At 63.1% G+C, this 223564-nt stretch carries 215 protein-coding genes, 2 tRNA genes, 4 pseudogenes and 1 riboswitch (1 of these 222 cut by a window edge); of the genes and pseudogenes, 104 read left to right on the top strand and 117 right to left on the bottom strand.

Annotation, left to right across the window (positions count from 1 at the left end; translation table 11 throughout):
• The first annotated feature begins 230 nt into the window (after positions 1 to 230).
• Positions 231 to 503 carry a hypothetical protein gene (locus AC1DXU_RS08400; protein ID WP_477366908.1) on the top strand — a complete coding sequence of 91 codons (273 nt, stop codon included), beginning with the start codon at positions 231 to 233 and terminating at the stop codon, positions 501 to 503.
• Between the two features lie 122 nt (positions 504 to 625).
• Here AC1DXU_RS08400 and AC1DXU_RS08405 read toward each other — a convergent pair whose 3' ends face one another.
• Positions 626 to 1255, bottom strand: coding sequence for a TetR/AcrR family transcriptional regulator (locus AC1DXU_RS08405; protein WP_477366911.1), 630 nt, complete (start codon positions 1253 to 1255; stop codon positions 626 to 628).
• Between the two features lie 254 nt (positions 1256 to 1509).
• Here AC1DXU_RS08405 and AC1DXU_RS08410 point away from each other — a divergent pair, with 254 nt between their 5' ends.
• The 3 genes from AC1DXU_RS08410 to AC1DXU_RS08420 are packed head-to-tail and all read left to right on the top strand — an operon-like array spanning position 1510 to position 5260.
• Positions 1510 to 1989 (top strand): (2Fe-2S)-binding protein, encoded by a 480-nt coding sequence (locus AC1DXU_RS08410; RefSeq protein ID WP_477366914.1) that lies wholly within the window; start codon positions 1510 to 1512, stop codon positions 1987 to 1989.
• Positions 1986 to 2969 carry an FAD binding domain-containing protein gene (locus tag AC1DXU_RS08415; RefSeq protein WP_477366917.1) on the top strand — a complete coding sequence of 328 codons (984 nt, stop codon included), beginning with the start codon at positions 1986 to 1988 and terminating at the stop codon, positions 2967 to 2969. Before AC1DXU_RS08410 ends, AC1DXU_RS08415 begins: the two co-directional genes overlap by 4 nt.
• Positions 2966 to 5260, top strand: a complete 2295-nt coding sequence (locus AC1DXU_RS08420) for a xanthine dehydrogenase family protein molybdopterin-binding subunit (RefSeq protein ID WP_477366920.1) — start codon at positions 2966 to 2968, stop codon at positions 5258 to 5260. The genes AC1DXU_RS08415 and AC1DXU_RS08420 overlap by 4 nt, the downstream gene beginning before the upstream one ends.
• A gap of 210 nt (positions 5261 to 5470) precedes the next feature.
• On the opposite strand, the gene AC1DXU_RS08425 is transcribed toward AC1DXU_RS08420, so the two are convergent.
• From AC1DXU_RS08425 to AC1DXU_RS08455, 7 genes are all read right to left on the bottom strand, one after another.
• Positions 5471 to 6292 carry an outer membrane beta-barrel protein gene (locus AC1DXU_RS08425; RefSeq protein ID WP_477366923.1) on the bottom strand — a complete coding sequence of 274 codons (822 nt, stop codon included), beginning with the start codon at positions 6290 to 6292 and terminating at the stop codon, positions 5471 to 5473.
• Positions 6293 to 6361: 69 nt separating this feature from the next.
• Entirely contained in the window at positions 6362 to 7081 is a 720-nt protein-coding gene (locus AC1DXU_RS08430) for an outer membrane protein (RefSeq protein ID WP_477366926.1), read from the bottom strand.
• A 79-nt stretch (positions 7082 to 7160) separates the two neighbouring features.
• Complete coding sequence (locus tag AC1DXU_RS08435) at positions 7161 to 8069, bottom strand: outer membrane protein (RefSeq protein ID WP_477366929.1); 909 nt, start codon at positions 8067 to 8069, stop codon at positions 7161 to 7163.
• 29 nt (positions 8070 to 8098) lie between these two features.
• The gene (locus AC1DXU_RS08440; protein ID WP_477316666.1) at positions 8099 to 9058 is read right to left on the bottom strand and encodes an AraC family transcriptional regulator; all 960 of its coding nucleotides are present in this window, start codon (positions 9056 to 9058) and stop codon (positions 8099 to 8101) included.
• 272 nt (positions 9059 to 9330) lie between these two features.
• Positions 9331 to 10095, bottom strand: a complete 765-nt coding sequence (locus tag AC1DXU_RS08445) for a slipin family protein (RefSeq protein WP_477316664.1) — start codon at positions 10093 to 10095, stop codon at positions 9331 to 9333.
• A gap of 71 nt (positions 10096 to 10166) precedes the next feature.
• Positions 10167 to 11543 (bottom strand): NfeD family protein, encoded by a 1377-nt coding sequence (locus AC1DXU_RS08450; RefSeq protein WP_477366932.1) that lies wholly within the window; start codon positions 11541 to 11543, stop codon positions 10167 to 10169.
• A 228-nt stretch (positions 11544 to 11771) separates the two neighbouring features.
• Positions 11772 to 13040: a hypothetical protein gene (locus AC1DXU_RS08455; protein WP_477366935.1), complete on the bottom strand. Its 1269-nt coding sequence runs from the start codon at positions 13038 to 13040 to the stop codon at positions 11772 to 11774.
• Between the two features lie 230 nt (positions 13041 to 13270).
• Here AC1DXU_RS08455 and AC1DXU_RS08460 point away from each other — a divergent pair, with 230 nt between their 5' ends.
• Positions 13271 to 13765 (top strand): hypothetical protein, encoded by a 495-nt coding sequence (locus AC1DXU_RS08460; RefSeq protein WP_477366937.1) that lies wholly within the window; start codon positions 13271 to 13273, stop codon positions 13763 to 13765.
• A gap of 19 nt (positions 13766 to 13784) precedes the next feature.
• Here the strand turns inward: AC1DXU_RS08460 and AC1DXU_RS08465 are convergent, their stop codons facing one another.
• From AC1DXU_RS08465 to AC1DXU_RS08475, 3 genes are read right to left on the bottom strand one after another with little or no spacing between them, the layout of a single operon-like run.
• Positions 13785 to 14330 (bottom strand): NADAR family protein, encoded by a 546-nt coding sequence (locus AC1DXU_RS08465; RefSeq protein ID WP_477366940.1) that lies wholly within the window; start codon positions 14328 to 14330, stop codon positions 13785 to 13787.
• Positions 14331 to 14363: 33 nt separating this feature from the next.
• Complete coding sequence (locus tag AC1DXU_RS08470; RefSeq protein WP_477368900.1) at positions 14364 to 14834, bottom strand: N-acetyltransferase family protein; 471 nt, start codon at positions 14832 to 14834, stop codon at positions 14364 to 14366.
• 54 nt (positions 14835 to 14888) lie between these two features.
• Positions 14889 to 16598, bottom strand: coding sequence for a BTAD domain-containing putative transcriptional regulator (locus tag AC1DXU_RS08475; protein WP_477366943.1), 1710 nt, complete (start codon positions 16596 to 16598; stop codon positions 14889 to 14891).
• 181 nt (positions 16599 to 16779) lie between these two features.
• Between AC1DXU_RS08475 and AC1DXU_RS08480 the strand changes: the two genes are divergently transcribed.
• Together AC1DXU_RS08480 and AC1DXU_RS08485 are read left to right on the top strand one after the other, a co-directional pair.
• Positions 16780 to 17061 carry a DUF4242 domain-containing protein gene (locus tag AC1DXU_RS08480; protein ID WP_477242181.1) on the top strand — a complete coding sequence of 94 codons (282 nt, stop codon included), beginning with the start codon at positions 16780 to 16782 and terminating at the stop codon, positions 17059 to 17061.
• 104 nt (positions 17062 to 17165) lie between these two features.
• Positions 17166 to 17342, top strand: coding sequence for a DUF1127 domain-containing protein (locus tag AC1DXU_RS08485; RefSeq protein ID WP_477366946.1), 177 nt, complete (start codon positions 17166 to 17168; stop codon positions 17340 to 17342).
• Between the two features lie 12 nt (positions 17343 to 17354).
• Here AC1DXU_RS08485 and AC1DXU_RS08490 read toward each other — a convergent pair whose 3' ends face one another.
• The 3 genes from AC1DXU_RS08490 to AC1DXU_RS08500 are packed head-to-tail and all read right to left on the bottom strand — an operon-like array spanning position 17355 to position 20123.
• Positions 17355 to 18254, bottom strand: coding sequence for a ribokinase (locus AC1DXU_RS08490; protein ID WP_477366949.1), 900 nt, complete (start codon positions 18252 to 18254; stop codon positions 17355 to 17357).
• Positions 18251 to 19126, bottom strand: coding sequence for a MurR/RpiR family transcriptional regulator (locus AC1DXU_RS08495; protein WP_477366952.1), 876 nt, complete (start codon positions 19124 to 19126; stop codon positions 18251 to 18253). The genes AC1DXU_RS08490 and AC1DXU_RS08495 overlap by 4 nt, the downstream gene beginning before the upstream one ends.
• Before the next feature lie 13 nt (positions 19127 to 19139).
• Positions 19140 to 20123, bottom strand: coding sequence for a TIM barrel protein (locus AC1DXU_RS08500; RefSeq protein ID WP_477366955.1), 984 nt, complete (start codon positions 20121 to 20123; stop codon positions 19140 to 19142).
• Between the two features lie 190 nt (positions 20124 to 20313).
• Here AC1DXU_RS08500 and AC1DXU_RS08505 point away from each other — a divergent pair.
• The 8 genes and pseudogenes from AC1DXU_RS08505 to AC1DXU_RS08540 form a co-directional block, all read left to right on the top strand.
• A pseudogene (locus AC1DXU_RS08505) lies at positions 20314 to 20532 on the top strand (class I SAM-dependent methyltransferase); the annotation flags it as partial.
• 20 nt (positions 20533 to 20552) lie between these two features.
• A complete protein-coding gene (locus tag AC1DXU_RS08510) occupies positions 20553 to 21137 on the top strand; it encodes a methyltransferase domain-containing protein (RefSeq protein WP_477368902.1) in 585 nt (194 codons plus the stop codon).
• A gap of 101 nt (positions 21138 to 21238) precedes the next feature.
• The gene (locus AC1DXU_RS08515; protein ID WP_477366958.1) at positions 21239 to 21841 is read left to right on the top strand and encodes a CDP-alcohol phosphatidyltransferase family protein; all 603 of its coding nucleotides are present in this window, start codon (positions 21239 to 21241) and stop codon (positions 21839 to 21841) included.
• A 41-nt stretch (positions 21842 to 21882) separates the two neighbouring features.
• Positions 21883 to 23664: a bifunctional alpha/beta hydrolase/class I SAM-dependent methyltransferase gene (locus tag AC1DXU_RS08520; protein WP_477368904.1), complete on the top strand. Its 1782-nt coding sequence runs from the start codon at positions 21883 to 21885 to the stop codon at positions 23662 to 23664.
• Between the two features lie 5 nt (positions 23665 to 23669).
• Positions 23670 to 25016: a phosphatase PAP2/dual specificity phosphatase family protein gene (locus AC1DXU_RS08525; protein ID WP_477366961.1), complete on the top strand. Its 1347-nt coding sequence runs from the start codon at positions 23670 to 23672 to the stop codon at positions 25014 to 25016.
• Positions 25013 to 25441, top strand: a complete 429-nt coding sequence (locus tag AC1DXU_RS08530) for a hypothetical protein (protein ID WP_477366964.1) — start codon at positions 25013 to 25015, stop codon at positions 25439 to 25441. The genes AC1DXU_RS08525 and AC1DXU_RS08530 overlap by 4 nt, the downstream gene beginning before the upstream one ends.
• A gap of 8 nt (positions 25442 to 25449) precedes the next feature.
• A complete protein-coding gene (locus tag AC1DXU_RS08535; protein WP_477242159.1) occupies positions 25450 to 26118 on the top strand; it encodes a lysophospholipid acyltransferase family protein in 669 nt (222 codons plus the stop codon).
• 20 nt (positions 26119 to 26138) lie between these two features.
• On the top strand, positions 26139 to 27071 hold the full coding sequence (locus AC1DXU_RS08540) for a phosphatidate cytidylyltransferase (protein WP_477278190.1): 933 nt from the start codon (positions 26139 to 26141) through the stop codon (positions 27069 to 27071).
• A 24-nt stretch (positions 27072 to 27095) separates the two neighbouring features.
• Here AC1DXU_RS08540 and AC1DXU_RS08545 read toward each other — a convergent pair whose 3' ends face one another.
• Positions 27096 to 28634 (bottom strand): acid phosphatase, encoded by a 1539-nt coding sequence (locus AC1DXU_RS08545; RefSeq protein ID WP_477366967.1) that lies wholly within the window; start codon positions 28632 to 28634, stop codon positions 27096 to 27098.
• Between the two features lie 272 nt (positions 28635 to 28906).
• On the opposite strand from AC1DXU_RS08545, the gene AC1DXU_RS08550 reads away from it, so the two are divergent.
• Positions 28907 to 30109, top strand: a complete 1203-nt coding sequence (locus tag AC1DXU_RS08550) for a cytochrome-c peroxidase (RefSeq protein ID WP_477368906.1) — start codon at positions 28907 to 28909, stop codon at positions 30107 to 30109.
• A 13-nt stretch (positions 30110 to 30122) separates the two neighbouring features.
• Here AC1DXU_RS08550 and AC1DXU_RS08555 read toward each other — a convergent pair whose 3' ends face one another.
• From AC1DXU_RS08555 to AC1DXU_RS08590, 8 genes are all read right to left on the bottom strand, one after another.
• Positions 30123 to 31733, bottom strand: coding sequence for an FGGY-family carbohydrate kinase (locus tag AC1DXU_RS08555; protein WP_477366970.1), 1611 nt, complete (start codon positions 31731 to 31733; stop codon positions 30123 to 30125).
• Between the two features lie 129 nt (positions 31734 to 31862).
• A complete protein-coding gene (locus AC1DXU_RS08560) occupies positions 31863 to 32591 on the bottom strand; it encodes an SDR family oxidoreductase (protein WP_477366973.1) in 729 nt (242 codons plus the stop codon).
• 22 nt (positions 32592 to 32613) lie between these two features.
• Positions 32614 to 33873 (bottom strand): sugar ABC transporter permease, encoded by a 1260-nt coding sequence (locus AC1DXU_RS08565; RefSeq protein ID WP_477366976.1) that lies wholly within the window; start codon positions 33871 to 33873, stop codon positions 32614 to 32616.
• Positions 33870 to 34703: an ATP-binding cassette domain-containing protein gene (locus tag AC1DXU_RS08570; RefSeq protein ID WP_477316629.1), complete on the bottom strand. Its 834-nt coding sequence runs from the start codon at positions 34701 to 34703 to the stop codon at positions 33870 to 33872. The genes AC1DXU_RS08565 and AC1DXU_RS08570 overlap by 4 nt, the downstream gene beginning before the upstream one ends.
• A gap of 151 nt (positions 34704 to 34854) precedes the next feature.
• A complete protein-coding gene (locus tag AC1DXU_RS08575) occupies positions 34855 to 35919 on the bottom strand; it encodes an ABC transporter substrate-binding protein (protein WP_477366979.1) in 1065 nt (354 codons plus the stop codon).
• Positions 35920 to 36183: 264 nt separating this feature from the next.
• Positions 36184 to 37068 (bottom strand): cupin domain-containing protein, encoded by an 885-nt coding sequence (locus AC1DXU_RS08580; RefSeq protein WP_477366982.1) that lies wholly within the window; start codon positions 37066 to 37068, stop codon positions 36184 to 36186.
• 287 nt (positions 37069 to 37355) lie between these two features.
• A complete protein-coding gene (locus tag AC1DXU_RS08585) occupies positions 37356 to 37625 on the bottom strand; it encodes a tetratricopeptide repeat protein (RefSeq protein WP_477366985.1) in 270 nt (89 codons plus the stop codon).
• Positions 37529 to 38902, bottom strand: coding sequence for a winged helix-turn-helix domain-containing tetratricopeptide repeat protein (locus AC1DXU_RS08590; RefSeq protein WP_477366988.1), 1374 nt, complete (start codon positions 38900 to 38902; stop codon positions 37529 to 37531). The genes AC1DXU_RS08585 and AC1DXU_RS08590 overlap by 97 nt, the downstream gene beginning before the upstream one ends.
• A gap of 204 nt (positions 38903 to 39106) precedes the next feature.
• On the opposite strand from AC1DXU_RS08590, the gene AC1DXU_RS08595 reads away from it, so the two are divergent.
• Complete coding sequence (locus AC1DXU_RS08595; RefSeq protein WP_477366991.1) at positions 39107 to 39424, top strand: hypothetical protein; 318 nt, start codon at positions 39107 to 39109, stop codon at positions 39422 to 39424.
• 43 nt (positions 39425 to 39467) lie between these two features.
• Here AC1DXU_RS08595 and AC1DXU_RS08600 read toward each other — a convergent pair whose 3' ends face one another.
• From AC1DXU_RS08600 to AC1DXU_RS08615, 4 genes are all read right to left on the bottom strand, one after another.
• Complete coding sequence (locus AC1DXU_RS08600) at positions 39468 to 41006, bottom strand: winged helix-turn-helix domain-containing tetratricopeptide repeat protein (RefSeq protein WP_477366993.1); 1539 nt, start codon at positions 41004 to 41006, stop codon at positions 39468 to 39470.
• Between the two features lie 100 nt (positions 41007 to 41106).
• The gene (locus AC1DXU_RS08605) at positions 41107 to 41841 is read right to left on the bottom strand and encodes a class I SAM-dependent methyltransferase (protein WP_477366996.1); all 735 of its coding nucleotides are present in this window, start codon (positions 41839 to 41841) and stop codon (positions 41107 to 41109) included.
• An 18-nt stretch (positions 41842 to 41859) separates the two neighbouring features.
• Entirely contained in the window at positions 41860 to 42012 is a 153-nt protein-coding gene (locus AC1DXU_RS08610) for a hypothetical protein (RefSeq protein WP_477366999.1), read from the bottom strand.
• Between the two features lie 109 nt (positions 42013 to 42121).
• Complete coding sequence (locus AC1DXU_RS08615) at positions 42122 to 43072, bottom strand: LysR family transcriptional regulator (RefSeq protein ID WP_477367002.1); 951 nt, start codon at positions 43070 to 43072, stop codon at positions 42122 to 42124.
• Positions 43073 to 43165: 93 nt separating this feature from the next.
• On the opposite strand from AC1DXU_RS08615, the gene AC1DXU_RS08620 reads away from it, so the two are divergent.
• The 12 genes and pseudogenes from AC1DXU_RS08620 (at position 43166) to AC1DXU_RS08675 (ending at position 55058) form a co-directional block, all read left to right on the top strand.
• The gene (locus AC1DXU_RS08620; RefSeq protein ID WP_477316621.1) at positions 43166 to 44041 is read left to right on the top strand and encodes a dioxygenase family protein; all 876 of its coding nucleotides are present in this window, start codon (positions 43166 to 43168) and stop codon (positions 44039 to 44041) included.
• Positions 44038 to 45096, top strand: coding sequence for a maleylacetate reductase (locus AC1DXU_RS08625; RefSeq protein ID WP_477367005.1), 1059 nt, complete (start codon positions 44038 to 44040; stop codon positions 45094 to 45096). The genes AC1DXU_RS08620 and AC1DXU_RS08625 overlap by 4 nt, the downstream gene beginning before the upstream one ends.
• A 23-nt stretch (positions 45097 to 45119) precedes the next feature.
• On the top strand, positions 45120 to 46400 hold the full coding sequence (locus AC1DXU_RS08630; protein ID WP_477367008.1) for an ABC transporter substrate-binding protein: 1281 nt from the start codon (positions 45120 to 45122) through the stop codon (positions 46398 to 46400).
• 3 nt (positions 46401 to 46403) lie between these two features.
• Positions 46404 to 47123: an ABC transporter ATP-binding protein gene (locus tag AC1DXU_RS08635; RefSeq protein ID WP_477367011.1), complete on the top strand. Its 720-nt coding sequence runs from the start codon at positions 46404 to 46406 to the stop codon at positions 47121 to 47123.
• On the top strand, positions 47123 to 47824 hold the full coding sequence (locus tag AC1DXU_RS08640) for an ABC transporter ATP-binding protein (RefSeq protein WP_477316613.1): 702 nt from the start codon (positions 47123 to 47125) through the stop codon (positions 47822 to 47824). Before AC1DXU_RS08635 ends, AC1DXU_RS08640 begins: the two co-directional genes overlap by 1 nt.
• Before the next feature lie 242 nt (positions 47825 to 48066).
• Complete coding sequence (locus tag AC1DXU_RS08645; RefSeq protein ID WP_477367014.1) at positions 48067 to 48933, top strand: branched-chain amino acid ABC transporter permease; 867 nt, start codon at positions 48067 to 48069, stop codon at positions 48931 to 48933.
• Positions 48934 to 48938: 5 nt separating this feature from the next.
• Entirely contained in the window at positions 48939 to 50027 is a 1089-nt protein-coding gene (locus tag AC1DXU_RS08650; protein WP_477367017.1) for a branched-chain amino acid ABC transporter permease, read from the top strand.
• On the top strand, positions 50020 to 51786 hold the full coding sequence (locus AC1DXU_RS08655; protein ID WP_477367020.1) for an FAD-dependent oxidoreductase: 1767 nt from the start codon (positions 50020 to 50022) through the stop codon (positions 51784 to 51786). The genes AC1DXU_RS08650 and AC1DXU_RS08655 overlap by 8 nt, the downstream gene beginning before the upstream one ends.
• A gap of 5 nt (positions 51787 to 51791) precedes the next feature.
• On the top strand, positions 51792 to 52670 hold the full coding sequence (locus tag AC1DXU_RS08660) for an intradiol ring-cleavage dioxygenase (protein WP_477367023.1): 879 nt from the start codon (positions 51792 to 51794) through the stop codon (positions 52668 to 52670).
• A gap of 236 nt (positions 52671 to 52906) precedes the next feature.
• The gene (locus AC1DXU_RS08665) at positions 52907 to 53140 is read left to right on the top strand and encodes a hypothetical protein (RefSeq protein WP_477367026.1); all 234 of its coding nucleotides are present in this window, start codon (positions 52907 to 52909) and stop codon (positions 53138 to 53140) included.
• Positions 53141 to 54134: 994 nt separating this feature from the next.
• Positions 54135 to 54672, top strand: a pseudogene (locus AC1DXU_RS08670) (IS1 family transposase); the annotation flags it as partial.
• Between the two features lie 17 nt (positions 54673 to 54689).
• Positions 54690 to 55058, top strand: a complete 369-nt coding sequence (locus AC1DXU_RS08675; protein WP_477316601.1) for a cupin domain-containing protein — start codon at positions 54690 to 54692, stop codon at positions 55056 to 55058.
• Positions 55059 to 55227: 169 nt separating this feature from the next.
• Here AC1DXU_RS08675 and AC1DXU_RS08680 read toward each other — a convergent pair whose 3' ends face one another.
• A complete protein-coding gene (locus AC1DXU_RS08680; RefSeq protein ID WP_477316599.1) occupies positions 55228 to 57216 on the bottom strand; it encodes an AI-2E family transporter in 1989 nt (662 codons plus the stop codon).
• Positions 57217 to 57463: 247 nt separating this feature from the next.
• Here AC1DXU_RS08680 and AC1DXU_RS08685 point away from each other — a divergent pair, with 247 nt between their 5' ends.
• Positions 57464 to 57685, top strand: coding sequence for an alkylphosphonate utilization protein (locus AC1DXU_RS08685; RefSeq protein WP_477242115.1), 222 nt, complete (start codon positions 57464 to 57466; stop codon positions 57683 to 57685).
• A gap of 283 nt (positions 57686 to 57968) precedes the next feature.
• Positions 57969 to 59909: an acyltransferase family protein gene (locus tag AC1DXU_RS08690; protein ID WP_477316597.1), complete on the top strand. Its 1941-nt coding sequence runs from the start codon at positions 57969 to 57971 to the stop codon at positions 59907 to 59909.
• 196 nt (positions 59910 to 60105) lie between these two features.
• Here the strand turns inward: AC1DXU_RS08690 and AC1DXU_RS08695 are convergent.
• Together AC1DXU_RS08695 and AC1DXU_RS08700 are read right to left on the bottom strand one after the other, a co-directional pair.
• Positions 60106 to 60255: pseudogene (locus AC1DXU_RS08695) on the bottom strand (transglutaminase family protein); the annotation flags it as partial.
• A 35-nt stretch (positions 60256 to 60290) separates the two neighbouring features.
• Positions 60291 to 61661, bottom strand: coding sequence for a glycosyl hydrolase (locus AC1DXU_RS08700; RefSeq protein WP_477367029.1), 1371 nt, complete (start codon positions 61659 to 61661; stop codon positions 60291 to 60293).
• Positions 61662 to 61979: 318 nt separating this feature from the next.
• Between AC1DXU_RS08700 and AC1DXU_RS08705 the strand changes: the two genes are divergently transcribed.
• Together AC1DXU_RS08705 and AC1DXU_RS08710 are read left to right on the top strand one after the other, a co-directional pair.
• Entirely contained in the window at positions 61980 to 62570 is a 591-nt protein-coding gene (locus AC1DXU_RS08705; protein ID WP_477368908.1) for an ankyrin repeat domain-containing protein, read from the top strand.
• A 12-nt stretch (positions 62571 to 62582) separates the two neighbouring features.
• On the top strand, positions 62583 to 63086 hold the full coding sequence (locus AC1DXU_RS08710) for a YHS domain-containing (seleno)protein (RefSeq protein WP_477367032.1): 504 nt from the start codon (positions 62583 to 62585) through the stop codon (positions 63084 to 63086).
• A gap of 12 nt (positions 63087 to 63098) precedes the next feature.
• Here AC1DXU_RS08710 and AC1DXU_RS08715 read toward each other — a convergent pair whose 3' ends face one another.
• The 3 genes from AC1DXU_RS08715 to AC1DXU_RS08725 all read right to left on the bottom strand — a co-directional run bounded on the left by AC1DXU_RS08715 (position 63099) and on the right by AC1DXU_RS08725 (position 68858).
• Positions 63099 to 65279, bottom strand: coding sequence for an adenylate/guanylate cyclase domain-containing protein (locus AC1DXU_RS08715; protein WP_477367035.1), 2181 nt, complete (start codon positions 65277 to 65279; stop codon positions 63099 to 63101).
• 126 nt (positions 65280 to 65405) lie between these two features.
• Positions 65406 to 67583, bottom strand: a complete 2178-nt coding sequence (locus tag AC1DXU_RS08720) for a tetratricopeptide repeat protein (protein WP_477367038.1) — start codon at positions 67581 to 67583, stop codon at positions 65406 to 65408.
• Positions 67584 to 68009: 426 nt separating this feature from the next.
• Positions 68010 to 68858, bottom strand: coding sequence for an ATP-grasp domain-containing protein (locus AC1DXU_RS08725; RefSeq protein WP_477367040.1), 849 nt, complete (start codon positions 68856 to 68858; stop codon positions 68010 to 68012).
• Positions 68859 to 68957: 99 nt separating this feature from the next.
• On the opposite strand from AC1DXU_RS08725, the gene AC1DXU_RS08730 reads away from it, so the two are divergent.
• A complete protein-coding gene (locus tag AC1DXU_RS08730) occupies positions 68958 to 69278 on the top strand; it encodes a hypothetical protein (protein ID WP_477316585.1) in 321 nt (106 codons plus the stop codon).
• Positions 69279 to 69323: 45 nt separating this feature from the next.
• Here the strand turns inward: AC1DXU_RS08730 and AC1DXU_RS08735 are convergent, their stop codons facing one another.
• The 3 genes from AC1DXU_RS08735 to AC1DXU_RS08745 all read right to left on the bottom strand — a co-directional run bounded on the left by AC1DXU_RS08735 (position 69324) and on the right by AC1DXU_RS08745 (position 71032).
• The gene (locus AC1DXU_RS08735) at positions 69324 to 69929 is read right to left on the bottom strand and encodes a DUF6456 domain-containing protein (RefSeq protein WP_477367043.1); all 606 of its coding nucleotides are present in this window, start codon (positions 69927 to 69929) and stop codon (positions 69324 to 69326) included.
• 163 nt (positions 69930 to 70092) lie between these two features.
• Positions 70093 to 70770, bottom strand: a complete 678-nt coding sequence (locus AC1DXU_RS08740) for a GcrA cell cycle regulator (RefSeq protein ID WP_477316581.1) — start codon at positions 70768 to 70770, stop codon at positions 70093 to 70095.
• 100 nt (positions 70771 to 70870) lie between these two features.
• Positions 70871 to 71032 (bottom strand): hypothetical protein, encoded by a 162-nt coding sequence (locus tag AC1DXU_RS08745; RefSeq protein ID WP_477316579.1) that lies wholly within the window; start codon positions 71030 to 71032, stop codon positions 70871 to 70873.
• Positions 71033 to 71290: 258 nt separating this feature from the next.
• On the opposite strand from AC1DXU_RS08745, the gene AC1DXU_RS08750 reads away from it, so the two are divergent.
• The 3 genes from AC1DXU_RS08750 (at position 71291) to AC1DXU_RS08760 (ending at position 76424) form a co-directional block, all read left to right on the top strand.
• Positions 71291 to 71950, top strand: a complete 660-nt coding sequence (locus AC1DXU_RS08750; RefSeq protein ID WP_477316577.1) for a LexA family transcriptional regulator — start codon at positions 71291 to 71293, stop codon at positions 71948 to 71950.
• 159 nt (positions 71951 to 72109) lie between these two features.
• Positions 72110 to 75616, top strand: a complete 3507-nt coding sequence (locus AC1DXU_RS08755) for a tetratricopeptide repeat protein (RefSeq protein WP_477367046.1) — start codon at positions 72110 to 72112, stop codon at positions 75614 to 75616.
• Positions 75617 to 75641: 25 nt separating this feature from the next.
• The gene (locus tag AC1DXU_RS08760) at positions 75642 to 76424 is read left to right on the top strand and encodes a hypothetical protein (protein ID WP_477367049.1); all 783 of its coding nucleotides are present in this window, start codon (positions 75642 to 75644) and stop codon (positions 76422 to 76424) included.
• 50 nt (positions 76425 to 76474) lie between these two features.
• On the opposite strand, the gene AC1DXU_RS08765 is transcribed toward AC1DXU_RS08760, so the two are convergent.
• The 4 genes from AC1DXU_RS08765 to AC1DXU_RS08780 form a co-directional block, all read right to left on the bottom strand.
• Positions 76475 to 77473: an ABC transporter substrate-binding protein gene (locus AC1DXU_RS08765; RefSeq protein WP_477367052.1), complete on the bottom strand. Its 999-nt coding sequence runs from the start codon at positions 77471 to 77473 to the stop codon at positions 76475 to 76477.
• Between the two features lie 2 nt (positions 77474 to 77475).
• On the bottom strand, positions 77476 to 78210 hold the full coding sequence (locus AC1DXU_RS08770) for an ABC transporter ATP-binding protein (protein ID WP_477367055.1): 735 nt from the start codon (positions 78208 to 78210) through the stop codon (positions 77476 to 77478).
• Positions 78207 to 79031 (bottom strand): ABC transporter permease, encoded by an 825-nt coding sequence (locus AC1DXU_RS08775; RefSeq protein ID WP_477367058.1) that lies wholly within the window; start codon positions 79029 to 79031, stop codon positions 78207 to 78209. The genes AC1DXU_RS08770 and AC1DXU_RS08775 overlap by 4 nt, the downstream gene beginning before the upstream one ends.
• 34 nt (positions 79032 to 79065) lie before the next feature.
• On the bottom strand, positions 79066 to 79674 hold the full coding sequence (locus AC1DXU_RS08780) for a YkoF family thiamine/hydroxymethylpyrimidine-binding protein (RefSeq protein WP_477367061.1): 609 nt from the start codon (positions 79672 to 79674) through the stop codon (positions 79066 to 79068).
• Positions 79665 to 79778, bottom strand: a riboswitch (TPP riboswitch). Its footprint overlaps the gene before it by 10 nt.
• A 160-nt stretch (positions 79779 to 79938) precedes the next feature.
• Here AC1DXU_RS08780 and AC1DXU_RS08785 point away from each other — a divergent pair.
• Positions 79939 to 80289, top strand: coding sequence for a hypothetical protein (locus AC1DXU_RS08785; protein ID WP_477367064.1), 351 nt, complete (start codon positions 79939 to 79941; stop codon positions 80287 to 80289).
• Between the two features lie 19 nt (positions 80290 to 80308).
• Here AC1DXU_RS08785 and AC1DXU_RS08790 read toward each other — a convergent pair whose 3' ends face one another.
• The 5 genes from AC1DXU_RS08790 to AC1DXU_RS08810 all read right to left on the bottom strand — a co-directional run bounded on the left by AC1DXU_RS08790 (position 80309) and on the right by AC1DXU_RS08810 (position 82606).
• Positions 80309 to 80797, bottom strand: a complete 489-nt coding sequence (locus tag AC1DXU_RS08790; protein WP_477316561.1) for a porin — start codon at positions 80795 to 80797, stop codon at positions 80309 to 80311.
• A gap of 20 nt (positions 80798 to 80817) precedes the next feature.
• Complete coding sequence (locus AC1DXU_RS08795) at positions 80818 to 81315, bottom strand: porin (protein WP_477367067.1); 498 nt, start codon at positions 81313 to 81315, stop codon at positions 80818 to 80820.
• A gap of 342 nt (positions 81316 to 81657) precedes the next feature.
• Positions 81658 to 81909 carry a DUF2934 domain-containing protein gene (locus AC1DXU_RS08800; protein WP_477367070.1) on the bottom strand — a complete coding sequence of 84 codons (252 nt, stop codon included), beginning with the start codon at positions 81907 to 81909 and terminating at the stop codon, positions 81658 to 81660.
• Positions 81910 to 82015: 106 nt separating this feature from the next.
• On the bottom strand, positions 82016 to 82222 hold the full coding sequence (locus AC1DXU_RS08805; RefSeq protein WP_477367073.1) for a hypothetical protein: 207 nt from the start codon (positions 82220 to 82222) through the stop codon (positions 82016 to 82018).
• A gap of 75 nt (positions 82223 to 82297) precedes the next feature.
• Positions 82298 to 82606: a DUF1236 domain-containing protein gene (locus AC1DXU_RS08810; protein ID WP_477367076.1), complete on the bottom strand. Its 309-nt coding sequence runs from the start codon at positions 82604 to 82606 to the stop codon at positions 82298 to 82300.
• 210 nt (positions 82607 to 82816) lie between these two features.
• On the opposite strand from AC1DXU_RS08810, the gene AC1DXU_RS08815 reads away from it, so the two are divergent.
• Positions 82817 to 83140: a DUF982 domain-containing protein gene (locus AC1DXU_RS08815; protein WP_477367079.1), complete on the top strand. Its 324-nt coding sequence runs from the start codon at positions 82817 to 82819 to the stop codon at positions 83138 to 83140.
• A gap of 154 nt (positions 83141 to 83294) precedes the next feature.
• Entirely contained in the window at positions 83295 to 84284 is a 990-nt protein-coding gene (locus tag AC1DXU_RS08820; RefSeq protein WP_477367082.1) for a glycosyltransferase, read from the top strand.
• Between the two features lie 333 nt (positions 84285 to 84617).
• Here the strand turns inward: AC1DXU_RS08820 and AC1DXU_RS08825 are convergent, their stop codons facing one another.
• The 6 genes from AC1DXU_RS08825 to AC1DXU_RS08850 all read right to left on the bottom strand — a co-directional run bounded on the left by AC1DXU_RS08825 (position 84618) and on the right by AC1DXU_RS08850 (position 87813).
• Positions 84618 to 84707 carry a putative RiPP precursor gene (locus AC1DXU_RS08825; RefSeq protein WP_477242062.1) on the bottom strand — a complete coding sequence of 30 codons (90 nt, stop codon included), beginning with the start codon at positions 84705 to 84707 and terminating at the stop codon, positions 84618 to 84620.
• A 191-nt stretch (positions 84708 to 84898) separates the two neighbouring features.
• On the bottom strand, positions 84899 to 85120 hold the full coding sequence (locus AC1DXU_RS08830) for a hypothetical protein (protein ID WP_477316543.1): 222 nt from the start codon (positions 85118 to 85120) through the stop codon (positions 84899 to 84901).
• Between the two features lie 327 nt (positions 85121 to 85447).
• Positions 85448 to 85666 (bottom strand): hypothetical protein, encoded by a 219-nt coding sequence (locus AC1DXU_RS08835; RefSeq protein ID WP_477316541.1) that lies wholly within the window; start codon positions 85664 to 85666, stop codon positions 85448 to 85450.
• A 233-nt stretch (positions 85667 to 85899) separates the two neighbouring features.
• On the bottom strand, positions 85900 to 86307 hold the full coding sequence (locus AC1DXU_RS08840; protein ID WP_477316539.1) for a hypothetical protein: 408 nt from the start codon (positions 86305 to 86307) through the stop codon (positions 85900 to 85902).
• Positions 86308 to 86552: 245 nt separating this feature from the next.
• Positions 86553 to 87311, bottom strand: coding sequence for a hypothetical protein (locus AC1DXU_RS08845; RefSeq protein WP_477367086.1), 759 nt, complete (start codon positions 87309 to 87311; stop codon positions 86553 to 86555).
• A gap of 250 nt (positions 87312 to 87561) precedes the next feature.
• Positions 87562 to 87813 carry a hypothetical protein gene (locus AC1DXU_RS08850; protein ID WP_477367089.1) on the bottom strand — a complete coding sequence of 84 codons (252 nt, stop codon included), beginning with the start codon at positions 87811 to 87813 and terminating at the stop codon, positions 87562 to 87564.
• A 321-nt stretch (positions 87814 to 88134) separates the two neighbouring features.
• On the opposite strand from AC1DXU_RS08850, the gene dinB reads away from it, so the two are divergent.
• Entirely contained in the window at positions 88135 to 89376 is a 1242-nt protein-coding gene (gene dinB, locus AC1DXU_RS08855) for a DNA polymerase IV (RefSeq protein WP_477367092.1), read from the top strand.
• 376 nt (positions 89377 to 89752) lie between these two features.
• Here dinB and AC1DXU_RS08860 read toward each other — a convergent pair whose 3' ends face one another.
• Positions 89753 to 90943: a hypothetical protein gene (locus AC1DXU_RS08860; protein ID WP_477367095.1), complete on the bottom strand. Its 1191-nt coding sequence runs from the start codon at positions 90941 to 90943 to the stop codon at positions 89753 to 89755.
• Between the two features lie 237 nt (positions 90944 to 91180).
• Between AC1DXU_RS08860 and AC1DXU_RS08865 the strand changes: the two genes are divergently transcribed.
• Positions 91181 to 92539, top strand: a complete 1359-nt coding sequence (locus tag AC1DXU_RS08865) for a sensor histidine kinase (RefSeq protein ID WP_477368910.1) — start codon at positions 91181 to 91183, stop codon at positions 92537 to 92539.
• Positions 92536 to 93183 carry a LuxR C-terminal-related transcriptional regulator gene (locus AC1DXU_RS08870; protein WP_477316527.1) on the top strand — a complete coding sequence of 216 codons (648 nt, stop codon included), beginning with the start codon at positions 92536 to 92538 and terminating at the stop codon, positions 93181 to 93183. The genes AC1DXU_RS08865 and AC1DXU_RS08870 overlap by 4 nt, the downstream gene beginning before the upstream one ends.
• A gap of 91 nt (positions 93184 to 93274) precedes the next feature.
• On the opposite strand, the gene AC1DXU_RS08875 is transcribed toward AC1DXU_RS08870, so the two are convergent.
• The 14 genes from AC1DXU_RS08875 to minC all read right to left on the bottom strand — a co-directional run bounded on the left by AC1DXU_RS08875 (position 93275) and on the right by minC (position 106536).
• Positions 93275 to 93775: a hypothetical protein gene (locus AC1DXU_RS08875; RefSeq protein WP_477367098.1), complete on the bottom strand. Its 501-nt coding sequence runs from the start codon at positions 93773 to 93775 to the stop codon at positions 93275 to 93277.
• A gap of 370 nt (positions 93776 to 94145) precedes the next feature.
• On the bottom strand, positions 94146 to 95075 hold the full coding sequence (locus AC1DXU_RS08880) for a sugar-transfer associated ATP-grasp domain-containing protein (protein WP_477367101.1): 930 nt from the start codon (positions 95073 to 95075) through the stop codon (positions 94146 to 94148).
• 243 nt (positions 95076 to 95318) lie between these two features.
• A complete protein-coding gene (locus tag AC1DXU_RS08885) occupies positions 95319 to 96200 on the bottom strand; it encodes an EamA family transporter (RefSeq protein ID WP_477367104.1) in 882 nt (293 codons plus the stop codon).
• 131 nt (positions 96201 to 96331) lie between these two features.
• Positions 96332 to 96613: a hypothetical protein gene (locus tag AC1DXU_RS08890; protein ID WP_477367108.1), complete on the bottom strand. Its 282-nt coding sequence runs from the start codon at positions 96611 to 96613 to the stop codon at positions 96332 to 96334.
• Between the two features lie 293 nt (positions 96614 to 96906).
• Positions 96907 to 97782 carry an aldose 1-epimerase gene (locus tag AC1DXU_RS08895; RefSeq protein ID WP_477367111.1) on the bottom strand — a complete coding sequence of 292 codons (876 nt, stop codon included), beginning with the start codon at positions 97780 to 97782 and terminating at the stop codon, positions 96907 to 96909.
• Positions 97783 to 98583, bottom strand: a complete 801-nt coding sequence (locus AC1DXU_RS08900; protein ID WP_477367115.1) for a FadR/GntR family transcriptional regulator — start codon at positions 98581 to 98583, stop codon at positions 97783 to 97785.
• Positions 98584 to 98585: 2 nt separating this feature from the next.
• Positions 98586 to 99587, bottom strand: coding sequence for an ABC transporter permease (locus tag AC1DXU_RS08905; RefSeq protein WP_477367118.1), 1002 nt, complete (start codon positions 99585 to 99587; stop codon positions 98586 to 98588).
• Positions 99584 to 101107: a sugar ABC transporter ATP-binding protein gene (locus AC1DXU_RS08910; RefSeq protein ID WP_477367121.1), complete on the bottom strand. Its 1524-nt coding sequence runs from the start codon at positions 101105 to 101107 to the stop codon at positions 99584 to 99586. The genes AC1DXU_RS08905 and AC1DXU_RS08910 overlap by 4 nt, the downstream gene beginning before the upstream one ends.
• A 75-nt stretch (positions 101108 to 101182) precedes the next feature.
• Positions 101183 to 102166, bottom strand: coding sequence for a substrate-binding domain-containing protein (locus AC1DXU_RS08915; RefSeq protein ID WP_477367124.1), 984 nt, complete (start codon positions 102164 to 102166; stop codon positions 101183 to 101185).
• 26 nt (positions 102167 to 102192) lie between these two features.
• Positions 102193 to 102969, bottom strand: coding sequence for an SDR family oxidoreductase (locus AC1DXU_RS08920; protein WP_477367127.1), 777 nt, complete (start codon positions 102967 to 102969; stop codon positions 102193 to 102195).
• A 5-nt stretch (positions 102970 to 102974) separates the two neighbouring features.
• The gene (gene dgoD, locus AC1DXU_RS08925; RefSeq protein WP_477367130.1) at positions 102975 to 104147 is read right to left on the bottom strand and encodes a galactonate dehydratase; all 1173 of its coding nucleotides are present in this window, start codon (positions 104145 to 104147) and stop codon (positions 102975 to 102977) included.
• Positions 104148 to 104643: 496 nt separating this feature from the next.
• The gene (minE, locus tag AC1DXU_RS08930) at positions 104644 to 104916 is read right to left on the bottom strand and encodes a cell division topological specificity factor MinE (RefSeq protein WP_477277626.1); all 273 of its coding nucleotides are present in this window, start codon (positions 104914 to 104916) and stop codon (positions 104644 to 104646) included.
• Entirely contained in the window at positions 104913 to 105728 is an 816-nt protein-coding gene (minD, locus tag AC1DXU_RS08935) for a septum site-determining protein MinD (RefSeq protein WP_477367133.1), read from the bottom strand. Before minD ends, minE begins: the two co-directional genes overlap by 4 nt.
• 70 nt (positions 105729 to 105798) lie before the next feature.
• Positions 105799 to 106536, bottom strand: a complete 738-nt coding sequence (gene minC / locus AC1DXU_RS08940) for a septum site-determining protein MinC (protein ID WP_477319157.1) — start codon at positions 106534 to 106536, stop codon at positions 105799 to 105801.
• Positions 106537 to 106878: 342 nt separating this feature from the next.
• Between minC and AC1DXU_RS08945 the strand changes: the two genes are divergently transcribed.
• Complete coding sequence (locus tag AC1DXU_RS08945; RefSeq protein WP_477319159.1) at positions 106879 to 107691, top strand: class I SAM-dependent methyltransferase; 813 nt, start codon at positions 106879 to 106881, stop codon at positions 107689 to 107691.
• Between the two features lie 246 nt (positions 107692 to 107937).
• Here the strand turns inward: AC1DXU_RS08945 and AC1DXU_RS08950 are convergent, their stop codons facing one another.
• Together AC1DXU_RS08950 and AC1DXU_RS08955 are read right to left on the bottom strand one after the other, a co-directional pair.
• Complete coding sequence (locus AC1DXU_RS08950) at positions 107938 to 108450, bottom strand: OmpA family protein (protein WP_477367136.1); 513 nt, start codon at positions 108448 to 108450, stop codon at positions 107938 to 107940.
• Positions 108451 to 108459: 9 nt separating this feature from the next.
• On the bottom strand, positions 108460 to 109119 hold the full coding sequence (locus AC1DXU_RS08955; protein WP_477367139.1) for a L,D-transpeptidase: 660 nt from the start codon (positions 109117 to 109119) through the stop codon (positions 108460 to 108462).
• Positions 109120 to 109454: 335 nt separating this feature from the next.
• On the opposite strand from AC1DXU_RS08955, the gene AC1DXU_RS08960 reads away from it, so the two are divergent.
• Positions 109455 to 110426, top strand: a complete 972-nt coding sequence (locus tag AC1DXU_RS08960; protein ID WP_477367142.1) for a DMT family transporter — start codon at positions 109455 to 109457, stop codon at positions 110424 to 110426.
• Between the two features lie 104 nt (positions 110427 to 110530).
• Here AC1DXU_RS08960 and AC1DXU_RS08965 read toward each other — a convergent pair whose 3' ends face one another.
• Entirely contained in the window at positions 110531 to 112297 is a 1767-nt protein-coding gene (locus tag AC1DXU_RS08965) for an adenylate/guanylate cyclase domain-containing protein (RefSeq protein ID WP_477367144.1), read from the bottom strand.
• 354 nt (positions 112298 to 112651) lie between these two features.
• Positions 112652 to 113077, bottom strand: a complete 426-nt coding sequence (locus tag AC1DXU_RS08970) for a globin family protein (protein WP_477367147.1) — start codon at positions 113075 to 113077, stop codon at positions 112652 to 112654.
• A gap of 764 nt (positions 113078 to 113841) precedes the next feature.
• Between AC1DXU_RS08970 and AC1DXU_RS08975 the strand changes: the two genes are divergently transcribed.
• The 5 genes from AC1DXU_RS08975 (at position 113842) to AC1DXU_RS08995 (ending at position 120750) form a co-directional block, all read left to right on the top strand.
• Positions 113842 to 114999, top strand: a complete 1158-nt coding sequence (locus AC1DXU_RS08975) for an acyltransferase family protein (protein WP_477367150.1) — start codon at positions 113842 to 113844, stop codon at positions 114997 to 114999.
• Positions 114996 to 116102, top strand: a complete 1107-nt coding sequence (locus tag AC1DXU_RS08980) for a glycosyltransferase family 2 protein (protein WP_477367152.1) — start codon at positions 114996 to 114998, stop codon at positions 116100 to 116102. The genes AC1DXU_RS08975 and AC1DXU_RS08980 overlap by 4 nt, the downstream gene beginning before the upstream one ends.
• Before the next feature lie 3 nt (positions 116103 to 116105).
• The gene (locus AC1DXU_RS08985; RefSeq protein ID WP_477367155.1) at positions 116106 to 117140 is read left to right on the top strand and encodes a glycosyltransferase family 2 protein; all 1035 of its coding nucleotides are present in this window, start codon (positions 116106 to 116108) and stop codon (positions 117138 to 117140) included.
• Between the two features lie 9 nt (positions 117141 to 117149).
• Positions 117150 to 118934 (top strand): ABC transporter ATP-binding protein, encoded by a 1785-nt coding sequence (locus AC1DXU_RS08990; protein ID WP_477367158.1) that lies wholly within the window; start codon positions 117150 to 117152, stop codon positions 118932 to 118934.
• A gap of 427 nt (positions 118935 to 119361) precedes the next feature.
• Positions 119362 to 120750 carry an FAD-binding oxidoreductase gene (locus AC1DXU_RS08995; protein ID WP_477367161.1) on the top strand — a complete coding sequence of 463 codons (1389 nt, stop codon included), beginning with the start codon at positions 119362 to 119364 and terminating at the stop codon, positions 120748 to 120750.
• Between the two features lie 54 nt (positions 120751 to 120804).
• Here the strand turns inward: AC1DXU_RS08995 and AC1DXU_RS09000 are convergent, their stop codons facing one another.
• Positions 120805 to 121047, bottom strand: a complete 243-nt coding sequence (locus AC1DXU_RS09000; protein WP_477367164.1) for a hypothetical protein — start codon at positions 121045 to 121047, stop codon at positions 120805 to 120807.
• Positions 121048 to 121463: 416 nt separating this feature from the next.
• On the opposite strand from AC1DXU_RS09000, the gene AC1DXU_RS09005 reads away from it, so the two are divergent.
• Positions 121464 to 121994, top strand: a complete 531-nt coding sequence (locus tag AC1DXU_RS09005) for a FecR domain-containing protein (protein ID WP_477367167.1) — start codon at positions 121464 to 121466, stop codon at positions 121992 to 121994.
• A gap of 6 nt (positions 121995 to 122000) precedes the next feature.
• Positions 122001 to 123869 (top strand): CHASE2 domain-containing protein, encoded by a 1869-nt coding sequence (locus AC1DXU_RS09010; protein ID WP_477367170.1) that lies wholly within the window; start codon positions 122001 to 122003, stop codon positions 123867 to 123869.
• Between the two features lie 21 nt (positions 123870 to 123890).
• Here AC1DXU_RS09010 and AC1DXU_RS09015 read toward each other — a convergent pair whose 3' ends face one another.
• Both AC1DXU_RS09015 and AC1DXU_RS09020 read right to left on the bottom strand, forming a co-directional pair.
• Positions 123891 to 125003 (bottom strand): KamA family radical SAM protein, encoded by a 1113-nt coding sequence (locus AC1DXU_RS09015; protein WP_477367172.1) that lies wholly within the window; start codon positions 125001 to 125003, stop codon positions 123891 to 123893.
• A gap of 117 nt (positions 125004 to 125120) precedes the next feature.
• Positions 125121 to 126824 carry a BTAD domain-containing putative transcriptional regulator gene (locus AC1DXU_RS09020; RefSeq protein ID WP_477367175.1) on the bottom strand — a complete coding sequence of 568 codons (1704 nt, stop codon included), beginning with the start codon at positions 126822 to 126824 and terminating at the stop codon, positions 125121 to 125123.
• Between the two features lie 136 nt (positions 126825 to 126960).
• On the opposite strand from AC1DXU_RS09020, the gene AC1DXU_RS09025 reads away from it, so the two are divergent.
• The 5 genes from AC1DXU_RS09025 to AC1DXU_RS09045 all read left to right on the top strand — a co-directional run bounded on the left by AC1DXU_RS09025 (position 126961) and on the right by AC1DXU_RS09045 (position 132676).
• Positions 126961 to 127626 (top strand): peroxiredoxin, encoded by a 666-nt coding sequence (locus AC1DXU_RS09025; RefSeq protein ID WP_095091235.1) that lies wholly within the window; start codon positions 126961 to 126963, stop codon positions 127624 to 127626.
• 114 nt (positions 127627 to 127740) lie between these two features.
• Positions 127741 to 128883: an NAD(P)/FAD-dependent oxidoreductase gene (locus tag AC1DXU_RS09030; protein WP_477367178.1), complete on the top strand. Its 1143-nt coding sequence runs from the start codon at positions 127741 to 127743 to the stop codon at positions 128881 to 128883.
• A gap of 146 nt (positions 128884 to 129029) precedes the next feature.
• Entirely contained in the window at positions 129030 to 130688 is a 1659-nt protein-coding gene (locus tag AC1DXU_RS09035; protein WP_477367181.1) for an acyl-CoA synthetase, read from the top strand.
• A 131-nt stretch (positions 130689 to 130819) separates the two neighbouring features.
• Entirely contained in the window at positions 130820 to 131713 is an 894-nt protein-coding gene (locus tag AC1DXU_RS09040) for a hypothetical protein (RefSeq protein WP_477367184.1), read from the top strand.
• 147 nt (positions 131714 to 131860) lie between these two features.
• Positions 131861 to 132676 (top strand): class II aldolase/adducin family protein, encoded by an 816-nt coding sequence (locus AC1DXU_RS09045; RefSeq protein WP_477367187.1) that lies wholly within the window; start codon positions 131861 to 131863, stop codon positions 132674 to 132676.
• 46 nt (positions 132677 to 132722) lie between these two features.
• Here AC1DXU_RS09045 and AC1DXU_RS09050 read toward each other — a convergent pair whose 3' ends face one another.
• Entirely contained in the window at positions 132723 to 133361 is a 639-nt protein-coding gene (locus AC1DXU_RS09050) for a TetR/AcrR family transcriptional regulator (RefSeq protein ID WP_477367190.1), read from the bottom strand.
• 137 nt (positions 133362 to 133498) lie between these two features.
• Here AC1DXU_RS09050 and AC1DXU_RS09055 point away from each other — a divergent pair, with 137 nt between their 5' ends.
• Together AC1DXU_RS09055 and AC1DXU_RS09060 are read left to right on the top strand one after the other, a co-directional pair.
• A complete protein-coding gene (locus tag AC1DXU_RS09055; protein ID WP_477368912.1) occupies positions 133499 to 134632 on the top strand; it encodes an alpha-hydroxy acid oxidase in 1134 nt (377 codons plus the stop codon).
• A 306-nt stretch (positions 134633 to 134938) separates the two neighbouring features.
• Positions 134939 to 136492 (top strand): winged helix-turn-helix domain-containing tetratricopeptide repeat protein, encoded by a 1554-nt coding sequence (locus AC1DXU_RS09060; RefSeq protein ID WP_477367193.1) that lies wholly within the window; start codon positions 134939 to 134941, stop codon positions 136490 to 136492.
• Positions 136493 to 136532: 40 nt separating this feature from the next.
• On the opposite strand, the gene AC1DXU_RS09065 is transcribed toward AC1DXU_RS09060, so the two are convergent.
• Positions 136533 to 138155 (bottom strand): ABC-F family ATP-binding cassette domain-containing protein, encoded by a 1623-nt coding sequence (locus AC1DXU_RS09065; RefSeq protein ID WP_477367196.1) that lies wholly within the window; start codon positions 138153 to 138155, stop codon positions 136533 to 136535.
• A 228-nt stretch (positions 138156 to 138383) separates the two neighbouring features.
• On the opposite strand from AC1DXU_RS09065, the gene AC1DXU_RS09070 reads away from it, so the two are divergent.
• The gene (locus AC1DXU_RS09070) at positions 138384 to 138698 is read left to right on the top strand and encodes an EthD family reductase (protein ID WP_202302901.1); all 315 of its coding nucleotides are present in this window, start codon (positions 138384 to 138386) and stop codon (positions 138696 to 138698) included.
• A 52-nt stretch (positions 138699 to 138750) separates the two neighbouring features.
• Here AC1DXU_RS09070 and AC1DXU_RS09075 read toward each other — a convergent pair whose 3' ends face one another.
• Positions 138751 to 139494 (bottom strand): 2OG-Fe(II) oxygenase, encoded by a 744-nt coding sequence (locus AC1DXU_RS09075; RefSeq protein WP_477367200.1) that lies wholly within the window; start codon positions 139492 to 139494, stop codon positions 138751 to 138753.
• A 138-nt stretch (positions 139495 to 139632) separates the two neighbouring features.
• Between AC1DXU_RS09075 and AC1DXU_RS09080 the strand changes: the two genes are divergently transcribed.
• The gene (locus tag AC1DXU_RS09080) at positions 139633 to 140388 is read left to right on the top strand and encodes a bestrophin-like domain (RefSeq protein WP_477367203.1); all 756 of its coding nucleotides are present in this window, start codon (positions 139633 to 139635) and stop codon (positions 140386 to 140388) included.
• Here AC1DXU_RS09080 and AC1DXU_RS09085 read toward each other — a convergent pair.
• Both AC1DXU_RS09085 and AC1DXU_RS09090 read right to left on the bottom strand, forming a co-directional pair.
• Complete coding sequence (locus tag AC1DXU_RS09085) at positions 140378 to 140911, bottom strand: carboxymuconolactone decarboxylase family protein (RefSeq protein WP_477367206.1); 534 nt, start codon at positions 140909 to 140911, stop codon at positions 140378 to 140380. The two genes, AC1DXU_RS09080 and AC1DXU_RS09085, sit on opposite strands and share 11 nt — an antisense overlap.
• 13 nt (positions 140912 to 140924) lie before the next feature.
• Positions 140925 to 141350 carry an OsmC family protein gene (locus tag AC1DXU_RS09090; protein ID WP_477367209.1) on the bottom strand — a complete coding sequence of 142 codons (426 nt, stop codon included), beginning with the start codon at positions 141348 to 141350 and terminating at the stop codon, positions 140925 to 140927.
• Between the two features lie 285 nt (positions 141351 to 141635).
• Here AC1DXU_RS09090 and AC1DXU_RS09095 point away from each other — a divergent pair, with 285 nt between their 5' ends.
• Complete coding sequence (locus tag AC1DXU_RS09095) at positions 141636 to 144071, top strand: putative bifunctional diguanylate cyclase/phosphodiesterase (protein ID WP_477367212.1); 2436 nt, start codon at positions 141636 to 141638, stop codon at positions 144069 to 144071.
• Positions 144072 to 144214: 143 nt separating this feature from the next.
• Complete coding sequence (locus AC1DXU_RS09100) at positions 144215 to 144877, top strand: phytochelatin synthase family protein (protein ID WP_477367215.1); 663 nt, start codon at positions 144215 to 144217, stop codon at positions 144875 to 144877.
• A gap of 34 nt (positions 144878 to 144911) precedes the next feature.
• Here AC1DXU_RS09100 and AC1DXU_RS09105 read toward each other — a convergent pair whose 3' ends face one another.
• Positions 144912 to 146399 carry an AMP-binding protein gene (locus AC1DXU_RS09105; protein WP_477367218.1) on the bottom strand — a complete coding sequence of 496 codons (1488 nt, stop codon included), beginning with the start codon at positions 146397 to 146399 and terminating at the stop codon, positions 144912 to 144914.
• Positions 146400 to 146458: 59 nt separating this feature from the next.
• Entirely contained in the window at positions 146459 to 147274 is an 816-nt protein-coding gene (locus AC1DXU_RS09110; RefSeq protein ID WP_477367221.1) for a p-hydroxycinnamoyl CoA hydratase/lyase, read from the bottom strand.
• Between the two features lie 123 nt (positions 147275 to 147397).
• Here AC1DXU_RS09110 and AC1DXU_RS09115 point away from each other — a divergent pair, with 123 nt between their 5' ends.
• From AC1DXU_RS09115 to AC1DXU_RS09150, 8 genes are all read left to right on the top strand, one after another.
• On the top strand, positions 147398 to 147853 hold the full coding sequence (locus AC1DXU_RS09115) for a MarR family winged helix-turn-helix transcriptional regulator (protein ID WP_477367224.1): 456 nt from the start codon (positions 147398 to 147400) through the stop codon (positions 147851 to 147853).
• Between the two features lie 189 nt (positions 147854 to 148042).
• Positions 148043 to 148768 carry a 3-keto-5-aminohexanoate cleavage protein gene (locus tag AC1DXU_RS09120; RefSeq protein WP_477367227.1) on the top strand — a complete coding sequence of 242 codons (726 nt, stop codon included), beginning with the start codon at positions 148043 to 148045 and terminating at the stop codon, positions 148766 to 148768.
• Positions 148769 to 149099: 331 nt separating this feature from the next.
• On the top strand, positions 149100 to 149609 hold the full coding sequence (locus tag AC1DXU_RS09125; protein WP_477319532.1) for an Lrp/AsnC family transcriptional regulator: 510 nt from the start codon (positions 149100 to 149102) through the stop codon (positions 149607 to 149609).
• Positions 149606 to 150769, top strand: coding sequence for a saccharopine dehydrogenase family protein (locus AC1DXU_RS09130; RefSeq protein ID WP_477367230.1), 1164 nt, complete (start codon positions 149606 to 149608; stop codon positions 150767 to 150769). The genes AC1DXU_RS09125 and AC1DXU_RS09130 overlap by 4 nt, the downstream gene beginning before the upstream one ends.
• 103 nt (positions 150770 to 150872) lie before the next feature.
• Positions 150873 to 151661 (top strand): ABC transporter substrate-binding protein, encoded by a 789-nt coding sequence (locus tag AC1DXU_RS09135; RefSeq protein WP_477367233.1) that lies wholly within the window; start codon positions 150873 to 150875, stop codon positions 151659 to 151661.
• 90 nt (positions 151662 to 151751) lie between these two features.
• Complete coding sequence (locus AC1DXU_RS09140) at positions 151752 to 152429, top strand: amino acid ABC transporter permease (RefSeq protein ID WP_477367236.1); 678 nt, start codon at positions 151752 to 151754, stop codon at positions 152427 to 152429.
• Positions 152426 to 153100 (top strand): amino acid ABC transporter permease, encoded by a 675-nt coding sequence (locus AC1DXU_RS09145; protein WP_477367239.1) that lies wholly within the window; start codon positions 152426 to 152428, stop codon positions 153098 to 153100. Before AC1DXU_RS09140 ends, AC1DXU_RS09145 begins: the two co-directional genes overlap by 4 nt.
• Positions 153101 to 153126: 26 nt before the next feature.
• Positions 153127 to 153870, top strand: coding sequence for an amino acid ABC transporter ATP-binding protein (locus AC1DXU_RS09150; protein WP_477367242.1), 744 nt, complete (start codon positions 153127 to 153129; stop codon positions 153868 to 153870).
• Positions 153871 to 153971: 101 nt separating this feature from the next.
• Here AC1DXU_RS09150 and AC1DXU_RS09155 read toward each other — a convergent pair whose 3' ends face one another.
• From AC1DXU_RS09155 to AC1DXU_RS09165, 3 genes are all read right to left on the bottom strand, one after another.
• The gene (locus tag AC1DXU_RS09155; protein ID WP_477367245.1) at positions 153972 to 155231 is read right to left on the bottom strand and encodes a GGDEF domain-containing protein; all 1260 of its coding nucleotides are present in this window, start codon (positions 155229 to 155231) and stop codon (positions 153972 to 153974) included.
• Between the two features lie 161 nt (positions 155232 to 155392).
• Entirely contained in the window at positions 155393 to 156136 is a 744-nt protein-coding gene (locus tag AC1DXU_RS09160) for an alpha/beta fold hydrolase (RefSeq protein ID WP_477367248.1), read from the bottom strand.
• Positions 156137 to 156243: 107 nt separating this feature from the next.
• A complete protein-coding gene (locus AC1DXU_RS09165) occupies positions 156244 to 157788 on the bottom strand; it encodes a bifunctional AfsR/SARP family transcriptional regulator/alpha/beta hydrolase (RefSeq protein WP_477367251.1) in 1545 nt (514 codons plus the stop codon).
• A gap of 298 nt (positions 157789 to 158086) precedes the next feature.
• Here AC1DXU_RS09165 and AC1DXU_RS09170 point away from each other — a divergent pair, with 298 nt between their 5' ends.
• Positions 158087 to 158629: a class I SAM-dependent methyltransferase gene (locus AC1DXU_RS09170; RefSeq protein WP_477367254.1), complete on the top strand. Its 543-nt coding sequence runs from the start codon at positions 158087 to 158089 to the stop codon at positions 158627 to 158629.
• A gap of 9 nt (positions 158630 to 158638) precedes the next feature.
• Here the strand turns inward: AC1DXU_RS09170 and AC1DXU_RS09175 are convergent, their stop codons facing one another.
• The 4 genes from AC1DXU_RS09175 to AC1DXU_RS09190 form a co-directional block, all read right to left on the bottom strand.
• Positions 158639 to 159040 (bottom strand): GFA family protein, encoded by a 402-nt coding sequence (locus AC1DXU_RS09175; protein ID WP_477367256.1) that lies wholly within the window; start codon positions 159038 to 159040, stop codon positions 158639 to 158641.
• A 28-nt stretch (positions 159041 to 159068) separates the two neighbouring features.
• Positions 159069 to 160127 (bottom strand): Gfo/Idh/MocA family protein, encoded by a 1059-nt coding sequence (locus AC1DXU_RS09180; RefSeq protein ID WP_477367258.1) that lies wholly within the window; start codon positions 160125 to 160127, stop codon positions 159069 to 159071.
• A gap of 115 nt (positions 160128 to 160242) precedes the next feature.
• Complete coding sequence (locus tag AC1DXU_RS09185) at positions 160243 to 161028, bottom strand: ThuA domain-containing protein (RefSeq protein ID WP_477367261.1); 786 nt, start codon at positions 161026 to 161028, stop codon at positions 160243 to 160245.
• A gap of 196 nt (positions 161029 to 161224) precedes the next feature.
• Positions 161225 to 162736 carry a DUF2778 domain-containing protein gene (locus AC1DXU_RS09190; protein WP_477367263.1) on the bottom strand — a complete coding sequence of 504 codons (1512 nt, stop codon included), beginning with the start codon at positions 162734 to 162736 and terminating at the stop codon, positions 161225 to 161227.
• 430 nt (positions 162737 to 163166) lie between these two features.
• On the opposite strand from AC1DXU_RS09190, the gene AC1DXU_RS09195 reads away from it, so the two are divergent.
• The 3 genes from AC1DXU_RS09195 (at position 163167) to AC1DXU_RS09205 (ending at position 165795) form a co-directional block, all read left to right on the top strand.
• The gene (locus AC1DXU_RS09195) at positions 163167 to 164678 is read left to right on the top strand and encodes a winged helix-turn-helix domain-containing tetratricopeptide repeat protein (RefSeq protein WP_477367266.1); all 1512 of its coding nucleotides are present in this window, start codon (positions 163167 to 163169) and stop codon (positions 164676 to 164678) included.
• A 176-nt stretch (positions 164679 to 164854) separates the two neighbouring features.
• Complete coding sequence (gene cueR / locus AC1DXU_RS09200; protein ID WP_477367269.1) at positions 164855 to 165247, top strand: Cu(I)-responsive transcriptional regulator; 393 nt, start codon at positions 164855 to 164857, stop codon at positions 165245 to 165247.
• Positions 165244 to 165795, top strand: coding sequence for a cytochrome c (locus AC1DXU_RS09205; RefSeq protein ID WP_477367272.1), 552 nt, complete (start codon positions 165244 to 165246; stop codon positions 165793 to 165795). The genes cueR and AC1DXU_RS09205 overlap by 4 nt, the downstream gene beginning before the upstream one ends.
• A gap of 295 nt (positions 165796 to 166090) precedes the next feature.
• Here AC1DXU_RS09205 and AC1DXU_RS09210 read toward each other — a convergent pair whose 3' ends face one another.
• Together AC1DXU_RS09210 and AC1DXU_RS09215 are read right to left on the bottom strand one after the other, a co-directional pair.
• A complete protein-coding gene (locus tag AC1DXU_RS09210) occupies positions 166091 to 167023 on the bottom strand; it encodes a dimethylarginine dimethylaminohydrolase family protein (RefSeq protein WP_477367274.1) in 933 nt (310 codons plus the stop codon).
• Positions 167024 to 167033: 10 nt separating this feature from the next.
• On the bottom strand, positions 167034 to 168638 hold the full coding sequence (locus AC1DXU_RS09215) for a zinc-binding metallopeptidase family protein (RefSeq protein ID WP_477367277.1): 1605 nt from the start codon (positions 168636 to 168638) through the stop codon (positions 167034 to 167036).
• A gap of 84 nt (positions 168639 to 168722) precedes the next feature.
• Here AC1DXU_RS09215 and AC1DXU_RS09220 point away from each other — a divergent pair, with 84 nt between their 5' ends.
• Complete coding sequence (locus AC1DXU_RS09220) at positions 168723 to 169619, top strand: LysR substrate-binding domain-containing protein (protein WP_477367280.1); 897 nt, start codon at positions 168723 to 168725, stop codon at positions 169617 to 169619.
• Positions 169620 to 169692: 73 nt separating this feature from the next.
• The gene (locus AC1DXU_RS09225) at positions 169693 to 170367 is read left to right on the top strand and encodes a helix-turn-helix domain-containing protein (RefSeq protein WP_477367283.1); all 675 of its coding nucleotides are present in this window, start codon (positions 169693 to 169695) and stop codon (positions 170365 to 170367) included.
• A 52-nt stretch (positions 170368 to 170419) separates the two neighbouring features.
• Here the strand turns inward: AC1DXU_RS09225 and AC1DXU_RS09230 are convergent, their stop codons facing one another.
• Positions 170420 to 171538: an epoxide hydrolase family protein gene (locus AC1DXU_RS09230; protein WP_477367286.1), complete on the bottom strand. Its 1119-nt coding sequence runs from the start codon at positions 171536 to 171538 to the stop codon at positions 170420 to 170422.
• 253 nt (positions 171539 to 171791) lie between these two features.
• Here AC1DXU_RS09230 and AC1DXU_RS09235 point away from each other — a divergent pair, with 253 nt between their 5' ends.
• The 4 genes from AC1DXU_RS09235 to AC1DXU_RS09250 all read left to right on the top strand — a co-directional run bounded on the left by AC1DXU_RS09235 (position 171792) and on the right by AC1DXU_RS09250 (position 175740).
• Positions 171792 to 172886 carry an ABC transporter ATP-binding protein gene (locus AC1DXU_RS09235; protein ID WP_477367289.1) on the top strand — a complete coding sequence of 365 codons (1095 nt, stop codon included), beginning with the start codon at positions 171792 to 171794 and terminating at the stop codon, positions 172884 to 172886.
• Between the two features lie 74 nt (positions 172887 to 172960).
• Complete coding sequence (locus tag AC1DXU_RS09240; protein WP_477367292.1) at positions 172961 to 174076, top strand: ABC transporter substrate-binding protein; 1116 nt, start codon at positions 172961 to 172963, stop codon at positions 174074 to 174076.
• A 24-nt stretch (positions 174077 to 174100) separates the two neighbouring features.
• Entirely contained in the window at positions 174101 to 174934 is an 834-nt protein-coding gene (locus AC1DXU_RS09245; protein WP_477367295.1) for an ABC transporter permease, read from the top strand.
• Positions 174934 to 175740 carry an ABC transporter permease gene (locus tag AC1DXU_RS09250; protein ID WP_477367298.1) on the top strand — a complete coding sequence of 269 codons (807 nt, stop codon included), beginning with the start codon at positions 174934 to 174936 and terminating at the stop codon, positions 175738 to 175740. The genes AC1DXU_RS09245 and AC1DXU_RS09250 overlap by 1 nt, the downstream gene beginning before the upstream one ends.
• A gap of 24 nt (positions 175741 to 175764) precedes the next feature.
• On the opposite strand, the gene AC1DXU_RS09255 is transcribed toward AC1DXU_RS09250, so the two are convergent.
• The 7 genes from AC1DXU_RS09255 to AC1DXU_RS09285 all read right to left on the bottom strand — a co-directional run bounded on the left by AC1DXU_RS09255 (position 175765) and on the right by AC1DXU_RS09285 (position 181292).
• Complete coding sequence (locus AC1DXU_RS09255; RefSeq protein WP_477367301.1) at positions 175765 to 176322, bottom strand: suppressor of fused domain protein; 558 nt, start codon at positions 176320 to 176322, stop codon at positions 175765 to 175767.
• A 140-nt stretch (positions 176323 to 176462) separates the two neighbouring features.
• Complete coding sequence (locus AC1DXU_RS09260) at positions 176463 to 177251, bottom strand: 2-keto-4-pentenoate hydratase (protein ID WP_477367304.1); 789 nt, start codon at positions 177249 to 177251, stop codon at positions 176463 to 176465.
• Between the two features lie 51 nt (positions 177252 to 177302).
• Positions 177303 to 178157 carry an arylamine N-acetyltransferase family protein gene (locus AC1DXU_RS09265; RefSeq protein WP_477367307.1) on the bottom strand — a complete coding sequence of 285 codons (855 nt, stop codon included), beginning with the start codon at positions 178155 to 178157 and terminating at the stop codon, positions 177303 to 177305.
• 283 nt (positions 178158 to 178440) lie between these two features.
• The gene (locus AC1DXU_RS09270) at positions 178441 to 179880 is read right to left on the bottom strand and encodes an FAD-binding oxidoreductase (RefSeq protein ID WP_477367310.1); all 1440 of its coding nucleotides are present in this window, start codon (positions 179878 to 179880) and stop codon (positions 178441 to 178443) included.
• Positions 179881 to 180158: 278 nt separating this feature from the next.
• Positions 180159 to 180518, bottom strand: a complete 360-nt coding sequence (locus AC1DXU_RS09275; protein ID WP_477367313.1) for an ArsR/SmtB family transcription factor — start codon at positions 180516 to 180518, stop codon at positions 180159 to 180161.
• A 327-nt stretch (positions 180519 to 180845) separates the two neighbouring features.
• A tRNA-Arg gene (locus AC1DXU_RS09280) sits at positions 180846 to 180922 on the bottom strand.
• 64 nt (positions 180923 to 180986) lie between these two features.
• Positions 180987 to 181292: an ETC complex I subunit gene (locus tag AC1DXU_RS09285; protein ID WP_477248127.1), complete on the bottom strand. Its 306-nt coding sequence runs from the start codon at positions 181290 to 181292 to the stop codon at positions 180987 to 180989.
• Between the two features lie 157 nt (positions 181293 to 181449).
• Here AC1DXU_RS09285 and AC1DXU_RS09290 point away from each other — a divergent pair, with 157 nt between their 5' ends.
• The 5 genes from AC1DXU_RS09290 (at position 181450) to AC1DXU_RS09310 (ending at position 187734) form a co-directional block, all read left to right on the top strand.
• Positions 181450 to 182649, top strand: coding sequence for a flavin-containing monooxygenase (locus AC1DXU_RS09290; RefSeq protein WP_477368914.1), 1200 nt, complete (start codon positions 181450 to 181452; stop codon positions 182647 to 182649).
• 92 nt (positions 182650 to 182741) lie between these two features.
• Positions 182742 to 184352, top strand: a complete 1611-nt coding sequence (locus AC1DXU_RS09295) for a M20/M25/M40 family metallo-hydrolase (RefSeq protein ID WP_477367316.1) — start codon at positions 182742 to 182744, stop codon at positions 184350 to 184352.
• Between the two features lie 250 nt (positions 184353 to 184602).
• Complete coding sequence (locus tag AC1DXU_RS09300) at positions 184603 to 187179, top strand: bifunctional diguanylate cyclase/phosphodiesterase (RefSeq protein ID WP_477368916.1); 2577 nt, start codon at positions 184603 to 184605, stop codon at positions 187177 to 187179.
• A 76-nt stretch (positions 187180 to 187255) separates the two neighbouring features.
• A tRNA-Pro gene (locus AC1DXU_RS09305) sits at positions 187256 to 187332 on the top strand.
• A gap of 135 nt (positions 187333 to 187467) precedes the next feature.
• Entirely contained in the window at positions 187468 to 187734 is a 267-nt protein-coding gene (locus AC1DXU_RS09310) for a hypothetical protein (RefSeq protein WP_477367318.1), read from the top strand.
• Between the two features lie 269 nt (positions 187735 to 188003).
• On the opposite strand, the gene hdaA is transcribed toward AC1DXU_RS09310, so the two are convergent.
• Genes hdaA through AC1DXU_RS09325 form a run of 3 tightly spaced genes read right to left on the bottom strand, consistent with a single transcriptional unit; the run spans position 188004 to position 190439 of the window.
• Positions 188004 to 188705 carry a DnaA regulatory inactivator HdaA gene (gene hdaA / locus AC1DXU_RS09315; RefSeq protein WP_477367321.1) on the bottom strand — a complete coding sequence of 234 codons (702 nt, stop codon included), beginning with the start codon at positions 188703 to 188705 and terminating at the stop codon, positions 188004 to 188006.
• Between the two features lie 5 nt (positions 188706 to 188710).
• On the bottom strand, positions 188711 to 189910 hold the full coding sequence (locus AC1DXU_RS09320; RefSeq protein ID WP_477367324.1) for an AI-2E family transporter: 1200 nt from the start codon (positions 189908 to 189910) through the stop codon (positions 188711 to 188713).
• Positions 189882 to 190439, bottom strand: a complete 558-nt coding sequence (locus tag AC1DXU_RS09325; protein ID WP_477368918.1) for a CDP-alcohol phosphatidyltransferase family protein — start codon at positions 190437 to 190439, stop codon at positions 189882 to 189884. Before AC1DXU_RS09325 ends, AC1DXU_RS09320 begins: the two co-directional genes overlap by 29 nt.
• A 186-nt stretch (positions 190440 to 190625) precedes the next feature.
• Here AC1DXU_RS09325 and purM point away from each other — a divergent pair, with 186 nt between their 5' ends.
• Genes purM through AC1DXU_RS09345 form a run of 4 tightly spaced genes read left to right on the top strand, consistent with a single transcriptional unit; the run spans position 190626 to position 193291 of the window.
• Entirely contained in the window at positions 190626 to 191705 is a 1080-nt protein-coding gene (gene purM / locus AC1DXU_RS09330) for a phosphoribosylformylglycinamidine cyclo-ligase (protein ID WP_477367327.1), read from the top strand.
• Positions 191702 to 192409 (top strand): phosphoribosylglycinamide formyltransferase, encoded by a 708-nt coding sequence (purN, locus tag AC1DXU_RS09335; protein WP_477367330.1) that lies wholly within the window; start codon positions 191702 to 191704, stop codon positions 192407 to 192409. The genes purM and purN overlap by 4 nt, the downstream gene beginning before the upstream one ends.
• A 15-nt stretch (positions 192410 to 192424) precedes the next feature.
• A complete protein-coding gene (locus tag AC1DXU_RS09340) occupies positions 192425 to 192766 on the top strand; it encodes a hypothetical protein (protein ID WP_477367333.1) in 342 nt (113 codons plus the stop codon).
• Between the two features lie 9 nt (positions 192767 to 192775).
• On the top strand, positions 192776 to 193291 hold the full coding sequence (locus tag AC1DXU_RS09345) for a SixA phosphatase family protein (protein ID WP_477367336.1): 516 nt from the start codon (positions 192776 to 192778) through the stop codon (positions 193289 to 193291).
• Positions 193292 to 193363: 72 nt separating this feature from the next.
• Here AC1DXU_RS09345 and AC1DXU_RS09350 read toward each other — a convergent pair whose 3' ends face one another.
• From AC1DXU_RS09350 to AC1DXU_RS09375, 6 genes are all read right to left on the bottom strand, one after another.
• Positions 193364 to 193609, bottom strand: coding sequence for a DUF680 domain-containing protein (locus tag AC1DXU_RS09350; RefSeq protein WP_477368920.1), 246 nt, complete (start codon positions 193607 to 193609; stop codon positions 193364 to 193366).
• A 305-nt stretch (positions 193610 to 193914) separates the two neighbouring features.
• Positions 193915 to 194145: a DUF680 domain-containing protein gene (locus AC1DXU_RS09355; protein WP_477367339.1), complete on the bottom strand. Its 231-nt coding sequence runs from the start codon at positions 194143 to 194145 to the stop codon at positions 193915 to 193917.
• Between the two features lie 303 nt (positions 194146 to 194448).
• Positions 194449 to 195234 carry a 4-hydroxy-tetrahydrodipicolinate reductase gene (dapB, locus tag AC1DXU_RS09360; RefSeq protein WP_477367342.1) on the bottom strand — a complete coding sequence of 262 codons (786 nt, stop codon included), beginning with the start codon at positions 195232 to 195234 and terminating at the stop codon, positions 194449 to 194451.
• 61 nt (positions 195235 to 195295) lie between these two features.
• Entirely contained in the window at positions 195296 to 196207 is a 912-nt protein-coding gene (gene speB / locus AC1DXU_RS09365) for an agmatinase (RefSeq protein ID WP_477367345.1), read from the bottom strand.
• An 87-nt stretch (positions 196208 to 196294) separates the two neighbouring features.
• A complete protein-coding gene (locus tag AC1DXU_RS09370; protein ID WP_477367348.1) occupies positions 196295 to 198415 on the bottom strand; it encodes a molybdopterin-containing oxidoreductase family protein in 2121 nt (706 codons plus the stop codon).
• Between the two features lie 232 nt (positions 198416 to 198647).
• A complete protein-coding gene (locus AC1DXU_RS09375; protein ID WP_477367350.1) occupies positions 198648 to 200525 on the bottom strand; it encodes an ABC-F family ATP-binding cassette domain-containing protein in 1878 nt (625 codons plus the stop codon).
• 365 nt (positions 200526 to 200890) lie between these two features.
• On the opposite strand from AC1DXU_RS09375, the gene AC1DXU_RS09380 reads away from it, so the two are divergent.
• Positions 200891 to 201094, top strand: a complete 204-nt coding sequence (locus AC1DXU_RS09380) for a hypothetical protein (protein ID WP_477367353.1) — start codon at positions 200891 to 200893, stop codon at positions 201092 to 201094.
• 281 nt (positions 201095 to 201375) lie between these two features.
• Positions 201376 to 202047: a Crp/Fnr family transcriptional regulator gene (locus tag AC1DXU_RS09385; RefSeq protein WP_477367356.1), complete on the top strand. Its 672-nt coding sequence runs from the start codon at positions 201376 to 201378 to the stop codon at positions 202045 to 202047.
• Between the two features lie 142 nt (positions 202048 to 202189).
• Here AC1DXU_RS09385 and AC1DXU_RS09390 read toward each other — a convergent pair whose 3' ends face one another.
• The 4 genes from AC1DXU_RS09390 to AC1DXU_RS09405 form a co-directional block, all read right to left on the bottom strand.
• Positions 202190 to 202636 carry a Ros/MucR family transcriptional regulator gene (locus tag AC1DXU_RS09390; RefSeq protein ID WP_477367359.1) on the bottom strand — a complete coding sequence of 149 codons (447 nt, stop codon included), beginning with the start codon at positions 202634 to 202636 and terminating at the stop codon, positions 202190 to 202192.
• Between the two features lie 165 nt (positions 202637 to 202801).
• The gene (locus AC1DXU_RS09395) at positions 202802 to 203020 is read right to left on the bottom strand and encodes a hypothetical protein (protein ID WP_477319330.1); all 219 of its coding nucleotides are present in this window, start codon (positions 203018 to 203020) and stop codon (positions 202802 to 202804) included.
• Entirely contained in the window at positions 203013 to 203933 is a 921-nt protein-coding gene (locus AC1DXU_RS09400) for a DMT family transporter (protein ID WP_477367362.1), read from the bottom strand. The genes AC1DXU_RS09395 and AC1DXU_RS09400 overlap by 8 nt, the downstream gene beginning before the upstream one ends.
• Complete coding sequence (locus AC1DXU_RS09405) at positions 203927 to 204760, bottom strand: hypothetical protein (protein WP_477367365.1); 834 nt, start codon at positions 204758 to 204760, stop codon at positions 203927 to 203929. Before AC1DXU_RS09405 ends, AC1DXU_RS09400 begins: the two co-directional genes overlap by 7 nt.
• 111 nt (positions 204761 to 204871) lie before the next feature.
• Between AC1DXU_RS09405 and AC1DXU_RS09410 the strand changes: the two genes are divergently transcribed.
• The 10 genes from AC1DXU_RS09410 (at position 204872) to AC1DXU_RS09455 (ending at position 211695) form a co-directional block, all read left to right on the top strand.
• Positions 204872 to 205813, top strand: a complete 942-nt coding sequence (locus AC1DXU_RS09410; RefSeq protein ID WP_477367368.1) for a LysR substrate-binding domain-containing protein — start codon at positions 204872 to 204874, stop codon at positions 205811 to 205813.
• A 169-nt stretch (positions 205814 to 205982) separates the two neighbouring features.
• On the top strand, positions 205983 to 206306 hold the full coding sequence (locus AC1DXU_RS09415; protein WP_477248176.1) for an ArsR/SmtB family transcription factor: 324 nt from the start codon (positions 205983 to 205985) through the stop codon (positions 206304 to 206306).
• A complete protein-coding gene (locus AC1DXU_RS09420; protein WP_477367371.1) occupies positions 206303 to 206734 on the top strand; it encodes an SRPBCC family protein in 432 nt (143 codons plus the stop codon). Before AC1DXU_RS09415 ends, AC1DXU_RS09420 begins: the two co-directional genes overlap by 4 nt.
• Before the next feature lie 75 nt (positions 206735 to 206809).
• Positions 206810 to 207202, top strand: coding sequence for a VOC family protein (locus AC1DXU_RS09425; protein ID WP_477367374.1), 393 nt, complete (start codon positions 206810 to 206812; stop codon positions 207200 to 207202).
• A gap of 34 nt (positions 207203 to 207236) precedes the next feature.
• Complete coding sequence (locus tag AC1DXU_RS09430; protein WP_477272337.1) at positions 207237 to 207458, top strand: hypothetical protein; 222 nt, start codon at positions 207237 to 207239, stop codon at positions 207456 to 207458.
• Positions 207459 to 207564: 106 nt separating this feature from the next.
• Positions 207565 to 207981 (top strand): DUF1801 domain-containing protein, encoded by a 417-nt coding sequence (locus AC1DXU_RS09435; RefSeq protein ID WP_477367377.1) that lies wholly within the window; start codon positions 207565 to 207567, stop codon positions 207979 to 207981.
• Positions 207978 to 208454 (top strand): DUF1801 domain-containing protein, encoded by a 477-nt coding sequence (locus tag AC1DXU_RS09440; RefSeq protein WP_477367379.1) that lies wholly within the window; start codon positions 207978 to 207980, stop codon positions 208452 to 208454. Before AC1DXU_RS09435 ends, AC1DXU_RS09440 begins: the two co-directional genes overlap by 4 nt.
• A gap of 445 nt (positions 208455 to 208899) precedes the next feature.
• Positions 208900 to 209070: a hypothetical protein gene (locus AC1DXU_RS09445; protein ID WP_477367382.1), complete on the top strand. Its 171-nt coding sequence runs from the start codon at positions 208900 to 208902 to the stop codon at positions 209068 to 209070.
• A gap of 82 nt (positions 209071 to 209152) precedes the next feature.
• Complete coding sequence (locus tag AC1DXU_RS09450) at positions 209153 to 211231, top strand: ATP-dependent helicase (RefSeq protein ID WP_477367385.1); 2079 nt, start codon at positions 209153 to 209155, stop codon at positions 211229 to 211231.
• Between the two features lie 161 nt (positions 211232 to 211392).
• On the top strand, positions 211393 to 211695 hold the full coding sequence (locus tag AC1DXU_RS09455) for a DUF982 domain-containing protein (RefSeq protein WP_477367388.1): 303 nt from the start codon (positions 211393 to 211395) through the stop codon (positions 211693 to 211695).
• 103 nt (positions 211696 to 211798) lie between these two features.
• Here AC1DXU_RS09455 and AC1DXU_RS09460 read toward each other — a convergent pair whose 3' ends face one another.
• A complete protein-coding gene (locus AC1DXU_RS09460; RefSeq protein ID WP_477367390.1) occupies positions 211799 to 212062 on the bottom strand; it encodes a DUF982 domain-containing protein in 264 nt (87 codons plus the stop codon).
• A 129-nt stretch (positions 212063 to 212191) separates the two neighbouring features.
• Between AC1DXU_RS09460 and AC1DXU_RS09465 the strand changes: the two are divergent.
• Both AC1DXU_RS09465 and AC1DXU_RS09470 read left to right on the top strand, forming a co-directional pair.
• Positions 212192 to 212442, top strand: a pseudogene (locus tag AC1DXU_RS09465) (hypothetical protein).
• 651 nt (positions 212443 to 213093) lie between these two features.
• Entirely contained in the window at positions 213094 to 216108 is a 3015-nt protein-coding gene (locus tag AC1DXU_RS09470) for a rhamnosyltransferase WsaF family glycosyltransferase (RefSeq protein WP_477367393.1), read from the top strand.
• Here AC1DXU_RS09470 and AC1DXU_RS09475 read toward each other — a convergent pair.
• From AC1DXU_RS09475 to AC1DXU_RS09500, 6 genes are all read right to left on the bottom strand, one after another.
• A complete protein-coding gene (locus tag AC1DXU_RS09475; protein WP_477367396.1) occupies positions 216105 to 216992 on the bottom strand; it encodes a class I SAM-dependent methyltransferase in 888 nt (295 codons plus the stop codon). The two genes, AC1DXU_RS09470 and AC1DXU_RS09475, sit on opposite strands and share 4 nt — an antisense overlap.
• The gene (locus AC1DXU_RS09480) at positions 216973 to 218877 is read right to left on the bottom strand and encodes a class I SAM-dependent methyltransferase (protein ID WP_477367399.1); all 1905 of its coding nucleotides are present in this window, start codon (positions 218875 to 218877) and stop codon (positions 216973 to 216975) included. The genes AC1DXU_RS09475 and AC1DXU_RS09480 overlap by 20 nt, the downstream gene beginning before the upstream one ends.
• A gap of 158 nt (positions 218878 to 219035) precedes the next feature.
• On the bottom strand, positions 219036 to 219716 hold the full coding sequence (locus tag AC1DXU_RS09485; RefSeq protein WP_477367402.1) for a methyltransferase domain-containing protein: 681 nt from the start codon (positions 219714 to 219716) through the stop codon (positions 219036 to 219038).
• A gap of 103 nt (positions 219717 to 219819) precedes the next feature.
• The gene (locus tag AC1DXU_RS09490; protein WP_477367405.1) at positions 219820 to 221331 is read right to left on the bottom strand and encodes an alginate O-acetyltransferase AlgX-related protein; all 1512 of its coding nucleotides are present in this window, start codon (positions 221329 to 221331) and stop codon (positions 219820 to 219822) included.
• Positions 221331 to 222752, bottom strand: a complete 1422-nt coding sequence (locus AC1DXU_RS09495; RefSeq protein ID WP_477367408.1) for an MBOAT family O-acyltransferase — start codon at positions 222750 to 222752, stop codon at positions 221331 to 221333. Before AC1DXU_RS09495 ends, AC1DXU_RS09490 begins: the two co-directional genes overlap by 1 nt.
• A 349-nt stretch (positions 222753 to 223101) precedes the next feature.
• On the bottom strand, positions 223102 to 223564 hold the 3' portion of the coding sequence (locus AC1DXU_RS09500; protein ID WP_477367411.1) for a GGDEF domain-containing protein. Its footprint extends 326 nt past the window's final position; only the last 463 of its 789 coding nucleotides appear in the window; the start codon falls outside the window, past its right edge; its stop codon occupies positions 223102 to 223104.

Genomic DNA, 223564 nt, shown 5'->3' on the forward strand with positions numbered 1-223564 from the left:
TGTCGTTTTCACAGGGACGCCGAAGCATAGCTGAAATATCGACTCCATTCCAACGATGATCGCCCCTCCCCGTGGTCGCGGCAGGAAAAGCCTGTCCGCCCCAAACCGAAGGTCGTCCATCAGCGACAGCGAATTGACAGCCCAATGGAAACGGCGCTCACTCGCTGCGTAGGTGGATCGCAGCAAAGGCGGGCGATTTTCGACCCGCGGCGTCACCTTGGGAGGATGCCATGCCAACCGTTATTGGCCATCACAACATCACAAAGGACAGCAAGCACTGGCTCTCGTCACCGAAGCGCAAGGAGATCTTCGGCTCGCTCGGGATCACCAACATCCGCACATTTGTCGATCCGCAGAACCCGAAACGGGTGGCTGTGATGATGGACGTTCCGGACATGGATGAGCTTGGGGCCTTGATGCAGAGCAAGGCAGCCGCTGACGCGATGGCCCATGATGGCGTGGTGCCGGAGTCGCTGGTGATCCTGGTGGAAGCGAAGGGGTAGTCGCTGCGCCCACCAGGGTCTGCACGATTTTGAATTGATGCCAGCCGGCGCGGTCGGTCGCGCCGATGCGTGGTGTTATGCGCCGGTTGCGGCGCGCGGGTCCAGCTGCGCCCCTGTCTTCATCACCCGTGCCCCTTCGCGCCCTTGGCAGCCCCAAACCGCAACCCGTCCATCAGCAGCTTGACCAGCCGGCGCGACCGGTCGCGCCAGTCCTTGGTGTCGGGCGCCGAATAGATGCCTCCCAATGCATGCAGCACATCGGAGGCGTCGACGTCGCTGCGGATCGAGCCGTCGGCCACCGCCGCCTCGACCAGCCGCCGCAAGGCCAGCGACACCCGGCTCGACATATCGGAGAACACAGCTGAGTTGGTGTTGAACAGGATGCGCAGACTGGCCGCCAGCCCCCGCTTGGTGGCGATGTAGTCGACGAAGCGCTGCATCCATTGTTCCAGCGCGACATCGGCCGGATGGTGGCTGGCGAGTTCGTCGGCGGCGGCGCACAGCCCCTCCACTTCGCGCCGGTAGACCACCTCGACCAGATGCTCGCGCGTCGGAAAATGCCGGTAGAGCGTGCCGATGCCGACGCCCGCCTGGCGCGCGATCTCCTCGAGCGAGGCATCGACTCCCTCAGCGGCGAAGGCCTTTGCTGCGACCTCGATCAGCGCGTCGCGATTGCGCTGCGCGTCGGCGCGCAAGGGTTTTGTCCCTGCGGCGGGTTTCTGTTCGGCTATTGCGGGCGGCTCGGAAGCCAATTTTTTCTCCACATGCAGATCGGGGCTTGAACAGCCTAGTGCAAGCACCCAATTAAATAAACGGAGGCGCCTCCGATTTGTGGAGTGCCTTCATCATATAATCAAGGGGGAACCGCTATGTCACGTGCTGAGAGCTTGCAAGGCGTCGAGAGCGTGATCTCCCTCCTTGAGGGGGCGATTATCCCTGCGCTTGCCCTCCCCCGCTCAAGCGCCATTTCAATTCCCTCGCGTCAAGCAACTGGAGCCAGACGCCCATGACCACCACAATCCCCATCCATCTCGATATCAACGGACACCATCATGAGCTGGAGGTCGAGCCGCGCGTCACGCTGCTCGACGCACTTCGCGACCGTCTCGACCTGACCGGCACCAAGAAAGGCTGCGACCACGGCCAGTGCGGCGCCTGCACCGTGCATGTCGACGGCGAGCGCGTGCTCGCCTGCCTGACGTTGGCCGCCCAAGCTGAGGGTCGCGACATCACCACCATCGAAGGTCTGGCCGAAGCGGACGGCGCGCTGCACGCGGTGCAGGCCGCTTTCCTCGAACAGGACGCCTTCCAGTGCGGGTATTGCACGCCCGGCCAGATCATGTCCGCGGTGGCCTGCATCCGCGAGGGCCATGCCGGCTCGGATGACGAGATTCGCGAATACATGGCCGGCAATCTGTGCCGGTGCGGCGCCTATCCGCACATCGTCGCCGCCGTACGCCAGGCAGCCCTGGAGGTCCAGTCATGAGAGATTTTTCATACGTCCGCGCCGACACTATCGATGCCGCGCGCAACGCTTCGGCGCTCCCCGGCGCCATGCTCCTGGCCGGCGGCACGACGCTGGTCGACCTCGCCAAATGCGGCGTCGCCGAACCGTCTACAGTAATCGACATCAGCCATATCAAGGGGCTCAGTGCCGTCGATGTCGATACCAACCGCGCCCTGATCGGGGCGCTGGCAAAGATGAGCCACATCGCCGACCATGCCGACATCAAGAGCCTGTTCCCGGCGGTCTCGGAAGCACTATGGCAGGCCGCCTCGCCGCAGATCCGCAACATGGCGACCATCGGCGGCAACCTGATGCAGCGCACGCGCTGTCCCTATTTCCGCGACCCGCAAAACTTCCCGGCCTGCAACAAGCGGCAGCCCGGCAGCGGCTGCTCGGCGATCGGCGGGGTGACGCGCGGCCATGCCGTGCTCGGAACCAGCGAGGCCTGCATCGCCACCTATCCGGGCGATCTCGCCATCGCATTGGTCGCCTTCGATGCCGAGGTCCATCTCGGCGAACGCAAGCTCAAGGTGGAAGAGTTCTTCCTCGCTCCTGGCGCCACCGCCGAGCACGAGCACGACATCCGCCCCGGCGAGGTGATCACGGCTATCGAGATCCCGGGGTCTGCCGCGGCGCGGCGCTCGACCTATATCAAGGTGCGCGATCGCCAATCCTATGAATTCGCGGCGGCAAGTGCTGCGGTCGGGCTGGAACTTGAAGCCGACGGCCGCACCATCCGCGAGATCCGCGTCGCGCTCGGCGGCGTCGCGACAAGGCCGTGGCGGGCGCGCGCGGTCGAGAACGCGCTGAAGGGCAAGTTGCTTGAGGAAGGCACGGTGCGGGCCGCCAGCCTGCTCGCCATGGAGGGCGCCGTCGACCATGGCGCCAACCACTACAAGATCGAGCTCGCGCCGCGCGTCATCGCGCGCGCCATCCTCAAATTGGGAGAGACGGCATGACCGTTCATGAGATGAAACACGCAGCCTCCGACAGCGCGCGCCTCGAAGCGGTCGGCGGACGGCTGTCGCGCGTCGACGGCCCGGCCAAGATCACCGGTGCCGCCCATTACGCGGTCGAGCAGCAGTTGGAAGGGCTGGCGCATGCGGTGATGATCGAAAGCACCATCGCCGCCGGCACGGTGCGCGCGATCGACATACGGACGGCCGAGACCGCGCCCGGCGTGCTGCTCGTGCTGACGCCGGACACGATCATGGAACTCAAGGGCGCGTCGGACTGGCTGGGCAATCCGCCGTCACAGAAGACATACGCGCCGCTCGCCCGCACGGTCACCTATTCCGGCCAGCATATAGCTGCGGTGGTGGCCGAGACCTTCGAGCAGGCGGTGGCGGCGGCAGCCCTCGTCAAGGTCAGCTATGACGAGACGCCGGCGATCGTCGACCTCAGCGACCCCAAGGCCGGCGACGGCATCCCGATCGACATGATGACCAAGGAGTGGGGCGACGCGCAGGCCGCGTTCGCCGCATCGCCGGTGCGCGTCTGCGCGGCCTACAACACGCCGCGCGAATTCCAGGCGGCGATGGAGCCGCATGGGCTGATCGCGCGCTGGCAGGGCGAGCAGCTGACCATCTGGGAGCCCAGCCAGTGGCTGGACGGCATGGCGCGCACCTATGCCGAATGGTTCGCGATCCCGTTCGAGGATGTGCGGCTGGTCTCGCCCTATATTGGCGGCGGCTTCGGCTCGAAGGCGCTGGCGCTCGCGCACAGCGCGGTGGCAGCGGCCTCGGCAAAGATGCTGGGACGGCCGGTGAAGCTGGTGCTGACGAGGCCGCAGAATTTCACCTCCTATGGCGGCCGCGCCGCGACCCGCCAGACGGTGGCGATCGGCGCCGACAGTGAAGGCCGCATCCAGTCGATCGTGCATCGCGGCGTCAACGAGACGGCGGTCGACGGCATGTGGGTCGAGCCGCTCGGCTCCGTCACCTCCATCATGTACGCCACGCCGAACTTCTCCTCGAAGCAGAATGTGGTGCGGGTCAACACGGTGGTGCCGGGTGCCAAGCGGGCGCCGGGCGAAAACCCCAGCGCCTTCGGCATCGAAAGCGCCATCGACGAGCTCGCCTATGAGGTCGGCATCGATCCGCTGGAGATCCGGCTGCGCAACTACGCCGAACAAGACCCGCATGCGAAGAAGGCGTGGTCGACGCGCCAGCTGCGAGAAGCCTTTGCTGTCGGCGCGGAAGCCTTCGGCTGGGCGAAGCGCAGCAACGCGCCGCGCTCGATGCGCGACGGCCACCACCTCATCGGCTGGGGCGTGGCGGCCGGCACCTATCCGGTGCGGCGCGCGCACGGCGAGGCGGTGGTGAAGATCCTCGCCGACGGTTCGGTCGAGGTCGAAAGCTCCTCCATCGACATGGGCCAGGGCACCTACACGATCCTTGCCCAGACGGCGGCCGAGACGCTGGGCGTTCCGGTGGAGCACGTGTCGGTGAAGCTCGGCGACTCGCACTTCGCCCGCGCTGGCGTCACCGGCGGCTCGCGGCTTGCCGGCGTGATGACCGGCGCCGTCTACAAGGCGGCGGGCCAGGCGCTGGACGAGTTGATCGGTCTTGCGATTGCCGACCCGCGCTCGCCTTTCCATGCGCTGCAGGCCAACACGCTTCAGGTGAGAGGCGGCCGCATCGCCTCGCCGCGCGGCGATGGGCCGGACCTGTCGATCGCCGAGCTTTTGTTCGCCGTCGGCCGCGACAGAATAGAGGCCAAGGGCGACAGCATGCCGGCGAACTCGACGCCGGAGGAGCGCTACAAGAACTACACCACCATCGCCATGTCGATCCCGCACACCGAGGGCGACTATTCGCGCCACTCCTGGTGCGCGCATTTCGTCGAGGTCAGGGTCGACGAGGATTTCGGCACGGTGCGGGTATCGCGCGTGGTGTCGGCGCTGGATTCCGGCCGTCTCTACAACCCCAAGCTGGCGGAGAGCCAGTGGAAGGGCGGCATCATCATGGGCATCGGCCAGGCGCTTCTGGAAGAAGGCATCGTCGACCGCAGGCATGGCCGCATCGTCAACGGCAACTTCGCCGACTACATGCTGCCGACCAATGCCGACATCCCGGACATCGAGACGATCTCCGTCGGTATCCCCGACCCGCATTCCTCCGCACTCGGCGGCAAGGGTGTGGGTGAGTTGGCCATCGTCGGCATCGCGCCGGCGATCGCCAATGCGGTGTTCCATGCGACGGGGAAGCGGGTGCGCGATCTGCCGATTACGCTGGAGAAGCTGATCTGAGGTAGAAGCTGCCAATCTCCCCCCTTGTGGGGGAGATGCCTGGCAAGGCAGAGGGGGGCGCGAAGGAACGCCAACCTCTCCGACAACCTTATGCACACCGGGCAACTTGCAAGCGTGTGCTACATTGATCGGCTGAGATGCCGGCGGGACAGCGCCCCCCTCTGTCCTGCCGGACATCTCCCCCACAAGGGGGGAGATTACGCTTCGCCCCTACTTCGTGCTGATCGCCGAGGCGGGCCTGTAGGTGTCCATGGTCGCTCCGTTGCGGTCTTCGTCGAACAGCGAGTCGCTGCCGAAGCTGGCGCGCAGGCCGATGACGAACTTGTTGGCCCTGGTGTCGTGGCTGAACGTTTCGACTTTCGTCCGTTCGAATTGATAGCGACCGAACAACGACCAGGGTGTTTCGTCGAAACGGTACATTGCCTGGACAGCAACGCCGAAGACGTCCTCGTCGATACCGTAGTTCGTTCTGTTGAAGGCGAGCTCGCCATCGAGGCGAAGGTTCTTCTGGACGAAATAGCGCGCCGTGGCGTGCACACCCCATTGGTTGCCGCGAAAGGCGTTGATGGTGAGCTGACCTATGCTGGCCTGGCCGTAAAGGGTGAGATTGCCGAGATAGAGCTGGGCTTCCGGGCCGACCGCATAATTGTACGCCGTCACATTGCTGTCGATGCCGAATGACGTGTAGGCAGCGAAGACGCCGGCGGCGAAGCTGTCGGGATCACGGTAGTAGACGTGGACCGCACCGCGCGTCTCGTAAAGCGGGGCATAGTGACCCCAGATGCTGTCGTAGGTTACGTCACCTTGTAGGTTCCAGCGCTGCGCAAACGCAACGTTGACGCGCGCGGCACCGCCGCCGGCCCGGGTCGTGTAGTCGTCACCGACAAAGCGAAGCCCGCCGAGATAGAGTTCGCCGTAACCGGAAATATGCGGTGTCGCCACCGTCTCCGCGGCGAGCGGCTGGACGGTGTCCGCGGCGTAAGCGGATGTCGCGGCGATCAGTGTCGCGACGACGATTGAACAACGAAGCATCAAGGCCCTCAAATGCGAAATGCGAGTCTGTTCCGGACCGGCGCCCGGAGGTGGAAAATGAGCAGCGGATCAGAATTTGTAGGCGATGCTGAGCCGGATATCGTGCGTCGTCAATTCGATTGCATCCGAACCGATAGGAGCCCCGTCGAAGGTCGAGTGACGCACAGAGGTGTGGTGGCCGAAATCGGCGAAGCGGTATTCGCCGCGAACCACCCAATTGTCGGTGACGGCATACTCGGTACCGGCGCCCAGCGTGTAGCCGGTGATCGTGTCCTTGACGTCGGCGTAGGGAACGCTGCCGGGAAGATCCACAGTGGTGTGTTTGTACGACCCCACTGCCAGGCCGCCGGTGACGAAGGGAAGCCAGCGATCCATCGCGTAGCCCGCCCGCAGGCGAATGGAGCCAACCTGGTCCAGCTTGAGCACGCCACCAAAGGCCGGATCATCAACGCCGAGCGCACGGTAGAGAGTAGTGTCCTTTACGCTGGCGAAGCTGTAGTCGCCCTCGATGCCGAGAACCAGCCCACCGTCGAATTGATGGTTGAAACCGGCATACAATCCGCCGAAGCCACCCGACGGACTGTAGCCCCAGCCGTAGTTGTCGAAGCTGCCCGGGGCAAAGGTCTGCCCGACCCTTGCATCTCCCCAGGCGTATCCGGCCTGGGCACCAATATAGGCGCCGGACCAGTTGTAGGTGGCGGCAACAGGCATGGACTCATTGGCGTCCGCCGTGGACGCCATGCCGACTGGTGCGAGAATCAAGGCTATAGCGAGAAGAATAGTTTTCATTGTTTGTCTGCTGCCCCAGAAATGCTGCGTTCCCCCGGCGCCGGAAAAGGCCGGCGCGGGGTTTGTTCGGTCCGGCAGATCAGAACTTGTAGCTGAGGCCGAACCGGACATCCTGCGTCTTGAGATCGACATGCGTTTCAGTGAGAAGACCGGCTGCTATCGAGAGATCCTTGCTGCCGAAGTCTGAGTAGCGATATTCGACCCGCGCGATCCATCTGTCGGTGAAGGCGTGCTCGATGCCGGCGCCAACGGTCCAGCCGACATGGGTCTCATCGTGGAATGGTATTTCAATGACGCTGGGGCCGCTGGCACCGATCGCAGTCACTTCATACTTTGCCGCGGCCACACCGGCAGCGATGTAGGGCAAAGTCCGATCGAATGCGTAGCCCGCTCGCAGCCGCGCCGCACCCGACCACTTGAGTTCGCTCTTAAGCAATGTGCTGAAACCACCGCCACCAGCATCGAGGGGTGTCAGTCCATCTGCATTACTATACGTGAGGTCAGCCTCGGCGCCGATGACGAAGCGGTTCGCCATTTCGTAGTTGGCGCCGATATGAATACCGCCAATAAAACCGTCTGGATCGAGGGGAAGGTCGAGGTCGGTGGCCCCGCCGATGCCGCCGCCGGCGATGAAGAAATTGGATTTTCCGGCCACGTAGCCGAAGTGAACGCCCGCGTAGAGGCCGGACCAGTCGTAGGCGGCGACAGGCGAACCCTCACTGATGTCCGCGGCGGATGCCAGGCCGACAGGCGCGAGAATGATGGCTGTGGCGAGAAGAATTGTTTTCATTGTCAATTTGTTGCCCCAAAAATGTTGCGTCCCCCGCCGCGGAAATGCTTCGCGGAGATCCAGCTGTTGTCGACAACCCGGTGTTGCATTGTCCGCCGGCCGCGTCTTGGGCTGAGCCGCACCCGAATTGTTCTGGAGCGCGCCGCAGCACTTTCCCGGCCGGTGTGGCCATTCAGCCGCAGTCGATTGTCGCGCCATGCATTTGGCGGGACTCGTGGCCGCTGAGACTACCTGGCGCCGCTCGGCGTAGAGCCGAAACGGCGGCGGAAACAGCGATTGAAATAGGACACGTCGGAGAAGCCGCTGAGCAGTGCGATCTCGCTGATCCGCATCCGGTCGTTGCGCCTGTCGGAGAGCATTCGATGGGCTCTCTGCAAGCGCAATTCGAGAATGCGCTCGGCGAAACTCACCCCGGTTTCCTGCAAGAGATCATGAACATAGCGCACGGAGAGCCGCAGTTGCTGGGCGACACTCTGGGCCGAAATGGCAGGATCGGCGAAATTTTCCCGCATCTTTTGCAGGATGGCCTGCAGCCTTGCCGCGCGCAGGCCGCGCAGGCCCGCCAGGTCGGCGGTCTCGCCCTTGGCGCCGGACGCCAGGCCGATGAGATCGACGATCGTTTCGGTGGCATGGGTGACAAGATCGGGCGAGACCAGGTCGGGGCCGGTTTCCAGAAAGCGGCAATAGCGCTTGAGCATGTCGAGGGCCTCGTTGTCGGCTCCGATGGTCAGCGCCAGCCGGTCGTCGATATGAGCGAAGGCCTTCTCCAGTACAGCGCGGGGAACAACCACATTCGCCCAGATATTCTTGTCGCCGCCGATCATTTGCAGCGCTTCCGAAGCCGAAACCAGAGCGGCTTGCCCTTTGCCCACGTGATAGTCGCGGCCGACCTGGGCGCCACTGAGTATCGTATCGCCATTGTTGACCAGCAGGAGGTAGCCGTCGCGGCCGTCAGCGGCGATGTTGCTCGCCTTGCGGCTGGCATGCCGGATCGTTCCTGCCATCTGCCCGAGCACCAGCTGCCCGACGGCCCGGGCTTCGATATCAGCCGCAAACGGCAAATGGTCCGAAGTGGCATATTCGACTGACCATATCTCAGCGACGTGGATGTCCTGCCAGAGGGCGAACCGCGCCTGATCGTCGAGATGGGCCGGCAGATCGTTGGATGAGAAGACGTTCTTTTTCAAGGGCAACCGAGCCTTTTCTGCGCGCGCGTCTTCACTTGGAAGTTCTATGTATTGGGCCAGATCACCTCTTGTCCAGAGCTGGCAATATCCATGCCATGCACGACAATTTCACTGCTGTTTTCGACAGGAAATCGTCCGAACTTTGTCGGCCTGGCCGGCACAATTTTCGAAATACTCGGAAGTATCGATGAGAATCAGCACGGTGGACAGCGCCGGGGACGGCGTGGCGGGAAGATCGGCGCCGCCGCCGCGGGCTCCCCTTCCTCACCCGCTCACTTCTGCTCGCCGGGTTGCTTGATGAAATGGCTGATAATATCCATCGGCACCGGAAAGACCACCGTCGACGAGCGCTCGCCGGCGATGTCGTGCAGAGCCTCGAAGTAGCGCAGCTGCATGGCCTGCGGCTCGGCCGCCAGCATCTTGCCGGCCTCGACGAGTTTTGCCGCCGCCTGCTGTTCGCCATCGGCGTTGATCACTTTCGCGCGCCGCAGCCGTTCGGCCTCGGCCTGCTTCGCGATGGCGCGAATCATGCTCTCGTTGAGGTCAACATGCTTGATCTCGACATTGGAGACCTTGATGCCCCAGGCATCGGTCCGCTGATCGAGGATCTCCTGAATATCGCTGTTGAGCTTGTCGCGTTCGGCCAGCATTTCATCGAGTTCGTGCTTGCCGAGCACCGAGCGCAGCGTGGTCTGCGCCAGCTGGTTGGTGGCGGCCATGAAATCCTCGACCTGGATGATCGCCCGCTCGGCGTCGACGATGCGGAAATAGAGCACCGCGTTGACCTTGACCGAGACGTTGTCGCGCGAGATCACGTCCTGCGGCGGCACGTCCTGGACCACCACCCGCAGGTCGACCTTCACCATCTGCTGCACGAAGGGGACCAGGATGATGAGGCCGGGACCCTTGACCCCGGTGAAGCGGCCGAGCGTGAAGACCACGCCGCGCTGGTATTCCCTCAGGATGCGAATGGCCGCGGACAGGAACATGACCACGACAAGCGCCAGAACGAGATAGGCCACATAACCGATGCTCATTGCCTTGCTCCACTATCAGAGCATGTCGCCCAAAAATGTGCAGCGGTTTGGGACATGCTCAAAACAAAGACTCACCTCCGGCGCCGGATCGTCAGCACTAGGTCCTTGACTTCGGCCACCTCGACGCTGTCGCCCGGCGCGAGCGGTTCATCGGCTTTCGCCCGCCAGCGCTCGCCCTGGGCCAGCACATGGCCCTCGCCCTGCGACCAGTCGAGGATTTCGGCCGGCAGTCCGTGCATGGCCTGCGCGCCGACGCGCGGAAGGCTCCTGCGCGCCGCCCACAGATAGCTTCCGGTCAACAGCGCCAGGCCAAGCGTCAAGGCCGCGGCGGCGCCGATGACGGCCCACGACATCTCGAAGCCGGGACCCTCGATCTTGAGCAGCATGGCAGCGCCCAGCAGAAAGGCGGCCACGCCTCCCAGCCCAAGCACCACGGTGGGGTTGAAGGCCTCGACGATGAGGAAGGCGATGCCAAGCAGCATCAAGGCAAGGCCGGTATAGTTGATCGGCAGGAGATTGAGCGCATAGAGCCCGAGCACGAGGCAGATCGTGCCGATCACGCCCGGCGCGACCGCGCCCGGGCTGGTGAACTCGAAGACGATGCCGTAGACGCCGACCAGCATCAGGACGATGGCGATGTTCGGATCGGTGATGACGCCGAGAAGCCGGATGAACCAGCCGGGATCGAGCGTTTCGACCGGCAGCCCTTTGGTCGCCAGCATCTGCTTCTTGCCTGACACCTCGACCGTCCGCCCGTCGGCCAGCTGCAGCAGTTCGGTGGTGTCGCGGGCGACGAAGTCGATGACATGTGCCTGCAGCGCCGCATTGGCCGAGAGGCTCGCCGCCTCGCGCACGGCCTTTTCGCCCCAGTCGGCATTGCGCCCGCGCAGTTCGGCCAGCGAACGGATCAGGGCAACCGCGTCGTTCGTCACCTTGGCCATCATTGCGTCGCCCGCCGGCGTTGGCCCGGTGGCGTTCTTCTGGTCCTTGCCGGTGTCCTTGTCGCCGCCGGGACCGGGAAGCGATGGCAGCGGCCCACCGAGTTCGATCGGCGTTGCCGCTCCCAGATTGGTGCCGGGGGCCATCGCCGCCACATGGGTCGCGTAGAGGATGTAGGTGCCGGCGCTGGCCGCATGGCCGCCGGCCGGCGCGACATAGCCGATCACCGGAACCGGCGAGGCGAGGATGTCGGCGATCATCTCGCGCATCGAGGTGACCAGTCCGCCGGGCGTGTCAATCTGCAGGATGACGACCTCGGCGTTTCGCCCTGTGGCAACCGCCAGCGCTTCCTTGAGCTGCCTGGCGCTCGCCGGACCGATGGCGCCGTCTATCTCGACGTTCAGCGCAACCCTCTCCCGGCCGCTCGCCTCTCCTGTTGCGGAAGAGGGACAAACGACCACAGCGGCCACGAAAGCCGCGGCAAGAAGGGCCACACGCGCGAGGTTCACGCTCAAAGCTCCTTAAACAAGATATGGGTGCGATTTCGCCGAAATCCATGATGTAGGGAGTGGCGCCGGCGATTGGCTAACGGCTGGGCGCCGAATCTCCCCGCTCGTGGGGGGCCGGCAGGCCAGAGGGGGGCCGCAAAGGATCGAGGCATTATTCCGGCCCCGGGTTCCTCGCCCTCAAAGCTGATCCAGGGCGCTTCAAGTTCGAGCCCTTTCGCCAATCTCGGCCTATCCGGGAATGTCCCAGTTCGATCGTGTCAGAACATCGCTGGGCGGAAGGATCTCGTCGGGCTTGAGGTCCCTGCGTTGAATCTCATCGGCGACAAATTTTTCCTGCGGCGTCCATGCCCCACCGCTGTCGATCTTCAGCGGAATTCCGTCCCGCGTCAGACACTGGGAGAGGTCCGCATCGGCTATGCCCGGTGCCATGTCGAACCAGTCGCACGTCTCGCCGAGGACACTGTCCGTGCGACCGATGCTCTTGGGGATGATGTCATGGCCAAGGACGATAGACATTAGATCTCCGGGCCGACATTTCTGGCATAGGAGGATGCGCTCAAACGCGCCCCCCTTGGCCGCCCCGAAAAACAATTCCTGTCCCGTTCGGGCGTTCCGGATGCTTAGTTTTCGCCGGCCATCCGGATAGGATGTTTCGTTGTAGATCCACGGGTCATGCCGCCGCAGTACCCTGACCGCACCATTCCATTGCATGTGCATGGAAAAATCCGGAGGCCGTGTGACGGCGTTTGCAGCCGGCTGGTCGTCGAAGTGCAACCATTGAGCAACATCAAGCAAGTTGGCTGGCAGCTCGACCTCCTCGGCGGGCACTGGCCGGCGTTCGAGTTTGACAAGCGTTGTGGGTGGCAGCAGCGAGCCGTTCAAAAACACCTTGGTGGCAATCTCGATACCGTCGGCTGTCAGGCAACTCAGCCATTGCAGTGCGGGGTTCCGGTTGTCTGGATCGCGCCGCTGAACCTCCCGCACGTCACATCGCTCGCCGGCATGTGTCTCGGTCTGGCCGGTTTCGGTTACTGCGCGAATTCGTTCGTAGGATGTCGACGTCTCACGGCTTATCGAAACAAAAGAAAGGCCCGCCTGCGCATCCCTTTGGAAAGCGACTGATATTCGCTTTGACGGATTTCCATAGGTTGTGCCCTGGCCCTCGTCGATGCGGACCCAGCCGCCATGATGTGTGACGATCCTCGTATGGGACCCGGCCGATCCTTCCGCTGCCGTCATAGTCGCAACATAGTCGGGGACATCGGCTGAGGGCGCATAGGGTATGTCGCCTGCCCGCACCGCGGAACTTGCGAGGACAAGGGCAACAATGATCGATAGTCTCGTCATGGCTCCCCCCATGCCACGAAGCTGGTTCCGAATGATTTCCGGCAAGAGCGGCGATTTTGCGACGGCGGTGCGACCGGGCGCTGCCGCCCTCCCCCCTATTTCCCCACCTTCCCCTTTCAAAAACTGGCTGAGCAGGTCTACCGGCAGCAAAGGAACACCACCGTGGACGAACGCTCGCCGGCGATGTCGTGCAGGGCTTCGAAATAGCCCAGTAGCAGTTTGTTGATGTGCCGGCGGGACAGCGCCCCCCTGCCCTGCCGGGCATCTCTCCCACGAGGAGGGAGATTGCGCGCTCAGCCGTTTTCGCCAATTATCAGCGTAACGGCACGGCATCACCTATTCGGCACTGCGGATGCCGCGATGGCGCGGGAGGGGCAATCATGAGAAGCGGATTGGCGAAAATCATCGTGACCGTCGCGGCCGCACTGCAGGCCGCGCAGCCGGTGTTTGCGGCGCCGTGCACCTGGACCGCAAAGATGGAAGAAGACGAAGGCGGCAGCGTGCTGACGGCCTCGGTCTGTGGCGGGCCGAAAGCCGACGCGAACCTGATGCTGGCCTGTTTCGACAAGCCGGTGCTGAGCTATGACCTGGGCGCCGCCGGCCAAGCGCTGGAGCCCGGCATCAGCGGCTCGTTCGTGTTCAAGGCCGGCGACAAGGCCGTGACCAAGAAGCTCGATCTCGAGGCGATGTACAATTACTTCACCGTGCAGTTGGAAAGCGCCGACCCGTTGCTCGCTTTGCTGCGCTCCAAGGGCGATGTCACGGTCACCTCGGACAAATATGGCGAGAACAGCTTTCCGCTTGCGGGCTCATCCGCCGCCATCGGCAAGGTGTTGGCCCAGTGCGGCAAAGCAGCTTCCGGCGACGGGGACTGAAGCCGGGGGCGCCCTTGCCTCAGCGCAGCCGGTCGCGCGCTTGCATGAGCGCAAATCCAAGCAAGTTCTCGCCGCGCCACAACAACGGGTTTGCCGCTTTCTCGTCATCGGCCGCAAGGCCGATGCCCCAGACCCGGTCGACGGGGCTCGCCTCGACCAGCACCTGGTTACCGGTCGACAGAAGAAACGCGCGCAGAGCCGGGTTCTGCCGGAACTTCTGCAAGCTTCCTTCCGTCACGATGCGGTACTTCTCGGCATCCCATCTGGCGCCATCGAAGCCGCTCACCTGCCGACCGAGTTGCTTTGCCTGCTTCGGGCTGCCCGCCTTGAGGATTTGACTTGCCGCCTGATCATCTCCGAACAGGCGCGCCTTGCCGGCCATCATCCAGTGTTCCGCCGTCGGATAGCTCAGCCCATCGACGGTGAACGGCGCATGCCACCACTGGCTGAAGCAGGAGGCGGTGATGGTGCCGTCCCTGGACGGCTGATGCCCCCAGAAGAACAGGAATTTGGGCCGGGACTTGGCGCGAAAGGCTTGTTCAAGCCAGGATCGATCGTAAATCATGACACAGATGGATCAGAGCGAAAGGCTGGTTTGTCAATGCTCGACCGACAACGCCATCTTGTAGCCGAGATGGCTGGCGGTGAAGCCGAGGCGCTCGTAGAAAGCGTGCGCCTGCGCCCGCCCCTTGTCGGTGGTGAGCTGAACGAAGCTGCAGCCGCGCGCTCGGCACTGTTCAATCGCCCATTCGATCATCAGCTTGCCGACGCCACGCGAGCGTAATTGCCGCGCGACGCGAACCGCTTCGATCTGGCCTCGCCAGGCGCCTTCCCTGGAAATGCCGGGAAGAAAGGTGAGCTGCAAGGTTGCGACTACCTGCCCGGCCTCCTCGGCCACGATCAGCAGCTGGTTCGGGTCGGCGTCGATGGCTTTGAAGGCATCGAGATAGGAGCGCGCCAGCGGCGTCGACGGATCCTCCCGCCCCGCGCCGAGCGCATCATCGGCAAGCATGGCAACGATCGCCGGCAGGTCGGGGGCTTGCGCGCGACGGAATTCGATTTCACTCATCGAGGGGATGACATACGGCGCGGCATTGGAGGTGGCAAGAGTGGGTCCCACACCCTACCCCTGCCCACCAATAAACGCCGCAGCGCGCGCGACATGCGCATCCCTGTGCGTGCGGGCGGCCAGCGCCAGCCATTCGCGGCCGAAGGCGTCGGCGACTTCCGGGCGGCCCTGCTTGAGGCTGATCTCAGCCTGGCTGGCCAGGATCTCCACCTGTAGCGCGGCGTAGACGTCGGTATCGCGCGCACAGCGTCGGCCGGCCTCGCCAAGCCACTCCATCGCTTGCGGCAGTGCATCTTCGGCGGCATAGGTCAGCGCCAGCGCGCGCGCCACCGCGCCTTCCCAACACGGGTCGTTCATCTGGCAGCTCAGCGCGAAGGCCTCTTCCAGCCTGGGCCTCAGCTGCTGCGGGGGCGCCTGCTGGCGGGTGCGGGATTCACTCAGCACCGCGACCGGCCACGGCCGGAACGAAATCCAGCGCTGCTCGTCGACCAAGGTCAGGCAATCGCCCAGCCAGCTGTCGGCTTCCTCCAGCCGGTCGGCGGCAAGCAGGCCCCAGCCGCCCAGGCCCAGCGACCAGATCTCGCGGCGGCGATTGCCGGCCGAGCGGGCATGCTCCAGCGAGACGGCATAGTGGTCCATGCCGTCTTCGACCCGGCCCCAGTCGACCAGGTTGAAGCCGATGACGCCATGGATGCCAGCCAACGCGTCGCTGTCCTCGGCGAGGCCCTCCGCTTGCGCCAGATAGGCGGCGGCCGTCGGCCGGCGCCCGGCCAGTGCCTCGACATAGCCCAGTTCCCGAAAGGCCGCCGACGCGATGCCGGCGCTGCCGGCCTTGCGGGCCAGCTCGGTGCTCTGGCTGAGCAGGATCGAGCCCTCATCGTCATAACCCCTGACTGAATGCACCAGCGCGGTGCCAAGCTCGAAAGCGGCTGTGGCGCTGAGATGCGGGTCCTTGATCTTCTCGGCGTCGCGGACGGCGCGGCGCAAGCAATCTATGCCGGCGTCGGCCGCACCGGCGGCAAGCGCCGCAAGCCCGGACTGCATCAGCGACTTAACGAAGGCTTCCGGTGAAATGCCGCCAGGCTGCGAGGCGATGGTACGCCGCGCAGCACTGCGCAAGGCGGCCGAAGGCTTTTCACCAAGCTCGGCCAGGAACACCGCCTCGGTTGCTTCGACCTGCTCGAGCGCTGCGGGGTAACGCCCGGCCAGCGCCAGGCTTTTTACCAGAAGAATATGCGAACCCTCATCATAGGGGCTGCGCCGCACCCCAAGTCCGGCCAGCCTGACGGCGCGTTCATAATCCTCGACCGCCATCGCGCGGATGGTTTCCTGCCTGATCCTGGCTTCGACAATGCCGGCAATGCGCTGGCGCTCGACCAGCAGCCAGGTCGAGAATTCCGGGCTGCAGCGTGGCTCCAGCGTACCGAGCAGCGGGTCTGCAACCTCGACGTCGAAATCGTCGTGGTCAAGCCGCAGCACATCGACCTCGATATCCCCGGCAAAATTGCATTCGACCGGATCGCCGTTCAGGCATTCCGAAGCGTTGAGCGCCTTGCGCAGCGAGGCCAGGCACCAGCGCAGCGAACCCAGCGGATCGACGGTTTCGGGAAACAGTTCCGACGCCAGGCTGCGGCGGTCGAGCGGGGCGCGCGCCAGCACAACGCGGGCAAGCAGCGCCCAGGCCTGATGGCCGCGCACCGGCTGGCTTTGTCCATCGGCATCGAAGATCGCAGGTTCGCCGAGAAGCCTGATTTTCCTGCCCATCAAGACCGCCCTTTCCCACCATTCGACAGCAACCGCCCTGCCCGTCGACTGCACCCGTGTGACCAAGCGTGTGACGGCTCCGCACCGTTTTTTCGCGAGCCCGGCACGCAAGATCCAACGGCGGCCGGTTCCAAGGCGGCGTCAACGCAACAAACGTCAACGTAACAATGGAGATCGACCCATGCCAACATTCATCATCGAGCGCGAGATCCCGGGCGCAGACAAGCTCAGCCCGGCTGAGCTCAGGGATATTTCGGCGAAGTCCAACGAAGTCGTGGCCGGACTGGGCGAACCCTACACCTGGGTGACGAGCTATGTCGCTGGCGACAAGATCTACTGCGTCCACGAAGCCGACAGCGCCGACACCGTCGAGCGGCATGCCCGCGAGGGCGGCTTCCCCGCCAACAAGATCACGAAGATCGCTGCGTTCATCGGGCCGGAGACGGCGCACGCCAGGGGCTAGCCATCCCGGACTGAATCAAGATCCGGCTCTATCACTTTGATTGGGCACGATCTTTTGCAGCAGGCCGGGCCCGACCGGCTTGCTGCATTCCCAATGGAGAAACCATGACCATCACGCTCAGAACCATGCTGGCTGCTGTCGGACGCGGTTGGCGCGCACGGCAAAGCCGCCGCCATCTGGAGGCGATGCCCGACTTCATGCTGAAGGATATCGGCCTCAGCCGTTCCGACATCGACCGCGTCACCACCCATGGCGAGACGCGCAGCAAGTCCCGGGGCTAGGGCTGATGTCGCTCAAAGCGCCCCGCGCTCCCCTTCCGGCGTCGCCACCAGCAAGGCAGCGGCCGCGTTGGCGGCGGCGATGGCCGCCTCCAACGGGCGGCCACGCGCAAGCCCTGCCGCGAAGGCGCCGACGAATTCGTCGCCGGCGCCATGGGTGCTGACGACCTTGACCGGGATGGCGGCCAGCGCGAAGGCCGTGCCCGTGCGGTCGCAATAGGCAACGCCCTCGCCGCCAGCGGTGACGATCGCCGAGGGGTAGGTATCGATGAGCCGCCGCGCGGCTTCGGTGGCGCCGGCAAGCGTGTCGACCACCGGAACCCCGGCCAGAAATTCCGCCTCGATGGCGTTGACGATGACGATGTCTATCAGCGCGATCAATTCGGCCGAGAGTTTTCGCGCCGGTGCGGCGTTGAGCACGACGCGGCCGCCTTGCGCCTTCACCGCGCGGGCGGCAGCGACGTTGGCGCCGTCGGGCACCTCGTTCTGCAGCAACAGCACAGCCGTTTGTGCAACCACCTCGCCGGCAGCCGCGATGTCGTCATCGCCCAAAGTGAGATTGCTGCCGGAGACGATGACCGCGCCATAGTCGCCATCGCTGTCGAAGATCGCCACGCTCATGCCGGAGCCGGCGCCTGCCGCCACGCGCACGAAGCGCCGGTCAACGCCGGTGCGATCGAGATTGGCGAGCAGCGCCGAGCCGAAATCGTCGTCGCCGACGGCGCCGATCATCGCCACACGCACGCCGGCCCGCGCCGCTGAGACCGCCTGGTTGCCGCCCTTGCCGCCGCATTTCGGCTGCCAGGCATGGCCCGTCACCGTCTCCCCCTTGCGCGGGCGGTCGGGCGCGTCGACCATGATGTCGTAATGCAGGCTGCCGAAGACGGTGACCAAAGGCGTTGTCGACGGCGTCATGTGCCCCGGTCTTTTCGTTTCGATGTCACCGCCGACATGGTGCGGCCAAGATTACGCTCCGCCGCCTGGTAGTCGCGCTGCGCGACGGCCACGAACAACGCGTCGAGGATGTTAAGCTGGGCAATGCGCGCCGCCGCGTTCTCGCCCATCAACGGCGAGCCTTGCGCGGTCGAGCACAGCACGATGTCGGCAATCTTGGCCAGCGGCGAGTTGTCGTAGTTGGTGATGGCCAGCGTGCGAGCGCCGCTCTTGCGGGCGAGATGGATGGCGTCGATGACGGCTGAGGTGTTGCCGGAATGCGAGAAGCCGACGGCGATGTCGTCGGCGCCGAGCAGCGAGGCCGACATCAGCATCATGTGCGAATCATCATAGACTGAGGCGCGGATGCCGATGCGCAGGAATTTGTGCGAGACGTCGCGCGCGATCTGCGCCGAGCCGCCGACGCCGTAGAAGTCGCGGTTCCTGGCGCGGTAGAGCAGGTCGGCGGCGCGGTCGAAATCGTCCATGTCGAGGATGGAGAGCGTTTCCTCCAGCGCCTGGATTGAGGTGCGGAACACTTTTTGCACGATCTCGGCCGAACTGTCGTCGACCGACAATTCCTGGTGCATCTCGGCGGTCGGCAGGCGGCTGTATTCGTAGACGGCGGTGCGAAAGTCGCGATAGCCGGAGAAGCCAAGCTTTTTGGCGATCTTGACCACCATCGCCTCCGACACGCCGGCCTCCTCGGCGATCTGCTTCAGCGGAATGGTCTCGTCAAAACCGCGCCGGCCAAAAACAGTTTCCACCACCTTGGCCTCGAGCGGCGTGAGATGCGGCATCATCATGCGGATGCGCGGCCCTACGGCTTTCAGATCGAGATTGCTCAACGTCATCCAAATCCCCTCGTCACGACCCTAGCATGGCTTCCTGGACGATGGCCTGCGACGTCACGGCGTCCTGGCTGTCCATGGCGGCGGACAGCCGGTTGTCCTTCTCCAGCCGGTCGACGACGCGCAGCATGCGCTTGACGGTGGCGATGTTGACTTCGCATTCGCGCACCGGGTCGAGCCCGGTCATGTCGGGGAAGGTGTCGAAGTAGATGGCGCCGGCGTAGCCGTCGCGGCGGATCTGGCGCAGCAGTTCGATGGTCTGCAGCGTGTGCACCGCGCCGACCATCAGGCCGTCGTCGCGCTTGGCGTAGCCGTCGTTGAGATGCACGCCGAGCAGCTTGCTGTGGCGGGCGATCAGCGCGGCGGCGAAGGCCGGCTGTTCGTCGGCATAAAGCACATGGGCGAAATCCAGCGTGACGCCGAGATTGGGCAGGCCGACATCGCGGATCGCCAGCAAGGTGGTCGCCGCATCCGGCATCAGACTGTAGGAGCGCGGTTCGTTGGGCTTGTATTCCAGGCTGATCTGGCAATCGGGATCATGCGCGGCAACTTCACGAATTCCATCGATTTCGTGTTGCCACAGCGTCGCATAGTCGGCCTGGAAGGCATAATCGAAGCCATCCTGGCCGAGCCACAGCGTCATCAGACTGGCGCCGGCCGTGCGCACGGCATCGATGCCGGCCTTGGTCAGGTCGATGGCTTCGCGGCGCACTGCCGGGTCCGGATTGGTGAAAGCACCGAGCTTGAAGGCCGGATTGGAGTAGTAGCGCATGGCAAAGCCATTGATGGAAAGCCCGAGATCGCCAAGCTTTCGCGCGATTTCGGCAGGCTTTTCAGCGACATGGTCGGGAAAGTTGAGATCGAGGTCGGTGAGCCCGTCGACCTTGGCTGCGCGGGTGGCCATCTGCATCAGCGACGGCTTGCCAGTGAGATCAGGCCACTCGACCTGCGGCCGCGAGGCAAAGGAATTCAGGCGAGTGGCGAAACGATTGGTTGTCATGGTTGACCCTTTGGAGGCTTCCTCCTCACATAGTCACGGATACTTGTAAAGTTATTATTTGATGGAAAACGACTGGGTTGGCTGCGGCCGCGCCGTCGATAGCGAATGCCTTGCGATACGATATGATATGATCGCAACATCAAGCGACACTGTGCATCTTGGGAGTAGTCTAAAATCGGAGGGGGGCGAAATGGCCAATACAAGCGAGTACCTTCTGGGTCAGACTGACAGTGAAGGGCAAAGGCTGAGGAAGCAGGCCGCCCTGGTTGAGCCGGAAACGGAAGCGCTGTTCCGCCGCGCGGGTCTGACGCCCGGCATGCGCGTATTGGAGCTTGGCAGCGGCCTTGGCGATGTTTCCATGTTGGCTGGCCGCATTGTCCGTCCGGCCGGAAGCGTTCTTGGGATCGAGCGCTCAGTGGAGTCATCGCGATTGCACAGCAACGGGTCGCCGAGGTTGCAGATCTCGATATTCAGTTTGAGAATGCCGATCTCGATACCTACCAGCCATTGCGGATGTATGACGCCCTCGTCGGCCGGTTCGTGTTGGCCTATTTGAAGGACCCTTCCGCAACCCTGCAGCGCCTCGCTCGTCACGTCCGGCCAGGCGGCGTCGTGGCAATGCTCGAATTCGATGTGCGCCTGCTAGGCACGGTGCCCCACTCGGCCCTGTTTCAGCGTGTGATCGACTGGATCGTCGGCGCCTTCGAAGGCGCCGGGCTCAATCCCGGCCTAGGTTCCGATATCGGACGCGTGTTCCACAAGGCCTGCCTGCCGTGGCCGCAGGTCATTTCGTTCCAGTATGCGGCAGCCGGCAGCCAAGGTCCGCTGTGGTACTACTCCGATCTGCTGCGAACAGTCTTACCGCACATCGAGCGACTGGGACTGGCGACTGCGGGGGAAATTGATATCGAGACGTTGGCCGACAGACTCCATGCCGAGGCCACGGCGAATGCGATTACGGCTTTCCTGCCGCGCTGGGTCGGCGGCTGGGTTCGGATGCCGAACTCGAGCTGAACAGTTCTTCTTGCCAGTCTGGCATCCCCATCCCTTGCGTCCCGCCCGCCGATTGACCAATCTCTGCGACACTGTCATGAGCCGCGGTTGGGGGATCGCACATGCCGACGCTTTATGCTCTGAAACCGGCCTTCCAGGCCAAGCTGCGGCCGCTGGCCGACCGACTGGCCAAAGCCGGCGTCACCGCCAACCAGATCACGCTGCTCGCCGCCGTGCTCTCTATCGCCACCGGCCTGCTGGCCGCCGCCTTTGCCCAACATCGCGCGGTCTTCCTTTTGATGCCGGTGGTGCTGTTTGCGCGCATGGCGCTGAACGCCATCGACGGGATGCTGGCGCGGGAACACGGACAGGCCTCCAAGCTCGGCATGTATCTCAACGAACTCTGCGACGTCGTCTCCGACCTGGCGCTGATCCTGGCCTTTGCCGCCCTCTTCCCGGTCTGGGGTGTGGTCGCTTTCGCCATTGCGGCGGTCATCGCCGAATATGCCGGCGTGCTCGGCGTCGCCGCCGGCAGCGGGCGCAACTATGCCGGGCCGTTCGGCAAAAGCGATCGGGCGCTGGCGCTCGGCGTCATCGGCTTCCTCATCGCCTGCGGCCTGTGGATGCAGGCGATCGTGCCGTTTGTGTTTCCGGCCATGGCTACACTGTCGCTGATAACCGCCATCAACCGGATACGCAGCGGCCTTAGAGCGGGCGGCAACTGATGACAAATCGTCAGAGACCCGGCCGCCAGAGGGAAGACATGATCCACCAACAGAATATCGCCGCCGCGCCGAAAAACCTCGAGCGGGTGGCACAGGAGCGGACCTTCAAGAGCCATGACGGCACCGAGATCTTCTACCGCTACTGGCCGGCGGTCGGGGAAACGCCCAAGGGCGCCATCCTGTTGTTCCATCGCGGCCACGAGCATGGCGGGCGGATGGCGCATCTGGTTGATGAACTGGCCATGCCTGACCACGCCTTCTATGCCTGGGACGCGCGCGGCAATGGCCGCTCGGCCGGCGAGCGCGGCTATGCGCCGTCCTTTGCCGCTCTGGTGCGCGACATCGACTGCCTGGTGCGCGAAATCGGCAGAGACGGCTTTGGCCAGCGCGATATCGCGCTGATCGCGCAATCCTTCGGCGCCGTGCTGGCCGCCGCCTGGGTGCATGATTATGCGCCCGATATCCGCGCGCTGGTGGTGGCCTCGCCGGCCTTTTCGGTCAAGCTCTACGTGCCCTTCGCCAAGGAGGGCATCGCCCTGTGGCAGAAGCTCAAGGGCCGCTTCTTCGTCAATTCCTACGTCAAGGCAAAATTCCTGACGCATGATGCCGAGCGCATCGCCTCCTTCGACGCCGATCCGCTGATCACGCGGCCAATCGCCTCCAACCTGCTGGTCGAGCTCTATGCTCATGCCGACCGCATCGTCGCCGACGCCCGCGCCATCACCGTGCCGACGCAGTTGCTGATCTCGGGCAGCGACTGGGTGGTGCGGCACGGCCCGCAGCACGAGTTCTTCGTCAATCTGGCGAGCCCGGCCAAGGAGCGGCATGTGCTGCCCGGTTTCTTCCACGACACGCTGGGCGAGCGCGATCGCAGCCAGGCGCTCGACCTGATCCGGCCGTTCCTGAAAAAGCAGTTCGCCACGCCGGAAAAGCAGATCGACCTGACCAGCGCCGACCGCGCCAGCTACACACGCGATGAGTCCGACAAACTGGCCTCGCCTCTGCTGCTTTTGTCGCCGAAAGGCCTCTACTGGGCCATGAGCCGCGCCTCGATCCGAATGGGCGCCTGGCTGTCCACGGGCATGAAGACAGGCATCGCCACCGGCTTCGATTCCGGTTCGACGCTCGACTATGTCTATGAGAACGAAGCGCGTGGTATCAGCCCTGTCGGCCGCATGATCGACCGCACCTTCCTCGACGCCATCGGCTGGCGTGGCATCCGCCAGCGCAAACTGCATCTGGAAGAGCTGATCGGTTCGGCCACCAAGACGCTGAAGGCCGCCGGGCGGCCCGTGCACATCGTCGACATCGCCGCCGGCCATGGCCGCTACGTGCTCGATGCCGTCGCCAAATGTGCCGAGCCGCCAGCGAGTGTGCGGCTGCAGGATTATTCCGAGCTCAATGTCGGGCTCGGCCGCAAGCTGATCGCCGCGCGCCAGCTGCCGCAAAGCGTCACCTTCCGCCAGGCCGACGCCTTCGATGCCGCCATGCTTTCGGGCCTCGACCCGGCGCCTGACCTCGCCATCGTCTCCGGGCTCTACGAGCTGTTTGCCGACAACGCGCTGATCGCCCGCTCGCTGGGTGGATTGGCCAGCTCCATGCAGCCCGGCAGCCTGCTGCTTTACACCAACCAGCCCTGGCACCCGCAGCTTGAAATGATCGCGCGCAGCCTTACCTCGCATCGCGGCGGCCAGGCCTGGGTGATGCGGCGGCGCACGCAAGGCGAGATGGACCAATTGGTTTCCGCGGCCGGCTTCGAGAAGATCGACCAGCGCATCGACCAGTGGGGCATCTTCACCGTTTCGGTCGCGCGGCGCGTCTGAGAACCATGGCCGTGCCGATCTCCGATCCTGCCCCTGCCCCGGCGCGAGAACCCTATTTTGGCATCGTGCTCAGGGCCGCACTTTGGCTGGCATTGCTGGCGCCGCTGTTCTACTCGACCTACGGCTTCGCCAACTGGCTGGCATCGCAGCGCGACCATGTCGGCAGCATCGTCTTTGGCTGGGAACATCTCATTCCGTTCATGGCCTGGACGATCGTGCCCTATTGGTCGATCAACCTGTTCTATGGCCTGTCGCTGCTGCTCAACGACACGAAGAGCGGCGTCAACCGCCTCGCCGGCCGTTATCTCACCGCGCAATTCGTTGCCGTCTCTTGCTTCATCCTGTTTCCGCTGACGGCGACTTTCGTGCGGCCAGCGACCACAGGCTTGCCGGGCTTCCTGTTTGCAGTGCTCGGCGGCTTCGACAAGCCGTTCAACCAGGCGCCGTCGCTGCACATTGCGCTGCTGGTGATCATCTGGGATCACTGGCGCCAGGCTCTGGGGCGGTTTCGCCTGGGCGACGTCTTCAAACCCATCTGGCACGCTTGGTGTTTTCTGATCGGCGCCTCGGTGCTGACGACATGGCAGCATCATTTCATCGACATCCCGACCGGGGCGCTGCTTGGCTTTTTCGCGCTCTGGCTGTTTCCGGCCCAGGGCGACCTGCCCTTCGCCGGTTTCAAGCTGACCACCGATCCGAAGGCGCGGCGGCTGGCGCGGCTCTATGGCCTTGGCGCCGCCCTTGCGCTGGCCGCGGCCGCTGCCGGGGCGTTCGCCTCTGCCATCGCGCTCATCCTGCTATGGCCGGCGCTGGCGCTGGCCATCGTCGCCTTCGGCTATGCCGGGGCCGGCCCGCGTGTTTTCCAGAAAGCGGCCGATGGCACCGCGTCGCTGGCCAGTCGCATTTTGCTGCTGCCTTACCGGTTTGGCGCCAGGGTCAATGTGTTGATATGGACGCGCAAGCTTGAGCCGCAGGTGGCGATCACCGACGGCGTCTTCCTTGGTCGCTTTCCGACTGCCACTGAAGCCAACGGCTTCGGCACGGTGATCGACCTTGCCGGCGAACTGGAACGGCCGCGCGGGACGACCTGCCGCTGGATCAGCGTTGCCATGCTCGACCTAGTGGCGCCGCCCAGGGATGCGCTGGAGCGAGCGGTGGCGTCGATCGAGCTGGCGCGCAGGCGCGGCACGGTGCTGGTCTGCTGCGCGCTTGGCTTCCAGCGCAGTGCTGCCGTCGTCGCCGACTGGCTGGTTGTGTCCGGCCGCTCGCACACGCCGGCGCAGGCGCGAAAAAAGCTCGCGGCGTCCGGCCGGCCGGTGCATCTTCACAGCGAGGTGGACAAGCCTGCATGAGCGAGAATTTTCCCGAGAAGGCCGAGGCGTTCGCCGCCGGGCTGATGCTGCAGGCGGCGTGGCCGATCCTGCTGGTGGTGGCCGCCTTGATGGCGGCGCCGATCATTGGCCTGGTGGCCGCGCCGCAGACGACACCGGTAGCGGTCGCGTGGCTGGTTGCCGCGGCGAGTGCCGTGGCCGCCCTCGCTTTCTCTGCCTTGCTTTTATTCGACGCGCTGCTGTTTCGACTGATGGCCAGTCACGCCAGCGAGGCCGGCGGGGGTGCTGCGGTCGACGATGTGCTGGCGCGCATGCGGCTGAAACCCACCGCTGCCGGCGGCCGAACGCTTGACCAGCGCATGGCAGGCACGCGCCGCCTGCTTGCGAAGCAGCGCATCGCCTTCGGCCTGTTTGCGGCGGCCTCGTTCGTCGCGGCATTCCTTTGAGCCCGTCGATGACAAAGCTTCACATTCGCGCCAACACCTTCACCTTGCTGCAGACGGTGACCTCGGTCGGCCTGTCGGCGCTGGCCTGGGTGGTGACCGGCGTGCGGCCGATCTGGAATGGCAGCCAGCCGTCGGAGCGGCAGCGCATCTACTTCGCCAACCATGCCAGCCATGGCGACTTCATCCTGCTGTCGGCCTGCCTCAGCGAAAAGGTGCGCGCCCGCACCCATGCTGTGGCGGCGGCCGAGTATTGGGGCAAGTCGCGGCTGCGCCGCTTCATCGCCGAGGACATGCTGTCTTCCGTGCTCATCCACCGGCAATGGACCGACGAGACGCAGAATCCGATTTCGATCATGCTGTCGGTGCTCGACGACGGCCATTCGCTGATCCTGTTTCCCGAGGGCACCCGCAACACGACCGATGCGGAGTTGCTGCCGTTCCGCTCCGGCCTTTACAATTTGTCGATGGCGCGGCCTGAGGTCGAGCTCATCCCGTGCTGGATCGAGAACATGTCGCGCGTGCTGCCCAAGGGCCAGTTCCTGCCGGTGCCGCTTCTGTGCCGCGTCGTCTTCGGCCCGGCGGTGACGATTGCGCCCGGCGAGGAACGCCGCGCCTTTCTCGAGCGCGCCCGCCAGACGCTGCTTGCGCTCAACCCCCGCCCGGATCGAGACGACTGATGCCACTTTCGCTGCCGCCGATGCATGAAACCATGATCCTGGTAATTGGCCTGGTCGGCGTGCTGTCGACTGCGAGCCTCGTCGCCGGCATCCTGTCGTGGCGGGCGCCCAAGCCGCTGTCCTCGGGGCTTACCAACCTCAACCAGCGCATCAACGCCTGGTGGGTGATGGTGGTGGCGATCACGGTTGCCTTCTTTTTCGGCCGCACCGGCATGACCATCCTGTTTGCGCTGATCTCGTTTGCAGCACTGCGCGAATTCGTGACTCTGACGCACAGCCGGCGCAGCGACCACTGGGTGCTGCTCGGCATGTTCGGCATCATCATCCCGTTCCAGTACTGGCTGGTGTGGACCGCCTGGTACGGGCTCTTCACCATTTTCATTCCGGTCTACTGCTTTCTTTTGATGCCGGCGATCACCGCGCTCAATGGCGACACCGAGCGCTTCCTCGAGCGCGTTTCGGCGCAGCAATGGGCGATCATGATCTCGGTCTATTTCGTCAGCCACGTGCCGGCGCTGCTGACGCTCAACGTACCCGGCTTCGAGGGCCGCAACCTTTTGCTCATCGCCTTCCTGATCATCACCGTGCAAGGCAGCGACGTGCTGCAATACATTTTCGGCAAGCTGTTCGGAAAACACCTTCTGTCGCCGACCGTGTCGCCGTCAAAAACCTGGGAAGGGTTGGTCGGCGGGCTGGCGGCCTCGAGCCTCCTTGGCGCGCTGCTGTCGTTCCTGACGCCGTTCTCGCCGCTGCAGGCGGCCGGCGTCGCCTTCATCGCCTGCCTGATGGGCTTTCTTGGCGGGCTGGTCGCGTCGGCCATCAAGCGCGACCAGGGCGTCAAGGACTGGGGCCATCTGATCGAAGGCCATGGCGGCATGATGGACCGCGCCGACAGCCTGGTCTTCGCCGCCCCGGTGTTCTTTCACACGGTCCGCTATTTCTGGACCGTGTGAAAGAACGAAACCGTCCGGACCGGTCTAGCGGCTGAGATCGAGCGCTGCGCTCAAATCACCCATTGGCGGCTGGTCGTTGTTGCGCAACGCCTTGTCGCGGGCGACGATGCCGGGAAGCACCGGCAAATCGTAACGCGCGGTGATGAAGCGCAGGATCGACGCCGTGTCGTATTGCGTGTGATCGACGGTTCCCGCTTTCGCATAGGGCGAGATGATGAAGGCCGGGATGCGGTTGCCCGGTCCCCAGCGATCGGCCTTCGGCGGCGCGACATGATCCCAGAAGCCGCCATTCTCGTCATAGGTGACGACGACCAGCATGTGGCCCCATTGCGGGCTTTTTTCCAGATGCGAAACGATGTCGGCGAGATGCTGGTCGCCGCTGCCGACATCGGCATAGCCGCCATGCTCGTTGAGATTGCCCTGCGGCTTGTAGAAGCTCACCGCCGGCAGTTTGCCATCGTCGATATCCTTGATGAACGCCACACCGTCGAGGCCGCCGTCCTTCAGATGCTCGGCGCGGGCAGCCGTGCCGGGCGCATAGGCGGCGAAGTAATTGTAGGGCTGGTGATGGAACTGGAAGTTCGGCACCGGCGTCGCATTCTTGCCGCCGAGCGCGGCCTGCCAGGCGCCGGAGTACCAGGCCCAGGCGATGCCCCGCAGCGACAGGAGATCGCCGATGGTGATCTCGTGCTGCGGTGGCAGCGTGGTCGGCGCCGCCGGGTCGGCAAGCGCCTTGTCGCCGCCTTCGGCCGGCTTGTTGGCACTCGGCTGATAGGGCGGCTGCATGGTGTTGACCGCGTAAAAATCAGGCGTGATGGCGCCATCATTGACGAATTTCGGCGCGCCGCCGAGCGCCGACGGCGGCGAGTTGTCGGCGACCTTCAGCGTCTTGCCGTCGGCGTCCACAACCGCGATCTGATCCTTGATCGGGCTGGTGTCGGCGTGCGGATAGACCGGCACGCAGGCGCAGGCGAGCTGGAAATGGTTGATGAAGGAGCCACCGAAGGCACCCTGGAAGAAATTGTCGGCCAGCACGTATTTTTTCGCCACCGCCCACATCGGCAGGACGGAGCCGTCATAGTGGCCCATGACGACGCTGCCCGAATCGGCCCAGGCGACGAACTTGTCGTTGCGGCCGCCATTGATCTGCATCTGCTCCTGGTAGAAGCGATGCCAGAGGTCGCGGGTGATGACCGACGTCTTCAGATTGAAGCCGTTGGGATCGTCGATGGCGAAGCCTGCATTGGCCAGATGCGCGGTCTGCGCTTCGGTCACCGGCGGGGTGACACCCTTGCCCGTCAGACCGCCCCAGGCGGGTGGCAATTCGGCCAGCGGCTTGCCGTCGCGGTCGAGCTGGCGCACCTGGTCGGCTGACACGTTGGAGAGGCCATTGGCGCCGGGGAAGCCGCCATAAAGATTATCGAAGCTGCGGTTCTCGGCATAGATGACGACGACGGTATCGATCTTGTCGTAGCCGGCGGGAGCGGCGCTGGCCACCGCGGTGAAGGAAGCCAGCGCTGAGCTGGCCAGATAAAGCGAATTGAAGAACTTGAGCCTCGACATGGAAATACCTCATGGCTGGGTGGTGGCTAGAGGGGCAAATGCATGGCCGGGGGCGACGAACCACAGGCATGCAGGTACTTCGATGCCTTGTCACCTTTGTGACAGTTTCGACCTTTGCGAACACGGTTACGTGAGTGTGGGAACCGGTCATCAATCTGTTGCAGTGCTTCCTTATTTCCGCAACGAAAATCAGGCTGAGCCACATGATTGCTGGACGATGGAAAAGCCAGACGATCGCGGTCGTCGCGGCGTCGGTGCTTGGCCTCGCCGCGATGGCGCCGGGAAACACGGCCGAACCGGATGGCGTCCATCCCGGGCCGCTGTCGCGCGCGCAAGCCTTTGCCAGGGCGACGGCCTTGACCGCGCTTGGCCGAAAACTGTTCTTCGATCCATCGCTGTCGGCTTCGGGTCTTCAATCCTGTTCTTCCTGCCATGATCCAAGGCACGCGTTTGGTCCGGCCTCGGGCACACCTGTCGAAATGGGCGGGCCTGGGATGAACCAGCCGGGACTGCGCGCCGTGCCGTCGCTGCGCTATCTCCAGGCGACGCCTGCCTTCACCGAGCACTTTTACGATTCCGACGACGAAGGCGACGAGAGCGTCGACAATGGTGCGACCGGCGGCCTGACCTGGGACGGTCGTGTCGATCGCGGGCAGGACCAGGCGAAGATCCCGCTGCTGTCGCCGTTCGAGATGGCCAACAAAACTGCCGGCGATGTCACTGCGGCACTGCGCAAAGCCGCCTACGCCGACGACTTCAAAGCGGTCTTCGGCGACCAGGTATTCGACCATCCGGACGATGCCTTCGACGCGGCTGCCGAAGCGCTCGGCACGTTCGAGCAGAGTGCCGCCGATTTCTATCCCTATTCCAGTCGCTACGATGCCTTTCTCACCGGCAAGGCGACGCTGAGCGCAAAGGAATTGCGCGGGCGCGCTTTGTTCGAGGACGAGGCCAAGGGCAATTGTGCCAGCTGCCACCTCAGCGATCCCGCCAATGACGGCGAGCCGCCGCAGTTCACCGATTATGGTTTCCTCGGCATCGGTGTGCCGCGCAATCCGGCACTTTCCGCCAACGCCGATCCGACCTACTTCGACCTCGGCCTGTGCGGCCCGCTGCGCATCGACCTCAAGGCCCGGCCCGAGTATTGCGGCCTGTTCCGCACGCCGACATTGCGCAACGTCGCGCTGCGCAAGAGCTTCTTCCACAACGGTTATTTCCACTCGTTGCGCGACGCCGTCGCCTTCTATGCGAGCCGCGATACCGACCCCGGCCGCTGGTATCCGAAGGCCGCCGATGGCACGGTTCGCAAGAATGATGACCTGCCCAAGGCTTACTGGCCCAACCTCAACCAGGACCCGCCCTTCGGCAAAAAACCAGGCGACAAACCCGCGCTGACCGATCCCGAGATCGACGACATCGTCGCGTTTCTCCAGACCCTTACCGACGCCGATCAGCAAGCCGACGCGGCGCGTTGAGCCTCGGATCGGGTCAGCCGCGGATTGCGCGCCCTGCCTGTTGCAGCAGCTCGAAGGCAGTGAAGCGCCTGTCGTGCCAGGCTTTCAGGATTCCCCCGGCCGGACGATAGATTTCGCCGATGCGCGACATGCCGGTCATCGCCGATATCACGTCCGGATAGGTTTTTGCCGCCACTGCGCCCAGCATGGCGGAGCCGAGCAACACCGGTTCGGGCGATGTCGATCCGGCGACCGTTAGCCCCGTGGTGTCGGCCAGGAGCTGGCGCACCAGTTCGCTCTGCGCGGCACCGCCGCTGACGACGATGGTGTCGATCGCTATGTTCTTCCCCGCCATCGCCGCCACGATCTGGCGCACGCCATAGCCGATGCCCAGCAGACCGGCGACATAGAGCGAGACCAGGCTGTCGAGGGAACTGTCCATACCCAGTCCCGCGATCAGTGCCTTGGCCTCAGGGTCGGCGAAGGGCGAGCGATTGCCGAGGAATTCCGGCACGACATGCAGCCCTTCGGCAAGGCCCGCCACCGCGGACGGGTCAGCTGACTTCGTTGCCGCCTGCCGGCTGAGCCAGGCGGTCAGGCCGAGACCTTCCGCCTTGGCTTTTTCGGATGCCTCAGTCGAGGCCGGGTGAAAGGCGACGAGATGATCGATCGCCGCACCCGCCGCCGACTGACCGCCCTCGTTGAGCCACAGGCCCGGCACCATCGAGGAAAAATAAGGACCCCAGACGCCGGGCACGAAAGCGGGCTCGCTGGTGCTGGCCATGGTGCAGGCCGAGGTGCCAAAGACATAGGCCATGCGCGACTGCAGCGTGCCGACATCTCCTTTGCCGCCAACAGTGCCGACGCCGCCGGCATGGGCGTCGATCAGCCCGGCCGCGACCGGCGTTCCCGGCAGCAGGCCGAGTTCGTCGGCAGCGGTCGCGGTCAACCCTTGAGCAAGTGCGGTGCCGCCCTCGACGATCTCGGTGCCGATCCGGGCAAAGCCTTCGTCGGCGAGCTGGCCGAGGCCGATGGCGCGGAAATAGGCCTCATCCCAGCGCCGCTCATGACCGAGATAGGTCCATTTGCAGGTGACCGTGCAGATCGAGCGCGCCAGGCTGCCGGTCGAGCGCCAGGTCAGATAGTCGGTCAGGTCGAAGAAATGCTCGGCCGCGGCAAAACTCTCGGGCAGGTTTTCGCGCAGCCACAAAAGCTTGGGCGTCTCCATCTCCGGCGAGATGGTGCCACCGACATAGTCGAGCACGCGATGCTTGCCGGCATTGATGCGCTGCGCCTGGTCGAGGGCGCGATGATCCATCCAGACGATGATGTTGCGCTCTCTGTCGCCCGATCTGCCGACGGCCAGCGACACGCCGCCCTGCCCGACCACCACCAGCGAGCAGGTCGCGTCGAAACCGATGCCGGCAATGTCGCGCGGGCCAAGCCCGGACTTCGCCACGGCTTCGCGCACGCTGGCGCAGACCGCGCGCCAGATGTCCTCGCTCGACTGTTCGGCGATTTCGCCGGGCTCGATGAACAGCGCGATGTCGCGCTTGGCCGACGCCAGCATGGTGCCCTCAGCGTCGAACACCCCTGCCCTGGCGCTGCCGGTGCCGACATCGATGCCGAGGAAATGGGAAGGCATGGGAAACCTCTGCTTTAGGGGAGTAAGGGAATAGGGGAGTACGGGAGTAGGTAAAGTAGTCTGCGAACCATCGGCCGAATGTGCCAATTTGTTTACATACTCCCCTACTCCCTTACTCCCCTATTCCCCTCACAGATCATTGCTCTGCGGCAGGATCACCAGATCCCGGATGGTGATGTTGCGCGGGCGCGTCAACATGAACAGCACGGCTTCGGCGACTTCGGCGGGTTGCATCAGGCCGCCGGCGGCCAGTTCTTCGTCGAGCTTCTCCTTCGGCCAGTCGCTGATCAGCGCTGTCACCACCGGCCCCGGCGCCACGGCGCCGACGCGCAGGCCGTGCCTGGCGACCTGGCGGCGGACCGTATGGACGAAGGCCTGCACCGCGTGCTTGGAGGCGGTGTAGATCGGCTCCCAGACGACGGGAACGAGCCCGGCGATCGAACTGGTGACGATGATGTCGCCGGTCTTGCGCTCGACCATGTGCGGTAGCACGGCGTGCACGGAGCGGAACACCGCATTGATGTTGAGGTTGAGCATGCGGTCCCAGGCATCGGGGTCGCCGCCGAGGATCTCGCCGCCGACATAGGCGCCGGCATTGGCATGGAAAATGTCGAGCTGGCCGGCCTTGTCGAGTATCTGCGGCATCATCGTCGCGACGGTCGACGGCTGCATCAGATCGACCACCACCGGGATCGCCTGAGGTCCAAGCTCGGCGCAAACCTCCTTCAGCCTGTCCTCGGCGCGGTCGACCAGCACGACGCGTACGCCGGCGGCGATCAGCGCCCGGGCGCATTCCAGCCCGATGCCCGATGCGGCGCCGGTGATTGCCGCGACTTTTCCACTCAAATCCTGAGCCATTTTCTTATTCCTGTTGCTGGGTTCAGGCTCGGCCGTGGGAAACCCGCGAGCGGCGCGCCAGGGAGTCGACGATGACCGCGATCGCCAGAACGGCGCCGGTGATCATGTAGCGAAGCGACGATGACAGATCGAGCAAGGTCAGCCCGCTGGCGATCGACTGGATGACGATGATGCCGAGCAGTGCGGAATAGGCGCTGCCGCGGCCGCCGAACAGGCTGGTGCCGCCGATGACGGCCGCCGCGATGGCGTTGAGGTTGACGTCGCCGGTGCCGGCCTGCTGGCTGGCCGAGGCAAGCCGTGCGGCCGACAGCACACCACCGAGGGCAGCGAACATCGAGCACATCGCAAAGGCGCTGAGATAGATCAGCCGCACCTTGATGCCGGCGCGGCGCGCCGCCTCGCGGTTGCCGCCGACGGCAGTCATCGAGCGACCCCATTTGGTGCGGGTCAGCGCATAGTTCATCGCCACGACCAGGCCAACGAACAGGCCGAACATCCACGGAATGCCACGCGCCTGGTTGAGATAGGCGACGATCAGCTCGAGCACGATGGTCAAGGCTGCGACCTTTACGACCAGGCCGCTCGCCGACGGCGCCGACAGGTTGACAGCACGGCGGCGGCTGACGGTGCGCAGGCCAGTGATCAGCATGACGATGCCGGGAACGGCCGCCAGTGCGAAGGACATCCATTTGGGCATGACCAAGAGCTGGCCGAAATTCACCAGGTTCGAGCCGTAAGGCAGATTGATCGAACCGGTGGAGCCGAGGATATAGAGCTGCAGCCCAAGCACCGCGAGCAGGCCGGCCAGCGTCGAGACGAAGCTCGGCATGCCAAGCCGATTGAACAGCAGCGCATAGAGCGAGCCGATCAGCGCGCCGAAGGCGACTGCGGCAAGGATGGCGAGCGCCACCGGCCAGCCCTGGTTGACCCACAGCGTGCCGACAAGGGCCGAGGCGAAACCGCTGATCGAGCCGACCGACAGGTCGATCTCGCCGACCATTAGCACGCAGACGATGCCGAGCGCGATGACGCCGACGGTCGAGCAGTCGAACAGGAGATTGACCAGGTTGCTCGAGGAGACGAACACCGGATTGAGCGTGGTGAACACCGTCCAGATGATCACCAGTCCGACGACCACCGGCAGCGAGCCGAGATCGCCGGAACGCACCCGGTCGAGGAAGGCGCTGATCGTGCCGCCAACCCCTGTTGCGTGCTTGACGCGCACATCGCTGCGGTCGAGCGCCGTCGACGCCGAGGTGTCGTGCTTGGGCTCCGCGCTCATGGCCTCTGCTCCTGCTTGTGCTCTTGCCCGGGTTTTTGCTCCAGCCTGCGTCGCTCGGCACGGCGCGACACCGCATTGTTCGAGGCGCCGGTGATGGCGCTGACCAGTTCCTGGTTCGAGGCGTCGGGCTCGAAGACGCCGTTGTTGCGGCCGAGTCTGAGCACGACGATGCGGTCGGCGACGGCGCGCACATCTTCCATATTGTGGCTGATCATCAGCACGCCGAGGCCGCGCTCGCGCACGCGGTCGATCAGGTTCAGCACCTCCGCCGTCTGGGCGACACCGAGTGCGGCGGTCGGCTCGTCGAGCAGGATGAGTTTCGGTTCGAGCAACAGCGAGCGGGCAATCGCCACGGTCTGGCGCTGGCCGCCCGACAGCGAGGCGACCGCCTCGCGCACGCTCGGAATACGCGCCGACAATTCGTTGAGCAGCGTCCAGGCGCGGATCTCCATCGCCACCTCGTCGAGCCGCAGCGGATTGAGCTCCTTGCCAAGAAAAATGTTGGCGACGACGTCGAGATTCTCGCACAGCGCCAGGTCCTGGAAGACGGTGGCGATGCCGAGCGTCAGTGCCGCACTGGGGTCGGGCATCGTCACTTGCCGGCCACGAAAATTGATCGTTCCCGAGCTCGGCTGGTGGACGCCGGCGAGGATCTTGACCAGCGTCGACTTGCCGGCGCCATTGTCGCCGACCAGCGCCACCACCTCACCGGCATGCACGTCGAGGTCGATATCGGTGAGCGCCGAAACGGCGCCGAAATTCTTCGAGATGCCGCGCAGGCTGAGCACCAGCTCGCCTGTGGCAACCGGTCCGTCAGAAATGTCGGTCATGGATGGCAAGCCTTTCCGGAGGGCCGGTCAAGAGTGGCTGTGAACTTCCGGCCGCCGCAAGACGGCCGGAAGTCCAGATCGGATTCTACGTCTTCCTTTTATGCATGTCGTTATCCCAAAACCGCTGGGCACTTTTGGGCGACATGCATTGTCAGTTGGCAATGCCGAGCTTCTTGCAGCCTTCGACATAACGGTCGACGCAAAGTTCGGCGGCCGTGTTGATCTTCTTGTCGATGATCTCGGCCTTGAGGTTTTCCTGCGTCACCACCGCCGGCGTGAACAGCTGCGAGGGCGTGTCGTAGAGCGTCATTTCGGCTTTCGGCGTCTCGCCCGACAGCAGCTTGACGGCGACATTGGCGGCAGCCGCCGCGACGATCTCGCTCGGCTTGGAGATGGTGTTGTACTGGTCGCCGGCGATGATCAACTGCAAGGCGGCGATGGTCGCGTCATTGCCGGTAACCGGCGGCACCGGATCGACGCCGGCTGCCTTGAAGGCGGCGATGGCGCCGCCACCGGTGCCGTCATTGGCGGCGACGACGCCGAGGATCTTGGTCGAGAAGCGAGTGATCTGGCCGCTCGCCCACTGCTGTGCCTTCGGCGGCGCCCATTCCGGCGTGTCGAACTCGGCCAGGATCGGATAGCCGCTGTTGTCGAGGCTCGAATGGATGCCCTTCTTGATCAGGCCGGCGGCCGCGTCGGTCGGCGAGCCGTTGATCTGCAGCAGGCCACCGCTGGCGGGATCGACCTTCAGCGCCTTCAGGTGCTCGACCAGCGAATCCGCGATCGCCTTGCCGATGCCTTCATTGTTGAAGGAGACGTAGAAATCGGCCGGAGCGGTCGGGATCGGCCGGTCATAGGCGATGACCTTGACGCCCTGGCTTTGCGCCAGCTTGACCAGTGAGGCGGCCGCGGTCGAGTCGACCGGGTCGAGCACGATCGCCTTGGCGCCTTGCGAGATGACGGAGTTGAACTGCTGCTGCTGGCGCGAGGCGTCGGCATCGGCGTTCTGGTAGAGCACCTTGCAGCCGGGGCAGAGTTTTTTCATCTCGGCGACGAAGCCGGGATAGTCGTGCTGCTCGTAGCGCGTCGAGGCCTGGTCGGGCATCAGGAAGGCAACCGTGGCGTCGGTGACCTCGGCGGCAAAGGCGGCGGTGCCACTCAGCAGAGAGAGTGCCAGTGCTGCTGCACCGGTCGATTTCCAAGCAAATCTGGTCATTCGAATGTCTCCGTTTCAAGAAATGGTTTCACGATGGGCCTGACGCGCATTTCCAGCGCCCGGGCCCTTGACTGCAAGTCGAACAGTTGAGAGGATTTTTTGCCCGAAACATCGGCGGGATCCGCCTGGATCATCGCTCTGTTCTGGTTCTATCCTCTTGATATTGCTGGATTTCAGGACAAGCGATCTCCAGCACGGAGCGCCTCCAACGCACCCCGCGTTCTTTCCTTCTGCAAATGTTCAGGCTCCTCCCGGTCCTCCCTGTTAGGCGGCAATCTCCGCGCTTATGTTTTCCGCCAGCAAGGCCCGGAAGCGCGAAGGCGACATGGCTTTCTGCACCAGGAACTGGCGGTTGAAATTCGAGATGTTGTTGTAGCCGGCGGCGTAGCAAATCTCGGTGATCGACATCTGGTCCTCACTCATCAGCAGCTGGCAGGCGAGATTGATGCGCAGCCGGTTGACATACTGGACCAGCGCCATGCCGGTGTGGCGGCGGAAGCTGCGCGAAAAGGCGCTGGGGCTGCGGCCTGCAATGGCGGCAAGGTCGCTTTCGCTGAACGGCTCGGTCAGATGCGCGTTGATGTAGGCAAGCGCCTTGTTGACGCCGGCCGACATGAAGCCGGAGGGGTCAGGCAGGTAGCTGGCGCTGGTCAGCGTCCGCACATCGGCGGCGCGGCTCAGAATATCGATGAGTTCCATGAACAGCGCGATGCGGCGCACGCCTTGCGCCTCGACCAGTTCGGCCAGCACCGGCCCGGCAAGTTCTGCCGTGGCAGCCGAAAACAGTGCGCCGCGGCGGCTGAGCTCGAGGATGCCGGTGCAGCCGGCGAGCTCGGGAAGTGCAGTGGTGGCGTCGGCGATGAATTCTTGCGAGAACTGGACGACGCGGCCGCGCAGCGGCACGCAAACGCCGGCCGGCACGTCGCTGACCCAATTGTGCGGCAGGTTCGGACCGGTAAGCACGAGGTTGCCTGGCTCGAATTCGCCGATGAAGTCTCCGACGAAATAGCGACCTGACGTGGCGACGACATGATGGATTTCGTATTCGGGATGGAAGTGCCAGCGCACGGTGTGAAAGGGGTAGCCGTGGGCCCACGCCTTGAACGACTCGCCTCGTCTGATCTGGACAACTTCCAAGTCCGGATTCATCTTCGTTCCTCCCGGCGCCGGTCCGGTCGTGCGACCAGTTGCAGTGCCTTGTCCCGCAGGCCGCGTATGCCGCTCTCCGCAGTGATCAAAGCTTAGGCGGCAATTGTTGCAGCCGCCACCACGGTCTGTCCATGTGACTGATACTTTTTTGACGTTTTGTGGTCGAGACAGAGCGATTGCAGGTGCGTCAAACCGGCTGCCTGCAAGCAATGGTTCGTCTCTGGAACGGAAGGTGGGGCTTCGGCCCCCAAATCCATTCTCCGAATGCTAATCCGGCAAATGGTCCTCTACTCCGGCACTCCAAGGCTTCTCAGCGCGTTTTCGTGTCGGTCGAGAATTTCGACTCTAAAGGGCATCGAGTCGCGAACCGCCCGCAAGGTGAGTTCCGGATATTCGCGCTGACAACGCGCCATATGCTGCCGGGCTTCGTCGAGGCGTCCCGCTTCGACAAGAGCTGGGATCAGCGTACGCAGGATCCACAAGGCGTTCGGATGCTCCGCCAGGACACGCAGATACAGGTCCGCCGCCTGACCGGGCCGCCCAGCGCTGAAATGCACGACTGCCAGGCCCAAATGACAGGTATAACCATGGGATCGAACGGCCCCAGTCGCAACGACCGCTCGAAGCATTCGACCGCCCGCTCAACATCGTCCCTGTAGGCTGCAACCCAGCCGCTCCTGTTCCAGGCGAAGGCCGAATTGGGATCGATCGAACACGCCTTTTCAAGCAGCGCGGCTGCAGTGACGAAATTGCTCGACACGGTGTGGGCAGCGCCGAGCACGGCCAGGGAAAATGGATCTTCACCGTTGAGTTCGGCAGATCGCTCCGCCAGTCCCAGCGCACGGCGCCGGTCGGCCTCCGGCGAGGTCGACCAATTGTAGACGCTGCGCTGGGCATGGCACCAGGACAGCAGCGACAGGGCCAGTGGATAGTCGGGATCACCCAGCAAAGCCTTCTCCAGAGTCTCGATGGCGATCGCGTTGTCCTGGCGGCCGAGCGCCCAGACATGCGGCAGACTGCGCATCACCAGATCGTAGGTTTGCAGGTCGCCCGGCCGCTTGCGGCGCGCACGCTCGATTTCAGCCATCTGGATCGATGGCAGAATGGCGCCGGCGACACCCGCCGTCACATTGTCCTGCAGCGCAAACGCGTCCGCGATGTCACCCTTGAAGCCTTCCGCCCAGATTAGGCTGCCGGTCTCGGCCTCAATCAGCCTGGCTGAGATGCGGAGCTGATCGAGATGCCGACGCACGCTTCCTTCCAGCACGTAGCGGACACCGAGCTCGCGGCCGATACGCGGTAGATCGAGCGCCTGGCCGCGGTAGGCAAAGGCCGAGTTGCGCGACATGACGAACAGGCCGCGAATGCGCGCTAGCGCCGCCGTGATCTCTTCTACCGTGCCGTCGGCGAGGTAGGATTGCTCGGGGTCTGACGACAGGTTCTCGAACGGAAGCACGACGAGCGAGGGCTTATCGGGGAGCTGAGGCGACGGACGCGCATCGACAGCTGGCGGTCCCTCTAGCACTTCGCCTGGGAACATGTAGCCGCGGCGCGGCATGGTGCGGATCAGGGTCTGCGCTTTGTCGTCCAACGCGCGACGGATATCGCTGATGCATTGGGTGAGCGAATCCTCGGTGACGATGACGTCGCTCCACACCGCATGCAGGAGCTCGTCCTTCGACACCAGCCGGCCAGCGTTGCAGATAAGAAAAATCAGCAGGTCGAGCGATTTCGGCCGCAGTGCGATCTCGCCCGAACCATTGCGCAAGACACCGGCGCCCATGTCGAGGCTGAAGCCAGCGAAGCGGTAGATCGGCTGTGGCTCGGCGTTCATCGCGACTGTCTGCTCCTCGCAATTTTCAGAGCTTCGTCAGCATTCTTTCAGGCCGCTTTCCGGACACGCATTTCGAAGAGGCGCAATCTCGCACTCAACGATGAAGGTGGCAAGAAACCGAAGCCGCAACGCGTGAGCGAGATCGCTGCAACCAGCGCAGTCCAAGCCTGTGCCGAATGCAGGAGATCACAACAGGAGGCAACCATGTCCAGCACGGAGACAAACGCCATGACGACGATCGATCATTTCATCGGTGCCGCAACCGGCTACGGGCGGCGCCCTTCCCTCTCCTTGTTTTTCCGGCTGTGCGCGGCGGTGAAATGGACGCTGCTGTGGCTGCCGCGATTCTGGAAGGCGCGCAGCCAGCTCGCTTTCCTGGCCGCCATGAGTGAATGCGAGCGCCGCGATATCGGGCTCACCGGCTGCGATGTCGAGAACGCCCTCGCCTTGCCCGTCGACCGCGACCCGACAGAGGTCCTGGCGCAAGTGGTGGCAGATCGCCGCCATTGCCGCGAATGCTGAGCACCGGCGCAAGCCCCGCACCGGATCTGGTTCCGGATCATGGTCAGTCCGGCAGGCCGGCCTCGCGCAGGCCGGCGGCGATGCGTTCGCTCGTGCCCGCGTCGAAGGGCGAGGCGTCGCCAACCCTGGCAACGGTGAGGCCCGGGTAGGTTTCCATGAGCCTGCGGCAAGCGTGCCGTGCCTCGTCCTTGCGACCGGCATGAACCAACGCCGTGACCAACAGGCGCAGTCCCCACCAGGCGCCCGGCTGCTGGCTAAGGCCGCGCTGCGTCAGCGCCACCGCCTCGTCATAGCGCGCGGCGACGAAATGCGCGGCGCCGATGCCGATCTCGGCCATGTAGCCCATCGGGTCGCGCGGGCTCAGCCGTTCGAAATGCTCGAACTTCTCGATCGCCGCCTCGGGCCGCTCGCGATAGACATCGAGCCAGGCGCTGCGCAGCCAGGCCCAGGCGGAATTCGGATCAAGCGCGCGCGCCCGCGCCAGATATATGTCGGCGACATCGTAGTCGCGGGCAAAGGAATGCGCCGCGCCGAGCACGGCAAGCACCATCGGGTCGTCGCCGGAGAGCGCCGCGCCCTTCTGCGCCAGGCGCAGGCCCTCCTCGCGGGAAGCGGCCAGCGTTTCGGTCCAGCGGTAGCCTGCGCGCTGCAGATGGCACCAGGCCAGCAGCGAAAGCGCCAGCGGATAATCCGGCTCGATCGCGATCGCGCGTTCAAGCAGCTTCCCGGCCTCCTCGTTCTGCGCGCGCTCGAGCGACCAGGTGAGCGGAAAGGCGCGCAGCACGTAGTCGTAGGCGGCGAGGCTTTCCGGCCGCTTGCGCCGCGAACGCTCGATCTCGGCCGACAGGATGGACGGCTGGATGGCGCCGACGACACTCTCCGCAAGCCGGTCCTGCAGGTCGAACACATCGGCCATGATGCCGTCGTAGCGGTCGGCCCAGATCGTCTTGCCGGAAGCGGAGTCGATGAGCTGTCCGGTGAGGCGGATGTGATCGCCGGCCTTGCGGACGCTGCCGGTCAGCACGTAGCGCACACCGAGTTCGGCTCCGGCCCGTTTCACGCCGTCGGCCTCGCCCTTGTAGGCGAAGCTCGAATTGCGGGCGATGACGAACAGCCAGCGCATGCGCGACAGCGCCGTGGTGATCTCGTCGACCATGCCGTCGGCGAAATAGTCCTGCGCCGGGTCACCGCTGAGATTCTCAAAGGGCAGCACCGCGATCGACGGCCTGTCGTCGGCGCTGCCCTCCCCGGCCGCGGTGGCAACCCGATCCTCGAGGCGGCGCACGCGCTCCTCGTCGATCACATAGCCGCGCCGCAACACGGTGCGGATCAGGCCATCGGCCTCGGTGCCGAGCGCCTTGCGGATGTCCTTCATGCATTGGGTGAGCGAATCGTCGGAAACGGCGATGTTCGGCCAGACCGCATTGACAAGCTCGTCCTTGCCGATGACGCGGCCGGCATTTTCCAGCAGGTAGGTAAGCAGCGAGAGCGACTTGGCGCGCAGGTCGACGTCGTGCCCGCCCCTCTGCAGCCTGCCCCTGTGCAGATCGAGCCTGTGGCCGGAGAATTCGAACGTCGTCATGTCGCCCCTCGAGGAGACGTCAACCAATTCGATCCGCGCGACGGCTAGGAGTCTGTCACGGCCCTCGCATGCTCGAAGACATCACGCCCGCCCCAAGACATCAAGGCTTTCGCCCGCTGAAGATGGCGTGGCCGGCGAACAGCCAGGCGCAGTCGACTTCAGTGAAGCCCGCTTGCGCAAGCCAGGTGAGTTGCTCGGCCAACGAGGACGGCTTGTCGATCGGTTCGCCGTCGGGGTTGCGGAAGTAATTCCAGCCCAGCCGATTGAACTCGGCGAAGGCGGCGAGATCGCCGTCGATCGCCAGCGCCCGGGCGCGCACCGCCTCGTCCCATTGCCGCGCGGCGATGGCGAGGCCGCTAGCGCTTGGCGGGCGCACGATGTCGGCCACAATAAGTACCCCGCCGGGGCTAAGCGCCGCCGCAAGGTCGGCAAACAGTGTCCGCTTCTCGCGGCCGTCGAGATGATGGATGGCGAGCGAGGAGACGATGGCATGCGGCGGCTCAGCAAAACCTCGCCAGTTGCGCTCCGCCAGTTCGAACGCGGCCGCGGTCAGGCGGCCTGCATGGTCGCGGCAGGTTTGCCGCGTCTGCTCCAGCATTTTGGCCGAGCCGTCGAGCGCCAGGACATGGCAGTCGGCAAAGCGCTCCAGCAGCGCGCGGCTGAGCAGCCCTTCGCCCGAACACAGCTCCACCAGCAGGCCGCCCGGCGCGGGTTGCGGAATGAGGTCGGCGATGATCTCGATTTGGCGCTCCCGTTCCGGCACGAAATAGCGCCCGTTGTCCAGGAAGCCGCGGGAATGGTTCTCGTCCCAGTGTTTGATGTGCGCGTCTGCCATGGCGGTTTTGTTCCCGTTTCAAGTCTGTGGTTCTGCCTGCTGCTTTCCTACAACGGGGCCAAAGAGGGGCCGGCGATCGCGTACGACACAGACGATCTGCGGGATGTAGGACACGATCTGCAGTGCGTTGAAGACCGTGAATTCGGCAAGGACGATTTCGGCGGGCGTCATGGCGTGATCCTTCAGCCACGTGGAATGCAGCCATGGTGCCTGGATCCCGGTCAACCGTCCTGACCGCAGGCTGAAATTCGGCTGAAATTGGCGTGAGAGCCAGCCGCGCCTAAGCCCCCCAGATCACCGCTTGCTCGTGGCGCTTGATCAGGTGCTTGAGGTTGTCGAAGCTCTGGCGGATGTGCCTGGCAAAGGCATCGACGGCCGGTGTGCGTGGTGTGTCGGCGCGCCTGAGCAGGCCGAGCGCGCGCTCGGGATGCGGGATGGCTACCGGCAGCGCCGTGATCGACTTGTCCTTGCGAAAGGCAAAGACGACACTGTGCGGCAGCACGGTCAGCGCGTCGGTTTCCTTCATGTAATTGATGGCGCTGGTCAGCGATCCGCCGGAGTAGCGGATTTTTATCTCGGTTGCGCCGAGCGACAACAAAAGGCTGCGCAGGTCTTCCAGCAGCGGGCTGCCGGGCGGCGGCGCGATCCAGGGGTAGTCGAGCAGATCGCCGGTTTTCAACTTGCGGCGCAGCAGCAGCGGATGCGTAGCACGGCAAGCGACGACATTGCGTCCGGGCAGGATTTCGCGGAACTCCATGCCCGACCCCTCCTCCAGAATGTCGATCGGGCAGACGGCAAGGTCGATGCGGTCGGCATTGATGGCGGCGCGTAGGTCGGAGAGATAACCATAGCTCTGGTCGACGCGGACATCGGGATAGGCGTTCTGGAAATCGGCGATCATGCCGGAGATCAGCGCATCCATAAAGAACGGCGTGCCGCCGACCCGCACCACGCCCGAGCGGCCCTGGCTGAAATTGGCGACGATGTCGGACGCCTTGCGCGAAGCCGCCAGCATCACCTGGCCATGATCGGCGAGCGCGCGGCCGAGCGGCGTCGGCTGCAGCGGCCGGCGCCCTTTGAGGAACAGCGGCTCGCCAAGCCGCTTCTCCAGCATTGACAAAGTGCGCGACACCGCCGGCTGCGACAGACCAATTAGGGCCGCGCCTTCGGTGACGCCGCCGGCCTGGACCACGGCCGCGAGCTGAACCAGATGCCGTTCGTCGAGTTTCATAACGATATGATATATTAATCCGAGGAGAAATCATCATCTTCATGCACGGCCTGCGTTAATGTCCCCTTCGCGAAGTGAAACCTGGGGAGGACCATGTCGCAGGCCGGCCCATCATCGTTCAACGAGGCCAACTCGTCCGAACTCGTCGCCCAGCGCCTGCTGAAGGCCACGGCCGGGCCGTTGCCGCAATTCCTGGCCAGCGTTGTCGATCATCTCCACCAGATCGTCCGCGAAACCCGCCCCACCGCCGCCGACTGGCGGCAGGCCATCGCCTTCCTTACCGAAATCGGCCATGCCAGCGACGAGAAGCGGCAGGAATGGGTTCTGCTTTCCGACCTGCTCGGTGTCACCGCGCTGGTCGAGGAGATCAACTCGCGGCGCCCAAGGGGCGCGACGCCCAACACCGGGCGCGGCCCATTCTATCGCGGCGACGCGCCACGGCTGCCGCTCGGCGCCGACATTTGCCTCGATGGAGTCGGTGCGCCGCTGACCGTCTCCGGGCGCGTCGCCGATCTCGACGGCATGCCGATTGCAGGCGCGACGGTCGAGACCTGGCAGGCGAATTCGCAAGGGTTTTACGAAAACCAGCAGCCGGATCTGCAGCCGGAATTCAATCTGCGCGGTGTCTTCTCCACCGACAAGGACGGCCGCTTTCACTACCGCACGGTCAAACCCGCCGGCTACAGCGTGCCGGATGACGGGCCGGTCGGGCAATTGCTCGGCCGCATCGGCTATCCGCTCAGCCGGCCGGCGCATCTGCATTTTCTCATCCGCGCCGACAATTTCGAGACGCTGACGACGCAAGTGTTCGAGCGCGGCGACCCGCGCCTCGACGAGGATGCGCTGTTCGGCGTCAAGCCGGAACTGGTCGGCGACTTCAACCGCGTCACGGGGCAAGGCCGCGACAGCTGGTCGCTCGACTTCGGCTTCGTCATGGTGATGGCGCGCAAGGGGAGCCGGGCAGCATGACACGTTCGTTCACCTATTCCGGCAGCCCGGCGCATATCGTCTTCGGCAATGGTGCCTCGGCCGATGTCGCAAGTTCGGTCGAAAAACTCGGCTGCAAACGCGCGCTGGTGCTGTCGACACCGCACCAGGCGGCCGATGGCGAGGCGCTGGCGAAAAAACTGGGGTCCTTGGCGGCTGGCACTTTTTCCGGTGCGGCCATGCACACGCCGGTCGAGGTTACCGAGGCGGCGATGGCCAAGGCAAGCGAGGTCAACGCAGACTGTGTCGTCGCGCTCGGCGGCGGCTCGACCACCGGCCTCGGCAAGGCGATCGCCTGGCGCACCGACCTGCCGCAGATCGTCATCCCGACCACCTATGCCGGCTCCGAGGTGACGCCGATCCTCGGCCAGACCGAAGCCGGCGTGAAGACCACGCTGCGTGACCCAAAAATCCTGCCGGAAGTGGTGATCTACGATCCCGAACTGACAATCGGATTGCCTGTCGCGATGAGCGTCACCTCCGGCCTCAACGCCATGGCGCATGCGGCCGAGGCGCTCTATGCGCAGGACCGCAATCCGGTCTCGACGCTGATGGCGAGCGAAGGGCTGCGCGCCCTGAAGGCAGCGCTTGCCGTGCTGGTGAAGGAGCCCAAGAATCTCGAAGCGCGCGGCGAAGCGCTCTATGGCGCCTGGCTCTGTGGCACGGTGCTCGGAACCGTCGGCATGGCATTGCACCACAAGATCTGCCACGCGCTGGGCGGCTCCTTCGACATGCCGCATGCCGAGACCCATGCGGTGATGCTGCCGCACACGATCGGCTTCAACGCCGCCGCCGTGCCCGAGCTGCTGAAGCCGGTCGCCGACATGTTCGGCAGTGCGGGCGGCGGTCTGCATGATTTCGCCAAAGCCATCGGCGCGCCTCTGACGCTCAGGGAACTCGGCCTCAAGCAAGCCGATCTCGACCGCGCCGCCGAGATCGCGACCCAAAATCCATACTGGAATCCGCGGCCCTTCGACCGCGCCGCTATCCGCGTCCTCTTGCAGGACGCGTGGGAGGGAAGACGTCCGCAAGACTGAAACGAACAGAGGGAGGAACAGCAATGATCACCAGACGCGAATTCATCAGGAACACCGCCGCGACCGGCGTGCTTGCCGGTACATCGGGGCTGGCCATGCCGGCGATCGCGCAGAACGCACCGATCAAGCTCGGCTATGTCAGCCCGCAATCCGGCCCGCTGGCGGCTTTTGCCGAGGCCGACAAGTTCATCATCGACGGTTTTCTGGCCGCCACCAAGGCTGCCGGCCTCAACTACGAAGTGGTGGTCAAGGACAGCCAATCCAACCCGAACCGGGCAGCCGAAGTCGCCAAGGAACTGATCGTCAACGACAAGGTCAATCTGATGCTTGTCGCCTCGACGCCGGAGACCACCAACCCGGTCGCTACTACTTGCGAGGCGGAAGAAGTGCCTTGCCTGTCGACGGTGGCGCCCTGGCAGCCCTGGTTCATCGGCCAGCAGGGCAATCCCGGCGACCCGGCCTCATGGAAGCCCTTCAACTATGCCTACCATTTCTTCTGGGGGCTGGAAGACGTCATTGCCGTGTTCACCAACATGTGGGCGCAGCTCGAGACCAACAAGAAGGTCGGCGGGCTGTTTCCCAATGATGGCGACGGCAACGCCTGGGGCGACGGCACGGTCGGCTTCCCGCCGGTGCTGGCCAAGGGCGGCTACGGGCTGACCGACACGGGCCGCTACCAGAACCTGACCGACGATTTTTCGGCGCAGATCAATGCCTTCAAGGGCGCCTCCTGCGAGATCATCACCGGCGTGATGATCCCGCCCGATTTTACCACCTTCTGGAACCAGGCCAAGCAGCAGGGTTTCACGCCCAAGGTGGCCTCGATCGGCAAGGCGATCCTGTTCCCGCAATCGGTCGAGGCGCTTGGCAAGTCCGGTCACAATCTGTCGTCGGAGGTCTGGTGGACGCCGAACCATCCGTTCAAGTCGTCGCTCACCGGCGAAAGCGCGGCGCAGGTCGCCGCGGGCTTCACCAAGGCCACCGGCCGGCAATGGACGCAGCCGATCGGCTTTGTCCATGCGCTGTTCGAGATCGCCGTCGATGTGATGAAGCGGGCCGGCGAAGCCGGCGATGGCGACAAGGTGGCGGCGGCAATTGCCGCGACCAAGCTCGACACGCTGGTTGGACCGATCGCCTGGGACGGCGCCAAGCTGCCACCCTTTGCCGCCAAGAATGTCGCCAAGACGCCGCTGGTCGGCGGCCAGTGGCGGCTGAAGGATGGCGGAGGCTATGACCTCGTCATCACCGACAACCAGACCGCGCCGAACATCCCGACCGGCGGCAAGATGGAAGCGATTGCCTAGGCCATGGCCATCCTCGCGCTCGCCAATGTCTCGAAACGCTTCGGCGCCCTGACCGTCGCCGATGCGGTTTCGTTCGAGCTTGGCGAGGGCGAGGCGCTGGGCATCATCGGCCCGAACGGTGCCGGCAAATCGACACTGTTCAACCTGATCACCGGCAACATATCAGTCGATGCCGGCACGATCCGCTTCGATGGCCAGGACGTGACCCGCCTGCCGCCGATGCAGCGCTGCCTTGCCGGCGTCGGCCGTTCTTTCCAGATCCCGCAGCCTTTCGAGAAACTGACCGTGTTCGAGAACCTGCTGGTCGCCGGCGCCTTCGGCGCGCGTAAGAGCGAAGCCGAGGTCGGCGAGCGCTGTGCACAGATCCTGGTCGAGACCGGACTGATCGACCGCGCCAACCATCCCGCCGGGACTTTAAGCCTGTTGCAGCGCAAACGGCTGGAACTGGCGCGCGCGTTGGCGACCGAACCCAGGGTGCTGCTGCTCGACGAGATCGCCGGCGGCCTGACCGAGGGCGAATGCGGCATGCTGGTCGAAACCATTCGCGCCATTCACAGAGGCGGCATGTCGATCATCTGGATCGAGCATGTGCTGCATGCGTTGAACTCGGTGGTCGAGCGGCTGCTGGTGCTCAATTTCGGCAAGATCATCGGCATGGGCGCGCCGGATGCCGTCATGGCGTCACGCGAGGTCCGGGAAATCTATCTCGGGATCGAAGTCTGATGGCGCTGCTCGAGACCAAAAACCTCACTGCGCGCTATGGCGATTTCCAGGCGCTGTTCGGCGTCGACATCGCGCTCGACCAAGGCGAGACCATCGCCATCATCGGCGCCAACGGCGCCGGCAAGACGACGCTGATGCGCTCGATCGCGGGCATTCTCGCCAACCAGCCGGACGCGGTGCTGTTCGACGGCGAGAAGATCGGCGCCCTGCCCGCCCCCGACATCGTCGCGCGCGGCATCGCCATGGTGCCGGAGGGGCGAAAACTGTTCCCCTCGCTCAGCGTCGAGGAGAACCTGCTGATTGGCCGCTATGGCCGCGCGGTTGCCGGTCACTGGAGCCTTCAGACCGTCTATGAATTGTTCCCGATCCTGAAGGAGAGGCGCGCCAATCCGGGCACGGCATTGTCCGGCGGCCAACAGCAGATGGTGGCGATTGGCCGGGCGCTGATGTCCAACCCGCGCGTGCTTTTGTGCGACGAGATCAGCCTTGGCCTGGCGCCGGTGGTCATCAGAGATATCTACGCCGCCTTTCCCAGCATCCGCGCGGCCGGCGCCTCGATCATCATGGTCGAGCAGGACATCGGCCAGGCGCTGAAAGTGAGTGACCGCGTCTATTGCATGATGGAAGGCCGCATCACGCTCTCCGGCGCGCCATCGGCGCTGACGCGTGAGGATATTCACGCTGCGTATTTCGGGCATTGAGGGATGGCTATGGGAAACCATCTGCATAGTCCGCGCCCAGGCACCCCCCTCTGGCCTGCCGGCCATCTCCCCCTCAAGGGGGGAGATTGGATGTCGCTGCGGCCGTGGCCATTTCCAAACGTTAAAAGAGAGGCACGGCGGCCGAAGCTGCCAATCTCCCCCCTTGAGGGGGAGATGTCCGGCAGGACAGAGGGGGGCGCGAAGGAACTCGGCTTTGCCAATCGGCGATCGAGTCAAACGCCATGACCAGCGCCCTCGACACCATCATCCAGGGCATCCTGCTCGGCGGCCTCTACGCCCTCTTCGCCGCGGGCTTGAGCCTCGTCTTCGGCATCATGCGGCTGGTCAATCTGGCGCATGGCGACCTTATCGTGCTTGCCGCCTTCCTGATCCTGGTGCTGGTTTCGGCGCTCGGGCTCAATCCGTTCGTGGCAGCCCTTGTGGCGATGCCTGTGATGTTCGCCATCGGCTGGGTGCTGCAGTTCTATCTGCTCAACCGTACGCTCGGCGCCGACATCTTGCCGCCGCTGCTGGTCACCTTCGGCCTGTCGATCGTCATCCAGAACGGGCTGCTCGAAGGTTTTTCCGCCGACAGCCGGCGCATCCCGGTAGGCGGACTGGACTCCGCCTCGGTGGCGCTCGGGCCGATCAATGTCGGTGTCATGCCGCTATTTACCCTCGCCTCCGCCATCGGAGTGATCGTCGGTCTCAACCAGCTGTTCTACCGCACCGCGCTCGGCCGCGCCTTCCGCGCCACCTCCGACGATCCGGTCACCGCCGGGCTGATGGGCATCCAGCCGAACCGGATTTTTGCCACCGCCACCGGCATCGCCATGGTGGTGGTTACGATCGCCGCACTCTATCTCGGCACACGCGCCAATTTCGATCCGACCATCGGTCCGGCGCGGCTGATCTATGCCTTCGAAGCCGTCATCATCGGCGGCCTCGGCTCGCTGTGGGGAACGCTGTTCGGCGGCATCGTCATCGGCGTCGCGCAGACTTTTGGGGCGGCAATCAACCCGGAATGGCAGATCCTGGCCGGCCATCTGGCGTTTCTGGCAGTGCTGCTGGTGAAGCCGCGCGGCCTGTTTCCTCGGGCCGTGGATTGAGCGCGATGACCGACGCCTCCCTCACAGGCTGGAAAGTCGAAACGCGAACGAGGGCGTCGGCGACATTCGCCATTGTCGCCGCGCTGATCATCCTGCTCGGCTTTGCCGCGCCGCTGTTCGTCTCGCGCAGCGTGCTGCAGGATTTGTTCTTCATCCTGACCATGCTGGTGCTGGCGCAGAACTGGAACCTGCTGGCAGGCTATGCCGGGCTGGTCTCGGTGGGGCAACAGGCCTTTGTCGGCTTTGGCGCCTACGCCATGTTCGCGCTGGTCATCCTCGGAGGGATCGACCCGCTGCTCGCGATCCTGCTCGCCGGTGTCGCCTGCGCGCTGCTCGCCATCCCCACCGCTTTCTTCCTGTTTCGCCTGCAAGGCGCCTATTTTGCCATCGGCAGCTGGGTCATCGCCGAAGTGGTGCGGCTCGCGCTTGCACAATGGAAAATGCTGGGCGGCGGCACCGGCACCTCGCTGCCGCGCGAGGCGGCCCGCGACATGCCGGCGCTAAAGCTGGTCGGCGAGCTGTTCGGCGTCAAATCCTCCGGCGCCGGCGACATCCTGACCTACTGGCTGGCGCTGCTGCTTGCCATCGCCACGATCGGGCTCGTCTACCGCCTGCTGCGTTCGAAGCAAGGACTGGGGCTCGCCGCCGTGCGCGACAACCAGGAGGCCGCGCGTTCGGTTGGCGTCGACGCACGCCGCATGAAGACGCTGGTCTATCTCTCAGCGGCCTTCGGCACCGGGCTCTGCGGCGCGCTGATCTATGTGCAGAAGGCCCGCATCTCGCCGGACGCCGCCTTCTCCGTTGTCGACTGGACCGCCTATGTCATCTTCATCGTCGTCATCGGCGGCATCGGCACGATCGAGGGTCCGATCGTCGGCGTCATCGTCTTCTACATCCTGCAGAACCTGCTTGCCGATTACGGCTCCTGGTATCTCTTGATCCTCGGACTGATCGGCATCGTCATCATGCTGTTTGCGCCGCGCGGCCTGTGGGGCCTGTTCGCAGAGCGCACCGGCATCCAGCTTTTTCCGGTTCGCCGCCGGCTGACCGGCGGACCACTACCATTAGCCAAAAAGGGAGAGCCGCATGGCTGACATTTCCACCGACGTGCTGACCATCGGCACCGGGCCTGCCGGCTCGGCGACCGCAGCGCTGCTTTCGACCTATGGCGTCGAGAACATGGTCATCAACCGCTATCGTTGGCTGGCCGCGACGCCGCGCGCGCACATCACCAATCAGCGCACCATGGAAGTGCTGCGCGACCTCGGCCAGGAGGTCGAGGCCGAAGCCTATATGCACGCTACCGAGCAGGATCTGATGGGCGAGAATGTGTTCTGCACCTCGCTGGCCGGCGAGGAAATCGGCCGCATGCGCAGCTGGGGCAAGCACCCGCTCAGCCGCGCCGAGCATCTCTTGTCCTCACCCTCGCATATGAACGATCTGCCGCAGACCTTCATGGAGCCGCTGCTGTTCAAGACGGCGTGTTCGCGCGGCACGCAATCGCGCATGTCGATGGAATACGTCTCGCATGTGCAGGATGCCGAGGGCGTCACCTCCACCTGCCGCGACCGGCTGACCGGCAAGGACGTTACCATCCGCTCAAAATATCTGGTCGGCGCCGATGGCGGCAATTCGCTGGTCGCCGAACATGCCGGCCTGCCCTTCGAGGGCAAGATGGGCGTCGGCGGTTCGATGAACATCCTGTTCAAGGCGGATCTGTCGAAATACGTCGCCCACCGCCCTTCGGTGCTCTACTGGGTGGTGCAGCCGGGCGCCGATGTCGGCGGCATCGGCATGGGCCTGGTGCGCATGATCCGGCCGTGGAACGAATGGCTGATCGTCTGGGGTTACGACATCAACCAGCCGGCGCCCAAGGTCGACGACGCCTTCGCCAAAAAAGTGGCGCGCGACCTGGTCGGCGACCCGGAGCTGGAGATCGACATCCAGTCGGTGTCGACCTGGACCGTCAACAACATGCACGCCACGCAAACCTCAAAGGGCCGCGTTTTCTGCATGGGCGATGCCATCCATCGCCACCCGCCATCGAACGGGCTGGGCTCCAACACCTCGATCCAGGACGGCTTCAATCTCGCCTGGAAGCTTGCCTATGTGCTCAAGGGCAAGGCGGGCGAAAAACTGCTCGAAAGCTATTCGCAGGAGCGTGCACCGGTGGCTAAGCAGATCGTCACCCGCGCCAACAAGTCGATCGAAGAGTTTGGGCCGATCTTCAAGGCGCTCGGCCTGCTCGATTCCATCGACCCGGTGAAGATGCAGTCCAACATGGATGCGCGCTGCGACGACACGCCGGCGGCCGAAGCGCAGCGGGCGAAAATCCGCGAGACCATCGCCTCAAAAGTCTATGAATTCGATGCGCATGGCGTCGAGATGAACCAGCGCTATATCTCGAACGCCATCGTCGCCGACGGCCAGAAGGAGCCGGCCTTCGAGAAGGACGCCGAATTACACTATCAGCCGACCTCATGGCCGGGCGCGCGGCTGCCGCATGTCTGGGTGCATTCCGACGACCCAGCCCATCGGGGCGCCAAGGCCTCGACGCTCGACCTGACCGGCCATGGCAGGTTCACCGTGCTGACCGGCATTGGCGGCCAAGGCTGGCTCGACGCGGCCAAGGCGATTGGCAAGGAATTGGGCATCGACATCGCGGGCCATTTGATCGGCCCGCGCCAGAACTGGCAGGACTTTTCCGGCGACTGGGCGCGCGCCCGCGAGGTGCGCGACAGCGGTGTGTTGCTGGTGCGGCCGGACCAGCATGTCGGCTGGCGCAAGGACACCATCAGCAGCGACCCGACGGCAGACCTGCGCAAAGCCCTGACGTCAATCCTGGACAGGTGAAAGATATGGAAGCGCATGAAAAAGGCTTCTTCACCGAAGCGAATTCGGTCGAGGTCGTCACCGGCCGTAACAAGAACGCCACAGACGCGCGGCTGAAGGCGGTGATGGAGGTCATCACCCGAAAACTGCACGAGGCGGTCAAGGAGATCGAACCGACGCAGGACGAATGGTTCGAGGCGATCCAGTTCCTGACCCGGACCGGACAGCTGTGCACCGACTGGCGGCAGGAGTTCATCCTGCTCTCCGACGTGCTCGGCGTCTCGATGCTGGTCGACGCGATCAACAACCGCAAACCGTCGGGCGCCTCGGAATCGACGGTGCTCGGGCCCTTCCATCTCGCCGATGCGCCGGAGCTGCCGATGGGCGCCAACATCTGCCTCGACCGGAAGGGCGAGGATATGTTCATCCATGGCCGCATCCTCGACACCGAGGGCAGACCGATCGCCAATGCGGTGCTCGATGTCTGGCAGGCTAATGACGAGGGTTTCTACGACGTGCAGCAGAAGGGCATCCAGCCCGACTTCAACCTGCGCGGGGTGTTCCGCACCGGCGCCGACGGGCGCTACTGGTTTCGGGCGGTGAAGCCGAAATTCTACCCGATCCCCGACGATGGCACGGTCGGCAAATTGCTGCACGCGCTCAGACGCCACCCCTACCGCCCGGCGCATCTGCACTACATCCTCAAGGCCGAAGGTTTCGAGACGCTGACCACCCACATTTTCGACCCCGACGATCCCTACATCAATTCCGACGCCGTGTTCGGGGTGAAGGAAAGCCTGCTCGCCGAGTTCAAGCGCATCGACGATCTCTCACGCGCAAAAAAGCTCGAATTCGCCGGCCCGTTCTGGGAGGTCGAGCATGATTTCGTGCTGGCGAGGGGCTAGCCTGAGCGGCCGATAAGGCAAGGCATGCGGGTGGGCAAAAATCCGCCCTGCATGCATCCTCGGAACCCCAAAACATAGCGATTCTCTAGCTCGCCCGCTCCATTAGCCGGCGCTCATGTAAAGCCGTTTGTCAACATGTTTCGATGTCTACGGACGTGTACTTATAGGCAACTGAATCTTGCACGATCATTCGGTTACAGATCAGGCTGCGGATAGTCAGCGAGATGGCCAGAGCGATGAAAACCTATCGCGTCGAAGAAATCGAAAACGACATCGTTCTGGCGACGCACCTGATTGAAGCACCGATCCCCTTCGAAGCCGCCGAACGGGCGACAAGAAGAGAAGTCACCTTGAGACGAGGTGAGGCGAGTTGGATCAGAGTGACGGAAACCTTGATCAGGGCGGGCCAAACGACACCCAGGGAAAGAGTTTTCGAGTATGTCGCGATTGGCAGGGAACGGCCTTCGTAGGCTTCTCACCCAGCGCCGGCTCTATCCAGACCTTTTTGTTGAAAATCCGCACATCGCATTCGCCCAGCCATTGGCGTGCGATCTCGATGAATCACAAAGCGCCCGCCGGCACTGACCAGCGGGCGAATGGAGGTTAGAGCCACCAGGATTTATCCTGGTATCGAAGCAACGAGCCGGAACGGGCTTAGTTTCAACCTGAACACAAAAAGCCGCCCGACCAGCGAGCGAGGAAGCCGTCCGTCGCGGCGATGACCGCGAACCGCCCGATTGTCATCGTCGCGCGGCAGTGCTCCATGGCCATCGCCTCTCACCACCTCATGAGGGTGGCGGATGGCGACGGCCCATGCTCCAAAACGGCCACCGGGAAAATACACCCAAAAAAAGTCAAGTTGAAAACGCTCTGGCAAAACGCTCTGACCAGTGAAAAACCAGTCGATTCAAGCGCCTAGCCGGCAACCCATTCGCTGTCATTCGTCCCGGGCCGAAGCTGTCAAAAACCCCGGAAAACCGCCTTTTCCAAAGCTTTTCACGACCGCGAAGGCGCAGGCGCCGACCGTCGGCGCGGCATCCAAAGAGGTTCGAAATCGCCACCCCAGCGCCCTGGCAGGCGGCGTTGACAGCGCCCACCGCCAATGGATATTCGCACAGTCGTGGGTTACGCCATAACCGTGGCTGTTGATGACGGGGCTGAGGGGTTTCGTAAACAATGGCATTGGCGGGGGCGCCGGACGGGCGGGCACTTACAAGTGTACCGCCCGCTCCTGGCAGCCAGCCTTTTCTCCCCCATGGGGAGCGGCCCCAAATGCGATTATTTCTTCTGATTAGTCCGTGGACGCAGGTATCGCTGCTGTCACCATGGACAGCTTTTGGCGCTTGTCGAGCGTCGGCTTCTCGTAGATTTTCTTCGTCATCGTCCCCATGCCCAAAATGACCTGCCTGCCACTGTCGTCAAGACGGCAGCGTTGTCAAGTTATCGCTAAAATAGGTAATGGGTCAGTATGCGATGAGCTTCATGGATGATCTCTCCGCCGCCTCGCCAATCGCGTCCAGCTGACCAGCGACAGCCACAGGGCTTATCTGGAGGCTGTTGAAGGTGCATTCGGCGGCGACATCGACTACGCCATGCCGGTCAAGATTTACGGTACTTCGCCTGACAGCGCCAAGGGCCGCTACAGCCCCCCGAATGCACTGGCGCACGGAAAGAACGGATCGAAGGAAATCCAGACATCAAGCACGTCAGCACGTCGTTTGCGGAACGGCAGAACCTGACAATGCGGATGCATATGCGCCGGTTCACACGTCTGACAAACGGCTTTTCCAAGAAGGTGGAAATGCACGCCAATGTGGTTGCCCTGCATTTCATGTACTACAATTTTGTTCGCATCCATGCAACGTTGCGGATGACACTGGCGATGGCTGCTGGCGTGACTGGCAAACTTTGCGAGATTGGCGACATTGTTGCGCTGGTGGAAGTGGAAGAGGCGAAGATTGACCGCAAGCGTGGGGCTTACAAGAAGCACGTTGCCGCCTAAACATTCGGGGGAAGCCAATGCAAATCACGGAAATATATGCTGACGAAGTTAGCGAGACGCACTTGCGCAATGTTCCGGTGAATCTTGCGGAACGCGACTTTGCCCCTCCATCTGCCCCCATAGGCGCTTCACCCGAAATGCCGATGACGACCGGTGTATTTCTTGAATTGCCGCCCGGATGGGACCCGCAATACCATGCGACGCCGCGCAGGCAATTGGTGGTGTTGCTCCAAGGTCACCTCAAAATCACGACCACCGACGGAACTTCAGCCGACTTTCGGCGGGGCGATGTTCTCTTGCTCAATGACAAAGGCAGCAAGGGCCACCGGTCGCTAGTCCAAGGTCAAGAGGCGGTTGGCCTGCTTCTAGTTGGCATCGCAGATTGATTCACATCGACAAAATTCAGACTGACCCACTACCCTAAAATATGAAGCGCTGCCTATGGTGTGCTGGGCGGTGGGTGCGCTGCTGCTCGGTCTGCTGGCCTTGCTGACGCGCGGCCGCAGGGTGACCCAAACGGTGCCGTAGGAGTCAGAAATCGAGCTGGCCGCCGGCTCAGCTGGCGACCGCGAGCGGCGCTTTCCTAGCGGCGGGCTGGCGGCGGCGCAGGCGGCGCTTGGCGGCGAGCTTGAGCGCTACCGGTGGTTCGTTGGACAGCGCGCCGAGCGCTGCGTCGACCATGTCATGGGCGACGAAATCGGCATTGAGGTCGCCGGCCAGTTTGGCGGCAGCCTCCTTGTCGTCATTGCCGGTCTCCGACCAGAACACGATGCCGACCCTGAGCGCTGGCCGGGCGCGCTTCAACCGGCGCACCAGAAAGCGGGCGTGCTTGACGGAATCGCGGTTGAGGAAGCCAACCACGACAGTATCGACGGCCCCGAGTTCGAGGCCGCGAATGCTTGCCGCTTCGATGTCGGCAAAGCTCGCCTTCGCGGCCGTCGCCCCTTGCACTTCGAGCACCTGCGCCAGCATGGCGGCGGCGGCATCGTCGAGTTCGCCGCGGCCGCCGGCACACAGCACCGACATGCCGGTGCCGTCAGGCAGGTCGGTGTCGTCCTCGCCATCTTCCGCCGCCTCTTTTGCCGTGTCGACTTTGGCGCCATCGGCCGGCTCGTCGTCCTCGTCCGCCTCCTCCTGTGCGCTGTCGTCGAGGTTGGCCACCAGGGTCAGCGCGCTGGCCGCGACCTGCCGCCTCTGCTGGTCGCCCATGACGCCGCGCACGCGGTCCTGCTCGCCGAGCAGCAAAGCGGGAATGGCGACCTTGTCGTAGAACTCGACCAGGTATTTTTCCTCCAGCATTTCTTCGGCGTGGTCGGTGGCTTCATCGGGATCGCCAGCCAGTAGCCGCTGGTAGAGCCTGGCATGCGGTTCGAGCACCGGCTCGTTGCCGAACAGCACGTCGAGGAATTCGAACTGCGGCACGTGCCGGCCGAGCACGACGAGACAGACGGTGAGCGGCGTCGACAGGACCAGGCCGAGCGGCCCCCACAGCCAGGTCCAGAAGATCGCCGCGACGATGATGGCGAGCGGCGACAGCCCGGTGCGCGAGCCGTAGAGCCAGGGTTCGATGACGTTGCCGGTGACCAACTCCATGACCACGAACAGCCCGGCGGTCCAAAGCAGCAGCGACCAGCCGGGCGCGACGGCCAGCGCCAGGAACAGCGGCAGCAGCGCACCGATGACCGGGCCGATATAGGGAACGAACCGCAGCGCCAGCGCCAGCAACCCCCACAGCAGCGCATTGGGAATGCCGAGAACCCACAGCCCGATGGCAATCGGTATGGCGTAGACGGTGTTCACGATCAGCTGCATGATCAGATACTGCCCAACCCGCTGGCCGGCATCCTGCAGCGCCTGGGTGGTGCGATGCAGATCGCCATAGCCGACGAGGCGGATGAAGCGATCGCGCAGATCTTCCCGTTCCAGCAGCATGAAGATGACGACGATGATGATCAGGCCGGCCGAGGCCAGAGGGCTTATCAGCGGGCCGATCAGGTTCTGCAGAACCTGCAGCGGCCGTTCCCGCGCGACGATCTCGACCGGCACCGGCTCGCGCTTGGGCTTGTCGGCGGCAGGCGGCGACGGATCCTGCTGGTCGATCTCCTGGCCGACGCGCTCGATCACCCGGCTCAACCTGGCAATGATGCCGCCCTCGACGCCGGTTTGCTTGAGCGAATGGATCTTGGTCAGGATGTTGGTCTGGTAGGCCGGGATGTTCTGCGCCAGTTCGCTGACCTGCGTGGCGACAATGAAGGAGAACAGGGCCAGTGCCGCGAAGGCGCCAAACACGCTGACGATGACGGCAGGAAGACGGGGAATGCCGACACGCTTCAGCGCCGACACCAGGGGGGCGAGCGCGAAGGTCAACAGCAGCGCGATGGCGATCGGCAGGAACACCTCACGCCCGAAATACAGTGCTGCCACCGCCGTCACGATCGTGGCGACCGTCGGCAACGAGGTGCGCGGATGAACGTTGGCGGCGGACAGAATGCCAGCTAGCCCTGAAACCGACGGCTGCGTGCCGTTTCGACGATTTGCCGCCACTCGCGATCTCCCCTGCCAGCCGCCATGATCGGGTATATTTAGCTGGCGTGCAACTTGGTGCGGCTGGCGAATTGGGAGCGCACCTCTTGCTTCGACCCCTGTGGGGGAGGTCGGCACAAAATCGCATGGCAATCCGGGTCAGGGGTGAGCTTCCGCCAGGCTGGAAGGCTGCTCAGCGTGCTTGACCGTGCCGGCATCAGGAGGATAAGCCCGGCGCTGTTGATGACCACCCAATGAAAGATCCGACATGACAGACGCGATCGTGAAAGACAGCAATGGCGCGCAGTTGCACGAGGGCGATTCCGTGACCCTGATCAAGGATTTGAAGGTCAAGGGCACATCGGAGACGATCAAGCGCGGCACGCTGGTAAAGAACATCCGCCTCACCGGCAACCCCGGCGAAATCGAGTGCAGCACCAAGCAGGTCAAGGGCCTGGTGCTGAAAACCGAGTTCCTGAAGAAGGCGTGAGTGCGCTGGCGCTGAAGCTGCCGATCTCCCCCTCGTGGGGGAGATTGGCTGTCATCACCCCGCCCAATCTCCCTCTATGTTGCACCGCGATAGATTTGTTGCATTGCGATATCGGCCCGTAGGGTCGAGTCTTTGCATCGGGCGGGCTGTCAACGGCTACGGCCCCACGCGTCCATCCCGGCGCGCAGGGACGCCGCAGCACGTGTGATCCCGGCGAGATTGTTACGGCGTCTCGCCAGCCGGACCTTCGGTTCGGGATCATGCGACAGGACAAGGTTTTACCATGTCAGCATCGTTCCGGCCCGATATCGAAGGATTGCGCGCACTGGCGGTGGCCGGTGTGATCGCCTTCCATTTCGAGCTGACCGCGCTGCCTGGCGGCTTTGTCGGCGTCGATATCTTCTTCGTCATCTCGGGCTATCTGATCACCAAACACCTGCTGGCCGAGATCGGCGAGACCGGACGGCTGAACCTGTGGCGCTTCTATGCCCGCCGCGCCCGGCGGCTGCTGCCGGCGTCGCTGTTCGTCATCCTCGCCACGCTGGTGGCCGGAGCGGTGATCCTGTCGCCGGAGGAGCAGTCGCTCTATTCCAAGGGCGCCATGTACGCCTCGGCCTATGCGATCAATTTGTGGCTGATCCGCTGGTCGTTCGACTATTTCGCCGCCGACGCCACCAGCAACCCGTTCATCCATTTCTGGTCGCTGTCGGTCGAGGAGCAGTTTTATCTCGCCTGGCCGGCACTGCTGATGCTGGCGGCGTGGCTGCGCCCGGGCAAGCGCGGCGCCATGCTGGCGATCGGCCTCACCGGCCTGGTCTCCTTCGCCGTCTGCGCCTGGCTGACATCCGTGGCGCAACCCTGGGCCTTCTATTTCTCACCGCTGCGCGCCTGGGAATTCGCCGCCGGCGGGTTGGCGACCATGGCGCCGGTGACATTCTGGCGGGAGCGCCCACGCCTCGGCGCCGCAATGGCGTGGCTCGGGCTGGCGCTGGTTGCGATTGCCTATCTCTCTTTCAGCGAGGACGCCCCCTTCCCCGGTATGCTGGCGCTGGTGCCGGTGGCCGGTACCGTCCTTGTGCTGTTGGCGGGAGCGGCCGGCGTCAGGAATGGCCTCAGTGCCATCCTGGCGCTGCCGCCCTTGCAGTGGGTCGGCAAGCTCTCCTACTCGCTCTATCTCTGGCACTGGCCGGTGATCGTCTATGCCGCGACGATGGTGCCCGAGCTTTCGCCACTGCAGCGACTCGGCTGTATGGCGCTGACACTGGCGCTATCGCTCTTCACCTACCACTTCATCGAGAACCCGATCCGCCGCAACCGCTGGCTGATGGCCAATGCGGCGCGGGCGCTGGTGCCGGCTGTGCTCCTGACCGGCACCGGCGTCGCAGCCGCCTACGCCAATGCGCACTTCGCAGTCAGTGAGCTCGACCCGCAGCAACGCAGCATCGCCGCCAGTGCGGCGCGCCCCTCCACCGCCCGCAAGGCCGGCTGCGTTCTCAGCTATGAGTCGGTGACGCCAAAGCCCTGCATGTTCGGGACCCAAACCGCCGGGCATACGATTGCGCTGTTTGGCGACTCGCATGCCGACCAGTGGTCGACGCCGCTGATCGAAGCGGCTGAGAAGAACGACGCCAGGGTCGTCACCTGGCTCAAATCCTCCTGCCGGGCCTCGCGGATGACGGTCTGGGTGAGCAAGCTGAAACGCGACTACACCGAGTGCGATCAGTGGCGCGAGCGATCGATCAGGCAGATCATTGCCGCGCGGCCGAGCCTGGTGGTGATTTCGGAGATCGCGCAGACGAGTTTGCGCAAGATGTCGGCCGGCATGCAGGCGCCCGACAGCCAGGATGCCGACTCGCGTGCCGGGCTGCGCTCGACGATTGCCGCGTTCAGCCATGCCGGACTGAAGGTCGCTTTCATCCGCGACGTGCCCTTCAACGACGAGCATGTCGACACCTGCGTGGCGCGCGCGCTATGGCGCGGGCAGAGGCCGTCACTGTGCGACCAGAAGCGGACCGACGCCGCCAACGACACCGACGCGGCGATAGAGCGCAACATCGTGCGCGCCATTCCAGGCGCCAGCTACATCGACATGACCAACCAGTTCTGCGACGCCAAAACCTGCCATGTGTTCATCGGCGGCCAGCTCGCCTATCGCGACAGGCATCATCTGGCGACACCGTTTGCGGAATCGCTGGAGCCGGCGGTGGAACGGGCGCTGTTTTAGGGGGGTGAAATGAGAACAGCGGGGGCGCTGGCGGCCTGACCTTTCTCCTTGAGGGAGAGGTCACATTGCTCTGATCCGTCCCCTCCCGGATCGGGGCAAATGCGGGTGAGAGGTGCTCTCCAGGCTGGAACACCTCTCACCCGGCTCCTGCCTGTCGGCGGCCGAACGCCAAGCCGGAGAACCCACACCGAGGAGCCTATGCGCCGGTTTCCTTCGCCACCTTCACCTCAACGGTCATCCCGAGAAAACTCGAGGCGCTGCCGGAGTAGCTTCCAGAAAGCGGTATGGCTTGTTGAGGATGCCTGGCGACGGCCACCCTGATCAAATCCCGGTTGCCGACAATGCCGGGCGACGCCGGCGCCTTGCCGAGAGACGGCTTCATCATTGCATGCTGGGTGAAAGCGCGATGACAATCGGATGGTCGCTGAGCGTAATTTCGAGCGAACGCAAATTGCTCAGTGTTTGGACAGGCTCAACGCCAATTGTTGGATCGTAGGTTCTTACCGACGCGCGCGTGTCGCCAAAATGGACCATCACGCGGTCTTGGCCGCTCAACCGTTCGTCCCACACGACAAGTTGGAACGTGCCGTCGCTGTGCTGCAGGAGCAGATCATGAACGGTCTCGGGTTGGTCGGCGATCGTGAAGTCGAGCTGGCCGGGTTTGGCGAGGATACCTTTGTCCGCCAAAATCGTCGTAAGGTTGTGAAGGTAGATCGCCGCCTTGCGGGGTGAATAATCCGCCTTGTAGAAGCCGAAAGATTGGTTGTCGCCTTCGTCGGTACGGTCCCGCAACAGATAGACCGATGTGTAGGCGTAGCCGCGCTTGAACTGCGCGAGGTACAAGCTCATCAAATTCAAGCCGTGCATTTGTTCCGTGACCGCACCTCCGATCGTGGTCCCGGTCTCGGTCGTGACACGCGGCAGCGTATCGAGTTGCTCCTGGGTGTAGCCCCGAAACCCTCTCGCCCACGTGACGCCGAAGTTGCCGAATAGCCCGTCCACTCTGGATGCGGCGGTTGGATCGGCAGCGTGCCACGTCTTGTTGTCGGCCGGATACGGCGAATGTGAGTGATAGATGTAGTTGTGCACATTGGCGTAGTCGGCATACTTCGTTCCGTCTGGCATCCGGGTTCCAGCGCCGGGCGGGATCGTAAGGAACTGAAGGCCGACATTGTCTCGCTGCGCGCCGGGTTCCGAGATCGACCAGACAGGATACTTCGCAAGCACCGGATCACTTTTGACGGTTTGGTAGAGATCGCGCTGAAGCTTTGCGACGGCCATCCACGAGCGCTCGCTGCCGCCACCTTTCTCGCCCTGATAGGTGACACCCCAGTTGTTCGGCTCGTTGTTGCCCTCAAACGCGAGCAGCGCGCCGGCTTCAGCAAGCACCTTGCCTGTTTCGACCAGCTTCTTCACATCAATCCCACCACTGACCAATCCCCAATTCAGCCGCACGCCGGTTTCGCGATGCAGATCGAGAAAGGTTTGGATGGTTGTGGGGCCGTTGTCGCTCAGACCTTCTATTCCCGCCCTCACCCATCGAAAGCCGCAATAGCGCACCATCTCGATCGTCCTCGCCAACGGCTGGCCTCGATCGGGGAATGTGGTAACGACGCCGATGCTGTTGAGAAAGTCGTTCGTCGCAATGGCGGTTTGGGGCGCTGCAAGCGAATGGCCAGGTGCTATGGGCACCATAGCCATCGCCAACCAAGCGACGACGAGGGAGCTAAACATTTTGGAAGGCGTGATCATCGCCTGGGGCTTCAAGCCTCTCTAACCCACATCTCACCATGGCGCATAAGCCGGTGCTCGCGAAAGCTCACCTTCTGGCTATGGCGATAAACGGTGGTGTGCTTGACTGAAAAAAACGGCATCGGCTTCCGTGGGCAAATTGGCCTGCGGCGCAGTCATATAGTGTTTTTGGGCGTGCGTCCGATGGCATGTTTGGAGGGCTTGCGCGGGGTGTTTGCGATGCGGGCGACCCTAGCGATCGGATGGCGCAGGCGCCGTTCCCAAGGTCAGCTACGTCGACAGCTTGTATGACTCCAAGCTAATATGCTAGTCTGCATGATGCGCGGACTGCTGGCACTTATCATGCTGGTATTGGCGGCTACAAGACTAGCCGCAGGTGAGTTGTTGTTCGACTCTATCGCGGCCGGCAACAAGGCCGCCTTGGAGCAAGCCCTGGCAGGCGGTGCCGACGTCGACAGCCGGGCACGCGACCAGGCAACCCTCCTCATCGCTGCAGCGCTCGACAACCAGCCGGAAATCGCCGAATTCCTGCTGAGCAAGGGTGCCGACGTCATGGCGCGTAACTCGGGCGGCTTCACCCCGCTTCATGCTGCGGCCTTTTCGGGAAGCCTGCCGATCGCCAAGCTGCTGCTGGAAAAAGGCGCGGTGCTCGACGATGCCGCCAACAAGGCGGGCGCTACGCCGTTGTTGGTGGCCGGCGAGGAAAACCACGTCGAACTGGCCGAATTCCTTATTGCGCAAGGTGCGGATGTGAACCATCCCGAGGCTCATGGCTACATGCCGACAACGCGCGCATTCTGGAAGGGCAACACGGATATCTTACGACTGTTCAAACGCCATGGTGCTACCTGCCAAGCCAAAATCCTTGGCGAGGCGAACGCGGCGAAGTGCGCAGAAATCCACGATTAACGGAGGATGCAGATGAGCACGATGATCAAGTCACGGCTGGTACGGAATTTGGAGGCGGCTGCCCTGGTCGCGGTAGCTGCAATCGCCGGCGCGGGATCGGCCCGGGCCGACGATTCGGTAAACACCGGCTATTTCGGCGGTGTGGCGATCATGGGCTACGACACGGTCGCTTACTTCACTGACGGCAAGGCCGTGAAGGGCTCCGAAGAGTTCACTTATGACTGGCTGGGGACACCCTGGCATTTCGCCAGCAAGAAACACCAGGAAATGTTCATGAGCGAACCGGTCAAGTACGCTCCTCAATACGGCGGCTACTGTGCTGGCGAAGTCGTGGGCGGAGGGGTCACGGTCAATGTCGATCCTGAGGCATTCAAGATTATCGACGGCAAGCTCTACCTGATCTACGACGTCGGCAATGCGGACAATTTCGCCGCCCATGCAGCTGAAGAAATACCGAAAGCCGATGCCAACTGGCCGAAGGTCGCGGCCAATTTGGAGCTCGACAAGTATCACTGAGACCAGGTTCGCCTACTGGACGACCGCGAAGTGAAACACCTTACTTGTATTGGCATAGGAGTAGCCTTTGCCGGCTGCGTCATTGCGTCTGTAGACGGGACCGCAGTCGGGTCGCCCGAACAGGTTCTCGCTCTGCTCGCACAAGAGATCGCCATCGACGTAGACGGTCTCGGTGACCAGCCGCGTCGTAGAGCGGAAAGCCGCCTTGCCGTCGTTCCCGATCTGAAGGAAGGCTGGTTGGAGACCGGGTTCGATCTGGCCTTGCAGTGTATGACCAAGGACAAGGGACGCGATCTCAGCACCCTTCAACTGGTCGTGTTCGTCCGGGGTAAAGCCGAAGCGCCATTGGGGTAGGCCTGCCTGGCGCAATGCGGCGACGAGAATCGCCAGATCCTGCGGGCTTCGTAAATGTGCATGGGTCATCTCCCACCCAGCCAAGGAGTCCACGTAGCTGGACCCTGCTACGAGGCGGAGCCCATCGGCGATTGCGGCTTTCGCGTCCGGTAGACGGCCGCCGCGGACATACGCCGCAGCGAGCGTAAACCGAAAGTTGCCAACCGTGGACGCATCGTCGCGTGTGTGCTCGAGAGTCTCGATCGCTTTCTCGACATTCCCCTGGAGCAGAAAAACCAGCCCAGCAGTTTCCCGGTTGATGGGTGAAAGGTTGGGGTCGAGCCTGAGCGCGGTCTCGACTGCGGTGGCTGCCTCGGCATAGTTGCCGGCGTATAACTGAACATATCCAAGGGCTGCTTGCGCCTCTGCATCGCCCGGACCGATTGAAACAGCCTTCTTGGCAGAGGCAATCGCATCTTCGTAGCGGCGATTTACGACTTGCATGATACCGAGAATTGCATAGGGCGATGAAAGGTCCGGGTCGAGTTCCAAAGCTCGGCTCGCCTTCTCATAGGCTCTCTTGCGCGCTGGTGCGCTCTGGATGATGTCGTTGAAGGCCTCACGCCAGATATAGACTGTCGTGCGCGCGTCGGCCGCAAAGGCTTCTGCGAAAGCGGAGTCGAGCCCCTCCGCCTTTTCATAGAGCGCAAGCGCCTCCCGCAGCCCGGCCTGCAGGACGCTGCGTGACGCCGTCTCGGCTTGTAGATAGTAATCGTAGGCTTCGAGGTTTTCGGTTGGCGGGCGCGCCATGCGCTCGCTTTCCGCTGCCGAAGGTTGCATGCCAAGCGCCTTGGCGATCTCCCGGCTCATCTCGTCCTGGACACTGAACACACCAGCCATGCCACGGTCGAACCGGTTGGCCCACAGATTATCGCCGCTTGCTGTGTCGATAAGCTGGGCATTGACGCGGATTTGCTCGCCGGTGCGGCGGACGCTGCCTTCGACGACGAAGCGGACACCAAGGTCGCGCGCGACATCGGCCAGCGCAGCAGGCCTATTCTTGTAGGCGAAGACGGAATTGCGGGCGATGATGTCCAGACCGGAAAGCTTGGTGAGGTCGGTGATCAGATCTTCGGTGATGCCGTCGGCAAAATAGTCCTGGCTCGGATCACCCCCGAGGTTTGTAAACGGCAGCACGGCAACCGATGGTCGCGATGGCGCTGAGAACTTCTGCCACGCAAAAATGCCGGCAATCGCGGCAATCGCCAAGGCTGCGGCGCCTGCCAGGATCATGACGCGCGGGCCCGGCCGGTGTGGCGCGGCTGTGACCTTTCCCGAGGCCGCGGGATCCAGCAGCAGCCGATAGGCACGAACCGGATCGGCGATGTTCTTGAGACGCTGCTCGCCAAGACTGGCAAAGCCGACATCAACCTTGTGGACGGCATGATCGAATGCGGTTCCGGAGATGCAGACTCCGCCTGGCTCGGCCATGGCCTCCAGGCGAGCGGCGATGTTCACGCCATCGCCGTAGATGTCATTGTCCTCGACGATGACATCGCCAAGATTGACGCCGATGCGAAACCGGATCTGCCGGGCATCAGCGGTGCCTTTACTGCGATCGGCCATCCGGCGTTGGATCATGGCAGCACATTGGACGGCATCGACGACGCTGGCGAACTCGACCAGCGCGCCGTCGCCCATGAGCTTGATAATGCGACCGTGGAATTCCTTGATCGCAGGGTCGACCAGTTCGCGACGGCAACCCTTCAATCGTTCGAGTGTACCGACCTCGTCCTCGCCCATGAGCGTGCTGTATCCGACCACATCGGCAGCAAGTATCGCGGTAAGCCTTCGCTCCATACCTGCCTGCGCCCTCCCCGGTCGATCAAGCGGCTTCGGTGCAGCCTATTCTAGTCCCGCGTCGGACGCGAGTGTGCGCGACCGCCATGGAGCTCGACAAAATATCACTGAGACGCGCGTGTGCGTCTATTGAACCACCGCGAAGTGGAACACCTTGCTTGAGTTGACGAAGGAATAGCCGCCGCCTTCATCGTCGTGGCGTTTATAGACGGGTCCGCAGTCGGGGCGCCCGAACATATTCTCGCTCAGCTCGCACAACAGGTCGCCATCGACACGGACGGTCTCAGTGACCAGCCGCGTCGTGGAGCGGAAGGCCGCCTTGCCGTCGCTCCCGATCTGAAGGAAGGCTGGTTGGAGGCCGGGTTCAAGCTGGCCCTGCAGCGTATGGCCCAGCACCAGCGAGGCGATCTCTTCGCCCCTTAATCGGTTGTGCTCGTCGCCGACGAAGGCGAACGGCCATTCGGGCAAGCCCGCCTGCTGCAACGCGTCGATGATGAGAGCCAAATCGCGCGGGTTACGATATTGGGCACCGTTGAGCCGATATGCAGACAATGAATCGGACCCAGCTGTCGACGTGGAACGTAGTCCCTCGGCGACCGCCGCTCTTGCATCGGGCAAACGGCCGGCGCGGGCGTAGGCCGCAGCGAGGTCAATCCTGAAATCTCCAACTGACGGCGCCTCGTCGCGGGCGCGTTCGAGCGCCTCAATCGCCTTGTCGGTGTTGCCTTGAATGAGAAAGACCAGACCGGCAATTTGCCGGTTGATGGGGGAAAGGTTGGGATCGAGCCTGAGCGCCGTCTCGACGGCAACGGCTGCCTCGGCATGATTGCCGGCAAACAGCTGGACATATCCCCGCGCGATCTGTGTCTCGGCATCTCCGGGGCCGAGCGCGACGGCTCGCTCGGCCGAAGCGATGGCTTCCTCGTAGCGGCGATCCACGACCTGCATGATGCCTAGAATCGCATAAGGCGACGAAAGGTCCGGGTCGAGTTGCAGCGCACGGCTTGCCTTCTCATAGGCGCGCTTGCGCGCGGGCGCGCTCTGCATGATGTCGTTGAACGATTCGCGCCAGATATAGACTGTCATGCTTGCGTCCGCCGCGAAGGCTTCGGCAAAAGCGGGGTCGAGCTCCTCCGCCCTGTCGTAGAGCGTGAGCGCCTCCCGCAGCCCGTCGCGCCGGCCGGTCCGTGCTGTCTGCTCGGCCCGAAGGTAGAAGTCGTAGGCTTCAAGGTTTTCGGTCGGCGGGCGCGCCATGCGCTCGCTTTCCGCTGCCGAAGGTTGCATGCCAAGCGCCTTGGCGATCTCGCCGCTCATCTCTTCCTGGACAGCAAACACGCCGGCCATGCCACGGTCGAACCGGTTGGCCCACAGATTGTCGCCCGTTGCCGTATCGATGAGCTGGGCATTGAGGCGGATCTGCTCGCCGGTGCGGCGGACGCTGCCTTCGACGACGAAGCGGACGCCAAGGTCGCGCGCGACGTCCGCCAGTGCTGCAGGCTTGTTCTTGTAGGCAAATACCGAGTTGCGCGCGATGACGTCCAGACCTGAAAGCTTGGTAAGGTCGGTGATCAGATCTTCGGTGATGCCGTCAGCGAAATAGTCCTGGCCTGGATCGCCGCCGAGGTTTGCAAACGGCAGCACCGCAACCGATGGCCGCGATGGCGCCGAGACCTTCTGCCAAGCAAAAATGCCGGCAAGCACGGCAATCGTCAGGGCGGCGGCGCCTGCCAGGATCATGACGCGCGGACCCGGCCGGTGTGGCGCGGGCACGACTTTGCCCGAGGCTGCAGGATCCAGCAGCAGCCGATACGCGCGAACCGGATCGGCGATGTTCTTGAGGCGCTGCTCGCCCAAACTGGCAAAGCCGACATCCACCTTGTGGACGGCATGATCAAATGCGGTTCCAGAGATGCAGACTCCGCCTGGCTCCGCCATTGCCTCCAGGCGCGCGGCAATGTTGACGCCATCGCCATAGATGTCGTTGTCCTCGACGATGACGTCGCCGAGATTGACGCCGATGCGAAACCGGATCTGCCGGGCATCGGCGGTGCCTTTATTGCGATCGGCCATCCGGCGTTGGATCACGGCAGCGCACTGGACGGCATCGACGACGCTGGCGAACTCGACGAGCGCGCCGTCGCCCATGAGCTTGATAATGCGGCCGTGGAATTCCTTGATCGCGGGGTCGACCAGTTCGCGACGGCAACCCTTCAATCGTTCGAGCGTACCGACCTCATCTTCGCCCATGAGCGTGCTGTACCCGACCACGTCGGCAGCAAGTATCGCGGTAAGCCGTCGCTCCATGTGATGGTGTCCTGCCTCGTCCACCCAAGCTTCGCCGACGAGCGTATTCGACTGGCATTTCGAATGCGAGCGTGCTCAGCACACTGGGCAGCGATAATGCAACCACGTCGTTTTTGCGGCCGTTGCCCACATGGGTGAGCTTATGAGCCAAAAGCGGATGCTGCCGAATGGCCGTCGTGGGTTAAAAGCGGTCATGTCGAAGGTCTGCTTTGGGCCTCTTGTCTGAAATTCGGAAATTGAGACCAGCGTCGCTGTGCGCTCAGTCACGAACCCTCGCGATCCAGAATTGGCGGCGGATGACCGCTTCTGGCGCTTTGTTGAAATTGACTTGGTCCTTCGTTCTTCGCCTCATCTCGGTCGGCGCATCAGCATCACGCCTTAGTGCACCGCCAATTGACCCCGCCTATCCACTGGTGGTTCGGCCGTTCATCCCCTCCCCATCATCCCCTCGAACCCATCCGCCAAATTCGCCGCCGCCTCCACCAGCATCGAGCGCACGCTTTTTGGGCGGCCGGGCGTCGGGTTGGCGTCGAGCAGCACCGGCCGGCCCTGGTGGATGACGAAATCGAATTTTCCGTAGTCGAAGCCGAGTTTTTGGCGCAGGAGGCGCAATTCGTCGGGCACCGGCACCGGCTCGCGCCTTATCGTCTCGGAGGCTTTGACCACGGCGTTGGGCGAGACATAGCGCGCGCAGCGCTCTCGCTCGCCGCAGAAAACCCAGATGCGGGTGCCGAAACCATCGGCGACGATTTCCGGAATGAACTTTTCCACCACCAGATCGGGCCTTTCGAGCAGCTCCGGGGGCATGTCGCCGCGTGCGGCAAAAACCTCGTAGCGCAGCATTTCCCGCGCACCGGGAAAGGGTGTTGGGCGGCCGTGGCGCGCGGCGCGCAGATTGAAGCGCGCTTCGGGCAGGCCGTGGTGGTTGAGGTTGCTCTTGACGATCACTGGCCCGCTCCAGCCATCACTGTTGCGCAGCAGCGCCTGGCTGATGCGGCGCTTGGAAATGTCCGAGACGGCAAGGTTCAGGCAGAACGGAAAGCGGGCGGCATAGTCGACATAGGCTTGCGGCACGAAGGTGGCGTTGACATGCAGGATGGCGAGGTCGGCATCGGGTGGTTGCGACAGGCCGCTGAGCCGCCTCACCCGATGGCCACGCCGCTCGAGCTCGGCCAGGATGTCGAACAGCATATACGGGCTGTCGCGCCGGCGCAGCGGGCGCCACGGCGTCTGGAACCGGTCATATTCATGCGTGACCACAGCAATGTGCGCCACGTGTGCTCCCCCAAAGCCCGACTCATCACATCTTGCGAATTTGTGGAACGGAGCCGCGCCTCAGGGGTTTATTAGCACAACCTTGAAAAGGAGGTAGCGATGAAAAAGCTCCTGCTTGCCTCGGTTATCGCCATTGCCTCAGTGGCGGCGATGATCGCCCCCGCCAATGCCGGCGGTCGTGTTGTGATCGGCATCGGCAGTGGCTTTGCCGACGACTATTACCGCAACGACTGTTACGCGTATGGCGACTGCTACGGCGATCGCTATGTCTATCGCCCCTATTACCAGTACGACGCCTACGACAATGGCTACAGGCCGCGCTATTTTCACCGGCACCATCATCGTTGCTACATCAAGTACATCAAGCACTGGCGCCATCACCACAAGGTCGTGGAGGTGGTCCGCGTGTGCAGGTATTGACGGATTGATCCGGCCGGCTTCGGTCGGCCGGATCGCTTCGCCCGGTCATCGCGGCTTTCGCATCAGCATCATGCCGTAATGCACGGCCAAGATATCGAGGCCGATCTTGAGCAGCTTGGTCACCACGTCCCGCGGTTCGCCGGTCTGTTCGGCCAGGCTTTTTACCGATTCGCCGGCGCAGCAGATTTTTTGCACCACGCCCGCCACCTCCCAATGGCCGAGCGCGCGGGTGGCGTCGGCATGGGAGCGGCCGGCGGACAGGATGCGGTCGGCAACGCCGCCACCGAAGCGGCCACCGTCGACGCGCTCGGTCCAGCTCATCGGCTTGACGCCATTCTGCTGGCTGCTGCGAAAATCCTCGCGGTAGCGTATGCCGGCCTCGCGCTGCTGGCGCGACAGCGAGGTGATGCCGGTCAGCGGGTCGACATTGCGCACGCGCACGATGCCGCCGGTCGAGGTGTAGCCGTCATTCGACACCTCGTAGACGCGCCGCGCCTCCTCAGTGCCCGCCGCGAGCCGCTTGCGGCCGAAGGCGTCGTCCTTCAGCGCGAAATCATGGCCGATCTCCTTGCGGATGCGCACCTGCTCGGCCTCGCCCTTGGGCAGTTTCGGCAGCTTGGGTTTGGCTTTCTGCGCGGTTCTTTTGCTCATGGGTGGTCCTTGTGAGGTTACTTGAGGTGAGTGGCTGGCGAGGCCGGAGATCCTTCGCGCCCCTCTCTGCCCTGCCGGGCGGTCGTCGTTCGGAAAGCCAAGCAATTGGCTTTCCGTCCGCTGCGCGGACCACTCCTCAGGGGGGATCGACCACTGGCGCCCCTCATACCGCCGCCGCCTCCGGCACCGGCCGGCAAAAGCGCGCCTGGTGATAGGCGCAGTAGCTCTTCAGTGCCCGTGTGCGCAGGCCGCAGCACAGCATCTCCGCTCCCGGCCGGCTGCCCGGCGCGTCGTTTTCCGGGTCTTCCTCCAGCGTCAAATCGAGCGGCGCGCGGCAGCGGCCGAACAGGCAGTCGATGAAGCGCATGGCGGCGACATGCGGCTGGCGCCGGACGACGAGCGGGCGCGGCGCCGGCAGCTTGAGGGCCTCGCCCGCGCGCGCCACGCCTGCCTCGCGCAGGAGCAGGCGCTGCGGCAGCCATGTTGACCCGGGCGGTTTTGCTTGCCCCGCGAGCTTTATCGGCAGACGGGCCAGCCTTCCCGGCGCCTCCGATGAATCCCGCCTCGGCACCCGTTTCGACGACCCGATCTGCTTTCCGGATTTTCCTGCCTGGGCAAGCGTTGCGTTTTTCCTAGGCCGGCCGCCGGAGCGGCCGCCCTTGGGATTGGCAAAACCGATTGTCTTCAGCGCCGGATTGCGATGAACGATGCCGATGATGGCGTTGCGCGATACAGGGCTGCCGCGCAGCACGGAAAGCCGAGTGGCGATCTTCGAGGCCGACAGGCCGTCCTTCAGCCAGACGGCGATCTCCTGCAGTTCGGTGTCGGTGTAGCTGCTCATGGTCGATACCCGTTGCTTGCGCGCGGTCATGCCAAAGGCGCGCCCGGCCCGAGGGCCGATAGCCAATCTTCAAAACTCGAAAGGTCGGCGGCGCGGGCTTCTATCCGCCGAGGCGCAGCATGGCTGCTTCGGCGGCTTGCCTGGTGGCGCCGGAAACCGCCCTGCCCGTCGGCCGGTCGAACAGGATGACGGTGCCGTCTTCGGTGCGGATGCAGGAGGTGCCCCGTCCGCTGGAGACGACAGCGTTAGTGCTCTCGCTCAAAGGGGTGGCTGGAGCCGCGGGGGAAACGGCTCCGGCCGTTCCGGTCGCCTGGGCAGGATCGACCGGGTCCGGGACAACAGCCCCGGGTCTCGTCCAGGCCGGGGAGGAGGACAGCCCGGACGAATGGGAGGAAACAAGGTGAGCGTTCATGCCAGAATTGATTTTTGGTTCGTTCATGGTTTGTTCGTACAATACGTACGAAAATTGCGCAAGCAAAATCGTACACCTTGGACGATAGAATTCAGGCAAAATGTACGAATGCAAGAACCGAAGCACAGATTGCAGCAGGCGCGGGCCGAGGCGGGCTATGCCTCGCCGAGCGATGCCGCGCGCGTGCTGCGCGACATCAACAAGAACACGCTGATCAGTCACGAGAATGGCAACCGGCCGCTGTCGCGAAAGGCGGCGGAGAAATACGGCCGTCTGTTCGGCGTCGATCCCGGCTGGCTCTTGTTCAATGGCGATCATGCGGACCGCGGCCACCCTTTCGGCTTCGACGAGGCGGGCGCGCCGATCGTCATGCCGATGGCCGCCACCGTCGACGTGCCGATCGTCTCCTGGATCAGCGCCGGCGAACTCGGCAGCCAGGACACGGTGGTCAATCTCAGCGACTATCCGACCATCCCCACCACCGACCTCGAGCAAGGCGAGTGGATCGCGCTGCGCGTCGACGGCCCGTCGATGAACAAGATCTCACCGCCGGATTCGATCATCTTCGTCAATTTGCGGGACAAGCGGCTGGTGACCAATGGCTGCTATGTGATCGCCGACGAAAGCGGCCAGGCCACCTACAAGCGCTACCGCCCCAACGAGAACCCGCCCTTCCAGCCGGCCTCCTACATGAAGATCCCGCCACCGGAACTCGAAGGCGCCATCACCATCATCGGCCGGGTGAAGCGCTCGATGATCGACATGTGAGTTCGGCGAGGAGCGGTCCGCGCGGAGGCTGAAATGACCCGCCTGAGCCGAGCCCAGATTTGCCATTGATCCAATGCAATTTCTGCTTGCATTTCGGAACAAAAAGAGAACTATAGAGTAAATGCGGTCGCAGCCGCAGTTACTTCGGGGGGAGCAGCAATGTCACGCGAGACAGGCGCAGGTGCGCGCCCATTTGTTGCATGGCTGCTATGCGGCCGGCCGTTGCGGCTGGCGTTGGCGGTGCTTGCCGGGCTTGGTGGTTCGGCGCTAGCCGCAGGTAAGGACTATGCCACCTGCTTTAGCGAGGGCAAGGTCGATGCTGACCAGCAGATTGCCGCCTGCACCCCGATCGCCGAGGACGTCATGGAGGCGTCGCGTCTACGCGTCACCGCCTATTTCTACCGGGGCCTCACCCGGGACGATAAAAAGGACTGGGACGGCGCCATCGCCGACTACAGCGAGGCGATCGCGCTCGACCCCACGCGCGCTTCCGCATATTTCAACCGCGGCGCCGACTGGTTCGACAAGGGAGACAACGACCGCGCGATCGCAGACTTCAACATCGCGATCAGCCTGGAGCCGTCCGCCAGCGATGCCTATTCCAGCCGCGGCTCAGCCTTCCTACGCAAAGGCAAGGTCGACTCGGCGATTCTTGATTTCCAGCAGGCGATCGAGGCCGATCCGCAAAACGGCAAGGCCCATACGGGCCTCGGCACCGCCTTGGACAGGACGGGCGAGCGGGAAAAAGCGCTTGCCGAATATGACGAGGCGATCCGCATCGATCCGACGGACCTGATTGCCCTGGTCAATCGCGGCATCGCCCGCGCCGCCAAGGGCGAGTTCGACAGCGCCATCTCCGATTACGACGCCGCTATGGGCGTAGATTCCAGCAACGCCGATGCTTATGCCAACCGCAGCGCCGCCTGGATCGGCAAGAGCGACTGGGCTCGCGCGATCACCGACGCCAACAAGGCGATCGAACTCGATGCCGCCGGTATCGACGGCTATTACTACCGGGCCGTCGCCTGGGCGAGCAAAGGCAACAACGACCGGGCCATCGCCGATTTCGACAAGGCGATCGCGCTTGATGCGACATATGCCCGGGCCTGGCTCGCCCGTTCGCTTACACGGGCACGCACGGGCGACACTGCCGGCGCGGCCGCCGACTGCCGCAAAGCCATCGAGCTCGATCCGAAGCGGGCTGGAGCCTGCGGAGAGCAGGCTGCAAACGATGGCGGCGAGCCCAAACGGTCGCCGGATGCAAAGCATCCGAAACCTGAAACGGCCGCGTCGGAGCTGCCGGTCACCGCTGCAGAGTTGAACGCGGTGGCCGACAGCATCATAGCCAAGCGCCACAACGCCGAGGCCGCGGATGCCATCAAGAATGGCGACCGGCTGACCGAACAGCACGAATACGACCAGGCGATTGCAGAATATGACCGGGCCATCACGCTCACCCCCGGCAATGCCCTCGCCTACTACCATCGCGGGATGGCCCGGGCGCAGTCCGGCGACATGGACGGATCCTGGCAGGACTACGACAAAGCGGTCCAGCTCGATCCAAACAATGCCGACATGATCGCCACACGTGCCGCGACTCTGGCGTTGAAGGGCGAAACGGAACGCGCCATCGAGGGTTACAATCAGGCCATCGAGCTCAAGCCGGATTTCGCGTTTACTTATCTGCTGCGCGGCGATGCATTGAACGATATCGGCGAATACGATCGCGCCGTCGCTGACTACGATCAGGCGGTCAAGCTGGATCCCGGCCTCACCCATGCGGGCGACCGCCACACAGCCGCTGTCGCGGCGAAAGCCGAACAACAGGCCATTCTGCAGCAAAATCGGGATTTCTCCAATGCAACGACTGCCAAGGCTGCCTTCCTTGCCGGCAATGACTGGTCGGCAAAAGGCGACAAGGACCGCGCCGCTGCGGCCTACAACCTGTCAATCAAGCTCAGCCCCCAGGAAGCGGCAGGCTATTACGGTCGCGGCAATCTGTTGTTTGGAATGCAGAAATACGATCGGGCTTTGGCCGACTACAACAAAGCCGTGCAGTTCGCCCCGACCATGGCCAATCCCTATGTCCGCCGCGGCCTGACGTGGTTTTCGAAGGGCAAATACGATCTTGCCATCGCCGATTGCGAGAGGGCTTTACGCATCGACCCGAAGTGGCGCGATGCCTATTTTTGCAGAGCTCTCAACTGGCAGGCGAAAGGGGATCTCGATCAAGCCATCGCCGATTACGGCAGGGCGATCGACCTCAAGCCTGAAGACGCCTCGATGTATGTTTCGAGGGGCACGCTATGGGCGGACAAGAAGGACTACGACCGCGCCATCGCCGATTTCGACAAGGCGCTGAGCCTCGAACCCGGCAACGCCGATGCCCGCAAGCAGCGCGAGGCGGCAGTGGCGGCGAAAGGACAAAGCGACGAGGCCGTCGCGAAGGCCGCGCCAGATCCGCAGGCTGTCATGGCGCTTTTAGATCGCGGCGACGCCTTCTACAAGAAACGCAAATATGCTCGCGCCATCGCCGAGTACAGCCGCGCTGTGGCGCTCGCTCCAATGGAACCAACGACCTATTCAGCGCGTGGCTTGGCGCGCTTGCAGAAGGGCGACTATGACGGCGCCCTGGATGATTACAACAAGGCGATCGAACTCGATCCCTCCTATCTCGAAGCTTACAACGGTCGCGCGCTTACGCTGGTGAAGAAGCGAGAACCGGAAAGGGCCATCGCCGATTTCGATCGCGCGATCGAGCTCAAACCGGACCATGCGCCGTTCTATTTCGGACGCGGCGGCGCCTGGTACTACATGGGCGACTACGACCGCGCCATCGCCGATTTCGACCGGGCGCTCGAGCTCGATCCCAAATATGAAACTGCGCGCCAGGGTCGACAATTGGCAATGGCAGAGAGAGGGAAAAACAAGCCGGCACCAGAGACCGACACCGCGTCGGTGGGCACTGAGAGCGGCATAGCCCTTTACGGCAAAGGCAAATACGACCTTGCAATCGCAAAATTCGATCATGCGATAGCGCTCGATCCCAACAATGCAAGGGCTTTTGGATATCGCGGTCTCGCATGGGCGCAGAAGGGGAATTACGATCGGGCGATTGCGGACTACGGCAGCGCGATCGCAATCGAGCCCAAAACCAGTAGCTATTTTTCCGCTCGCGCATTCGCCTGGACGGCCAAGAACGACCACCGACGTGCAATCGACGACTTCAGCAAAGCGATCGAGTTTGATCCCACCTACGCCGCGAACGTCTACGGTCGAGGGATCAGCCGAATGACCATAGGCGATTACGACGGCGCGATTGCAGACTATGGCAAGGCGATCGAGCTCAGTCCAAACGTCGCCAAAATGCACGTTGATCGCGGAATTCTTTGGGTCGTCAAAGGCGACTTGAAGCAGGCGCAGGACGACTTCGACATGGCGATCCAGATCGATCGCAACAGCCCCGGGGGCTACTATGGCAGAGGCCTCCTGCAAGCACGTGCGGGCGATCACGACGGCGCAATCGCCAACTTCAATCAAGCCATCAAACTCTATCCCAACTATGCCGACGCTTACACCGGCCGAAGCCAATCCTGGGCGGCCAAGGGCAACCAGAAGCGTGCCAAGGCCGACCGCAAAAAGGCGCTCAGCCTCGGGGGAAACTAGAAACAAGATTCGGGAGGACTGCCGGATGGCGCGCTGGAAAGCTTTGGGCGTGGCGGCAATCGCCGCTTTGTCGTTCGTTGCGGTCAAGGCATTGCCATGGGCACTTGGCTTTGCCGGCGGCAAATATCTCTATCAGACGGTGATGGGCAAGCCGAGCACTGCAACATTGACCACAGCTGAGGTCAGTGAGCAGTTGCAGAGCCAGGAGTTCCTCATCTTCAGGACGATCAAGCAGGAATTTCCCGCCGACTACGATGAAATCATTCGAAAAATTACAGATGTGGCCAGATCGGGAGGCGGCTTCGACCAGGCGCGAGACGTCAGCCGGTTGGCGGTGGTCGATCTGAGGCACAAATATGCGCCATTGGTGCCATCGACACCTGAGAGCAACGCCTCGGAAGTGCTGCGTGCCCAACTCGATATGCTCAGACAGGTGATGGCGCGGGAATCCGCCGCGACCTGCAACAGCTACCTGGCGAAGGGACCCGGTGCCCTGAATACACAGGATCATGACTTCATGGTGGGCATGGACAAGATCGGCTCTACGTTGTTCCTCGCGTTCGGCGCGGCGAAGAGCAGCGGCCTGCCGGCCGCTCCGGCCAGTGACGAAGAATGGTCGCTGGTCGCCACCGCTTTCGTCGCCGCCGGCGGGACACAGGCCGACATGGAGGCGATCGGCAGTGCCAACCAGGCCTATGAAGGTCTGTGCCCGGCTATTGCAAAATTCTATCAGGCGGCCCTGTCTCTGGAAGGGGAAGCAGGACGGCACGTCAAGACGACTCTCATCTATGAGATCGCCAGGAATTAGCCAAAGGTTTCAGGCCCCGCCACCCACGGGGCCAGCGATCTCAAACGTCTCTACACCAGATACTCATTGCTGAAATACGCCTCGAAATCCGGGCGTTCTTCCAGCGCCTTGCCGTCGGCGTCGCGCAGGATGCCGGCGGTGAAGAGGTAGGCTCCCATCGCTTCGATCTTGGCCTTGTCGATGATGCCGATGGCGCCGCTTTGGCTGCGCAGGAAGTGGCCGTCGACCAGCATCTTCAGCGAGGCGTGGATCAGCGCCGGGTCAGTCAGGGCGTCCTTGTTGGAAGCGATCAGCAGATCGCCGGCTTCTTGCGCGTGGTCGACGGCGAACTGGTAGCCGCGCCGCGTTGCCTCGATGAAAGCGGAAGCGGCCTTCGGGTTCGCCGAAAGAAATGCATCGCTGGAGGCGATGAAGGTGGTGTGCTCATCGGGCACGCCGTAGTCGGCATAGCGGAAGGTGCGCTGCCTGACGCCTTGCAACGCGGCCTGGACGCCTTCCCAGGTCGAGACTTCCAGCGTGAAATCGACCGAGCCGTTGGCCAGCGCCTCATAGGCGGAGGTGCCGAGCGTCACCGTCTCGAAATTGCCCTTGCCGCCGTCATGGCGGATCATGGTCGAGATCAGCGTGTTTTCCCAGGCACTGCCGAAGCCGCCATAGGTCAGGCCGTCCAAGTCTTTCGGGCTCCTGATATCGCTGCGCGCGGCGTTGAACACCAGCCGGCCGGTCTCGGCCTGGACCACGGCATAGACCGCCTTCAGATCGGTGCCGGCGGCGCGCTGGGTGAAGAAGCCGGCGCCGGCGATGCCGAAATCGGCGATGCGGTTGGCGACCAGTGTACCGGCACCGGTATCGCCATAGGGCAGGATTTCAGCCTCGATGCCGGCCTCGGCATAGAAACCTTTGTCGCGGGCGACAAAGAGGCCGATGTGATTGGTGTTGACGGTCCAGTCGAGCGCGACGGTGACTTTTTGCGGCGCCGCGAAAGCGCGTGAGGGCAGTCCGGCGGCGAGCGTCAAAAGCAGTGCCTGGCGGCGTGTCAGTGAAATCATGGTCATTCTCCTTGGGCTGGGTTGAGAAGGGTGTCGAGGATTTCGGCTTCGAGGGCCGCGGCGTCCGCACCCGAGCGGCGTGGGCGTGGCACCTTGATTTCGCGGACGATGCGAGCCGGGCGCGCCGACAGCACATAGATGCGGTCGGACAGCAGCACCGCCTCGCGCACGTCATGAGTGATCAGCAGCGCCGTCCAGCGGTGGCGCCGCCACATGCCTTCCAGCCAGTGCTGCATGCCGGCGCGGGTCAGCGCGTCGAGCGCGCCGAAGGGTTCGTCGAGCAGCAGCATGTCGCGATCCTGCACCACGGTGCGCAAAAGAGCGGCGCGCTGGCGCATGCCGCCGGACAGCTCTGCCGGATAATGTCGCTCGAAGCCGGCGAGGCCGAACTCGGCAAACAGCGGCGCGACGCGGGCGCGGGCGGCCTTGCGCCCGACGCCCTGCACCTCAAGGCCGAGCGTGGTGTTGTCGAGGATGCGCCGCCACGGCATCAGCGCGTCGCGCTGTGGCATGAAGGCGAAATGGCGGCCATGGTCGTCGAGCGGCGCGCCGTCGAACAGCATTTCGCCCTCGCCTTGCAGCGCGCCGGTCAGCAGTTGGAACAGCGTCGACTTGCCGGCGCCGGACGGCCCGAGGATGGAGACGAATTCGCCAGCGCCGACGCTGAGCGAGATATCAGCCAGCACATTGAGGTCGCCGAAGCGCTTTTTGACGTGGCGTAGTTCGAGCCGGGTCATTGCCCTGCCCCGGCGCGTTCCTGTCCAACCCGCTCCCACGGCATGACCAGCCGCTGGATCAGCACCGTTGCGCCGAACAGGAGCAGTGTCAGCGCCGCGCTGACGGCGACCGCGGCCAGCACCAGATCGGGGCGAAAATTGTTCTTGGCGTTGAGCATGTAAATGCCCAGCCCTTTGGCAGCGCCCGCATATTCGGCGAAGATGGCGCCAACGACGGCATAGGTGATGGCGGTGCGCAGCCCGGCGAAGAAATAGGGCTGCGCCGAGGGCAGCCGTGCCGAGAGGAAGACGCGCCAGCGCCCTGCCCCCATGGCGCGCAGTATCTGGCCGATCTCCTTCTCGGTGGCGTCATAGCCCTCAACCAGCGCCACCAACATCGGGAAGAAGGTGACCAGCGCGACCAGCACGATCTTGGGCATCAGGCCGAAGCCGAACCACAGCACCACCAGCGGCGCGATGGCGATGAGCGGCAAGGTCTGGCTGACAATGAGCAGCGGAAACAGCGCGCGGCGCAGCGGCGGCGAGAAGTCGACCAGCACCGACAGCAGGAAAGCGGCGCTGAGCGAACAGGCAAAGCCGGCAAGCGTGGCGCGGATGGTGGGGATAGCATTTTCCACCAACGCATCGCGGTTGAGCAGTGCCTGTTCCAACACACGCGACGGTGCCGGCAATATCGTCGGCTTGATGCCGGAGAATCGGGCATACAATTCCCACGCCAGCAGCAAAAGGCCGACCGAGACGATCGCCGGTGCGACCCTGGCGATGGCGTTGGTGACACGCGCGAGCGGGCGCGAAGGGGCGGATGACAGGGTCACGGACATAACCTTTGACGGACGGCGCGAAGTGCGCAGCGGCTCAGACAGCGGACGGGCTGTTGGCCGATACCGTGACGTCGAGGGTTACGTGGCCGGCACCCGGCCCGAAGCGGCAGAAGGCCTCGTTCAGCGCCGCAAACACCGCGCCGGCATCGCCGCGCAATTTGGTGCAGAAGTTTTTGGAGCGGTCGTAGACGCCGGACTGTTCGAGAAAGTCGATGCAGCCGTAGATCTCGTCCATGTGATCGTCGGTGCCCATCACATAGAGCGAGAATTGCGCCGCTGTCGGCTGGCCGGTGGCGCCGGCCTGGCGCACCGCCGCAATGGCCGCGTCCTTGCGGGGCCCAAGCGGCCCGACAGGTCCACCGAGTGCATCGGTGCGGCAGATCGGGTCATCCGGCTCGCCCGGGCAGCCGCGCGAAATCGCCGCCGACAGCACGCAATGTTTGCCGCTGCCTGCTGCCGCCACGAACAGGTCGCGCATCGCCGGGAACAGCACTTCTGGCGACCCGACCAGCAAGGTCGAGATGTCGTCGGTCTCGATTCTCAGCCTGTCGCGCCAGGGATCGAGCGCGCCGAGTGCGCCAAGGATGACGCCGACGAAATCGTCGGTCATGGGGTGTAGGGAAATCTGTGCGCCAGAAAACATCGCCCGCCTCGCTCCGCTGGTATTACCCAGATCAGCTTCTAGGGTCTGTGGGCTTGCCGCCCCCGTCTCAGCCCCGACCGTACGGAGCACCCCTGTGGATGGGCGCGTTAAAGCACCATTCGAGCGATTGCGGAAGGGGTTTTTTTGAAGCGTAGCGGGAAAGCGTTGCGCCAGACGCTGCTTCAGTCGTTCAAATTGTACGAAATCTGCTTGACGCGATTTCGTACATAAAGTACTATCTCCGATCCCACGGGAGAGACCTGGATGAGCACCGCAGACCACGCCGCCTTCACCGACCTCTCGCGTCCGCTGATCTCGGCCCTGTCGATCGAGCGCCGCGAGCGTCTCGCCGGAGCTTGGCGCATGGCCAGCCAGGACATCGCCGACGACATCCGCTTCATCCGCCAGTATCTGAAAGTCATTGCCGAGAAGGAGGAGAGGCTGTCGTCAGGCACCCTCGTGCACAGCCGCGCTTACGCCGAGGCCTGCGCCGGCTGGCTGCCGCAGACGGTGGCGCGCTATTTGCGCAATCTGCGCCGGATCACCGAATGCGAGTTGGCGATGACGGCGGCCGGCATCCGCTTTGCGCTCTCCAGCTATGCCTGGGAGGCGTGAAGCAAGGCCGGCAGTCACCTTACCAACTGAACTGCAGGCCGGCATTGCCGCCGACGGCCCCGCCGGAAAAGGCGACGCCAAGCGTTCCGGTCAGCCGACCGCCATGTGCGAAGCCCTCTCCCAGCACGGCGGCGCCGGTGAAGCCGAAGGCGTCGGCCCCGCCGGCATTGCCCCAGTTGACGCGCAGGCCGAAATGTTCGCCCTGAACGAGATCGGGCGCTGCAAGGGCGGCTGAGATCGAGGCGTTCTCGAAGGCGCGCGTGATGCGGTTGTCGACGTCGTCGACATGACTTGCCAGCGCGGTCTTGCCGGTGACGGTGCCATCCTCGGCCGCTCGCTTGGTCACGCCCGTATCGGCGTTGATGCAGGTGTCGGTGCCGGGGCTGTAGTAATATTGCGCGCCATAGAGCGAGCAGATCTTCACATATTCGAGCGGCTTCGCAAGCGCGGGCGCGGACAGGCCGCAAACCGCGCCGAGAATCGCCGGCGCAACAAGATATCTGAACATGGCTTGCCCCTACCTAGCTCTTACCAGGTGAGTTGCAGGCCGGCATTGCCGCCGACGGTTCCGCCCGAAAACGCGACGCCCGCCGCGCCGGTCAGCCGGCCGCCGCTGGGCAAGAAGCCCTCGCCCAGAACAGCGGCGCCAGTGATTCCCATGGCATCGGCCTGGCCGGCATTGCCCCAGTTGACGCGCAGGCCAAAATGTTCGCCCTGAACAAGATCCGGGCTGGTGAGCGCCGAGGCCACCGAGGCGCTTTCAAAGGCGCGGGCGACGCGGGCATCGATCTCGTCGACGCTCTTGGCCAGCGCGGTCTTGGAAACCACGACGCCATCGGCGGTCACGCGCCGCGTCTCGCCGGTATTGGCGTTGATGCAGGTGTCGGTGCCGGGGCTGTAGTAGAATCGCGCGCCATAGAGCGAGCAGACTTTCACATACTCGACCGGCGCCGCCAGGGCCGGCGCTGAAAGGCTGCCTGCCGCGGCCAGAAACGCAAATGAAATGAAATGGTTGATGTTCCGCATTGCCCTACCCCGAACGTTAAGAAAACCCTAACGCGAAAAGGCGCATGCGGAGGCGCGCCGTGTCAACGGCGTGATCGGATGAATACCTGACTTTTACTGGGTGGATTTAATTGATATCGGGCACGTTGCGGCGATGTCACATCGAATGCCCCACCACATTCAGCAAACCCACCATTTCCCAAGTATTTTATCTACCTTTTTATATTCTAATATTCTTAAGTACGATCTTGGGACAGCTGACGAAGCAGGGCTTCAGCGCAACCGCGATAGCGGCAACGTCGTTCCGCGTCGTTTCGCGCGGGAGTGGAAAAGAGGTCCGGCCCGGCCACTTGGCCGCCGGGCTCAGCTCTTGGCTTTTGGCTTGGCGGGCTTGCTGGCGGGCTTGGCGGCCGCCGGCTTTGCTGCCTTGGCGGCGGTGGCTTTGGCCGGCTTGGCGGCGGCCTTCTTCGGCGCTGCCTTGGGCTTAGCAGCATCGCCGTCCACCTCGGCGGTGGCCTGGTCCCAATGCTGCTGATGCGCGCCTTCGGGCCGCCCGGCCTTTTCCCAGATCGCGTGCGCCCTTTGGCGAATGCGTTCATGCCTGTCGTCCGTCACTCCTGCCTCCATCGGTTCGATTCGAATCCCGTGAGCCGGCACTGTTTTAGCTGAAATTTCGATCGCCGTCTTGGGATCAAAGCGAAGGCAGCATATTCATCGGCCGTCAGTTCTTGTCGGACAGTATTGCAACGCCAAGGATAGCGGCTTTCTTTGCGATCAGCCCTTCCAGATCGGCATCCGAGCGTTCGGTTCCGGTGCGCTCCCGCACCATTTCAATCACTGTCCTCATCGACAAAAGCGCACTGCTGCGTTCGGCGAGCAGCTTGTCGACGGATTTGGCCACATCGGGTGCCTCGGCATGCCGTAACATGGAGGTTCCTTTCATATCCCCAGACCCACTGCCCAGCCTGCCGCCCCTTTCGAGGGACGACAGGAAAGGCAAGTATCAGTCGATGACCTCTACGATCCGATGGGTCGCAGGGTCGACCAGAACGGTATGGTCGCCGACGACGGTATATCTGTATTGAACGTCGGGAACCTCAATCGGCTGAAGCTCGACCGTGTCGGGCAACGTGGAACCGACATTCAGTTCCACGCCGAGGAGGTTGATCGAGGCCAATGGGTGCTTGTGCACATATTCGCGAATGACCGTCTGCTGTTGGGGCGAAACGACGACAACTTCGTCGGCTGCGGCAACGCCGGTGCCGGCCAGCAGAGCCAGGCCGGTAGCGGCAGGAATCAGAAAGTTTTTCATCGTTCTCTCCTGTTGTTTGCAAGCTTCGCCCGCCCCGCCTGTGCGAGGACTTTCATGGTTCAAGATGGCGAGCTCTGTAGGAGGCAAACGTCGGGGGAAGCCTGTTGTTCCCTCAGACATGGCTAATTGATCGGGGACTCATTCGTCCGGGAACCGCATGGCGCTGTTGCGCATTGAAGGCGCTGCAACGCTTTCCGGGAGGTTTTCGATATGGATGAAATGCTGTTTCCCGCGCCTGTGGCCATCGCAGTGGGGGCCGGCTTCAAACGCGACATCGCCTCACTGGCGCAGATGCAGAATTTCCTGAAGGAATGGCCGCCGGCGCGGCGCGGTGCGATCCATGCCACTGCGCTGAAGGCCTGCGACGCGGCGCGCGCCGGTCATCTCAGCGCCGAGCAGGCGCGCCGGGCGTTCATGAGCTTTGCCGAGGCCGCCGGCATTCTGTGGACTGGCATTGACCCGGTGACCACACTGCGTGAGGCGAGGGCCGCCAGAAATGCGCACGCCAGAAGCAGCAACAGCCACCAGACTTGAGGGCGCCGAAGAAGTCGCCATCAAGCGGCATCCTGCCAGGCGAGGCAGTCCTTTCGACGAAGTCCAAATGGAGCGCTACAATTTTACACGCGGAGGCTGCAAAACTCTCCGCAGTCGGCTATGGCTGCGGCTTCAGGGCCGGGGCCAATAGGACATGGTGCGCGAAAGCTACTCGATCGTCGTCGAGATGGAGAATGCCAAGGCGATCGACTGGGACGAGATCGGCGTCGGTTTCGCAGCACTCGCCCGCGAGATACGAGCTGCATCCGATCTCGGATATCCAGCAAAGCCGCAAGTCATCTTCGTCCACTCCGGAGAAGCCGGCGACACACCGCTTTTGCAGGATGAGATTGCCGCCAGAGTGCCGGAGCTCGGCACGGCCGCGACGCTGGCCTTCACCGCCTTGCCCGACGGGCGCTATTACGAGCTGAAGAACCGCGGCATTGCCGAGGCAACGGGCGAGATCATTATTCTTTGCGATTCCGACTGCGTCGCCGAGCCCGGCTGGCTGCCCGCTTTGCTGAAGCCGTTCCAGGATGCGCGGACGATGGTGGTCAACGGCTACACCTATCTTGGCCATGACGATTTCGCCTCGCGGACCTTCGCGCTGCTGTGGTTCTTTCCGCTTCGCGACCATGACCGGCATTTTGCCGCCAAGCGCGCGCTGAACGCCAACAACAGCGCGCTCAGGCGAAGCTGGCTCGCCAACCATCCGTTTCCGCAGAGCAACGGCTTCAAGGTCTCCTGCACGCTGCTGACCAGGCAATTGCAGGCGGAGGGCCATGACCTACTCAGGGTCGAGGCGCTGGCCAGCCACTATCCACCGCGCGGCCTGGCGTTCTTCCTGTGGCGCGCGCTGGTCACCGGCCGCGACGCCGACCGCAAATATGCGGCCCTGACCACCGCCTCACGTCCCCGTCGCGTGCTCAAGGCGCTGCGGCGTTGGCCCTCAGCATCCTTGCGGGTGAGTGTGCGCATCGCCACCCAGGCACGCCATACCGGCATGCCGGTCTGGCAGGTGCCTTTGGCCGTTGCCGCCGGCCTGGCATTCAACAGCCTGGTGTTCGTCGGCCAGTTCGGCCTGGCGACCGGCCTGATGAGAGACGATGTCGAGCGGGTTCCGGCCTTTGTCGGACACAGCTGACTACAAACCGGGACCCCGACAAAACAATCCCCACTGACTGGGTCAGTGGGGTGAACATCGGCACGTGTTGCCGGCGAATATTGCGCTTCGACTTTTGCGACCTCCGCTCAGCAATGGGCAGCGGTCAAGGCGGGCTGACAGGCGGTGACGCTACCGCAATCACGGCCGACAATCTCTCGCGCCTGGTCGGCGTCGACCTTTCGTAGGCTTGCTGCATCACATTGCAGCAAGCGCACCGCCGATGCGACCGCTAATATTCGCGACCGCCAAGCTACAACCATTTGGTTTTGGGCATGATCCCTGGCGCAGAGAACCAAAAAAGACGCCGTGCGCTTATTGAGGGGGAGGTGAAACCTGCTGCGCGATCACGGTCGACAGCTTTTCGCGCTTGGTCAGCACAGGCTTTTCGTAGGTTTTCTTCATTGCAATCATCCTGCCCTCGTTTTCAACAATACAACATCACGTTGCGATAAGCGCATTGTCAACCCACGGGGCTGGGATCAGCGACACGTTGGAGCGTCCCTGTGTCCAAATGGACGCAGGGGCTCCAACGGTGCCTGGCTAACCAAAGCTCGCGGGTGATGCGCTCGTATTTTTCAGTTGGTGACCGGCTATCAATTCGACGTGGGCTCGCCAAGCGCCTCGGTCACGAAGGATGCGGCGATCAGATCGTCCGCATCCAGGCCTAGGGAGCCGTCGCTACCCCCCATGATGGCAGCGACCTTGTGGAAGGTTTTCATCTCGTGCTCGGTGATCCGGGCGTTTCGCATCCTGGCTTTCAGATCGGCGACACGCATCCCCAATGCAGGGGATGTCCCGATTTCTCGTTTCGACATGGTATATTGCTCCTGCCCCAACCCGCTCTTGTTTTGCCGCCCTGCCCGCTTCGCCTGCCCAGATCTGTCTGTCTATAAGACATCGCGAATAGGCCCGAACGCGCGTTGCGATGGATGGTTCCAGCGCCGCGGTCACGAAATAATACAGATGAGGCCCAGCAGCAGCCGGCGCCGATACAGTAATAATTTGCGCGACAACCATCGGCTGCAATGACAGTCGCAAATTAACTCAATTATTCGAAGAAATACACTGTCCTTGGGCTCCGGCCAGGTGCTGGCGGCTGCCGAAAAAACCGCCGCGGACGGATGCCCTACCGCGCATTTGCTCTAATCTGCATCTGCCACTGAGCGGGCGCGGATCGAGGCGATCAGATCGTCGACACGCTGCACTGCCGGGGCCGATGGCCGGCGAACCGATCGCGCCTCCAGGTGACTGTCGTAGATCCGCCGCAGCACATCGCGGGCGACCTTGGCGCGCTCCCATGTGCGGCCGAGAAGGACGCAGCCTCCCAGGGTGGCTGGCGCATCGGCAACGTCATCCCACACCGTCCAGGTACCGGACGGCTCCGGGTGACAGCGAAATCTGGGTTGGCGCTCTTCCATAGGGATAAACGGCCAGCACGCCGGTTGGTTCGGTCCGGCATGGCGGCGTGGTTAACGCGCGTCACGCATCGGGATGCGGCCACCGCGGGCGACGCTACCGATTGGCCCGCGCCTCCGAGGGGGAAGCGCGGGGCAGACAGTTTCGGCCAGGCGTCGTGCCTTGGCCGGCAGCAGCCTCAGCGCGAGGCCGGCCGCATTCCCGAGGCCGAGCGCTCCGCCTCGGGCGAGAAGACCACGACGGCGAAGATCAGCACGGCAGCGGCGACGATGAGCGAACCGCCGGCGACGATCGGCTCAAGCGCCGGATTGCCCTGCAGCATCAGGTACAGGGCCGGCAACATCACCACGATGCCAAGCGTGTAGAGGCCGTAGTGGATCATGGCGAGCTTGCGCTCGGCCTTTGCCGGATTGAGCGCATAGTAGCCGCCGAAGATGGCGCTGGTTACCCATCCCAACAGGTTGATGTGCGCGTGCGCCGGAAAGGCGCCGTGGTCGCCCGAGATCGCCATCTGCAGACCGGCGGCGATGCCCAGAATGAGAAAAACGATGGCTGTTTTGAAGAAGAGTTCTGAAACCCTAGGCATGTCTTGTCCTCCCAATGCCGTTTACCCCGACATCGGGAAGCCTATATCAGCAAATGCGGATACTCCATGCCGTACCGAGGGTTAGCAGCGCCTTTCCCCTTAATGTTTGCATGCAGGAACATTGACACCAGGCGAACAGCGCTACCCGCCGGAGTAGATTGGCAGTTCCAACATGCCGTCAAAAAAAGCCGCCGGGCGAACCGGCGGCTTGATCGTCGACTGGGTCGTTTCAGCCGCGATGAACCTTACGGCGTCGCCGGAGCCAGCTTGGCGGCCATCTGGTCGATCTTGTCGGCAAGCACGCCATTGGCCCAATCCGTCACCTCGGCGTCGACAGGCTTGTTGGCCATGTCGGCAAGAGCTGTGTCGAGCGACGGGATGTCGGCAGCAGCTGCGTCGGCCGCAGCCTGGGGATCTACCGCCGCCGCAGTGGCGTCGTCGAGCGCGGTCTGCGCGGCATCGAGCTCCTCTTGGGTTGGGACCTCGTCGGGCGGGGTAAGCGGGTCAGCCGCTTTCGCCTTTAGCGCGTCGAGCGCGGCCTGGGCGTCGTCGACCGCCTGATTGGCCGCATCTGCCACGGCTTGAGCGTTCTTGGCTATTGCCGACTGTGTCACAAAAGCCTGGATGCCAGCGAAGTTCTTGCTCTTGGAATGCATATAGGCGTTGATGTTGCGCTGAAGCGAGTGCAACCGGCCGAGCTTGGCATTGATATTCTTTTCCTTGGGCACAGAGGCGGTCTGCTCGGCGTCGTCAACGCTTGCAACAGCCTCCGTTTCGGCCTTGGCGGCCTTCCCCTTGGCTGACGCCGACTTGCCGTGCGAACCGCTGTTGCCGGATTTGGCGCCGGCATTGCCGTTTCCGCCGCCATTGCCGTTGCCGCCGCCATTGCCGTGGCCACCACCGTTGCCGTGGCCACCACCGTTGCCGCCAGCACCAGCCAGGGCCGGAGACGCCAAAAGCGCGAACGCTGCAAGCGCCGCAAGAAGGGTCTTTCGGGATGTCATAATATCTCCTCCGGGAATCGCCACCGCCACCAACCGCTATAGAGGGGGATATGAGAAATCGCTAATGCCTTGGGTAAACTTTGAACAAATGTGGTTTCAATGCGAGAGCGAAGCGGTCGCCGGTGAACGAGCCGAATCGAAAAACCGTCATAACCCTTTGAAATTGCTAGGTGCGACGAATAGAAGGGAGGGGTTTGGGCCCTTTGGAACGCAAAGGTCCTATACCAATCAGACTATGGTCCTAGCGGCCTCAGTTTGGCTGCGACCAGGGCGCCCGCGTGATGTCGGCCCCGGCCTGTTCGTCGAACAGCACCGCGCAGCCGCGCTTCAGCGCCACTGCCGACAACGCATTCGCCGCCGCTTCATCCGACGAGACGAAATCCCCGGTCAGCACCCGCAATTCTTCCACCGCCTTGGCCATCGACACAACCCGCCCAGCAGACCGGCCGGTCATACAGGCGTCGACGATGCAGACAAGATCGATCATTTCAAAGTGGCCCATTCCAGACCTCCCGCAAACAGTGTCCCATCGCGACTATCAACGCAGCTGCGATCGACAATGTTCCCGCAAGAGACGATCTGGGTTCCCGCAAGAGACGATCTGGCGGCGACTTTGTCGTGGATGCCCATGCGGCACCCGCGTTCAGGCTTTGTGGTGGTCTTCCAAGGCATTGCGCAGAGCGACTCGGCGCTGCTGTCTTCGAAACTGGTCAAGGGCGCATCTCTGCTTGACGCAGGACACGATTTGTTCTCTATTTGTTCTGTAAAACATCTCTCAAAATAGACGCGGCTAATGCAGCAGCGCCGCAAGGAAACGGTCGGGATGGAACCCACCATTCTCCATGCGGATCTCGACGCCTTCTATGCCTCGGTCGAGCAACTGCTCGACCCCTCGCTCAGAGGCAAGCCGATCGCCGTAGGAGGCGGCGTGGTGCTCGCCGCCTCCTACGAGGCCAGGGTTTTTGGCGTGCGCGGCGGCATGCCGGGACGGCGCGCCCGGGAGCTCTGCCCGCAGTTGATCTTCGTCGGCGGTCATTTTGGTGACTATCAGCGGCTCGGCGACGCCGCCATCAAAGTGCTCGACGATTTTACGCCGCTGGTCGAGCGCATCTCCATCGACGAGGCCTTTGCCGATGTCGCCGGCTGCACGCATCTGTTCGGGTCGCCGGCCGAGATCGCCGCCACGATACGCCACCGGGTGCGGCAAGAACTCGGCCTGCCGATCTCGATCGGCGTGGCTCGCACCAAGCATCTGGCCAAGATCGCCTCGCAAGTGGCGAAACCAGACGGGCTGGTGGTGGTCGATCCCGCCGGTGAACTTGCCTTCCTGCATGATCTGCCGGTCGGGCTGATGTGGGGCGTCGGCCCGGCGACGAAGGCGCGGCTGGCCGAAATCGGCGTCGAGACCATCGGCCAGCTGGCGAAGACGCACAGCGGGGCGCTGGAGCGCCTGCTCGGACCCGCCGCCGGCGAAAAGCTTGCCGCATTGGCGTGGAACCGCGACCCGCGAAAACTGGTGACGCAGCGCCGGGCGCATTCGGCCGGGGCGCAATCGGCGCTCGGCAAGAAACCGGCCGAGGCAAAAATCTTCGTGCCGGTGATGCTGCATCTGGCCGACCGTGTCGCCAGCCGGCTCAGAGCCAAAGCGCGGCCCGGCCGCACGGTGACGGTGCGCGTCCGCTTTGCCGACCTCAGCGCCGTGAGCCGCTCGGTCACCCTCGACCAGCCGATTTCGGCAACGCTGATGCTGGCCGAGATCGCCGAGGAGTTGGTGCGCGGCGTGCTTGCCGCTTACCCCCAGGAAAAGACCATTTCACTGCTGGCGATCTCGGTATCGCATCTGGAGGAAAGTACCGAGCTGCAGCTCGAACTGCCGCTCGGCCTTGCCGACGAGAAGCAGAGACCTGGCACCAAAAAGGGCTTGGCGCGCTTCGGCGCCGACCGCGCAGTCGACAAGATCCGCCAGCGCTTCGGCAAACAGGCGGTCGGTTACGGCACGGTGGCGCTGGAAGCGGCGCGTTCCGTGCCCGACGCTTTCAGGGAACTGGCGGAGAAGGAATTGTGATAAAGGTATGTCGGACTTGGTCGCCGGCGCGGTGAGGTTGACTGCACCGGGCTATCTGGCATTATCGCGCGACGTTGAAGGGTGGGACCCATGAAGAAAACCTATTTGAAACCCGTGCTTGTCAAGAAGGGCAAGCTTTCGCAGGTTACAGCGGAAAATGGGGCGCTTTCGGCGGGCTAAGCACGCTTGGTGAAACCATTTGAGTCGGCGTGCCAGTGGTGTCTGGCGACCCGCTTCTGGACACACGCAGTCTGAGATTGACCCACGCCATTGGAGAATGGGAAAATGAAGAAGACCTATTCAAAGCCGGCGCTGGTCAAAAAAGGCAAACTCTCGCAGGTCACGGCGAACGCCCCGAATTCCATCAGTCTGTAGCTCAGCGGGCGACCACGAGATCGTCGAGCACGAGTTGCCAATAGTGCTTGGTGGAAAGACGTACGCGCGTCACCTGCGCGAGCATCGGGGCGTAGTGAACGGGCGTCAGCGCCGACAAGGTGACGGCATCGCTGGCAATCAGCCGATCGCCAAGCCAACTCTCCACCAAGGCAACCTCCCCTTCGGACTTTAACCACGCCGCGGTCAGCAGCACCGAGTGAAAGCCAAAAGGCTTTTCACTGCCGAATTCGGCCGGGTGCCCGCTGCTGGTGTAGCAAGTGTGGTCTCCGGAGACATTGCCGTTCACATAGCCCTCGGCCTCCTTGAGGTAATCGCGCGAAATCGCATTGAGGTTGAACCAACTGAACCCGGCATAGCCGGACGGCACCTTGCGGAACTCGCGCGGGGTGACATCGTCGAAGCCGATCGTCTGCAGGGGGGCGGCGTTGTCGAAGGCGGGACTTTCGGGCGAGAGCAGGCCGAGATCGGTCGGATAGGGTGACAGGACCAGCCTGCGCGCAAAACCGCGACGGGAGACCTCGATGGTGTCGGCGTCATCGGGAAGATCGAAGCGGAAGCCGGCTGCATCGGCGAGCGGATGCACGGCCAGCACCTGCCCCTTCCTCTCTACCGACAAGGTCGCCGCTGCCGCCACACGCCCGCTGAGGCGCCGTATCGGGAAAAGACCGACCGGCCGCAGCATCGCTTCACTGACCATTCCCGTGGGCGAGCCCGATAGCGGCTGAAAGTGCTGCGACTGGACCTCGTTGGCGCTGCTGGCGCGCCAGCCGGGCGGCACCGAAACCGTGAACCGGTAAATGCCGGGCAAATGAATGGGCGCCTTGCGGTGTTTCCTCGACACCGGAAAATTGGCGAAGCCGCTGCGGTTGGTCCGAGCCTGCGACGCGAAGCGGCTATTGCCGTCGTGCAGCCTGACCATGACACCGGCCATGGGCCGGTCACCGAGCCCGTAACTGCCATCGCGATCGACATCGAAATAGACGAAGGAAGAGTGGTTGAGGTTGCTGCGACTGCTCGACCAATCCTGGCGCACGGCGTAATCATTCGCCGGATTTTCACGATGCCGGGCCTTGCGACGGCTACGCACCTGCCGCCAGAACCAGGCGAGAAACGCCAGAATGGCGGCGAGCCCGACGACGACCGCTGTTTCGACCATGTAGGGGTCACGCACCGTTGTCGGTCCTCTCTTCGCAAATCTCGCGCAACGAAACTTGTGCATATCTCGATTCAAACTGTTTGTAGAGCCGGCGCCGGCTTCGGCAGCCGAGGGGCGGCGACGGCGCCGGACTAAAGTCCAGCCCGGGTAAGATAAAGGCAGATGTCACAAACGCCGTTCTGCCTCTATAACAAGCACAGGTGAGGATGGGTCGCACGATTGCTTGAGGATTTCTTACGGCGTTGGGGCAAGCTGTCGCTTGCGTTGCAGTTCCTCGTTGCCGGCGGCGTCGGCCTGCTGGCGGTGATGCTGGTGGTCGGCCTGTGGGTGACTTCGCAGATCCGGCAAGGCGTCACCCGCAACTCCGCCGCCTCCACGGCGCTCTATGTCGACAGCGTGATTGCGCCACTGCTGCCGGACATGCGCAAGAGCCGCGAGCTCAGCGACAGCGTCAAGCGGGCGCTGGACGAAACGCTCGACCAGGGCGCGCTCGGCAAGCGGCTGGCCTCGTTCAAGCTGTGGCGGCGCGACGGCACCATACTCTACGCCAAGGATACGACGCTGATCGGCAAGGTGTTCGAGCCGAATGCCAACCTGGTCGCCGCCTTTGGCGGCAATGTGGTGGCTGAGTACAACAACCTCGACGACGACGCCGAAAGCCGGGAGGAACAAAGAACTGCAACCGGACCGCTGCTCGAAATCTACAATCCGGTGCGCGAACCGTGGTCGGGCGAGGTCGTCGCCGTGTCGGAGTTCTACGAGGTCGCTGACGATTTTGAAACGACGCTGAATGTGGCTCTGTGGCAAAGCTGGCTGGTGGTGGCCGGCGCCGCGGCGGCGGCGCTGGCGCTCTTGTCCGGCATCGTCTTTCGCGGCAGCCGCACCATCGAGACACAGCACACCGCACTCGAGGCAAAGGTCGCAGAATTGCAGGCGCTGCTGTCGCAGAACTCGACGCTGCGCCAGCGCGTGCAGCGCGCCTCGCGCCGTGCCACGGCCATCAACGAGCGCTATCTGAGGCGCATCGGTGCCGATCTCCATGATGGGCCGGCCCAGCTCGTGGCGCTGGCGGCGCTGCGCATGGGCAGCCCGCTGCTGCTCGACCCCGCCGCCTCGGCCGAACAGCGCCAGGCTGAGGTTGCCGGCATCCACAACACGCTTGGCGAGGCGATGAGCGAGATACGCGGCATCTGCAACGGCCTGGTGCTGCCGCAGATCGAGTCCGCGGCCGTGCCGGACATATTGCGGCTGGCCGTCGCCGAGCACGAACGGCGGACCGGGACCTCAGTTTCGCTGACGCTTCCTTCCCGCTTGCCTGAACTCGGCCCGTCGGAGAAGATCAGCATCTATCGTTTCGTCCAGGAGGGGTTGAACAACGCCTTCCGCCATGGAAAAGGCAGGAACCAGGCGGTGAAAGCCGGGATCAAAGCCGGCAAGCTTTTCGTTGAAGTGCTGGATGGCGGGCCGGGCTTCGATCCGGCAAGGACTGAAGGTCTTGGGCTCGCCGGCCTGAGGGAGCGGATCGAAAGCATTGGCGGGCATTTCGAAACACTGTCAGGGCCGCAAGGCACACGATTGGTAATCACACTGTCTGTCGAGGAGCAACCGTGACCGGTGTCATCCGCATAGCCATCGTCGACGATCATCCGATGTTTCGCGAGGGCGTCGCGCGCAGCCTTGGCGAAATCGGCGGCTTCGAACTGGTTGGCGAAGGCGCCAGCGCCGAGGATGCCGAAAGGCTGGTCCAGGCCGTGGCACCCGATATCCTGCTGCTCGACATCAGCATGCCGGGCGGCGGCCTTGTCGCCGCAGCAAACATCCTGGCGCGGTACTCCGGCCAGAAGATCGTCATGCTGACCGTGTCGGAGGCCAATGCCGACATTGCCCAGGCGCTCAATGCCGGCGTGCGCGGCTATGTGCTGAAAGGCGTCGGCTCGAAAATGCTGGCCGAAATCCTGCATAATGTCGCCGCAGGCGAGAGCTACGTTTCGCCGACACTGTCGGCCCGGCTGCTGTCCGGCCTGCTGCAGCCGGCCAGCAGTAAACCTGATCCGATCCGCCAGCTCACCGGCCGCGAGGCGGAGATCCTGCGCCTGGTGGCGGAAGGCTTGAGCAACAAGGAAGTCGCGACGCGGCTGGCGCTGCAGGAAAAGACGATCAAGCACCACATGACGCGGGTGTTGGCCAAGCTCAATGTCCGCAACCGGACCGAAGCGGCACTTCTGATGCATGAGGCGCGGGACCGCGCCGGCTGAGGGCCGGGTTTCGAGCCGGGACCATGACAAGGCAGCCCCGCGGCTGAGACGAGACGCGAGCGCCTTTTGAATTGCCGCGCTCTGCGTGGCCTCACAATCCTTTCAGGCGGGCCAGGTCCGCGGCGGTCGCCGCGCGCTCGACGATCCTGCGACCGAGCGCATCCTTCATTTCAAAACGCCCGTTGGCGACCTCTTCCCGGAAGCCGTTGGGATGGACGACCTTGATGGCATTGCCAATGACGCTGACGGTGTCGCCTGTCACCGCATTCACGTGGCTGGTGCTGCCGCTGTCGCTACTGCTGTTACCCTTGCCCTTGCCGTTGCCACCGCTGTTGCCGTTGCCGCCGCTGTTGCTGTTACCGCCACCGCCGTTACCGCCGCCGTTGCCGCCACCATTGCCACCGCCGTTACCGCCACCATTGCCACCGCCGTTACCGCCACCATTGCCATTGTTGGCGTGGGCGAGAGCGGGCACGATCTTGGCAACGCCGGCATCGTCAAACGTCACATGGTAGGGCGCGATCGCGAGCGCCAGCGCCGTCGAGGTCCGCAGGACGAACCGGCAAAGTCGAGGCAATGACGGCGCGTTCATTCCTTATCTTCCTGCCAGACCAGGGCGTAACCGCCGGTGGGGTGTCGTCACCATCGTCATCACCGACATCGTGGTCCTCATCATCGTCGATGCCATTGTGGCCTTCGCCGGAGTGGCCACCATCGCCATTGTACCACCTTCGCCACCGTCACCTTCGCTCTCGGCGTGGGCGCAGGCGGAGACTACCTTTGCGAGGCCGTCGCCGTCAAAGGCGAAATAGTAGGGTGCGACGGTAAGAGCCGGCGCCGCGGGACCGGCCAGTCGAGTCGGGCAAAAGGCAGTTGCGCATCTTGATCCTCCTGTGAAAGAGCGAACCTGAACCGGGTGTTGACAGGAGAGCATTTACCAGATCGCGGCAGCCGCCCTGGCCTCACATACGCATCTCCGCCCAGAAGGCCCGTTGCTCGGCAGTCCGCTTCAGGCTGCCGTGGCATTGATGGATGTCCAGGCCAGGGCTGGTGTTGGCCTCGACGATGACTATGCCGGCAGCCGTCAGAGCGACGTCCCAACCGACGAGGCCGGGAAATGGCAACAGGCCGGCAAGCCGCAGCATCGCCGATTTCACGAAACCCCAATTGGGTATGGTGGCGCCGCGAATCTGAATGCCGCTTTCGGGGTGCGTTTCCACATAATCGCGCCGCCCGGCCTGCGCATTGTAAAACAGGCCGGCGGCCAGAACGCCATTGTCGACGTCGACCAGGGCAGCGATCCCGCCCCAGCCCGATTTCCAGTTGTCGGTGGGATAGGTTGCCGGCCGGCCCATTTTCATCGTCGCCGCGAGAACGACCGGGCGATGGTCCGAAAAATGCGTGCCGGTCAGCACGCGAAGCGTGTTCAGTGTCCTGGGAAAGAAAGCTTCGCTCCACGGTCCCTGCGCGATGATGTTCGAGACCAGATAGCCAGTGCGGTTCTGCCCGAAAAATCCGGCCAACCATTGCCTTGGCTCGACGCTTTTGCCATTGGCGAGAATGCCGTCCGGAGTCTGAACCAGCCTCATGGCACCAAATCCCTGGCCCTGGCCGGATGGTTTCAGGAACAATTCGCCCTTGCGCGCCAGCAGCGCGAGGAGCGCATCCAGCTCCAACACCTCGCCATCGCCGCCGAGGCTTATGAGCTTTGGCCCCGCGAGATAGTGAGTGACCGGCGGCGCGACCGACGGCATGACGCAGTCGAGCCAGACCTTCTGATCCAGCTTGCTGAAAAGCACCTGGGCAAGACGGGAATTGTAGGTTTCCCGGCGTCGCCGCTGCAAGGTGAAGTTGATGTAGTCGTGCTCGCGATAGGCCCTGTCTTCCAGCATCGCCAATGACCTGGAGGGATGACCTCTCAACAGGCCGCGAAGCCGCCAGCCAGGCGTCGGCGCAGGTTCAGAGAATTCCTTCTGAAGATAGGCTTTGTAAGCCCCCCATCGACGCGCAATCGACATTGTCCCCCCTTTTAGCCCTTTGGGAGCCGATCCGGCAGGTATAGCGATTTTCGCAGGCAATTCATGCGCCATCGGCCGAGAAATGCAGCCTCTCGGGCGGAGGGCGCCGGCCAGCGCCTATTCGGGTGATGGCACCGGTGGCCGCGTCGTTATCGCCGCTCCGAAGGCAGCGACGACAACGGCGGCAATGCCGGCGCATTGCAGCCCGGTCAGCACCTCGTGCAGGAACACGAACCCGGCCAATGCGCCCAGCGCCGGCTCCAGGCAGGTCAGCGTGCCGTAGAGCCTGGCCGGCATGCGGGTCAGCGCCACCATCTCCAGCCAGAACGGCAGCGCGCTGGAGAACAACCCGACGACGAGCGCACCGACCAGGATCGACGGCGCGACCAGCGCCGGCCCCGCCTCGACCACGCCGAACGGCAGCGCCAGCGCCGCGGCGATGGCGATGCCGTAGGCCGTGGTCTGGCCGCCGAGTTCGGCGCCTGCCTTTTGCGCGAAGACGATGTAGAGCGCCCAGCTGCCGCCGGCGGCGAGCGCCAGCATCACGCCGGTCGGGTCGAGTGCCTGGCGCGAATGGATGAAGGGGGACAACAGCACGATGCCGGCGACAGCCAGCGCCACCCAGGCAAAGTCGCTGCCGCGCCGCGACGACAGTGTTGCCACCAGCAGCGGACCGGTGAATTCGAGCGCCACCGCGATGCCGAGCGGGATGGTGCGCAGCGCGGCGTAGAACAGAAGGTTCAGCACCGCGAGGTTGACCCCATAGGCGATGAGCCAGGGCAGCACGGCGCGCGACGGCCTGACACGCCAGGGCCGCAACACGGCCGCCAGCATCAATGCGCCGACGACCAGTCGGAGCGCCGTGGTGCCATTGGCGCCAACCAGCGGAAACAGGCCCTTGGCGAAGGTGGCGCCGATCTGGATCGACACCATGGCGCCAAGCAGTGCGCCGATGGGCAAAGCGCCCGCTTCGGGTCTGGCAATGGGCGTCGACGTCACTTTGGTCTTGTCTCCCCGGCCGTCCTGATTGAGACGGCATCGGTGGAGCTATGGTCTTGTCCGGCGTGGCTGTCGTGAGGCACGGGCGGGTGGTTGGATGGGGCAAGCGAGCGAGGCCGGTTTGGTCGATATCAGTGCGGCGCCCCGTCGGACGAGTGCAGGAGTCTCCAGGTCAAGCCGACACGACCGTTGAACAGAGACGCAAAATGCTCGGCGGCGACGTCCTCCAGGCCATCATCGACCAGAGCCTCGATGCTTCGCCGCATCAACGCGATTTGCATCTCGCGTGCGTGGTCTACGTCTGCCTCTCTCATTATTTCCATGACGTGGTAGGCCACGACAGGCTGGCCGAGGCAAGATAGCAGCGTGTTCGCTTCGGCTGTCGCCGCTGCAACTGCTTCTTCGATCTTCATTCTGGCGCTCCTCATCGAACATGATGCTGGCGCCTCCCCGGTGAGACGACGGTATTCCGTCGCTTCCTTTTTTCAATTTCGGCTGTCGCGCACGAGCGAAAGTGGCGGGTGCGCCAGCGGGGCGATTGCTCCCTTGTCCTATGCTCCTGAAGCAACTCACCGCTTCGCCAATCAGTATCCTCCAAGATAGAATTAAAGGCGATCACATAGTTAACTGATGGTTAACGGGCACGCTCGAATCTTAAGCGTTTGCGCGGAGACTTGGGTAAAAACGCGGGTCGGCACTTAGCCTGCTACGTGACAGTGAAGCTGCACCGCGCCGCCAGGCCCTGCCCCGGGCCAAGCGCCACCAATCCATTCCAGCTGTCGATCGAATCGCGATTGTGGGCATCCACGACATGGCTGACCGGCTCGAAACAGAAGAAGTCGCTGGCGGCTGATGGCGAATAAACGAGGTAGAAATTCAAAGGAGGGGACGCTTCGATCCTGAGGCCGCACTTTTGCTCCGGCCAGGATATGGCAGCGACGCCATCCCAGCCGGCAAAGGCGTTGTTGATCCATCCGTCGGGCATGGCGGCAGGCGTGCTGAAATCCCAATCAGGGCGGGTTTCGACATCCACGAACCTGTCGGGGAGATGGTCGGGCCCCTCAAGGCAAACCTGCGACGCCGGGGCGTGGAGCGTTGTCCGTGCCGTTCTTGGCAACCACGGATGGATGCCAAGCCCGAACGGCAGCCTGGTCGGCGCGTTGTTGACGATCCGAAGTTTTAGTTCGAGCGCCTGCGCGGTCAGCGCGTAGTCCACCTCGGCGCGATATCGGTACGGGCCGGGTCCGTCGCTGACAAGCGACAGCCGCGCTCTGTCAGGCGTCTGGCTGTCGACAGCCCATTCGCTGGAGAATCCATTGCCGTGGATGGGCAACGGCTCACCAGCAAGGTTGGGGAGCAGTTGGTGGAATTTGTTCTCGAAAATGAAGCCGCCGCCCGAGATGCGATTTGACCATGGCAAAAGCAAATTGCAGGCGAGATCGAACGGGTTCGTGCTGCCGCCGTCCGGCCACGGTCTGAACAGCGGCACGCGGCCATGGTCGAACCGCGCCAGACCGGCGCCAAGCGACGGAACGATTTCGGCGCACAGGTCGCCGCTTCGAATTTGGATGGTCTCGATCATTCAGACGGTATCGGCTCTGGCAGCGGCGGCCGGCTGTTGATGCCGGCCCTTGCGGGCGACGGCGAGAAGGTCATTCGAGGCGATGCCGATCAGCGCCTTCATCTGGTCGTGCGCCTCGTCGACCCTTCGCATGCGGATCGCCTCCAGCACGTCGCCATGGGCGCTCAGCGTCTGCTGATAGTTGGCGGTGGCCGATGTGGTCAATCGGAAGGAGAAGCTGAGCGCTGCCGCAAGCATGTTGCCGAGATTGGCGAAAACCGGGTTGCGGCTGGCACGCAGGATGGCGGTGTGAAAGCGGACGTCGGCATCGAGACAGGCGGCGAGGTCATCCTCCGGCGCAATGCGCATGGCCTCGTAAGCGGCTTCGATGACCGCGAGATCGCCCGATGTCGCCATCTTCGCCGCAAGCTGGGCGGCAGCCGGCTCGATGACCAGCCGCGCCTCGATCAGGCCGCGGACGAAATCGAGGTCGGGCTCGATATCGCGCATCCATTCGAGAACCTGCGCATCCAGCCGGTTCCATTCGCTCGACACGCGCACACGCGTGCCGGCGCGCTTGCGCGCCTCGATCAATCCCTTGGCCGAAAGCGTCAGCAGCGCATCGCGAAGTGCGGTGCGGCTGGCGCCATAGATGACGCAGAGTTCAGCCTCCGTCGGCAAGACCGCGTGCTGTGCATAGGTGCCGGCGAGGATACGCTGTCCGAGATCGCGCGCGATGCGATCCTTGAGCGACGACGTCGCGCCCTCCCCGGCAGACGGGTCCGGTTTGCCTGGCCCTGTTGAAGCGGTCGCCGCGTCCATCGTCATGTCCTGTTCAAGTGGTACTCGGCAATCACCACAGCAAGGATCAGCAGCGAGCCTTTTGCAAGCAATTGATAGAAGGTTGGCACCGACGTCAGTATCATTCCGTTGTTGAGCACGCCAATGATGGCGACGCCGAGCAGCGCGCCGACGATCGTTCCCTTGCCGCCCTGCAACGCGCAGCCGCCCAGCACGGCGGCGGTAATGGCCTCGAGCTCCAGGCCCTGCGATCCCGACACGGGCTGGCCCGAACCGGTGCGGGCGGCGAGCAGTATCCCGGCCAGCCCGGCGGCAACGCCGCTCATGATGTAGATGCCGACGCGGTAGCGATTGATGTTGATGCCGGAGAAGCGGGCGACAACCGGATTGCCGCCGAGCGCATAGATGCTGCGGCCGACGATCGAGCGCGCCAGGAAGAGGTGGAACACGATCGCGGTCAGCACGAGAATCCAGATCAGCAGCGGCAGGCCGAGGATGCGTCCGATGCCGATGAACCGGAACGTGTCGCTGAAGATGGCGATCGACTGGCCATCGGACATGATGAAGGCGATGCCGCGGAAAATCGCCATGGTGCCGAGCGTGGCAATGACCGCGTTGACGCGCCCGTAGGTGATGATGATGCCGTTGACGAGACCGGCAAGACCGCCAAGCACCAGGCCGGCAACGATGCCGGCCGCCGGCGACCCGGTCGCCTCGATGGCCATTGCCGTCGAGACGGTGGTCAGGCCGACAGTGGCGCCGACGGCGATATCGAGGCCGCCGGCGACAATGACCACGGTCTGGCTCATCGCCAGCACGCCAAGGATGGTGATGCCGAGACCGATGTTGAGCAGGTTTCGGCTGGAAAAGAACACATCGCCGCGCAGCGAACCGAAGATGACGACGAGAATGGCGAGCGCGACCAGCAGGCTGATGTTGTGAACGCCGAGGCGCTCCACAAGGCGCGCGGAAGCGCCCCTGGCGTCGGTCTGCGCTTTCGCGGCGCGAAGCTCGAGGCTGTTCATTGGACGTGGTCTCCGGGCGCAGATGTGGATTGCGGCATGGCGTGTTTGAGGATCGTCGCCTCGTCTATGTCGGGGCGGGACAATTCGGCGGTGATGCGGCCTCCCGCCATTACCAGAACCCTGTCGGCGAGGCCGATCAGTTCCGGCATTTCCGAGGAAATCAGGATGATGCCAATGCCGCTTGCGGCGAGTTCATCGATCAGCCGATAGATTTCCGCCTTGGCGCCGATGTCGATGCCGCGCGTCGGTTCGTCGAGGATAAGCAGCATCGGCTGCCGGGCAAGCCAGCGCGCCAGAACGACTTTCTGCTGGTTGCCGCCCGACAGTTTCGAAACCTGCTCGTCGAGGTTGGGAGCCTTGATCGACATTTTCGCTGCCAGCGGCGAGACGATCTCCAAGGCCTTGCGCCGGTTGAAAAAGCCGAAGCTCGACGTCTTGTCGGGCACGCAAAGTGCTGCGTTGTCGAGAATGCTGCGAAACAAAAGCAAGGCCTCGTGCTTGCGGTCTTCCGGGGCAAAGCCGATGCCGGCGACGATCGCGGCGTGCGGACTGTTGGGGAGAACGGGCACGCCGTTCATGGCTATGGTTCCAGCGAGGCGCCGGTCATAGCCGACGATCGCCTTTGCCAGTTCGGAGCGGCCCGCGCCCATGAGGCCGGCGATGCCTAGCACTTCACCGCGACGAACCCTGAGGCTGACATCGCTGACCCGGTCGGTGGTCAAGCCCGCCACATCAAGCAATTGTTCGCCCGACCGCCACGTCTCGCGGGTGAACAGATCGGCAATGTCGCGGCCGACCATGAGCTTGGCTATGCCCTGTTCGCTGGCGCCCGCCGCCGGGGAATTATCGACCAGCCTGCCATCGCGCAAAACGACGATGCGGTCGGCCAATTCGATGATCTCGTTCAGCCGGTGCGAGATGTAGACGATCGACGTGCCCTCCTCGCGCAGCCGGCGGATGACGGAAAACAAACGGCGCGCTTCGTCGTCGGTCAGTGACGAGGTCGGCTCGTCGAAGGCGATCAGCCGGCCGCCTGCACGGATGGCGCGCATGATCTCGATCATCTGGCGTTGCGCCGGACCGAGCGTGCTGCACAGTTGCCGCGGCCGCATGTCCTGCTGCATGCCAAAGGTCGCAAGCACGCGGTCGGTCTGCTCCTCGAGCTTGCGCCAGTCGAGCAGGACGCCCGCCAGCCGCGGCAATTCACCGACGAAAATATTCTCGGCCACCGTCAGGTTCGGCACGATTTCCGGCTCCTGATGGATGACGCGTATGCCGACCCGGTGGCTGTCGCGCGGTTCGCCGAAGACGATCGGCGTTGATCCGTGCAGCACAGTGCCGCTATCCGGAGCGAATACGCCTTCGAGAATGCGCATCATCGTTGATTTGCCGGCGCCGTTCTCGCCGACCAGAGCGAGCACCTCGCCTGGCCGGAAGGCGATCGAGACGTCGTCGAGCGCCTGCACGACGCCGAAGCGCTTCGATACCCTGTCGAGCGAGAAGAAATCCGATTGCGTCAAAGCTCACTCCCGAGGATCGATAAATGCAACCGGGGGAGCGTCACGCGCCTTGGCGGCGCATGACGCATGTCCGGTTTACTTGCAGAGCTTGGCCTTGTAGTCCGAGGCAAAATTGTCGGCGGTGATGTATTCCGGGTCGGTGAAGGATTGCACCGGCAGCTTTGTTCCATCCTTGATCGAGGCCAGCAGGATCTTCACCGCCAGCGCGCCGTGATTGGCAGAATTCAGCCACATCGTACCACGGAATGCCGAGGGCTTGCCCGATCCGAAGGCATCGCAGGCGCGGCTGCCGTCAATGCCGATGCCCATGCCCTGGTCCGGGCTGTAGCCGGCGTTTTCCAATGCCCGCGCCCCACCCAGCACGCCATCGTCATTGCAGGAATAGAAGATCCAGTTGGTGACGCTGGGATTGGCGGTCAGTGTGGTGGTCATGACATCGATGGAATTGACCATCGTGTTGTCATAGGGGACGCGGACGATGTTTGCCGGTTTGAAGTCGGGCACCGCCTTCAGGAACGCTTCCTCGGCGCCCTTGTTGCGCTGCATGCAGGTGTCGGCCTTGCGGTCCTCGATCGAGGCGATGCGTACCTCCTTGCCGGCCCAGCCGTCGGCCTTGTAGAGCTTGGCCAGCTCTTCGCCGACGCGCGCGCCGATATTGTAGGCATTCATGCCGACATAGGGGACCTGGGTGCCGTCCTGGTAGTAGATGTCGTCGTCGACCGCCACCAAAGGAATTTTCGCCGCCTTGGCCTTCTCGGCGATGACCGGTCCCAGCGCCTTGTCGGGAACGACGATGGCGATGCCCTTGACGCCGTCGCCGACCATCGTGTCGAAGGTGGTGATGGTCAGATTGGCGTCGAACTGGACGTCCTGCGACACGAAGCTGGCGCCGGCCGCCTCGGCCGCTTTCTTGGCGCCGCCGACTTCGGCGACGAACCATGGATGGTCGCCCATCTTGTTGATGTAGCCGATCTTGATGTCGTCGGCGCTTGCCGCACCAGCCATCAGTCCGGCAGCCAATATCGCCAATGTCGCCAATGCCTTGGTTGTGGTTTTCATGGTGGATCCTCCCTGCTTGGTGATTGTCAGTCGTGGTAGAGAACCGAGCGTCCACCATCGATGGTGATCGTCTCGGCATTGATGAACGGGGCTTCGTCGGAAGCGAGGAAAACCGCCGTCATGGCAACTTCGTCCGGCCGGCCAATGCGCTTGGGCGGATGAAGGTCGTAGGCCCGCCGCTTCTCCTCGGCGGGGTCTGGAAATGTGTTCCAGTAGGCTTCGGCGATCGGCGTCTCGACATAGCCGGGGGCGATCGCGTTGACGCGAATGCCGCGCGCCGCATATTCGATGGCGAGCGAGCGGGTCAGGCCGACAAGCGCATGCTTGGCGACCGGATAAGGGAATGTGTGGGGAATGATCTTGAAGGCGTGGCAGCTCGCTATGTTAACGATCGACCCCGAGCCGTTCGCCAGCATCGTCGGCAGAACCGCCTTGGCGCAGAACCATGCGGCCTGCAGGTCGAGCCTGAGGCAGCGGTCCCATTCCTCATCCGGCATCGACAAGGGTTCGTAAAAGACGTTGGCGCCGGCATTGTTGACGAGGACGTCGACGCCGCCATAGGCCGCGATCGTCTTCGCCACCATGTCGGCGACCGCCGATGCGTCGGTGACATCGGTTTCGACAAAAAGCGCGTCGGCGCCCTCGGCACGCAATGCGTCGGCGATTGCCTTGCCGGTTGCCGCATTCAGTTCGGCGATGACCGTCTTTGCCCCCTGCATGGCGAAGGCCCAAGCGGTAGCGGCGCCAATGCCCTGCCCGGCGCCGGTGACGATTGCGATCTTTCCCTGAAGCCTGCCTGTCATGGCGCTCACCAATCGACCACGGTTCCGTCGGGCATGACGGCGTTGCGGGCATGCAGCACTTCCTGCTTGAACGGGTGGCGCGCGATGACGTCCTCGTTGACGGTGACGCCAAGGCCCGGCAGTTCGGGAACGTCCCAGCGGCCGGGTTTGCGCTGAATCGGCCAGGTGACGACGTCGTCGTACCAGGCGACCGCGCCGGACATTTCCTCCTGGATGATGACGTTTGGCGTCGAGATGCCGAAGTGAAGGGCTGCGACGCCGGCGATCGGGCCGAGCGGGTTGTGCGGCGCCAGCCCGATGCCCGCGGTTTCGGCCAGAGCCGCGATCTTCTTGGTCTCGAGCAGGCCGCCGGTGTGGCAGATATCGGGCTGGGCGATGTTGAAGGCGCGCGCCGCGATCGAGTGGGTGAATTCGCGACGGCCGATCAGCCGCTCGCCGGAGGCGATCGGTATTGCGGACCGCGCGGTGATATGCGCCAGGCCGGCGACATCTTCGGGCGGCACCGGCTCTTCGGCGAACATGATGCGGGCTGGCTCGATGGCCCTCAAATAGTCCATCGCCGCATTGACGGAGGCCGGGCGGCCGTGAAAATCGACCATGATGTCGATATCGGGACCGACGGCCTCGCGCAGCGCGCCAACCATGTTGGCAACGGAGTCCACCGCCTTCGCCGGCGAGACATAGTGGGTGTAGGGGATGCAGACGACCTTGACCGCGTCATAGCCGGCCTGCGTGACGATGCGTCCGCGTTCGACGATCGTGTCCGCGGATCCGCTCTCATAGACCGCCTTCATGTCGCCAAGGCCGAGATGCGTGTAGGTGCGCAGATGGTCGCGAACCTGGCCGCCGAGAAGCCGCCAGACCGGGACGCCCAGCGACTTGCCCAAGATATCCCAGAGCGCGATCTCGATGCCGCTGACGGCCGACATGCCCTCGACGCCGAGACGCCAGAAACCGTGGCGGGTCAGGATCTGGTAGCACTGCTCGACATTGCGCGGATCCTGGCCGACGAGCAGCGCCTCGAGGTCCTGCAGCGCGCCGACGACGGCCCGCGTCTTCCATTCCAGCGTCGCCTCACCCCAGCCAAACAAACCGGGCTCGTCGGTTTCGACCCGAACGAAAACCCAGTTGCGCATCTCCGCATTGCAGACCAGCGCCTTGATGGCCGTAATTTTCATCGGTCCTCCCAGACATGCCGTCTTTTTTCACGACATTATGTATGATTTATTCATGTTAATATGGACAAGTCAAGGGTGAGATTGGATTTCCGGCGTGGATGTGCGGATGCCGGCGGCACGATGAAAGGCAACGAACGGTGAAGACCCGGAGGGCTGGAGGACGCTGCGCAGCAGCGGGGACCCGGCAGAGGAGACCGAAGGCCCGGGCGGGGATGCTTGGCGCCGACCCCGCAAGACTTGAGTTCTTCGCCCCCATGAAATGGGGACGGGCTCGACTTCAAATGGATTCAGAGGAACCGCCGGCRGGACAGCGCCCCCCTCTGTCCTGCCGGACATCTCCCCCACAAGGGGGGAGATTGGCTGTCATCCCCGTCTTCGCCAATCGCCTACGTTGCAGAAATGAGCAAAGCGCCGAACCTGCCGATCTCCCCCCTTGTGGGGGAGATGTCCGGCAGGACAGAGGGGGCGCGAAGGATCGCGGCCTGTGGCCTAACAGCTACCCCGCCATGGCCAGCGGCACGGCGCTTTTGTTGGGGATCTGGATGTCGATTTCCAGCGTCGACATGGTCTCGCCGCGGTCCATCGAGACCTGCAGATAGTCCTGGTCGATCTGCACATGCCGGGCAATCACCGCCATGATCTCCTCGCGCAGGATGGAGACGAGGTCGGGCTGGCTGCGGCTGCGGCGCTCATAGGCGAGCAGCACTTGCAGCCGCTCGCGCGCCACCGGCGCGCTGGAGCGCCGCTTGAAGAGGTCGAGAAGGTTCATGCCGCCCTCCTTCCCAGCAGACGGTCGAGAAAGCCCTTGCGCTCGAAGGGCACGACGACCGGCAGGTCCTCGCCTTCGAGGCGTCTCGCGGCGTCGATATAGGCTTTCGCGGCCGCATTGAGCGGATCGCTAAGCGTCACCGGCGAACCGAGGTTCGAGGCGCGCAGCACATCCTGGCTCTCGGGAATGATGCCCAAGAGCGGCGTCGACAGGATTTCCAGCACGTCGTCGATCGACAGCATTTCGCCGCGAGCCGCGCGGGCGGCATCATAACGTGTCACGAGCACATGCTTGGCGATCTGCTCGCCCCGCTCGGCCCGCAAGGTGCGGGCGTCGAGCAGGCCGATGATGCGATCGGAATCGCGCACGGAGCTGACTTCCGGGTTGGTGACGATGACCGCCTCGTCGGCAAAGCGCATGGCAAGCTGGGCGCCGCGCTCGATGCCGGCGGGGCTGTCGCAGAAGACGTAATCGAAGACGGAGCGCAGCTTGTTGATGACCTCGCCGACGCCCTCCTCGGTCAGCGCATCCTTGTCACGCGTCTGCGAGGCCGGCAGCAGGAACAGCGTGTCCACCCGCTTGTCGCGGATCAGCGCCTGCGAGAGTTTGGCCGAGCCCTGGATGACGTTGACCAGGTCGAACACCACGCGGCGCTCGGCGCCCATGATCAGGTCGAGGTTGCGCAGGCCGACGTCGAAATCGACCAGGGCCACCTTCTTGCCGGTCTTGGCGACCGCGGCACCGAGTGCGGCCGTCGAGGTCGTCTTGCCGACGCCTCCCTTGCCTGAGGTGACCACCACTACCTTGCCCATCAAACTGCCTCCATTCTTGTTCGTTAATTGCCTGATATTTTTCGTCGATTTGCCGTCAGCCGAGCATCGTTCAGCCAAGAGGCGCTATGCGCAGCATGCCATTGTCGAGAAAGGCCTGGACCGCCTTGCCGCGCACGGAAGGGTCCATCTCTTCGGCCGTGCAATACCAGCCGTCGACCGACAGCAGTTCGGCTTCGTTCTTGCGGCAGAAGATGCGCGCCGCCGCATTGCCGAGCCCGCCGGCCGAGGCGCGCCCGCGCAGCGTGCCGTAGACATGAATGGAGCCGGCGGCGACGATTTCCGAACCGGAGGCGACGGAGCCGAGCACGATGACATCGCCATGCGGATGAAAAACCAGCTGTCCCGAGCGGATCGGCGCCTTGATCATCAGCGTGGCAGGAGCCTCTTGCGGCTTGCCCTCCCCCGCCTTGCCGGTCTGTTCCGGAGCGACGGCCTTGCGACCGGGCTGCGTCAGCAGGCCGTCCGTTGTGGCCTCCTTGGCACCGATGAGCACCGGCGGCAGATTGGCCTCAAGGGCCGGATTGCCGTCGAGCTCGATGGCGTAGATGCGGATGCCGCGCTGGCCAAGCACGGCGACCAGCGAACCGATCGCTGCGACATCAGGCTTCAGCGTGTTGAGATCGAGCAGAACCGGCCGGCCCGAGAAATAGCCCGGCGAGTTGCCGATCCAGCGATCGAGGCTTTCCAGCCAGGCATCCAGCGGCGCCTCCGGCGTCAGCGTGAAGGCGACGAAGGAGCGGGCACGAAAGCGAATGGATTTGGTCTCGAGGGGGGCGGCGAAGGTCACGGACAGCGATTCCTTACTGATCGGTAAACGCTAGCCAGCCATGGTTAATGAAAGGTTAATGAAGGGGGAATTGCGTGAGCCGGAAGGCGGTTTCTGACAGCACTGGCGGGAGGGTGCGAGAGTCTGCTCAGCGCCAGAAGCGGTCATCCGCCATGTGTGCTAGAATGATCATAGCGGGCCGAAAACGGAACGTCCGCTTTCGGGTGACTGGGCTAGAAAGCGGACTGGGTCCAGGGTGTCGTGAACCGGCTTTGCCAGGTCAGCTAAGGCCTGCTCGGCAACACGTCTTTGGTCCTTCGTTGATCCGTCGTAGGGTTCGTGGCCAAGCGGAGGGTCCAGACGATGTCCAGTGCCGACTATTTGCTGTCGGACAGCGCTTCAGAGCTTGAGCGCCTGCGCCTCCAGGCGCGCGTGTGGGAGCCGGAGACAGAGGCGTGGCTCGACAGCCTTGGCCCGATGGAGGGCTGGCACTGCTTGGATCTCGGTTGTGGGGCCATGGGCATCCTTGGATCTCTGGCGCGGCGCGCTGGGGCGTCAGGGCGCATCGTAGGTGTCGACATCGATGCCATGCAGCTTCGCGCCGCCCGCGCCTTTATCGCCGAAAACAATCTGCCGAAGGTTGAGATCCTGGAAGCTGACGCCTACGCTTCTCCGCTTCCCGCCAACTCGTTTGACCTCGCGCACGTCCGTTTCCTCTTTGCGCCGGTCGGCCGGGATGCGCAGCTGATGGACGAGCTTTGGCGGTTGACGAAGCCTGGCGGCATCATTGCGATCCAGGAGCCGGACAGCGCGGCTTGGCGCTGCTACCCGCCGTCTGACGCGTGGGACCGGCTGAAGGCGGCAATTCTCGCAGCATTCCGCCGCGGCGGAGGTGATTTCGACGCAGGCAGACGTACTCACAAGATGCTGCGCGAGCGGGGAGCTGAGGACTTGCGCGTGCGCGCAGCCGTTGTTGCCCTAGCGCCCGGTCACCCGTACCTGCGGCTGCCTATCCAGTTCGCGACGTCGCTAAGGAACCGAATTCTGGACGCTGGCCTGATGACCAAATCCGAGCTGGATGAGGCGATCGTTGAATGCGAGCAAGTTGCAGGTGATCCACAAACCACGGGTCTGACATTCGTCGTCACTCAAGTGTGGGGTCGCAAGCCGGTCTGAAATCGCGCCCAAACGACACTTAGCCGCGCTCTCGCGATATCCATGAATGGCCCCTGATGTCGGCGAGCACAACGACGCCGTGCTGTTCCATCTTTGCGAAGTAGAGCGGCAAAACCACGTGGTCACCAACGATGTCTGTTTTCAGGAAACGGAGAAGTGTGATCCAGCGTCTGAAATGAGGCGCAAAGCAGCCATGCCGCCGTCGCGTGTGAGACTCTGATTTGGTGACTAGCAAAAAAGCAGCCCCTACGAGTCGTCCCTCTCATCGCGCAGATTGGACACAACGCGGCGGTTCTGCGACCTGCAGGCGGTGTCGGGGCAGTCGCGGACGAGCCTGTCCTTGCCGTAGCCCTTGGCCCACATGCGGTTGCGGTCTATGCCGCCGGCGGCGAGGTAGTCCATCACCGCATCGGCGCGCTTCTGCGACAGCGCCGTTTCGCTTGCGCCGGGATCGTCGGCGAAACCCTGCAGCTTGAGCAGCCAGCGCGGATACTTTGACAACCATGCGATCTGGGTGTCGAGGGTGGTCTTGGCGACAGAATCGAGCGCGGCCGAACCGTTCGTGAAATAGGTGCGGCGGCCCACATTGAGGATAAAATCCTCCTCGCTGCCCGGCTGCACGTTCTGGAAGCCGGCAATCTCGGCGTTGGTGACGTCGGGCGTGGGCGGGGTCAGCGTGCTGCTGGTCGAGCAGGATGCGGCCAGAACCAACAGGCCGGCGGCGAGGAGCCGGCGCGTGTTTTCAATCATGCGGTACATGATGCGCCATCATTCGACAGTGGTGGAAGCGGGCGCCTGGTCGGCGATGTGCGGCAGGACCTCCACCGCGGTGCCGATCGGGCAACGCTGGTAGAGGTCGATGATGTCTTCCGGGAACATGCGGATGCAGCCGCTGGAAGCATCGGTGCCGATGCTCCATGGCTCCAGCGTGCCATGCAGGCGGTAGCCGATGTCGGCGCCGTCGCGGTACAGATAGAGCGCGCGCGGCCCGAGCGGATTGTTGGGCGCACCGCCTGCGACCATGGGCGGCAGCTCCGGCCTGCGCTTAAGCATTTCGGGGGGCGGGACCCATTGCGGCCACAGCGCGCGGCGGTCGATCGTCGCGCGGCCGTACCATTTGAAGCCCTCCTTGCCGACGCCGACGCCGTAGCGGATGGCGGTCTTGTTTTCCATGATGAGGTAGAGGAAATGGTGGTGGGTATCGACCACGACGGTGCCGACCGACTCGCTGCTGAAATACTTGACAATCTGGCGATGCCATTTCTTGTCGATCTTGGCGAAGTTGGTCTTGCGATAGACAAAATTGTTGTCGGTGGCGGTACCGGCGAAATAGGATTTTGCCGCCGCGGCTTGAACAATATTGCCGGTTGCACCGACCGCGACCAGTGCCAGGCCGCCGGTCACGACACCCCTGCGTGATAAAACCATCGGCAATCCCCCATGCCTTTAGTCTGCGAACCATAGTTGAGAACTATTTCGCCTCAAAGTGGAAAATGCTGCAGTTAGCCGGAAGCAGTAGGTCCGCTTGTGGTGGAGGGAACAACGATAGCAGACGTTGAGCTTCCAATGTCCGAAATCGTGAGTTGGCCCGTTCCGGTCGTCGCATCCCCCTCACGGGAAAGAACCTCCCCGCACCATCGAAAGACATATGGGCGGCCGAGCGCAGATTCCCTGTCGACTTCAGCATTTCACAACGGATGCACGACCCAGCGACGCAGGCTATATTGCCTCTCGGGCCGACGTCATCGAAGGGAGGGCATGACATGCAGGCAATGCCGATAGCGCATCAAGCCGCGCAACCCGTGGTCGGGCCAATACCCTCTCGCATGTCCTCCTTGACCGGCTATCCGGCCGCCGTCCTGTGCTGGCTGCTTTCGGCTGGGGTCTATATCGCGGCCAAATGGGTGGCGCCTGAAATGCCGCCCTGGGGCCTCTGTTTCTGGCGGCTGACGCTCGCTTGCGCCATCCTGCTACCGATTGTGCACCGTCATCACGACGCAATGATCGGGCTTTTGCGAACTCGCGCCGTAGAGGTCGTCGCCGTGGGGGCGATCGGCCTCACGCTGTGCCAGGGTATGATCTACCATGGCCTCAACGACACCGACGCCACCACGGCCGGTATCATCATGGCGCTGTCGCCTGTCATGACGATGGTGCTCGCCCGTTTCGTGCTTGGCGAGCCGCTCGGACTGTGGAAATCGATTGGCGCGCTGGTTGCGCTCGCCGGGATGATTTTCATCGTTGCCCATGGGAACCTGACGGCGCTGCTGCAACTCAAGTTCAACGCCGGCGAGCTGTGGATCGTCGGCAGCGCGTTCTGCTGGGGCCTGTACACCGTGCTTTTGCGCCGTGCCAAATTCGCCATCGAACTCCTGCCGATGGTCGTGCTGCTGCTCGGCGCCGGTGCGCTGGTCGCCTTGCCTTTCCATTTGTGGGAATTGTTCAACGACGAACGCTCCGCCATGGACGTCGACAGCATTCTCGCGCTCGCCTATCTGGCAGGTCCCGGCGGCGCCTTGATGTACTATCTCTACAACAAAAGCGTGGAAACGCTCGGCGCGAGCCGGGCGAGCATGTTGCTCTATCTGCAGACGGTGTTCGTCGCCATACTCGCCTATCTGCTGCTCGGCGAGAACTTGCACGATTACGATCTGGTCGGTGCGGCCTTCATTGTCGCCGGCATCGTACTCGCCAGCGTGGTCAAACCCGGCGTGGCCAAACCACGCGTGGCGTAGAAATCTTGCGAGTGACGGCGAGGAACTGTCCTGGAGCTTGTGTAAGGAAGAGTCGCGAATGTTTGAGTCTTCAACATAGGAAAGCGGCCCCTTTGCTATGCCGCCTAATCTGGCAAGCCGGCCAGATGCCAGCCATCGACAAAGGGCTGCGCAGCGCTCGGGCTCTTGAAAGGTAAGTTCGCCACCAAATCACCGACCCTCCAATTTGGATTACCCGCGAGATAGAGCCGGGCTTCCTGCCGAGCCTCAGGCACGCGGCTGGCAAGGGCAAGCGCAGCAATCAGGTTCAGTCTTGAACCGGTCCCATATGTCTCTTCCCTGCTTAAGGTCGCAACAGCTTCTTCGTAGCGACCGGCGGCAAATTGCGCCATTCCCAGAACCCAAAGATATCCATGGTGTAGGCGGGGATTAAGACGAAGAGCCTCGGCGCAAGCTGTCAGCGCGTCTTGCGGCTCACCCAAGTAGATGTAAAGCTCTACTATCCATATGACGGCATTTGCGTTGTTTGGATTGAGTCGAATTGCGGCTTCGAGGAGCGACTTTGCTTCATCCCAGTTGCGCTCGTGTAGCTGAACGTAACCCAGAGCACAGCGAGCATCTGAATCATTGGGGTCGATTTCCACGGCTCTTTGCGCATGCATCAAAGCGTTTGCGCGATCCGGTATCTGAGGTTCCCCCCAATTGATCCAGCCAAACAACAGTGAAACCGCAAGATTGCTGTGCGCTTCGCAATAGTTTGGATCAATCGCTATGGCACGTTCCAAGGCTGTGCGCGCCTCCCCGTTAGCAGCTTTGGATAAAGTCCATTTTTCTCGCGACCTGACACAGAGATCATAGGCTTCGAGATTTGACGGCCTGGAACGGGCAGAGATATTCTTCGTACCAATCTTGCCGGAGATCGCTTCAACAACACGGTGCGTGATCTCGTCCTGAACGTCAAAGATGTCGGCGATTTCGCGGTCGAAGCGCTCAGCCCATACATGGTTGCCGCCCTCGGCCGCGTTGATCAGTTGCACATTGACGCGCAAACGCTTGACGGACCGCCTCGCGCTGCCCTCGAGAACATATTTGACGCCCAGATCGCGAGCTATCTGACGGACGTCGGCGGGCTTGCCCTTATAAGCGAAGGTGGAGTTGCGGGCGATGACGAAGAAGCCGGACACATTCGACAGATCGGTGATGATGTCCTCCGTCAGCCCGTCGGTGAAGAATTCCTGTTCGGCATCGCCACTCATATTGACGAAGGGCAGCACGGCAATCGAAGGCTTGTCGGGCAGCGCGAGCGGCTGCGAAGGCTTCTCCAGCACAAGGGGCTCAGCTGGTGCAGCGGGCTTGGCCTTGGTGGGAATCCCGACCTGCAGCGAATAAACCCGGACCGGCTCGGCGATGTTCTTGAGCTGGACCGCCCCGCGATCGTTGATCGCGATATCGAGCCTTGACTTAACCTGCCAATAGGCTTGCTCTGAAAGACAGATATTGCCAGGTTCGCAGATGCCTTCCAGGCGCGCGGCGATATTGACGCCATCGCCCATCAGGTCGCCATCGCGTTCTTGCACGACGTCGCCCAAGTGAATGCCGATCCGGAACTCGATGCGGCGATCATCCGGCACCCCGGCATTGCGCTCAAGCATGGCGTTCTGTACTTCGATCGCGCAGCGCACTGCTTCCACCACGCTGCTGAACTCGACAAGGCTCCCGTCGCCTGTGCGCTTGACGACGCGACCACGATGAACGGCGATGGTGGGGTCGATGAGATCGCTGCGCAGCGCCCGCAGCCGTGCCAAGATGCGATCTTCATCTGCGCCGGCCAGCCGGCTGTAGCCGACCACATCCGAGACCAGGATCGCTGCTATTTTGCGGGTCTCACTCATGTCGTGCTCCCTCCATCCAGTCTGGCACTACTGCCGAGCCAAAGGAAGATAGCTCCGAGCCATTGGTCGGATGGTCCGCGTAGGTTCGACTCCAGTCGTTCGAGACAAATGTCGGCGCACAACTTGCCTGTGGCCTGTCGGTTAGCGATGTCCACTTTTGGAGAATGGACGGGGCTGTAGGAATGACTGTCATAAGGCGCAAAGTTGCCGTTCGCCTCGTGGAAGACGGACGTCGACTTAGGGTCAATTGCGGCCCGTCCCAGGCCTCGACATGGCACGCCTTCGATTTGCATCCTGGCCCGCCTTCCAGCAGGTCAAGCGGCGGCCGTCGACCGGCCTCCGCTTCTCTTCAAATCACGCCGCCAGTTGCACCTCGCGAGCGGCCGCGATCATGACACTCGCAAGCAAGCCGTAGGCTGCCTCCCAGGCCTCGCGCACCTCCGGCGTGAAGGCCGGGCCGAGGCCGGCGGCCAGCGTTTCGATCAGCGCCTGCCCAACGATCGGGTAATGATGCTCCTCGACACCGTAGCCGACGTGCCGTTTGGCGAGCTCGCGCACAGTCGGCAGAATGGTTTCGGCACGATCCAGTCCATGCACGACGAAGCCGAGGGCCGTCATCAGCTTGGCGCCCTGCTTGGTCATGTCCCGCTCCGGAAACAACGCCCGAAGGCTGCCGTCGATCGCAAACAGGCGTTCATAGAACAAAGCGGCGGCAGCCGCGCGGATCGGGACCACCTCACGAAAGCTATCCTGGACGAGTTTGATCTGGTCGGGTGTCATCGGTGACGCTCCTGGGTTTCTGGTGAGGCTCGACCATCCCCCCAAGGCGTTTCGCCGGCATGTCGCCTGTCGTGCCGGATGTTTCAGTTATGTCTCAATCCGGTTTCAGGTTGTATTCGGTTGCTTTCACACTCGTCTGCCCCGACGACCCCTAACCGCACGCGCCGCGCCGTCTCCCTGCTTCCCTCCAGTATTCCGTCACCCCGCCATCCCGCCCCCGTCTTCACCCGCCAGGGTCGCACCTGCGACAGCGAGCGATGCTGCACCGCCCAAAGTCAACGGCACAAATTCATTCGCCATATAACAAGTGCGCAATTGACCTACGTGAAACATATTTCTGTATAACTTCTCGTGATTATCGAAATATTGAATAATTTTCACCCGCCAATTCGAGAATGTCCTGAGCAACCTCCTTCAGGTGAAGCTAATGCAACTTATGCGATAGGGAGAAATGCCGTACGAATCGCCGTATCGGCGAAAGCCGGGCTGTTTTCATTAACTTTTTAGCATTTGCTCACGCAAGTATTTCAGTGGGGTAGATATTTTGTGTTGCGCTGCACAATGCCGTAACCGATCCATCTCCCGGGGGACTCATTTTGCGACTGGAAATACGCCGTGAAGGATCCCGCCGGCTCGACCGCCTGTCCGTTCGTCGATTGCGAGCCCGCAAAGCGCGGGTTTGATGGCGCCCTGGCGGGTCTCGTCCCCGCCCCCCTTGGCGTGCCGCCGGAAACGGCCAGCTGGCGGCTCGGCGGAAGCCGGTGATGGAAAATACCCGCGACACCCAACTGGATGCGCTGAGAGCCATTGCGGTGACGATGGTGCTGTACTCGCATTTCTTCGCGGCGGGAGGCTCTTCGTTCTGGGGCCATATCGGCGTGCGGCTGTTCTTCGTGCTGAGCGGCTTCCTGATCACGCGCCTGCTGCTGGAAGCGCGCGCGGCCGCCGCGTTTGAAACCGGCCCGGCGCTGCGATCCTTCTACATCAGGCGGGCGCTGCGAATATTCCCACCCTATTTTGCCGTTCTTGGTTTCGTCTGGCTGGTCGACCTGGAGCAGTCCAGGGGATCGCTGGTCTGGCATGCGCTTTACCTCTCGAATTTCTGGTATGCGCTGCACAATAACTGGAACCCCTGGGTGCTGTGCCATTTCTGGAGCCTGAGCATTGAGGAGCAGTTCTATCTTGCCTGGCCGCTGGTCGTCCTTCTGGCCCCACGCCGGCGTTTCGAACAGATCTGCATCGGCGTCATCGCGCTGTCGCTCGTCTATCGCTTCTACTGGCCGCTCACCGCCAACACGGCGCTGGCGCGCGACCTGCTGCCGCCGGCATCCATGGATGCGCTGGCAACGGGCGCGCTGCTTGCCTGCTGGCGGGCCAGGGGTGCGGCCGTGCCGCAATGGATGCGGCTGGGCTGGCCTGCCTTCGCGGTCGCATTCCTTGTCATCGAGTGGTTTGTCCCGGCGCCTGCCGATCCGATGCTGGAATGGGCCCATTGGCTGGTGCGGCAGGTCCTGCCGCTGGTGCCGCTGATGGTCATCGTCGCCGCCTGTTCGAGCGGCCTTGGCGGCACAATCGGCAAGCTTCTCGACCTGCCGCCGCTGCTCGGTCTCGGCCGCATCAGCTACGGCGTTTACCTCTACCATCCGATATTGCTGTCGCTCGCGGTCAAGTCGCAGCCGTGGATTCCGCTCAACGTCTCAGAACAAGGGCCGGGGCGGTTCCTGGTTGCGGGCGCCGCCACGATCGTCGCGGCCTCGATCTCCTGGGTGGTGTTCGAAAGGCCGCTCAGCAGCCTCAAGCGCCACTTCCCCTATGTCGCGCGCGCCCCAAAAGCAGGCGCCGGCCATGCCGGCAGGTTCGCAATGACACCCGACGGTCGCGCGCCAGCGCTCGACCTGCAGCGAACGGATGCCAGACGATGACCGCCGCGCCGCTCGTCTCCGTCGTGCTGCCGGTCTTCAATGCCGGGCCGTATCTCGCCGCAGCAATTGGAAGCATCTTGCGGCAGGACTACGGCCGCCTGGAGGTCATCGCCATCGATGACGGCTCGACCGACAATTCGCTCGAGATCCTCGAGCGATACCGGCAGACCGACAGCCGCATCTCGATCATCTCGCGCGAAAACCGCGGCCTCGTCGCAACGCTCAACGAGGGGCTGGGAAAGGCCCAAGGCGAGCTGGTCGCGCGGATGGACGCCGACGACGTCGCCTATCCGTGGCGCCTGTCGCGCCAGGTGGAGCTGTTTGCGCGGCGGCCCGAGCTCGGCTTCTGCGGCGCCGGCGTCGACATGTTGATCCGCGGCCGCATCGCCAGGGGCAGGCCCGATCCGGTGTTCCAGTTCGGCCAGCTGCCCATATTGGCGATGTTCTTCACGATCTTCATGCACCCGACGGTTGTCTACAACAGGGAGGTCATCGAGAACGACGATCTCTTCTACGACAAGACCTACAGGCACGCCGAGGATTTCGATCTTTTCAGAAGGCTGGCTGGGCGCTACCCGGCCGCCATGATGCCCGAAAACCTGGTCGTCTACCGCACCCATGAGGGGAGCGTGACCCACCGGCACAGCAAGGAAATGCGCAGGACGCATTTGCGCATCGTAGCCGAGAACCTCGAGCGCGAAGGCCTTGCGGAAGCCACGCTGGACCTGCGCGCCATCGGCGATGCGGTCAGCCTCGACACGGTCACCCGCGCGGCCGACTTCATCGTCGCGCTGGAGCAGCGGATCAGCTCGCTGCCGGCCGAGACGCGGCCGACCTTCGCGGCCGGCGCGCTGAACCTGTTCTATTTCCTCTACCAGCTCGTCGCCGACGAAAAGCAGCCGCGGCTGACGCATGAATTGCTGACGCGGACCGCCAAGTGGAACGTCATCCGGCGGCGCGAGAAATATGCATTGCGGCCCGGCGCCTGGGCGCCCTGGCTCAGCCTCGCCTCGCTGTCGGCCGGCAGGCAGGCGGACGCGGTGGAGTATTTCTTCAAATCCGCGCCGGCTGCGGCGGTTCTGGCATCTTATCAGTTGAGTTAGGGGATGACCGTCAAAACCCACCAACCCCTGCAGCGCGATCGCTCGACCTCGCTTGAGCCCGTCCCGGCCGATCCCCGGCCGGAGCGATCGGCGCCGGAGGTCAGCTTCATCATCTGTACGCGCAACCGCGTCGCCGTGCTCGAGGCCTGCATCAAGTCGGTGCAGGCCGCGTGCCGCGCCCATGCCGGCTTCGCGGCTGAGCTCGTGGTCGTCGACAACGGCTCGAGCGACCGCACGGCGGAACGCCTGGCCTGCATCGCCGAAACCTCGGATATTCCGTTCACGGCCGTCAGCGAGCCGCGCCCCGGATTGGCGGCTGCCCGCAATGCCGGCTTGCGGCGGGCGCGGGGCCGTGTGCTGGTCTTCGTCGATGATGACTGCGCCGTCCACCGCAATTATCTCAGCGATCTGGAGCGGCACTATGCGTCCGGGGAACAATGGCTGATCCGGGGCGGCCGGGTCGAACTTGGCGATCCCAGGGATCTGCCGTTCACGATCAAGCGGTCGCGGGTGCGCGAGCGACTGACGCCGGATGTTCATCCCGGCGGTTTCGTGCTCGGCTGCAACATGACGATGCACCGCGATGTCGCGGCCCGTATCGGCTGGTTCGACGAACGCTTCGGCGCCGGCGGGCCATTGCGGTCGGCGGAAGATACCGATTACCTCGTGCGCGCGATGCTGCTCGGCATCGCGGTCGAGTATGTGCCTGATATGACGATCTTCCATCATCACGGCCGGCGGGATCGCAAATCCATCGAAAAGCTCCACCGCGACTACAGCCTCGGCAATGGCGGGCTTTGCCTGAAACATGTTCGCCATGCGCCGTGGCTGCTTCGCCATTTCTACTGGGCCGCGAGAGGCGCTTTGCGGGAACGGGCGGGCGGGCCTGCATTCGATCGCGAGCTGAAGCTGTCGCATTGGCCGATCGTCGCCATGAATTTGCTCGGCGCAGCGAGATTCGCGGTTCTCGTGCTGGCGAGACGGCCGCAGCGGCCCCCCGTGCGGCAAGAACAACACGCAAATGCCGAGGCGAGGTAGGCCACCATAATGCCATTGCTACCGCCAAGCCTGCCGATGCTGTTCCGGACGTTCGGAAAGCGGCAACTGCGCCTGCTTCCGGCCGTGGTGGTGCTCGGCCTGGTCGGCGCTGTGCTGGAGGGGTTCGGCATCGGCCTGATCATCCCGCTGCTGGGCATAATCATGGGACATGGGGATGCGGCCGGAATGGCCGGCTTCTCGGCTGTCCTCCAGCATGTCGGCTCGGGCTTGAGCGAGCGCGACCGGCTTGTCGCCATTTCGGTCGCCATCCTCGGCTCAATCATCCTGAAGAATGTTTTCGCCTTCGCCAACACGCTGCTGACCACCTTCATCTACGGCAAGGCCAGTCATTCGATCCGCAGCGCCTTGTCGGAGCAGCTGCTGAGAGTGGGCTATCCATTCTTCCTGCGGCAGAGTCCGGGACGCCTGCTCAACATCATCTCCAACGAATCCTGGCGGGCGTCGGATGCGATCCAGATCATGCTGTCGGCAATCGTCAGCGCATCGGCCGCCATCATCCTGCTGGCTTTTCTGCTGCTGCTTTCGTGGCGCATGACGCTGCTGGTCACGCTGGGGCTGGCGCTCGTCCAGATCGCGCACGCCATCCTCTCGGCCAATCTGAAAGAACCCAGCCGCAGCGTCGCCTCGCGCAACGGCCACCTCGCGTCACAGATGCTGCATCTGGTGCATGCCGGACGGCTGATCCGCATCTTCGGACAGGAGAGCCGGGAGAAGGCGATATTCGACAAGGCATCCGACGGGGTTCGCCGCGCCTCCTTCGTGCTGCAGGTCCGCCAGGGAGCGCTGCCGCCGCTGACCGAGGTTCTCCACGCCATGCTGTTCCTGGCGGTGGTGGTCGGCGCCTGGCTCGCGCAAGTGAGTTTCCCGCTGATCATAGCCTTTGTCATCCTGCTCTACAGGTTGCAGCCGCATATGCGGGCCCTGCAAGGCTCCTGGAGCCAGTTGCAGGGCCTGAGCGGATCGCTGGAAGAAGTGGCATGGATGCTGGATCCCACCGGCAAGCCCAAGCCTCCGCAAGGCGATGGGCCGTTCCACGGTTTGCGCCAGGGCATCAAGTTCGATGACGTGACGTTCACCTATTCCGGCACGGAGCAGCGTGAGGTGGTGCTGCATGCGGCGACGTTCGAAGTTCGAAGCGGCCGCTCGACAGCGCTGATCGGCCGCTCGGGCGCCGGCAAGACGACGATCGTCAACCTTCTGTGCCGCTTCGTGGAGCCGGACACCGGCGGGATTCTGGTCGATGGATCGCCGCTCGATCAGATCGACGCCAGCCAGTGGCGACGCCATATCGCCCTGGCCAGCCAGGAGCTGGAACTGGTCGACGGCACCATTTTCGAAAACATAACCTACGGCCAGGACGCGGCGACAGCCGGCGACGCCGAGCGTGCCGCAAGACTGGCCGAAGCGCATGAATTCATCGAACGGCTTCCTCTGGGTTACGACACGCTGGTCGGCTACAGGGGTGTCAATCTCTCGGCGGGGCAGAGGCAGCGCATCGCCTTGGCCAGAGCCCTGGTGCGCGATCCCGATCTGCTCATCCTCGACGAAGCCACCAATGCGGTGGATGGACTGTCGGAAGCGGCCATCGTCGAGACCCTGAAGTCGAGAGCCGGCCGTCGCACGACGATCGTCATCAGCCACCATCACAGCACCATCTCGTTCTGCGACGACGTGGTGATCCTCAGCGGCGGCCGGGTGAAAAAGCAAGCACCCTTCGGCGCCCTGGCATCACTGACCATGGACGAGCTTTATCAGCACGAGCCGCTCGACTGAGGCCTCTGAGTCGCCATCCTGCGGCGCGGTATTCTAGATCGCTGCGGCCGGCATCTTCCGTGATCGCGCCAATGCCATGCTGCTCGGAAACGCGATATCCAGCCTTTGCGGCGGACCTGTCGATCCGCCTTGGCCGGCGCCCATCAGGCTACTCTCCCAAGATGAGGCGCCGGCTTTTCTTTGCCCTCGTCGCTTGCCCGCCGAGCCGTCGCCCTTTAGCCGCGACGCCTGCAGCCCGGTGCCACTCGGCGAATGCGCGGTTTTCTTGTTCGCCAACGATCTCGATATCCCCCTCGCCTCACCATCAAGCCCACAGCGCGGATTGCAGTTGCTCGGCACGCGCAAATCCTTGTTCGGCGTCGCCCGCGCGTGATAGCGGTGCGCCCCGAGGGATGGAGCCTCTGGCGCGATGAGGGAGTTTGAACGCGTGAACAACGAGACATTGATCACCGAACTGCGCAACGTAGCCACAACGGTCTGGGACCAGGCCGAGTTCGCCGGCCGCGATCCGGGCTTCGACCGGCGCAATTTCGGCGCTTCCGCGCTGGTGCGACCCACCGATACCGCCGAGGTGGTGGCGTTGGTGAAGTTCTGTGCCGAACATGGATTGAGCCTCGTCGCCCAGGGTGGGCGCACCGGGCTTACGGGCGCGGCCAGCACCGTTGCCGGCCAGATCATTTGCGATCTTGGCGCCATGCACCAGGTTGAGGAGATCGACCCCCTCGCACGCGTCGCGATCGTGCAGGCCGGCACGCCACTCAGCACGCTGCAGGAGGCGGCGCTGGCGCAGGGCCTCGATCCGGGCATCGACCTTGCAGCGCGCGGCAGCTGTACCATTGGCGGCATGGTTTCCACCAATGCCGGCGGCATCATGGCATTTCGCAACGGCACGATGCGCCATCGCGTGCTCGGGCTCGAAGCGGTACTGCCCGATGGCAGCGTGTTTTCTGACCTCACCCGCGTGCTCAAGACCAGCGCCGGCTACGATCTGAAGCATCTGTTCATCGGCGCCGAGGGCACGCTCGGCATCGTCACCCGTGTCGCTCTGAGGCTCGATCCGGTGGCGGGCGCCAGTGCCACGGCGCTGGTCGGCGTGCCGGATGCGGCCAGCGCGCAGCGCATCGTGCGCCATTTCCTCGGCTCCACCGCCACCAGCCTGCGCGCCGCCGAGATCCTGTGGCACCGCTTCGCCGTGGCCATGAACAGGATGCTCGGCTTCGCGCCCGGCCAACTGCCGCTCGACGCGCCATGCCTCCTGGTGCTGGAACTCGGCGCCGACAGCATCGAGGGCGCCACAGCTGCGCTGGAGGAAGGGCTGGCGGCGATCTGGGAGGAGGCCGGCATGATCGACGGGCTGGTTGCCAGCTCGGTCGCCCAGGCCGAGGCGATCTGGCGGCTGCGCGAGGAGACCGAGATGATCGAGCGCATGCACCATTTGCCGCCGTCCTTCGACGTGTCGGTGCCGGGCGGCGACATCGATGCCTATGTCTCGCGCATCGAAGCCGGCCTCAAACGTATCGACGCTTCCTATGCGCCGTACGTGTTCGGTCATCTCGCCGACGGCAATTTGCATATATCTATCAATACTGACGGACCGGTTTCGCATGCGCTGCATGAGGTGATCGAAGACGTGCTCTATGCGGGCTTGCGCGAAAGCGGCGGCTCGTTCTCGGCCGAGCACGGCGTCGGCATCGAAAAGCGCGACGCCTATGAGCGCTACGCCGATCCGGTGAAGCAGGCGCTGGCAAGAGCGATCAAGGGGCTGATTGACCCGAGCAATATGCTTAATCCGGGGAAGGTTATTTCCGATCGGTGACGCCGGCGAGCGGAGGTGATTCCAGGCGGCGGTCCGCCGCCTGGAAGTCGGATGTCAGCGGCCCCAGATGCCCTGGCCATAGCCCGGTGCAGTCATAGCGGAGGTCGCATTGCCAGCTGCGCTGTCGGCAGCGATGCTCTTTGTGACGCTCATGTCGACCGCGCCGGACACCATCGAATGGGTGGTCGGATAGTCGCCAGCGGCAGGGACGAAGTCCGAGCCAAAGTGGTCGCTGCCGGCAAAAGCCATGCTCGAGGCGAACAACAACGAGGCAATGGTAAGAACGATCTTCTTCATTTCAGTTTTCCATCTTTTGAAAGTGGCCTCAACGCGCCGCCCGCACCGCGTTCATGAGGCCGCCTTTTGTTGCTCTTGGGCGAGACCGACCGACCGCATTCCTTCTGGATTTGCGGAGGCAGGTAGCTCAGCGCACGGTCGTCTTGGTCCGGCCGTTCGCTGTTGGGCCGCTTCATAGAGCCCTGGTGTTTGGCCGAGTGTGGGAGCCGGCGTGGTACGAACCGTCGCAAGTGTGGTATTTTGCGTGGAATATGGCCGGGGAGCCCGGGGACTGTCATCAAGGGCCTGCCCGACCCCAGATTACGGCCGGCACCTCTTAGGGCAATGCGGCTGCAAGTGCCGGTGCGTACGCATACTGCCAAGCGGACGGCAGAAGATATTCTTGCCGCAAATTTTCGCAAAGCAAGGAGGCGTCGATGAGCGCAAGGAGCCGATATTTCCATAGCCTGGTGGTCGGCATATGGGCCGGTGTCTTTTGGGCGGATACCGCGCTCGCGCAGGACGCAGGGTGTACGTTCGAGCCGGTGGCGGGTACGTCCCGGCAGATGCTAAAATGTCGGGAAGGCCTTACCATCATCGTGGAAGGTGGCGCTCGTTTTACGCTGGTGGACCGCGATGGAAACGGCAATGCCGATGCGGTCAGATTGCGGCGCAAGGCGCTGCTGCTCGAGACTCCGGCCGGCGCGGTTCCGGGCGGCTTCGTGGTCCTCACCCCGCAGGCGATCGCCGCCGTGCGCGGCACGAAATGGACCGTCGACGTCGGCCAGGGCAAGACGTCCGTCTTCGTCCTTAGAGGTCGTGTCGCCGTGCAAAGGCCGGCGTCCACTGCCGGCGTGGTGCTGGCTCCGGGTGAAGGCGTCGACGTCGAAGCAGGGACAGGCAAACTGACCGTCAAGCGCTGGCCCGCCAAGCGCGTTTCGGCATTGATGGCCCGTTTGGGTCAGTGAGCCGCAATGAGCGGTCGAGCGCTTGCGACGCTGATCGCGCTCATCCTGGCCGGGCTTTGGGGCGCCGGCCTGGGCTACGCGCACTGGCGCGGCAACCTGTCGTTTCTCGATCGCGTCGAAGCGACGATGACCGATCTTCGAACGCTTGCCCGCGGACCGGCAAAGCCGCCGGAGCTGATCACCATTGTCGCCATCGACGACGAGGCGGTGCGCAACGAGGGCAGCTATCCGCTCAGCCGCGCCACGCTTGCCCGGCTTGTCGATACGATCGCGCGCTTTGGGCCGAAAGCCATTGCGCTCGACCTTTTGCTGGTCGATCCCGGAGCAAAGGACGATGACGCGGCGCTGGCGCGTTCGCTGAGCGGCAGTACAAGCATCATCGCAGCCGCGGCGGTCTACCCGGGCGGCAGGCAATGGGCGGTGGCCGAGGGCGAAGGCCCCCTCGCCCGGGTGCCGGACGCCGAGCGGTTTCTGTTGCCCCTGAAAGCGTTCTCGAATGCCGCCGCGGTCGGCGTCGTCAACGTGATCACCGACCGGACGGGAACGCCTCGCTTCGTGCCGTTGCTGTTTCGGGCCGGCGACCAGTTGGAAGCGTCCTTCTCCCTGCGTGTTGCCGCGCTGGCGGAGCGCGAAGAGCCAGCCATTGCGCCCGATCATCTGTCGCTGGGCAGCCGCTCGATCCGGACGGACATCGGCCACATCCTGCCGCTGATGTTCTATGGCCCGCGCGGCACCATCCGCACGATCAGTGCGGCGACCGTGTTGGCGGGCCAGCTCGATCCCGGCATCATCCGAGATCGAATTGTCGTGATCGGAGCGACCGCAACCGGCGCCGGCGATGTCTTCCCGACGCCGTTCGATCCGGTGCTGCCGGGCGTCGAAGTGATGTCGACGGCGATTGCCCATCTGATGACCGGCGACGGAATAGTGCGCGACCAGGACGTACGCCTTGCCGATGCCGGCTTTGCGGTGGTGCTGCCGATGATCCTTGTCGGGCTGCTGGCATGGCGGCGAAGTGCCGTCGGCCTCGCAGCGATCGTCGGCGTGGTCTTGATCTGGTTCGTGGTCAACATGGCCGCCTTCTCACACCATATCTGGCTGAGCGCCGCGCTGCCGATGGCCGCCGCCGTGCCGCCGGCCATCCTGTTCGGGGCAGCACAACTTTGGCTGGGCAGGAACCGGGCCCAGTATTTCGCCACGCAGAGCGAGTTGCTGCAGCGCGTCGAGGCTCCGGGCCTCGGGGAATGGCTCGCCCGGCATGGCGACTTCCTCGCGGAACCCGTGCGGGCAGATGCCGCCATCCTGTTCATCGACCTGTCCGGCTTCACCGGGCTGAGCGAAACATTGGGGCCGAGCGCCACACGCGAGCTGTTGAATGCGTTTCATGCGCTGGTGGACGAAGAGGTCGCGGATTGCGGCGGCGTCGTCACGTCTTTCATGGGCGACGGCGCCATGATCCTGTTCGGCCTGCCGGAACCGGCTCCGGGTGACGCCTTCAACGCTGCCCGCTGTTGCGTCGGGCTCTCCAGCCGCACCAACGACTGGCTCGCCTCGTTGCCGGCAACGACCGCATCCCGGCTTGGCTTCAAGATCGGAGCGCACCACGGAACGATCGTCGCCTCTCGACTCGGCGGCGAAGGCCGCCAGCACATCGCTGCCACGGGCGACACGGTCAACGTTGCCAGTCGCCTGATGGAGATCGCCGCCGACCAGAATGCCGAAGTCGCGGTGAGCGACACGATGCTAAAAGTCGCCGGTCGCGACTGCGCGCTGTTCAAATCCGGTGCGCTGAGAGGACCCGTGGACACACAGATCCGTGGTCGATCCGGCTCGCTGGCAATCTGGTTCTGGCAGAGTGCGGGGGTGCGGCAATAGGCCCGCGATCGATGGCCATCCCTACTCCCCCAAGACCTCCCGATACACCCTCACCTCGCCATCGAGCCCGCGTATCCGCCAGCCCTCCCCGTCCCGCGCCTCGACATGGCACGGCCCGATCGGCACCTTGCCGCCGCCCTCGGGCAGGTCCAGCACATAGACGGGATTGCAGATGCCCGACATCCGCGCGCGCAGGGCAGCGGCCAGCGCCTGGCCCTGCGCAATCGTGGTGCGCCTATGCGCCATGCCGCGCGCGAGGTCGCCGTGGTGCAGGTAATAGGGTTTTATCCCGAGGCGGTACATCAGCTCGCGGCACAGCTCCTCCAGCACCTCGACGCTGTCGTTGACGCCTTTCAGCAAAACGCTCTGGTTGAGCAGCACGAAGCCGGCTTGCCGCAGCGTGCGGCTGGCCACCTCGGTGGCCTCAGTGATCTCGCGCGCGTGGTTGAAATGGGTGACGATGGTGACCATCAGCCGGCCTTGCAGGGCCACAGCCAGCCCAGAGGTGATGCGCGAGGGCAGCGCCACCGGCACGCGGGTGTGGATGCGCAAGAGCCGCACATGGGGGATGGCCTCGATGCGGGCGCGGATTTCGGCCAGCACCTTGTCGGGCAAGGACAGCGGATCGCCGCCGGTCAAGATCACCTCGCGGATCTCAGGATGATCAGCGACATAGGCGAGCGCCGGCTCCAACGCCTCGCGTGTATAGCCGCGGCCGATCGCAGTCAGGGATTCCTTGCGAAAGCAGAACCGGCAATAGACCGCGCATTGATAGGTCGGGAACAACAGTACCCGGTCGGCATGGCGATGCGTCAGCCGCGGCACCGGACTGAAGTCATGATCGGCGATCGGGTCGTCGAGCTCGCCCTCCTGCTCCTGCAGCTCGTCGGGCGACGGGATGACCTGCGCCCGGATCGGGTCGGCAGGGTCGTTCCAGTCGATCAGGTCGAGATAGGCTTTCGGGATGCGCACCTTGTGGTTCGCGGCCGCGGCTTGCGACGCCCCGTGCTCGGCTGGCGACAACGGCAGGGAGGCGAGATCGCGCACATGGCGCACGCCGGCGCGAACGTCGTCCTGCCAGGCGGTGTCGGCGGAGCGCTCGATTGCGTCGTGAAGGTTGGCGTCTGAAGTCATCGGGGTTCTCAGGGCATTTTCCGGCGGAGCTATCGGCCGGATGACCAGTCGGGTCAACCACCGTGGTTGCTGCTGATTGTCACCCATTGCGTTCATCCGCAACCAGGCGCCGGCGCGCTACCCTTCGCGGCCCATGCGGGCCAGGCAGCGGGCCTGGTCGCGCGGGCGGCCAAGCTCCTGATAGCGCGAGGCCGCCTCGTCGAAGGCGGCGAGCGCGCGGATCTCGTGGTTCTGCGCCCGCCGCTGCACGCCGCGCGCTTCCCAGAGGGCGGCCGCCCAGGGACCGCCATGCCACATGCCGGCGATGCGCTCGGCATCGTTCAGGCGGCGGTCGACCTGGTCCAGCTCGCCCGCCTCGGCGAGCGCGATTGCCGAGGCCGTGCGCAGCGCCATCGAACAGGGCTGGCAGGCGCCTGGGGTCAAAAGCCGGTCGCCGGCCAGGATTTCTTCCGCCACCATCTTGGGTGTCGCCGCCGCGCGCACGGCCAGCGCCTGCATGCGCATGATCAGGTGCGGCGACAGCCATGAGCGTTCGGCGTCGGTGAGACCGCGCTGGATGAGCCGGCTGGCACGCCACTTCTGGCCGCGCTCCAGCGCAATCTCGGCCAGCCGCTCGATGGCCAGCACGCGGCCTGCCACCGCATCGGCCTCCAGCAGCAGCCGCTCGGCCTCGGCCAGGTGGCGCTCGGCCTCGTCGAGGTCGCCTGAAAACAGCGCCGCCTCGCCCATCAGCAGGCAGGCAAGCCCGCGGCCGGCTTGCGATCCGGCCTGCTCGGCGACGGTGAGCAGCTCGCGGGCGAGGCCCGCGACTTCGGCATGACCCGAGGCGCTGCACAGGCAGAATTCTGACAGGCACAGGTGACCATCGAAGACATGCTGCACGAAGGCCGGCTTGGCACGAACCCATTCGATGAATTCAGAGCGGAACAGTTGCGGCCACTGCGCCCGCATCATCGAGGCGAGGCCGAGCAGCGCGCTCGCCTCGCCGACTTCGCGCGGCAGGTCGGCGCCGAGCGCCAGGTCGCGCGTGTGCCTGGCGATCTCGCTTGCCTTGTCGAACTCGCCGCTCTGCAGATGCACCAGGCCCCAGGCGAGCGAGGTGCGGATGCGCTCCGACGGGCTGACGGTCTCGGTGCTGGAGAGGGCCAGCGCCTTCTCGTAAAGGGCAATGGTCGCCGCACTCGGCCCGACGCCGAGCTCGGCGTGCAGGTTCTCGCGCAGCTGGTTGAACTGGCGAATGGCCTCGACGCGGTTGCCGGCATCGAGTGCCACTTGCATCAGCGCGCACTGGGCCTGCTCGTCGGCGGGGTCGAGCGCAATCAGCCGCTGCCACAGGCCGCCGGCGCGCAAAAGGTCGCTATAGCGCTGCTGCAGTTGCGCGCGCGGCGTGTCGAGCCATTCGACGAAAAGATCGTCCGGCAACAGCCTGCCGCCATAGAAGTCGGCGGCACGCTCATAGGCGCTCTTGTCACCACCGCGCAGCGCCGCCTTGGCGGCGGCCTCGAAGCTTTCGGCGTCGATCTCGAGCTCGGCATGCGGGGCAAGCGCGACGATGTCGTTGCCCACCTCGATCAGGTCGTGGACGCCGAGCGTGCGGCGCGCGAAATGAATGGCCTTGCGCAGATTGGCGCCGGCCGCCTCGGGATCGGCGTCGGGCCAGAAAATTTCCATGGCCTGCTCGCGGTGGATGGAATGGGCGGGCCTCAGCGCCAGCAGCTTGACCAGGGCCGCGGCGCGATCGCGCCGCCAGTCTGCCGCCGGGATCGGGCGGCCATCGACGCTGACGGCGAAGCGGCCGAGCAGATGGATCGAAACGCGCATGCAGGCACCATCAGGAAAGGACCGGCCCAGGCGGCGCCAGAGCCGTCACCAACGAGGGGGCGTCGGGGAACGCTGGCGGAACATAGATTTCCTAATATGCCCCCGCAATCGAATTCCAACCGGAAAGGAAAGCAACATGTCACTCCGTATCGCAGACATCGCCCCCGACTTCACCGCCGAGACCACTGAAGGCACGATCAGCTTTCACGAATGGCTGGGCAAGGGCTGGGGCATCCTGTTCTCCCACCCCAAGGACTACACGCCGGTGTGCACGACCGAACTCGGCTACATGGCCCGCCTCAAGCCCGAGTTCGACAAGCGCGGCGTCAAGGTCATCGGCCTCTCCGTCGACCCGGTCGAGAAGCATGCCGGCTGGGCCAAGGACATTGCCGAGACGCAAGGGATGGCGCCGAACTTCCCGATGATCGGTGACCCGACGCTCGCCATCTCGCAGCTCTACGACATGCTGCCGGCGTCGGCCGGCAACAGCGCCGACGGCCGCACCGCTGCCGACAACCAGACGGTGCGCAACGTCTACGTCATCGGCCCGGACAAGAAGATCAAGCTGGTGATATCCTACCCGATGACGACGGGCCGCAACTTCGACGAGGTGCTGCGCGTGGTCGACTCCCTGCAGCTGACGGCCAAGCACCGCCTAGCGACGCCGGTCAACTGGAAGCCGGGCGACGACGTCATCATCGCCGGGTCGGTGTCGAACGATGAAGCCAAGCAACTCTACCCGCAGGGCTGGAAAGAGCCGAAGCCCTACATCCGCATCGTGCCGCAGCCGGTCCTGACCTGACATCGGTCAAACTGCAAGGACCTGGACGGCCAGGACTTTGGCGGCGAGGACATGGGTCTCCGCCGCCACGACGGGAATGATCGATCAACCAGCAAATATTCGTGGGGAACAAAGATGAACACCGCAAGCAAACCGCGTATCGTCGTGCTGGGAGCCGGCTTCGGCGGCCTGGAGCTGACGACGCTGCTTTCCGAGGCGATGGGCGACAGCATCGACGTGACGCTGATCGACCAGAGCGATTCCTTCGTGTTCGGCTTTTCCAAGCTGGACGTGATGTTCGGGCTGAAGACGCCGCAGGCCGTGCGCCTGCCCTACAAAAGCTACGCCAAGCCGGGCGTCAGGATGCTGAAGCGCACGATCACAGGGATCGATCCCGAAAGGCGCCGTGTGACCACCAATGACGGCGTGTTCGACGCCGACCACCTCGTGGTCGCGCTGGGTGCGGAATATGATTTCGACGCCACGCCAGGGCTTTCGGGAACCAACGAGTTCTACACCGTGGTGGGAGCGGAGCGGCTGCGCGACGTGCTGCCCACGTTCAAAAAAGGCAAGGCGATGGTCGGCGTCTGCGGGGCGCCCTACAAGTGCCCGCCGGCGCCCAGCGAATGCGTGCTGATGCTGCACGACTATCTGGTCAGGCAAGGCGTGCGCGCGGACTGCGAGATATCACTGGTGCTGCCGCTGGGCAGCCCGGTGCCACCCTCGCCCGAGACGTCGCGGGCTCTGCTGGCGGCCTTTGCCGAACGCGACATCAAGTTCATCCCCAGCCGCCGCGTCGCGTCCGTTGATAATGCCCGCAACGTGGCGGTGCTCGACGACGGCACGGAGATGCCGTTCGATCTCTTCCTCGGCGTTCCCAAGCATCGCGTACCGCCGGTGGTGCTGGAAAGCGGCATGGCCGAGAACGGCTGGATCCCGGTCAATCCGCGCACGCTCGAAACAAAATACGAGAACGTCTATGCCGTCGGCGATGGCGCTAACACCGGCACGCCCAAGGCCGGCGTGTTCGCCGAAGGTGCGGCGCGCGCCGTTGCCACCGGGCTCATCGCAAAACTGCGCCAGAGCGGCAGCGCCTCGCTCTATGACGGCTTCGGCACCTGCTATATCGAGTTCGGCGGCGGTCGCATCGGCAAGGTCGAGGTCGACTTCTTTTCAGGCCCCGCGCCGACCGGAAAATACCACGAGCCCTCGGTAGCGCTGCGCGCGGATAAGGAGACTTTTGGATCGAGCCGGCGCTCGCGCTGGTTCGGCCTCTGAGCCCAGAGGATGCAGGCCGCCCAGGGGCTGAGGGGCCCCCAGGGTGGTCTTGGCTTCTCATCGACCACGAGCGCGATCTTGGGTATCCTGCCGGCCATGACGATGGTCCACGAGGAGGTGGACGCCGCTACGGGAGGAATGCCGCGATGGTTGGAGCTTCGGCCGGCTTGCCGCGCTATGAGGATGCCGTTCAACGCTTTCGCATCGAGGATGAAGTCGCGCGCCTTGCCGGCGACCCCGCGACCGGCATCAACGCCTATGTCGAATGCTGTGGCCGCTACACTGGCCAGAATCGCCTTGCGCTGCGCGCCATCTCCGCTAGCGGGAACTTGAGCGAATTCAGTTTCGACGCTCTCGCCGATCTATCAGGACGCGTCGGCACCCTGCTGCAGGATTTGGGCGTCGGCCCCGGCGATGTCGTTGCTGGCATGCTGCCGCGCATTCCCGAACTGGTGGCGCTCATTCTTGGGACATGGCGCATCGGCGCCGTCTACCAGCCGCTGTTCACCGCTTTTGGCCCAAAAGCCATCGAGCGCCGGCTTGGCTATAGCGGCGCGAAGCTGGTGGTGACCAACCCGGCCAATCGCGGCAAGCTCGACGAGGTCGAGAAGCCGCCGCAAATCGCGACCGTTCTCGGACCCGGCGAGGTGCTGCCCGCCGGCGACATCGATTTCCGCGCCGCCCTTGCCGCCGCCTCCCCCAATTGCCAGCCGATGCTGCGCAAGGGCGACGACCTGTTCATGATGATGTCGACCTCGGGAACGACCGGCATGCCCAAGGGCGTACCGGTGCCGCTCAAGGCGCTGCTGTCGTTTGGCGCCTATATGCGCGAGGCGATCGGGCTGAGGCCTAACGACGTGTTCTGGAACATTGCCGATCCCGGCTGGGCCTACGGCCTCTATTACGCGATCACCGGGCCGCTGCAGCTCGGCATCGCCACCACCTTCTATGAAGGCGCCTTCAACGCCAAAAGCACCTACGACATCATCGAGCGGCTGGGCGTCACCAGCCTCGCCGGCTCGCCCACCGCCTATCGCCTGCTGATGGCGGAAGGGGCCGAGGCCGCCGCCCGCATCAAGGGGCGGCTGAGGGTGGTGAGCAGCGCCGGCGAGCCGCTCAACCCGGAGGTGATCCGCTGGTTCGACGCCCATCTTGCCGCCCCGATCCACGACCATTACGGCCAGACCGAGAACGGCATGATGGTCAACAACCATCACGGCCTGTCGCACACGGTGCGGCCGGGTTCGGCGGGCTTCCCGATGCCGGGCTATCGCATGGTGGTTCTTGACGAGGCCGGTCAGGAGCTTGGCCCCAACCAGCCCGGCATTCTCGCCGTCGACATCGCCAAGTCGCCGCTGCGCTGGTTCAATGGCTATCATCAGGCGGAGACGCCGGCGATTGCGGGCGGCTATTACCGCACCGGCGACACGGTCGAGTATGAGCCGGACGGCTCGGTCTCCTTCATCGGCCGGGCGGACGACGTGATCACCTCGGCCGGCTACCGGATCGGGCCGTTCGACGTCGAAAGCGCGCTGATCGAGCATCCCGCGGTCAACGAGGCGGCGGTGGTCGGCGTCCCCGATCCGCAGCGCACCGAGATCGTCAAGGCCTTTGTGGTGCTGGCGTCCGCCTGGCAGGGCAGCGAGGCGCTCGCCGAAGAGCTGGCGCAGCATGTCAAGAAGCGGCTCTCGGCGCATGCCTATCCGCGCGAGGTCGATTTCGTCACCGAATTGCCGAAGACGCCAAGCGGCAAGATCCAGCGGTTTTTGCTGAGGAAGGCGGAGGTGGAAAAGCGCAAGGGGTGACGCGGTACCAATCTCCTCCTCGTGGGGGAGATCAGCGGCTCCAGCGTCGGCGCTCCCAGTCTTCTTTTGGCCCAATCTTGTCGTCAAATATGCGAACTGTCCTTGGGTAGGGCGCAGAGCGGGGTTTCATCATGCGATTGGTCTGGACATTTCTGTTCGCTCTTGTGAGCACCGCGGCGCTCGCGGCCTCGCCGGAGGACGACTATATCGCCGCGCGCGACAAGGCGATTGCAGCCAGCGCTGCGCAGGAAAGCGCAAACACCGCCATCGAAACCATCGATGCCCAGAATGAGAAGGCTTTGGCCGACCTTCAGCAGCGTCTTTCCGGCATGATCGGCCCGCTGACGGTCAAGGATTTTCCATCGAACGGCACGATCAATCTCGAAAGCCTCAATGCTTCCGATATCGGCTTTGGCATGCTCGACGGGCTGCGATACGCCAACAACGACAACGGCCCGAGCCTCGTGGCAACGACGCGCGGGCTGGCCGAGCGCTGGCTGAAGTCCAAGGCCAACGAGGAAGATGAAAGCCTAAGGCTGCCCGCCGGCATCGACGCGGCGCTGAAGCTCGACGCCTTCTACACCCAGGCCATTGGCAGCGACGCCGCGTTCTCAGGCACGCTCGACTTTGCGCTGAAGAAGCCCGATGGCGCCGACATGGCGTTCGCCCGGCTCGGCGGCTGGACGCAGGACGTCGGCCCGATCTACGAGCAGGAGGTCATCGTCACGCTGGTGAAGGGCGATCGCGTCATGATCGCCGAAGCGGCCGCGGTACCGCCCGTTCCGAAGATCACCGCCTGCGATGCGGTGTGGGCCGCGGCGGACGCTGCCGCCCAGAAATTCCAGGAGACCTACCAGGCCTCGGACCCCAAGGACGAAAAGGCGTTCGATGCCGCCAATGCCGCCTGGGAAAAAGGCGACGGCGACTATCGCGCCTGCATGGCGCAGCACCTGCCTGATGACGCGGCCTTCCCGGCACTGCTTGCCCAGGCGCAGGCGCTTGCCGACAATATGGCGGGAAAGTAGGGCTCGGCGCTTAGCGACACCGGACAGTTTCGCATCTATTCGGAAGAATTCGGAACTATTGATGCCGCCTTTGAGACGCTGGCTCGAGGCTTCTCCAATCTGGGGCCTGCCGTCATGCAGACGGCGCAGGAGCTCAAGGAGGGCGCCATGAACGTCGTCACGTCAATTCCCGAAAGCGATTTGGCTGCCAGCAAGCAGGCGGCGTATGAGCCTCTTTTCAAAAGGCCACTCAGCTTCGAAAGCCTCGAACAGGAACGGCAACACCGGAAGGAAAGGCTTGCCGCCGGTTTCCGCATATTCGGAGCGCTGGGCTTCAGCGAAGGCGTCGCCGGACATATCACGGCGCGTGATCCGGAGTTTACCGACACGTTCTGGGTCAATCCGTTTGGCATGCATTTCGCGCATGTCACCGTCTCCGACCTCATCCGCGTCGACGGCATGGGCGCCGTGGTCGAGGGCACGATGCCGGTCAATGTCGCCGCCTTCGCCATTCATCACCAGATCCACGCGGCGCGACCGGATGTGGTGGCGGCCGCGCACACCCACTCCATCTATGGCAAGGCGTGGTCGGCGGTCGGCCGGCTGCTCGACCCGATCACGCAGGACGCCTGCGCCTTCTACGAGGATCACGTCTTCTTCGACGACACGCGGGTGATGATCACTGAGGCGAGCGAGGCGGCGCGGATCGCCGAGAGCCTTGGCGGCCACAAGGCGGCGATCCTGCGCAACCACGGCCTGCTCACGGTCGGCCAGACCGTCGACGAGGCCGTCTGGTGGTTCATCTCGATGGAACGTTGCTGCCAGGCGCAGTTCCTCGCCGAAAGCGTGGGCACGCCGCTGCAGGTCGACCCGGAAAACGCCCGCGCCACCCGCGCGGTCAACGGCACGGCGCAGGCCGGCTGGTTTCAATGCCAGCCGCTGCACGACCGCATCCTCAGGCAGCAGCCCGATCTGCTTGGGTAGGCCCGCGCGCGATCCGCACATGGCCGACGAAGGCTGACCATCGGCGTCAAACGGCTGATCCATTTGCGACCAGCCGTTTGGCGGCATCGGCCGCGGCGGTGCAATAGCTTCGGTCGCCATGGATCAGGATCATGACCATCGCACCCTCTACCAGCAGGAACAACTCGCGTGCCCGCTCGCCCGGCGATGCCACCTTCGCTTCGGCGAGAAGGGTTGCCAGTTGCCGTTCCATCAAGGCTTTGTGCTGGCGCGCCATCGAGCGTGCGGGATGTCCCGAGAGATCGGCCAGCTCGATTGCAAGCCTGGTAAATCCCGATCCAGCCCAGCGCGGTTTGGCCGACCATGCGGCCAGTCCACCGAACAGCTTGTCGACCAGTTGCTCCGGGCCGCCCGACAGGTCGATGCCATAGGTCTGGAACTCGGCGAACGCCCGTTCGTGCTGTGATGCAAGCACCGCGGTCAGCAACGCGTCCTTGCTGTCGAAGTGATAGTAGAGTGTCTTCTTGGTGACGCCGGCGGCGCTTGCGATCTCATCCATGCCGACGCGAAAGAATCCCCGGCGGCGAAAGAGCTTGTACGCCGCCTGCAATATCACTGGCCTGGTCTGGTCGGACGATCTGGGCACGGGGCTGACGCCGATGAATGTATACTCGCTAGTGAGTTTACATCCGCGCGGCCGCGACATTCAATGGACCAGCATTGGCTAATATTCGTTGGGAGCCGACGATGGACAGGCTGATCACCGCAGCACCTGATCTTGGACGAACCAATGAGGCCGCGGGGTTTCGCGACCGGGCCAAGGCGCGACCGGCGCCCGTGCTGCTGAAGACCATGACCTGCATCGAGGATCTGCGGCAGGCTGCCCGCCGCCGCGTTCCCCGGGCCTTTTTCGACTATGTCGAGGGAGGCTCCTACTCGGAACAAACCTTGCGCGCCAACAGCGCCGATCTGGAGCGCCTCACCTTCCGCCAGCGCGTGCTGATCGACGTTTCTCAACGGGATACCGGGACAACGATCCTCGGCGAGAAGGCTTCGCTGCCGATCGCGCTGGCACCAATCGGCATTGGCGGGATGCAATGGGCCAATGGGGAGATCCTTGCCTGTCGCGCCGCACAGGCGGCCGGTGTCCCCTACACGCTCGGAACGATGGCGATCTGCTCGATTGAGGACGTTGCCGAGGTGGTCGACAAGCCGTTCTGGTTCCAGCTCTATGTGATGAAGGACCGCGGCTTCGTGCGCTCGCTCGTCGATCGGGCGATCGCTGCCCGCTGCAGCGCGCTGGTGCTCACCGTCGACCTGCAGGTGCTGGGACAGCGCCACGCCGACGTCAGGAATGGGCTGTCGGTTCCACCGGCATTGAAAGTGCGAAATCTTCTCGACATGGCGACCAAGCCCGCCTGGGTCTGGCGGATGCTTGCTGCCAAGCGCTGGACGTTCGGCAACCTCGCCGGCCATGTGAAAGGCGAGCAAGGCGTCAAGGAACTCGCGGACTGGGTGTCGCACCAGTTCGATCCGACACTCAACTGGAATGACGTCGAGTGGATCAGGAGCATCTGGCCAGGCAAGCTGATCATCAAGGGTATTCTCGACGTGGACGATGCGCGCACCGCCGCCAAGGCTGGCGCGACCGCGATCGTGGTGTCCAATCATGGGGGCCGGCAGCTGGACGGCGCACCATCGACGATCTCCAAGCTGCCGAAGATCGTTGAAGCGGTGGGCTCGCAAACCGAGGTGATGTTCGACGGCGGCGTTCGATCAGGCCAGGATGTGATGCGCGCGCTCGCCCTTGGCGCCAGAAGCTGCCTGGTCGGACGAGCCTATATTTACGGCCTCGGCGCCGGCGGAGAGGCCGGTGTTGCAACCGCCATTGAGATCCTTCGCAAGGAACTGTCCGTCACCATGGCGCTGACCGGCACGAGAAGCATCGACGAAGTCGACGAGCGGGTGCTGAATTAGTCGAATCTTGCTGGACGGGGCCGTCGCTGTGGCATTGGGCGCCGCTGTGGTGTCCGATGTCGCGGCGTTTCTGGCAGGCGATGTAGTCCGCCATATAGCGGTCGAGGGCGGTGCGGAATTCTTCTTCGCGTGGGAGCGGTCTGCTCACCGGGGTCGCCTGGCTGGTCTCAGTCTCAAACCCGATACGGTCGAAAGCAATTGCGGACATTTTCGGCTCTCCTGTGTCAAAACGTGGTGACAGGATGAGCCGGGCGCCCGATGAGGTCGCGGGCGGATGCCCGAATACTTCCGAAAAGCCCCGAAAAGATGTTAGTTTACGCCATGGTGGGGAAGCGTTTTGCCTTCGGCCCGTTCGAGCTCAACCCGGAGGCGGGAACGCTGCTCCGGCAGGGCTTGCCCGTTCCCGTCGGCTATCGCGGCGTGCTGCTGCTGGCGGCGCTGGTGGAACGACCCGGTGAAGTGCTGTCCAAGGCAGAGCTGATGGATGCCGCATGGCCGAACGCGGCGGTCGAGGAAAGCAACCTCTCCGTCCAGATCGCATTGCTGCGTAAACTGCTTGGGCCTGGGTCCGACGATGCCGAGTGGATCGCGACCATCCCCCGGATCGGCTACCGCTTTGGCGGCGCTGTGGATTGCATCGACGCGGCCGCCGCCGCACCCGACAGCGCCGAGGCCGGGCCTTCGATCGCCGTGCTGCCCTTTGCCAATCTCAGCGACGACGCCGAGCAGCAATATTTTGGCGACGGCCTCGCGGAAGACATCATCACCCGCCTGGCGCGGCTGCGCTGGCTGTTCGTCTCGGCGCGCAACTCGTCGTTCACCTATGGCGGCAAGGCGGTCGACGTGAAGCAGATCGGGCGCGAGCTCGGCGTGCGCTATGTGCTCGACGGAAGCGTGCGTCGCTCCGGACAGCGGCTGCGCATCAATGCCAGGCTGAGCGACGCCGACACCGGGCGCCAGATCTGGGCCGAGCGCTACGATGCGGAAATCGCCGATTTCTTCGCGCTGCAGGACGAGATCGCCCAAAGCGTCATCGGCGCCATCGAGCCGAGGCTGTACGTCGCCGAGCAGGAGCGTTTCCAGAGCCGGTCGCCAGGCAACCTCGACGCCTGGGGCTTCGTGATGAAGGCGATGCCCTATGTCTGGACGTGGGCCTCGCTGCCGGATTTCGAGATCGCCGAGCGGCTGCTCAAGAAAGCCATCGACATCGACCCCGACTATCCGCGCGCCAACTGCCTGATTGCCTGGGGCCTCGGCGCAAAGTCGATGCTTGGACTGGCTGATTCGGAAGCCGCCCTGCCCGCTGCCCACGACATGGCGCAACGGGCGATCCGCAGCGATCCGGAGGACCCCTGGACCCACTTCGCCACCGGCTTCGTGCATATGGCCTCGCGCCGTTTCGATCCCGCCGTGAAGGCCCTGTCCGAGGCGATCACCCTCAATCCGAGCCTGGCCTATGCGCATATGATCCTAGGATCGACCTATGCCTATGCCGGCATGCCCGAAGACGGCCTGCACCATGTCGCGCTGGCCGACCGGCTGAGCCCCCGTGATTTCACGCAAGCCGGCAGCCTCTCCGTCATTGGGCTCTGTCATTTCATGGCCGGGCGTTACGACGAGGCCGCCGAATTCGAGCGGCGGGCGGTTGATCTCAGGCAGAATTTCGGGACGGCCTGGCGCACATACGCCGCCTCGGCCGGCATGGCGGGCGATCGCGCCACCGCCGCCCACGCGCTGTCGCAGACACGGCGCCTGCATCCATCCGTGTCCGTCGACTGGGTCGAGAAATACCACCCCATCGTCCACGAAAAGGATCGGGCGCGCTACATCGAGGGACTGCGCGTCGCCGGGCTCGACTGATCGGCGAGTCCGGGGCTTCCTGTACCGATAGTAGCGCCCGTCAGCTTCGCAACCCCGGCGCTTCCTGTCCCGTGCGCTCGACATATTCTGTATAGCCGCCGCCATAGGTGTGGATGCCCTCCGGCGTCAGTTCCAGCACGCGGTTCGACAGCGCCGCGAGAAAATGCCGGTCGTGCGAGACGAACAGCATGGTGCCTTCGTACTGCGAGAGTGCGGTGATCAGCATCTCCTTGGTGGCGATGTCGAGATGGTTGGTCGGCTCGTCGAGCACCAGCAGGTTGGGCGGGTCAAACAGCATCAGCGCCATCACCAGGCGCGCCTTCTCACCGCCTGACAGCACGCGGCATTTCTTGTCGATCTCGTCGCCGGAAAAGCCAAAGCAGCCGGCAAGTGCGCGGAGCGGCGCCTGGCCGGCCTGCGGAAACGCGTCCTCCAGCGTCTGAAACACCGTGCGCTCGCCTTCCAGCAGCTCCATGGCGTGCTGGGCGAAATAACCCATCTTGACGCTCGGGCCGCGCGCGACCGTGCCATTGTCGGGCTCGGAGGCGCCGGCGACCAGCTTCAAGAGCGTCGACTTGCCGGCGCCGTTGACGCCCATGATGCACCAGCGCTCGCGGCGCCGCACCTGAAAATCCAGCCCCGCATAGATCGACCGGCTGCCATAGCCCTTGTGGACGTTCTTCAGCGTCACGACATCCTCGCCGCAGCGCGGCGCCGGCTGGAAATCGAAGGAAACCGTCTGGCGGCGTTTGGGCGGCTCGACGCGGTCGATCTTGTCCAGCTTCTTGACCCGGCTCTGCACCTGGGCGGCATGCGAGGCGCGGGCCTTGAAGCGCTCGATGAAGGCGATCTCCTTGGCCAGCATCGCCTGCTGGCGCTCGAACTGCGCCTGCTGCTGCTTGTCGGCAATGGCCCGTTGCTGCTGGTAGAATTCGTAATTGCCGGAATAGGCGGTGAGTGAGCCGGCATCGATCTCGACCACCTTGTTGACGATGCGGTTCATGAACTCGCGGTCGTGCGAGGTCATCAAGAGCGCGCCGTCATAGCCCTTGAGGAAGGATTCCAGCCAGATCAGGCTTTCCAGATCGAGATGGTTGCTCGGCTCGTCGAGCAGCATGACATCGGGCCGCATCAAAAGGATGCGGGCCAGCGCCACGCGCATCTTCCAGCCGCCGGACAGTTTGCCGACATCGCCGTCCATCATCTCCTGGGAAAAGCCGAGGCCATCCAGCACCTCGCGGGCGCGGCCGTCCAGCGCGTAGCCGTCGAGTTCTTCGAAGCGGTGCTGCGCCTCGCCATATTTTTCGATGATCTCGTCCATCCGGTCAGCCTGGTCGGGATCGCCCATGGCGTGCTCGAGCTCACGCATTTCGGCAGCGACATCGCTCACCGGCCCGACGCCGTTCATCACCTCGGCGACCGCGCTGTGGCCGGCCATGTCGCCGACATCCTGGCTGAAATAGCCGATGGTGACGCCACGATCGACCTGCACCTGGCCCTCGTCGGGCTGCTCCTCGCCATTGATCATGCGAAACAAAGTCGTCTTGCCGGCGCCATTCGGGCCGACGAGACCGACCTTCTCGCCCTTCTGCAAGGCGGCGGAGGCCTCGATGAAGACGATCTGGCGGCCGTTCTGCTTGCTGATGCTTTCGAGACGTATCATGGGGAGTCCGGGAGGCTGATGCGGGAGTGGAGGGAGTTGCCCCGGCCCTTACGCGAATGAGCGCAGCGGGGGAAGAGGCAGAAGCGCCGCAGATGGTAGCGAGGACCCCGTCATCGCGCACGAAAACAAGAATCCAGGGAACGTCGAAAACCGCCCTCGCGGAACGACATTGGCGGGGCGGCCTGCATGGCCCCCGAACAGCAACGCCAACAGGACAGGAATAGGACGATGGCCAAGATGCTCGTGATCTACAAAACCCCGGCCGATCCGGAGGCATTCGACCGGCACTATTTCGAGGTTCATGTGCCGCTGGCCAAGAAGCTTCCCGGCCTGCGACGCTACGACATCAGCAGGCGGCCCATCATCAAGCGCTCGGCGGGCGAGATGCCGTATCTGGTGGGGACGCTCTATTTCGACAGCCTCGCCGATATGCAGAGCGCATTTGCCACCGAAATCGGCATTGCCTGCGCCGCTGACCGGCGGATACTCGCGCCAGGAGACGACGACTTGACGATGCTGCTGTTCGACGTCGACGAAGTGTGAGCCTTCGCCGGTCTCGGAGCGGAACGAAGGAGCCGCGCCGAAGCGGACGACGTTATTTCGCGTCGTGGAAGATGATCCCCACCGTATGCCGCCGTCCCGAGCGCAGGCGGCTGACGCCGTGGCGTAGATTGACCCGGTAATTGCCCTTGGTGCCTTGCACCGGACGGTTGTGGACTGCGAAGACCACCGCGTCGCCCTGGCTGAGCGGCACCACCTCGGCGCGGCTCTGCATGCGCGGGCGCTGCTCGGTCAGCACGAACTCGCCGCCAGTAAAATCCTCGCCCGGTTGGGAGAGCAGGATCGCCACCTGCAGTGGGAAGGCGAGATCGCCATAGAGGTCCTGGTGCAAGCAATTGAAGTCGCCGGGCACATATTGCAGCAGAAGCGGTGTCGGCCTCGTCTGGCCGTGCTCGTGGCATTGCCTGAGGAACGCGGCGTGTTCTAGGGGATAGCGCTGGGCGATGCTCATGCGCTCGTTCCAGTCATTGGCGACGCTGGCCAGCCGCGGGTAGAGCGCGCTGCGCAAGGCGCCGATCAGGTCCGGCAGGGGATAGCGGAAATAGCGATACTCGCCCTTGCCAAAACCATGCCGCGCCATGTGGACATGGCTGCGGAAATGGCTTTCGTCGGGATAGAGGCCGGCGATCTGCCGGCACTCCTCAGGCGTCAGCAACTTTTCGATGACCGCGCAGCCATGGTTGCCGAGCTCGCCGGACAGTGCCAGCCAGTCACAGGCGGCGACGCGGGTCTCGGCCGCACGGGCCGCTTTTGCCGTATCGAGGGAATGGATGGTCATGGGTCTTGCCTCCGATGCTGCCGTCAGGGTCGGCGAAAGGAGGCGCGCCAGCCACCCGTTTCCTGCCAGGGCGGCTTGTGGACCGGCAGCCTGCACGGTCGCCGTTGGCAATTTCCGCTTCTCGTGCACAATGGCGCCATGCGTGAGGCTCTTGTCGGGGTGGCGATCTTTGTCTGTCTGGCCGGGGCGGCACTGTGCAGCCTGGCGATCTACCATCGTTTCCCCGAGAGACACCGCCAGGACGACACCAGCGCCGTAGTGCGCCTCATCGCCAATTTGTTCGTGGTGACGACCTCGCTGGTGATCGGCCTGATGATCAACTCGGCCAAGAACACCTTCGAATCCATCGACCACAATGTGCACGCCTATGCGACAGAACTGATCCTGCTGGACAGGACGCTCAGGCAATACGGCGCCGAAACCAGCGCAGTCCGCGAACCGCTCGTCGCCTATGTGCAACGGGTGGTGGGTGACGTCATGCCCCAGGGTGAAACGCCGGTTATCGCCAACAGGCTGTCGGAGCATCTGCTCAACGAGACCGGCGACCGGCTGGGCGCGATGACGCCGCCGGATGCCACCCGTGGCGCCTTGCTTCAGGATGCCCGCCAGCACCTGCAGAAGGTTCTGGAGCAGCGCTGGGTGCTGATCGAACAATCGGAAGGCACCATTCCGCCGCCGCTGATCGTCATGCTGGTGCTGTGGCTGATGCTGATCTTCGGCAGCTTCGGCTTCCGCGCGCCGCGCAATGCCGTCGTCGTCGGCTCTGTCGTGCTGGCGGCAGCGCTGATCGCCGGTTCGCTCTATTTGATCCTCGACATGGACGTGGCGTTTTCCGGCCCGATCCAGATCTCGCCTGCACCGCTCGAGCGCGCGCTGGTGGAGCTCAGCCGATAGCCTTCCGGCGATAAGGCTCCAACTCCGGATCGAGGTCGACCCGCACCGCATTGGTGAACACGGTGGTCGCCACCATGATGCCGGCGAAGGCGACCAGGTTGACCAGCACCGTCTCGTCGTAGCGGGCTTTCAGCGCGTCCCAGATAGTGTCGGGAACGGCATTGGAATCGGTGGCGATGGCCTTGCCGAAGGCGATCAGCAGCGTCTCGTCTGCCGTTGGCACGACAGTCTCGGGATCGAGCCCGGCGCCGACCAGCGCGCGGCGAAAGAAGGTGACCGGTATCTCGGCATGGGCGCTTTCGGAGATCGCCAGCGACAATAGCCAGACCGCGCGATCGTCGAGATCAGGCCGCAACAGGTCACGTAAGGTGAACCATTCGGCATAGATGCGATGCGCCACCGGCGAATGCAGCAGGATGCGCTTCATATTGGTCATTCGGCCGCGAAGGCCGAGCTCCCGGTCATGCTCGGCACGAATCTCGGGCGAAGCTGTGGCGTAGTCGATTGGGGAGATGCGTGCCATGGGGTGGTCCTGGTTACCCGGCGAGCGTGGTGTGAAGCTCCGGCGGCGTACGCAGTGTGTTGCTCACCGTGCAGATCGTTTCGGCGTCTTCCACAATCCGCTTTTTCGTCGCTTCGTCGAGATCGCCCGCTATGTCGAGCGTGATGGTGAAGCGGCCGACGCGCGAGACATCGCCTTCCGCCTTTTCGCCTGATACCTCGGCGCGAACTTCGCCCAGGCCGGCGGCAACGCCGAGGCGCGTGGCGGCGATGCGGGCACTCAGCACCATGCAGGCGGCGACAGAGGCATAGAGCAGATCAAGCGGGTTGAAGCCCGGCGCGCTGACGCCGGTGACGACATCGACACTGCCGCCGGTCGGCGTGGCGACCACAGGCAGAGCGCCCGGCGACAAGACGGCGAGCGCACCGGTCACCCGGGTCCTGATCTTGAGTTCACTCATCACGAAACATCCTTTCGGCCGGCTGGCAAACGCCGCGGCGCGCGCACCGCGTTGCGGTCATATGGTATCGCGCTCCTTGGACATCATCGATCTCTTTCCCGTTCGCCGTGGAAAATGGCCAGCCTGTTGCGCGCCTGATCGATCACGAGTTGCGCCTGGAAGCGGCTAAACTGCGGCTCTGGCATCGCAGGCGACATCGGTTGATACGGCAAATAAAGGCATTGTTATTAGCGCTTCCTAAACCGCGCCGCGGTAATGCTTGCCGATTGACGGTGGGAACCGCGGATGAACGCCTTCAGGCGAATGGTCGGATCTGCTCTGATCCTGCTTACCGGCACGGTGATGCTGGGGGCACTGCACATCGACGCTCAGCGGAACTTCGCGCTGGCCAAGGAGCGCTATCTCGAAAATTCCCAGGCGACATCCAAGGCGACCGCCAAGACTGTCGAAGACGCCTTGCGGGCCATCTACGAAAACGTGCGGACTTTGGCCTATCTGCCAAGCGTGCGAAACCTCGACCGGCATGGCACCAACCTTGGCGACGAAGGCCGCGCTACAATCCAGCAGATCTACAACAACCTTGCCAACAACGTTTCCATTTCCGAGGTCTACTTCCTTCCAGTGGATTTCGACCCCGATCGCTTCGATCCGGTGACGGGCAAGCTCGAAGAGCCGATCCTCCAGTTCGACCAGCTGATCGTGAATGCCAGGGCGAGGTCCGACGCCGCCGGCGAGGCAAAACCCAGAAAGCTGGATGAAAATACGCTGGCCCGTCCAGCCGAAGAAGTTGAAACCTATGAATATCATGAGTTGGCCAAACAGCTTGCCTGGCTGAAGACGAACTATCCGAATTCGAGCAACATCGACGGGCTCAACGTGCCGATCATCGGCACGAAGGAGCTGATCACCTGCGACAACACGGATTTCATCCACAGCGGCAATGACGCCGACCGATCCGGCTTTATCCTCTCGGTTCCGGTGTTCGGGCAAGATGGCAGCCTGCGTGGCTCTGTTTCGGCGATCATGCTCACCTCGGCACTGAGGAAACTGCTGCCCGGCAATGACTATGTCATCGTCAATTCGGGCTACGGTTTCGAATCCGACCAGCACCGGCTGTCGACGTCGCTGGCCGCAGATTCCCGCTCGTTCACGGCGCCCGACCAAAAGCTGATCTATTCCGAAATCATCCCGCTTTCCCTCAACGATCCGAGAAGCGCATGGCGGCTCTGGGTCGGTTTTCCCAACAGCAGATTCGCCAGCAACATAGACGCCCGATCGGTGCGGGAGTTCGAGCTGGCGGGCTATGCCGCGGTCGCAATCGTCACCTTGTTGGCGTTGGCCTGCTGGTATGCGATCGGACGGACGATGACGATGCAGGTCGATGCCGCCGAGACCCTGGAGCGGCGGGTGGAGGAACGCACTGCCGAGATCCAGCACCTCGCCACGCATGATATTCTCACCGGCCTGCCCAACCGCGGCCTGCTGGCCGACACGATGGACGAGGCGCTGAGGAGCCTCAGGGACGGCGAGAAGCTGGCGGTCCATTGCGTCGACCTCGACCGTTTCAAGCCGGTCAACGACACGTTGGGACATCCGGTCGGCGACGAGCTTCTCGGTGCCGTTGCCAAGCGCCTGAAGCAGCAGGCCGGCGAAACCGCCATGGTGGCGAGAGTGGGTGGAGACGAGTTCGTCATCCTCCAGTTGCTGCTCGATGGCGACGAGCAAGCCGGCGTATTGGCAAGCCGGGTCATTCACGCCCTGGCAGCCGAATATTTTATTCAGGGCCACAAGGTCAACATCGGCAGCAGCATCGGCATCGCCGTTTTCCCAGATGACGGACAAAGTTCGGAAATCCTCATCCGCAATGCCGACCTCGCCTTGTACAAGGCCAAGATGGAGGGACGCGGCACCTGCAGGTCGTTCGAGCCGGGAATGGACGCACGATTGCAGGAGCGTCGCCAGCTCGAAGCCGAACTGGCGCTCGGCGTGCCGAACGAAGAGTTTGTTCTGCACTATCAACCGCTGCACGACGCAAAGACCTCGAAACTCACCGGCTTCGAGGCGCTGGTGCGATGGAACCATCCGCGCCTCGGCATGCTGCCGCCGTCGGAGTTCATCCATCTCGCCGAGGAGACGGGCGTGATCGGCGCGCTGGGCGAGTGGATCATGCGCCAGGCCTGCAGCGATGCGGCGAAATGGCCCCTACCCGTCAAGGTCGCGGTCAATCTCTCGCCGGCCCAGTTCAAGCAGCAGGCGCTGCCGCTTCAGGTTGCGTCGGCACTCGCCGCTTCAAATCTGCTGCCGTCACGGCTCGAGCTGGAGATCACCGAGTCGGTGCTGCTGGCGCACAATGAAAACACCATTCAGACGCTCTACAGCCTGCGCGACCTCGGGATCAGCATCGCCATGGATGATTTCGGCACCGGCTATTCCTCGCTCAGCTATCTCAGGTCGTTTCCGTTCAACCGCATCAAGATCGATCGCAGCTTCGTCAGCCTGATGTGCGAGAGCAGCGAAAGCCGGGCTATCGTCAAGGCCGTCGCCGAACTCGGCACCACGCTCGGCATGACGACAACGGCGGAAGGTGTGGAGACCGAGGACCAATACAGGCTGGTCAAGGAGAACGGCTGCACCGATGTCCAGGGATGGCTGTTTGGACGTCCAATGCCGGTATCCGAGGTCTACGCACTTTTCGAACAGCCGAAAGCCTTGTTGGCGTAGCGAACCGCTAGGGTTTCAGGCCATCGAAACGGCTGGCGCCAACCCCCGCCCCCGGCCTGCCCCGCAACGCCATTGTATGGTAGTCTTGGGGCTTACACTGCAACATCGACCGACGAACAAATCGTCCGCTTCGAGGTTCAGCAATGAAGCGCCGTTTCGCTTTGGCTGTGATTGCCGGCGTTGGCCTGCTCTGCGGCGCCGCGTTTTTGATTGTCGGTCAGTCCGCAGTCTCGCCAGACGCAATCCAGTCGTCGGTTATCCGTACCCCTGAATTGATTGACAGCGCCTGGAAGCTGCCCGTGGCTGCCACTTTCAATGCCGACCTCACATGGCAATCAAACAGTTCGCGTTGCGGTCCGGCAAGTGTTGCAAACACATTCCACTCGATCGGCGAAGAGGAGACAACCGAAGCCGAAGTGCTTGAGGGAACGGGAAAATGCTGGACCGGCTTTTGCATCGTCGGGCTGACGCTGGACGAGCTTGCCGACGTCGCTCAAGCGAAAACCAGGCGCAAAGTTTCCGTACTTCGCAATCTGACCGCCGACGAGTTTCGCGAGCACATGAAGCATGCCAACGATCCCGGCCGCCGCTACATCATCAACTTTACTCGAGAGACGATATTCGGCGCCGGCAGTGGTCATTTTTCACCGATCGGCGGCTACCTGGAGGCGGAGGACCTGGTTTTCGTCCTCGACGTCAACGAGCGCTACAAGCCTTGGCTGATCGAGCGTGAACGGCTGTTCTCGGCCATGGACACCATCGACAGCGATGGCGACAAGAAGCGGGGATTGCTGCTGATCGAGTAGCACGGTCGGTTTCGGAGCAAACGCGGTCCCGGCGCTACCACCCGCGCAAAATGTGTTTCTGGATCTTGCCCGACGCAGTGCGCGGCAGTGCGTCGGTGAGCAGGAACTCCTTAGGCACCTTGTAGCGGGCGATGCGTGCAACGCAGTGGTCGGCCAGCACCGACGGGTCGAGGACACGGCCGGGTTTTGCCACGACGAAGGCGCGGCCGACCTCGCCCCAGCGCTGGTCGGCGACGCCGATGACGGCTGCTTCGGCGATGTCGGGATGGTCGAGCAGCACCATCTCGATCTCGACCGGATAGACGTTTTCGCCGCCCGAAATGAACATGTCCTTGCGGCGGTCGACCAGGGTGACGAAGCCGTCCGCGTCCCGGCGGGCGATGTCGCCGCTGCGCAACCAGCCGTCGGCGGTGAAGGCACGCGCCGTCTCTTCCGACCGGTTCCAGTAGCCCGGCGTGACGTTGGGGCCGGACAGCCATATCTCGCCCGCATCCCCCACTGCGACGTCGCAGCCTTCGTCGTCGACGATGCGGAGCAGGACCGATGGCCCCGGCAAGCCGGACGAACCGGCCTTGCGGGCGATCTGGCTGGCGTCGACCGGCATGCAGAGCACGGTGCCGGCCTCGGTCATGCCGAAGCCGTCAGCCATGCGGATGCCGCGCTCCAGCCACCAGAGGATGTCGGCAGCCGGATTGGGTGCGCCGCCAGTGAAGATGGCGGTGAGCGAGGTCCAGCGTGACGGCGCGAAATCCTGGTGATCGCGCAACATTTTGGCCATCTGCGGGACGCAAAAATAATGGGTGATGCCGAGGGCGGGATCGGCCAGCCGGCGGTTGGTGAGGCCGGCGTCAAAGCCGGACGAGATCAGCACCGTGCCGCCCTGCAGCAGCGGTGGACGCAAGCAGGTGATGAGCCCGATGACATGGAACATCGGCGCGTCGCAAAGGAAAATGCTGGCATTGCCGACATGGCCCAAAACGCTGAAATTGACGGCGGTGGCCAAGGCGTTGCGCTCGGTAAGGATGACCCCCTTGGGCCGGCCCGACGTGCCTGAGGTGTAGAGGATGATCGACGGCGCATCGCCCGCCGGCAAAGCGCGTCGCGGCGCCGGTTCTTGCGCCTCGACCGCTGCCGCGAAGCCCGCGACTTCAACCGGCGCGCAGCCTTTTGGCAGCTCCACCTCAAGCGCCGCATCGTGCAGCAGCAGCGCCGGATCGCAATCGGCAAGGATCGCCTGCTGCTCCGGCCCAGCCAGGCGCCAGTTGACCGGCACGAAGATGGCGCCGAGCCGCATCGCCGCCTGCTGCAGGATCAGCAGATCGGCGCTGTTGCGGGCGAGCGTCGCGACGCGCTGCCCCGGCTCGATGCCGTACTCCTGGAGCACCGCGACAGCGCGCTGGATGGCCTCGTCGAGCCCGGCATAGGTCCAGCGCCGCCCGGAAGCCAGGTCGACGCAAGCGACGCGGTCCGGCTGCGCGGCGGCGTGCAGCGCCACGGGGTCTGAAGTCGTCCAGGCCGGCATTCGCATCTCCTCCCCGGATTGCGTCGTCACTCTCGGCTCAGCCGGTCATCGAACCCTGCTCATCGGGCCTTGTCGTAGGCAGCCAAGCCTGGCTTGTAGCTCTTCTCATCGATGAACTGGCGGATGCCTTCCTTGCGACCGTCATTGTCGTAGGAGTTCGCCGCTTCCTGGGCGCGCACCAGATAGTCCTCGGCATTGTCGTAGGTCATCTCGGCGACGCGGCGGATGGCGTCCTTGGTCGCCTTCAGCGCCACCGGGTTCTTCTTCAGCAAAATGCTGGCGACCTCGGTGACACGCGCCTTCAGCTCCACCAGCGGCAGGCTTTCATTGACCAGCTTCCAGGCGGCCGCCTTCCTGCCATCGATGAGTTCTCCGGTCAGCGCGTGATACATGGCGTCGCGCATCGACAAGAGGTCGACCACCACCTTGGTGGCGCCGCCGCCGGGCAAGATGCCCCAGTTGATCTCGGACAGAGCGAACTGCGCCTCGTCGGCGGCGAAAGCGAGGTCGCAGGCGAAGAGCGGACCATAGCCGCCGCCAAAGCACCAGCCATTGACCATGGCGATGGTCGGCTTGCGGTACCAGCGCAGGCGCCGCCACCAGCCATAGGCTTCCGCTTGCGCCTTGCGCACAGCGCCGAGGCCTTTGGCTTCGGTCTCGCGAAAATACTCTTTGAGGTCCATGCCCGCCGACCAGGCGCTACCCTCGCCCGACAGCACCAGCACGCCGACATCGTCGCGATATTCGAGCTCGTCGAGCACTTCCATCATCCGCCGGTTGAGCGGCGGGTTCATGCAATTGCGCTTGTCCGGCCGGTTGAAGCGCACCCAGGCGATGCCGTTCTCGACATCGAAGGCAACGGTCTCTTCGGTCATGCTCATGTCCTCCCATTCGGCCGCTTGCGCGAATAATTGCTATGATGCATAGCGATCATATCCGCTATGTCGCATAGTCTTTTTCGCTTGACAAGAGCCTTGATCAAGGGGATCGGTTTCAGCATGGACGAGACACAGCTTCGCACCCATCCCGACGACACACTCGACGCGCAGATCGGCTATAATCTGCGGCGCGCCTCGGCCCTGGCGCTGAATGATTTCGCGGTCGGGCTGACTGACGCGTCGCTGCGCCCGGTGACCTATGGCATGCTGGCGCTGATCGACGAGAAGCCCGGCATCCGCGCCGCCGAGCTCTGCCGCCTGCTCGGTATGAAGAGCGCCAACATGGCACCGCTGCTCGCCGAACTGGAAGAGCGTGGCCTGGTCGAACGCGACGACCATGCGCAGGACAGGCGCGTGCAGATGCTGACCCTGACCAGAGCGGCAATGGAAGCGATGCCGGCGTGGCGCCGGCAGGTGCGCCGGCACGAGGACCGCTTCCTCCACCGGCTGACGAAGAAGGAACGGGCGACATTGCTGCGCCTGCTGCGCCTGATCTGGGTCGACGAGTCAGAGTGAGGCTGGCGGCGACGCCTTCAGCGCGCTTGCCAAGCTGGCCCTCTACGGCGCCCCCCTCTGGCCGGCAGGCCAGAGGGGGGCGCGCAGGATCGCGGCGTTGCCCAACCTTGTCAGGAGACTTCACCACCCCGTTTTCGGTCCACCCTGCACTGCGCTAGGCTCGCGAGACCCACAACAGGATCGCTTAGCATGATCGTCCAGACCTGCATCAATGGCGCGCGCAGCGCCGACTTCCACCCTGACCTGCCACTCGACGCCGACGCCATGGCACGCGACGGCGCGGCTTGCATTGCCGCCGGTGCGGCCGAGCTGCATGTGCATGCGCGCGGGCTCGATGGACGGGAAAGCCTGGCGCCAGCGGCGATGGACCGGACGGTGCTGGCGCTGCGCCGTGCCTGCCCGGGCACGCTGATCGGCGTCTCCACCGGCGCCTGGATCGAGAACGACGAGCTGCGCACGCTTGTCTCCATCGCCGGCTGGCGTGAATTGCCGGACTATGCCTCGGTCAATCTCAGCGAGGCGGCAGCGCCACTGGTAATGGAGAGCCTGCGCCAGCGCGGCATCGGGATCGAGGCCGGACTTGCCTCGGTCTCCGATGCCGAGCGGCTGGTCCACCTCGACCATGGCGGGCGCGTGCTGCGCATCCTGATCGAGATTTCCGAGCAAACGCTGGACGAGGCACTCGCTGTGTCGGACGGCATCGAAGAGGTGCTCGAACAGGCCGGCATCCGCCGCGCCATCCTGCTGCATGGCGAAAACACCACGGTCTGGCCGTTCGTCCGGCGGGCGGCGGAGCGCAACTGGTCGACGCGTGTCGGACTGGAAGATGGCAAGGAACTGCCGGATGGAGCGGTGGCCTCCGGCAACGCCGCGCTGACGGCTGCGGCGGTGGCGATCTTTCGGGCTGGGCGCTAGCGGCGGCGCAAGCCAGGGTCAGCCCCGCCGAGGATATTACTGCCCGGGCACTCGCTTGGGCGATGATCCCTGAAAACGGGTTCGAAAAGAGTCACAAGATAGCAGCCTCTCCTGCCGCAATGATTCAAGCGCCGGAACCTATTCGAGGAGGCCGCCGCCTCTGTGCCTTCGACAGATTCTGGGACGAGGCGCCGACCCTTTGCCGCTGCGAGCCTCGCACCATCAGTTAGATGCAGCGCGCCTCTTGCTGTTGTTAAAAATTCCTCATAGGGTATTTTCATATCAGAAAGAAATTCACATCGATTTTTCTCTTTTATGAAAGTATGTGCCTTTGCGGGAACATCTCGATCAAACCGACCGGCGACTGGTCAAACTGCTGTCGCAGGACGCGCAGCTTGGCGTTAACCGCATCGCCGAGACGATGGCGATCTCGGTGCCGACGGTGCGCACGAGGCTGCGCAATCTGCTCGACCGCAACCTGCTGAAGATCGTCGGGCTGCTGAACCTGACAGAGCGCCCGGAGTTGATTTCGGCCATTGTCGGCATCAATGCGCAAGGCCGCGGACGTGCCAGGGAATTGGCGCAGCGCATTGCGGAACTGCCCTTCGTCAACTCGGCTTCGGTGGTCACCGGGCGTTTTGACATCATCGTCGACGTCACCGTGGCCGGCGATGTCGCCGACCTCTACCGCGTCACCAGCGAGTTGATCCCGGGTGCCGGCGAGCCCGGCGAAGTCATGCGCAGCGAGACCTTCGTCGTCATGGCCTCCTGCAACAAATGGGTCAGCTTGCCGGAAGGCTGCTGGTCCGAAGACGCCCAGGCGCGCAAGGAGCCGGCATGAAGATCGCGGTTCTCGGCGGCCTCGGCCTGCAAGGCCGGGCGGCCATCGCCGATCTCGTCGCCAGCGGCGATGTCGAGGAAATCATCTGTGTCGATACATCGACTGACGGCCCTGCCCGGCTCGGCGGCCTGACCGATCTTTCCCGCGTGCGTTTCGTCGTGCCCGAGGGCGCCATCGGCCCGGCACTCGCCAACGTGCTGGCCGATGCCGATGCCGTCATCGACCTGTTGCCGCAACCGCTGATGCGCGAGGCGGTGCAAGCGGCGATCGCGACGCGCACGCCGCTGGTCACCACCAATTACGGCAAGGCCATTGCCGACCTGGCGCCTGCGGCGGAAGCGGCCGGCGTCTCGATCATGACCGAATGCGGGCTCGATCCCGGCATCGACCTCGTGCTCTACGCGCGCGCCGCAAAACAATTCGACAGCATTTCTTCGATCGACTCCTATTGCGGCGGCATCCCCGAGCCGAAGGCGATGGCCAAGCCGCTTTGCTACAAGGTGAGCTGGAATTTCGACATGGTTCTGGTCAGCCAGAACCGCGACAGCGTGATGATCGAGGACGGCGCGCGCGTCGCGGTGCCGGCCGGCCGGCAGCACGACAATCATTTCATCCACGAGATCGAGGTCGCGGGCCTCGGCCGGCTGGAAGCCTTCCCCAATGGCGACGCGCCGCACTATGTCGAGATGCTGGAGGTCGCCAAGGGGCTGCAGCGCTCCGGCCGCTACACGCTGCGCTGGCCGGGCTGGTCGGCGTTCTGGGCGCCGCTGAAGGAACTCGGCTTCCTCTCCGAAGACAAGGTTTCCGGCACCGCAGTCAGCCCGCGCGAATTCCTCGGCCGGCTGCTCGGCCCGCAATTGCAGTACGGCGCCGACGAGAAGGACCTTTGCGTGATGCGCAATGTGTTTTCCGGCCTCGAAGGCGGCCGCCGCAAGACGGTGACGTCGGAGCTGATCATCGAACGCGACCTCCAATCCGGCTTGTTCGGCATGAGCCTCGGCGTCGGTTATCCCGCCAGCATCGTGGCGCAGATGCTGGCGCGGCGCGAGATCACCACACCCGGCCTGCTCAACCCGCTGCTGCACGTGCCCGATATCAGCTTCTTCGACGAACTGGCCACGCGCGGCATCAGGGTTGTCGAGACGGTGGCCTGGGACTGAGGATTTTCGAACGGTGGCTGCCGCCGGCAACGGCGCCGCCGCTCAAAAAGAGCCCAAGGAAACCCGCGGGCAAAATAACAACGACAACAGGGAGGAATGCCCAATGAAGATTGCCAAGCTTTTCATCGCCGGACTTGCACTTGCCGGCCTCACAGCAGCCGCCAGTGCCGGAACGCTCGACGACATCACCAAGCGCGGCGAACTGCGTGTCGCGGTGCAGACGCAGGGACCGCCCTTCTCGCTGGTCGGTGCCGCCGGCGAACGCACCGGCAGTTCGGTCGAACTTGCCGAGTTGATGGCCAAGGAAATGGGCGTCAAGATCACCTTCCTCGACTTCGACTGGGACGGCCTGATCCCGGCGCTGCTCTCTGGCAAGGCCGATCTTCTTGTCGCCGACATGACGCCGACTCTGGCACGCGGCATGAAGGTCGCCTTCACCACGCCTTACATGTATACGGGCAGCACCGTCTTCACCAAGGCCGACAGCAAGTTCAAGACCACCGAGGACTGCAAGGCCAAGGGCACCAAGATTGCCGTGCTGCTGGGCGCCACCGGCGAGAAGGAAGCCAAGACAGCCTTCCCCGATGCCGACATCAAGAGCTACAAGGGCGGCGGTCCGCTGCTGCTCGACGCCGTCAACAACGGCCAGGCCGATTGCGGCGTCAACGACGTCTCGGCGGTCAAGGGCCAGTCGACCGCCTATCCGGCCGGCAGCTTCACCATCATGCCGGAGCTACTCTCTAAGGAGCCGCTGGCCTTCGCCACCCGCTATGACGAACCGGACCTGCTGGTCTGGATGAACCTGTTCCTCAACCAGGTCAGCATCGACGGCCGCCTGCAGAAGAACCTCGACTACTGGGTCAATTCCGACGCCTGGAAGAAAGACCACTAAGCAGACATAGATCCGAACGGTTTCGCGCCCGCCCCGGCGGCGCAAGACCGTTCGGAACTCGCTTCGTCCGTCTTGAGGACATGCCCAGCGATGCTCGAAAATTTCAGCTTCCGCACCATCGTCGAATATCTGCCCTTGTTCGGGCAGGGCCTCGTCACGACCGTTTGGCTGTCGGCGCTATCCTTTGTCGGCGCGCTTGCGGTCGGCATCGTGCTCGCCGCCATGAACCTGCAGCGTAGCCAGCTGTTTCGCGTGCCGGCGAAGGCCTATATCGACACGGTGCGCGCCACGCCGTTGCTGGCGCAACTCTATTTCCTCTATTTCGGCCTGCCCCGGCTCGGCTTCGTGCTGCCGGAGCTCGTCGTCGGCATCCTGGCCTTGTCGCTCAACAGCGGCGCCTATGTCGCCGAGATCATCCGCGCCGGCATCCTGTCGATCCCGCGCGGCCAGGTGGAAGCCGGCGTCGCCTCGGGGATGACCTATGTCCAGCGCATGCGCTTCGTCATCCTGCCGCAGGCGTTCAAGGTGACGATCCCGCCGCTGCTTGGCCAGGCGATCGTGCTGGTCAAGGATTCGGCACTGTTGTCGCTGATCTCAGTTTCCGAACTGACGCGCGCCGGTCAGCTTCTTGCCTCCGACCGCTTCATGCCAGCGGAAGGTTTTCTAACCATCGCCGCTTTTTACCTGCTGCTCTACTACTGCCTGAAAGGATTGGCGGCGCTGTCCAGTCGCTGGCTCGGCTTGCGGCCGGCAAGGAGCAGCACATGATCTGGCAGCAGTTGCAAAGCCTCGCCGGGAGCTATCCCCTCGCCTTGCGCGGCCTCGGCATGACCGTGGTCCTGTCGCTGATCAGCCTGGTGCTGGGCACGGCTCTCGGCTTTGGCCTCGGCATCTTGCGCACCGGCGGCAACCGGATCACCAGCAATGCGATCGGCGCCTGGGTCGACCTGATCCGCGGCACACCGTTCCTGGTGCAAATCTTCCTGATCTTCTTCATCCTGCCGGAATTCGGCATCGAGCTCGACGCCTTCACCGCCGGCATCATCGCGCTGACCAATCTGGCCGCCTGCTTCATCTGCGAGATCGTCGCCGCCGGCATTCGTTCCGTGCCGACCGGCCAGGTCGAGGCAGCACTTGCGTCCGGCCTGTCGCGCTGGCAACGCATGCGCCAGGTGGTGCTGCCGCAAGCGATGCGCATCGTGCTGCCGCCGCTGGTCGGGCAGTATGTGCTGCTGATCAAGGATTCCTCGGTGGTCTCGGCCATCGGGCTGACCGACCTCACGCGGGTCGGCTGGCTGGTGGTGCAGCGCGTGCCGAACGGCCTCTTGGTCTTCTTCCTGGTCGGCCTCGGCTATTTCATCGTCTGCTACCCGCTGATCATGCTGGCCAGCCGGCTGGAGCGCCGCATGGGTGCGGCACATGGCGAGGTGCAGCTGTGACATCGAACCCCAAAGGCTCAGAAAACATGACCAAAGCGGGCATGATCGACTTTCGCGGCGTCAACAAATGGTTCGGCGCGCTCAATGTCTTGAAGGACATCACGCTCAGCGTCGAGCCGCGCGAGGTGGTGGTGGTCTGCGGCCCGAGCGGCTCGGGCAAGAGCACGCTGATCCGCTGTATCAACGGGCTGGAGACGATCCGCGACGGCGATCTGGTGGTCGACGGCCAGCGCCTCGGCGATCCCGCCACCAATATGACGCGGCTGCGCACCGAGATCGGCTTCGTCTTCCAGTCGTTCAACCTCTACCCGCACAAGACCGCGCTGGAAAACGTGACGCTGGCGCCGATCCATGTGCGCAAGATCGCGCGCGCGGAAGCCGAACAGGCCGGGCGCGACTTGCTGGCCAAGGTCGGCCTGGCCGACAAGGTCGATGCCTATCCGGCACAACTCTCAGGCGGCCAGCAGCAGCGCGTGGCGATCGCGCGCTGCCTCGGCATGCGGCCCAAGATCATGCTGTTCGACGAGCCGACCTCGGCACTCGACCCCGAGATGATTTCCGAAGTGCTCGACGTGATGGTAGCGGTCGCCGAGGAAGGAATGACCATGATGGTGGTGACGCACGAAATGGGCTTTGCCCGCAAGGTCGCCCAGCGCGTGGTGTTCATGGACGCCGGCGCCATCGTCGAAAGCGGCACGCCGGAGGCGTTTTTCTCCGATCCGAAGACCGACCGCAGCCGGGCGTTTCTGAGCAAGATTCTCAGGCATTAGAGGAGAGTAAAAGACTCGATATGTTGGCTGCTGCCGATGGCTGAGTTGGGCGAAGACGGCGTAGCGAAGCGACTATTCTACCATCGCGTCACGGGCTGGCATCACCGCGTCGACTGAATATGTTTGCGCCCGGGTGACTCCGGTATGTGGAGCAGCACCCGGTTGCGGCCGGTTTGCTTGGCGAGATACAGCGCCGCATCCGCCTGACGCTGTAACTGCTCCGATGAGATGGCCTCGTCGGCCCTCTGAACTGCAACTCCAATGCTGAGGGTGACGCGGCGCGACACGCGGGATGCAGGATTGGGAAAGGCGGCGGCCTCAACGCTCTGGCGAATTCTCTCGGCCACAGAGACGGCCTCTTCATTGTCTACGCCAGGCAAGAGCACCAGGAATTCTTCGCCGCCGTATCGGGCCACGAGATCGTTGTCGCGCCTGACGTTTTCCTTGATAACGCGGGCGACCTCGACCAGACAGCGATCGCCTTCGGCATGGCCGAGGTGATCGTTCAGCTTCTTGAAATCATCGATGTCGCACATCAGCATGGCGGCACCGCCGGGGCATGTTCCACCATCGGCCCAAAGGAGGTCGAGCAATTCTGTCATCCAGCGCCGGTTGGCAATGCCCGTGAGCGGATCGGTGCTCGCCAGTTGCTGAAGCCGATCGTTCGCTTCCGCCAGTTCGGCGACTCTGTGTCGGTCGCGAAGCTCAAACAGGAAAGTCTTCTGAGCGAGAATTGTCATGATGCGCCGCGCGGCGATCGTTGCGATGATCCCGCTGGTGAAAAACAGCGTCGCAGCCGCGGCGCTTCCAAATTCGATGCCCGGGTTCTGCAGCTGAAAAACGAGATAGAGACCAAGCGCCGAGGCGGCAATAGCCATCGTCCAGGCCAGCGGGATGCCGAAGATGATGATGGCTGTAATGGCCACGAACAGCATGATGTTCAGGTGCCGTTCGTAGAATTCGCCACCAGCGCTTACGCCGACCAGTGCAACTGACAACAGGATGAGGAACATGCCTGCGATCAGCGAAGCCCCTTGGAGCCAGTGCGCCTGCGGTTTTCGCCAGAGAAGAAAAACAATCACGACGACAGGTGGAATGATGGCGCCAGGCAGGAGCATCGAGAGCGCGACCGCCTTTGGAAGCATCAACAGGTTGAGCGCCAGGGTCAGCACATCCAAAAATGCCACCCAGATCATCCAGGCCCGGATGATCTTCGCTGTTTGTGACCACACACGGGTCCGAAATAGGCGCTTGATCTCGCCTTTGAGGCGGATATCGCGCGTGCGGCGCGCCAGCTGTCGCTCGACTTCCGCAATTATGGCAGGATCGTCCTGCACGTCGAGATGCATCCTATCTGACATTCATCCGAGCCATCCGGTCGTCGGCAACGGGCAAGCATGTCAGGTTAATCCTGAAGATTTGATTTATCGGGCCATCATAAAGTCCCTCAGGCTTCCAACCGAGGAAATATCCCCTGTCTGCTGTCAACACCGGCGAGGCAGAAGAGCAAGATCCTGAGGCATTAGAGCAGCGACAGAAACTCTTCGATGCGCGCGCATACCGGGTCGACCGCCAAAAGCGCCTGGAAATGATTGCATCCGGCGAGTTCGAGATGGTCAGCGCCGGCAAGGGCTGCAAAATCACGAACCTTGGGACATAACGGATCGGCCTCTCCGCTGATCGCAAGTATCGGTCGATCAAAGCCAGCAAACGATGCCGACCGATCGGACCGGTCCAGAGCAACGCATGCCCGCAAGGCCTCAAGATCATTGCTTCTGAGCTGCCTGACGTTCCCGTCTGTCAACGGCCAGTTCTTGGTGCGCAGATACGAGATCCAGGGTTCTATGCCGACGCTCACGGCCGCCCTGAGCAGACTTAGATTCTGACCGAAGGGATGCGCGCCGTTGACGACAAGCGAGCGCACCCGGTTCCGGTAGTGGGCGGCAAACGCCAGGGCAACCGTGCCACCCAGAGAATGCCCGCAGATGTCCGCATCTACCGCGCCGATGTCATCCAGAACAGCCGCGACGTCGGCCGCGCATCGCCCGGGATCATACCCTTCGGGCACATGCGGCTTGTCGCTTCTCCCGTGACCGCGACTGTCGATCAGTATCAGTTGCCGCCCATACGCCACCAACCGCTCGACGTAGCCCACTTCACGCCAAATTGTGTGATCTGCTGTAAAGCCGTGCAGCAGCACCAGCGGTCTTCCAGTCCCGACTACCTCATAGGCAATGCGGGTTCCGTCTCCCGAGACAGCAAACATGATCATTCCTTTTGCCGGGCGCGCAAAAACCTGTGCTTCACAACTGACATCAAGAGTTGTGAGCGTTACCCTGCACAGGAGGTGTCCCCTGATCGTCCCCGGCGGGGTCAGCTGTTTCGTGCAAACGCGCTGATGCTATCGAGCAGTGGCTGCTGGTCGCCGACCCAAAACCAATGGTCGTCACCAGCTAGTTCAACGAAACGCGCGCCCGGGATCTTGGCTGCGAGGAATCGCCCGGCCTCGACGCGCACGGCGCGGTCGCCGGAGCGGTGCAGAACCATCGTCCTTGCCGAGACTTTTGCCAGGAGATGGCGGACATCGGTATCACGCAGCGCTTCGAGCAGGCCTGCGACCGCGCCGGGACTGGAGGCTGCCCTGAGCAACCCAGCCCACCAGGTCTGCGCTTGGCGGTCTGCGGTCAGGCTCGGGGCGAAAGTTTCGATTTCCGCCGGGCCACCCCAGCCGGCGAGCAGCCGCTGCTTCCACAGATCGTATTGCGCGACGGTCAGGGCAAAAGGATAGTCGGGTGCGCGGCTGCCTTTCGCCAGGGAACCCCACAGAACCAGACCGACCAGGCGATCGGAGTGGTTTACGGCAAAACGGACACAACCCGGGCCACCTTCTGACGCGCCGATGAGCAAGGCCCTACGACTGCCGGCCGCGTTCATGACCGCAAGAATATCCTGCGCCGTCGCTTCAACGGTGGGGCGGGCACCGACACGGTCGGAAAGTCCCATGCCTCGCCGGTCGAAAAGGATCAGGCGGCCAAGGCGCGAAACCGCGGTGAGCCAGGCGCGGCAGCTCCTGTCTTCCCAGACCCGTTCGACATGCGAAATGAACCCCGGAACAAGCACGATGTCCATCGGGCCCTTGCCGACGATTTGGTAGGCGATATGGATGCCGTCCACTTCGACATAGCGCGTTCTCGGCATGTCCAGGGTTGCATCGTGAGTTGGCTCACGCAGCATGGCAAGCGTTGTGGGGTCCGGCGCGATGCCGAGTTCGTCCCGCAGCAGCCTGACACAGGTTTCGGCCTGACGCTCGGCTGCTGCCCTGTCCCCGGCCATCAGGTGCGCCCGGATCAGGTGACGGTGCGCGCTTTCGCTCAAAGGGTCCAAGCTCGTCAGGCGCGTCGCGTACACTACCGCGGCGCGCGGCTCACCGCCGGTAATCTTCGCTTCGACGAGCCGCTCCAGCGCCTGCACCAGCCGGCTGCGCAGGGCCTCGCGCCTGAAGAAGACCCACTCCTCGAATTCCATGCAGTCGTTGAGTGAGAAGCCGGCGAGATAGTCGCCCTTATAGATGTCTGCTGCCTGGTCGAGAGGACCGAGATCGCAGGCATGCTCGAAAACCCCTGAGTCGACCTCAACGGACAGCGCCGGGTGCAGGCTTAGCGATGTTCCGCTGGTCGCGATAACCTCGCTGCCGAACGCGATGCGGATCTTGTACAGCGTGCGCCGAAGTCGTGCGCGCGCGGCTTCCTCGTCGGTTTCGGGCCACAGAAGCGTGGCTGCGACCTCACGCGCCACAGGCCCGGCGGCCTCGGCGAGGTAGATGAGGAGCGCCGCCGCCTTGCGCAAGGCAAGTTCCACCCGCCGCCCATTCAGGCGGAACTCCGGAAAACCCAGAAATCGGAACTGCAATCGCTCCATGGATCCGTATGCGCCGGGCGGGGACGTTGAGGGGACGCAGACCTTCTACCTATCCCCACGACGTTGGGCCGATCTGGCCCGTCTGAAGACAGACTTGGAGCGATAAATGTCACTGGTCAATACTCTCACCCATCATTGCACGTCCGCGGCTGTTGCCGAGGATGGCGGCCCTATCTGCGCTCGACAGGGAGGCTGAGACATGTGCCAATCCTGTCTCTCCTGGTACGCACGCTGCGTTGCTCCCTACTTCGTCCACGCTGGCTGTTCGGCCAACGCATTCGCGCACATGCGAAGGCACATGATCCCACAGGCAGAGGGCGTTGTTGTGGAAGTCGGCTTCGGGTCCGGCCTGAACCTTCCCTACTACGACCCGGCCAAGGTGGAGCGGCTGGTGGGCGTCGATCCCGACGGCACGATGCTCGGCTTGGCCGAACCGAAGAGCCGTTCCATGCCCTTCGATGTCGAATGCCTTCGGGCCAGAGGCGAAACTCTGCCGCTGGCCGATGACTTTGCCGACACCGTCGTCGTCACCTACGCTTTCTGCACCATTCCAGACCCTGAGGCGGCGCTGAGCGAAATCCGGCGCATCTTGAAGTCCACGGGCCGGCTGATCTTCATCGAGCACGGCCAAGCCGATGGGCCGCGTTGCCGCAGGTGGCAGGAGCGCCTGAACCGGATGTGGGGAGCGCTTGCCGGCGGCTGCCATCTCAATCGCGACCCATTAGGTCTGATTGACGGGGCCGGCTTTAGGCTCGTTCATGAGGAGCGAAGGCGATTTCCGCTTCTCTTCTGGCAGCTGGGAAGTCACTACGCCGGGGTCGCGGTCCCACCGCCAGGTTGACTGCGTTCTTCAGCCGAGCGTCGCCAGCGGCTCGGCTTTGATCTCGACCCATTCGCAGCGCCGGCTGTCGTGATAGAAGGACTGGAAGGGCGGCGGGAACGACGGATCGGCGAAGGCGCCCACGGGAATGGCGATCACGCCGGGCTGGGTGTCGATCGTGTAGTGAACATTGGTGCCGCAATCCGGGCAGAAGCTGTAGATGACGCGGCCGCCCTGGTCACCAATGCGCGTGAACTCGGCCGCTCGTCCCTGGACCGATACGTCGCCTTCGGCAAACCGGACATTGTAGCTGAAGGCGCTGCCCGTGCGGCGTTTGCAGTCGAGGCAGTGGCAAACGGAGATACGGACCGGCTCGCCCGAGCAAACGGCTGAAAGCTGGCCGCAGGAACATTCGGCGCGGCGCGTTGTCATGGCGGGCTCCTCCTCCCGTGGAAAGACATCACTGCGTGTCGGCGTTTGCCCTCAGTTCAGTCCGCTTCTCGTCCGAAACCACGGCAAGGTCGAGCACCTTCTGCAGCTCGGCCGCATGGCGAAACGACGGTTCGGACTGGACGCCGCTCTTCACTGCATCGACAAAGCGCTGGTAGTTGGTCGGCACGGTTCCGGCATCGAGCACCTGCCACTTGGCGGTTTCGATGTTCTTGCCCAGGCAGGCTTTCAGCTCCGAGCCGTCCGGATTGTGCACGACTTCGATACCGCCCTTGTCACCATAAATGCGCAGGCGCAATTCGTTGAGATGACCGGTCGCCCAGCGGCTGGCATGAACAACACCGAAGGCACCGTTCGAAAAATCCAGCGCCATTGCGAAACTGTCGTTGGCGTCGAGGTCGTATTCGCCGATGCGGTTGCCGGGCGCCTTGTCGAAGGCCTTCAGCCGGCAGAAGACGTGGTCGATGTCGAGGCCGGCGCCATAGCTGGCGAAATCGAGGATGTGGACGCCGACGTCGCCCAGCACGCCATTGGAGCCGTGGCTGCGCGACAGGCGCCACAGCCATTTCGGGTCGGTGCGCCAGTCGCCCCAGGCCTTGGACACCAGCCAGCTCTGCAGATAGGACGCCTCGACATGCCTGATCTCGCCGATCTCGCCGGCAAGCACCATGGCGCGCGCTTTCTGCAATGCGGCGACGTTGCGATAGGTCAGGTTGACCATGTTGATGATGCCGGCCTTTTCGGCGGCGTCGGCCATCTCCCTGGCCTTCTCGAAGTTTTCGGCCAGCGGCTTTTCGCACAGCACCGGCTTGCCCGCCGCAATCAGCGGCATGGTGGTCGTGTGGTGGATGGAATCGGGCGTCACATTGGTCGCCGCATCGAATTCTCCCCATTTGAGCGCGTCGGCAAGCGAGGTGAAACGGTTGGGAATACCAAAACTGTCGGAGAATTCGGCGACGCGCTTCGCATCGACGTCGACGGCGCCGACCAGTTCGACGCCCTTGATCTTGCCGAACTGCCTGGCGTGCTCCTGCGCCATCCAGCCGGTGCCGAGTATCAGAAGTCGCATTTTTGCACTCCGAGCGAATTGGTTCGATTCAATGGTATGGGGCGGATGTGGTCTAGGAGTTATTTTTACGCGAATCCAGACGGAAAGCGGTTGCGCCCATTTTTCTGGAACTGCTTTAGCGGAAGCCGGCCTCGCCCGAGGCGTGAAGTTTGCCGCCGCGCTCGACGATCGGTTCGATCGCCTTTTCCACCGGCACGTTCGGCGCATCGAGGATCGTGGGGTTCGAGCCCTGCGGGTTGTGCGCCCAGTTCACCGCATTGCGCAACACCTTCTGGACATTGGCGTCGTGATAGGTCGGATAGGTCTCGTGGCCGGGCCGGAAATAGAAGATATTGCCGGCGCCGCGACGATAGGTCAGCCCGGAACGAAACACCTCGCCGCCCTGGAACCAGGAGATAAAAACCGTCTCCAGCGGCTCCGGCACGGCGAACTGCTCGCCATACATTTCCTCGTTCTCAAGCTCGAAATATTCACCCACCCCGGCAGCGATCGGATGGCTGGGGCTGGTCACCCAGAGCCGCTCGCGCTCGCCGGCCTCACGCCATTTCAGCGTGCAGGGCGTGCCCATCAGCCGCTTGAAGATCTTTGAGAAATGGCCGGAATGCAGGACGATCAGTCCCATGCCTTCCCAGACCCGGCGCGCCACGCGCTCGACCACTTCGTCGGCGACGGCGCCATGGTCCTTGTGGCCCCACCACACCAGCACATCGGTTTGTGCAAGACGGTCGGCCGGCAGGCCATGCTCGGGCTGCTCGAGGGTTGCCCAAGACGCGGAAATGTTGGGGTCAGCCTTCAGTGCGTTGGCGATGGTCGCGTGCATTCCGTCGGGGTAGATGCCGGCGACCACCTCATTGGTCCGCTCATGGATATTCTCGCCCCAGACGACAGTGCGAATTGTCATGACTTCCTCTTGATCGTTTGAAGCTGGAGCCGCCGCGCTCCACTCATAGTATCCTCAGCCGGAATTGAAAACGCTTTCAATGCCGGCTGCTGACAATTGAGGGGGAAGGCGTAGCGTCGAGACTGTGGTCTCGGATCAACCGCGCGGAAAAAACCATTTCAAACAGGATGATAGAGGCTCATCCTGCTAAAATGATTCAGGCACCGCGCCCGTCCTGGGCGACCTGCGTCAAGGGCTTGGACATGCGCGGCACCACGACGAGGCGCTTGATCTTGCCCTTCTTGTAGGCCGAGAGGAAGCGGGCATAGTCCTTGAAGACTACGCAGCCATTGGACTCCGCCCGACCGCCGCGCAGCATGTAGGTGTGGGCAAGCAGGCCGTTGCGGCCATATTTGTTGTTGCCGCCCACCGGTGTGAGGCGGATCGCCTCGACGCCGTGGAAGCGCGATTCACGCAGCTTCAAGTCATATGTATTGGGCGGCGTCGGACCGGTGTTCTTGCGGTCGACATAGCGCGGCTGGTCGACCATCGCACCCAGCCCGGAATGTGCCTCGAGCCGCGAACCATCCGGCATGTAGACGGTCTTGGCCGAGATGTCATAGACGGCGACGCCGTTGCCCATGCTGGGCTTGGTGAACAGGTTGCGGAAGACTCCACCCGAGCCGCGCTCGGGCATGTCGGGCTTGGCATAGGCCAGCATCTCGGCTGCTTGGGCCTTCGACCGCTTGGTCGGCTTGCCCTGGCTGCTGCCGATGCCTGGCGCGATCGGCTGCGACGAGCTGCGGGGCGACTGTACGCCGGGCAGCGCGTCGACCGTCGGTGCCTCGGCGGTCTCGACCCTGCTTGTCTGGGCCTTTGCCGCCTTGGGCGATTGGACCTTGGCAGGAGCGACGGACTTGGGGGCTTCGGCCGGCTGGTCGATTTCCGCCTGCGGACGCCGGCCCGGCAACGGCATGTTGTCCGGCAGGTCGTCCTGTGGCGGCAGCGAGGCTACCTGAACCTCGGCCGGCTGCGGCTCCTGCGCCGCAACAGGTTGGACAGTTGCCAGCGCAACCGATGGCGTCACATCGACCGTCACTTCCGGCAATGCGTTGGCAAGCGCCAGCGCCAGGCGCGACGAGCGTTCGATCTCCGCCACCTCCGGCCCGAAGCGTGCCGGTGCCGGACCGTGCTTGTCCGTTGTACGCACCGGCTCGGCAAAGCGAGCGTCCGTCGGCAGGCTGGCGACCATAAAGGGTGCGCCAGAGGGGTGGGAAGCGGCGCGGGCGAAGGCGGCAGCCAGCTTTTGCGGCGACAGTTTCGCTTTCGCCACCACGCCGTCGAAGCGCGCGTCACGCGGCGTGACCAGTGCAATGGCATTTGGGGCAGCAGGTGCGGCACTGGTTGAAGCCGCCGGCCTCAGCCGCGCCATCTTGCCGTCATGCGCGAAGCTCGACGCCAGGCGCAGGCAAGCGGCGTCGCATTGATTGAGCAGAGCCACCTGACGCTGCCGGCTTGCCGCCAGCGCCGGCGCCCAGGAATTGGCAAGGGCGCGCCGGGAATCGGCGAGCGCGACGGTGTGCGGCAGAGCTAGGCTTTGCGGAAGACTGTCGGAAGCGGCGGTGAGCGAGGTCCCCACCGAATAGAGGCCGGCCATGGTCGCCATCGACCATAGAACGACCGCGGCGCCAACGGCCGGAATCGCGACCCAGCTCAGGCGGGGCCTCATCGAAGTCAATCCGGAAACTGGATTGTCACCCCGGTCTTTCAAACGCACAAACGCCATACAACCACTCTCAATCGGCTGCCGGCTGCGGTCTCGCAGCCGTGACGATCACAGTTCGCCTTGGTGCCCCCTGCACCCTTCGCGTCTGTTGCCGATTGATTCAAAAGATGGACAAGTTTGGTTAACCAATCACTCTATCGGTCGCCGATTGCACCGCGATTGATGCCAAAAAAGCGTCCTCCCCGGCCGTCAAAATGGCCTAAATCCTCTCCGTTAACGACTTTGCTGCCCTTTTTTGGCGGCCGAGTCAAGGAAACCTGGCTTGGGGCTTTTGCAGGCAGGGGTCCCGTCGAGGGTTGGAATGCCGCTTTGCGTGGCGCAAAGTTGGGTTATTCTCGACCCTGCGCGGCAGGGGGAGCATGTAGGCGCAGCCATGTCAGTCGTGCTTGACGATCAGGTCTTTCAGTTCGGCGGCTATACGCTCGACCTCGGCCGAGGCACGCTGCGTCATGCCGACAGACCGGCGTTCCTGCGGCCCAAGGCCTATGCGCTGCTGACGCTGCTGGCCCGGCATATGGGCCGCGTCGTGCCCAAGTCGGAAATCATGGACGCGGTGTGGCCGGGCGTCTTCGTCACCGAGGATTCGCTCACGCAGTCGATCCGCGAGATCCGCAAGGTGCTGGGCGACGAGCTGGTGCGCACGGTGTCGAAGCGCGGCTACATGCTGGCTGCGGAGGTCGAGACGGCGCCGGAAATCGGCTCGCAGCCAATCGTTGCGGTGCTGCGCTTTCGCAACGAAAGCGGCAACCCGGCCGACGATCCGATCGTCGACGGCTTTGCCGAGGACATTATCAACGGCCTGGCGCGTTTTGGCACCGTCACTGTGCTGGCCCGCAATTCGAGCTTTTCCTTCGCCTCCTATGCGCGTTCGGAGTGGCCGCTGATCCGCTCACGCATCGGCGCCGATTATCTTGTCGAAGGTTCGGTGCGCCGGCAGGGAGAGCGCATCCTGGCCGCCGTCAACCTTGTCGACGCGGCCAATGCGAGCCAACTCTGGGGCGATCGATACGAAGCCACCGACGGCGGTTTCTTCGCCATCCAGCAGGATATCATCGAGGACATTGTCGGGCGGCTGGCAAGGCGGGTGAGTAATGCCGGCCTGCAGCAGGCGTCGCGCAAGCCGGTTACCAGCCTTGCCGCCTATGAACTGGTGCTGCGCGGTGTCGCCTTGCTGCGCGACCCCGCCCAGACCGACCTCGAAGGCGCAAGGACGTTTTTCGAGGCGGCCATCGCCAAGGACGCGGCCTATGGGCCGGCCTACACGTATCTGGCCCTGTCATATGCGCTCAAAGGCGAGTTCGGACAGGCAAGCCACGCGGTGCTGGCCAAGGCGCGCGACCTCGCCGCCAAGGGGCTGGCGCTGGCGCCCGACCAGGCGACCGGGCATCGCATCCAGTCGCTGGTGCGCCTCTACATGCGCGACCACGAGGCGGCCGAACAGCATCTTCGGACAGCTCTTGAGTTCAATCCCTATGATGCCGAATGCATCGAGCAGATGGGCCTGGTGCTGACCATGCGCGGGCGGCCGCTGGAAGCGCTGGGCTGGCTGGCGCGCGCCATCCGCATCGATCCGCTGCACCCGCACTGGTGTCAGTTCGATCGCTCGCTGGCGCTTTACATGATGGGTGATTACCGGCCGGCGGCGGAAGCGCTGGAGCTCGCTACCCTGCCGACGCCCTGGATCAGGACGCGGCTTGCCGCCTGCTACGCGCAACTCGGCGCCATGGATGAGGCGCGCCGGCAGGCCAGCCTCATCAACGAAAGCGACCCCGATTTCTCGCCGGTCGATTATGCGACCAAGGCAGTGCCCTTCGAGCACCCGGCCGACGGCGCGCATCTGGCGGAGGGCATCCAGCTGGCGCTTGGCATGGAGGCTGCCCGTTAGCAGGTGCCGCCACAGCGCCTGTCGACCACCAACAGCCGACGCGCTCCACTTTGCGCGTTGCGAGGCGACAAATCCGATCGGTTTCTCAGAAAAATCTGAAAATCGTGGCACCGGCAGCCTGTTGACCTTCCAGCGGCTGGAAGGTCTATTCCTGTCGATAAAGGAGATTTCCAGCCATGAACATCGGCCTCGCGTCCGAAAAATCCGGCCTGCCCTCGAAGACGATACGCTACTACGAGGACATCGGCCTGCTGCGCCCGGCCCGGACAGACAACGGCTATCGTGATTACTCGACGGCCGACATTCATCGGCTGCGCTTTCTGCAGCGCTCGCGCAGTCTGGGGTTTTCGGTCGACGAATGCCGCCAGTTGCTGTCGCTCTATCACGACAAGGAGCGCGAGAGCGCCGATGTGAAGGCGGTCGCGCAAGCCAAACTGGTGGAGATCGACAGGAAGATCGCCGAGCTGACAGGACTGCGGCACCTGCTGCATCATTTGGTCGAGCACTGTCATGGCGACGAGCGGCCGGACTGCCCAATCATCGACGAACTGGCCGGCACGGTTCAGTGAGACCTGCCGCCATCGCCGCGATGCTGGCGTTTGCCGGGGCTTCCGTGGCTGGCGCCGCTGCCGGCAACGATGCAATCGTCATGGCCCGCCAAGCCTCGATGAAGGAGATGGCGGCAGCCGCCAAGATGATCGCCGGGATGTTCGACGGCAGACAAGCCTATGACGCCGCGGCCTTCAAGGCGGCGGCGGAAGCCATCCGCGCCCGCACCGGCCCTGCCTTGATCGCTGAGTTCCCCAGCGCCTCATTGGGCGCGCCTTCGGGCGCCAGGCCGGAGATTGATCAGGCACGGCTGGAGTTCGAGGCGCTGGCCCATCACATCGGGACGCTGGCGAACGCTCTGGCCACCAAGGCCGGGCGGGCGCCCGCCGGCATCACCGACGAGATGAGGATGGGTTCCGGTCTGGTGATGGGCGGCAGCAGCCTGCTCGGCAAGCGGCCGGGTGCCGTGGAAGCCGATCCCGCCAAGCTGCCGGCGGAGCATATCCTGCACCTCATCCTGCAGGATTGCTCAAGCTGTCATTCAAAATTCCGGCAAAAGATTCAATGATGGTCGGATGGTCGATTTTGCGAGGCCCAGCGAGCCGACCGTCAATACGAAAAAGCCCCGCCGTTCAAACCCGGCGAGGTCAAACTCCGAATAGTGTGCCGCTCAAACCGGCACCCTTGGCTTCAGGCGATGCTCAAGGCACCTTTGATGCGCCGCCGGCGGCAAGCGATCCGAGCTTTCCCGCCTTGCGCAGCTCAGGCTTTTCGTAGGTTCTTTTCATAGATTCTCTCCTCGAATATGCCGAGTCTCACCCTCTGACGGCATTGTGTCAATGTACCGGAGGTCGGAAGCTTCCTCAGGCCGGCTCGCGCTTCAGCGCCTGCGCCATGCAGTGGATGCCGCCGCCAGTTTTCGAGATCTCGCTCATGTCGATCGCCGCCACCTCGAAGCCGCGCGCCTTGAGCTGGCCGATCAGCGTCTGGCTCGAGGTCGGCGCGATCACCCTGTCCTTGCCCAGCGACATGAAGTTGCAGCCGAGCGCCATCGTGTCCTGGAACGGCACGTCAATGATTTCGTGGCCCTTGCCCTTCAGCCAGTCGACGATGCCGGGCTCTGTGCAGGCGAGACAGACAGCGGTCAGTTTTTCCGCGATCGGCACCACCATCAGGTCGATATGGACATAGTATTCGTCGATGAAGGCGATGCGGGTCTCCCAGCCTTCCCTATCGAACCAGGCCTGCACCTGACGGGCGCCCTCTTCCTGCGTGCGGGCGCCGCCGCAGCCGATCAGCACGACGCCCTCCTCGATGACGTTGAAGTCGCCGCCCTCGAAGGTGCCGGCAGTCACCATGTCGTAGATCGGGATGCCGAGTTTTTCGTAGGTGCGGATGGCGGCATAGTTCTCGCCACGCCGCCACCAGTTGGCCATGGCGGTGATGAAGGCGCCGTAGGGCGTCATGACGCTGGAATCGCGCGAATAGACCTGCATCGGCAGTTCCGGCGTCGGCTCATGCCAGTGGATGTTGACGCCAAAACGCTCGTAGGCGGCGACCAGATCCTTGTGCTGCGCCTGCGCGATCTGGACGTTGCAGGGAGCTTCGCGCAGATGCTTGCGCGACAGTGAGCTGGTCGAGAGATGGCGCAGGAAATTCGGCGAGCCGAGCAAAACGTCAGTCAGCACATCAGTCTCGTTGGCAAAGCCCCATGATGTCAGCGGCTTGGTGCCGCCGGCGGGGTTGCGGCGCTGCAGCGAAAAAGGCTCGGCGACGATGCGGTCATGAACGGTCATGGGGTTCTCCTCATGGGGCGGTTTGGGATGATTGATTGCTCGGGATCCACCAGTCGCGGCCGCGCGCGGTGGTGACATATTCCGGCCAGCGGAAATTGATCGGCGGATCATAGTCGCAGAGCGGCGCGAGCCAGTTGGCGCCGCCAATGCCACCGCCGGTGCGGGCGACGAATTCATCCATCGCGGCGCCGCGGGCGGCCTTGTCCTCGAGCAGGCGCAAGGCTGCAAGCGCGATCGTGCGTGAGGCGCAAGCGACCATCGGATCGATGGTCGCCGGAATGCCGCCGAGCGCGTTCATCACCCAGGACGGATAGGTATGGCCATTCTGCGAGCGCAGCGCCGGACGGGCGACGTAAAATCGTGCCGTCGGCGTCTGCCATGACATGTCGGTGTAATCGTCCGAGGTGGAATTGAGCTGTGACGGCGGCAGGTCGCGACGCAGCAGCGCTTCGGCGTCCTGCGGCGCAATCAGCCGCTCCAGTTCGGCGATGAACGGTTCCTCGGTCGCCACCCCACCGGCATTGACCTGAATTTCGCGCGCCACCGCCTTGGCCGAGTCGTCCCAGCGCGGCGGGCCGACCGTCGACAGCGCTTCATAGGCAATCGTTGCCATGGCGTGGTTGGCCAATCCGGGCCGCGACTTCGACACCCAGTGCCGCTCGTACCGGCAGCCGCTCATCGCGGCGGCGGCCTCGGCATTGCGGTCGAGCACTGATGTGACCTGCTCGGCCATGGCAAGCGTCGGCACGCGGATCATGTACTGGATCTCGGCCAGCCCAGCCGGCAGATTGTCGGCAGTCGCCTGCCCCGCGGTCAGGATCGCCTCGCTGATCGACCAGCCGCCCTGGTGCGGCAGCATGGAATCGCGCAGCGCCTTGGAGGCCATGTACATCATCATCAATGCGTCGTTGGCGCCCGGCGCCCGCACCGCCGAGTGCGCCTGCGGGATGGGTGCGCCATCGCTTGCGCGAACCCAATTTTCGGGTTCGTCGCAGACAAAGCGGTAGATCATCGCGTAGGCGGCACCGCAATGCGTGTCCCAGCGCGCCGTGTTGCAGAGCGGCAGCATGTAGAAGGGATGGAAGGAGATCATGCCGGCAAGGCCGTCATAATAGCCTTTTGCCGCATGGATCGGCTTCGACCCGCGCACTTTCTCCGCCGGCTCGCCGGTGAAGCGCAGCGTGCCCGCAATACCGTGGCGCTGCATCGCCGCCTTGGTCGCCAGCAGGCCGCCAAGGCTGGCAATGCCGAGCCCCGAATGCGGATCGGTGTGGCCGCCGGCCTCGACGCCGAGGCCCGGACGCGGCCGTTTCATCGTTGCCGCATCCTGGCAATTGCCGGGCACCGCGTCATATTCGGCGTAGAGGCCGATGGTCGGACCGGGGCCGTTGGTCCAATGGGCGCAAAAGGCGGTCGGCATGTCACCGGAGCCTTCCTCGACCGAAAAGCCCTCGCGCTTCAGCCGTTCGACATACCAGGCAGCGGATTGGTATTCTCGCCAGGCCGTCTCGCCGAAATCGAAAATGATGCGCGTCCACGCCGACAGCGACGGCTGGATGCCATCCAGACAGGCAAGCGCGGTTGCCTGCGCCGAGGTGGTGACCGCTTTCTCCATGGCGAGAGAAGAAAGCAGTGAAGGGCTTCGCCAAAAAGTGATATGTTTTCCCGGCTCCTGCAAATTCGGTTCACCTGAGGCCTCTTGCGAATACCCTCCACTCAAGCGCTGCGTGCCCTCGACAGCTTCGCCCGCCATGGCAGCGTCTGGCGCGCCGCCGACGAACTGCACCTGACCCGCAGTGCGGTCAGTCATCAGTTGCGGCTGCTGGAGCGCGACCTCGGCTTCGACCTGCTGGAGCGCATCGGCAAGGGTGTGGCGCTGACGCCGCGCGGCCAGCGCTACGCCAGCGACGTGCGCAAGGCGCTGACCGTGCTGGGCGATGCGGTGACACGCCATGCCGGCACCGGCGTCGGCGGCTCGTTCAGCGTCTCCTGCACGCCGGGCTTCGCCTCGCTGTTCCTGTGCACGCATATCGGCGAGTTCCGGCAGATGTACCCTGACGTCGCGCTGCACATACTGACGCCACGGCGGCTCGACGACGTCAGCAATCCGGACGCCGACGCCTTCATCGCCTTCGGCGTCGGCAACTGGCCGAACCGCGCGGCCGAACTGCTGTGCGAGATCTCGTTCACGCCGCTGTGCAGCCCGACTTTGCTCAACAAGGTTGGCGGCTTTGCCAAGCCGGCCGACGTGCTGCGCGCCAACCTCCTGCATCTCGGCGACACCGAGGACTGGGCGCGCTGGCTGGCGCTGTCCAGGGTGGAAAACCCCGACACCGAAGGTGGCATTTTCTTTTCCGACATGAACCTCGTCTTCTCGGCCGCGATCGCCGGCCAGGGCATCGCCATGGGCGACGAACTGACCAGTCGCCGGGCACTGAGCGAAGGCCGACTGGTGCGTCCCTTCGACATCGCGATCAAATCGCCGCGGTCGTATTTCCTGGTTTCGGAGCATGCTAAGGCGAGCCATCCGGTGCTGGTGGCGTTCGGGGCGTGGCTGCGGTCGAAGCTGTCGGAGAACAGGGTCGAGCCGTATTGAGGCGGGCCGGTTCCATTGCGACGGATGCAGATCGGCAGAGCAATCTCGAACGCACTTCAACTCGCTGACAGGCATGACACAGAAACATACGCATCGCTCCTCGCCCCATCCCTGGATCGATAGGGTTTGGCAGACTGTCTGCCTGGAGGATGGGGTCTACAAAGCGACTCCCGATGGCTCCTGGGATCTGATCCTGAGTGTCTCTCCCGATGGACAGCCGACGATCTTCCTGAGCGGGCAGGCCACCGAGCCGGTGGATGTTCCCTACCGCGCCGGCGAACATTCGGTGGTCATATCCTTTGCAGCCCACGTCTACCTGACGACGGACAAGGAGGTCAGAACCGGCGCCGCGATACGGTTTTTGCCGGTCGAGGGCGAGGTCTTCGTGCTCGATGGTGTTGACCTTCCATTGCCGACCTTCGGCAATGCGGAAGAACTCACCGAGATGATGGTTGCGGCACATCTGCTGCAATCCAATGATCTGGTCGCCAAGGCCTTCACCGGGAAGCCCAAGGCTGCCTCGAAACGGTCGGTCCAGCAGCATTTCAAGAAGACGACCGGCATCACCCAGAAGGATTTTCAACTGATCAGGCGCGCGCAAGAGGCTGTAAGGCGGCTGAAACGGGGCGACAATTCAGCTTCCGTTGCAGCTGATCTCGGCTACACCGACCAACCGCACATGATCAAATCCATCAAGAAAATCATGGGTCACCTGCCGTCTAATCTCGACCCGGTCCATAAAATCTGAACACCGGGATAAGACAGGCTTGCCCCGGTGTCCACGAGCACCAAGCCGCGCGTCATTTGTTGAGAAGCGCCGCAAACCGCCTGATGTCGCCGGCATAAAATGTCGGGTCCTCCCAGGCCGCAAAATGGCCGGCAGTCTCCATATCGTGGAACTGAACCACATTGCCGGAGATCTGACGGTCCGCCCATTCGCGCGGCAGCCGCACGCCGCCCGGGATTGGCGCCTCGGTCGCCACGGCGACGGGAACCTTGGTGTCCAGCCCCGTGATGGTTGCCGGCTGCATGGCGTTCTGATTGTAGATGCGAAACGACGAAGCCGCCGTTTCGGTCAACCAGGTGATCATGATGTTGGTGAGCAATTCGTCACGTCCGAACCGCGCATCCGCATCGTCTCCCAACCCCATGCCGGCCATGAAGCTCATGATCCATGCGGCGAGACCGACAGGGGAATCATTCATGGCGAAGGCCAGACTTTGCGGCTTGGTGGCGTGCACGAGATTGAACGCGCCATGCGCGAAGAACCATCGCTGAATGGCACCGGCATAGGCCTGCTCCGGCTGGCTCAGCGAGGCGAAATCAGTCGTGTGGTCGGGATAGCCGACATCCGTGACATGGTAACCCAAAAGCTTTTCCGGATGCCGCTGGGCCAGCGACATGGCAATCACGGAACCTCCATCGCCGCCGGCAGCGATGAATTTTCCATAGCCAAGCACATTCGTCATGAGCTTTGCGAAGATGTCCGTGACCTTGTCCATCGCCAGCGCGGTCTTGCCGGAGAAACCGGTTCCCGGAATTGACGGCACGACGACGTGAAAATCCTCCGACAGCGGCTCGATCACCTTGTGATAGCGGTAGAAGGTATCAGGCCAGCCATGCAGCAGAAGCAGCGGCGTTGCATCCTTCTTCTTCGAAGGGTGATGCACAAAGTGCAGCTCAATTCCATCGATGTCGACCTTGAAATTGTTGAGCGCGTTTATCGCTGCCTCGGCCTTGCGCCAGTCATAGCCATTGATCCAATGGTCGGTCAGCCGCTTCATGTAGGCAAGGTTTGTACCGAGCATCCAGCCGGCATCCGCAGGCTCATCCGGCCAGCGCGTATGCTCAAGCCGAAACTTGAGGTCGGCAAGCTGCGATTCAGGGATGGCGACGGTGAAAGGGGTCGGGGTGGCCATGGCGTATTCTCCTGTGAAAATTCTCGGCGTTTCCGCAGTCGCTTCTCGGCTGCGTTGATGTGACCAACCTATGGGCAATGGCGGAAAACCGATTGTAGAAATACGCAAACTTTAAGCGCGTCCTCGAGGCAAGGGGCAGCCACCCAAAACCCGCCACCCGTGAATCAAATTTGCCGATCAGGCGAAAACTATTCGGTTGCGGTGAGGCCGCGCCCTGCCCTACGATTTCGTTCTACGCTAGGGAAAGGGCAGGATGCAGCAACCCGGCCGGGCCGCAGAGATCAAGGCAATCGGGATCGGCAAGAGCTTCGGCTCGTTCCGTGCGCTGGACAATCTGTCGCTGAATATCGGCCGTGGCGAGTTCCTGACACTGCTCGGCCCTTCCGGTTCGGGCAAGACCACCTTTCTGATGATCCTTGCCGGCTTCGTCCAGCCGAGCGATGGCCGCCTCTACAGCGATGGCGTCGACATCACCGACCGGCCGGCCGAGCAGCGCGCCGCCGGCATGGTGTTCCAGGGCTATGCGCTGTTCCCGCATATGAGCGTCGAGGCCAACATCGCCTTCCCGCTCAAGGTGCGCAAGAAACCGGCGGCCGAGATCAAGCGGCGCGTCGGTGAGATGATCGAACGTGTCGGGCTGGTCGGCCACGAGAAGAAACTGCCGGCGCAATTGTCCGGCGGCCAGCAGCAGCGCGTGGCGCTGGCGCGTGCGCTGGTGTTCGAGCCGGGCGTGCTCTTGCTCGACGAGCCGTTCTCGGCGCTCGACAAGGGGCTGCGCGGCCAGATGCAGGCCGAGATGAAGCGGCTGCACCAGGAGACCGGCACCACCTTCGTCTTCGTCACCCACGACCAGAGCGAGGCGCTGGCGCTGTCGTCGCGCGTCGCCATCTTCAATCACGGCAAGCTGCTGCAGGTCGGCGCGCCCGACGAGGTCTACGACCGGCCGGACAACCGCTTCGTCGCCGAGTTCCTCGGAGAGATCAACATGCTGCCGCTGAAGGGCGTCAAGCCCGCCGACAATGGCTCGACGGGCCTGTGCGAAGACCGCGCGGTGTCCATGCACTGCAAGGCCGAGAAAGTCCGTGGCGACGCCATCCTGGCGATCCGCCCCGAATACATGTCGATCGCGCGTGAAGCGACCTTGGGCGAGAACGGCATTGCCGCAACCGCCATCGCCTCGACCTATCTCGGCGCCGCGACAAGGCTCGACTTGACGACGAAGCAAGGCGCCAAGGTGACGGTGTCGGTGCCGAACGAGGTCGCCGCCGCGGCACTGAGCAAGGGCAATTCCGTCTGGCTGACATGGCCGGCGGAAAAGGGTTTCCTGCTGCCGGAGATGACGACTTGAGGGCGAGCCTTCGAGCGATGATTCGAAGGTTCGCGCCAACTATCTGAACCACCAACAAAAAAAGGGGAACTAACATGACAAACGAAACCAAGAAACACTCCATCGAGGCGCTGTCCGCCAGGGCCGTGCGCGGCGAGATCTCGCGCCGGCAATTCACCCAGCTAGCCGCACTTGTTCTCGCAGGCACGCCGATGCTGCTGCGCTCCTCCGGCGCCTTTGCCGCGGCGAAGGAACTCGTGCTGGTGAACTGGGGCGGCGACGCCATCACCGCTTATGACGCCGCCTATGGCCAGGCCTTCACCAAGGACACCGGCATCACCGTCAAGATGGACGGCTCGGGCCCGACCGAAGGCGCCATCGCCGCGCAGTTCAAGAGCGGCGCGCCGACCTGGGACCTGGTCGACGTCGACCCGTTCTCGGCGATCACGCTCGGTGCCCAAGGCATGCTGGAGCCGATCGACTATGCGGTCGTCGACAAGAAGAAGATGCGCGAGGGTTTTGGCTGGGAATACGCCGCCTCGACCTATTTCTTCTCCTATGTCATCGCCTACGATTCCGAGAAATACGGCAAGGACGCACCGACCGGCATGGCCGATTTCTTCGACGTGAAGAAATTCCCGGGAAAACGCTCGCTCTACAAATGGGGCGTGTCGAGCTGGGAAGCGGCGCTGCTGGCCGACGGCATCGCGCCGGCCTCGCTCTACCCGCTCGACCTCAAGCGCGCGCATGACAAGATCGCCGCCTTCAAGGAAAACGTCGTGGCCTATTGGGGCGGCGGCGCCGAGAGCCAGAGCGTGCTGCTCAACGGCGAAGCCTCGATGGCCATCGTCTGGTCGACGCGCGCCTCGCTGATCGAGCAGGATTCGGGCGGCAAGATCAAGTTCATCTGGGACCAGGGCCTGATCTCGCCCGGCGCGCTCGCCGTGCTCAAGGGCAATCCCGGCGGCAAGGACGCGGCGATGAAATTCATCGCCAGCGCCCAGGATCCGGCAAAGCAGCTGGTGATGTTCGACAAGCTCGGCCAAGGCCCGGCCAATCCGGCCGCCGACGCGCTGATCCCCGCCGACAAGAAGCGCATCAACCCGGTCGATCCCCAGAACATGAAGAAGCAGATCGCGCTCGACATGGACTGGTACGCCAAGAACTACGGTCCGGCGCTCGACGAATACACCAAGATCATCTCCGCCTGACTAGGCCGGGATAATCGGACCGAGATGAGAGGTTATCTCTCCGACAGGATGGGCGCGGCGCTGTTGATGGCGCCGCTGCTCCTGTTTCTGGTTTTGGCCTATGCTTGGCCGTTCCTCGGCGTCGTCAAATGGAGCTTTACGCTGCCGACGCCGGGGCTTGGCCAGTATGGAGCGCTCGCCACTGACGAGCTGGTGCAGTCGGTGTTTATCCGCACGCTGCGCATCGCGGCCATCGTCACAATCATTTCGGTCACCGCCGCCTACGCCATCACCGTGGTGTGGGTGCGCGGCACGCCGGCGCAGCGCGTGGTCGCAGAATTCTGCATTCTCGTCCCGTTCTGGATCTCGGTGCTGACACGCGCCTTCGGCTGGGTGGCGCTGCTTTCCAATCGCGGTCTGATCAACACCTGGCTGCAGGCGATCGGCTTCATCTCCGAGCCGCTGGCGCTGGTGCGCAACGAATTCGGCGTCATCGTCGGCATGACGCATTTCCTCATTCCCTTCGCCGTCTTCCCGCTGGCATCGGCCATGCGCAGCCTCGACGACCGCGTGCTTTTGGCGGCACGCGGACTAGGTTCCAGCCGCATGCGCACCTTCTGGTCGGTGTTCGTGCCGATGACCCGATCCGGCATCATCGGCTCAGCGATGATCGTCTTCGTCTTCTCGCTTGGCTTCTTCGTCACGCCGGCGATTCTCGGCGGCGGCCGCAGCGTCATGATCGCCGAACTGATCTATCTCAGGATTTTCCAGAGCCCTGACTGGGGCCTGGGTGCGGCGATCAGCGTCGTGCTGGTGCTGTTCGTCGGCGCGTTGATGGCGCTTCTGTTCCGCTATGTCAGACCGAAGCAGTTGATCTGATGCCGACCTATCGCCCCGGTCCCGCCTCACTTGTTATCGCCGCCTTCGTCGCGCTGTTCCTGCTGATGCCGCTGCTCGCTGTCATTCCGGTGTCGCTGACGCCGAGCCGCATGCTGGCGATGCCATCAGGGGAGTTGTCGCTGCGCCACTATCGGGCGCTGATCGAGGATCCGCGCTGGATCGACGCGATCCTGCTCTCGATCCGCATCGGCATCGTCAGCAGCGCCTTTTCAACCGTGCTGGCGCTGTGCTTCAGCCTTGGCGTCTGGATGTTCCAGCCGCGCTTCACCGCTGCCCTGGTCGGCTTCGTGCTGTTGCCGATGGTGGTGCCGCCTGTCGTCTCGGCGATCACGCTCTACTTCCTGTTGACCTCGATTTCGGGCTTCAGCTCGTTCTTCGGCTACGACACCTGGCTGGGTGTCGCCATGGCGCATGCAGTGATGACGGTGCCGTTCGCCACGGTGCTTATCCTGGTCTCGCTCAGCCAGCTCGACCGCCGCATCGACCTCGCCGCGCGCGGCCTTGGCGCCACTGTGTGGGAGCGCGCCACCCGCATCATCATGCCCAACATCAAGTTCGGCATCATCACCGCCGCGCTTCTATCCTTCGTGCTGTCCTGGGAAGAGATCGGCGTCACGCTGTTCATCACGTCCGTCAACGCCATCACCTTGCCCCGGCTGATGTGGATGGGCCTGCGCGACAACATCGACCCAGCGATCGCAGCGCTATCGGTGATCCTGATCATCATCACCGTGCTGGTATTGGCGGCGCGAAGTGTGGTGGTCAGGCAGCGTGGAGGACATTGAAGGCCGCCGCAACGAATCCTTCGACTAGATGATGGATGCTCGGTGCGGGTCAGTCACCGGAAAGAAACCAAGTGGCTGCAGCCGATTGGTGAGAGCGTCGGTGCTATTCTCCTTTGCGAAGTCTCTTTCGCGGTCTGTGACACCGGTAAAGGTCAGGAACGCGACCTGCCCTGAGGGCAAATTGAAATCGGACGGAAGGGAACTGGCACGCGAAAGGATCACGTTTCTGATCAGGCAGTTTTCCTTTCCGTCGATCGGCGATCCGAGTGGAATTCTATTACCTTCGGCCAGTGGCTCACGGCCTTCGAAATAACCGGCGCTCAGAAGCAAGTCGTAAGCCAGCAGGTTTTGCAGGCAGCGGATTGCCCAGTCGCCGCGCTCGGTGGTGGCGAGGATAAACTCAATCCCGGCTCCCGACTGTGCGCTTGGATCGTAGGCATCGTCTTCATGGTCCCACGGATTTGAATGCCCTGAAGTCACATAGAGCCAGTATGGCCTTTGTTGCGTCGGGCCGAATTCAAACACACCGTAGAATGGCCACGTAGAATCGATCTCCTTGAGGCCGAATTTACGCGCAAACAACTCAGGCGAAAGCGTGAAGATGCCGCGTTGCTCTCCTCCGAAGAGGGTCGGATAGATTTCCTTTTCCCGGATTCTCTAGGTAGCCGCAACGAAGGACTATATTCCCGATCTCGATAGTGCCGGCAAGAGGCCGCCGAGCACTAGACAAACCGCACCGAGACGCGGCCAAACCTGCCCAGATCGCCGATGACCTCGTCGCCGGCCTCGACGCTTATCGGCGTCATGCAGGTGCCGGTTATCACCACCTGTCCCGGCTGCAGGGCTATGCCCAGGCGAGACAGTTCATTGACGATCCAGGTGAGCGCAATACGAGGATCGCCCAACACAGCAGCCCCTGTCCCGTTGTGCTGCGACTTTCCGGAAACGAAGGCGACCACCGGGTGCTTGGCGAGGTCCACGTCGCGCCAATCGTCATCCGTCGCCTCGCCGATGACAAACAGATTGGCGCAGGCGTTGTCGGCGATGAGCTGCGGCGCCCCGACAGCGCAGAAATCGTCATAGCGCGAGTCCGGTATTTCGATCGCCGGGTGCAAGGTCGCCACCGCATCCATCACCTCGGCGATTTCATAGGGTTCTGGACGAGGCGGCAGCTGGCGGCCGAAACGGAACGCAAATTCGATCTCGGCCACGCGCATCTTGCTCGTCGCCAGGGAAACGGTGCCGCCGACCTCAACCGCTTTTTCGGCCAGCAGACGCCCGGCCATCGGGCCGTCGACGTTGATGTGTCTTTGTCCGGCCAGACTGGTTGCGGCAATCTTCCAGCCGAAAAGCGGCGCCACTGAGCGATGCATCACATGCGACTGGATAGCGTAACCTTCGATCCGCGTTTGCGGCCGCAACTCCTGGGGTATGGCGTCGAGACGGGTACCGTTGTCCCAGTGACCAACCAACAACTGCGACGCGGCTTTGGCTTTTTCTGAATCGAGCATCGTCAGTTCCGGAAATCCGTGGGGTGAATGATGCCGTCGAGATGCGCCACGCTAGGCGAAGAACGGATGGGGCGCGCCGCGCGTCCCTCGTTGTTCCATATGAGCGAGCGCCGTTTGCAAATTGGTTTCGGAAAGATGGAGACCAAACTCGTTCGCAAGCACATCGCGAAACCCCTCGACGCCGGTTATGGTACGCCGTTCTACCTCACCTGACGGGTATCGCCTATTGAAGCGCGAATTAAACAGGGTCAGTCGCGTTCGGTTTGGTCCGGGACGCGCAGCGATCAGGTTGTTGAGGTATGGGCTCTGCGGATGACTGGCGGTGAACCAGTTGCAAATCTCGTACTCGGCATCGACACGAGGCAGGAAGACAACCCTGTAGATATGCTCCCATCCGGTGCCCAGCCTGGACTGCAGCACCAGCTCATCCCCCATCTCCAAAAACCGCATGATCTCGTGGGGAGTCTCCTGCTCTTCCTGCGCAAAGAGCTTCAGAGCGGTTGTCGGCGCAAGATTTCCAAATCCGACGTCCGCGAGGAACGGGCCCTCCGGTAGCTCCACCCGCAAAACCATGTGCAGCATGGGTCGAGGCGCATTGATCTCCAATCCGCGCACCACGCGAGCCTGAAGGCTTGTCACCTTGTATCCGAGCGCCAGCAAGCCGGCGCGAAACAGCATGTTCTGTTCAAAACAGTAGCCGCCTCGTCCGCCAGAAATTATCTTGGCCTGCAGCGAGACGGGATCGAGAGCGGGAGGGATATCCAGAAGAACGTCGATGCTCTCGTAGGCAATGGCTGTCGCGTGCGCGGTCACCACCGCCTTGAGCGTTCTCAACGTCGGCTCACGCGACCCATCGTATCCGATACGGGAAAACCAAGCGTCGATGTTGAACTGGCTATCTGGCATTGGGGCCCGCCCCCTGCTCGCATCAGCCAAGGGTGCCAATGAAACAGGCCTCGTTCAAGGCAAAAATCTGTCCGGGAGTTAACGGCGATCCAGATAGGATTCGATGCTGTGACAATCGGCTTGGAAAGCCTATGCCGCTGTCAAGCCAGCTGCGGAACGCCAGTCGTGCCGACGACGCAAGGATCGAGGCCGGCGGGTCCTTCCCATGCCGGCCTCGAGCCGTTTCGAACCGAGGGTCAATGCGCTGGCGCGGATCTTCGGTTTGGGATCATGCGCTGCCGCCTCAAGCGGCGCGCTGGCTTTCTTTCGGCCGCAGATTCTGGTTCATGCGGAACAGGTTCAGCGGGTCGTAGCGCTGCTTGATTTCCAGAAGCCTGCGATAGTTGCCGCCATAGGCCGCCTCGACCCGGTCGACCTCATCCTCCGGCATGAAGTTCACGTAAGCCGTGCCGGCGGCATAGGGCTTGGTGGCCTCGTAGATACCACGAGCCCAATCGATGCAGGCCTTGTCCATAGCCGGTTCGCGCCAGCGGGCGTGGACATTCATGACGAAATGCGAGCTGCGCTGCGGAAACGCCGTAGCATCTGCTTTGACGCGGCCTGCCGCACCACCGACGTGGCCGAAGAATATTTCGCATTCGGGGCCGGGAAGCCTGGCGATCGCCGCGGTGGTGACGCCAATCGCGCCGTCGGAAAGCTCGGTCAGGTCATGGCTCTTCCAATAGTTGCGGGCGCCGGGCGCCAGTAGCGGGTCGAAGGCCTGCTGCCAGCCGGTGAACGGGTTGGGGCCGACGACGTCGGCAATCGGCGTGCCGATGGCGCGAAGCTTCTGCGTCGCCTTTTCGCCCGCCTGGATGTCGCCGCAATAGCACATGGCCAGAACCAGCACCTCCTTGCCATGCCACTCGGCCGGCAGGAAGGGCAGCGGCGGCGCCTGCCGCATGACCACCCAGCAGGTCAGTTCGTCGGGCGCGGTTTCAAGCGCCTTGCGATAGTCGCGCAGCACCTTTTCGGCGTCGGCGAAGGGATGGACGACGAGCCCCGACAGAACCTGCGGACCCATCTGGTGGAGCTGGAACTCGAACGCGGTGACGATGCCGAAATTGCCGCCGCCGCCGCGCAGCGCCCAGAACAGGTCCGGATTGTCCTTCTGGCTGGCGCGCAGCAAATTGCCATCGGCGGTGACCACATCGGCTGAAACAAGATTGTCAATGGTCAGGCCGAATTTGCGGGTGATCCAGCCGAAGCCGCCTCCCAGCGTCAAGCCTGATATGCCGGTGGTCGAGTTGATACCCGTCGGCACCACCAGGCCAAAGGCCTGTGTTTCCCGGTCGACATCGACCAGCGTGGCGCCGGGTCCGACCCATGCCCGCCGCGCGGCGACATCGACCCGCACCGACTTCATCGCCGAAAGGTCGATCATCAGGCCGCCATCGCAAACGGCACTGCCGGCAATGTTGTGGCCGCCGCCGCGTACGGAAACGAGAAGCCTGTTTTCCCGGGCGAAATTCACGGCACTGATGACGTCGGAAGCGCCGACGCAACACACAATCAGCCCTGGCCGCCGGTCGACCGTGGCATTCCAGACGGTGCGGGCTTCGTCGTAAGCGGCGTCGCTCTGCTGAAGGACTGTGCCGCGCAATTGCGCCGAAAGCGCTTCAAGGGCTGCGGCGTCGACGGGCGTCTTGCCGCGGTCAAGCGTGGTGAGGCTCATGCTGTTCATGGTTTCCTCCCGATTTGCTTATGAGCCGTTCTCCCTCCGCCCGCCTTTGAACTGTGCGCTTATATTAGATATCGCGCAAGTTCGGCGCTGGCCGGTGTTGCGCCCATGTTGACGCCCAACGATGCGCGGTCTGCGCTGCCTGGACGACCCAGCGCTGGAGGGACGCAAAATCGATGAAAATACCGGCGATCAGCGCCGCTATGGCGCCGGCTTCGTGCATTAGCGGCAATGAAGCCCGGCCATGAGGCTGGCCAACCAATCCAGGCCGATGCCTGCCGTCAGGCTGCTTGCACCCGACGTAGCCTTTCGGCGACGTAGCGCGGGGCCTGCCCCCAGAGCGGGGTTTCCGTCACCAGGAAGCCATCCAGCATCGCAAGCAGTTCGCGCGCCGCACCGGACGAGGAGGAATAATAGACCATCTGGCCGTCGCGACGGGCGTCGACAAGGCCGAAGGCCCGGAGCTTGGCAAGATGCTGCGACAAGGCCGACTGGCTGAGCTGGACTTGCTCGGCAAGAACGCCGACCGAACGTTCGCCGGCGGCCAGATGGTTCATGATCAAGAGCCGCTTCTCGTTTCCCATCAAGTTGAGAAAGGTTGCGGCAGTATCGGCATTGGCGACCAGTTCTTTCGAGATCATCGATTTCCTATGCTTTCGCGCTCGCGCGACGCCATTTACGCGATGGCGCCAGCAGACCTATGGATGAACCGTTGCGATGGTTTCGTCGTGTCTCGGCCGCCGGTACCAAGCCAAAGAACCAACCAATCAGACTAAAGTCGTAGCAAGTATCAGACCAAAGTCTACCAGCGCTGCGTTCTTTCTACAAGACCATAACGATTTCCGCCGGCGACTTGCGTTTCAGGCCAGCACGCAGGAATCGCGCAGACGTCCACTTCGCGCTCCGCGGAAAGAAAGGGAAGACGTTGGCCTTTTTGGACGGCGCCCAAGCCAAGCCATTGAAAAATATGGCGATCCCGACAGGATTCGAACCTGTGACCATCGGCTTAGAAGGCCGGTGCTCTATCCAGCTGAGCTACGGGACCGCTGGGGCCGGCCCAAGGACCGGCTGATCTTTCCATTGGCGCTGGCGCCGCCCGGCGATGCCGGTCAATGCGTCCAGGGCGTCCTGCGGTCATAGCGGAAATTCTCCGCATAGGAAATCTGGCGGCGCTTGGTTTCCTTCGGCTCTTCGACGCGGAAGGCGAGCCCTTCCTTCTCGGCATAAGCCACCGCTTCTTCCCTGGTGTCGAAGGTCAGCCTGATCTGGCTTCTCATGTCGCCGGAGGTCGTATAGCCCATCAGCGGGTCGATCTTCTTGCGCGATTCCGGATCGAATTCCAGCACCCAGTGGCCGGTCTTGGCCTTGCCGGACTGCATCGCGGTTTTGGCTGGGCTGAAAATGCGCGCGGACATGGGCACCTCGTTGCTGGGTCAAGGCGGCTACGCCACCTTGTTTCCGTCAATACTGTGCAATGATCCCGGCGGCAAGGCTTTGCAACGGCGGCGCATCCCGCACCTTCGCCAAGCGGCATCGGCCAGATACACTGGCGTGCCAATCAAGGCTATGGTGATGGCGGCGACAAACACAGGCCTGGAAGCGGGTATCTTGCACGCCCTAACCGACCAGCAAGCGATTTTTGATGGCGTGATCGTGATCGGCGCCGGCGCAGCCGGACTGACTGCGGCCCAGGCACTGATCAAGGCCGGCCTGCCGACGATCGTGCTCGAGCGGGAAAACCGGCTTGCCGAGCCCTGGCACCGGCGGCACGAAAACCTTCACCTCAACACGCATCGCGATCTCTCGGCACTGCCCGGCGTCACCTTTCCCGCCGACACCCCGGCCTTCCCACACAGGACCGCCGTCATTCGCCATCTGAACATGTTCAGCGCAATGCACCAGCTGCCGGTCGAGTTCGGCGTCGCGGTCGAGGAGGTCGCCTTCGACGGCGACCACTGGCTGGTGCGGACCAGCGGCGGACCGCGACTGGCACGCCACGTGGTGATCGCCACCGGGCGCGACCGGGAGCCGTTCGTTCCGCAGTGGAAAGGCATGAAGGATTTTGCCGGGCGGATCATCCATTCGACCGATTTCGGCGCGGCCGAGGACTATGCCGGCAGACGAGTGCTGGTGGTCGGCGCCGGCAACTCCGGCTTCGACGCGCTCAATCACCTGGCGGGCGCCAACACCGCACAGATCTGGCTGTCGGCGCGACACGGCCCCGCTTTGTTGCCCAAGCGCATCGGCCAGATCGCCGTCCACCGGTTCTCGCCACTCCTGGCGCGCCTGCCGCTCAGGCTCGCCGATGCCGTGATGGCGGCGACGCAGCGGCTGGTCTTCGGTGATCTCAGCAAATTCGGCTTGCCGCCAGCGCTTTCGGGCGGGGCAAGCCGGCTCACCTCGGACTATACGGCGATCGCCTCCGACGACGGCGCCGTTGACGCCATCAAGGCCGGCAAGATCATCGTCGTGCCACAAATTCGGGAATTCACCCGCGACGGCGTTATCCTCGACAACGGCATGCTGATCCAACCCGATATCGTCATCGCCGCGACCGGCTACCGCACCGGGCTCGAGACCATGGTCGGCAAGCTCGGCGTGCTCGACGGCAAGGGCGTGCCGCTGTTCAACGGCGCCGGCAACGACCCGAAACTGCCCGGCCTGTGGTTCACCGGCATGCGGCCGAGCATTCGCGGCTGTTTCGCCAACGCCCGCATCCAGGCGAAGGCGATCGCTGACGGGATCGGACGCCTTGAACTTTCGCGGCTTTGACTTCAAACTTCGCGAAAAGACATTCAGGCTGGAGACGCAGCATCGACCGGGCCCAACGATTGTCCAGCCGCGCCAGGAACTGGGCCACGACATTGACCCTGCAGTCGAGCGTCACCGGGACGCCCGGCGAAGCTGCGTTCGGACCATGGCTTGCAGAGAGGTTGCGCGGCGATCCGGTCTTTGACGGCGCCGAGATCTGGACGATCCCGGTAGCCGACGGCGATCCGCGGCAATGCGTGGCAATGTTGATGCGCGGCAGCGGTCGCGGCACCGTCATTCTCACCGGCCACTACGACACGGTGTCGATCGACGACTATGGCGATCTGCGGCCGGTGGCGACCGATCCCGAGCGGCTGCTGGACGGCTTGCGCAAAAGACTGGCTGAACGTGCCGATACACCGGCTGCCATGCGGGCCAAGGCCGACTTTTCGACGCAGGATTTCCTGCCGGGGCGCGGCCTGCTCGACATGAAGGCTGGTCTCGCCGCCGGGCTGGCGGCAAGTGCGGCTTTCTGCGAAGCCGTCGCCAAGACCGGCAACCTCTTGTTCCTTGCCGTCCCGGATGAAGAGAACAATTCCGCCGGCGCGCGGCGTGCAGCACAGGAACTGCCGCGGATTGCCGGGGAACGCGACCTCGATTTCGTCGCCGCGATCAATCTCGATGCCATCGCCGATGACGGCGACGGCCGCCAGGGCCGCATTATCGCGCTCGGCACCGTCGGCAAGGTGCTGCCGACGGCTTACGTTGTCGGCATTCCGGCCCATAGCGGCTTTCCGCTGAACGGCATCAACGCGGCAACGCTGGCTGCGGCAATCGCGGCGCGCGTCGAATGGGCATGGGAATTGACCGATGCGCAAGCCTCCCTACCGGGCACGCCGCCAAGCCTGCTCAGCATGCGCGACGGCAAGTCCGGCTATGACGTAACGACACCGGCGACGGCGTTCGTTACCTTCAACGTGCTGAATTATCGCCGCACGCCGGCCGACGTGCTGGAGCGTTTCGACCGGCTTTGCCGGGAGGCAGCGTCATCCCATGTCGACCAGTTGCGCCAGCGGATCGCCCAGTCCGGCCAAGCCGGTTCCGCCAACGCGCTGGGCACGGCGATCCCGATCCATCGCTACGAACAGGTGGAAGCAGAGGCGGTGCGGGTCAATCCCGGCAACCGGGCAGAATTACAGGCGACCGGCGTTTCCCTCGCCGCCAGCGAATTGTCGCTGCCCGAACAATGCCTAGAGATGACCGAGCAGGCGTGGCGCCTCAGCCGGCTGCCCGGCCCGGCTGTTGTCACCGGTTTCGGCTCGATCCCTTATCTGCCGACCAATTTGTCAGACAGCCCGGCCGCCGCAAGGCTGCGGGCCATTGCGTTGGCGACCGCCGCCGGCGCGCAGGCCCGCTATGGCGTCGCGGTCGGCTGCACCGACTATTTCGCCGGCATTTCCGACATAAGCTTCCTTGGCGAGGCGGACGAAGGCGATATCGCGGTCGTCGCCCGCAACACGCCGATGTGGCAGGCCGCCGTGCGCTGGCCGGACAAGCACGGCGTCGGCAACATTCCAACAATCAATGCCGGCCCATGGGGGCGCGACTATCACACGCCGCTCGAGCGGCTGCATGCCGGCTATGCTTTCGAAGTGCTGCCGCTCCTGGTCGCCGACCTTGTCGCAGCGCTTCTTGGGCCAAACGCGACATCGCCGATCCTTTAAGGACAAGGTACCGGCAATTAGGCTCAAACCCCAGCGGATGCATGAAAAACATCGATAATTGCATGTTTGTGCGGCAGGTTTCGAAATTTTCCAGGCGCTATGGCAAGTCAAAGTTAAGTAGTTCGGGCTAACGTGACTGCGGCCCCGTTCGGGCCTGGAGGCAAAACAGGTCGACGCGCAATTGACTTCTTTCAACACCAGCTTCGGCCGCATTCGGCAGGCCGTGTTCTCGCCGGCCAACATTCCGGCGATGATTGCTGTTGTCGTCATCGCGATCTGCGCTGCGTTTGCTGACCATCAAAACCGACTTGTCGCCGATCAGGCGGCGCGGGCCGAAGTGTTGGCGCAGGTCAACCTTGTGCGAACCAAGCTCGAAGGCAATATCAGCGGCAGCCTGCACCTGGTCAGGGGTCTGGTCGCGACGATCGTTACCGAACCTTACATGGGCCAGCAGCGCTTCGCCCAGCTGGCTGGCAATGTGCTCAGTGAGGACACGTTGTTGCGCAACATCGCCGGCGCTCCGGATCTTGTGGTTTCCCTGATGTACCCGATGACCGGCAACGAAAAGGCCATAGGTCTCGACTACCGCATTGATCCAAAGCAGCGCGAAGCCGCGCTCAGGGCGCGCGACGAGAAAAAACTGATCCTGGCCGGGCCGGTCGACCTCAAGCAGGGCGGCAAGGGCTTCATCGGGCGCTTTCCCGTCTTCGTCAAAGGACCCGCCAACAGCGACCGTTTCTGGGGCATCGTTTCGGCGGTCATCGATGTCGACCGGCTTTACGAGGCCAGCGGCTTGCTCGACCCCGATCTTGGCCTCGACATCACCATCACCGGCAAGGATGCGATGGGCGTTGCCGGCGCCCGGTTCTACGGCGACGACACTGTCGGCAAGAACAATCCGGTGACGGTCGATGTCGTGCTTCCGTCCGGCTCCTGGCAGATCGCGGCGATCCCCAAGGGCGGCTGGACGTCGACGGATAGCGAGGTCTGGTGGCTGCGCGCTGTGATGGCCGCTGCTGCGGCTGCGATGGTGATACCGATCCTGGTGGCGGGCCGGCTGGTCGGCGAGCGGCAGCGCAACTACTCCGAACTGCGGCGGCTGTCGCGACGCCTGGAACTGGCGATGGAAGCGTCTTCGATCGGCGTCTGGGAGCACGATATCGCCAGCGGCTCGCTGGTGTGGGACGACCGGGTCAACGAGATCTACGGCAAGGAACCAGACGGCAAGCCGCGCGGCTATGAGGACTGGGCCGGAGCCATCCATCCGCTCGATCTGCCCCGGGCTCTGGAGGATTTCGATCGCTCGGCCTCCACCAAGGGACCTTACTCGTCGGATTACCGGATCGTTCTTCCCAATGGCGAAATCCGCTATCTGCGCACCAGGGCAGCATTCTTCCAGGACGGCAACGACACGCCAAAGATGATCGGCGCCGAGTGGGACGTAACTGCCGATGTGCTGTTGAACCAAGACCTGGAACGAGCGAGGCAACTGGCGGAGACGCGCAATTCCGAGCTCGAACTCGCCAAGTCGCGCATCGAGCACAATGCGATGCACGATTCGCTGACTGGGCTGCCGAATCGGCGATTTCTGGACGAGATGCTGGAGAGCTTCTCCCGCAAGCCGGGTGATGGCCGTATCGCGCTGCTGCACATCGACCTCGACCGCTTCAAGCAGATCAACGACACGCTTGGCCATGCCGCCGGCGACGCAATGCTGATCCATGCCGCCGAAGTGCTGAGCGCCAATGTTCGCGATCATGATTTTGTCGCCCGTATCGGCGGCGACGAGTTCGTGGTGGTCTGCTGGAATTGCGACGACAAGGAGCTCGCCCGGCTCGCCGAGCGCATCATCGCCGAGATGCGTCGGCCGGTTTACTATCAGGGGCACCAATGCCGCTTCGGCGTCAGCGTCGGCATTGCCACCGACGACGGCCCAAACTTCGTCGGCAAGGACATACTGGTCAATGCCGACATCGCGCTCTATCGGGCCAAGAGCAATGGCCGCAACCGCTATGAGTTCTTCTCCAACGCCCTGCAAGAAAAGATCGTCAACACGAAGCGGGTCGCGGACGAGATTCTGGGCGGCCTGGAACGCCACGAATTCGTCGCCTATTACCAGCTGCAGTTCGACGCAAGGACGCTCGAGATCGCAGGCGTCGAGGCGTTGGCGCGCTGGAAACACCCGACAAGGGGAATTCTCGCCCCGGACAACTTCCTGAGCATCGCCGAGGAACTGAACGTCGTCTCGACGATCGACAGGACGGTGCTGGAGCAGGCGCTGGCCAGCTTCGACGAGTGGGCGCGCGAGGGCCTCAGGATTCCGCGCGTATCGGTCAACGTGTCGGCACGGCGGCTTCAGGACAAGGAACTGATCAAGGGCCTGCGCGACCTCAACATCAGGACCGGAACTGTCTCCTTCGAACTCGTCGAATCGATCTTCCTCGATGAGAGCGACGATCTGGTGACCTGGAACATCGAGCAGATCAAGCATCTCGGCATCGACATCGAGATCGACGATTTCGGCACCGGCTATGCCTCCATCGTCAGCCTGCTCAAGCTGCGGCCACGGCGCCTGAAAATCGACCGCCAGCTGATCAGCCCGATTGTCGAATCCGAACAGCAAAGGCAGCTTGTCGCATCGATCATCGAGATCGGCAGGTCGCTCGGCATCGAGGTCATCGCGGAAGGCGTCGAAACCATGGAGCATGTCCGCATCCTGCAGACGCTCGGCTGCGACATGCTGCAGGGCTACGCTTTCGGCGCTGCCATGGATGTGGAGACACTCAAGGGGTTTGTGCGCTCACGGCGATGGCGCGCGACTGGCTAAAGCGCGTCGCGTTCGTTGCGGTTTCGCGGTTTAGGGGTTGCACAGCCGCGCCCGGAACCTTATACGCCGCAAAGCTCGGAGTGTAGCGCAGCCTGGTAGCGCATCTGGTTTGGGACCAGAGGGTCGGGAGTTCGAATCTCTCCACTCCGACCATTCTTTTTCTCAGGAGCGGCCATTCGGTCGTGTCGTCTTGGCCATATGACGCCGAGCGCACCCTGTGGGACCGACAATCCCCTCGCTTCCAGCGCTGCAGCCGGTCTAGACTTCGGCAAAAGTTGAGGGTGCCGGATGCCTGGTCTTGAAGCGTGGCTGTCGCTGATTGGCCCTGCCTACTTCGCTTATTACGGTTTCACGATTCCGGTCATGGTCGTCTGGGCAATTCTCTGCGCCGCCCTGTGGATGTGGAACAACCGGCCAAGCAAGAGGCAGGACGGCAGCGCCGCCCGGTCACGGTTTGCCAGCCTAATGTTTTTTGTCGTCGTCGCCGCCTGCTATGTAGCGGCGCATACGGCGGTTTATCTGGTGGTCCGGCATCTGGCCGGGCTGTGGGCGTGAAAGGAGCGCCCTTTTTACAGGACGCTCTGGTGACCACTCGATCTGAAGGCAAGCTCGCCGGGCGAGAACCCCAACAGCCTCATTCCCGACGAGCCTACTAACCTGATTTGGAACGCAATCAGGACCGGGGTTAGCCGGCAAGATGACAGCTGCAAGACGGGTGCCAGCAATTGCGTCCTGAAATGGGACAGTGAGCCGACGCCTCGCCCGTTGTGGGGAGGTAAGGGGTAAGTCGGCGCCAAACTGGAACAGAAGGAAGAGCGCGACGTCTAAATCTCGAACTCGCCCTGCCCTTCATCCATGGCGTTGACGGTCTCGGCGGCCAGCGCCCTGGTGATTGGCGTCTTGCGCTCCAGCGCCGTGCGGTCCAGCCGCTCGACCACGCGCATGGCAGTGGCCAGTGAGCGCTCGATGCGGCGCACCAGATATTGCACGACATGCGGCTCGACTTCGACCTGGCGGTCGGCGAACAGCTTGGTGATGACGCCGGCCAGCAAGAGATCGTCGGGCTCGTGGATCTCGACCGTCGCCGCGGCCTTCAGCCGTGAGGCGAGGTCGGGCAGCGCAACACCCCAGGCGGCGGGAAAGCGCCGCGCGGTCAACAAAAGCTGCGAGCCGGCGCCACGCACCGCATTGATCAGATGGAACAATCCGGCTTCATCGACCGGGCCGGCATCGACATCGTCGATCAAGGCCGGCTGCGCGCCGAGATTTCCAATGCAGTCGCCGATGCGCCGGGCGTCAACCCTTATTGCGCTGGCGCGGGCGCACCAGATCGAGGCCAGATGGGTTTTGCCGGAGCCGGCCGGGCCGGCCAGCACGACCACCGGCGAGGGCCAGTCCGGCCAGCGGTCGACCAGCGCGACTGCTTGTTCATTGGTGCCGGAGACGACGAGATCGTCGCGCGAATAGCCGGTGCCATGGCCGAGATCGAGCGGCAACTGGCGCGGCGTTTCGGATTGGTCCGCCATCAGGCTCAACCGCGCGGCCCGCCCCTGCGGCGGCTGGCCGGCAGCGGCGCAACAGGCTCGGTGCCGTGGCCCTTGTAGAGCGGCGATTCGAGATAGCGGGCAATGGCAAAGCGGACCAGCACGGCAATGGCGGCGGCGGCCGGGACGGCGATCAAAAGGCCGACGAAGCCGAACAGCGCGCCGAAGGCAAACAGCGCAAACATCAGCCACACCGGATGCAGGCCGACGCTTTTACCGACCAGCCTGGGCTGCAAAATATTGCCCTCGATGAACTGGCCGACGAAGAACACGCAAGCGACCGCCACCACCATGGTCCAGTCCGGCCAGAACTGGACGAAGGCGACGCCGACCGCCAGCACCAGCCCGGTCAGCGAGCCGACATAGGGGATGAAGGAGATCAACCCGGCGAACAGGCCGATGAGGATGCCGAAATTGAGACCCGTCAGCGTGAGCCCAGTGCCGTACATGGCGCCCAGCACCAGGCAGAGCGTGCCCTGGCCGCGCACGAAGCCGGCGGTGGCGGTGTTGATGTCCTTGGCGATGGCCCTGACGGTCTCGACATAGTCGCGCGGCACCCAGCTGTCGACGATCGCCACCATGCGGTCCCAGTCGAGCAGCATGTAGAAGGCAACGACCGGCGTGACCACAAACAGGCTGACCACAGAGACCAGCGCCACGCCGGAGCTCCAGATCGAGGTGAACACGGTGGTCAACAGGCCGAAGCCGGAGGTGAGCAGCGAGTTCAGCCCGTCGCGCAGGCCGTTGGCGTTGACGCCGAATTTCTGCTCGATCCATTTCGGATCGAAAGAGGTGATCAGGCTCTGCAGCCGGGTCAGATATTCCGGCAGCTTGTTGGCGAAATCGGCCATCTGCGTCGCCAGCACCGGGATCAGGATGACGAAGGCGAGCACCAGGATGACGATGAAGGCGATGAGGATGACCACCGTCGCCATCAGCCGGGACAGGCCGAGCCGCTGCAGCCGGTCGGCGACGGGATCGAGGAAATAGGCCAGCACCATGCCGGCGACGAAGGGCAACAGGATGCTGGAGAAGACATAGAGGAACAGCGCCAGCAGGACGGCGCTGGCAAGCCAGAAGAAGATCTGACGCCGAAACGCCAGAGACGCAGCTTCGCTGGCCACCGCCGCTTCGGCAGCCGCTTCGATGGACCCTTGGTCAGGTGCCCGGGGTGGAGCCTTCGCCATAGCCGCTCATATGCCTCAGCCAAGCCACGAGATAGGCCGCGGCCGAAGCCACGGTCAAGACCCCGGACAGGATTATGAGTGCCGGCCTGAGCGGGTCGAGGTGGATGGAAAACGCCAGTTCGCCCAGCACCACTGCCGCCAGCACGATCTGGATGGCGGTGTTGGCCTTCGATACGAACAGCGGCTTCACCTCCACCGGGTGGGCCATGACGGTGGACAGGACGACGGCGCAGACGATCAGGCCATCGCGCGACACCATGGTGACGACCAGCCACAGCGGCAGCTCGCCGATGAAGCCCATGACCACAAACACAGAGACCAGCAGGAGCTTGTCGGCCATCGGGTCGAGATAGGCGCCAAGCTTCGAATGCTGGTTGAAACGGCGGGCGATGAAACCGTCGACGCCGTCGGAAATGCCGGCGACGAGAAAGCCGGCAAAGGCCCAGTCCCAGCGCATGTTCAGCATGGCCAACACCACCGCCGGCACCAGCACGAAGCGCATGATCGTGATCATGTTGGGGATGGTCAAACGCATGTCCCGTCGCTTTTGTTTTGCTGATACATGATGGAGACTGGGGGTGCGTGCAAGGACCAAGGACGAAAGGCAGGCTGTCCACGGTTTTATCGAGGGCAAAAGCCGGCATTTGGCCGTTATCCTTGCAGACCGAAACTGTTCATGCGAAGAGCCCGCAAGGGAAACAGCGACGAGCCGGACATGACGAAGCGCGATACAGCCAAGCGCAAGAACGGGCTCACTTATGCCGAAGCAGGTGTCGACATCGATGCCGGCAATCTCATGGTCGAGAAGATCAAGCCGCTGGTGCGCGCGACGCGCCGGCCGGGCGCCGATGGCGAGATCGGTGGTTTTGGCGGGCTGTTCGACCTCAAGGCCGCCGGCTTCACCGATCCGGTGCTGGTTGCCGCCAATGACGGCGTCGGCACCAAGCTGAAGATCGCCATCGATGCCGGCAAACACGACACGATCGGCATCGACCTCGTCGCCATGTGCGTCAACGACATCGTCGTGCAAGGCGCCGAGCCACTGTTCTTCCTCGACTATTTCGCCACCGGCAAGCTCGACCCCGACCAGGGGGCTTCGATCGTCGGCGGCATCGCCGAAGGCTGCAGGCAGGCCGGCTGCGCGCTGATCGGCGGCGAGACGGCGGAAATGCCCGGCATGTATCATGGCAAGGACTACGACCTTGCCGGCTTTGCCGTGGGCGCCGCCGAACGCGGTCAGTTGCTGCCGACCGACGACATCGTCGAAGGCGACGTGCTGCTCGGCCTCGCCTCGTCCGGCCTGCATTCCAACGGATTTTCGCTGGTCCGCCGCATCGTCGCCGCCAGCGGCCTGGCCTGGAGCGATCCGGCGCCGTTCAACGACGAGGCGACATTGGCCGAGGCGCTGCTCGAGCCGACCCGCATCTACGTCAAGTCGATCCTCAAGGCGATCCGCAACACGCACGGCATCAAGGCGCTGGCCCATATCACCGGTGGCGGCTTTCCCGAAAACATTCCGCGCGTGTTGCCCAAGGACTTTTCGGCCGAACTCGACCTCGACGCCATCGAGGTGCCGGCGGTGTTCTCGTGGCTGGCCAAGACCGGCGGCGTGGCGCCGGAAGAGATGATGCGCACCTTCAACTGCGGCGTCGGCATGATCCTCGTCGTCACCTCTGGCCAGGCGGCACAAGTCGCCGCCGTGCTGCAGGAGGCCGGTGAAACGGTGACGCCGATCGGCCGCATCGTGCCGCGCCGTGATGCCGGCGTCATCTATCGGGGTTCGATCGGCCTATGAACAAGAAACGCACCGTTGTGCTGATTTCGGGACGCGGTTCCAACATGACGGCGCTGATCGCGGCGGCCAGCGACCCGGCCTATCCGGCAGAGATCGTCGGCGTCATTTCCGACCGGGCCAATGCCGCCGGCCTTGGAATTGCCGCGGCCCGCGGCATCACCACCAAGGTCATCCAGCGCTCCGACTATGCCAGCAAGGAAGCCCATGACGGGGCGATCGACGCTGCGCTCGTCGGGTTCGGTGCCGAGATCGTGGCGCTGGCCGGCTATATGCGCATTTTGGGAGCGCGTTTCGTCGAGAAGTGGCTGGGACGGATGGTCAACATCCACCCTGCCCTGCTGCCGGCCTTCAAGGGTCTGGATACGCATGCGCGGGCACTGCGCGCCGGCATTCGCATTCATGGCTGCACGGTGCATTTCGTTACGCTGGACATGGACGACGGGCCGATCATCGCCCAGGCGGCGGTGCCGGTGATGGTCGGCGACAATGAGGACACGCTGGCCGCGCGCGTGCTGAAGGCCGAGCACCGGCTCTATCCCCTGGCGCTGGGGCTGGTCGCCGAGGGCAAGGCGCGCATGGAAGGCGGCCGCACCGTGCTCGCCCACTTCGCCGACGACGCCGACAACGGCACCTCGGTGGTGATGGCGCCCGACCCGCTGCGCGAGGAGCGCGATCTCGAGCAGCTGGCGCGGATCACGCCCTGAGGCGGTTTAAGGCGCATGGTAGAAAACATGCCCATAGACGTTTTCGATAGCGCAATCCGGACAAAAGGCGATCTGGCAGGCGTGTTCGAGTATGACGAGGCAGGTGACTCGCAAAACGCCACGGCATATTTCTACCTCTACCAAAATCCGGCAGGCCCGGTCATCGACGCAATCCACATTCGATCGGGCCCTTGGACCATCACCGAAGCGGACATTTCCGTCAGATGGGATAAGGATGAACGGCGTGTAGGGCTGTTCATCTTTGATGCGCTCTGGGCGGCTTTCGATACGGCGACGGGTATGAAGTATGGTGGTGGGTATGGCAGAGACCTCCAACCCGACATCCCCTGGTCCTGAGTTTTATCGATGAAACAGCTCCTCCTCCTGCGCCATGCCAAGTCGAGTTGGGACGATCCCCGGCTTGCCGATTTCGACCGGCCACTATCCGGGCGCGGACTAAAGGCAGCACCGCTGGTCGGACGCGAACTGGCGAGGCGCGGCTGGCTGCCCGATCTGGCGCTGGTGTCGCCGGCGCTGCGCACGCGCGACACATGGCGGCTGGTGGCTGCCGAATTGCCCATTGGCGTGCCAGTCGAATTTACCGAGGCGCTCTACGAAGCGACGGCGGCGGACATTCTCGCCGCGGTGGGCAAGGCAAGTGCCGCGACCAACAGCGTTCTGGTGCTCGGCCACAATCCCGGGCTGGAAGAATTCGCGCGGCGCCTTGCCGGTTCGCAATCGGATGGCTCGGCGCTGAGCCGGCTTGAGGAAAAATTCCCGACCGCGGCGCTGGCCCGTTTCGTCCTTGACACCAACTGGACCGATCTCGCCTTCGGCGCGGCGCGGCTGACGCATTGCCTCAGGCCGAAGGATCTGGCGTAACAGCCGGATTGGATGGCTGGCAGGACGACAGGAGCGACGAGCCATGCCCGCCGCTCCTGGAGGTCTGAGCGATCAATTGCCCCAGATGCCCTGGCCGGGCTCCGGCCAGTTTTGGGTTGCGCCGGGTGAGGTCGGCACCTTGGGTTTTTTGAGGCCGTCGTGTTCGACCATGTCCGGCTTGCGGAACGAACCGGTGGCCATGGTGTCAACAGCGGCAACTGGCTGGTTGGCATTATCGGAACCGTAGTGATCGCTACCGGCAAAGGCGCTGCCACAGGCAACGAGCATCGCAGCGGCGATAAGAGTGATCCTGGTCATTTCGATGTTTCCTTGTTTGTCGGTCAAGCGGCGCCTTGGGAGGATGGCCCCGCTAGTAGCAAGACCCCGAGCGGCCCGACTTTATTCCCCGATGCGCGGATATTTGGCGGAATGCGGAGGACCGCGGCTCGGCCTGGCGTGGGCGACTATCCCTAATCCCGGTGCGCAAGGATCATGGCCAAACAAAAAGATGGAACCGGTTGCCGCCGGAGTGACTCAAGTTCTGGCTGGGAGAATTTCGGCCCCGAAAAAACAAGAGCGGCGGGCCAAGCCCGCCGCTCTTTGTGGTCGAAGATTTAGTGGAATCAACGGCCCCAGATGCCTCGGCCGGACTGAGCCGGGACATTGGCATTGGCGTCACCCTGTGCCTTTTCAGACCTCACAATCGAGCCGGTGTGAAAGGTGTCGATATCGGAAGCCGACTGGTTGGCAACCGGCTGGTTGGCATTGTTGTCGCCATAGTGGTCGCTGCCTTGAGCAAAAGCGGTGCCCGTGGCGACGAGGATGGCGGCGGCGGTAAGAGAGATCTTGGTCATCTTGAGTACTCCAGTATTTCTAATGTTCTGTCCGTCAAGTGGCGTGCCTTGGGAGGAATTCGCGTCGCTCGGACCACTCCGAGATGGGCCTGCCTTGGTGCCATTACCAATCACGAAAATGTGCGAACCGAACCGTTCGGTTCGATCTTGAAATCTGCTAAATGACACTGTGGAAACAATTTTCTGTCGTAATATCATGTAGTTAAGTTATAGCACTGGCTATATGACGCGACCAATCGCAGGGCCGGCGTTCACCGATCACGATACAGTGCGACTATGGTAGCCCCGCGAGGGATTAGCGAGTCAGCGTCCTGTCTTTTTGTCGAGCCCGAGCACGTCGCGCATGTCGTATTGGCCGGGCGGACGTCCCACCACCCAAAGGGCTGCGGCGATTGCGCCGTGGGCGAACATCGAGCGGTCGTCGGCTGAATGCGTGAGCGTGAGCGTCTCGCCCTCGGCCAGCAAGCTGACGCTGTGTTCGCCAACGATGCCGCCACCCCGCATCACTGCAAAGCCGATCTCGCCTTGCACGCGTGCCCCGGTAATGCCGTCGCGGGTGCGCCTTGCAACACCGTCCAATTCGATGCCGCGTCCGCGCGCGGCCGCCTCGCCCAGCATCAGTGCCGTGCCCGATGGCGCATCGACCTTCATGCGGTGATGCGCTTCTAGGATCTCGATATCGCAGTCGTCGGTGCCAAGCGCCCACGCGGCCTGCTCGACCAGTCCGATCAGCATATTGAGCCCGAGCGAGTAGCTGCCGGATCGCACGATGGCGATAGACTTCGCCACCTCGGCGATTGCGGCAAGCTCGGCCAGTTCAAAGCCGGTCGAGCCGATGACCAGCGCTGGACCGCCACGAGCGGCGCAGGCCCTTGCCAGTTCGACGGAGGCCGCCGGCGTGGTGAAATCGACAACGACATCGGCAAGCGCCAGCGCCTCGTCGCGATCGACCATGCCCTCACTGGTGCTGCCCGGCCGATGGAAGCGGGCGACGAGCGCCAGCCGGGGATCGGACGCGACGGCTTCCGCCATCTGCCGCCCCATGCGGCCGAGCGCGCCAGCTATGGCTATCTTGAGCGGCTGCGGCATGGCGATCCTGTGAAAGGCTAAGTCGGAACAATCGTCTAATACGCCGCCTTGCCAAATTAAATCATCCAGCACCATTCGTTTTCAGCATCATGCCGGCGATCTCCTTCACCAGCTTGGCGGCGACCAGCGCTGTCAGGTTGGAGACATCCTGGCTCGCATTGTATTCAACGACATCGGCGGCGACGATTCGTTGGTCGATCCCCTGGATCAGGCTGATCACCTGGCGGGTCGTGAGACCTCCGGGCTCGCGGTGGGAGACGCCGGGCGCAAACGCCGGATCGAGGCCGTCGAGATCCACCGAGAGGTAGACGGGCGTCTTGAGGTCCAGCCGCAGATCCTCGCCGAAGTGACGCGCCTCGATCACCTCGACGCCAAAGCGCTTGGCCTGGTCGCGAAGTTCGTCGTTGAGGGTGCGCAAGCCGATCTGGATCAGCCGGTCGGCGAGCCGCTCCTCCATGATGCGGGCGAAGGACGAGGTGTGCGATCGCAGATTGCCCTGATAGGCATGATACATGTCGGGGTGGGCGTCGATCTGGACGATTGTCAGGCTGGGCTGGCGGCGACGCACGGCGCGCAGAACCGGCCATGCGATCGCGTGATCGCCGCCGAGGCTGATCAACGGATGACCGACATCCAGCGCACGGCCAACCTCGGCCTCGATCCGCTGCCATAGGTCGCCGGCGCCGGCGAAGTCGATGTCACCATGATCGACGAAGCGGTCGGTGAGGTCGAAGCCGGTTTCGCTCCACGAGCTGTGGGCGTCGCTGTGCAATTCGCGCCGGATCAGCGGCGGCGCCGCGGCTGCGCCATGCAGATAGGATGAGTTCTCGTCATGCGGGATGCCCAGAAGCGAAACCTTGGCCATGGCATCCTCCAGTTGCTGCAGACAGGGTGCCTCTATAGCTGCGCGAGCTGGCGCGTGCGACGGCTGGGGCTTGGGCCAGATGCGGATTGCGAGGCTAGAGCAGTTCATCGTTTCACGGAAACGCCGAACTGCTCTATGTCTTTGTTTTTACGCAATTCCGGACGGAAAACCGCTCACACTTCTCCTGGAATTGCTCTACGCGCCCAGATCCTGAGGCTTGCGCAGCCAGACCTTGTTGTCGTGCAGGGCCGCACCGCCATAGGGCGCCGGGGCATCGGCGCCGGTCAGAACGTTGATGCCCTCGCCGCGCTCATGGGCGCTGTTTGGCCAGATGCCTTCGGCGACGACGACACCACGCTTGATGCCGTCGAAGAATTTGGCGTGCAGCACCACTTCGCCGCGCGTGTTGCCGACCTCGACGCGGCCGCCATCGGCGAGCCCAAGGGCTGCCGCATCCTCAGGATGCAGCAACAATTCCGGCCGGCCCTCCTTGGCCTTCGACACCGGCGTTTCGGCAAAGGTCGAGTTGAGGAAGTTGCGCGCCGGCGATGTCGTCAGCCGGAACGGGTGCGCCTCATCCGCAACCTCGATCAGATCGACGTGATCAGGAAATTCCGGCAGGCGCTCCACCGGCCCGAACAGGCCCATGCTTTTCGGCGGCCGGTTGGGGGCGGCCTGCCCGCTCCAGTCGGCACGGAAGCGGAATTTTCCGTCCGCATGGCCAAAACCGTTGATGAAATGCGCGGTGTCGAAATCCGGCTGCAGGTCGACCCACTTCTCTTCCTTCAAGCTGTCGAAGCTGCCCAACCCGCGCTTACCGAGAATGATGTCGATGTGCTGCTGCTCGGTCAGGCCGAAACCTGGCCGGTCGGCGACGCCGAGGCGTTTTCCCAGTTCCTCGATGACGAAATGGTTGGTGCGCGGCCCTTCCGGCGGGTCGATCAGTTTCGGCCCGAGCGTGATGTGCTGGTTGCCGCCGCCCTTGTAGACGTCGTCATGCTCCAAAAACATCGTCGCCGGCAGCACGACATCGGCGAGCTTGGCTGTGTCGGTGATGAACTGCTCGTGCACGCAGGTGAAAAGGTCGTCGCGTAGGAAACCTTGCCTCACCAGCCGCTGCTCCGGCGCGACATTGGCCGGATTGGTGTTCTGGATCAGCATCGCCGTCACCGGCGGGCCGCCATAGAGCGCGTCGCTCGCACCCGTCAGCACCGGGCCGATGCGCGAATGGTCGAGATAGCGGATACTGGAATCGCGCATCTTCGTGCCTTCCAGCACATCCTGGTTGAGTTTGAAGATACCCGAATTGGAATGGAAGGCGCCGCCGCCTTCATACTGCCAGCTGCCGGTGACCGCGGCGATGCAGGACGCGGCGTGCATGTTGACCGAGCCGTTGCGCTGGCGCGCAAAGCCATAGCCGAGACGAAAATAGGTTTTCTTTGTCGTGCCGACGAGGCGGGCGAAGGCCTCGATCTCGGCGACCGATAGTCCGGTGATGTCGGCGGCCCATTCGGGCGTCTTTGTCCTGAGATGCGTTTCCAACCCCTTCGGGTCGTCGGTGTATTTTTCGAGGTAAGCGCGGTCGGCCATCCCCTCCCTGAACAGCACATGCATGACCGCGCAGGCCAGCGCGCCGTCGGTGCCGGGCTTCAGCACCAGGCCGAGATCGGCCTGCTTCATCGTCGCATTCTCATAGACGTCGATGACGACGATCCTGGCGCCGCGTTCCTTGCGCGCCTTGATGGCGTGGGTCATGACATTGACCTGCGTGACCACGGCATTGGTGCCCCAGATCACCACGCAGTCGGATTTGGCCATCTCGCGCGGGTCGGGACCACGTAGCGCACCCGCGCCCACCATCCAGCCGGTCCAAGCCAGGTTGGTGCAGATCGAACCGAAAAAGCCGGAGTATTTCTTGGCATGGCGCAACCGGTCGATGCCGTCACGCTGCACCAGCCCCATCGTGCCGGCATAGTAGTAGGGCCACACCGTCTCCGAGCCGTACTTTGCCTCGGCCGCTATGAATTTCTCGGCGACGAGATCGAGTGCTGCCTCCCAGCTCGCTTCCTTCCAGGCGCCCTCGCCTTTGGCGCCGGCGCGGATCAGCGGCTTCAGCAGCCGGTCGGGATGATGGACGCGGTCGGCATAGCGGGCGACCTTGGCGCAGATGACGCCTGATGTGTAGCTGTTGGCCTTGGCGCCATGGACGCGGCCGATGCGCTTATCGTCGAGCAGCTCGACTTCGAGCGCGCAGGTCGACGGGCAGTCATGCGGACAGGCCGAATGGCCGATTCTGAGCTTGGCGTGTTGGTTCATGGGGGGTGTCTAGCGGGTTTCGGCGGCAGCGTGTAGGGCCAGATGATTAGCCAATCTCCCCACTTGTGGGGGAGATGTCCGGCAGGACAGAGGGGGGCGCGAAGGATCGCAGCCTATCTATTCGTCACGGAAGCCAGCGGTGAGAGATTGCAAAAAAGGCTGACAGGTTGGCGGGACAGCGCCCCCCTCTGCCCTACCGGGCATCTCCCCCACGAGGGGGGAGATTACGCACTCACTCCGCCGTGCCTTCTTCATACTCCGCCGACATCGACAGCCATTTTTCCTCGTGGCTGGCAAGGGTCTGGGCCAGTTGCGAACGCTCCTTGGCCAGCCTGGTGGCCGTCGATGGATCCTTCTCATAGATCGCCGGATTGGCCAGCTCGTCCTCGATGCCGTCGATGCGTTTGCGGATGCGGTCCATCAGCGCCTCGGTGGCGCGGATTTCCTTGGCCAGCGGCTCGAAGGCGGCGCGGCGCGCGGCCGCATCGCGGCGGCGGTCGGCTTTTGACGCCTTGTCGGCCTCGCGCTTGCCGCGACGGTCGCCTGATACACCGGTGACCAGCGTCTTGTAGTCTTCGAGATCGCCATCATAGGGATTGACCGCGCCGTCCTTGACCAGCCACAGCCTGTCGGCAGTCGCTTCGAGCAGATGGCGGTCGTGCGAGATCAGGATGACGGCGCCGGGAAACTCGTTCAGGGCATGGATCAGCGATTCGCGGCTGTCGATGTCGAGATGGTTGGTCGGCTCGTCGAGGATGAACAGGTTCGGCCCCTCGAAGGCTGACAGGCCCATCAACAGCCGCGCCTTCTCGCCGCCCGAAAGGTCCTTGGCGGCGGTGTTCATCTTCTCGGTGGTCAGGCCGAACTGGGCAACGCGGCCGCGCACCTTGGATTCCGGCGCCTCCGGCATCAGCCGGCGCACATGCTCATAGGCGTTCTCCTCAGGCCGCAGATCGTCGAGCTGGTGCTGGGCGAAGATCGCCACCTTCAGCCCGGGCGCCACCGTCATGGTGCCGCTCTCCTGTTTCAAGCGGCCGGACAGAAGCTTGGCGAAGGTCGACTTGCCGTTGCCGTTGGCGCCGAGCAACGCGATGCGGTCGTCGGCATCGATGCGCAGTGTCATCTTCTTCAGGATCGGCTGTCCCTCGGTATAGCCGACATTGACGTTGTTCAGCGCGACAATGGGTGAGGCCACCGTCTTCACCGGCTCGGGGAAGGAGAACGGCCGCACCGTGTCGTTCACGATGGCCGCGATCGGCTTCATCTTCTCCAGCGCCTTGATGCGCGATTGCGCCTGCCTGGCCTTGGAGGCCTTGGCGCGGAAGCGCTCGACGAAGGATTCCATGTGCTTGCGCGCGGCTTCCTGCTTGACGCGGCCCTTTTCCTGCAACTCCTTCTGCTCGGTGTACTGGCGCTCGAACTGGTCGTAGCCGCCGCGCCAGAAGGTCAGCTTCTTCTGGTCGAGATGGACGATCGAGTTGACGGCACGGTTGAGCAGGTCGCGGTCGTGCGAGATCAGGAGCACGGTGTGCGGATATTTGGAGACATAATTCTCCAGCCACAGCGTGCCTTCGAGATCGAGATAGTTGGTCGGTTCGTCGAGCAGCAAAAGGTCAGGTTCGGAAAACAGCACGGCGGCGAGCGCCACGCGCATGCGCCAGCCGCCGGAAAAGGACGAGGCCGGGCGCCGCTGCGCGGCATCGTCAAAGCCGAGGCCGGCGAGAATGGTGGCCGCGCGCGACTCGGCCGAATGCGCATCGATGTCGGCCAATCGCATGTGGATGTCGGCGATGCGGTGCGGATCGGTGGCGGTCTTTTCCTCTTCGAGCAGAGCCGAGCGTTCAAGGTCGGCCTTGAGCACGATCTCGATCAGCGCATCCTCGGTGCCGGGCGCTTCCTGCGCCACCTGGCCGATGCGGGTGTTCTTGGGCAGGCTAATCGAACCGGTCTCGGAAGCGAGGTCGCCGGTGATGGCCTTGAACAGCGTCGTCTTGCCGGTGCCGTTGCGGCCGACAAGCCCGGCCTTGGTGCCGGCCGGCAAGGTCAGCGAGGCATGGTCGAGAAGCAGGCGTCCGGCCATGCGGAGCGAAAGGTCTGAAATAACAAGCATAGCGGCGCTTTTGCACGGGAGACCGGCGCTTCGCAAGGCCTTGCGAGCCAAGAGACGAACAAGTTCGCTCTGGGTTGGCCGCATAAGGATGGCTTGGAAGTCAATGTTTATCGGCTCGGCTGTCTGCACCCGGTGGTCAATATTGAACAGACTGGCGCCCGGCGTGCGGCCTAAACCTTGTATGGCTGACGAAAATCCAATAGCGCCCCAGCCCCCCGCCCGCGATTGGTTACGCCAGCAGAAACCCCGGCCGGGGATTTTCAACGTGGCGGCGGAAGCAGCTTGGCCTGAATCGGAAAACCGGGAGGCGCTCACAAACTCCCGGTCGGACTCGAATGAACCAGAGTGGCATTGGAGGTTCGAGGATGCCTGCGCTTCCCCTGGCGCTCAAGATCGCAGATGCCGTTGCCGATGCCGAGCGGCGTCAACACAGGCTGGACGTCGCAACCGTTGCCGGCCTGTTGCACGACGCCCATCCCGAGGCCGGCCACAGCCTGGCGGAGATTGCCGACACGCTGCGAGAGGAGATCGCATCCCAGCAAACCTTGGCCGCAACAGCGCTTGGGTAACGCTAGTGTTGCGCCTGGCGTTCTGCTTCCCGCTACTCGTCGACATCAGGCTGCCGGGCATGCCTTGCCTGGCGAAAAAGCCCCGGCCGGAGACTCGTCAAGACGCCAGACAATCGGGAGGGAGGAACAACCCGAATGACGCCGACCGCAACTGGATAGCCTTCGCGGCGCGCCGCGTTTGGTCAATATTGACCGGATTTTGTTTCATCGAAGCTGATGCCTGGCCAACATCATGATATTATCCGCTTACAAACCAATCTGGTCGCTGGATGAGGCAACCGATGGAAGGCAAATCAGATCAGCCATTCGATCCGAAGGCATTTTTGGCGAAAGCCGATCTTGGGCGAACGATCACACGGCATGAACCCAACCAGAAGATATTCTCGCAAGGCGATGTCGCGGATTCGGTCTTCTACATCAACGAGGGCCAGGTCAAAGTCAGTGTCCTCTCCAAACAGGGAAAGGAAGCCGTCGTCGCCATAATGAGCACCGACGATTTCTTCGGCGAAGGCTGCCTGGCTGGCCAGACACGTCGCATGGCCACGGCAAATGCGATGACGGATTGCGAGATCATGCGGCTCGACAGGAAGGCGATCATGGGCGTCCTTCACGACGAGCCGGCCTTTTCGGAAATGTTCATCGCCCACCTTCTGGCGCGAACCATCCGCGTGGAAGAGGATCTGGTCGATCAGCTTTTCAATTCGAGCGAAAAGCGCCTGGCACGTGCACTTCTATTGCTGGCAAATTTCGGCAAAGAAGGGAAGCCCGAACCCATTCTCGGCAAGGTCAACCAGGAAACGCTTGCCGAAATGATTGGCACAACGCGACCGAGAGTCAGCTACTTCATGAACAAGTTCCGCGAACTTGGATTCATCGACTACAATGGAAAGCTTGTGGTGCATAGTTCGTTGCTGAGCGTGGTCCTGCATGACCAACCCCAGATAAGGCGATGAAGAGTAAGAGCTGCCGGCCGGTGCCGTGCGGCCGACAAGCCCGGCCTTGACCGCACAAAGCGCATAAAACGGCGCGCCGACAGCGCGCCGTTTTATGACTGATACTGCAAGCGACGACCGCTTTTCAGCGGTCGGCCTGCGCTCAGGTTTTTGCCTTGCGCTTCGTCACCTTGGCTGCGGCGGCAGGCGTGGCCGGCTTGCGGCCAAGCCCCGAGGATTTTGCCAGCGCCGAGCGGGTGGCCGAGTAGTTTGGCGCCACCATCGGGTAATCCGGCGGCAGACCCCACTTGGCCCGGTATTCGTCCGGGCTGAGATGATGGTCGGTGCTGAGGTGTCGCTTCAGCGACTTGAACTTCTTGCCATCCTCCAGGCAGACGATGTGGTCGGGAAACACCGACCGCTTCGGGTTGACGGCTGGAGTGAGGGTGACGCTTTCCGCTTCGGCAATGCTGCCCAGCTTGCGAACCGATGCGCTGACGCTGGCGATCAAATCCGGCAGGCCGGATGCTGGAAGCGGATTGTTGCCGACATAGGCAGAGACGATGTCGGCGGTTAGTTCGATAGCTGTCTTGTTGTCGATACTGGACATTCTTTTTCTCCCGTCGGTTGTAATTTGCCGACTTTTTCTAGAGTTTTCTTGATGTATCGATTTAAATTCATCCCCCCAACGGGACGCCCAAATCTCAGTAAACCATCAAGACTCGGAACGAGATGATGTTTCTACCGAAGACTCGGACCGTGCAAATTAGAAAATCTAATACTTGGCAGCGGCAGACTTTGAATCCGCAGACTTGGCGGGACTGGAGTCGGCCAGTATCTCCAGAATACGCTTCCAATGGGCGCAGCGACCGAAATCTCTGTGCTCGATCGCCTTTTCCGCCTTCATCGCGGCGTAAAGTGGCGCTTCGGCGCCGAACTCCCTGATCAGCCAGTACGCTTCCTGTCTGGCGAGACGTTCATCGTCATCAAGCATGGTTTCCAGCCTCCGAGCGTTCGACGCCCACCGCAATGCAGCTGCCGATGACGAGGACGGCACCGGCAATCGCCGTCATCGTCAGCCTTTCGCCGGAGAGGGTCAGCAGAAGTGTCGAGGCGATCGGCGTAAGATAGGCGACGATCGCAACCTTGCCACCGCCTTCGAGCTTGAGGGCGCGCGACCAGAAGTAGTAGCCGAGCCCCATCGGACCGGCCCCGAGATAGAGCCCCAGAAGCAGGTCCGCACCGGCTGGCCAGACGATGCCGTCATGAACGCACCACAGCAGCGTCAGAACCACACCGATCAGGGCCGACGGCAAAAGCAGACGGTCCGGCGAGGCGGCAAGGCGACCGACGACGATCGAGTAGAAAGCCATGCACAGCGCCGATCCGAAGGCTGCGAGGTAGCCGATGAGATTGCCCTGGAACCAGGAAGCTTCGCGGCCGCCGGAAATGACCAGCGCCACGCCGACAAAGCCGAGCGCGGCGGTCAGCCCGAGCAGCACCGGGCGTCGCGGGTGTTCCAGGACGATCACCGCCGCCGCGACCATCAATGGCCAGGTGTAGGCGACAAGATTGGCTTCGATCACCGGCATCGAGGCGAAAGCGATGTATTGCAGCACCATCGTGCCGACCAGACCGATAAAGCCGACCGCGACCGGTACCAGTGCGGCCTTCGCTGCCGTGATGATGTCCTTTGGCACGGCGTTTTCCGGCAGGGCATTTTCCGGCCGGACGTTCTCGCTAGACATCAATCGGATAATGACGAAGACCAGTGCCGCTCCGACGAATTGCAGAAACTGCACCAGCGATACCGGATAGTTTGCCAGCAAGGATTTGCCGACCAGCGCGTTGGTCGACCACAAGGCGACCGCGCCGGCGGCAAAGACCAGCGCGGATTTGGCTACCATGTGTCCCTTGCCCCGCCCGAAACCGGCGCATCCGTAGCTACCGGCACCGGACGTTCCTCTTCGAACCGGCGATAAGCCGGCAGCTGGTTGGTCCAGACATCCTCGGCCAGTTCGTTGACCCATTCGCGGTCATGATCGTTGTCGGCGGCAAGATAGAACATGCGGTTGTCATCGACATAGGGCTTGGCCACCGAGCGCTGGTTCAGCACCAGCGTAACGCGCTCGCCAAGTTGGATAGGGGCTGTGCGATGCAGGACGCCAAGGAACTGGCCAAGCGTGGCGTAGTTCATCTTGTGGTCGATGCGCATGACGCGGTTGCGCGGGATCTCGCGGCCGGTTTCGAGGATGGCACGGCCGGTCTCGGAATCGTCGCAGTAGATTTCGAGATGGCCACCGACCAGCGGGTCGCTGATCGACAGCGGAATGAGTTCGGTGACCGGAACGCCGTCGCAATGCCAGTCGACGGCGCCATCCTTAGGATTCATGAAGGTGACGGTCGAGCCGACGATCGACAGCGGATACGGCTCCAGCTTGGTGCCCATCATGTCGGACAGCCGGTCCAGACGCAGCTTGTCATGCAGGAGTTCCTTGATCTCCGGAATGAAGCGGTCGGCGCCGGTGATGAAGGTGAGATCGAGATGTTTGTGAACGGCGTGGCTGCCCTTGAGCTTCAGCGCAGCCTCCTCGATCGCGGCAAGCAGTGCCGGATCATAGCCATGGCGATACTGCGCGACACCGAAGCTCGAGATCTTCCACGCCGTTTCGTGACCGATGATGGCTTCGCGACTCATCGCGTAACGCAGTTCGGGAATGCTATGTGCGTTCATGTTACTTCTCCAGGATGGGGGCGGGACTTAAATGACAGTTGATTAAATTAGCCCCCCCTGTAAAATTAGGAATGCTGGTGCTACCGTAAGCCAAGCTTAAGGTCGAAACCCGTGCGTCTGCTCAGTCAGGTCAACCTCAATTCGCTGAAAATCGTGGAGAGTGCTGCGCGGCATAAGAATTTTACGCGCGCCGGAGAAGAGCAATTCATAACCGCTTCGGCGGTCAGCCAGCGCGTCAAAAGCCTTGAGGACCAGCTGCGCTTCAAGATTTTCCTGCGCGGCGGCAATGCCGTTTCGTTGACGCCCGAGGGCGAGACCTATGTGTCGCGGGTTCGCGAAGCGCTCGAGCGCATCGTCGCGGCGAGCATGGAAGCGACCGGGCAGTCGCAGGAGCATGTGCTGAAAATATCGGTGCTGCCGACATTTGCGGCGCGCTGGCTGTTTCCGCGCCTGCCACTGTTCCAGCAGCAACATCCCGAGATCGAGATGCACGTTGCAACCTCCTACGCGACGCACGAATTCCCGACGTCCGAATACGATGTCGAAATCCGCTATGGCGACGGCAGCTTTCCCGATCTGCAATCCGAACTGCTGTTCAGAGAAGACCTGACGCCGGTGTGCAGCCGCAAACTCTTCCATCAGGTTCTCGGCCACAAGCCGCTGTCGAGAGTGACGCCGGACGATCTCAGATACTTCACGCTGCTGCATTCCGACACCTGCACCCAGAACTGGGAATCCTGGCTCGGCTTCGCCGGCGCCAGTTCCGTACTCGAAGAAGCCAAGAGCATCTTCTTTGACTCGTGCATGATGTCCTACGAGGCGGCCAATGCCGGGCTGGGATTTGCTGTGGCCAACCGTGCCTACATGGCCAGCGACATCCGCGCCGAAAGGCTGGTCGCTCCGTTTGCCATCCACCACCCGAATACGGCCGGGTGGTATTTCGTCTGCCCGGACAAGGCGCTTGCCGCACGCAAGGTGGCGCTGTTCAAGCACTGGGTAATGACCGAGGCGGCGATGACGCAGAGCCAGTTGGATCTCGAGACCAGCGGCTGAACGGCGGCGGCCTTCGGCAGCCATCTGCTTAAGCCAGCATCGGATTGATTGCCCGCCGACACGCCCCCCGCATCCGACAAGAACCATGTGCCGTTCCATGGTCCCGCTTGACTCACATATATCTCGGCGGTTATACGTAAATCAATAGCCAGCGGGTTATCGATCTCACATGACGAACGCTCACGATATGCTCTTCAGAACATTGGCCGATCCCACGCGTCGGGGAATTTTCGAGCGCCTGTGCCGCCAAGGCGAACAGACAGTGGGGGCGCTGACAGCGCAGTCCGGGGTCTCACAACCGGCCGTTTCAAAGCATCTCGGCGTGCTTAGGCAGGCCGGGCTGGTGCGCGACCGCCATGAAGGACGACAGACCCACTATAGCGCACAGCTCAACGCGCTTGCACCGCTGCTCGACTGGACAAGTGAGATGGCCGGGTTTTGGGAAAGCCGGTTCGACGACCTCGAAGATCTGCTAAAAAGGATGGACCAATGAGCAATACCGCGACGCAAAGGCGCTCGGTCATTGTCGAACGTGAAATCCCCTACCCGCCGGAAAAGATCTGGCGCGCGCTGACACAACCGCACCTCATCGCGGAGTGGCTGATGAAGAACGATTTCAAAGCTGTCGTAGGCCATAGTTTCAATCTGAGCGGAGACTGGGGCGGTGTGTTGGACTGCGAGGTCCTCGCCGTCGAGCCGAACAAGACGCTCTCCTACACCTGGAATTTTGCGCACGACGATGCCGCCTACAATCTAGAGAGCGTGGTGACCTTTGCGCTCACGCCAACGAGCGCGGGGACTCACCTGCGCATGGAGCAGTCGGGCTTCCGGCCGGATCAGAAGCAGGCCTTTGGCGGCGCCCATGCCGGGTGGCGGCAGTTCTTTGCAAATCTGGAGCAGGTCCTGGCGCGGACAGAGTGAAGTCTGCCCGCGCAAATCAGAGCCAGGCCCTGTCTCCAGAGCGGCACACCCAAACGCAACAACGGAGCAATAGCAATGAAGATCAAGTTGACCAGCGTGTACGTGGACAACCAGGAAAACGCCCTGCGCTTCTACACCGACGTGCTGGGCCTTACCAAGAAGGCCGATTTCAGCAACGGGCCCTATCGTTGGCTGACCGTGGCCTCACCCGACGAGCCTGATGGGACCGAGCTGCAACTCGCGCTCAACGACAACCCGGCAGCCAAGGCCTACCAGCAAGCCATATTCCAGCAGGGTCAGCCCGCGGTCATGTTCTTCACCGACGACGTCAACGGCGACTACGAGCGCATCAAGGCGCGCGGCGCCGAGTTTGCCATGCCGCCGACCGAGGTGACCGGCTCGACCATCGCGCAGCTGAACGACAACTGCGGCAACCTCATCCAAATCACCCAGCTGGCGCGCTGGTAGGGCGGGCCTTGTTCGTTTTTCAAAGGAGGTTGCATTGAACTGGAACAATTGGATCCGGCAGAGCCACCGTTGGTTGTCCATCGCCTTTACGGTGACCGTCATCGCCAACTTCGTCGCCATGGGATTGGGGCAGCCTCCCGCCTGGGTGGTCTACGCGCCGCTCTTGCCACTCTTCCTGCTGCTGTTCACGGGGCTCTATATGTTCGTGCTACCCTATGCCACCAAATGGCGTGGCGAACGGCGCGCCGGCGCCTGAACGCAATGGCAAGCAAGGCGCCCAGGAAGGCCCACGGCGAGGCTGCGGTGATCGCGAAGACCGCCGCAGGCAAATCGCATCGAGAGACAAGACTTCGAGGCATACAATGAACCCATCACAACAAATCGATCAGCTGATCGCTGGGCTCCCAGACTGGCGTGGCAAAAAGCTCGCCAGCATCCGCAAGAGCATCCTTGAAACCGACCCTGGTATCATCGAGGAATGGAAGTGGATGGGAAGCCCGGTGTGGTCTCGCGACGGAATGATCGCGGTCGGCAACGCCCACAAGGACAAGGTGAAGCTTACCTTTTCCCATGGCGCGAGCCTCGCGGATCCCGATAAGCTCTTCAACGCCGGTTTTGGCGGCAAGGTGTGGCGAGCCATCGATCTTTTCGAAGACGATGAGATTGATGAGCAGGCTCTGAAAAATCTCATCCGCGCCGCTATTGATTACAATCAGGCCAAATCGAAGAAGAAAACGTCAGCGGGCACGCGAGCGAAGGTACAGAAGCAGACGACATGAAGCGTGTTGGGGAAGCGGCCAAGACGAGCAAGGCCACTGCGCTGGCGAAGGCAAGCGCGAAGGCCGAACCTATGAAGCTCCTCTCGGGCGGCAACCCTCAGATCGCGAAGGCAGACGGCGACGCGCCGGTCCAAGCCTACATCGCGGCAATGCCAGGCTGGAAACGGCAGGTCGGGCACCGCCTCGACGCGCTCATCGTGCGTACCCTCCCCGACGTGCGCAAGGCGGTCAAATGGAACTCGCCATTGTACGGCATGGAGGGCCAAGGCTGGTTCCTTGGCATCCATTGCTTCACGCGCTACGTCAAAGTGACCTTCTTCCGCGGCATGTCGCTGCGACCGGTCCCGCCCGGCGCCAGCAAGGGCAAGGACACGCGCTACCTCGACATCCGCGAAGGCGACGAGCTCGACGAGGCGCAGATGGCGAGCTGGGTGAAGCAGGCCGCCGCGTTGCCCGGCTTTCTCGCGCCTTGACCCTTCTGCGAGTGGTCAGAGCGCCGTCCGCAATCGCACCATGACGCAAGGGAAAGACTCAGCTATCCTCCGCCGCGCGGCGGACCTGATATCCGCCTGGCCGGCGCTATCAGGCAACCTCCCAAGCGGCGCCGGCCTCCTTTCCCCACCCTGCCCCGATCGTCATTGCGCGGTTGGCGTAGCCGGTTCAGCGCCTGTTGCCGGCTAGAGCGTGGGAGCGACCTGATCGCCACCAGTGGCGTTGGTTGGTGGAACATTGTTGTCGCAACCCGCGACAGCCAGCGCCGCCGCCAGTATGAGCAAGATCGGGAGCTTTTTCATAGCAACCTCCTCTCGTTGGACAACGAGGCGGTGCCCGATTTGGTTGCGCGGACTCAATGTTGCAGGACAATCGCGGAACCAAAAGCCGCCTCCCCGGTTGGTCTAGACCAACGGAGGTGCAATCATGATCCGTCTGCTCATAGCCGGAACCATCGCTTATCTCGCCTATCGCGTCACCAAACAGGTGATCGACGACGTGCCGGGCAATGTCGACCCGCTGCTGATGCCGTCGCAGGCCAATCGCGAGGCGCTGAGGCGACAGTCGGCGGCAATGGGTGTCGACCCTCTGCGTTAGCCCGCCGCGTCGTTCCCCGGCGCTCCCGCTCTGCGAACGCTGCCCCGTTGCCAACAAAAGCGGAAACGATGCTTGATGGGCGATGACCATCGTCGCACGTGATTCGAGTTTCCAGCCGGCCTATCTCGCCAAGCTGAACGACCAGCAGCGGCTGGCCGTTGAGCATGGCGACGGCCAGATTGCCGGGCCGCTTCTGGTGATCGCGGGTGCGGGTTCCGGCAAGACCAACACGCTTGCGCATCGCGTCGCGCATCTGATCGTCAAAGGCGCTGATCCAAGGCGCATCCTGTTGATGACGTTTTCGCGCCGGGCCGCATCGGAAATGGCCAAACGGGTCCAGCGTATCGCCGGCGAGGTGCTGGGCCGCGATGCTTCCATCATCACCGATGCGCTGACATGGGCCGGCACCTTTCACGGCATCGGCGCCCGGTTGCTGCGCGACTACGCGCTGGAGATCGGCCTCGATCCGGCCTTCACCATCCACGACCGCGAGGATTCCGCCGACCTGATGAACCTAGCCCGCCACGAGCTCGGTTTTTCAAAGACGGAGAGCCGTTTTCCGACCAAGGGGACTTGCCTTGCGATCTATTCGCGTGCCGTCAACGCGCAGGCGCCGCTTGGCGAGGTGCTGGGGTCGGCGTTCCCGTGGTGTGCCGGCTGGGCCGACCAGCTAAAGGCGCTGTTCGCCCGCTACGTTGAGGCCAAGCAGGCGCAGAACGTGCTCGATTACGACGATCTGTTGCTCTACTGGGCGCAGATGGCGGCGGAGCCGGAGATATCAGCCCATCTTGGCCAGCGCTTCGACCATGTGCTGGTCGACGAATATCAGGACACCAACCGGCTGCAGGCCTCGATCCTCACAGCGCTGAAGCCGGACGGCGCCGGGCTGACGGTGGTCGGCGATGACGCGCAGTCGATCTATTCGTTTCGCGCCGCCGAAGTGCGCAACATTCTCGATTTCCCAAAACAGTTCGCGCAGCCCGCCGATGTCATCATGCTGGAGCGCAACTACCGCTCGACCGAGACGATCCTGGCCGCCGCCAATGCGGTCATCTCCGAGGCTTCGGAGCGCTTCACCAAGAATCTCTGGTCGGAGCGCAAATCGTCGCAAAAGCCGAAGCTGGTCAGCGTCCGCGACGAGGCCGAACAGGCGAATTATGTCTGCCAGGCGATCCTGGCCGAGCGCGAGGCCGGCACGGCGCTTATCACGCAAGCGGTACTGTTTCGCACCTCGCACCACAGCGGCCCGCTGGAGATCGAGCTGACGCGCCGCAACATCCCGTTCGTCAAGTTCGGCGGGCTGAAATTCCTCGATGCCGCCCATGTCAAGGACGTGCTGGCGGTGCTGCGCTTTGCCGAGAACCCGCGCGACCGCGTCGCCGGGTTTCGCGTGCTGCAGCTCCTGCCCGGCATCGGCCCTTCGGCGGCGTCGCAGATCGTCGAGACCATGGCGACGTCGCTCGACGAGGCGATGGGCCTTGCGCGCTATCGGCCGCCGCAACGCGCGGTCGAAGACTGGCCGGCATTCGTCGCCTTGTTTTCCGGCCTGCGCGCCGGCGCGAAATGGCCGGGCGATCTTGAACTGGTCAGGCTGTGGTACGAGCCGCATCTCGAGCGCATGCACGAGGACGCAACGACGCGCCGGGCTGATCTTTTGCAACTCGAACAGATCGGCGCCGGCTATTTTTCGCGCGAGCGCTTCCTCACCGAACTGACGCTCGACCCGCCGGATGCGACCAGCGACCAGGCCGGGCCGCCGCATCGCGACGAGGACTATCTGATCCTGTCGACCATCCATTCGGCCAAGGGCCAGGAGTGGAAGAACGTCTTCGTGCTCAACACCGTCGATGGCTGCATCCCGGCCGATCTCGGCGTCGGCACCAAGGAAGATATCGATGAAGAGCGCCGGCTGCTCTATGTGGCGATGACGCGGGCCAAGGATGGCCTGCACCTGGTGACGCCGCAGCGTTTTTTCACCCACGGCCAGGCGGCGCGCGGCGACCGCCACGTCTATGCCTCGCGCACCCGCTTCATCCCGGCCTCGATCCTTGGCGCCTTCGAACAGACGTCATGGGCCAGTGTGCGAGCCACGGACGATCCGCGCCGGCAACCGCAGGTGCGTGTCGACCTCGGCGCCCGCATGCGCGGCATGTGGAAGTAGTCTTGTTGGCGCCCACCTACGAATGCCGTTTGACGTGAATGTCGCCAGCGAAAAAATCTCGATATTTTTGGAACCTCAGGCCGCAATCTGCGTTTCCCGGCGTCCGACCCTGATCGGAGAGCGGCGACCGCCGTCACCTCCGCCCAACTCGAGAGGCCAGAATGAACGACAGGATGTTCTTCACCCCGGTTGCCGTGACCGTTGGCGCCGGCCACAAGCGCATGCTCGCTTCGCTCTTTGAAATGCATGAGTTCCTGACCGAATTTCCGCCGTCGCGCCGGCGCCTGAGCTATGGCGCGGCCGTGAATGCCTGTGAGGCGGCAAGTGCCGGCGAGATCTCGACCGAAGCCGCGCGGGATGCCCTGATCACCTTTGCCGTCACGGCAGGTGTGCTGTGGCCTGCCGCCGCGCCGATCATCTCGGTCAAGCCGGTCGCTCGTGGCTATGGCGGCTACGCCGCCTGACATCAGGACGCAAACCACTGCGCTATTTTGAACGGCCCGCGTTGGTGCGGGCCGTTTTTCAACAACCGGAGGAATAGCGAGCTAGGCCAATCTCACTACAGCGCTAGACGACCCTGTCGCGCTCGACCAGGATGTCGGCCTCGATTGCCGCATTGATGAACGCCGCACGGGCGTAGCGGGCCTCCTTCAGCCCTTCCAGGGCTGCGAGGCAGGCCTTGCGGGCGGCAATGTGAAAGCGGCCCGTCTTGGCCGGCCAGCGATTGAGCAAGATGTCGGCCGCTTGGGCGACGCGCTCGACGGTAAAGATGATGTTTCCCGATCGGCCGAGCGCGACCCGAACAGGCTCGTCGAAATGCTGATCCCGCATGGCGTCATCTCACCAGAAGCTGAAGCCGAACGCGACTCAATTCGCGATATTATGATAGGGATCTGTTGACATCGTCACACCGCGCCGCAGCCTCGTGCCTCGGCACTCAACAGACCCTGGGTTCCCAACATGTCTGACGGCCAAAAGAACCCGAAGCTGATCGTTGTCGTCGCCTTTGACCGCGGTGAGGACGGCGAGCTGTTCGCGGCCTTCGGGCCGGCCCACCAGCAGAGCGAGGACCGCGCCGTCCGAGCGGCCAAGGGGCTCGCCGCAAGCATGTCGGCGTGATTGCCTGGAGCCGCGATGCCGACCCGGCGCTTGGTGACTACGGACCACCGACCGTGCCTTTCGCCAGCGGCGACGTACCCGACATGGAATAGCCCTGCCCGACATAGTCTTGGCGCGACGGGTTTTCCGCCGCGTCGCAGGCTTCCAAAATCGAGTTAGCGAGAGAGATCACTCCGACTGGCGGCCTGCTGCTGGCGAGACCGCGCCGCCGCGCCGGCGATTGCTCCTCGTGCAACGGCAAAGCCGCTCCACCGAAATGAGCGCGACGATCAGAATCGCCCTGAGTTCGATGAGATCGTGGCGGCGTGGTCTTGCGTCTGGCCGACGAATGGCTCGTCGCCGATCAACAGCGAAGGCGCGGGCAGATTGTTGACGGCAGCGAGCCGCCAGAAAAACGATATTTACTGAATGATATACGTAATCTCGTACAAATTCCAAGGTTACGCCTAGATGCGGTGAAATTCATAAGGTTCGTAAAACCCGATTTTTTGGGTAACTCTGGAGGAAAACCCGCGAAATTCCCCGAGTACACGACATTGATATAGATTCTACTATAAGTAGAAGGTAACATCTGTAGATATTTGATGATAGCATATTGTGGTATGAAGCTTTGAGAGTTAGCCTGCTTCGAACCAGCATGGAGGATGACCAAGGGTTTGCGTAAGCCGCACATCTCCTAGCGAGACCTGAAATAGAACATTATCGTATAGATGGGTGAATCCTTGGGAAATACACGAGGTATATTGACGGTCAAGGCCGGTCATCCGTCGAATAGAATCAATCTTGGCTCTCTGCTCACGGCGGCAGGACGTTTCGGTATTCAGCAGTTTTTTGATTTTTTTGCTTTTCGAAAAGAGCCTGCCATTGACCAGGCCAGTTCGCTGCCTCCCAAAGCACTGCCTTCCAGAACACGCTCCTCCGGAGATCCGGCAGGACCCAGGCTTCTGTGCGGGATTGACGTTCCTTCCGGTCGCACGTTCCACGTCGGCAAGGGGCTTGCGCTGTATCTGCAGGGCTGGGCTTTTTGTCCCGGCAATCCGATCAGGCGACTGTATGTCCTGGACGGAACCAGGCAGCATGAAATCCGAAACCATTCCTGGGCCCGACCGGACGTTTTGCATTACTTTTATCCCGCGCAGGATCCGAGTGGCGGCAGCCTGTTTTCCGAGTTCATCACGATACTGCCGATCGATGAAATTGCGACGCCAGAGACACGCGACCTGCGACTTCGTGCCGAGTTGAAGTCGGGAAAGATCATCGAGCAACCCCTGGGGGTCTTCGAGTTTCAGCCGGAGAGCAATCGACGCCCGCTGGCGGTGGAATGGCCGGCGAACGGCCCCAAGGTTGCCATCTGCATGGCAGCGTACAATCCGCCTTTGCAACTTCTGAAGCAGCAGATCGGATCGATATGCGCGCAGGATCATGAGAACTGGATCTGCATTATCACAGATGACAGTTCTATTGCTGCCTGTCGCGACGATATTCTTGATATGATCGAAAACGACAGCCGCTTTATCTATGTGCGAAACAAGGCACGCAAGGGCTTCTACAATAACTTCGAAGAGTGCCTTTCTTTAGTACCAAGCGATGCGGACTTCGTTGCGCTGGCGGATCAGGATGATAATTGGCACCCCGACAAACTCACGAAGCTCCTTCAAGCTTTGCCGGCGAATAAGAAACTCGTGTTTAGCGACTGCCGCATCGTCACAGACAATGAGGTTGTCTCCGAGACATATTGGAACCACCGCAAAAATGAATACGCGGATTTCCTCTCGCTGTTCCTGGCCAATTCTGTGACCGGTGCCGCGAGCCTGTTTCGCAGCGACATTCTCGATCGGATTCTGCCGTTTCCGCAACGGCTGATGGATGCCTACCATGATCAATGGATTGCACTTACGGCCGAGGCTGCGGGCGGAATTTCCTATGTCGACGAACCTTTGTACGACTATCATCAGCATGGAGCGAACGTTGTAGGGCAAGTGGTCAAACGCTACCACGGCGTTTCCCATTCAATAGGGGCCATCCTCAAAGGCGCAGGAAACAAGCACGCCTTGCTTGATGCCGGTCGCACCTTGCTGCAGCAAGCACGCGTGGACTTCTCGGGGGCGCAGGAAAAGGCCGTATTCGCAGAGACACTTCGGCTGCGAAATCCTGGAATGCCGGGAAGCCTGAAAAAGACGACCAACCAAATCCTACGTCTGACGACCAGTGTGATCGAACCGATTCGCCTGAAATTTTCAGGCATGTTGCGGCGGCATTCGACATTGAACGTCGAGGGACTGTTGATGAATGCCGCCTTCGGCGCCAGAGCAAGGAATCTCGCCTATCGATTAAAGAAAGCCCGATACCTGCAGCATGCCCGCAGGGTCGCTACAGGATCTGCAACCGCGCCGAATGTCGCCATCCCCGGCGGAATACCCCGCGTTGAGGATATGGAGGCAAACTGGATTTTTCACAACATTCAGCCGCTGACGCTGCGGGTGTCGAGCCGCGAGCCAAAGCGCGTCAACATCCTCCTGGCCACGATAGATTTCAAATACATCTTCGGCGGTTATATCGGCATGTTCAGTCTGGCGCTTCGGCTCCGTCGGGAAGGTTTTCTCGTCCGGATCGTGACGCTGGAATATACGGAGCTGGACATGGCGGTCGCTCGCGAGCGCATCAAAGGCTACCCTTGCGTCGAGCACTTGTTTGACGAGATTGAAATCGAGCATCGGCACGACCGCAAGGAGGAATTGTCCGTCAATCCCGGAGACCGCTTCATCGCTACCAATGGCTGGGGCGCGCATATCGCGCACCATGCCAGCCGCCAATTGGGACAGGACCGTTTCATGTTCATGGTCCAGGAATACGAACCCTATTTCCTGCCCATGAACACGATCGCCGCGTTGTTCCGGCAGTCCTACGGCTTCCCGCAGTTCCAGCTTTTCTCGACGCCCTTGCTGCGCGACTTTTTCAAGCTGAACAAGATCGGCATATTCTCGCAGCCTGACGCGGAAAAACACCATGCTGTGTTCCGCAACGCGATCCAGAAATTCACGCCCTCGCTAAACGACATGCGCCATCATGAACGGCGCATTCTTTTTTATGCCCGCCCGGAAGCGCATGCATCGCGCAACCTGTTCGAACTCGGCTTGAAGGCGCTCGCCGAACTGGCCAGGTCCCCCGATTTCGACGCCGACAAGTGGAAATTCTACGGCATGGGTTCGATCGGCGGCGCCAGCAAGGTCAGGCTGGCTCGCGACGTGGTCATGGAGATGATGCCTAAGACCGATCTGCAAACCTATACCGAACGGCTGCCGCACCATGATATCGGCCTCTCGCTCATGCTGACGCCGCATCCCAGTCTGGTGCCGCTGGAAATGGCCTCGGCGGGAATGTGGACCGTGACCAACACGTTCGAGAACAAGACGGCGAAGAGCCTGCGGAATATATCGACCAACCTCATCGCCGTGGAGCCGACGCTGGAAGGCGTGATCGCCGGGCTCAAGGACGCCATCTCGCGTGTTGATCAATACGACCGGCGACTGCAAGGCTCGCACCTCGATTGGCCGACCAACTGGGACGACTCTTTCTCCGGGGCAACCATGAAGAAGATCGTCGACTTCCTGTCCGATCGGCCTGCCCTTTCCGTTGCTGCCCACTCGCCGCGGAACCAGGTGCATACGCCCCGGAACCGGGCGCATGGCGCTCAGGCTGCCGGCAGGCCTGTCTCAGCCGGCCGCCAAAGCCTTACGCCAAAGGGACAAACAAGTTAGGGAACCCGGATGATCCATTCATCCTGCAAGCCCCACCATCCGGCCGGCTTGAACGAAACGACGCGCGCCTTCGTTGCGTCGTAGATCGCCTTGAGCACATAGGGCGGCAACACGATGGTGGAGCCGTAGATCGACGAATCGAGATCCTTCTGATCCGATCCATCCAGATAGCCGTATTGCTGACCATCCTTGATGACTTCGGCAAGCTGGGGAACGACGGTTGCTGCATGCGCCCCGTGCGTGGAGAACATCAGATAGCCGCCCGGTTTGAGCGCGTCGCATACTGAGGACAACCAGCGCTGGAACAAGCCATCCGGCAGGTGGGACCACAGCGAAATCGCGAAGATGAAATCGTACTTTTCGCCTGGCTGCCAATTTTCGGGGATACTGGCGGAGGGAATCGCCGGGACCCCCAACACATCCGCACAGAAAGACACCGCTTCGGGGTGGATGTCGCATGCGACGAAATTCAAGTCCTTCAAATGGCGCGTCACGCGTCCATAGCCGCTTGCGAACTCCAGCACCCTCGCGTCCTTGGCCAAGCCCAGTGATGCCATGAGTTCGCGCACCTGTTGCGCGTTGGCAGCTCCGTTCTCGAAATAGTGCTTCAGCGCCTCGAATATCTTCATCTCCTCGCCCGCCGACAACCGGGCGACCAGATGGCCGAAAATGTGGTCATACTCATGAAGCTCGGGACTAACCGAATATCTGTCTGCCCATACTTTGGCGAGGGCCCGCAGGAAATCGCTCGTTTCAAACGCCTGTGACGACCGGACCGGCTCGCTGTTGCGGCTCGGTTCATTCACTGGCTCCATCGTTGAGTCCTCCCCCTTGCCTTTTAACCACCGCGATGCGGCGAAAGCGTCAAGCAGGTTTTTGTACAACGTACTGGTCCTGATACTTCCACCACACGCCGGCCTTGTAGGATATCAGCCGTGCTCCCGGAAGCCTGCCGACCTGAACGCCGACATAGTGCGGATGAACCGTCGCATTGCCGTAGTCCTGCGTGTCCAGGTCTTTCTGTTCCGACATGGGTTCGAAGGCCATGCTATCGGGCCCTGGCGTTGGTATTTTTGGGTTGATGGCACGAGCGGATTCGCCGATCGTCGTAAAGATCAGATAACCGCCTGGCGCCACGAGCGCATAGAGTGCCGACAGCCATCTGCCAAAAGTGCGATCCGGCAGATGGGAAAAAAGCGATATGACGGCGACGACATTGAACTGACCCGGAATCTTAAGCTGGTCGGGGTCTTTTGACGACACATAGGTCGGGCATCCGCAATGTTTACTCACGAACTCCACCGCTTCTGGGTGGATATCGCTTACCGTCAGGTCGCATAATTTCTGCAGGTGACGGGTGAGCCGCCCATAGCCGGCGGCAAATTCGAGAACCCTCAGATTGTCCATGTCGACGCCGAGGCCTTCGATCGTCGTCATCAATTGTTCCGCGTCGGCCAGCCCACCCTTGAAATAGAATTTCAAACCGCCCTCGGCGTTCATCTTCAGGAAGTGCGCCAACATATGATCTTCGGAGTGAAGCGCCGGACTTACCCGATAGATCGCGGCATATCGTTTTGCCGCAGCCTCCATCTCCTCAACGGCAACGGTTCCCACGGCGCTCTCCCTTGTATTCTCTTTGACCGGGGCTTGTTGGACTTGCGCCTGGTTGTTTTGTGCCGCGGCTCTCGGCAGGCGACCCTCACGCCGCCCAGAACGCAGATAGTGCAGGAGCGGATTCACACCTGCGCTCGCAACATCGGGGTTGTTTCTGAGGTAATATTCTGAATCGAAAAACGGCATGGTACCGTGCTCCTCCCTATCGCCATGGGCAAAATGTTCGACAGCAAATGTCAGAGCTTCATCCAACGACAAGTTTTCAGTTGCGACCCTGTCTCGCTGCTGGCTCAGATGTTCGGTCCTCGCCACGAGCTCGACCCTTTCGCCTCTCAAGGCTTGAACTTCCTTTGCGAACTGGTCGTTCTCCGCTCCGGTCGCTGCTATCTGGTCGAAGATTTTCCAGTAGACATCATAGCTTGCGCTGACCAGAAATGAGGCTTCCAGCGCTGGCAGGCTGGCCTCGTTCGCGGCGGCAACACCGATGTAGTACATGGTATCAGGGATTTCGCCTGCGGTCCTCTCGACACTGCTTCCGTCGCGAAAAACGCTGGCTATCCCGCCCGCGTCACCCTGACAGGACAGGATCGACGATGCCACGGTCAACCGCTGACCAAACAGCCGAAGTGCAGGAAATTGCTCTCTCAACAAATTCTCGAACTGCTGGCCGGTCAGTTCGCTGATATGAAATTCGTTAACGTGACCCTGTCGGTGTGAATAGACCTCAGTGTTGGGCGAGGATATGATAAGAAACCCGGCAGGTCTGAGAACGCGACGAATTTCGGCCATCATGCCGGCTTGATTGGCCAGATGCTCAATGGTCTCAAAGGAAACGACCACATCAGCGCAGTGATCGGCCAACGGCAGGTTGACTGCGTCGGCACATAGGAAAGAAAGGTTCTGAACCTGATATCGTGACTCGGCATGCCTGACAGCGCTGTCTGAAATGTCGATGCCAATCACCCGTCGGGCAGACGCGGCGAGCATGGCCGAACCAAAGCCCTCCCCGCAAGCAAGGTCGATTACATCAAGTCCGTCAACCAGGCCACGCGCCCACGCATAGCGATGCATATGCTCCTGGCGAATTTCGTCCAGCAGCTCCGGATGATAACGCTCGCCGGTGTAGTTCAGCGCGGATTTCCTGGTATTCTTCATGGTCCTCACCAAACGCCACCGATGAATTGCGCCAGCAGAGGCGTCTCGTCAGATTGCGCCACCTTCGCATCATATCGCTCTGAAACCGGAGCACCAGTTCTGTGTGCATGCTCGAGATAGTCCTCCGGCCGTACGCCTCGACGAACCACATGCCTGAGCTATCTGCGCGCCACCATTGCGAGTGCCGCGGGATAATCCACCGGAAAAATTGTCAACTCGGAATAACCCGCCTCCATGAGGAAGCACCAAGCATCGGCACCGAATTCCGTATGGACCACATAGTCATCGCCGCTCTCTTGCGGGCTGCCGTGATGACTTTTCGGAAGGCCCGTTCGCCCCCTGCTCATTCGCCCGACGATGATCGGGACGGTCAAGCAGAGCGCACCCCGCGGCTTGAGAACTCGGCGGCACTCTGCCAGCGCGTGGACGGGATTGGCGACATGCTCAAGTGTATCGGAATGGACAATTATGTCGAAAGTATCATCAGGCCAGGGCAAGGCGTGCAAATCGACCTGCGGATAGGCACCGAAAACATGCTCCGGCATTTTGGACAGAACTGGATTGAGCGTGCCGGCGTCGTTCAATTCCAGAATGCGAACATGCGCAGCATCGGCAGAAACGACAAAATCCCGTAGCATATGCGTCGTTCCGCAAACGGCGCGCAGCGCATTGGCAAGTGCTATCGATCTCAGATTTGCACCGCAGCTTGCGCAAATTTCGCCTTGCTGACGGTCTACATAACTTACTTCCGCGGGCGAGAGTTGCCATTGATCGATCAGCTGTGGCCACAGGACCGTGTGTGCCGTGAACTCGGTTCCGCCGCATACCGTGCACAACATTCAACATTGATCCCTTAGTTTGCTTTGCGACCGCTCCCGTTCACCGCAGCGGCGACGCCCGCGGCAGTGCGCGCGACGGAGCGGCTCCGACACCGAAACAGGATCATCGGATTGCTTCGCCAGCGGAGGAACGCCAGCCAAACTCTACATCCCTCATGGTCGTCTGCTGCCCGGAATCGCCTGGATCGATACGAATGGAACGCCCCGCCAGATAGTCAGGAAGAACCAGCGCAATCGCGTGGTCGCCGGCGTCGAGAGGCAGTTGAATCGAGCGACCGGCAACAAAAGCTCCATCCGGGCCATCATGGGGTGAAAAATAGATCTCGAATGTATCGGGAACTTTCAACATCAGATGCAGCCTAACGCAGGGGGTTCTTCCACCACCAGCCGAGACGGGCACGGTGGTGACCATTTGGGGATCGGGGGCAGTGGTGAGATAGCCGTTTGCGTCCGCAACCATGGCCTGGAGCCTCGGCGCGCCGGAGGCAGGAGCAAAATCCCCGCATTCCCTGGCAGCCAGTTCGTTGCGTGCGACCAGAGCCTGACCCAGCGGGCTGGGCCATGAAAGAGGGCCGGTCAGCGCCGACTCAACCACCGCTCGCTCGACACGGCTGACGATCAGCCGGTTGCTGGCGAGTATTGCGTTCGTGATCTCTTGTTGACCGGCACCCAGACCAACTGCGAACGCGTGTCGGAAAGGGTCCGTCAAGCCTACGATTTTTTTATAGAATGAATCATGCAGGATGACGGTGGAACTCGCCTGATCGAACTGCTTGACCGAAGATAGCGCTTTTGTTTCCGCCGGGCGGTCGATCTCGCTTTCCGCTTCACCGTTGCCGACCAACAGCATCAGTGTTTCAAGATCTGCCGGGCGCAACGTCATTTTCCCGGTCAGTGCGGGCGGCTGTATCTCTTTTGCCTCCGGAAAAACCGCAACCAGCAATTGGCGAAGGGCGATGGCAGCGCCAACATAGGTCCAGTGGGTGTCCACCTTGCTATACAGCCTGTCTCCCGTTGAATTTCTTTTTGCATCCAGCTGTGAGGTCAGGTGGTCAATGACGCGAGGCGCTTCGGTCCTGATCGTCGATCGCAAAAGGTCGGCGCTCTGCTGTTTGCAGGCCCATAACTTTTCAAAATGAGGGTCGAGAAATTCTGGATAGACCGTTGATTTGTCGGGCGGAATCGCAAAGTACATCTCAATTCCGGACGCGCCGGCAACGTCGAGCATGGCGTCCATGCGGGAGACGGCCATTTCCACGTCATATTTCTTTTGACATTGGCCCTCGAACCAATCGCCCTTCCAATAGAGCCAGCCGTCCTTTCCGGTAACGACGTTGTTGTGGTCGTATTGGTGAACGATCTTCAGCAAAACGGTATTCCGAATCGAAATGGCCGATTTCTTTAGCTGGGAACGCTCCAGAAGAGCGGAAGCCATCTGATCGAATGCGCCGCTCGAGCCGGTAGAAAGCACTTCCATAGGGGGAAAGGGCGTAAATTCTCTCTGGCCATAGGGCTCAACAGCCCCCCGCACGGCAAGCACCAGCAGCGGAGACGCGACCACCGCCGCGAAAGCCGCGGTGACAATGGCGTCGCATATTTTTTTTGCTGTGGTCATCAGAATTGGAAATACAAAAACGGGGTGTAGCCACCGCTCAGCGCCAACACCTGACAGACCAGCAGGGCAACAACTGTGTAGCAGGCGCCGGCGACATAGAGCCTATCGCCTCTGGTCTCGCTTGTCAGCAACTGGCCGAACGAGAGCCGGCCGGGCAGAACATAGATCGCCGCACCGGCCGCTAGGGCGATTAGGCTGGTCGTGGCTATCGGGGCTGCGGCATCAAGGCTGAATGCGCCGGCGGCGGCCGGCAAAGCCATCGCCTTCCACAATGAAATTGCCTGCTCGAGCGACGTCGAACGGAACAGCGGCCAGCTCAGCGTTACAACGGGCAGGAAGTAGGCATATCGCAGCCATTCCTTCTCGAGCACTTTGGGCCATGCGCCGGTCGCGACGCGTTCGCCCAGGATGAAAACCCCGTGGAACAGCCCCCAGCAAAAGAACGTCCACGAGGCGCCATGCCAGAGACCTGTCACCGCGAAAACGAACAACAGGTTTCGATAGGTCGCGATCCTGCCATGCCGATTTCCCCCCAAGGGTATATACAGATAGTCGCGAAACCAGCTCGACAGCGAGATGTGCCAACGTCGCCAGAATTCGGCGATCGAACGGCTGGCGTAAGGCCTCTCAAAGTTTTCGGCAAAGCGGATGCCGAACATGCGGGCAAGGCCGATGGCCATGTCCGAATAGCCGGAGAAGTCGAAGTACAACTGGATGCCATAGGCGGAGGCCGCCAGCCAGGCTGAGATGAAGGTGATGGAATCGTGCGGGGCAGCAAAAATGGCATCCGGAATAGGCGCGACGCCGTCGGCTATTATCACCTTTTTCATCAGGCCATGAGCGAAGCGGGTGGCTCCGGCGGAGAAGTTCGACAGGGATACCTTCGGCGCTCGAAAGTCCTCGATAACGTCGCGATACCGTACAATCGGGCCAGCGATCAAATGCGGAAAAAACGTAAAGTACGTGCCAAAAAGCACGACATTGGGCTCGGCCGGAATTGCGCGACGATAGACGTCGATCAGGTAGGACAATGCCTGGAAGGTAAAAAAGGATATGCCGATTGGGAGAACGACGCCAGCGAATTTCATCGCAAGGCCGCTGCCGGCAACTGAATCGACGTTGGCCGCGACAAAGCCGAGATATTTGAAGAACACAAGCAAGCTGACGGGGAGAGCTATTGCTACCGCGGCAATTGCCTTTCTCGATCGAGCCCCCTTGCAGAAATCCAGGGTGAGCGCCCCGACATAGGCGACCATCAGGTCTGCGACGAGTATTATGACATATGACCCGGAGGACCAGTAGTAGAACACCAGGCTCAAAACAAGAAGGCTTGGCCTGAAGGCCGACGGTCTGGCAAAAAAGGCGATGGAAAGGGCGACCGGAAGAAAGAAAAATAGGAAGTTACTCGCCGAAAATACCATCCATCCCTCAGTCGTATTCCACGAGTTTTTAAGGTTTGAAGAGTCGACTCGACAGTCAGAACACGAAAAGCGTCCTAACATCACCACCGGAACTGCTCGATCACCTCCCGCTTTGGGATAGTAGACGGCCCGTCTAATCTGTAAATACTTATTTCTGAATCTCTGGCTCCTGTTGATGAAGCCCTGTGCATAATCACCCCCCAATGGCGCGCGGCGCCGTTGGGGGGTGGCGCGACGCCGAAATTGGGGAGGTGCTGAAGGCTCTCGTTCGAGCACGCGACCTTGACGGCCGCGGTTCACCGATCCTGGCCAGGCCGATCCCCAACCGTAGCTTCGTCAAGCTCGCCGTCTAGTGGATTACTGTCGGGTCGCCGGCCATCTGGCTGCGCGGTCCTGTTATTTCAAAGCTGACCTGGTCGCGGCCGTTCGACTTGGCCTTGTAGAGATGCCTGTCCGCCACCACGAACATTTCGGCATAGGTGGTGGGGCCGCTGAAGGCGATGCCGCCAATGCTTACCGAAAGCGGGCAAGGCCGCCCGCCCGGGGCAAACTCGGCTTCGCGGATTCGCCGCCGGATACCCTCGGCGACCAGCCATGACTGCGAGGAGTCGGCGCCGGGAAGGAAAACCGCGAATTCCTCGCCGCCAATTCGTCCGACGATGTCGGCACCGCGCAACTGCCCCTGGATCGTCTTGGCAATCAGCTTCAGCGCCTGATCGCCGCAATCGTGGCCCAGGCGATCGTTGATGGTCTTGAAATGGTCGGCGTCGACGATCAACAAGGCGCCGGCATTGACGACGGAATGGCTGCCC

Source organism: Mesorhizobium sp. P3_A10, from assembly GCF_056403175.1.

Bases quoted from the DNA above. Each gene is read 5' to 3' on its own strand.
- AC1DXU_RS09180 (WP_477367258.1), bottom strand. From the start codon at position 160,127: ATGCGACTTCTGATACTCGGCACCGGCTGGATGGCGCAGGAGCACGCC.
- AC1DXU_RS08525 (WP_477366961.1), top strand. From the start codon at position 23,670: ATGGCCGTGCCGATCTCCGATCCTGCCCCTGCCCCGGCGCGAGAACCC.
- AC1DXU_RS08805 (WP_477367073.1), bottom strand. From the start codon at position 82,222: ATGTTACGGCATGCCGAGGCACCCGATGTGGCCAAATCCGTCGACAAG.
- AC1DXU_RS09310 (WP_477367318.1), top strand. From the start codon at position 187,468: ATGCCTGGTCTTGAAGCGTGGCTGTCGCTGATTGGCCCTGCCTACTTC.
- AC1DXU_RS08430 (WP_477366926.1), bottom strand. From the start codon at position 7,081: ATGAAAACTATTCTTCTCGCTATAGCCTTGATTCTCGCACCAGTCGGC.
- AC1DXU_RS08660 (WP_477367023.1), top strand. From the start codon at position 51,792: ATGGAAGCGCATGAAAAAGGCTTCTTCACCGAAGCGAATTCGGTCGAG.
- AC1DXU_RS08500 (WP_477366955.1), bottom strand. From the start codon at position 20,123: ATGACAACCAATCGTTTCGCCACTCGCCTGAATTCCTTTGCCTCGCGG.
- AC1DXU_RS09290 (WP_477368914.1), top strand. From the start codon at position 181,450: ATGGCGGCGACAAACACAGGCCTGGAAGCGGGTATCTTGCACGCCCTA.
- AC1DXU_RS08600 (WP_477366993.1), bottom strand. From the start codon at position 41,006: ATGACGACGTTCGAATTCTCCGGCCACAGGCTCGATCTGCACAGGGGC.
- AC1DXU_RS09230 (WP_477367286.1), bottom strand. From the start codon at position 171,538: ATGGCCACCCCGACCCCTTTCACCGTCGCCATCCCTGAATCGCAGCTT.
- AC1DXU_RS08605 (WP_477366996.1), bottom strand. From the start codon at position 41,841: ATGGCAGACGCGCACATCAAACACTGGGACGAGAACCATTCCCGCGGC.
- dinB (WP_477367092.1), top strand. From the start codon at position 88,135: ATGGAACCCACCATTCTCCATGCGGATCTCGACGCCTTCTATGCCTCG.
- AC1DXU_RS09015 (WP_477367172.1), bottom strand. From the start codon at position 125,003: ATGACTTCAGACGCCAACCTTCACGACGCAATCGAGCGCTCCGCCGAC.
- AC1DXU_RS09105 (WP_477367218.1), bottom strand. From the start codon at position 146,399: ATGCCGGCCTGGACGACTTCAGACCCCGTGGCGCTGCACGCCGCCGCG.
- AC1DXU_RS09445 (WP_477367382.1), top strand. From the start codon at position 208,900: ATGATCCGTCTGCTCATAGCCGGAACCATCGCTTATCTCGCCTATCGC.
- AC1DXU_RS09405 (WP_477367365.1), bottom strand. From the start codon at position 204,760: ATGAACGCACATAGCATTCCCGAACTGCGTTACGCGATGAGTCGCGAA.
- speB (WP_477367345.1), bottom strand. From the start codon at position 196,207: ATGAACTGCTCTAGCCTCGCAATCCGCATCTGGCCCAAGCCCCAGCCG.
- AC1DXU_RS08970 (WP_477367147.1), bottom strand. From the start codon at position 113,077: ATGACACCCGACCAGATCAAACTCGTCCAGGATAGCTTTCGTGAGGTG.
- AC1DXU_RS08610 (WP_477366999.1), bottom strand. From the start codon at position 42,012: ATGACGCCCGCCGAAATCGTCCTTGCCGAATTCACGGTCTTCAACGCA.
- AC1DXU_RS09195 (WP_477367266.1), top strand. From the start codon at position 163,167: ATGTCAGTCGTGCTTGACGATCAGGTCTTTCAGTTCGGCGGCTATACG.
- AC1DXU_RS09150 (WP_477367242.1), top strand. From the start codon at position 153,127: ATGACCAAAGCGGGCATGATCGACTTTCGCGGCGTCAACAAATGGTTC.
- AC1DXU_RS08975 (WP_477367150.1), top strand. From the start codon at position 113,842: ATGGAAAATACCCGCGACACCCAACTGGATGCGCTGAGAGCCATTGCG.
- AC1DXU_RS08760 (WP_477367049.1), top strand. From the start codon at position 75,642: ATGGCGCGCTGGAAAGCTTTGGGCGTGGCGGCAATCGCCGCTTTGTCG.
- AC1DXU_RS08920 (WP_477367127.1), bottom strand. From the start codon at position 102,969: ATGACAGGCAGGCTTCAGGGAAAGATCGCAATCGTCACCGGCGCCGGG.
- AC1DXU_RS09355 (WP_477367339.1), bottom strand. From the start codon at position 194,145: ATGACCAAGATCTCTCTTACCGCCGCCGCCATCCTCGTCGCCACGGGC.
- AC1DXU_RS08700 (WP_477367029.1), bottom strand. From the start codon at position 61,661: ATGATCACGCCTTCCAAAATGTTTAGCTCCCTCGTCGTCGCTTGGTTG.
- AC1DXU_RS08615 (WP_477367002.1), bottom strand. From the start codon at position 43,072: ATGAAACTCGACGAACGGCATCTGGTTCAGCTCGCGGCCGTGGTCCAG.
- AC1DXU_RS08875 (WP_477367098.1), bottom strand. From the start codon at position 93,775: ATGAACGCGCCGTCATTGCCTCGACTTTGCCGGTTCGTCCTGCGGACC.
- AC1DXU_RS09120 (WP_477367227.1), top strand. From the start codon at position 148,043: ATGATCGTCCAGACCTGCATCAATGGCGCGCGCAGCGCCGACTTCCAC.
- purM (WP_477367327.1), top strand. From the start codon at position 190,626: ATGACGAAGCGCGATACAGCCAAGCGCAAGAACGGGCTCACTTATGCC.
- AC1DXU_RS08780 (WP_477367061.1), bottom strand. From the start codon at position 79,674: ATGTTTTCTGGCGCACAGATTTCCCTACACCCCATGACCGACGATTTC.
- AC1DXU_RS08850 (WP_477367089.1), bottom strand. From the start codon at position 87,813: ATGGGCCACTTTGAAATGATCGATCTTGTCTGCATCGTCGACGCCTGT.
- AC1DXU_RS09035 (WP_477367181.1), top strand. From the start codon at position 129,030: ATGGTTGGAGCTTCGGCCGGCTTGCCGCGCTATGAGGATGCCGTTCAA.
- AC1DXU_RS09135 (WP_477367233.1), top strand. From the start codon at position 150,873: ATGAAGATTGCCAAGCTTTTCATCGCCGGACTTGCACTTGCCGGCCTC.
- AC1DXU_RS08635 (WP_477367011.1), top strand. From the start codon at position 46,404: ATGGCCATCCTCGCGCTCGCCAATGTCTCGAAACGCTTCGGCGCCCTG.
- AC1DXU_RS08990 (WP_477367158.1), top strand. From the start codon at position 117,150: ATGCCATTGCTACCGCCAAGCCTGCCGATGCTGTTCCGGACGTTCGGA.
- AC1DXU_RS08900 (WP_477367115.1), bottom strand. From the start codon at position 98,583: ATGGACGCGGCGACCGCTTCAACAGGGCCAGGCAAACCGGACCCGTCT.
- AC1DXU_RS08425 (WP_477366923.1), bottom strand. From the start codon at position 6,292: ATGCTTCGTTGTTCAATCGTCGTCGCGACACTGATCGCCGCGACATCC.
- AC1DXU_RS08720 (WP_477367038.1), bottom strand. From the start codon at position 67,583: ATGGAGCGACGGCTTACCGCGATACTTGCTGCCGACGTGGTCGGGTAC.
- AC1DXU_RS09425 (WP_477367374.1), top strand. From the start codon at position 206,810: ATGAAGATCAAGTTGACCAGCGTGTACGTGGACAACCAGGAAAACGCC.
- AC1DXU_RS09400 (WP_477367362.1), bottom strand. From the start codon at position 203,933: ATGGTAGCCAAATCCGCGCTGGTCTTTGCCGCCGGCGCGGTCGCCTTG.
- AC1DXU_RS08830 (WP_477316543.1), bottom strand. From the start codon at position 85,120: ATGTCGAAACGAGAAATCGGGACATCCCCTGCATTGGGGATGCGTGTC.
- dgoD (WP_477367130.1), bottom strand. From the start codon at position 104,147: ATGAAAATTACGGCCATCAAGGCGCTGGTCTGCAATGCGGAGATGCGC.
- AC1DXU_RS09485 (WP_477367402.1), bottom strand. From the start codon at position 219,716: ATGTTGTGCACGGTATGCGGCGGAACCGAGTTCACGGCACACACGGTC.
- AC1DXU_RS08705 (WP_477368908.1), top strand. From the start codon at position 61,980: ATGCGCGGACTGCTGGCACTTATCATGCTGGTATTGGCGGCTACAAGA.
- AC1DXU_RS08570 (WP_477316629.1), bottom strand. From the start codon at position 34,703: ATGACCGACATTTCTGACGGACCGGTTGCCACAGGCGAGCTGGTGCTC.
- AC1DXU_RS09390 (WP_477367359.1), bottom strand. From the start codon at position 202,636: ATGTCCAGTATCGACAACAAGACAGCTATCGAACTAACCGCCGACATC.
- AC1DXU_RS09440 (WP_477367379.1), top strand. From the start codon at position 207,978: ATGAAGCGTGTTGGGGAAGCGGCCAAGACGAGCAAGGCCACTGCGCTG.
- hdaA (WP_477367321.1), bottom strand. From the start codon at position 188,705: ATGGCGGACCAATCCGAAACGCCGCGCCAGTTGCCGCTCGATCTCGGC.
- AC1DXU_RS08630 (WP_477367008.1), top strand. From the start codon at position 45,120: ATGATCACCAGACGCGAATTCATCAGGAACACCGCCGCGACCGGCGTG.
- AC1DXU_RS08590 (WP_477366988.1), bottom strand. From the start codon at position 38,902: ATGAACGCCGAGCCACAGCCGATCTACCGCTTCGCTGGCTTCAGCCTC.
- AC1DXU_RS08655 (WP_477367020.1), top strand. From the start codon at position 50,020: ATGGCTGACATTTCCACCGACGTGCTGACCATCGGCACCGGGCCTGCC.
- AC1DXU_RS08765 (WP_477367052.1), bottom strand. From the start codon at position 77,473: ATGATTTCACTGACACGCCGCCAGGCACTGCTTTTGACGCTCGCCGCC.
- AC1DXU_RS09395 (WP_477319330.1), bottom strand. From the start codon at position 203,020: ATGCTTGATGACGATGAACGTCTCGCCAGACAGGAAGCGTACTGGCTG.
- AC1DXU_RS08955 (WP_477367139.1), bottom strand. From the start codon at position 109,119: ATGGTTTTATCACGCAGGGGTGTCGTGACCGGCGGCCTGGCACTGGTC.
- AC1DXU_RS08825 (WP_477242062.1), bottom strand. From the start codon at position 84,707: ATGAAGAAAACCTACGAAAAGCCTGTGCTGACCAAGCGCGAAAAGCTG.
- AC1DXU_RS08790 (WP_477316561.1), bottom strand. From the start codon at position 80,797: ATGTTCAGATATCTTGTTGCGCCGGCGATTCTCGGCGCGGTTTGCGGC.
- AC1DXU_RS08560 (WP_477366973.1), bottom strand. From the start codon at position 32,591: ATGGCTCAGGATTTGAGTGGAAAAGTCGCGGCAATCACCGGCGCCGCA.
- AC1DXU_RS08530 (WP_477366964.1), top strand. From the start codon at position 25,013: ATGAGCGAGAATTTTCCCGAGAAGGCCGAGGCGTTCGCCGCCGGGCTG.
- AC1DXU_RS08645 (WP_477367014.1), top strand. From the start codon at position 48,067: ATGACCAGCGCCCTCGACACCATCATCCAGGGCATCCTGCTCGGCGGC.
- AC1DXU_RS09175 (WP_477367256.1), bottom strand. From the start codon at position 159,040: ATGACAACGCGCCGCGCCGAATGTTCCTGCGGCCAGCTTTCAGCCGTT.
- AC1DXU_RS08445 (WP_477316664.1), bottom strand. From the start codon at position 10,095: ATGAGCATCGGTTATGTGGCCTATCTCGTTCTGGCGCTTGTCGTGGTC.
- AC1DXU_RS09020 (WP_477367175.1), bottom strand. From the start codon at position 126,824: ATGCGCGTTTCGATCCATCTGCTCGGCCGCTTCGCCGTCAGCGTCGAT.
- AC1DXU_RS09345 (WP_477367336.1), top strand. From the start codon at position 192,776: ATGAAACAGCTCCTCCTCCTGCGCCATGCCAAGTCGAGTTGGGACGAT.
- AC1DXU_RS09065 (WP_477367196.1), bottom strand. From the start codon at position 138,155: ATGATACGTCTCGAAAGCATCAGCAAGCAGAACGGCCGCCAGATCGTC.
- AC1DXU_RS09030 (WP_477367178.1), top strand. From the start codon at position 127,741: ATGAACACCGCAAGCAAACCGCGTATCGTCGTGCTGGGAGCCGGCTTC.
- AC1DXU_RS09130 (WP_477367230.1), top strand. From the start codon at position 149,606: ATGAAGATCGCGGTTCTCGGCGGCCTCGGCCTGCAAGGCCGGGCGGCC.
- AC1DXU_RS08755 (WP_477367046.1), top strand. From the start codon at position 72,110: ATGTCACGCGAGACAGGCGCAGGTGCGCGCCCATTTGTTGCATGGCTG.
- AC1DXU_RS09140 (WP_477367236.1), top strand. From the start codon at position 151,752: ATGCTCGAAAATTTCAGCTTCCGCACCATCGTCGAATATCTGCCCTTG.
- AC1DXU_RS09165 (WP_477367251.1), bottom strand. From the start codon at position 157,788: ATGGAGCGATTGCAGTTCCGATTTCTGGGTTTTCCGGAGTTCCGCCTG.
- AC1DXU_RS09145 (WP_477367239.1), top strand. From the start codon at position 152,426: ATGATCTGGCAGCAGTTGCAAAGCCTCGCCGGGAGCTATCCCCTCGCC.
- AC1DXU_RS08905 (WP_477367118.1), bottom strand. From the start codon at position 99,587: ATGAACAGCCTCGAGCTTCGCGCCGCGAAAGCGCAGACCGACGCCAGG.
- AC1DXU_RS09005 (WP_477367167.1), top strand. From the start codon at position 121,464: ATGAGCGCAAGGAGCCGATATTTCCATAGCCTGGTGGTCGGCATATGG.
- AC1DXU_RS09340 (WP_477367333.1), top strand. From the start codon at position 192,425: ATGGTAGAAAACATGCCCATAGACGTTTTCGATAGCGCAATCCGGACA.
- AC1DXU_RS08420 (WP_477366920.1), top strand. From the start codon at position 2,966: ATGACCGTTCATGAGATGAAACACGCAGCCTCCGACAGCGCGCGCCTC.
- AC1DXU_RS09480 (WP_477367399.1), bottom strand. From the start codon at position 218,877: ATGAAGAATACCAGGAAATCCGCGCTGAACTACACCGGCGAGCGTTAT.
- AC1DXU_RS08595 (WP_477366991.1), top strand. From the start codon at position 39,107: ATGTCCAGCACGGAGACAAACGCCATGACGACGATCGATCATTTCATC.
- AC1DXU_RS09090 (WP_477367209.1), bottom strand. From the start codon at position 141,350: ATGAGTGAACTCAAGATCAGGACCCGGGTGACCGGTGCGCTCGCCGTC.
- AC1DXU_RS09000 (WP_477367164.1), bottom strand. From the start codon at position 121,047: ATGAAGAAGATCGTTCTTACCATTGCCTCGTTGTTGTTCGCCTCGAGC.
- AC1DXU_RS09270 (WP_477367310.1), bottom strand. From the start codon at position 179,880: ATGAACAGCATGAGCCTCACCACGCTTGACCGCGGCAAGACGCCCGTC.
- AC1DXU_RS08740 (WP_477316581.1), bottom strand. From the start codon at position 70,770: ATGAGCAGCTACACCGACACCGAACTGCAGGAGATCGCCGTCTGGCTG.
- AC1DXU_RS09370 (WP_477367348.1), bottom strand. From the start codon at position 198,415: ATGAACCAACACGCCAAGCTCAGAATCGGCCATTCGGCCTGTCCGCAT.
- AC1DXU_RS09190 (WP_477367263.1), bottom strand. From the start codon at position 162,736: ATGAGGCCCCGCCTGAGCTGGGTCGCGATTCCGGCCGTTGGCGCCGCG.
- purN (WP_477367330.1), top strand. From the start codon at position 191,702: ATGAACAAGAAACGCACCGTTGTGCTGATTTCGGGACGCGGTTCCAAC.
- AC1DXU_RS08565 (WP_477366976.1), bottom strand. From the start codon at position 33,873: ATGAGCGCGGAGCCCAAGCACGACACCTCGGCGTCGACGGCGCTCGAC.
- AC1DXU_RS09300 (WP_477368916.1), top strand. From the start codon at position 184,603: ATGATTGCTGTTGTCGTCATCGCGATCTGCGCTGCGTTTGCTGACCAT.
- AC1DXU_RS09245 (WP_477367295.1), top strand. From the start codon at position 174,101: ATGAGAGGTTATCTCTCCGACAGGATGGGCGCGGCGCTGTTGATGGCG.
- AC1DXU_RS08490 (WP_477366949.1), bottom strand. From the start codon at position 18,254: ATGACGCCGTCGACAACGCCTTTGGTCACCGTCTTCGGCAGCCTGCAT.
- AC1DXU_RS08730 (WP_477316585.1), top strand. From the start codon at position 68,958: ATGAAAAAGCTCCTGCTTGCCTCGGTTATCGCCATTGCCTCAGTGGCG.
- AC1DXU_RS08410 (WP_477366914.1), top strand. From the start codon at position 1,510: ATGACCACCACAATCCCCATCCATCTCGATATCAACGGACACCATCAT.
- AC1DXU_RS09420 (WP_477367371.1), top strand. From the start codon at position 206,303: ATGAGCAATACCGCGACGCAAAGGCGCTCGGTCATTGTCGAACGTGAA.
- AC1DXU_RS09265 (WP_477367307.1), bottom strand. From the start codon at position 178,157: ATGCCAGATAGCCAGTTCAACATCGACGCTTGGTTTTCCCGTATCGGA.
- AC1DXU_RS09025 (WP_095091235.1), top strand. From the start codon at position 126,961: ATGTCACTCCGTATCGCAGACATCGCCCCCGACTTCACCGCCGAGACC.
- minD (WP_477367133.1), bottom strand. From the start codon at position 105,728: ATGGGCAAGGTAGTGGTGGTCACCTCAGGCAAGGGAGGCGTCGGCAAG.
- AC1DXU_RS08845 (WP_477367086.1), bottom strand. From the start codon at position 87,311: ATGACATCCCGAAAGACCCTTCTTGCGGCGCTTGCAGCGTTCGCGCTT.
- AC1DXU_RS08820 (WP_477367082.1), top strand. From the start codon at position 83,295: ATGGTGCGCGAAAGCTACTCGATCGTCGTCGAGATGGAGAATGCCAAG.
- AC1DXU_RS08880 (WP_477367101.1), bottom strand. From the start codon at position 95,075: ATGCTGGAAGACAGGGCCTATCGCGAGCACGACTACATCAACTTCACC.
- AC1DXU_RS09155 (WP_477367245.1), bottom strand. From the start codon at position 155,231: ATGTCAGATAGGATGCATCTCGACGTGCAGGACGATCCTGCCATAATT.
- AC1DXU_RS08960 (WP_477367142.1), top strand. From the start codon at position 109,455: ATGCAGGCAATGCCGATAGCGCATCAAGCCGCGCAACCCGTGGTCGGG.
- AC1DXU_RS09110 (WP_477367221.1), bottom strand. From the start codon at position 147,274: ATGACCGAAGAGACCGTTGCCTTCGATGTCGAGAACGGCATCGCCTGG.
- AC1DXU_RS08795 (WP_477367067.1), bottom strand. From the start codon at position 81,315: ATGCGGAACATCAACCATTTCATTTCATTTGCGTTTCTGGCCGCGGCA.
- AC1DXU_RS09240 (WP_477367292.1), top strand. From the start codon at position 172,961: ATGACAAACGAAACCAAGAAACACTCCATCGAGGCGCTGTCCGCCAGG.
- AC1DXU_RS08640 (WP_477316613.1), top strand. From the start codon at position 47,123: ATGGCGCTGCTCGAGACCAAAAACCTCACTGCGCGCTATGGCGATTTC.
- AC1DXU_RS08540 (WP_477278190.1), top strand. From the start codon at position 26,139: ATGCATGAAACCATGATCCTGGTAATTGGCCTGGTCGGCGTGCTGTCG.
- AC1DXU_RS08475 (WP_477366943.1), bottom strand. From the start codon at position 16,598: ATGGGCAGGAAAATCAGGCTTCTCGGCGAACCTGCGATCTTCGATGCC.
- AC1DXU_RS09060 (WP_477367193.1), top strand. From the start codon at position 134,939: ATGTTAGTTTACGCCATGGTGGGGAAGCGTTTTGCCTTCGGCCCGTTC.
- AC1DXU_RS08775 (WP_477367058.1), bottom strand. From the start codon at position 79,031: ATGTCCGTGACCCTGTCATCCGCCCCTTCGCGCCCGCTCGCGCGTGTC.
- AC1DXU_RS08485 (WP_477366946.1), top strand. From the start codon at position 17,166: ATGACCATCACGCTCAGAACCATGCTGGCTGCTGTCGGACGCGGTTGG.
- AC1DXU_RS09045 (WP_477367187.1), top strand. From the start codon at position 131,861: ATGAACGTCGTCACGTCAATTCCCGAAAGCGATTTGGCTGCCAGCAAG.
- AC1DXU_RS08400 (WP_477366908.1), top strand. From the start codon at position 231: ATGCCAACCGTTATTGGCCATCACAACATCACAAAGGACAGCAAGCAC.
- AC1DXU_RS09160 (WP_477367248.1), bottom strand. From the start codon at position 156,136: ATGTTTGCTGTCTCGGGAGACGGAACCCGCATTGCCTATGAGGTAGTC.
- AC1DXU_RS09115 (WP_477367224.1), top strand. From the start codon at position 147,398: ATGGACGAGACACAGCTTCGCACCCATCCCGACGACACACTCGACGCG.
- AC1DXU_RS09380 (WP_477367353.1), top strand. From the start codon at position 200,891: ATGCCTGCGCTTCCCCTGGCGCTCAAGATCGCAGATGCCGTTGCCGAT.
- AC1DXU_RS09040 (WP_477367184.1), top strand. From the start codon at position 130,820: ATGCGATTGGTCTGGACATTTCTGTTCGCTCTTGTGAGCACCGCGGCG.
- AC1DXU_RS08690 (WP_477316597.1), top strand. From the start codon at position 57,969: ATGTCAGCATCGTTCCGGCCCGATATCGAAGGATTGCGCGCACTGGCG.
- AC1DXU_RS09350 (WP_477368920.1), bottom strand. From the start codon at position 193,609: ATGACCAGGATCACTCTTATCGCCGCTGCGATGCTCGTTGCCTGTGGC.
- AC1DXU_RS08435 (WP_477366929.1), bottom strand. From the start codon at position 8,069: ATGGCGCGACAATCGACTGCGGCTGAATGGCCACACCGGCCGGGAAAG.
- minE (WP_477277626.1), bottom strand. From the start codon at position 104,916: ATGAACCTTCTCGACCTCTTCAAGCGGCGCTCCAGCGCGCCGGTGGCG.
- AC1DXU_RS08620 (WP_477316621.1), top strand. From the start codon at position 43,166: ATGTCGCAGGCCGGCCCATCATCGTTCAACGAGGCCAACTCGTCCGAA.
- AC1DXU_RS09320 (WP_477367324.1), bottom strand. From the start codon at position 189,910: ATGGCGAAGGCTCCACCCCGGGCACCTGACCAAGGGTCCATCGAAGCG.
- AC1DXU_RS09050 (WP_477367190.1), bottom strand. From the start codon at position 133,361: ATGTCGCGGCCGCGCGGATGTAAACTCACTAGCGAGTATACATTCATC.
- AC1DXU_RS09275 (WP_477367313.1), bottom strand. From the start codon at position 180,518: ATGATCTCGAAAGAACTGGTCGCCAATGCCGATACTGCCGCAACCTTT.
- AC1DXU_RS09075 (WP_477367200.1), bottom strand. From the start codon at position 139,494: ATGACCATCCATTCCCTCGATACGGCAAAAGCGGCCCGTGCGGCCGAG.
- AC1DXU_RS08895 (WP_477367111.1), bottom strand. From the start codon at position 97,782: ATGATCGAGACCATCCAAATTCGAAGCGGCGACCTGTGCGCCGAAATC.
- AC1DXU_RS09495 (WP_477367408.1), bottom strand. From the start codon at position 222,752: ATGGTATTTTCGGCGAGTAACTTCCTATTTTTCTTTCTTCCGGTCGCC.
- AC1DXU_RS09460 (WP_477367390.1), bottom strand. From the start codon at position 212,062: ATGCGGGATCAGCATTTCGACGAGCCTGTTCGGGTCGCGCTCGGCCGA.
- AC1DXU_RS09215 (WP_477367277.1), bottom strand. From the start codon at position 168,638: ATGGAGAAAGCGGTCACCACCTCGGCGCAGGCAACCGCGCTTGCCTGT.
- AC1DXU_RS08575 (WP_477366979.1), bottom strand. From the start codon at position 35,919: ATGACCAGATTTGCTTGGAAATCGACCGGTGCAGCAGCACTGGCACTC.
- AC1DXU_RS08675 (WP_477316601.1), top strand. From the start codon at position 54,690: ATGCAAATCACGGAAATATATGCTGACGAAGTTAGCGAGACGCACTTG.
- AC1DXU_RS09490 (WP_477367405.1), bottom strand. From the start codon at position 221,331: ATGACCACAGCAAAAAAAATATGCGACGCCATTGTCACCGCGGCTTTC.
- dapB (WP_477367342.1), bottom strand. From the start codon at position 195,234: ATGCCGCAGCCGCTCAAGATAGCCATAGCTGGCGCGCTCGGCCGCATG.
- AC1DXU_RS09235 (WP_477367289.1), top strand. From the start codon at position 171,792: ATGCAGCAACCCGGCCGGGCCGCAGAGATCAAGGCAATCGGGATCGGC.
- AC1DXU_RS08785 (WP_477367064.1), top strand. From the start codon at position 79,939: ATGAGCACCGCAGACCACGCCGCCTTCACCGACCTCTCGCGTCCGCTG.
- AC1DXU_RS09185 (WP_477367261.1), bottom strand. From the start codon at position 161,028: ATGACAATTCGCACTGTCGTCTGGGGCGAGAATATCCATGAGCGGACC.
- AC1DXU_RS08665 (WP_477367026.1), top strand. From the start codon at position 52,907: ATGAAAACCTATCGCGTCGAAGAAATCGAAAACGACATCGTTCTGGCG.
- AC1DXU_RS08965 (WP_477367144.1), bottom strand. From the start codon at position 112,297: ATGAGTGAGACCCGCAAAATAGCAGCGATCCTGGTCTCGGATGTGGTC.
- cueR (WP_477367269.1), top strand. From the start codon at position 164,855: ATGAACATCGGCCTCGCGTCCGAAAAATCCGGCCTGCCCTCGAAGACG.
- AC1DXU_RS08460 (WP_477366937.1), top strand. From the start codon at position 13,271: ATGAGAAGCGGATTGGCGAAAATCATCGTGACCGTCGCGGCCGCACTG.
- AC1DXU_RS09070 (WP_202302901.1), top strand. From the start codon at position 138,384: ATGGCCAAGATGCTCGTGATCTACAAAACCCCGGCCGATCCGGAGGCA.
- AC1DXU_RS08465 (WP_477366940.1), bottom strand. From the start codon at position 14,330: ATGATTTACGATCGATCCTGGCTTGAACAAGCCTTTCGCGCCAAGTCC.
- AC1DXU_RS09260 (WP_477367304.1), bottom strand. From the start codon at position 177,251: ATGCTCGATTCAGAAAAAGCCAAAGCCGCGTCGCAGTTGTTGGTTGGT.
- AC1DXU_RS09375 (WP_477367350.1), bottom strand. From the start codon at position 200,525: ATGCTTGTTATTTCAGACCTTTCGCTCCGCATGGCCGGACGCCTGCTT.
- AC1DXU_RS08950 (WP_477367136.1), bottom strand. From the start codon at position 108,450: ATGTACCGCATGATTGAAAACACGCGCCGGCTCCTCGCCGCCGGCCTG.
- AC1DXU_RS08545 (WP_477366967.1), bottom strand. From the start codon at position 28,634: ATGTCGAGGCTCAAGTTCTTCAATTCGCTTTATCTGGCCAGCTCAGCG.
- AC1DXU_RS08980 (WP_477367152.1), top strand. From the start codon at position 114,996: ATGACCGCCGCGCCGCTCGTCTCCGTCGTGCTGCCGGTCTTCAATGCC.
- AC1DXU_RS08735 (WP_477367043.1), bottom strand. From the start codon at position 69,929: ATGAGCAAAAGAACCGCGCAGAAAGCCAAACCCAAGCTGCCGAAACTG.
- AC1DXU_RS08650 (WP_477367017.1), top strand. From the start codon at position 48,939: ATGACCGACGCCTCCCTCACAGGCTGGAAAGTCGAAACGCGAACGAGG.
- AC1DXU_RS09085 (WP_477367206.1), bottom strand. From the start codon at position 140,911: ATGGCACGCATCTCCCCAATCGACTACGCCACAGCTTCGCCCGAGATT.
- AC1DXU_RS08715 (WP_477367035.1), bottom strand. From the start codon at position 65,279: ATGGAGCGAAGGCTTACCGCGATACTTGCTGCCGATGTGGTCGGATAC.
- AC1DXU_RS08770 (WP_477367055.1), bottom strand. From the start codon at position 78,210: ATGACCCGGCTCGAACTACGCCACGTCAAAAAGCGCTTCGGCGACCTC.
- AC1DXU_RS09210 (WP_477367274.1), bottom strand. From the start codon at position 167,023: ATGACCGTTCATGACCGCATCGTCGCCGAGCCTTTTTCGCTGCAGCGC.
- AC1DXU_RS09385 (WP_477367356.1), top strand. From the start codon at position 201,376: ATGGAAGGCAAATCAGATCAGCCATTCGATCCGAAGGCATTTTTGGCG.
- AC1DXU_RS09455 (WP_477367388.1), top strand. From the start codon at position 211,393: ATGAACGACAGGATGTTCTTCACCCCGGTTGCCGTGACCGTTGGCGCC.
- AC1DXU_RS08890 (WP_477367108.1), bottom strand. From the start codon at position 96,613: ATGAAGATCGAAGAAGCAGTTGCAGCGGCGACAGCCGAAGCGAACACG.
- AC1DXU_RS08470 (WP_477368900.1), bottom strand. From the start codon at position 14,834: ATGAGTGAAATCGAATTCCGTCGCGCGCAAGCCCCCGACCTGCCGGCG.
- AC1DXU_RS09170 (WP_477367254.1), top strand. From the start codon at position 158,087: ATGATCCCACAGGCAGAGGGCGTTGTTGTGGAAGTCGGCTTCGGGTCC.
- AC1DXU_RS08555 (WP_477366970.1), bottom strand. From the start codon at position 31,733: ATGCCTTCCCATTTCCTCGGCATCGATGTCGGCACCGGCAGCGCCAGG.
- AC1DXU_RS08515 (WP_477366958.1), top strand. From the start codon at position 21,239: ATGCCGACGCTTTATGCTCTGAAACCGGCCTTCCAGGCCAAGCTGCGG.
- AC1DXU_RS08840 (WP_477316539.1), bottom strand. From the start codon at position 86,307: ATGCCTAGGGTTTCAGAACTCTTCTTCAAAACAGCCATCGTTTTTCTC.
- AC1DXU_RS09250 (WP_477367298.1), top strand. From the start codon at position 174,934: ATGCCGACCTATCGCCCCGGTCCCGCCTCACTTGTTATCGCCGCCTTC.
- AC1DXU_RS08415 (WP_477366917.1), top strand. From the start codon at position 1,986: ATGAGAGATTTTTCATACGTCCGCGCCGACACTATCGATGCCGCGCGC.
- AC1DXU_RS08985 (WP_477367155.1), top strand. From the start codon at position 116,106: ATGACCGTCAAAACCCACCAACCCCTGCAGCGCGATCGCTCGACCTCG.
- AC1DXU_RS08810 (WP_477367076.1), bottom strand. From the start codon at position 82,606: ATGAAAAACTTTCTGATTCCTGCCGCTACCGGCCTGGCTCTGCTGGCC.
- AC1DXU_RS08945 (WP_477319159.1), top strand. From the start codon at position 106,879: ATGTCCAGTGCCGACTATTTGCTGTCGGACAGCGCTTCAGAGCTTGAG.
- AC1DXU_RS09225 (WP_477367283.1), top strand. From the start codon at position 169,693: ATGACACAGAAACATACGCATCGCTCCTCGCCCCATCCCTGGATCGAT.
- AC1DXU_RS08550 (WP_477368906.1), top strand. From the start codon at position 28,907: ATGGCGCCGGGAAACACGGCCGAACCGGATGGCGTCCATCCCGGGCCG.
- AC1DXU_RS09415 (WP_477248176.1), top strand. From the start codon at position 205,983: ATGACGAACGCTCACGATATGCTCTTCAGAACATTGGCCGATCCCACG.
- AC1DXU_RS09095 (WP_477367212.1), top strand. From the start codon at position 141,636: ATGAACGCCTTCAGGCGAATGGTCGGATCTGCTCTGATCCTGCTTACC.
- AC1DXU_RS09450 (WP_477367385.1), top strand. From the start codon at position 209,153: ATGACCATCGTCGCACGTGATTCGAGTTTCCAGCCGGCCTATCTCGCC.
- AC1DXU_RS08710 (WP_477367032.1), top strand. From the start codon at position 62,583: ATGAGCACGATGATCAAGTCACGGCTGGTACGGAATTTGGAGGCGGCT.
- AC1DXU_RS09285 (WP_477248127.1), bottom strand. From the start codon at position 181,292: ATGTCCGCGCGCATTTTCAGCCCAGCCAAAACCGCGATGCAGTCCGGC.
- AC1DXU_RS09080 (WP_477367203.1), top strand. From the start codon at position 139,633: ATGCGTGAGGCTCTTGTCGGGGTGGCGATCTTTGTCTGTCTGGCCGGG.
- AC1DXU_RS08815 (WP_477367079.1), top strand. From the start codon at position 82,817: ATGGATGAAATGCTGTTTCCCGCGCCTGTGGCCATCGCAGTGGGGGCC.
- AC1DXU_RS09010 (WP_477367170.1), top strand. From the start codon at position 122,001: ATGAGCGGTCGAGCGCTTGCGACGCTGATCGCGCTCATCCTGGCCGGG.
- AC1DXU_RS09435 (WP_477367377.1), top strand. From the start codon at position 207,565: ATGAACCCATCACAACAAATCGATCAGCTGATCGCTGGGCTCCCAGAC.
- AC1DXU_RS08750 (WP_477316577.1), top strand. From the start codon at position 71,291: ATGCAAGAACCGAAGCACAGATTGCAGCAGGCGCGGGCCGAGGCGGGC.
- AC1DXU_RS08495 (WP_477366952.1), bottom strand. From the start codon at position 19,126: ATGACGTTGAGCAATCTCGATCTGAAAGCCGTAGGGCCGCGCATCCGC.
- AC1DXU_RS08580 (WP_477366982.1), bottom strand. From the start codon at position 37,068: ATGAATCCGGACTTGGAAGTTGTCCAGATCAGACGAGGCGAGTCGTTC.
- AC1DXU_RS08685 (WP_477242115.1), top strand. From the start codon at position 57,464: ATGACAGACGCGATCGTGAAAGACAGCAATGGCGCGCAGTTGCACGAG.
- AC1DXU_RS08535 (WP_477242159.1), top strand. From the start codon at position 25,450: ATGACAAAGCTTCACATTCGCGCCAACACCTTCACCTTGCTGCAGACG.
- AC1DXU_RS08915 (WP_477367124.1), bottom strand. From the start codon at position 102,166: ATGAAAACCACAACCAAGGCATTGGCGACATTGGCGATATTGGCTGCC.
- AC1DXU_RS09100 (WP_477367215.1), top strand. From the start codon at position 144,215: ATGAAGCGCCGTTTCGCTTTGGCTGTGATTGCCGGCGTTGGCCTGCTC.
- AC1DXU_RS08625 (WP_477367005.1), top strand. From the start codon at position 44,038: ATGACACGTTCGTTCACCTATTCCGGCAGCCCGGCGCATATCGTCTTC.
- AC1DXU_RS08480 (WP_477242181.1), top strand. From the start codon at position 16,780: ATGCCAACATTCATCATCGAGCGCGAGATCCCGGGCGCAGACAAGCTC.